Annotated in this window: 145 protein-coding genes, 4 tRNA genes and 2 pseudogenes (1 of these 151 cut by a window edge); 90 read left to right on the forward strand and 61 right to left on the reverse strand. The window is 70.7% G+C overall.

Going from position 1 to position 168,084, the window contains the following annotated elements:
• Positions 1-121, reverse strand: partial view of a pyruvate dehydrogenase (acetyl-transferring) E1 component subunit alpha gene (gene pdhA / locus EIL87_RS22185; RefSeq protein WP_125092523.1) — the beginning only. The gene continues 1,106 nt to the left of window position 1, outside the view; the window shows 121 of its 1,227 coding nt (coding positions 1-121); it begins with the start codon at positions 119-121; its stop codon lies off the left edge, out of view.
• An 809-nt stretch (positions 122-930) separates the two neighbouring features.
• Here pdhA and EIL87_RS22190 point away from each other — a divergent pair.
• The 5 genes and pseudogenes from EIL87_RS22190 to EIL87_RS27860 form a co-directional block, all read left to right on the forward strand.
• Positions 931-1,941: an extracellular catalytic domain type 1 short-chain-length polyhydroxyalkanoate depolymerase gene (locus EIL87_RS22190; protein WP_125092524.1), complete on the forward strand. Its 1,011-nt coding sequence runs from the start codon at positions 931-933 to the stop codon at positions 1,939-1,941.
• 98 nt (positions 1,942-2,039) lie between these two features.
• On the forward strand, positions 2,040-2,678 hold the full coding sequence (locus tag EIL87_RS22195) for a GOLPH3/VPS74 family protein (protein WP_125092525.1): 639 nt from the start codon (positions 2,040-2,042) through the stop codon (positions 2,676-2,678).
• 56 nt (positions 2,679-2,734) lie between these two features.
• Positions 2,735-4,159 carry a M20/M25/M40 family metallo-hydrolase gene (locus EIL87_RS22200; RefSeq protein ID WP_199740565.1) on the forward strand — a complete coding sequence of 475 codons (1,425 nt, stop codon included), beginning with the start codon at positions 2,735-2,737 and terminating at the stop codon, positions 4,157-4,159.
• Entirely contained in the window at positions 4,156-4,290 is a 135-nt protein-coding gene (locus tag EIL87_RS27765; RefSeq protein WP_267898871.1) for a hypothetical protein, read from the forward strand. The genes EIL87_RS22200 and EIL87_RS27765 overlap by 4 nt, the downstream gene beginning before the upstream one ends.
• Positions 4,291-4,518: 228 nt before the next feature.
• Positions 4,519-4,629: pseudogene (locus EIL87_RS27860) on the forward strand (ABC transporter ATP-binding protein); the annotation flags it as partial.
• A 127-nt stretch (positions 4,630-4,756) separates the two neighbouring features.
• Here EIL87_RS27860 and EIL87_RS27580 read toward each other — a convergent pair.
• The 6 genes from EIL87_RS27580 to EIL87_RS22240 all read right to left on the reverse strand — a co-directional run bounded on the left by EIL87_RS27580 (position 4,757) and on the right by EIL87_RS22240 (position 11,794).
• Complete coding sequence (locus EIL87_RS27580) at positions 4,757-5,032, reverse strand: hypothetical protein (protein ID WP_233576482.1); 276 nt, start codon at positions 5,030-5,032, stop codon at positions 4,757-4,759.
• Positions 5,033-5,774: 742 nt separating this feature from the next.
• Entirely contained in the window at positions 5,775-5,969 is a 195-nt protein-coding gene (locus EIL87_RS22215) for a PspC domain-containing protein (protein WP_125092528.1), read from the reverse strand.
• A 128-nt stretch (positions 5,970-6,097) separates the two neighbouring features.
• Positions 6,098-6,511, reverse strand: a complete 414-nt coding sequence (locus tag EIL87_RS22220) for a hypothetical protein (RefSeq protein WP_125092529.1) — start codon at positions 6,509-6,511, stop codon at positions 6,098-6,100.
• 30 nt (positions 6,512-6,541) lie between these two features.
• On the reverse strand, positions 6,542-8,182 hold the full coding sequence (locus tag EIL87_RS22225; RefSeq protein WP_407690567.1) for a glycosyltransferase family 87 protein: 1,641 nt from the start codon (positions 8,180-8,182) through the stop codon (positions 6,542-6,544).
• 78 nt (positions 8,183-8,260) lie between these two features.
• On the reverse strand, positions 8,261-11,287 hold the full coding sequence (locus EIL87_RS22230) for a transglycosylase domain-containing protein (RefSeq protein ID WP_158628687.1): 3,027 nt from the start codon (positions 11,285-11,287) through the stop codon (positions 8,261-8,263).
• Positions 11,288-11,389: 102 nt separating this feature from the next.
• Entirely contained in the window at positions 11,390-11,794 is a 405-nt protein-coding gene (locus tag EIL87_RS22240) for a DUF5318 domain-containing protein (RefSeq protein ID WP_199740556.1), read from the reverse strand.
• Positions 11,795-12,003: 209 nt separating this feature from the next.
• On the opposite strand from EIL87_RS22240, the gene EIL87_RS22245 reads away from it, so the two are divergent.
• Both EIL87_RS22245 and EIL87_RS22250 read left to right on the forward strand, forming a co-directional pair.
• Positions 12,004-12,576 carry a PadR family transcriptional regulator gene (locus EIL87_RS22245; protein WP_125092533.1) on the forward strand — a complete coding sequence of 191 codons (573 nt, stop codon included), beginning with the start codon at positions 12,004-12,006 and terminating at the stop codon, positions 12,574-12,576.
• A gap of 33 nt (positions 12,577-12,609) precedes the next feature.
• Complete coding sequence (locus EIL87_RS22250; RefSeq protein WP_407690568.1) at positions 12,610-13,731, forward strand: inositol-3-phosphate synthase; 1,122 nt, start codon at positions 12,610-12,612, stop codon at positions 13,729-13,731.
• 113 nt (positions 13,732-13,844) lie between these two features.
• Here the strand turns inward: EIL87_RS22250 and EIL87_RS22255 are convergent, their stop codons facing one another.
• On the reverse strand, positions 13,845-14,702 hold the full coding sequence (locus EIL87_RS22255) for a GGDEF domain-containing protein (RefSeq protein ID WP_125092534.1): 858 nt from the start codon (positions 14,700-14,702) through the stop codon (positions 13,845-13,847).
• Between the two features lie 345 nt (positions 14,703-15,047).
• On the opposite strand from EIL87_RS22255, the gene EIL87_RS22260 reads away from it, so the two are divergent.
• Entirely contained in the window at positions 15,048-16,340 is a 1,293-nt protein-coding gene (locus EIL87_RS22260; RefSeq protein ID WP_125092535.1) for a glycosyltransferase 87 family protein, read from the forward strand.
• 91 nt (positions 16,341-16,431) lie between these two features.
• On the opposite strand, the gene EIL87_RS22265 is transcribed toward EIL87_RS22260, so the two are convergent.
• A complete protein-coding gene (locus EIL87_RS22265; protein ID WP_125092536.1) occupies positions 16,432-17,541 on the reverse strand; it encodes a hypothetical protein in 1,110 nt (369 codons plus the stop codon).
• A gap of 159 nt (positions 17,542-17,700) precedes the next feature.
• Complete coding sequence (locus EIL87_RS22270) at positions 17,701-18,459, reverse strand: hypothetical protein (RefSeq protein ID WP_125092537.1); 759 nt, start codon at positions 18,457-18,459, stop codon at positions 17,701-17,703.
• Positions 18,460-19,595: 1,136 nt separating this feature from the next.
• On the opposite strand from EIL87_RS22270, the gene EIL87_RS22275 reads away from it, so the two are divergent.
• Positions 19,596-20,777 carry an AI-2E family transporter gene (locus EIL87_RS22275; RefSeq protein ID WP_125092538.1) on the forward strand — a complete coding sequence of 394 codons (1,182 nt, stop codon included), beginning with the start codon at positions 19,596-19,598 and terminating at the stop codon, positions 20,775-20,777.
• 388 nt (positions 20,778-21,165) lie between these two features.
• Here the strand turns inward: EIL87_RS22275 and EIL87_RS22280 are convergent, their stop codons facing one another.
• Complete coding sequence (locus EIL87_RS22280) at positions 21,166-22,362, reverse strand: GGDEF domain-containing protein (protein WP_125092539.1); 1,197 nt, start codon at positions 22,360-22,362, stop codon at positions 21,166-21,168.
• 205 nt (positions 22,363-22,567) lie between these two features.
• Here EIL87_RS22280 and macS point away from each other — a divergent pair, with 205 nt between their 5' ends.
• Both macS and EIL87_RS22290 read left to right on the forward strand, forming a co-directional pair.
• Complete coding sequence (gene macS, locus EIL87_RS22285; protein WP_233576483.1) at positions 22,568-23,743, forward strand: MacS family sensor histidine kinase; 1,176 nt, start codon at positions 22,568-22,570, stop codon at positions 23,741-23,743.
• Positions 23,740-24,417, forward strand: coding sequence for a response regulator (locus tag EIL87_RS22290; RefSeq protein ID WP_125092541.1), 678 nt, complete (start codon positions 23,740-23,742; stop codon positions 24,415-24,417). The genes macS and EIL87_RS22290 overlap by 4 nt, the downstream gene beginning before the upstream one ends.
• A gap of 20 nt (positions 24,418-24,437) precedes the next feature.
• On the opposite strand, the gene ptsP is transcribed toward EIL87_RS22290, so the two are convergent.
• Entirely contained in the window at positions 24,438-26,069 is a 1,632-nt protein-coding gene (ptsP, locus tag EIL87_RS22295) for a phosphoenolpyruvate--protein phosphotransferase (RefSeq protein WP_125092542.1), read from the reverse strand.
• 254 nt (positions 26,070-26,323) lie between these two features.
• Between ptsP and EIL87_RS22300 the strand changes: the two genes are divergently transcribed.
• A complete protein-coding gene (locus EIL87_RS22300) occupies positions 26,324-26,596 on the forward strand; it encodes a hypothetical protein (protein WP_125092543.1) in 273 nt (90 codons plus the stop codon).
• Positions 26,597-26,835: 239 nt separating this feature from the next.
• Here EIL87_RS22300 and EIL87_RS22305 read toward each other — a convergent pair whose 3' ends face one another.
• A complete protein-coding gene (locus EIL87_RS22305) occupies positions 26,836-27,102 on the reverse strand; it encodes a glutaredoxin domain-containing protein (protein WP_125092544.1) in 267 nt (88 codons plus the stop codon).
• A gap of 189 nt (positions 27,103-27,291) precedes the next feature.
• Here EIL87_RS22305 and EIL87_RS22310 point away from each other — a divergent pair, with 189 nt between their 5' ends.
• Positions 27,292-27,990, forward strand: coding sequence for a TetR/AcrR family transcriptional regulator (locus EIL87_RS22310; protein WP_125092545.1), 699 nt, complete (start codon positions 27,292-27,294; stop codon positions 27,988-27,990).
• Between the two features lie 6 nt (positions 27,991-27,996).
• Here EIL87_RS22310 and EIL87_RS22315 read toward each other — a convergent pair whose 3' ends face one another.
• Entirely contained in the window at positions 27,997-28,377 is a 381-nt protein-coding gene (locus tag EIL87_RS22315; protein WP_125092546.1) for a hypothetical protein, read from the reverse strand.
• Between the two features lie 609 nt (positions 28,378-28,986).
• Here EIL87_RS22315 and EIL87_RS22320 point away from each other — a divergent pair.
• Genes EIL87_RS22320 through EIL87_RS22335 form a run of 4 tightly spaced genes read left to right on the forward strand, consistent with a single transcriptional unit; the run spans position 28,987 to position 32,218 of the window.
• Complete coding sequence (locus EIL87_RS22320; RefSeq protein ID WP_125092547.1) at positions 28,987-30,171, forward strand: ATP-binding protein; 1,185 nt, start codon at positions 28,987-28,989, stop codon at positions 30,169-30,171.
• Positions 30,168-30,575, forward strand: coding sequence for a roadblock/LC7 domain-containing protein (locus EIL87_RS22325; protein ID WP_125092548.1), 408 nt, complete (start codon positions 30,168-30,170; stop codon positions 30,573-30,575). The genes EIL87_RS22320 and EIL87_RS22325 overlap by 4 nt, the downstream gene beginning before the upstream one ends.
• Positions 30,572-30,922: a DUF742 domain-containing protein gene (locus EIL87_RS22330; RefSeq protein ID WP_125092549.1), complete on the forward strand. Its 351-nt coding sequence runs from the start codon at positions 30,572-30,574 to the stop codon at positions 30,920-30,922. Before EIL87_RS22325 ends, EIL87_RS22330 begins: the two co-directional genes overlap by 4 nt.
• Before the next feature lie 15 nt (positions 30,923-30,937).
• Entirely contained in the window at positions 30,938-32,218 is a 1,281-nt protein-coding gene (locus EIL87_RS22335) for a cytochrome P450 family protein (protein ID WP_125092550.1), read from the forward strand.
• Here the strand turns inward: EIL87_RS22335 and EIL87_RS22340 are convergent, their stop codons facing one another.
• From EIL87_RS22340 to leuS, 3 genes are all read right to left on the reverse strand, one after another.
• The gene (locus EIL87_RS22340; RefSeq protein ID WP_125092551.1) at positions 32,219-33,166 is read right to left on the reverse strand and encodes a hypothetical protein; all 948 of its coding nucleotides are present in this window, start codon (positions 33,164-33,166) and stop codon (positions 32,219-32,221) included. It lies immediately after the preceding gene.
• A gap of 105 nt (positions 33,167-33,271) precedes the next feature.
• Positions 33,272-35,215, reverse strand: a complete 1,944-nt coding sequence (locus EIL87_RS22345; protein WP_125092552.1) for an acyl-CoA dehydrogenase family protein — start codon at positions 35,213-35,215, stop codon at positions 33,272-33,274.
• Positions 35,216-35,628: 413 nt separating this feature from the next.
• The gene (leuS, locus tag EIL87_RS22350) at positions 35,629-38,535 is read right to left on the reverse strand and encodes a leucine--tRNA ligase (protein ID WP_125092553.1); all 2,907 of its coding nucleotides are present in this window, start codon (positions 38,533-38,535) and stop codon (positions 35,629-35,631) included.
• A 278-nt stretch (positions 38,536-38,813) separates the two neighbouring features.
• Here leuS and EIL87_RS22355 point away from each other — a divergent pair, with 278 nt between their 5' ends.
• Positions 38,814-39,215, forward strand: a complete 402-nt coding sequence (locus EIL87_RS22355; protein WP_125092554.1) for an SdpI family protein — start codon at positions 38,814-38,816, stop codon at positions 39,213-39,215.
• Between the two features lie 458 nt (positions 39,216-39,673).
• Here the strand turns inward: EIL87_RS22355 and EIL87_RS22360 are convergent, their stop codons facing one another.
• Together EIL87_RS22360 and EIL87_RS22365 are read right to left on the reverse strand one after the other, a co-directional pair.
• Positions 39,674-40,246 (reverse strand): YqgE/AlgH family protein, encoded by a 573-nt coding sequence (locus tag EIL87_RS22360; RefSeq protein ID WP_125092555.1) that lies wholly within the window; start codon positions 40,244-40,246, stop codon positions 39,674-39,676.
• A gap of 151 nt (positions 40,247-40,397) precedes the next feature.
• On the reverse strand, positions 40,398-41,882 hold the full coding sequence (locus EIL87_RS22365; protein WP_125092556.1) for a CCA tRNA nucleotidyltransferase: 1,485 nt from the start codon (positions 41,880-41,882) through the stop codon (positions 40,398-40,400).
• A 122-nt stretch (positions 41,883-42,004) separates the two neighbouring features.
• Between EIL87_RS22365 and EIL87_RS22370 the strand changes: the two genes are divergently transcribed.
• The 9 genes from EIL87_RS22370 (at position 42,005) to EIL87_RS22410 (ending at position 53,018) form a co-directional block, all read left to right on the forward strand.
• Positions 42,005-42,577 (forward strand): NUDIX hydrolase, encoded by a 573-nt coding sequence (locus EIL87_RS22370; protein WP_125092557.1) that lies wholly within the window; start codon positions 42,005-42,007, stop codon positions 42,575-42,577.
• Positions 42,574-44,799, forward strand: coding sequence for a DUF6049 family protein (locus EIL87_RS22375; protein WP_125092558.1), 2,226 nt, complete (start codon positions 42,574-42,576; stop codon positions 44,797-44,799). Before EIL87_RS22370 ends, EIL87_RS22375 begins: the two co-directional genes overlap by 4 nt.
• Positions 44,800-44,861: 62 nt before the next feature.
• Complete coding sequence (gene murJ / locus EIL87_RS22380; RefSeq protein WP_233576484.1) at positions 44,862-46,670, forward strand: murein biosynthesis integral membrane protein MurJ; 1,809 nt, start codon at positions 44,862-44,864, stop codon at positions 46,668-46,670.
• 84 nt (positions 46,671-46,754) lie between these two features.
• Positions 46,755-48,317, forward strand: a complete 1,563-nt coding sequence (locus tag EIL87_RS22385) for a protein kinase family protein (RefSeq protein ID WP_125092559.1) — start codon at positions 46,755-46,757, stop codon at positions 48,315-48,317.
• Between the two features lie 129 nt (positions 48,318-48,446).
• Positions 48,447-49,052, forward strand: a complete 606-nt coding sequence (gene sigM / locus EIL87_RS22390; protein WP_125092560.1) for an RNA polymerase sigma factor SigM — start codon at positions 48,447-48,449, stop codon at positions 49,050-49,052.
• On the forward strand, positions 49,049-49,873 hold the full coding sequence (locus tag EIL87_RS22395) for an anti-sigma factor (protein ID WP_199740557.1): 825 nt from the start codon (positions 49,049-49,051) through the stop codon (positions 49,871-49,873). The genes sigM and EIL87_RS22395 overlap by 4 nt, the downstream gene beginning before the upstream one ends.
• A gap of 286 nt (positions 49,874-50,159) precedes the next feature.
• Positions 50,160-51,140: a thioredoxin-disulfide reductase gene (gene trxB / locus EIL87_RS22400; protein ID WP_125092561.1), complete on the forward strand. Its 981-nt coding sequence runs from the start codon at positions 50,160-50,162 to the stop codon at positions 51,138-51,140.
• 58 nt (positions 51,141-51,198) lie between these two features.
• Complete coding sequence (gene trxA, locus EIL87_RS22405; protein ID WP_267898872.1) at positions 51,199-51,531, forward strand: thioredoxin; 333 nt, start codon at positions 51,199-51,201, stop codon at positions 51,529-51,531.
• Positions 51,532-51,869: 338 nt separating this feature from the next.
• On the forward strand, positions 51,870-53,018 hold the full coding sequence (locus tag EIL87_RS22410) for an N-acetylmuramoyl-L-alanine amidase (protein ID WP_125092563.1): 1,149 nt from the start codon (positions 51,870-51,872) through the stop codon (positions 53,016-53,018).
• 7 nt (positions 53,019-53,025) lie between these two features.
• Here the strand turns inward: EIL87_RS22410 and EIL87_RS22415 are convergent, their stop codons facing one another.
• On the reverse strand, positions 53,026-53,652 hold the full coding sequence (locus EIL87_RS22415) for a GNAT family N-acetyltransferase (RefSeq protein ID WP_125092564.1): 627 nt from the start codon (positions 53,650-53,652) through the stop codon (positions 53,026-53,028).
• A 339-nt stretch (positions 53,653-53,991) separates the two neighbouring features.
• Between EIL87_RS22415 and EIL87_RS22420 the strand changes: the two genes are divergently transcribed.
• Positions 53,992-55,329, forward strand: a complete 1,338-nt coding sequence (locus EIL87_RS22420) for an aminotransferase-like domain-containing protein (protein WP_125092565.1) — start codon at positions 53,992-53,994, stop codon at positions 55,327-55,329.
• A 77-nt stretch (positions 55,330-55,406) separates the two neighbouring features.
• Complete coding sequence (locus EIL87_RS22425; RefSeq protein WP_125092566.1) at positions 55,407-56,357, forward strand: D-alanine--D-alanine ligase family protein; 951 nt, start codon at positions 55,407-55,409, stop codon at positions 56,355-56,357.
• A 146-nt stretch (positions 56,358-56,503) separates the two neighbouring features.
• Here the strand turns inward: EIL87_RS22425 and EIL87_RS22430 are convergent, their stop codons facing one another.
• The 8 genes from EIL87_RS22430 to rpmH form a co-directional block, all read right to left on the reverse strand.
• A complete protein-coding gene (locus EIL87_RS22430) occupies positions 56,504-57,514 on the reverse strand; it encodes a ParB/RepB/Spo0J family partition protein (RefSeq protein ID WP_125092567.1) in 1,011 nt (336 codons plus the stop codon).
• A complete protein-coding gene (locus tag EIL87_RS22435) occupies positions 57,511-58,440 on the reverse strand; it encodes a ParA family protein (protein ID WP_407690570.1) in 930 nt (309 codons plus the stop codon). The genes EIL87_RS22430 and EIL87_RS22435 overlap by 4 nt, the downstream gene beginning before the upstream one ends.
• A 62-nt stretch (positions 58,441-58,502) precedes the next feature.
• On the reverse strand, positions 58,503-59,198 hold the full coding sequence (rsmG, locus tag EIL87_RS22440; protein WP_125092568.1) for a 16S rRNA (guanine(527)-N(7))-methyltransferase RsmG: 696 nt from the start codon (positions 59,196-59,198) through the stop codon (positions 58,503-58,505).
• Between the two features lie 335 nt (positions 59,199-59,533).
• Positions 59,534-60,085 carry a Jag family protein gene (locus EIL87_RS22445; protein ID WP_125092569.1) on the reverse strand — a complete coding sequence of 184 codons (552 nt, stop codon included), beginning with the start codon at positions 60,083-60,085 and terminating at the stop codon, positions 59,534-59,536.
• Between the two features lie 33 nt (positions 60,086-60,118).
• Positions 60,119-61,054 carry a membrane protein insertase YidC gene (yidC, locus tag EIL87_RS22450; RefSeq protein ID WP_125092570.1) on the reverse strand — a complete coding sequence of 312 codons (936 nt, stop codon included), beginning with the start codon at positions 61,052-61,054 and terminating at the stop codon, positions 60,119-60,121.
• A 5-nt stretch (positions 61,055-61,059) separates the two neighbouring features.
• A complete protein-coding gene (gene yidD, locus EIL87_RS22455) occupies positions 61,060-61,389 on the reverse strand; it encodes a membrane protein insertion efficiency factor YidD (protein ID WP_125092571.1) in 330 nt (109 codons plus the stop codon).
• Between the two features lie 17 nt (positions 61,390-61,406).
• On the reverse strand, positions 61,407-61,841 hold the full coding sequence (rnpA, locus tag EIL87_RS22460) for a ribonuclease P protein component (RefSeq protein WP_125092572.1): 435 nt from the start codon (positions 61,839-61,841) through the stop codon (positions 61,407-61,409).
• Positions 61,842-61,853: 12 nt separating this feature from the next.
• Positions 61,854-61,997 carry a 50S ribosomal protein L34 gene (rpmH, locus tag EIL87_RS22465; RefSeq protein ID WP_125092573.1) on the reverse strand — a complete coding sequence of 48 codons (144 nt, stop codon included), beginning with the start codon at positions 61,995-61,997 and terminating at the stop codon, positions 61,854-61,856.
• 663 nt (positions 61,998-62,660) lie between these two features.
• On the opposite strand from rpmH, the gene dnaA reads away from it, so the two are divergent.
• The 11 genes and pseudogenes from dnaA to EIL87_RS22515 all read left to right on the forward strand — a co-directional run bounded on the left by dnaA (position 62,661) and on the right by EIL87_RS22515 (position 76,442).
• Positions 62,661-64,538: a chromosomal replication initiator protein DnaA gene (gene dnaA, locus EIL87_RS22470; protein ID WP_125092574.1), complete on the forward strand. Its 1,878-nt coding sequence runs from the start codon at positions 62,661-62,663 to the stop codon at positions 64,536-64,538.
• Positions 64,539-65,803: 1,265 nt separating this feature from the next.
• The gene (dnaN, locus tag EIL87_RS22475) at positions 65,804-66,928 is read left to right on the forward strand and encodes a DNA polymerase III subunit beta (protein ID WP_125092575.1); all 1,125 of its coding nucleotides are present in this window, start codon (positions 65,804-65,806) and stop codon (positions 66,926-66,928) included.
• Positions 66,929-67,101: 173 nt separating this feature from the next.
• A complete protein-coding gene (gene gnd, locus EIL87_RS22480) occupies positions 67,102-67,992 on the forward strand; it encodes a phosphogluconate dehydrogenase (NAD(+)-dependent, decarboxylating) (protein ID WP_125092576.1) in 891 nt (296 codons plus the stop codon).
• A gap of 232 nt (positions 67,993-68,224) precedes the next feature.
• Positions 68,225-69,412 carry a DNA replication/repair protein RecF gene (gene recF, locus EIL87_RS22485; RefSeq protein ID WP_125092577.1) on the forward strand — a complete coding sequence of 396 codons (1,188 nt, stop codon included), beginning with the start codon at positions 68,225-68,227 and terminating at the stop codon, positions 69,410-69,412.
• A 91-nt stretch (positions 69,413-69,503) separates the two neighbouring features.
• Complete coding sequence (locus EIL87_RS22490; RefSeq protein ID WP_125092667.1) at positions 69,504-70,094, forward strand: DUF721 domain-containing protein; 591 nt, start codon at positions 69,504-69,506, stop codon at positions 70,092-70,094.
• A 391-nt stretch (positions 70,095-70,485) separates the two neighbouring features.
• Positions 70,486-72,459 carry a DNA topoisomerase (ATP-hydrolyzing) subunit B gene (gene gyrB, locus EIL87_RS22495; RefSeq protein ID WP_125092578.1) on the forward strand — a complete coding sequence of 658 codons (1,974 nt, stop codon included), beginning with the start codon at positions 70,486-70,488 and terminating at the stop codon, positions 72,457-72,459.
• A gap of 50 nt (positions 72,460-72,509) precedes the next feature.
• On the forward strand, positions 72,510-75,005 hold the full coding sequence (gene gyrA, locus EIL87_RS22500) for a DNA gyrase subunit A (protein ID WP_125092579.1): 2,496 nt from the start codon (positions 72,510-72,512) through the stop codon (positions 75,003-75,005).
• A 74-nt stretch (positions 75,006-75,079) separates the two neighbouring features.
• Positions 75,080-75,943 carry a DUF3566 domain-containing protein gene (locus EIL87_RS22505; protein WP_125092580.1) on the forward strand — a complete coding sequence of 288 codons (864 nt, stop codon included), beginning with the start codon at positions 75,080-75,082 and terminating at the stop codon, positions 75,941-75,943.
• A 127-nt stretch (positions 75,944-76,070) separates the two neighbouring features.
• A tRNA-Ile gene (locus EIL87_RS22510) sits at positions 76,071-76,144 on the forward strand.
• Between the two features lie 72 nt (positions 76,145-76,216).
• Positions 76,217-76,324 (forward strand): annotated as a pseudogene (locus EIL87_RS27585) (DLW-39 family protein); the annotation flags it as partial.
• A 45-nt stretch (positions 76,325-76,369) separates the two neighbouring features.
• Positions 76,370-76,442 (forward strand) — tRNA-Ala (locus EIL87_RS22515).
• Between the two features lie 248 nt (positions 76,443-76,690).
• Here EIL87_RS22515 and EIL87_RS22520 read toward each other — a convergent pair.
• Positions 76,691-77,254 carry a hypothetical protein gene (locus EIL87_RS22520; protein ID WP_199740558.1) on the reverse strand — a complete coding sequence of 188 codons (564 nt, stop codon included), beginning with the start codon at positions 77,252-77,254 and terminating at the stop codon, positions 76,691-76,693.
• 196 nt (positions 77,255-77,450) lie between these two features.
• Between EIL87_RS22520 and EIL87_RS22525 the strand changes: the two genes are divergently transcribed.
• Complete coding sequence (locus EIL87_RS22525; protein ID WP_125092581.1) at positions 77,451-77,963, forward strand: peptidylprolyl isomerase; 513 nt, start codon at positions 77,451-77,453, stop codon at positions 77,961-77,963.
• A gap of 174 nt (positions 77,964-78,137) precedes the next feature.
• Positions 78,138-78,908, forward strand: a complete 771-nt coding sequence (locus EIL87_RS22530) for a rhomboid family intramembrane serine protease (protein ID WP_233576485.1) — start codon at positions 78,138-78,140, stop codon at positions 78,906-78,908.
• A gap of 1 nt (position 78,909) precedes the next feature.
• On the opposite strand, the gene EIL87_RS22535 is transcribed toward EIL87_RS22530, so the two are convergent.
• Together EIL87_RS22535 and crgA are read right to left on the reverse strand one after the other, a co-directional pair.
• On the reverse strand, positions 78,910-79,308 hold the full coding sequence (locus tag EIL87_RS22535) for a PH domain-containing protein (RefSeq protein WP_125092583.1): 399 nt from the start codon (positions 79,306-79,308) through the stop codon (positions 78,910-78,912).
• A 242-nt stretch (positions 79,309-79,550) separates the two neighbouring features.
• Complete coding sequence (gene crgA / locus EIL87_RS22540; RefSeq protein ID WP_125092584.1) at positions 79,551-79,817, reverse strand: cell division protein CrgA; 267 nt, start codon at positions 79,815-79,817, stop codon at positions 79,551-79,553.
• Positions 79,818-79,975: 158 nt separating this feature from the next.
• Between crgA and EIL87_RS22545 the strand changes: the two genes are divergently transcribed.
• Genes EIL87_RS22545 through EIL87_RS22550 form a run of 3 tightly spaced genes read left to right on the forward strand, consistent with a single transcriptional unit; the run spans position 79,976 to position 81,646 of the window.
• Positions 79,976-80,800, forward strand: a complete 825-nt coding sequence (locus EIL87_RS22545; protein WP_125092585.1) for a class E sortase — start codon at positions 79,976-79,978, stop codon at positions 80,798-80,800.
• A complete protein-coding gene (locus tag EIL87_RS27150; protein ID WP_199740560.1) occupies positions 80,800-80,958 on the forward strand; it encodes a hypothetical protein in 159 nt (52 codons plus the stop codon). The genes EIL87_RS22545 and EIL87_RS27150 overlap by 1 nt, the downstream gene beginning before the upstream one ends.
• 49 nt (positions 80,959-81,007) lie before the next feature.
• Complete coding sequence (locus EIL87_RS22550; protein WP_125092586.1) at positions 81,008-81,646, forward strand: aminodeoxychorismate/anthranilate synthase component II; 639 nt, start codon at positions 81,008-81,010, stop codon at positions 81,644-81,646.
• Positions 81,647-81,738: 92 nt separating this feature from the next.
• On the opposite strand, the gene pknB is transcribed toward EIL87_RS22550, so the two are convergent.
• From pknB to EIL87_RS22585, 7 genes are read right to left on the reverse strand one after another with little or no spacing between them, the layout of a single operon-like run.
• Positions 81,739-83,700 carry a Stk1 family PASTA domain-containing Ser/Thr kinase gene (pknB, locus tag EIL87_RS22555; RefSeq protein WP_125092587.1) on the reverse strand — a complete coding sequence of 654 codons (1,962 nt, stop codon included), beginning with the start codon at positions 83,698-83,700 and terminating at the stop codon, positions 81,739-81,741.
• Positions 83,697-85,106 (reverse strand): serine/threonine-protein kinase, encoded by a 1,410-nt coding sequence (locus EIL87_RS22560; protein WP_125092588.1) that lies wholly within the window; start codon positions 85,104-85,106, stop codon positions 83,697-83,699. Before EIL87_RS22560 ends, pknB begins: the two co-directional genes overlap by 4 nt.
• Positions 85,107-85,109: 3 nt before the next feature.
• Positions 85,110-86,564: a peptidoglycan D,D-transpeptidase FtsI family protein gene (locus EIL87_RS22565; protein WP_125092589.1), complete on the reverse strand. Its 1,455-nt coding sequence runs from the start codon at positions 86,562-86,564 to the stop codon at positions 85,110-85,112.
• On the reverse strand, positions 86,561-87,985 hold the full coding sequence (locus EIL87_RS22570; RefSeq protein WP_125092590.1) for an FtsW/RodA/SpoVE family cell cycle protein: 1,425 nt from the start codon (positions 87,983-87,985) through the stop codon (positions 86,561-86,563). The genes EIL87_RS22565 and EIL87_RS22570 overlap by 4 nt, the downstream gene beginning before the upstream one ends.
• A complete protein-coding gene (locus tag EIL87_RS22575; protein WP_125092591.1) occupies positions 87,986-89,458 on the reverse strand; it encodes a PP2C family serine/threonine-protein phosphatase in 1,473 nt (490 codons plus the stop codon).
• Positions 89,455-89,916, reverse strand: coding sequence for an FHA domain-containing protein FhaB/FipA (locus EIL87_RS22580; protein WP_125092592.1), 462 nt, complete (start codon positions 89,914-89,916; stop codon positions 89,455-89,457). The genes EIL87_RS22575 and EIL87_RS22580 overlap by 4 nt, the downstream gene beginning before the upstream one ends.
• A 45-nt stretch (positions 89,917-89,961) precedes the next feature.
• Positions 89,962-91,281, reverse strand: coding sequence for an FhaA domain-containing protein (locus tag EIL87_RS22585; RefSeq protein ID WP_125092593.1), 1,320 nt, complete (start codon positions 91,279-91,281; stop codon positions 89,962-89,964).
• 217 nt (positions 91,282-91,498) lie between these two features.
• On the opposite strand from EIL87_RS22585, the gene EIL87_RS22590 reads away from it, so the two are divergent.
• The 4 genes from EIL87_RS22590 to EIL87_RS22605 all read left to right on the forward strand — a co-directional run bounded on the left by EIL87_RS22590 (position 91,499) and on the right by EIL87_RS22605 (position 94,614).
• Positions 91,499-91,581, forward strand: a tRNA-Leu gene (locus EIL87_RS22590).
• A gap of 322 nt (positions 91,582-91,903) precedes the next feature.
• The gene (locus EIL87_RS22595) at positions 91,904-92,692 is read left to right on the forward strand and encodes an IclR family transcriptional regulator (RefSeq protein WP_125092594.1); all 789 of its coding nucleotides are present in this window, start codon (positions 91,904-91,906) and stop codon (positions 92,690-92,692) included.
• A 351-nt stretch (positions 92,693-93,043) separates the two neighbouring features.
• Complete coding sequence (locus EIL87_RS22600; protein WP_199740569.1) at positions 93,044-93,676, forward strand: hypothetical protein; 633 nt, start codon at positions 93,044-93,046, stop codon at positions 93,674-93,676.
• A 281-nt stretch (positions 93,677-93,957) separates the two neighbouring features.
• Positions 93,958-94,614: an SDR family oxidoreductase gene (locus tag EIL87_RS22605; protein WP_125092596.1), complete on the forward strand. Its 657-nt coding sequence runs from the start codon at positions 93,958-93,960 to the stop codon at positions 94,612-94,614.
• Here the strand turns inward: EIL87_RS22605 and EIL87_RS22610 are convergent, their stop codons facing one another.
• Positions 94,615-95,949 carry a D-arabinono-1,4-lactone oxidase gene (locus tag EIL87_RS22610; protein ID WP_125092597.1) on the reverse strand — a complete coding sequence of 445 codons (1,335 nt, stop codon included), beginning with the start codon at positions 95,947-95,949 and terminating at the stop codon, positions 94,615-94,617.
• A gap of 94 nt (positions 95,950-96,043) precedes the next feature.
• Here EIL87_RS22610 and EIL87_RS22615 point away from each other — a divergent pair, with 94 nt between their 5' ends.
• Positions 96,044-97,243, forward strand: a complete 1,200-nt coding sequence (locus tag EIL87_RS22615) for an amino acid deaminase/aldolase (RefSeq protein ID WP_233576486.1) — start codon at positions 96,044-96,046, stop codon at positions 97,241-97,243.
• Here the strand turns inward: EIL87_RS22615 and EIL87_RS22620 are convergent.
• Complete coding sequence (locus tag EIL87_RS22620; RefSeq protein WP_233576501.1) at positions 97,213-97,836, reverse strand: TetR/AcrR family transcriptional regulator; 624 nt, start codon at positions 97,834-97,836, stop codon at positions 97,213-97,215. The two genes, EIL87_RS22615 and EIL87_RS22620, sit on opposite strands and share 31 nt — an antisense overlap.
• Positions 97,837-98,282: 446 nt before the next feature.
• On the opposite strand from EIL87_RS22620, the gene EIL87_RS22625 reads away from it, so the two are divergent.
• Positions 98,283-101,666, forward strand: a complete 3,384-nt coding sequence (locus EIL87_RS22625; protein ID WP_125092600.1) for an L-tyrosine/L-tryptophan isonitrile synthase family protein — start codon at positions 98,283-98,285, stop codon at positions 101,664-101,666.
• 592 nt (positions 101,667-102,258) lie between these two features.
• On the opposite strand, the gene EIL87_RS22630 is transcribed toward EIL87_RS22625, so the two are convergent.
• Together EIL87_RS22630 and EIL87_RS22635 are read right to left on the reverse strand one after the other, a co-directional pair.
• Positions 102,259-102,597 (reverse strand): hypothetical protein, encoded by a 339-nt coding sequence (locus EIL87_RS22630; protein ID WP_125092668.1) that lies wholly within the window; start codon positions 102,595-102,597, stop codon positions 102,259-102,261.
• An 11-nt stretch (positions 102,598-102,608) separates the two neighbouring features.
• On the reverse strand, positions 102,609-102,863 hold the full coding sequence (locus EIL87_RS22635) for a hypothetical protein (RefSeq protein WP_125092601.1): 255 nt from the start codon (positions 102,861-102,863) through the stop codon (positions 102,609-102,611).
• 222 nt (positions 102,864-103,085) lie between these two features.
• Between EIL87_RS22635 and EIL87_RS22640 the strand changes: the two genes are divergently transcribed.
• From EIL87_RS22640 to EIL87_RS22655, 4 genes are all read left to right on the forward strand, one after another.
• Entirely contained in the window at positions 103,086-104,456 is a 1,371-nt protein-coding gene (locus EIL87_RS22640; RefSeq protein WP_125092602.1) for a helix-turn-helix domain-containing protein, read from the forward strand.
• Positions 104,457-104,513: 57 nt separating this feature from the next.
• Positions 104,514-105,422, forward strand: a complete 909-nt coding sequence (locus EIL87_RS22645) for a phosphotransferase enzyme family protein (RefSeq protein WP_125092603.1) — start codon at positions 104,514-104,516, stop codon at positions 105,420-105,422.
• Between the two features lie 212 nt (positions 105,423-105,634).
• Positions 105,635-105,943 carry a hypothetical protein gene (locus tag EIL87_RS22650; protein ID WP_125092604.1) on the forward strand — a complete coding sequence of 103 codons (309 nt, stop codon included), beginning with the start codon at positions 105,635-105,637 and terminating at the stop codon, positions 105,941-105,943.
• A 200-nt stretch (positions 105,944-106,143) separates the two neighbouring features.
• Positions 106,144-108,561, forward strand: coding sequence for an L-tyrosine/L-tryptophan isonitrile synthase family protein (locus EIL87_RS22655; protein ID WP_125092605.1), 2,418 nt, complete (start codon positions 106,144-106,146; stop codon positions 108,559-108,561).
• Between the two features lie 47 nt (positions 108,562-108,608).
• On the opposite strand, the gene EIL87_RS22660 is transcribed toward EIL87_RS22655, so the two are convergent.
• Genes EIL87_RS22660 through EIL87_RS22670 form a run of 3 tightly spaced genes read right to left on the reverse strand, consistent with a single transcriptional unit; the run spans position 108,609 to position 110,416 of the window.
• Positions 108,609-109,151, reverse strand: coding sequence for a copper resistance CopC family protein (locus EIL87_RS22660; RefSeq protein WP_125092606.1), 543 nt, complete (start codon positions 109,149-109,151; stop codon positions 108,609-108,611).
• Complete coding sequence (locus tag EIL87_RS22665) at positions 109,148-109,888, reverse strand: YcnI family copper-binding membrane protein (RefSeq protein ID WP_125092607.1); 741 nt, start codon at positions 109,886-109,888, stop codon at positions 109,148-109,150. Before EIL87_RS22665 ends, EIL87_RS22660 begins: the two co-directional genes overlap by 4 nt.
• A 33-nt stretch (positions 109,889-109,921) precedes the next feature.
• Positions 109,922-110,416, reverse strand: a complete 495-nt coding sequence (locus EIL87_RS22670; protein WP_125092608.1) for a hypothetical protein — start codon at positions 110,414-110,416, stop codon at positions 109,922-109,924.
• Between the two features lie 459 nt (positions 110,417-110,875).
• Between EIL87_RS22670 and EIL87_RS22675 the strand changes: the two genes are divergently transcribed.
• Genes EIL87_RS22675 through EIL87_RS22695 form a run of 5 tightly spaced genes read left to right on the forward strand, consistent with a single transcriptional unit; the run spans position 110,876 to position 116,085 of the window.
• Positions 110,876-112,480, forward strand: a complete 1,605-nt coding sequence (locus tag EIL87_RS22675) for a BCCT family transporter (RefSeq protein ID WP_199740561.1) — start codon at positions 110,876-110,878, stop codon at positions 112,478-112,480.
• A gap of 3 nt (positions 112,481-112,483) precedes the next feature.
• A complete protein-coding gene (locus EIL87_RS22680) occupies positions 112,484-113,131 on the forward strand; it encodes an ABC transporter permease (protein ID WP_125092610.1) in 648 nt (215 codons plus the stop codon).
• Positions 113,124-114,326 carry an ABC transporter ATP-binding protein gene (locus EIL87_RS22685; RefSeq protein ID WP_125092611.1) on the forward strand — a complete coding sequence of 401 codons (1,203 nt, stop codon included), beginning with the start codon at positions 113,124-113,126 and terminating at the stop codon, positions 114,324-114,326. The genes EIL87_RS22680 and EIL87_RS22685 overlap by 8 nt, the downstream gene beginning before the upstream one ends.
• Positions 114,323-115,090 (forward strand): ABC transporter permease, encoded by a 768-nt coding sequence (locus EIL87_RS22690; protein WP_125092612.1) that lies wholly within the window; start codon positions 114,323-114,325, stop codon positions 115,088-115,090. Before EIL87_RS22685 ends, EIL87_RS22690 begins: the two co-directional genes overlap by 4 nt.
• Entirely contained in the window at positions 115,087-116,085 is a 999-nt protein-coding gene (locus EIL87_RS22695) for a glycine betaine ABC transporter substrate-binding protein (protein ID WP_233576487.1), read from the forward strand. The genes EIL87_RS22690 and EIL87_RS22695 overlap by 4 nt, the downstream gene beginning before the upstream one ends.
• 72 nt (positions 116,086-116,157) lie before the next feature.
• On the opposite strand, the gene EIL87_RS27590 is transcribed toward EIL87_RS22695, so the two are convergent.
• Positions 116,158-116,862 (reverse strand): DUF6474 family protein, encoded by a 705-nt coding sequence (locus EIL87_RS27590; protein WP_233576488.1) that lies wholly within the window; start codon positions 116,860-116,862, stop codon positions 116,158-116,160.
• Between the two features lie 174 nt (positions 116,863-117,036).
• Between EIL87_RS27590 and EIL87_RS22705 the strand changes: the two genes are divergently transcribed.
• A complete protein-coding gene (locus tag EIL87_RS22705) occupies positions 117,037-118,671 on the forward strand; it encodes a TM0106 family RecB-like putative nuclease (protein ID WP_125092613.1) in 1,635 nt (544 codons plus the stop codon).
• Between the two features lie 150 nt (positions 118,672-118,821).
• Here the strand turns inward: EIL87_RS22705 and EIL87_RS22710 are convergent, their stop codons facing one another.
• Positions 118,822-119,580 carry an SDR family NAD(P)-dependent oxidoreductase gene (locus EIL87_RS22710; protein ID WP_125092614.1) on the reverse strand — a complete coding sequence of 253 codons (759 nt, stop codon included), beginning with the start codon at positions 119,578-119,580 and terminating at the stop codon, positions 118,822-118,824.
• A 44-nt stretch (positions 119,581-119,624) separates the two neighbouring features.
• On the reverse strand, positions 119,625-120,581 hold the full coding sequence (locus EIL87_RS22715) for an aldo/keto reductase (RefSeq protein ID WP_125092615.1): 957 nt from the start codon (positions 120,579-120,581) through the stop codon (positions 119,625-119,627).
• A gap of 162 nt (positions 120,582-120,743) precedes the next feature.
• Between EIL87_RS22715 and EIL87_RS22720 the strand changes: the two genes are divergently transcribed.
• Entirely contained in the window at positions 120,744-122,051 is a 1,308-nt protein-coding gene (locus EIL87_RS22720; RefSeq protein ID WP_125092616.1) for a UDP-glucose dehydrogenase family protein, read from the forward strand.
• A 122-nt stretch (positions 122,052-122,173) separates the two neighbouring features.
• A complete protein-coding gene (locus EIL87_RS22725; protein ID WP_125092617.1) occupies positions 122,174-123,976 on the forward strand; it encodes a gamma-glutamyltransferase family protein in 1,803 nt (600 codons plus the stop codon).
• Here EIL87_RS22725 and EIL87_RS22730 read toward each other — a convergent pair.
• The 5 genes from EIL87_RS22730 to EIL87_RS22750 form a co-directional block, all read right to left on the reverse strand.
• Positions 123,958-125,115 carry a glycerate kinase gene (locus EIL87_RS22730; RefSeq protein ID WP_125092618.1) on the reverse strand — a complete coding sequence of 386 codons (1,158 nt, stop codon included), beginning with the start codon at positions 125,113-125,115 and terminating at the stop codon, positions 123,958-123,960. The two genes, EIL87_RS22725 and EIL87_RS22730, sit on opposite strands and share 19 nt — an antisense overlap.
• Positions 125,116-125,134: 19 nt before the next feature.
• Positions 125,135-126,556 (reverse strand): SLC13 family permease, encoded by a 1,422-nt coding sequence (locus tag EIL87_RS22735; protein ID WP_125092619.1) that lies wholly within the window; start codon positions 126,554-126,556, stop codon positions 125,135-125,137.
• Positions 126,557-127,192: 636 nt separating this feature from the next.
• Entirely contained in the window at positions 127,193-127,855 is a 663-nt protein-coding gene (locus EIL87_RS22740; RefSeq protein WP_125092620.1) for a response regulator transcription factor, read from the reverse strand.
• Entirely contained in the window at positions 127,855-129,306 is a 1,452-nt protein-coding gene (locus EIL87_RS22745; protein ID WP_125092621.1) for a sensor histidine kinase, read from the reverse strand. The genes EIL87_RS22740 and EIL87_RS22745 overlap by 1 nt, the downstream gene beginning before the upstream one ends.
• The gene (locus EIL87_RS22750) at positions 129,296-129,562 is read right to left on the reverse strand and encodes a hypothetical protein (RefSeq protein ID WP_125092622.1); all 267 of its coding nucleotides are present in this window, start codon (positions 129,560-129,562) and stop codon (positions 129,296-129,298) included. The genes EIL87_RS22745 and EIL87_RS22750 overlap by 11 nt, the downstream gene beginning before the upstream one ends.
• A gap of 138 nt (positions 129,563-129,700) precedes the next feature.
• Between EIL87_RS22750 and EIL87_RS22755 the strand changes: the two genes are divergently transcribed.
• Positions 129,701-132,916: a glycosyltransferase gene (locus tag EIL87_RS22755; RefSeq protein WP_125092623.1), complete on the forward strand. Its 3,216-nt coding sequence runs from the start codon at positions 129,701-129,703 to the stop codon at positions 132,914-132,916.
• A gap of 710 nt (positions 132,917-133,626) precedes the next feature.
• Here EIL87_RS22755 and EIL87_RS22760 read toward each other — a convergent pair.
• Positions 133,627-134,859, reverse strand: coding sequence for a hypothetical protein (locus tag EIL87_RS22760; RefSeq protein WP_125092624.1), 1,233 nt, complete (start codon positions 134,857-134,859; stop codon positions 133,627-133,629).
• A 221-nt stretch (positions 134,860-135,080) separates the two neighbouring features.
• On the opposite strand from EIL87_RS22760, the gene EIL87_RS22765 reads away from it, so the two are divergent.
• Both EIL87_RS22765 and msrA read left to right on the forward strand, forming a co-directional pair.
• The gene (locus tag EIL87_RS22765) at positions 135,081-136,514 is read left to right on the forward strand and encodes an acyltransferase family protein (RefSeq protein ID WP_233576490.1); all 1,434 of its coding nucleotides are present in this window, start codon (positions 135,081-135,083) and stop codon (positions 136,512-136,514) included.
• A gap of 21 nt (positions 136,515-136,535) precedes the next feature.
• Positions 136,536-137,192: a peptide-methionine (S)-S-oxide reductase MsrA gene (msrA, locus tag EIL87_RS22770; protein ID WP_125092625.1), complete on the forward strand. Its 657-nt coding sequence runs from the start codon at positions 136,536-136,538 to the stop codon at positions 137,190-137,192.
• Positions 137,193-137,529: 337 nt separating this feature from the next.
• Here the strand turns inward: msrA and EIL87_RS22775 are convergent.
• Together EIL87_RS22775 and EIL87_RS22780 are read right to left on the reverse strand one after the other, a co-directional pair.
• Positions 137,530-137,602, reverse strand: a tRNA-Gly gene (locus EIL87_RS22775).
• 103 nt (positions 137,603-137,705) lie between these two features.
• Complete coding sequence (locus EIL87_RS22780; RefSeq protein ID WP_125092626.1) at positions 137,706-138,104, reverse strand: PPOX class F420-dependent oxidoreductase; 399 nt, start codon at positions 138,102-138,104, stop codon at positions 137,706-137,708.
• A gap of 229 nt (positions 138,105-138,333) precedes the next feature.
• Between EIL87_RS22780 and EIL87_RS22785 the strand changes: the two genes are divergently transcribed.
• The 15 genes from EIL87_RS22785 (at position 138,334) to EIL87_RS22855 (ending at position 152,094) form a co-directional block, all read left to right on the forward strand.
• Positions 138,334-138,771, forward strand: a complete 438-nt coding sequence (locus EIL87_RS22785; protein ID WP_125092627.1) for a DUF983 domain-containing protein — start codon at positions 138,334-138,336, stop codon at positions 138,769-138,771.
• Between the two features lie 26 nt (positions 138,772-138,797).
• Positions 138,798-139,649 (forward strand): Fpg/Nei family DNA glycosylase, encoded by an 852-nt coding sequence (locus tag EIL87_RS22790; RefSeq protein ID WP_125092628.1) that lies wholly within the window; start codon positions 138,798-138,800, stop codon positions 139,647-139,649.
• A gap of 169 nt (positions 139,650-139,818) precedes the next feature.
• On the forward strand, positions 139,819-141,072 hold the full coding sequence (locus EIL87_RS22795; protein ID WP_125092629.1) for a histidine kinase: 1,254 nt from the start codon (positions 139,819-139,821) through the stop codon (positions 141,070-141,072).
• A 9-nt stretch (positions 141,073-141,081) separates the two neighbouring features.
• Positions 141,082-141,993, forward strand: coding sequence for a S49 family peptidase (locus tag EIL87_RS22800; protein ID WP_125092630.1), 912 nt, complete (start codon positions 141,082-141,084; stop codon positions 141,991-141,993).
• Positions 141,994-142,289: 296 nt separating this feature from the next.
• On the forward strand, positions 142,290-143,123 hold the full coding sequence (locus tag EIL87_RS22805) for a LytR/AlgR family response regulator transcription factor (protein WP_125092631.1): 834 nt from the start codon (positions 142,290-142,292) through the stop codon (positions 143,121-143,123).
• Positions 143,124-143,133: 10 nt separating this feature from the next.
• The gene (locus EIL87_RS22810; RefSeq protein WP_125092632.1) at positions 143,134-143,538 is read left to right on the forward strand and encodes a hypothetical protein; all 405 of its coding nucleotides are present in this window, start codon (positions 143,134-143,136) and stop codon (positions 143,536-143,538) included.
• A gap of 73 nt (positions 143,539-143,611) precedes the next feature.
• The gene (locus tag EIL87_RS22815) at positions 143,612-145,354 is read left to right on the forward strand and encodes a sodium/solute symporter (RefSeq protein WP_125092633.1); all 1,743 of its coding nucleotides are present in this window, start codon (positions 143,612-143,614) and stop codon (positions 145,352-145,354) included.
• A 304-nt stretch (positions 145,355-145,658) separates the two neighbouring features.
• Positions 145,659-146,009, forward strand: coding sequence for a DUF485 domain-containing protein (locus tag EIL87_RS22820; protein WP_125092634.1), 351 nt, complete (start codon positions 145,659-145,661; stop codon positions 146,007-146,009).
• Between the two features lie 62 nt (positions 146,010-146,071).
• A complete protein-coding gene (locus EIL87_RS22825) occupies positions 146,072-147,637 on the forward strand; it encodes a solute symporter family protein (protein WP_125092671.1) in 1,566 nt (521 codons plus the stop codon).
• Between the two features lie 147 nt (positions 147,638-147,784).
• Entirely contained in the window at positions 147,785-148,117 is a 333-nt protein-coding gene (locus EIL87_RS22830) for a rhodanese-like domain-containing protein (RefSeq protein WP_125092635.1), read from the forward strand.
• Positions 148,118-148,140: 23 nt separating this feature from the next.
• Entirely contained in the window at positions 148,141-149,028 is an 888-nt protein-coding gene (locus EIL87_RS22835) for a DUF4328 domain-containing protein (RefSeq protein WP_199740572.1), read from the forward strand.
• A 60-nt stretch (positions 149,029-149,088) separates the two neighbouring features.
• Positions 149,089-149,886, forward strand: coding sequence for a glycerophosphodiester phosphodiesterase (locus EIL87_RS22840; protein WP_125092672.1), 798 nt, complete (start codon positions 149,089-149,091; stop codon positions 149,884-149,886).
• A 3-nt stretch (positions 149,887-149,889) separates the two neighbouring features.
• Entirely contained in the window at positions 149,890-150,843 is a 954-nt protein-coding gene (locus tag EIL87_RS22845) for a DUF5926 family protein (RefSeq protein WP_125092637.1), read from the forward strand.
• 151 nt (positions 150,844-150,994) lie between these two features.
• Positions 150,995-151,573 (forward strand): SigE family RNA polymerase sigma factor, encoded by a 579-nt coding sequence (locus tag EIL87_RS22850; protein ID WP_407690569.1) that lies wholly within the window; start codon positions 150,995-150,997, stop codon positions 151,571-151,573.
• Positions 151,573-152,094, forward strand: a complete 522-nt coding sequence (locus tag EIL87_RS22855; protein WP_125092639.1) for a hypothetical protein — start codon at positions 151,573-151,575, stop codon at positions 152,092-152,094. The genes EIL87_RS22850 and EIL87_RS22855 overlap by 1 nt, the downstream gene beginning before the upstream one ends.
• A 115-nt stretch (positions 152,095-152,209) precedes the next feature.
• Here the strand turns inward: EIL87_RS22855 and EIL87_RS22860 are convergent, their stop codons facing one another.
• The 3 genes from EIL87_RS22860 to EIL87_RS22870 all read right to left on the reverse strand — a co-directional run bounded on the left by EIL87_RS22860 (position 152,210) and on the right by EIL87_RS22870 (position 155,182).
• Positions 152,210-152,770 carry a ferritin gene (locus EIL87_RS22860; RefSeq protein ID WP_125092640.1) on the reverse strand — a complete coding sequence of 187 codons (561 nt, stop codon included), beginning with the start codon at positions 152,768-152,770 and terminating at the stop codon, positions 152,210-152,212.
• Positions 152,771-153,042: 272 nt separating this feature from the next.
• Positions 153,043-154,260 carry an arginine deiminase gene (locus EIL87_RS22865; protein WP_125092641.1) on the reverse strand — a complete coding sequence of 406 codons (1,218 nt, stop codon included), beginning with the start codon at positions 154,258-154,260 and terminating at the stop codon, positions 153,043-153,045.
• Between the two features lie 112 nt (positions 154,261-154,372).
• Positions 154,373-155,182 carry a CPBP family intramembrane glutamic endopeptidase gene (locus tag EIL87_RS22870; protein WP_325049504.1) on the reverse strand — a complete coding sequence of 270 codons (810 nt, stop codon included), beginning with the start codon at positions 155,180-155,182 and terminating at the stop codon, positions 154,373-154,375.
• Between the two features lie 133 nt (positions 155,183-155,315).
• On the opposite strand from EIL87_RS22870, the gene EIL87_RS22875 reads away from it, so the two are divergent.
• Positions 155,316-155,687 (forward strand): hypothetical protein, encoded by a 372-nt coding sequence (locus EIL87_RS22875; protein ID WP_125092642.1) that lies wholly within the window; start codon positions 155,316-155,318, stop codon positions 155,685-155,687.
• Between the two features lie 5 nt (positions 155,688-155,692).
• Here EIL87_RS22875 and EIL87_RS22880 read toward each other — a convergent pair whose 3' ends face one another.
• Positions 155,693-156,475, reverse strand: a complete 783-nt coding sequence (locus EIL87_RS22880) for a DUF2470 domain-containing protein (RefSeq protein WP_125092643.1) — start codon at positions 156,473-156,475, stop codon at positions 155,693-155,695.
• A 337-nt stretch (positions 156,476-156,812) separates the two neighbouring features.
• Between EIL87_RS22880 and EIL87_RS22885 the strand changes: the two genes are divergently transcribed.
• The 7 genes from EIL87_RS22885 (at position 156,813) to EIL87_RS22915 (ending at position 166,713) form a co-directional block, all read left to right on the forward strand.
• The gene (locus tag EIL87_RS22885; protein WP_267898873.1) at positions 156,813-157,694 is read left to right on the forward strand and encodes a hypothetical protein; all 882 of its coding nucleotides are present in this window, start codon (positions 156,813-156,815) and stop codon (positions 157,692-157,694) included.
• Positions 157,691-158,896 carry a fumarylacetoacetate hydrolase family protein gene (locus EIL87_RS22890; RefSeq protein ID WP_125092644.1) on the forward strand — a complete coding sequence of 402 codons (1,206 nt, stop codon included), beginning with the start codon at positions 157,691-157,693 and terminating at the stop codon, positions 158,894-158,896. The genes EIL87_RS22885 and EIL87_RS22890 overlap by 4 nt, the downstream gene beginning before the upstream one ends.
• Before the next feature lie 4 nt (positions 158,897-158,900).
• Positions 158,901-159,587, forward strand: a complete 687-nt coding sequence (locus tag EIL87_RS22895; protein WP_125092645.1) for an IclR family transcriptional regulator — start codon at positions 158,901-158,903, stop codon at positions 159,585-159,587.
• A gap of 156 nt (positions 159,588-159,743) precedes the next feature.
• Entirely contained in the window at positions 159,744-161,261 is a 1,518-nt protein-coding gene (locus EIL87_RS22900; RefSeq protein WP_125092646.1) for a cytochrome ubiquinol oxidase subunit I, read from the forward strand.
• Between the two features lie 12 nt (positions 161,262-161,273).
• On the forward strand, positions 161,274-162,281 hold the full coding sequence (gene cydB, locus EIL87_RS22905; protein WP_125092647.1) for a cytochrome d ubiquinol oxidase subunit II: 1,008 nt from the start codon (positions 161,274-161,276) through the stop codon (positions 162,279-162,281).
• Positions 162,278-165,508 (forward strand): thiol reductant ABC exporter subunit CydD, encoded by a 3,231-nt coding sequence (cydD, locus tag EIL87_RS22910; RefSeq protein WP_233576491.1) that lies wholly within the window; start codon positions 162,278-162,280, stop codon positions 165,506-165,508. The genes cydB and cydD overlap by 4 nt, the downstream gene beginning before the upstream one ends.
• Positions 165,509-165,564: 56 nt before the next feature.
• Positions 165,565-166,713 carry a GAF domain-containing sensor histidine kinase gene (locus EIL87_RS22915; protein WP_125092648.1) on the forward strand — a complete coding sequence of 383 codons (1,149 nt, stop codon included), beginning with the start codon at positions 165,565-165,567 and terminating at the stop codon, positions 166,711-166,713.
• Positions 166,714-166,753: 40 nt separating this feature from the next.
• On the opposite strand, the gene EIL87_RS22920 is transcribed toward EIL87_RS22915, so the two are convergent.
• Complete coding sequence (locus EIL87_RS22920; protein ID WP_233576494.1) at positions 166,754-167,149, reverse strand: Rv3235 family protein; 396 nt, start codon at positions 167,147-167,149, stop codon at positions 166,754-166,756.
• 111 nt (positions 167,150-167,260) lie between these two features.
• On the opposite strand from EIL87_RS22920, the gene EIL87_RS22925 reads away from it, so the two are divergent.
• Positions 167,261-167,644, forward strand: a complete 384-nt coding sequence (locus EIL87_RS22925) for an HAD-IA family hydrolase (RefSeq protein ID WP_125092649.1) — start codon at positions 167,261-167,263, stop codon at positions 167,642-167,644.
• The last annotated feature ends 440 nt before the right edge of the window (positions 167,645-168,084 follow it).

Here is a 168,084-nt window from a genome sequence, read left to right on the forward strand (position 1 = left end):
TCGTCGCGCGCAAACCGGCGATCACCTGCTCCCGTGTGGGCTTGGCTGCGGTTGCGGCAGGGAGGTCGGTGCGCTTCTCGGGCGGATTACCGGATGCGGACGTCCATTGCTCGGGGGACATGTGTGATCTCCTCGTGTCGCGCCGATGGCCACCGCTTGTGGCGGTGGTTCCCGGCTGCCCCGCCGGCTCTCCGATGACCTGGTGGGTCACCCGGTCGGCCGAGCGGAGCGTTGGATCGCTCCTCGTCATCCTGGCACGAAAACCACGTGGTCCGTGAGCCCTGCCACAGGGAGTGGATCGGTACAGCCCTGAGCGATCAACTCCCGTGAGGCCACGTTAGTTCTCACCCGACCAGGGCGAATTCGCAGGTCATCGAATTAATGGAGGACCGACTAACGGTCCGCGGACCATCGCGGTGCCGATCGTGGGCGCGCGGCCGTCGAGGTTGCGAGAACACGACAACCACCCACCCCGGTGGCATGCCCCGAACAGACCAGCCCTCGTCGAGAGATCGCTCCGCCCAGCCTCCGAGCGACAGGAACCCGATCGGCAACTGCGGCTTCAACCTCACACCGCGCACCACCACCCACGCCAGGGGAGGGCCACGCCTCCGCGAGCCCCACCTCCGGCCCATCCCGGCGCACGGCGTCCCGACTCCCCGTTGAGGGGGTGGGCGACATGTCGCCCACCCCCTCAACGGGTGACGAAGCGGCGGCTCGGGTCCGACACCTGGAACTGCTGCTTCGCGAGGTGGACATGTGTGGTCGAGCCACATGGCGGGAAGTCGGAAGATCGTTCCCGGAGCCATGTTCCGAGTGCGCCGCCGTGCTTACCGTGATCCACACCTCGGTCGCGTGGTGCACCGGTCCGCGGCCGCGGAGCACGGGACCGCCTCGGATCCCGTGGGACCACGGACTCCTGGAGGACTGATGACGTCCCACCCCCGACCACCCGTCCGCACGGCCCTGCGCGCAGCAGGGCGCCGAGCCTCGGCTGGAGCCCTCGCGGTCGCGGCCGTGCTGCTCACCGCGCCTCCGGCCCAGGCCGCCGCCACGTTGGAGCCGGTGACCGGCTTCGACAACCCCGGAGCGCTTTCGATGTACGCCTACCGCCCCGCCGACCTCCCCGCGGAGGCGCCGGTCGTGGTCGCCCTGCACGGGTGCACCCAGAACGCGCAGGACTACGCCGACCACTCCGGCCTGACCGAGTTCGCCGACCAGCACGGGTTCCTGCTGGTCTTCGCCGAGCAGTCCACGGCCAACAACGCCAACCGGTGCTTCAACTGGTTCCAGCCCGGCGACATCACCCGCGACCAGGGCGAAGCCGCTTCCCTCCGGAACATGGTCGGCAAGGCGGTGGACGAGCTCGGTGGGGACGGCGAGCGGGTCTACGTGACCGGGCTGTCCGCGGGTGGCGCGATGACCTCGGTCATGCTGGCGGCCTACCCCGACGTCTTCGAGGCCGGCGCGGTCGTGGCCGGGCTGCCCTACCAGTGCGCGACCACCGTCGCCCAGGCCTTCACCTGCATGAACCCCGGTGTCGACAAGTCCCCTGAGGAGTGGGCGGAGCTGGCCCGGTCCGGCCACCCGTCCTGGGACGGTCCGTGGCCGCGCGTCGCGATCTGGCACGGCACCGCGGACACCACCGTCGTCCCGCGCAACGCGGACGAGCTCCGCGACCAGTGGACCGCCGTGCACGGCGTGCCCCACACCCCCACCCGGACCAGCACGCTGCCGCCGAACGACACCGAGCGCGAGGAGTACACGACCGCGGACGGCACCGTCGTCGTGGAGGTCGACCGGGTGCCGGACATGGAGCACGGCACCCCCGTCCACCCCGGTGACGGACCCGAGGACTGCGGTCAGGTCGGGCAGTACTACCCGGACACCATCTGCTCCAGCTACCACGTAACCCGGTTCTTCGGCCTCGACGCGGGGTGAGGGCGGCTCCGGGCCCGGTGCACGAGTGGTGCTGACGGATGTCATGAACCGCGCCGTGCGCGCCCCGCCGGGCCCGGATCGCTGCCAGACTCCTCCCCATGACGACGCTGAGCCTGCCCGAGGAGTTCGTGCTGCTGCTGCACAAGTCCCACGGCTCGTACCACGCGACCTCCGACCACACCGGGGCCGCCGAACTCGGCGAACTGGTGCTCACCGACCGCGTCGGCCTGGACGGCAAGAAGGTGACCGTGCTCGACGCCGAGCCGAGCGGTGTCGGCTGGATCGACGAGGCCGTCGCCCTGCTGACCCGCAAGGCCGGGGCGAAGAACAAGCCGGTGCACGCGACGACCTTCATCCAGCACCGCAGCTCCGCCCGCAAGCAGCACGCCGAGGCGCTCGTCGAGCGCGGCCTCATGCACCGGGAGCGCAAGAAGTTCCTGTTCTTCAAGTACGACCTGCTGACCCCGGACAGCGGCGCGCGTGACGCGCTCATCGCCCGGATCCGGGCGGCCGCGCGCGACGAGGTCGTGCTCGACGAACGCCTCGCGCTGCTGGCCGCGCTGGTGCACGCCACCGGGCTGCACACGCCCCTCGGCTTCGACCGGGCCGAGCGCAGGCGGCTCAAGGAGATCAGCAAGGGCGAGCAGCTGGGCGGGGCGGTCCGCGACGTGATCGCCCAGACCACCGCGATCATCGCCACCACGACCGTCATCGCGGTCGGTGCCGCGAACAGCTGACGGCATCCCGCCACCGGCACGGCAGGCCCGGACAACCGCCACCTGCCGGGCATAGGATCGCGCTCGTGGATCGAGCTGCTGTTGCCAAGACCGTTGACCAGGCGTGGGACGAGGCTGTCCTGCCGAGCCTGTCCGACTTCGTGAGGATCCCGGCGGTCTCGCCGGCCTTCGACGCCGACTGGGAGAGCACCGGGCACCTCGACGCCGCCGTCGAGCACGTGCGGGCGTGGATCGACGGCCGCGGGATCGACGGCGCGCAGGTCGAGGTCGTCCGGTTGCCCGGACGGACCCCGTTGCTGCTGGTGGACGTGCCCGGCTCGGAGGACGCACCGGAGGAGTCGGTGCTCCTCTACGGCCACCTCGACAAGCAGCCGCCGGTCGGCGGCTGGACGGAGGGCCTGGGGCCGTGGACCCCGGTGGTGCGCGACGGCAAGCTCTTCGGCCGCGGCGCCGCCGACGACGGCTACGCCGGGTACGCGGCGGTCACCGCGATCGAGGCGGTCCGCGCGCACGGCGGGTCGCACGCGCGCTGCGTCGTGCTGCTGGAGACCGGTGAGGAGTCCGGCAGCCCCGACCTCCCCGCCTACCTGGAGCACCTGCGCGACCGGCTCGGCGCGGTGTCGCTCGTGGTGTGCCTGGACTCCGGTGCGGGCGACTACCAGCGGATGTGGCTGACGAACTCGCTGCGCGGCATGGTGCAGCTCGAGGTCACCGTCCAGGTCCTGGACTCCGGCCTGCACTCCGGCATCGCCAGCGGCATCGTGCCCAGCTCGTTCCGCGTTCTGCGGCAGCTGCTGGACCGCGTCGAGGACTCCGCGAACGGCGAGGTCCTGCTGCCCGAGCTCAACGTGGAGATCCCGCAGAACCGGATCGCCGAGACCCGCGCGGCCGTCGAGGCCGTGCCCGGCATGGTCCGCGACTCGGTGCCGTGGCCCGAGGGCGTGCGGCCGGTCTCCGACGACGAGGTCGAGCTCGCGCTGAACAACACCTGGCGGCCGACCCTGTCGGTGATCGGCGCCGACGGGTTGCCCAAGCCCGCCGACGCGGGCAACGTCCTGCGCCCGTCGACGACGCTGCAGCTCAGCTTCCGGTTGCCGCCGACCGCCGACCCGCACGCCGCGCTCGAAGCCGTGCAGCGGAGGGTGACCGAGGACGTCCCGCACGGCGCCCGCGTCACCTTCGGGCACTCCGAGGCGGGCCTGGGCTGGAACGCCCCGGACCCGGCCCCGTGGCTGTCGGGCGTGCTGGACACGGCGAGCGAGGAGATCTTCGGAGCGAGCTGGCGGACGATGGGGCTGGGCGGCTCGATCCCGTTCATGGGCCTGCTGCACGAGGCGTACCCGGACGCGCAGTTCGTCGTGACCGGTGCCCTCGGTCCGGACAGCAACGCCCACGTCCCGGACGAGAGCCTCGACCTCGCCTTCGCCGGCAAGATCACCAGCGCGATCGCCTACGTCCTCGACGCCCACGCGAACCGGTGACCGCCACCGCGGCGCACCCCGTCGCGGCCGTGTCCGGCCTGACCCAGCGGCACGGTCGCCGGACGGTGCTGCGCGGCGTCGACCTGGAGGTCCAGGCGACCTCACCTCGCGCAGCGCTCGGGTCGACGTAGAGGCAGTCGCTTCCCCGACCCGTTGCTGCCCAGGACGCCCGACCACCTCGCCCGGGTGGAGCTCCCTCCGCTGCCGCGCGGGGAACCTGTCCGGCACGTAGCCCACGCGCGACGCGGTCCGGACAGCTCCGCCGGACGGCCGGGGACCCCGGCCAGCACTCGCAGCAGGGTGGAGGTAGTCGGGCGAGCGCCCGCTCCTACCTGCGGCACCTCGGCCGGATCAGCGGGCTGACCTGGGCGCGTGCCGACGAGCGGGCGATGCGGTGGCGGGAGCGGATCGCGCTGGCCGGTGGTCCGGAGACACCGCTGCGCGAGCTGTCCCAGGGCAACGCGCAGAAGGTCGGGCTCGCCCAGGCGTGGCTGGCCGAGCCCGACGTGCTGGTGCTCGACGAACCTTGGTCCGGGCTCGACACCGAGACCCGCCCGGTGCTCACCGAGGTCATCGCGGAGGTGGCGGCCGTGGTCGTCACCGACCACCGCCCGGACGGACCTCGTCCGCCACGCGGCCACCCGGGCGCAACGGCCGGCGGACGGACGGCTCGTCGACCTCGGCACGGCGGTCCCGACCTGCTCGATCGTGCTCCACGGCGGACGCGAGGGCGCCTGGTCCGGTCACGACGGCGTTCGTGTGGCCGCTGTAGATCTCGTCGACCTCCGCGCGCCTTAGCGCGGCCAGCAGCGTCTTGCCCAGCGCCAGGGCAGCAAGCCCGAGCGCGTCGAGTCCGGCGGGCCGGTCTACCACGGCTCGGCGTCTGGCACGGCCGGAACGTCGAGCTGGAGGTCGAGCTGCCGCAGCGGGAAGCCGTGCTGGCCGAGGCGATCCGCCTCGGCTGTTCGGTGGTCGCCGTGGAACCGGCTGGGAGGCAACGGTGATCGCGCTGGTCGGCCACCAGCTCGCCGAGCTCGGGCACTCGCAGCGGTACGCGCCGCCGACGCTCGTCCACATCGGACTGCTCGCCGTCTTCCGCACCACCAACCACGGTCCGGTGCTGCCCGCTTACGCGGTGACGGTCGCGTCGACGCTGCTGGTGTCGGCGTGGTTGGTCACCGTGCTGGCCGGGGTTCCCGGTGAGGAGCAGCGGGCGATCACCGCCGCGCACGCGGGCTCGTCCACCCGCGTGCTGATCGGTGCGGTGCTGGCCGTGCTGGTGTGCTCCTCGGCCCTGGGCGCGCTGGGGCGCCGTCGCGCACGGCGCCGACGTCCCGCCGGGCACGCTGGCCCTGGGCCTGCTGGTGCACCTGCTCTGCGCCACCTTCGGCGTCGCCGTGGGCTGCCGTGCTCGGCCCTGGTGGTCCTGCGCCTCGGCGCCACCCTGGCCGCGGCGGTCGTCCTGCTGACGCTGAGGCTGCTGGCGAAGTGGGTCCCCCTCGCGTACCCGCTGCTGCTCGCCCTCAGCACCGGCACCGCCCCCTTCCGCGGTGCTCGTGCAGGCCGCCGGCACGGCGGTGCTGCTGGTCCTGACCACGGCGTTCACCGCGTGGCGTCAGGACTTCGGGATGAGCACCCACAGCACGAGGTAGGCGACGAACTGGGGTCCGGGCAGCAAGCAGGAGAGCAGGAAGAGGATGCGGACGGTGGTGGGCGCCAGGCCGAAGCGCCGCGCCAGGCCGGCGCACACGCCGGCGATCACGGCCTGGTCCTTCGGACGGGACAGGGAGGAATCGTGGTAGGTCGTCATGCCTCCACGATGCGCCTCCCGGGCAGACTCGACCTCGGGGAACGCCCCTGAACCACCCCGGACACGGCCCCGACGCAGCACGGGGCCCGGACCCCCGCTGGGATCCGGGCCCCGAGTCGTGCCGCTCGTCAGCAGGCCGGCTGGTAGGTGCGGCTGGCCAGGACCCGGTCGCCGGAGGTCACCTCGACCGTCGACCGGGTGCCGTTCGGCAGGGCGGTGCTGCCGATGACGAGGCCCTTGCCGCCCACCGAGCCCGAGCCCCTGGTCTCACCGTTGACCTTGACCGCGTAGGCGGTCCGCGGCGCCTCCGGAAGCGCGGTGATGCGGTACTCGACGGACGCGGTGTGCGCCGGGTCGGGGAAGGCCGTCGCGAGCATCGGCACCGCCTCCACCGCCCCGGACATGTCCTGGCACCGGGCCTCACCGAGCTGGACTTGAACCGGAGCCGGAGCGGGTGCCGCTCCGGCCGTCGCGGCTGTCGCCGCGGCGGGGACGGCCACCGCGACTGCGGCGAGGACGAAGGTCAGCGTGCGACCTGGCATGTGCGAAGCACCTCCACGAGAAAGAGCGGATCAGCGCCTCGAAGCTAGAGCGCCCCGGGTGAACGCGAGAGCTCGACGCCCCCAACGGGCGACGCCGGGTACCACGAAACGGTCTCGAGATCCGTCCAGGACCCCGCCGCACGGGTCGTCGACGCCGTCGGCGTGGTCCCCGGGAACCGCCAACGCGGTGCGCACCGCATCGCGCTCGGGGCGCAGCACCTCGCGGACCACCAGCACGCACAGCAGCACGACCAACGCGTCCCGGACCACCACCGCGCCCAGGAACCAACCTTCCGGCAGCCCCTTGTTCGCGCTGCCCAGGTAGTAGTACATGCGCGGGGCCCACACCGCCGCGTCGACGGCCATCCAGGTCAGCAGCAGCCGCCAGCGCGGCAGCGCCAGCACCGCCAGCGGCACCAGCCACAACGAGTACTGCGGGCTCCAGACCTTGTTGGTCAGCAGGAACGCCGCGACCACCAGGAAGCACAGCTGCGCCACCCGCGGCCGGGTCGGTGCGGCCAGCGCGAGCCAACCGATCGCCGCGCAGGCCAGCACGAACAGCCCGAGGCTCACCGCGTTGAGCACCACCGGTGTCGCACCGGGCGGGAGCCCGGCGTCGAAACCGGACCAGCCGGTGAAGTGCACCAGCACGTTGTAGAGCGAGTCCGGGTCGGCGGGCCGTTGGCTGTTGAGGCGGAAGAACTCCCCCCACCCCTGCGGGTAGGCGAGCAGGACCGGCACGTTCACCACCAGCCAGGCCAGCGCCGCGGACATCACCGCCCGCGCGGCGTCGGGCAGCTTCCCCGCGCGCCAGGCCAGCACCAGCAGCGGCCCCAGGAAGAACAGCGGGTACAGCTTGGTCGCCCCGCCGATGCCGATCAGCGCACCGGCGAGCACGGGTCGTCGCCGCGCCCACGCGAGCAGCCCGGCGGTGCCGAGAGCCGTTGCCAGGGCGTCGAAGTTGGTGAAGGCGTGCGCGAAGACCAACGGGGACACCGCGGCCAGGGCGACGTCCCACACGCGCCTGCGGGTGAGCGCGACCAGCGCCCAGATCGTCACCAGCCAGGCGGCGGCCAGCCAGAAGGCGGTGATGTTGAAGTACAGGACGCTGGTGAGCCCGCTGGGGAGCCAGCCGAAAGCGGCCAGCGTCGCCCACCCGTCGGCGGCGCGGGCGTTGATCCACTGGAAGAGCCCGGTCAGCACCGGGTACTCCATGTACCGGACCTGCTCCCCGGGCGTGCCCGCGTTCTCCACCCAGCTCGTCTTGTAGGGGAAGGCGTCGTCCGGCGCGAGGTCTCCCACGCCGTAGCGCGGGATGATGTCCGTGTAGCACATGGCGGTGTACTGCTTGCTGTTCCGCCAGTCGAGCTGCGGCCCGCTACCGGTCTCGTAGGTGACCTGGCAGGGCGCCTTGAACAGCCAGGCCGCGACCAGCGTCACCACCGCCAGCAGCAGGACCACCCGCAGCGGCGTGAAGAACCACTGCCTGCCGACCTGCGCGTGCCTGCCCAACGGCCCGCCGATGACCCGGCTCGCCTTCCGCGCGAGCGGCTCGGTCCAGGTCGGGGCGACCCGGTCGGCCGGGGAGAGGGACGTCCTGTCCACCACCGCCGCGAAAGCGTTCCCCGAAGACGCCGCTGTTTCCCGATCGGCAGGTTCGTTGGTGGACACGCCCGGATGCTACTGGCCCGGAAATGCAGGAGGGGCACCCGCCGGGTCGGCGGGTGCCCCTCCTGAGGCCGGTTCCGGTCAGTTGCCGAAGTCGCGCGTCGGCGCGACGTCACCGGGCTCGCTCGTGGTCGACTCGCACGGCGGCTCGAAGAAGCCACCGCAGTCCCGTCCACCACCGCCGGGCCGCGTGCGACTGGTCGTCGGCTGCTCGGACTGGCTGGGTTCCGAGGTGGGCGGCATGGACGACGTCGGCGGCTCCGAGGACGTCGGAGGCGGCGGCAGCGGGATGTCCTCGAACTGGCCGATGGGGCCGGTCTTCTTGAACTGCTCGACCTTGAGGCCCTTGTGGTAGGAGTTCATGAACTTCTGCCACACCATCGCCGGGTACTTGCCGCCGTAGAAGCTCGTGCCCGAGTTGTCCTCCAGCGGGACGTTGCGGCCGTTCTCGTTGGCCAGCATCGACACCGAGGTGGACAGCTGCGGCGTGGCGCCGATCATCCACGCGGTGGCGTTGTCCTTGGTGTCCAAGTACTGGTGCGTACCCGTCTTGGACATCACCGGCCGGCCGTTCTCCAAGCCCCGCTTGGCGTGGTCGGCCACGTCGAACATCGACGCGATGGTGTTGTAGGCCAGCTTCGCGGCCTCCGACTCCGACTCGTCGTAGAGCGTCTTGACCGGCTCGTTGTGGATCTTGATCGGCGAACCTTCGCGCGGAACGATCTCCTCGACCATGTGCGGCGTGTGCGACTTGCCCTGGTTCGCCAGGGTCGCGTACGCGTTGGCCATGTCGATCGGCTTGACCGGGTACATGCCCAGCGCGATGCCGGACTGGGTCTGACCGTCCGCGTTCTGCAGGGTCTTCGTCCCGCCCTTGCCCGACTTGTACTCCTTCGGGATGCCCGCAGCGTGGGCCGCCTCGGCGACCGCCGGCGGACCGACCCGGGCGGCGATGTTGACGAACACGGTGTTGACCGACTTCGTCATGGCCTCGCGCACGCCACACCTGTTCGGGATGTCGCACTGCACGCCGGGGGCGTTGGCGAAGTCGGTGCCCGCGATCTTCTGCGGGCTGGACCCGTCGTAGAACTCGCCGATGCCCAGGCCCTTGTGCAGACCGGCCAGCACCGCGAACGGCTTGAACGACGAGCCGGGCTCGGTGGGCGCGACCGCCCAGTCGTAGCCACCGACGTCACCGCCACCGCCGTAGTAGGCCTTGACCGCACCCGTCTTGGGCTCGACCGCCACCAGCGAGGTCTTGATGTTGTCCGGCAGCGTGTTCTCGGCCTGGGTGGTGGCGGCGTCGACCGCGGCCTGCTGGGCCTTCGGGTCGATCGTCGTCTTGATCTTGAAGCCCTCGCGGGCCAGCGTGTCCTCGTCGTAGCCGGCTTCTTCCAGCTCGCGGAGGACCTGGTCCTTGATCTTGAACTGGTCCGGCGTCAGCCGGCGGTCGATCCGCCAGTCGCTCTGACCGCGGGTCTCCGGCGGCGCCTGCCAGTTCGCCCGCTCGAACTCGGGCAGGTACCCGTTCTTCACCATCTGGTCCAGCACGTAGTTGAACCGGGTGGTGGCCTGCTCCATGTCCTCGCGGGGGTCGTTGCCCTTCGGGCGCTGCACCATGCCCGCCAGCACCGCGGCCTCCGGCGGCGTGATCTCGCTCGGCTTCTTGCCGAAGTAGGCGTTGGCCGCCGCGGTGATGCCGTTGGCGCCCCGGCCGTAGTAGGCCGTGTTGAGGTACGACAGCAGGATGTCGTCCTTCTCGCGCTCGTTCGTGATCTTGAACGAGAGGACGATCTCCTTGATCTTCCGGATGTAGTCGGGGTCCGACTTGTTCAGCTCCAGGTCCAGCTTGATGAACTGCTGGGTGATCGTCGAACCACCACCGACGCCGGAACCGGTGAACATGAAGAACACCGACCGCGCGATGCCCTGGAAGTCGAAGCCCGGGTTGGTGTAGAAGGACGCGTCCTCCGCGGAGATCGTCGCGTCGCGCAGCGGCTTGGACACCTGGTTGAGTTCGCGCACGACCTCGCGGGAGCCGTCGTCGCTCACCGTCGCCAGCGGCGAGTCGTCCGCGTAGGTGATGGTGATCGGCTGCTTCATGTTGAGCAGCTTCTGCTCGTCCGGCGCTTCCCAGGCGAAGTAGCCGTAGATGAACACCAGCGTCGGGATGATCACGCCCGCAGCCGCGGCCACGTAGCAGGCCCTGCGGATGCGACGCCACATCGCGGCGCGCTTGGCTCGAGCGGCACTCATTTCGTCGTCCGGATCCTCGCTGTCGACCGGGAAACCGGTGGCGCCGACGTCCGCAGCACCACCGCTCGGGTGGTCGCCGAACGAGTCGCTGTCGCCGTAGGGGTCGTCATCGAGATCGTCGGCGTAGTAGTTGTACGTCGCCTGGTCCGAGTGCGTCAGCAGGTTCGGCTCACGGCCGGAACCGGCACCCGCTGCGGCCGCCCCCGCGGCGGCGGCACCACCAGCGGCTGCACCGCCCGCAGCGGCACCACCCGAGGCGGCACCGGCCGGGCGAGCACCGCCGCGGTCCTCGCCCGGTGTTTGCGGGAGGTTCTGCGTGGGCGCCTCACCCGGCGGCGGCGCGGGCCGGCCAGGCGGCTGCTGACCGGCAGGAGGCTGTTGCCCCGCCGGCGGTTGCTGACCACCCGGCGGTTGCTGACCGGCGGGCGGCGGACCCGAGCGACCCGGAGGCGGCGGGGGCGGCTGCGGCGAGTGGCTCGTCGCGTCGTCCTCCCCGTTCAGCCTGCTGCTCAGGGGTGAAGGACTCGAACCGGGCGCGGAGTCGTCGTCGAAGGAGGGTGTCCACGCACCCGTGGTCTCCTCCGGTGATTCGCCACCGGGCCAGTGCGGTTGCTGCCCAGCTCCGTGGCCACCGGGGGCTTGGCCGCCGGGACGTCCCGGCGGGGTCGAGGGCTGCTGGCCACCGGCTCCAGGACGGCCGCCGGACTGATCTCCCGGCCACGCGGGACCACCGCTCGGGGGCGGCGGAGGCCCGCCTGGGGGGCGCTGCGGCGGGGGCGGCGCGGAGCGACCATCGGGGTTCGGATGCCGGGAGTGGCGGCCCTTGGCGTGGTCGTCACGCTCGTCGTTCACGAGTTGGCCTCCAGGACAGGCGTCGGGGCGACGCCAGTGATGCGTTCACGTCGGGGGTGCGCCGCATCGGCGCGTGCGGTCGTGCCGGGTGCACGACCGGTCTCACTCCGATGCAGTCTTGCGTCCGGGTCGGCCGTCGTTCAAGCCGTTGGTCCCGAGAACATAAGACAGCACCAGGTGGTTCCAGTTACATGTGCGGCACACCTCGACGACGTAGACGTTGAACTCCTCGAAAAGGTTGGCCATCCGGTCCAGCTCCTCGGGCTTGCGCGCCGATCCCGACGCGTGCTTGAGGGCGTCACCGAACACCCAGGAGACCTGGGTCAGCTCTTCCTTCCTGCACACCGGGCAGGTGGTGTCGCTGGGCACACCGTGGAACTTCGCCGCCTGCAGCAGGTACGGGTCGGCGTCGCAGACCTCCATCACCCCGACGCGGCCAGCGTGCAACTGCGCGAGCAGCGCCCGGCGCTGCAACGCGTAGTCGACCACTTGCCGTTGGGTCCGCACGTCCACAGGGTACGTGCCGTCCGCGACCGCTCCATGCGCCGTTCAGGGCAGCAGGGACGTCCCCGCTCACGTGCGAGGACGCCGGGACCGTCGAGGGCCTCGACGGAGCGTCCCGATATATCGGCGCGATACACTGCGCCCGGCGATCCGGTCGGCGATGACAGCCGTCATTATTCGCGGCGCATGATGAACGCTGGTAGGAGGTGCAGGTGCTCGAACTCGCGGTGCTCGGGCTGCTGCACGACTCCTCGATGCACGGTTACGAGCTGAGGAAGCAGCTGAACGACACGCTCGGCGTGTTCCGCGCGCTCTCCTGCGGCTCGCTGTACCCGACGCTGCGCAGGCTGTGCCGGGCCGGGTTGATCGAGGAGGAGTCCGACGCGGCGGACCCCAAGGCCTGGGGGCGCCGGGCCCGCCGCGTGTACCGCATCACGCCCGCCGGCGAGCACCGCTTCGCGGAGCTGGTCGCCGACTGCAGCCCCCGCGCCTGCGAGGACAACGCCTTCGGCGTGCACGTGGTGTTCTTCTCCCGCACGCCCGCCGATGCGCGGATGCGCATCCTGCTGGCCCGGCGCCGCCGGGTGGAGGAACGCCAGGAGGGGCTGCGCAGCGCGCTGGCCCGCCCCGAGGAGTGCCTGGACCGCTACACGCGGGAGCTGCACCGGCTGCGGCTGGACCACAGCGAGCGCGAGGTCCGCTGGCTGGACGAGATCATCGAGACCGAACGAGCCGAGCAGGCCGCTGCCTCGGCGCCCGGGCGGCCCGATGCCGGTGGACGCTGAGCCACCGGCTCAACTCAAGCGAGGACACGACAGATGACCAAGAAGGAGGGCCCTGCCATGGGCGGAGATCGTCCCGGTCGCTCGGTGCGAGTGGCGATCGTCGGCGTTGGGAACTGCGCTGCATCCCTGGTGCAGGGCGTGCACCACTACTCCGACGCCGATCCGGACACCAAGGTGCCTGGTCTGATGCACGTCGCCTTCGGCGACTACCACGTCGGTGACGTCGAGTTCGTCGCCGCGTTCGACGTGGACGCCAAGAAGGTGGGCCGGGACCTCTCCGAGGCCATCGTCGCCAGCGAGAACAACACCATCAAGATCGCCGACGTGCCGCCGCTGGGCGTCACCGTGCAGCGCGGGCACACGCACGACGGTCTGGGCCGGTTCTACCGGGAGACCATCGAGGAGTCCGACGAGCAGCCGGTCGACGTGGTGCGGGCGCTGCGCGACGCCGAGGTGGACGTCCTCGTGTCCTACCTGCCGGTGGGCTCGGAGGAGGCCGACAAGTTCTACGCGCAGTGCGCGATCGACGCGGGCGTGGCGTTCGTCAACGCGCTCCCGGTGTTCATCGCCTCGGACCCGGAGTGGGCCGCCAAGTTCACCGAGGCCGGCGTGCCGATCGTCGGCGACGACATCAAGTCGCAGGTCGGCGCCACCATCACGCACCGCGTGCTGGCCAAGCTCTTCGAGGACCGCGGCGTGCACCTGGACCGCACGATGCAGCTCAACGTCGGCGGCAACATGGACTTCCTCAACATGAAGGAGCTCGAGCGCCTGGAGTCGAAGAAGACCTCCAAGACGCAGTCGGTGACCTCGCAGGTCGACCGCGACCTGGGCAAGCGGAACGTGCACATCGGGCCCTCGGACTACGTGCCGTGGCTGGACGACCGCAAGTGGGCCTACATCCGGCTTGAGGGGCGCGCCTTCGGTGACGTGCCGCTGAACCTGGAGTACAAGCTCGAGGTGTGGGACTCGCCGAACTCGGCGGGCATCATCATCGACGCGATCCGCGCGGCGAAGATCGCCAAGGACCGCGGCATCGGCGGGCCGGTCCTGTCGGCCTCGTCCTACTTCATGAAGTCGCCGCCGGAGCAGTACTCCGACTCCGACGCCTACCAGGCCGTCGAGGACTTCATCGCGGGCGACGCGGACCGCTGAACCACCCGGACGCAGAAGAGCGGGGCACTCACCTCACCGTGGGTGCCCCGCCTTGTTCAGCAGGGGTTGTTGGACCCACGCAGCACCTCCCTCCGTGATCCGGCGACCAGGTTCTAGGACCGCACCGTGGCGGTGAGCTGCTGCTCGGCGCGGGCGAGGACCGAGTGCACCGAGGCGAAGCCGTCGGTGGTCACCCAGGAGACCCGCAGGCCGGGGCGGACCCGCTTGCGCCCGACGCGCATCGGCCAGCCGGCGACCTCGCGTGCCTGCGCGGCGATCCGCTCGCCGGTGCCGCTCGGGTGCTCGGCGACCACCGCGAACTCGTCCCCGCCGTAGCGAGCGACGGTGTGCTCGTCGCTCAGCCCTTCGCGCAGCCTCCTGGCCAGCATCGACAGCAGCTCGTCACCGCGCTCGAACCCGTGCGCGGCGTTGAACTCGGCGAGCTGCTGCACGTCGATGAGCACCAGGGTCGACAGCGTTCCCCGCGAGCGGGAGCGGACCAACGACTGCTCCAAGCGGTCCAGCAACAGCACGCGGCCGGGCAGACCGGTCAGCGGGTCGAGCAGGCCGGAGGAGTGCGACACGTCGGTGTGCACCGACTGCAGCAGCACCAGCACGCGCCTGCGCCCCTGCACGGTGACCGCGTGGTAGTCGGCCCAGATGCGGCTCTGCGTGTGACCGCTGATGATGACGAGCGGGATGGACAGAGGACAGCCCGCGCGGAGCACTTGCCCGGCCAGGTCGGCCCAGTCGGGCATGGGAGACCCGGTGTCGTCGCGGAGCTGCCAGTCGTGGGGGCGGGTGCCGGTCAGCAGATCAGCCCGGTCGAGCTGCATCAGGTCTGCGGCCACGTCGTTGGTGGCCAGCACCTGGCCGCGGTCGTCGGTCAGCATCACCCCGACGTTCAGCCCACTGACGAGTTCGTCCCACACCGGCGCCAGTTGGGCTGCAGCCACGTCCAGGACACTCATTCGGCCCCCTCCCTCCCACCAAACGGAGCAGTCCGTTCGAGCCTCCTCTGGAGACGGGGCGATTTTCAAGAGCGAAGCGACCACCCGTAACGGTGGAATCACGCTTCGCGCATAACTCTCCGTCAAGGCATGTGTCACTCCTGCCCCACGCGTCTCCTCGATCACGGCACATTGATCAACCGCGCAGGTGAAACACGATCGGGGAAGCGTCCCGAAACGGAGCGGCGCCTCGGCCGATAAGGAGAGCGTCACGGATGGGAGCGTTGTGCCGGACGACGCCGAGCGCCCGGTGCGACCGCGCCCGTCTCTACCCTTGAGCAGCAGTGGTAGCCGAGAGGATGGTGCATGCCGATGCCCGGAACCGCGGACCTGGGTCCGCTGGCCGAGCGATTGCGTGGTCACAAGTCGTTGCTGGCGGTCATCGCGATCGCCGAGCTGATCGCCGTGGTGGTGGTCTCGACCGTCAACACCCACGACCACATCGACGGCGAGGTGTACCGGCAGGGCGCCCAAGCGCTGCTGGCCGGCCGCGATCTGTACCACAACCTGCCACCGACCGAATCCGGACTGCTGCTGCCGTTCATCTACCCGCCGTTCGCCGCGATCGTGTTCGCGCCGCTGGCGCTGGTGCCCAAGCTGGTCTCGACGGCGGTGATCATGCTGGTCAGCCACATCGCGCTGCTGACCACGCTGTACGTGGTGCTGCGGGAGTCGACGTTCCTGCAGGCGCACCGCGACAAGGTGCTGCTGGTGACGGCCGCCGTGCTGCCGATCGCCACGATCAGCGAGCCGGTGATGGAGACGATCACCTACGCGCAGATCAACATCGTGCTGATGGCCCTGGTGGTCGTGGACTGCCTGTGGCGGGTCGAGGGCACCAAGAAGCTGCCCTACCCGCGCGGCCTGCTCATCGGCATCGCCGCGGGCATCAAGCTCACGCCGCTGGTCTTCCTGCTGCTGCCGCTGCTGCGCCGGGACTTCCGGATGATCGTCGTCTCGCTGCTGACCTTCGTCGGCACCGCGCTGATCGGTCTGCTGGCCACCTTCGACAACGCCCGCCGGTTCTGGCTGGAGGAGGTCTTCGCCAACAGCCACGTCAACTTCGGGCCGAAGTTCACCGGTGACGCCTCGACCTACGCCGGCAACCAGTCGCTGAAGTCGCTGCTGTCGAAGCTGACCACGCCGCACCTCACCGCCGTGCTGGCGGTGCTCGCGCTGCTCGTGCTGGCCCTGGCGGTGCTCGGGATGATCAACGCGATCCGGCAGCGGGACCTGCCGACCGCGGTGGTGATCAACGGCGTCCTGGGGCTGATGCTCTCGCCGATCTCCTGGTCGCACCACTGGGTGTGGGCGATCCCCGGCCTGGTGCTGCTCGCCGGTGCAGCGGTGGTCCGGCGCGACTGGGGGATGCTGCTGCTGACGACGCTGATCGGCGGGTTGTTCATGACGGGCCCGCACTGGAAGATGCCCCAGGGCAAGGGCCTCGAGCTGACCTGGAACTTCTTCGAGCAGTTCGTCGGCAACTCCTACGTCTACTTCGGCGCCGCCTACCTCGTCTACAACGGCTACCTGTGGTGGCGCGAACGCGACCGGACCCCGGTGAACATCCCCCGCGCCGAGGAGCCCGCCGTGAGATGAGGCCCGTTCGAGGGCTCATGGGCAACCCCTCAGCGCTCCGCAAGACGAAGAAGGCCCCCTCCTCGGAGGGGGCCTTCTTCGCGTCCGCGGATCAGATGCGGTTCATGACCACGGTCTGGGCGTCGTCGAAGCGGTGCACCAGGTCGGGGCTGATGGCCGGCATCGGCAGCGTGACGTCCGGGGCGTCGGCCACGGCGGGCAGCTGGGTGCGGGGGCCGACCTTGGTCGGCGCCGGGAGCACGGTGTCCTCCAGCGCGGCGGTGATCCGGCTCGGCGTGGGAGCCGACGCCTGGCCGTTCTGCAGGGCGTTGAGCTCGCCGAATCCCGGCAGCGGCGCGGAGAGGCCGGGGCCGCTGCGCCCGGTGGCGCCGGGAACCTGGGACAGCTCCACCCGCGAGAGACCGTCGAGCAGCGGCACCTCGGTGACCGGGGCCTGTCGCTCACCCGGCACGTCCAGCGGCACGAAGTCGACCGGCGCTGCCGCGGGAGCGGGCGGCTCCGCCAAAGCGGCGGTCAGCACCAGCGGCGGCACGGTGTGCAGGTCGCTGCGCAGACCGCCCACGTCCCCGTCGGTGAGGTCGACAGAGTCGGTGGCCAGCAGACCGCCGGACTCCACCGGCGCCTGCTGGCGGGAGGCCAGCGCGCCCTCGTAGAGCTCCATGATCCCGTTGGCCTGGCCGAAGCCGTCGAAGTAGACGAGGTCGTCGTGCGGGATCACCAGCTCGGCGGTCTGCGGTCCGCCGTCGGTCGCCGTGTCGCGGACGACGTCACCGATCGGAGCGGACCAGCTCAACGAGCGGTGGAAGCCCTCGGACGGGGTGATCGGGGCGGGGCCGTGCGCCGAGCGGCGCAGGTCCAGCGGCGTGGCCTCGGACGGGTCGGCCGCCCAGCCCGCCAGCTTCAGCGGCGACTCCTGGAAGCGCAGCGCCGGGATCTCGCGGGTCAGCTCGTTCGCGGACTCGTCGAGGGCACTGCGCGCCCCCACCACGGGGCTGCCGTGCTGCTCGGTGAACAGGTCGCCGGCCAGGCAACGGCCCAGCGGTGCGGTGTCGTCGAGCGCGGGCGGGTACACCGACTCTCCCAACGGCATCGGACGCTGCTGCTGACAGGCGTCCCCGGCGGAAGCGACCCCCGTGCCGACGGCCAGCATGCCACCAGTGACCAGCGCGGTCTGAACTCCGCGCTTCGCCCAAGTCTGCATGGATCTTCTCCTTAACCAGGCTCCCCGCGTCTCGGGGGAAAATCAACTTCGAGCGCCGCACCGAGACCAGAACTTGATCATGGTCAGGCGGCGGTGGACTCAGATCGCGAAGTACCGGCCCGCGAAGCGCCACGCTGCGCGTCGCGGCCGGTCAGCAGGTCAGTCAGGGGTCGCACCGGGTTGCGGGGCCGGGACGCCGCGCAGCAGTTCGTCGCGGTCGTCCGCGCGCCTGTCCGGCAGCGCACCGTCGGCGCTCGGCGCCGCCGGGTACCAGCCGGGCAGGCCGGTGCCCTGCTGCCCGTCGGCCGTGCTCCCTGCGCACCCGGTCGACGCGGGCGGCGTGGAGTTCCGCTGCGGGAACTCCGGTCCGGAGGTGTCCTCCGGCTCGACCGGCACGGACTGTCCGCTCTTCCGGACGGGGACGTCCGCCTGCGGTGCGGACGGCTCGGAGGCCGGGGAGCGGACGTCCGCGACGGCCACCGCGGCCGGTTGCTGGTCCGGCACGGCGGCGAGTGCTTCGGCCGGTGCCGCCTCCGGGTCTGACCCGTCCGGCGCTGGGGCAGCGGCCTCCTCGTCGAGGTCGCTGGTGACCAGGCGCTCGACGGGTTCGCCGGGCACCAGGGTGAGCGGGTCGATGCCCTCGAGCGGGAACGAAGCGGGGTCGGCCGGGGAGACCCGGTCCCACGCGGCGGCCGGCAGGTCCGCGGCGCCCTCGGTGAGCGCGGCGGCCTCGGACAGCAGCGGAGATCCGGCGAGCACCTCACCGGGTTGAGCGGGTTCCGCCGCCGGCTCGGCCTCCGCGGGCTGGCCGATCAGCAGTGCCGCGGAGGTTCCGGCCACCGCCGTGCCCGCCAGGACCAGGGCACGACCGAGCAACCGCCGTGCGGCGGTCTGCGGCGTGCGGTCGTTGACGGACATGGCGGCGCCAGAACCTCCTCGGCCTGCTGCGACTCCCCCACGGAGCTTCGTCCTCCCTCGCGACCGGAACTCTGTCAAAGCAAGGTCGACTTCCGTAAGCGCAGAGGAATCAGTTCGCCACATCGTGTTACACACTTCGACTTGCCGATCCTCCCGAACCGGACAACCACGACGGCCTGGGCAGCGGCGAAGCAGTCCGACGAGAACCGATGCCTCGGAATCCCGTCCACGCGCATCCCGACCGCGCTGCGACCGCGACCGCCGGACCTCGGAGGACCGGTGATCAGCACCGTCGCCCGGGTGCCTGCGCGGTCGCCCGCCACACCCGGCTCCGCACCCCGTCCACGGGAGTTCCGCACCACCGGCTCCGGGCCCAGAGCACCGCGATGATCGGAGGGCCGAAAACCACGGTGATCCGGTCGACGGCCTGACCACGACCGCCAACCGACGCCCCACACCACGACCTCGGCGGCCCCGCACCCGAAGACTCGGTGATCAGGAAGACGGAACCTGGTGATCCGGTCCGCGCCCCACCGCCGCGAACCGGCGCCCCAGACCAAGCCCGCAGCCGCTCCACACCCGGAGGAACCCGGTGATCAGACGCTCGACCACGGGATGATCGGGGTCCACGTCCGGGTCGACACCGCGAACCGGAAATCCCCGTACGCCACGGCCAGAGAGATCCGGCACCGGAAGAGCCGCGGTCATCAGGAGCCTCGAAACCGCGGTCGTCGGGTGCTCGAACACCGGGTGGTCCGGTCCACGGCTCGGGCGCCTCCGCCATCGACCTCGGCAGCGGTGACTGCAGCCACCGCGGTCGCCGGGCTGCGGCCGGATCACCGCCGGGTGGGGTTTGCGGGCGGTCGGAGGGCGTCGGCCACGCGTCGGGCGGCGCTGCGTTCGGGTTCACGTCAGGGGGCGCTGCGCGCTGCTCCACTCCGAGCCAGCTGCGTGATCAGGCCCCTGGGGCGGTGTCGTGATCAGCTGCACAACCCGAGCATCGTCGGCGGTCGCGGGTCCTGGTGATCGTTGTGATCAGGGCACGGATCACGGTGGTCGTCGGGTTACCGCCAGGCGGGTGCGGGTAGCTGCGCGTTGTGCAGATGCGAGTTGATGATCGGCGATACGGTGACGGGGTGAGCGAGCTGAAGATCAGCGAACCGGAGGACGCTTCGACGTCGATCCCCCGGGCATTGCGGGTTTCCGCGGCGGTGAGCTGGCGAATGCTGGTGATCGCCGCCGCCCTGTACGTGACGGGCATGATCATCATTCGGATCTACGTGGTCGTGATCCCGGTGGCGATCGCCCTGCTGCTGGCAGCGCTGCTCGCGCCGGTGGTGTCCTGGCTGGCGCGGCGCAACGTTCCCCGAGCGCTGGCGACGGCAGCGGTGCTGATCGGCGGCCTCGCGGTGGTCGGCGGGGTGCTGACCTTCGTCGTCAACGCCTTCATCAACGGCTTCCCCGACCTGCAGCGCCAGGTCGTGGCCAGCCTCGAGGCGATGCGCCAGTGGCTGGCGGTCTCGCCGCTGCACCTCAACGACGACCAGATCGCCCGCTACATCGAGCAGGCGCGCGAGTGGCTGCAGGCCAACCAGGCGGTGCTGACCAGCGGTGCGCTGTCCACCGCGAGCACCTTCGGCAACGTGCTGACCGGCATCGTGCTCGCCCTGTTCACCCTCATCTACTTCCTCTACGACGGCCGCCGCGTGTGGCTGTTCGTGATCCGGATGGCGCCGCAGCAGGTGCGCGACAAGGTCGACCGCGCGGGCGTCGCCGGCTTCACCTCGCTGGTCGGTTTCGTGCGCGCGACCGCGCTGGTCGCCGTGGTCGACGCGCTCGGCATCGGGCTCGGCCTGAGCATCCTGGGCGTTCCGCTGGCGATCCCACTGGCCGCGCTGGTGTTCCTCGGTGGTTTCGTGCCGATCGTCGGTGCGGTCGCCTCGGGCGCGGTCGCCGTCCTGGTCGCCCTGGTGACCAAGGGCTGGGTCGTGGCGCTCATCGTGGTCGGGATCGTGCTCGCGGTGCAGCAGCTGGAGGGCAACGTGCTGCAGCCGCTGATCCTGGGGCGCGCGGTGAAGATCCACGCGCTGGGAGTGGTGCTGGCGATCAGCATCGGCGTCGTCGTCAACGGCATCGTCGGCGGACTCCTGGCGATCCCGATCGTCGCGGTGCTCAACTCCGCGATCCGCGCGCTGGTCGCGGTCGAGGAGGAGTCCCCCGACGGCACCGCCGTCCCCGATGAGGTAGCCGAAGCCGACGAACCCGAGCCGGAGGAGACCGAGCCGGACGAGCCCGGCGAGGAGCAGAAGAAGGACTGAGCACGAGCGGACAGGCCGCGGCGGGAGTCACCCGCCGCGGCCTTCTGCTGCGCCAGCCGCCCGCCGGAACATCCCCGCAGGAGCTTGTCCAGGGAAACGAGCGGAACCGCCGCCACTCGGGCCCGCACAGCGCAGCTCCCGTCGAACTTCGCGCGAAGTTCGAGGGCTGAAGATCCCGGTCGAACCTCGCGCGAAGTTCGACGGGGGTACTCGGCTCGCCCGGCACCGCTGCAGGTGTTGAGCGGCTGCGCGGCGAGTGCGCCCGGAGCCGGGTCGACATGGCTCGACGAGCGGGGCGCGGAGTCCGCGGAGCCGCTCCGGTCCTGCCATCGGCGCTCCACCAGGGTGGCCACCACCCGGTGGCCGCCCGCAACGCGACTCAGGGGTTTCAGGCGACCGTGACGGCGTTGCGGCCTGCTGCCTTGGCGGCGAGCATCGCCGCGTCGGCGGCGACCAGGAGGTCGGTCAGCTCGTAGTCGAACCTGCCGGTGGTCGCCACGCCGATGCTCACGGTGAGCCCGGTGAGCTCGCGCTGCTCGCCGCGGATGTCGCGGGTGGCCACCGACAGGCCCGCCGTGGCCATCCGGATCCGGTCGGCGACGCGGTAGGCGGTGTCGCACTGGGTCCCCGGCAGTAGCACCACGAACTCCTCACCGCCGAAGCGGCCCGGCATGTCCTCGCGACGCACGTTGTCCTGCAGCATCCGCGCGAAGGCGGACAGCACCACATCACCGGCAAGGTGGCCGAGCTCGTCGTTGACCCGCTTGAAGTTGTCGAGGTCGAGCAGCAGCACCGCGACCGGCTGCTGCCGCTGCCGCGCACGCATCAGCTCCCACCGCGCTCGACGTTCCCAGTGCGTGGAGTTGGCCAGGCCGGTCTTGCCGTCGTGCTGGGCGGTCCGCCGCCACTGCGGCAGCTGGCTGGCGAGGTCCAGCAGCACCATCGGCGGCCCGGCGAGCAGCGCGGCGAACGGCACCGCCGTCATCGCCACCGCCAGCAGACCTCCGAGGCTCGCGCCGACGATGCCCAGCAGCACGTCGATCGGCTCGCCCAGGACCGCGACGCGCGGCGCTTCCGGGGTCCGCAACCGGATCCCGCCCGCGACCACCGCGGCGCGCACCACCAGCAGCACGACGCCGACGGTGAAGAAGCCGACCGAGGTCCACACCGGCTCCCCCCACCCGATGACCAGTCGCGCGGCGAACGTGGCGACGGTCGTGGCCGCGGTGGTGAACAGCCAGCGGTGGGTCTCCGGACGATCGTGCAGGACCGCGTGCAGCGCGGGCCCGAGCAGCAGCAGGACCAGCAAGTTCGTTGGCAGCAGCAGGATCCCGGCCGCGAGGTAGACGATGTGCATCGTCCACGGGTTGCGCCGGACCTGCCTCCGGAGGTTGATCGACACGGAGGTGACCACGATGGTCGCGCCGGCGGTCACGGCGATCGCGGCGAAGTTGAGCAGGTCGTCCGGACCAGGTCGTCGGCCGGTCACGAAGACCAGCACCACGAGCGCCAGCGCCAACGCTTGCACCAGCAGGACGTAACCGATCGCAGCAGGACGCATCCGCCACAACGACCAACACCCCATCGCTCACCTCCCGCGGGGAGCCTGGCACAGCGAATCCGCCCCACGAAGCACAACGTGAAAACGAGAACGGCGTTTCGCCCGGAAAGCCCCTATCCGGGCGTGGAGCCTCGGCGGAAGGGAGCAGCGGCGGAGATCGCTTCCCGCGCTGCGCGATTCCGGAACGGCCTGCTCGTGCGGCAGGATGGTCGGTCGGGAGGAATGCGCAGTGACCGGTTCGCAAGCACCGTCGCCACCGCCCCAGGTGGCTGACGGCCGCACTCCGCTGTGGCGGGGGCACAACGTCTTTCGCGTCGTGACGTTCCTCTACGCCGCGTTCTGGTTCTTCATGTCCTACCCGTCCTACGAGCGGCCGTGGCTGGCGGCGATCTGCTTCTGCGGCATGGCCGTGTGGACGGTGTTCACCGTCTGGCGCTACTGGACCCGCGCCGGGCGCACGAACCGGCTGGTGGCCGCGGACGTCGTCGTGGTGAACGGGCTGTTCCTGCTCAACGAGTTCATCCTGACCGAGGCGCAGATGGGCTCGCCGGACCCGTCGGTGGTGACGGTCTGGCACTCCACCGGCGTCACCGCGGCGGCCGTGCAGTGGGGCGTGAAGGGCGGGCTCACCGCCGGCGTCGTCGCCGCCGCGGCCAACCTGCTGGTGCGCGGGCGCACCGGGTCCGACATGGCGCTGGACACGCTGCTGCTGGTCGGCGTGGGTCTGGTGATCGGGCTGAACTCCGACACCGCGCGCCGCTCCACCGAACGGCTCGCGCAGGCGCTGCGCGCGGAAGCCGCCACGGCCGAGCGGGAACGGCTCGCGCGCTCGATCCACGACAGCGTGCTGCAGGTGCTGGCCCGCGTCCGCCGGCGGGGCTCGGAGCTCGGCGGTGAGGCGGCCGAGCTCGCGGAGCTGGCGGGGGAGCAGGAGATCAAGCTGCGCTCGCTGATCGCCACCAAACCGGAGACCACGGAGGACGGGGAGACCGACCTGGCGGCACGGCTGCAGGTGCTGCGCTCGGGCCGGGTGCACGTGTCGGTGCCGGGCAACCCGGTGCGGCTGTCCGAGCAGCTCAGCTCGGCGCTCGCGGCCGTGGTCCGGGAGGCGCTGGCCAACGTGGACAAGCACGCGGGTGAGAAGGCCCAGGCGTGGGTGCTGCTCGAGGAGCTGCCGGACGAGGTCGTGCTCAGCGTCCGCGACGACGGGCCGGGCATCCCCGCGGGGCGGCTGGACGAGGCCGCCGCCGAAGGCCGGATGGGGATCGCGAAGTCCATTCGGGGACGCGTCGCCGAGCTGGGTGGGAAGATCGAACTCGACACCGCACCGGGTGAGGGCACCGAGTGGGAGGTGCGGGTTCCGCGCGTGCGAGAGCCGAAGCGCCGCAGAGGAGGAGAGCGATGAGCGAACCGCCGGTCACCGTGATGGTCGTCGACGACCACCCGATGTGGCGGGATGGCGTCGCGCGCGACCTGGGCGAGCGTGGCTTCGAGGTCCGCGCCACTGCGGGCGATGCCGGGTCGGCCCTGCGCATCGCGCAGGCCGTGAAGCCGGACGTGGTGCTGATGGACCTCAACCTCGGCGACTCCTCGGGCGTGCAGGCGACGCTGCAGATCACCCAGGAGATCCCGGGGACGCGGGTGCTGGTGCTGTCGGCCAGCGGTGAGCACGCCGACGTGTTGGAGGCGGTCAAGGCGGGCGCCTCGGGTTACCTGGTCAAGTCGGCGTCGGCGGAGGAGCTGGTGGACGCCGTCCAGCGCACCGCCGCGGGGGACGCGGTGTTCACCGCGGGCCTGGCCGGTCTGGTGCTCGGCGAGTACCGCCGGATGGCGGTGACGCCGGACTCCGAGCACCAGGCCCCGCAGCTGACCGAGCGCGAGACCGAGGTGCTGCGGCTGGTCGCCAAGGGCATGACCGCGCGCCAGATCGCGAACAAGCTGGTGATCTCCCACCGCACGGTGGAGAACCACGTCCAGTCCACGCTGCGCAAGCTCCAGCTGCACAACCGCGTCGAGCTCGCCCGCTACGCCATCGAGCACGGCCTCGACCAGGACGGGGAGGCCGAGGAGCAGGCCTGACCTGGCCCTTGCCCCCGTCCTCAGGACAGCGTCGTCTTGGTGGTCTGCCGAGCCGCGGCTGCGCTCGGGGCGTCGAGGGCGGCTTCGGCGGCCTTGCGGAAGGTCGCGTGCGGGTGCTGCGCGAGCGCGGCACCGACGGCGCGGACGGCCGAGGCGTTCATCGACAGGCTCGTCACGCCCAGCCCGGCCAGCACACCGGCCAGGTGCGGGTCGGAGGCCGCTTCGCCGCAGACACCTACCGGTTTGTCGACTTGTCGTCCCGCCTGACCGACCATCGCGATGAGCCGCAGCAGCGCCGGCTGCCACGGGTCGTTGAGGCCCGCGAGCGCGCCCGCCATCCGGTCCGCGGCGAAGACGTACTGGGCCAGGTCGTTCGTGCCGAGGCTGACGAAGTCCACGGCCTGCAGGATCTCGGCGGCCGACAGCGCGGCGGCCGGGACCTCGATCATCACGCCGACCCGGTCGATGCCGCCCGCGCGAGCGCGTTCGGCGAACCACGCGGCTTCCTCGGCGGTGGCGACCATCGGCGCCATCACCGACACCTCCGCCCCGGAGTCCTGGGCCGCGCCTGCGATCGCCTCGAGCTGCCTGTCCAGCAGGTCGGGCTGGTCGAAGACGACCCGCAGGCCGCGCACGCCCAGCGCCGGGTTCGGTTCGACCCCCATGTCGAGGAACGCCAGCGGCTTGTCGGCCCCGGCGTCGAGGGTCCGCACGACCACCGGCTTGCCCGCGAAGGGCCGGAGCACCTCCGCGTAGGCGGAGCGCTGGGTGGCGACGTCCGGCTCGGTGTCGGCGCCGAGGTAGCAGAACTCGGTGCGGAACAGGCCGACGCCTTGCGCACCTGCTTCGACGGCGGTGGCCGAGTCGGTCGCGGAGCCGACGTTGGCGAGGACCTTGACCGGCACGCCGTCGGCGGTCTGCCCGACGCCGTCCCAGTCGAGGTGCTCGGGGTGCTCGGCGACGCGCACGGTCACGTCGTCGGAGAGCTCGACGTCACCTCCGTCGCCGTCGACGGTGGCGCCGGCGCCGGCCGCGTCGAGCACACCGCGGACCGCGACGACGGCCGGGATGCCCAGCGCGCGGGCGAGGATCGCGGTGTGGCTGGTGGGCCCGCCCTCCTCGGTGACCAGCGCCAGCACCAGCTGCGGATCGAGGTCGGCGGTGTCGGCGGGCGCGAGGTCGCGCGCCACGAGCACGCTCGGCGTGGCCAGCTCGGGAACGCCGGGCGGGGTGACGCCCTCGATCTCGGCGATGATCCGGTCCCGGACGTCGTGCACGTCGCGCGCGCGTTCGGCCATGTAGCCCCCGGCGGCGCGCAGCGAGTCGGCGAAGCCGTTGGCAGCCTCGTGGACCGCGCGGGCGGCGGGCAGCGAGCGGGTGGCGACGAACTGCTCGGCCTGCGAGATCAAGGCCGGGTCCATGGCCATGGCGGCGGTGGTCTCGAGCACGGCCTTGGCGTCACCGCCGACCTTGGCGGCGCGCTGGAAGAGCCCTTCGGCGACGGTGTCGGCGGCAGGGCGGATGCGCGCGGCCTCGGCGACCAGGTCGTCCGGGGCGGGCGTGGCGGCGGGCTCGGGCAGCGGGTCGGCGACCCGGACGATGGGCCCGGAGGCCCGGCCGGAGCTGACTCCGACACCGGTCAAACGCGACATGGTCTAGACCATACCTTCCCGAATTGCTCAGCAGAACCGCGCGGCGCGGGTACGACACGCACCACACGCCCCGCTTCGAGGACCAGCGTAGGGACGCGGTCCCCATTTGGCTTGATCGTGTGAGATGACGAGCACGCAGGCCCACCCCGGGTTCTTGCGCAACCCGGATGCAGCAGCGGGTGGCGCCGCTCACAGGTAGTGGGTGAGTAGCTGTACGGATCCGGTCGGCACCCCTGAAATCGCAGGCTAGAGCCATGGCAATCACAGCGACGCTCACCGAACCGACGCTCGAGATCGACTGGTTCGCCGAACAGCTGACCGCGGTCGCGACCTTCTTCGCGGCCCGGCCCCCGGCGGACGACCACGACACCGAACACGGCTCCGAGATCTCCGGCCGGACGGACCCGCCAGGCGAGCCGGTCGACACCAGCCACCACGAAGAGCCCCAGTCCCCGATCGCCTCGACCGGGGACTCCGGCGGGAGCAGTCCGCGGCGAGGAGGAAGATCACGCAGGAGCGGCGAGTAGTGCCCCTCACCTGCGAAGACGAGTCACGTTCACCGCACCGCACACCCCGCGAGTGGGGCGATTATTCCACTGTTGATCCACCGTTCGAGCGAATTCCGCTGTCAAGGTGGATCTTTTGCCGGGACGTTGCCGTCAAACTGAACGGGTTGCTGCTCGTCGGTATTCGCGCCATCGACGATCGCAACCTGCTGTGGGCCGGCCGCAACGCCCCCCGTGCGGTCGGCCCTCAGCGCGAAACCTCAGGCGGGCAGCAGGTGCGGAGCGTGCTCCGCCACCGCGGAGAGCACGTCGCGGGTGGAGGGGTTGACCGCGCTCCAGTCCCCGATCACCACCGTCGGCACCGTCTCGTTGCCGTCGGCGATCGAGCGCACGACGCCCGCCGCCTCCGGGTCCTGCCAGATGTCGACCTCGGTGAAGGCCAAGCCCGAACTCTGCAGGCCCGCGCGCAGCGACATGCAGAACGGGCAGCCCGGCCTGCTGTACACGGTGACTTCTTCGGCGGACATCCGACCTCCAAGTTCGCCCACGACTCTTCTCACCGAGCTTGAACAATCGCGGCGGCGAATTCATCCACGGGGAGACGCAGGTCATGTCGTCCACACAGGACGCCTTGGAGACCCGACGTGACGCCCGTTACGGTCTGACCGACCGTCCCACGAAGTGGGCCGCTTCCTCCGGACCGAGAGGCGAGGGACATGACGGAGCTGTCTCCGCGCGAGCGCGCGCGGGCTGCCACCGAGCAGGACATCCGGCGGCACGCGCGGATGCTGCTCGGGGAGCACGGCAGCGACGCGGTGACGCTGCGCGCGATCGCTCGCGAGCTGGGCATCACCGCGCCCGCCCTCTACCGCTACTACTCCTCCCGCGAGGACCTGCTGCGCCAGCTCTGCGACGACATCTGCGCCGACCTCTCGGTCGAGCTCTCGGCGGCGTTCGACCCGGCCACCGAACGCTTCCTGGACCGCACCTTCGCGGTGTGCCGCCGGTTCCGCTCCTGGGCGCTGGCGCACCCGAAGGAGTTCGCGCTCGTCTTCGCCACCCCGAAGGACCGCTCCCGGCAGCCCGACCGCTTCGCGGGCGTCTTCCTGAGCATCGTCGCCCCGATGATCTCGGAGAACCCCAACGCGGGCGAGGAGGTGAAGGCGCCGGTCGACCTGCCGGACCTGTCGGTGCAGCAGAAGTCGCTGGCCGAAGCCTTCTCCGACGAGGGCATCGACATGCCGCCGGGAGCCCTCGACGCCGAGGCGGTCTACTTCCTGATGCGCTGGTGGGTCCGCCTCTACGGGCACATCGCTCTGGAGGTGTTCGGCCGCTTCCCCTTCGAGCTGTTCCACGCGGACCAGCTCTTCGACGCCGCACTGCAGGAGCTCGCGGCGGAGAGCGGCCTCACCTGAGCTGACTCAGTGTGGTCGCAGGGCGCCGGGGGCCAGGAAGACCGGCACGCGCGGGTGAACGACGTCGATCACGTGCTCCACGGCCTTGCGGTGCACCCCGACGTAGGGTGGCGGCTCCAGCTTCGCGCGCTCCCGAGCCGTGCCGGGGCGCCGCTCCGCCCGCATCGCTTCGAGGAGGAATGCTGCGATCTCAGAGGGTTGTGCAGGAGGCTTGGCGAGCGACTCGCGCAGCGCCCACACGGTCAGCGTCCCCGGACCGGAGCCGGCGTGCTGACCGTGGCCACCGCGCAGCGGGAAGGTCAGCAAGAACACCACCGTCACCAGGAGTGATCCCGCCGCGATGAGCAACCCGGGTGAGACCTCCGGAAGCGTGAATGCGTGAAACATGTTGCCGTGCCTTTCTTTTCGGCTGTCCGATGTGGAGACACTAGCGGCACGGCGGAGCGGTTCGACAGCGGCTTCCCCTCGGGCGTGGCAGATCCGCGTGGGCGAGGCGGCCAGCGGGGCCCGCGGTCACCAGCTCGGTGGCGCCGCCTGCGACATCGGGAGCCGCAGCACCACGGCACGGCGTTCACCCGGGGGCAGCTGCACCGCAGGGACGGGTGATCAAAATTTCGCGATTGTATCCGGTGTTCGGGATGATTGCGCGAAGTTCATCAGGTTCGGGGATTCGGGCTCAGGTTCGAGATCGCGGCGGGGAATTCGGTTGCGCTGATTCGCGGATTTCCGTCGTTCGGCGCAGTCCCGGGCAGCACCGGCCGGGTTGTCACCGAGCGCATCTGAATGCTGATCAGAATGCGCTCGCAGATCACGCGGGTGTCGCAATGGCTGACTACCTAGCTGACGTATTCGCTGGTCATGCCGCCTTGATCCGTCACGATCAGTGGTGGTTCACCCCGTGAATCACCTTCGATCGTCGCACCGGTGACGTGGTAGCTTCAGCGATCCCAGCGCTTTCGAATTCCTTCACGCACGCTAACGACGGAGCACTCCCAAGTGGACGTGGCATTGTGGGTCGCCCTCGCGGCAATCGTAGTGATTCTGCTGGCCTTCCTGGTATCCCTGCAGCGCCTCAAGTTCCAGATCCGGCTGCGCGATGAGGAAGCGCACCACTTGGTCACCCGGCGACTTCCGGCGCTGATGGACGCCGAGCGCGGCCTGCCCATCGACGTGCCCGGGCCGCTGCGGCCCAACCTCGCCGACACCGCCTTCCAGCACGAGCTGCAGACCGCCATCGGGCAGTTCGCGGGCTTCGCCGACGAGACACGGCAGCGGGCGGACCGCGCCGCCAAGGCCACGCTGATCTCCACGATGCGCGGCGTGCAGAGCCTCGCCAACGAGCAGCAGCTCGCGATCAGCGAGATGCAGCACGAGCACGACGACCCCGCCGTGCTCGCCGGCTTGATGAAGATCGACCACGCCAACTCGCAGCTCGTCAGGCGCGCGCAGGCCACCGCCGTGCTGTGCGGGACCTGGCCCGGCCAGCAGCGCTCGGCCGCTCCGGTGCTCGACGTGGTGCGCGGGGCGACCTCCCGCATCCGCGACTACCTGCGCATCGAGACGCACTCCGAGAGCGAGCTGGCCGTGACCAGCCGGGCCGTCGAACCCGTCGTGCTCGCGCTGGCGGAACTGCTCGACAACGCGGCTCGCTACTCGCAGCCCGCCACGCAGGTGCAGGTGCACTTCCAGCCCGCGCACAACGGGTTGTCCATCGTCGTCGACGACGCCGGGGTCGGCATGGCCCCGGAAGCGCGGGAACGCGCGAAAGCCCTGCTCACCGGCCGGGAAGTCGTCGACATCAACAAGTTGGGGGACCCGCCGCAGATCGGGTTCGCGCTCGCCGGGGTGCTCGCCGCCCGGTACGGGTTCAAGGTCTTCGTGGAAGCCGCCTCGCCCTACGGGGGCATGCGTGCGGTGCTGTTCCTGCCCAACGAACTGCTCACCAAGACCGGAACACCCGCACCCGCACCGGCGATGAACGAACCGGTCGCGGAGCAGCAGACCAGCGGCGGGCTGCCGAAGCGGCAGCGCCGCAGCACCACCGTGCCCGCGCAGGCAGCCGAGCACGGCAACTGGGGAAGGGGCAAGCCATCGGTGATGGGGGCGTGGCAGCGCGGCAGCCTCACCGGTCGCGGGTCCGAGGAGAAACCGGACGACGAAGAGGGAAACACCGCGCCATGAACAGCGACCAACGGCACGACCTGGGGTGGATGCTCGACGAGGCCCTGCGGGTCCCGGAGGCCAAGCACGCGATCCTGCTGTCCTCCGACGGCCTGCTGATCGCCCACTCGGCGGACATCACCCGCGACGAGGCCGAGCGGCACGCCGCGGCCATGTCCGGCCTGCAGTCACTGGCCCGCGCCAACGCGGCGTTCTGCGGATCGACCGAGAAGGCGTGGCAGCAGACCATCACCGAGTACGACCACGGCTACATCTTCCTCGTCGCCGCGGGTCCGCGCGCCTACGTCGCCGCCTCGGCGGGCGCCGGGGTCGACGTGGAGACGATGACCCACCGCCTGGTGGTACTCGTCCAGCGGCTCGGCACCGAGCTCAGCGCCGACCTGCGCGTCGGTGAGCTCGCGTGAAGCGCGCGCAGCGCTCGCTGGTCCGCCCGCACGTCGTCACGCGCGGCCGGGCTCGCCCGTCGCGCAACACCTTCGAGATGGACACCCAGATCTACACGATCCGCGTCGCCTCGCCCGGCGCGGTCGGACCCGAGATGCGCCGGGTGCTGGAGATGTGCCGGGACGGGGCCAAGTCCGTCGCCGAGATCGCCGGGCACCTCGCACTGCCGATCAGCGTGACGAAGGTGCTGCTCGGCGATCTCCTGGACAGCGGGCACATCGTCACCCGCACCGCCCAGCGCGACCTCGAACCACCGCGGCTGGAACTGCTGCAGGGCGTCCTGGACGGGCTCCGCGCCAGCTTGTAGAGAGCAGGAGACCTCGTGACCGACGATCGAACTCGGCTGCACGGCCCCGACTTCGCCGCCGACCCGCAGACCGCCTACCGGCGGATGCGCGCGGCGGGTCCCACGGCTCCGGTGGAGATCGCGCCGGACGTGCCCGCGACCCTGGTGCTCGGCTACGCCGAAGCGCTGCAGGTGCTGCGCGATCCGGCCAACTTCCCGAAGGACCCGAGGACGTGGGAGCGCACCGTCCCGCAGGACTGCACGGTGCTGCCGCTCATGGGCCACCAGCCGAACTGCAACGGCACCGACGGGGCCGCGCACACCCGGCTGCGCGGTGCGATGACCGACGCCCTCGCGCGGGTGGACACCCGGGAACTGCGCACCAACCTCGAGGAGACCGCCGACGCGCTGATCGACCGGTTCGCCGCGGACGGCAAGGCCGACCTCGTCGAGCAGTACGCCCAGGTCCTGCCTCTGCTGATGGTCACCCGCATCTGCGGGTCGCCGCCGGTGACCACCGAGAAGATCGTCTCCGGTGCGCTGGCGCTGTTCACCGGGACCGACGACGGGCGCAGCCTCCGCACCACCGTCGTCGAACTCGTCGCTGCCAAGCGCGCCAAACCCGGTCCCGACGTGGTGTCCTGGTTGCTCGCGCACCAAGCCGGGCTCACCGACGACGAAGCCGTGCACCAGGTGGCGCTCCTGTGCGCGGCGGGCAGCGAACCGCTGCAGAACCTCATCGCGAACACGCTGCGGTTGCTGCTGGTCGACGAGCGCTTCGCCGGTGACCTCTCCGGCGGCAGCCTCCCGGTGGCCGACGCGCTCGACGAAGTGCTGTGGACGGACCCGCCGATCGCCAACCACGGCACCGTCTTCCCGCCGCGCGAGGCGCAGGTCGGCGGCACCCCGGTGCCGGCCGACCAACCGCTGCTGATCAGCTTCGCCGGTGCGAACACCGACCCGGCGGTGGCCGCGGAAGGCCGCGTGGGCAACCGAGCGCACATCGCCTTCGGCGCAGGCCGGCACGCGTGCCCGACACCCGCGCAGCGCATCGCGCGGATGACGGGCACCGCGGCGGTCGAACGAGTCCTGGACCGGTTGCCGGACCTGGAACCCGCGGTGCCCGCCGACGCGCTGGAGTGGAAGTCCAGCCCGTTCCACCGCGCCTTGGCGTCGTTGCCCGTGACGTTCCCGCCACCTCCCCAGCAGATCCGCCCCTGGCTCGGACCACCCCCGCCGGTCATCCGGCGTGACCCCGGTCCCCACAAGCCGACCGGTGCGTGGAGTTCGTTCGTCAGGTGGCTGCGCGGCGGTTGATCACAGCCCGCTGAGCGGGGCCTTGTGCATGTCCTGGATGACGTTGCGCGCGTCCGGGTACTGGTAGGAGCCGGATTCGTAGAGCACGTAGGCGGTTCCGCCGACGTCGTCGATCCCCTCGGACATGCTCGGCGAGCGGAAGCAGCGCGTCGACGGGATGTCGATGTCGGTCGCGCCCTTGTCGATCACGTAGAGGTTGCTGCGCACGTCGCGGGAGAGCGAGGTGCTGTAGACGAACTTGTCGCCGGTGACCATCAAGCCCTGCGTGCCCTTGGGGATCTCGTAGGACTTCCCGGTGGTGAGGTCACCGTTGGCGGCGACGCTGTAGGCGTACATCTTCTCGCGGCCGTCCCGGCTGTACTTGCCCGCGTAGAGCGTGTTCCCGTCGCCGGCCAGGAACGACGCGCCGTAGACCTCGCGGGCCGTGCCGGTCTGCTTGAGGTACGGGCTGCCCTCGGCCTTGAGGGCGTCGGCGAGCTTCGAGAGCTCGTACTTGCGGATCGAGTAGTTGCCGTCGGCGGTGTTGCGGCCGGTCACGAACGCCCACCCGCGGGAGATCCCGATGCCGCTGGCGTGGGTCTCGGCGATCTCGACGTCACCGACGGTCTTGCCGGACTTCGGGTCGACGCCGTAGATCTTGGCGTTGTTGCCGTCCTTGCCGTACGCGGTGACCAGGAGCAGGTCGTTGCCCGAACCGTCCCAGTCGTTCCACCCGGCGAGACCCTGCGGTGTGTGCTCAGGCAGTCCCGGGATCCCCGGCCCGGCGCTGAACTTCTCGTCGTAGGTGTAACCCGCCGACAACCCGTCGTAGAAGGACGCTTCCTGACCGCTGGAGTCGTCGTCGCAGCTGAGCGCCGCCCTCTCCGCGGCACCGCCGACCGCGGGCACCCCCACCAACAGCGCACCGCACGCAGCGGCCACCACGCTCTTCCGAACCAGCGCTCGCATCGCTCTCTCCCTCAGTGGTGTCAACACGTACTCCACTGAGACGCACGAGCGCCGGATCGGTTCCACACCTCCAGCTCGAACCCCGCTGCCAGGGCGTTGCCCGCGCTACGGAAGGGGATTGGACTTGTCGTGGGCGATCTGGGCTTCCTGACGGGCTTCCTCGGCTCCGGTGGCGATGGGGGCCGTGAGCCACTGGCGCGGGATGCCGAAGGCTTCGACCAGATCGACCGCGTGCGGCCGGATCTCGCCGCAGAGCGTGTTGACCGCCCGCGTGATGGCCTTGGCCCGGCGGGGGCTGATCCGCTCGTGCTCCAGGAACCAGGCCTTGTCCTCCTCGATGGTGGACAGCGCGTAGAGGTCGCAGAGCTTGTCCAGCAGCTCGGCGTTGCGTGGGTCCTGGCACCGGTCGACGGCGGCGACGAAGGCCTCGAGCACGATCCGGTCGATGTGCACGCGCGCCGCGCGCAGCACGTGGTCCTGGGCGCTGTTGAACACCTCGAAGGCGTTGTCCTTGCCGGCCTTGCGCAACCGGCGCCCGAGACCGTCGAGGACGTGCTCCTCGCGGTCTTCGAAGGCCTTCAGCTGCCAGCCGCGGTCGAGGATGTCGTCCTTGTTGGACGCGTCGATGATGCGCTGCACGATCGAGTGCGCCGCCGAGCGCTCGATGACCGCGCCCACGAACTGGTCCGCGACGAACTTCGCCAGGCCGAGCGTGCCGAGGTCGTCGAACTGGTCCTTGTAGTTGGTCAGCAGCCCCTTGGCCACCAGCTGCAGCAGGACCGTGTTGTCGCCTTCGAACGTGGTGAACACGTCGGTGTCGGCCTTGAGCCCGGCCAGCTGGTTCTCGCTGATGTAGCCGGCACCGCCGCAGGCCTCGCGGCAGGCCTGGATGGTGTGCGTGGCGTGCCAGGTGGTGACCGCCTTCAGCCCGGCGGCGTGGGACTCCAGCTCGCGCTGGGTCCGTTCGTCACCGCTGCGCTGCACCTCGTCGAGGGCCTGCACCAGCTCCTCCTGCGCGAAGTGCAGGGCGAACGACTTCGCCAGCGGCGGCAGCAGCTTCCGCTGGTGCGCCAAGTAGTCGAGGACCACGACCTCCTCGTCAGCGCCCGGCTTGTCGAACTGCCTGCGCGCGTCGGCGTAGCGCAGCGCGATCTCCAGCGCCAGCTTGGTGGCCGCACCAGCGGTGCCCGCCACCGAGATCCGGCCGCGGATCAGCGTGCCGAGCATGGTGAAGAAGCGCTTGCCCTCGCTGTCGATCGGACTGCTGTAGGTGCCGTCCTCGGCGACGTCGCCGTAGCGGTTGAGCAGGTTCTCGCGCGGGACGCGGACCTGGTCGAAGTGGAGGCGGCCGTTGTCGACGCCGTTGAGACCCGCCTTGCGACCGCAGTCCTCGATCCGCACGCCGGCGCAGGCGTTCCCGGCCTCGTCCCGGATCGGGACCAGCAGCGCGTGCACGCCGTGGCTCTGACCGCCGACGATCAGCTGCGCGAACACCGCGGCCATCCGGCCGTCGCGGGCGGCGTTGCCGATGTACTCCTTGCGCGCCGCCTCGTGCGGGGTGTGCACGACGAACTCCCGCGTCGCGGGGTCGTAGGTGGCGGTCGTGCGCAACCGCTGCACGTCGGAGCCGTGACCGGTCTCGGTCATCGCGAAGCACCCGGGCAGCTCGGCGCTCATGATGTCGCGCAGGTAGCGCTCGTGGTGCCGTTCGGTGCCCAGCGCGACGACCGCCCCGCCGAACAGGCCCCACTGCACACCCGCCTTGACCATCAGCGAGAGGTTCCCGCACAGCAGCTCCAGGGAGACGACGGAACCGCCCTGGTCCCCACCTCCGCCTTGGGCGACGGGGAAGCCGAGCTCGGGGACGCCGGACTTGGCCAGCAGGCGCAGCTGCTCGAAGGTCCGGGCGCGGTGGCTCTCGGTGTCGAGGTCGTCGGCGTTGGCGAGGTCGTTGTCGCGGAGCGACGCGCGGACCCTCTCGCGCACCGAGGCCCAGCGCCCGTCGAGCAAGGTGCGGAGCTCAGCTGCGTCGAATGCGGGATGGGTCATCGCGGCCTCCACTGTTCGCGGTCCGATGGCGCCCACGGTAGTTACCGACGAGTAACCCTGCCATGCGACCTGGCTCACCGCACGACGTGGTGCGGCAACCGCCCCGGAACGCCGGGACACGACCGGCGCCCCACCGGGAGGTCGCACCGCAGCGGGCTCGTCAGCCACCGCTCGGCTCGACACCCGGACTACCCCGGTGATCGGGTCGTTGAACACCGCGGTGATCAACGCGCCGGAACACCGCGGCGGTCCGACACTCCCGCGCGTGTCCGGGCTGGGCTTCCGCGGTGGTCAGAGGTGGTCAGAACGGGGTGAGTCCGGGTTGCTGGGAGGGTGGCGTTCTGCACCTGGAAGAGCGGAAGCCGCGGTTCTCCCGGGAGAACCGCGGCTTCCGAGCGATCGGTGCGGGTGCGTCAGACGACGACGTTGATGAGGCGGTGGGGGACGACGATGACCTTGCGGGGTTCCTTGCCGTCCATGGCCGCGATGATCTTCTCGTCCTCCAGCGCCGCGGCCTTGACCGCCTCCTGGTCGGCCGAGGTCGGCACCTGGACGCGGGAGCGGACCTTGCCGTTGACCTGGATCGGGTACTCGATCGAGTCCTCGACCAGGTACTGCTCGTCGGCCACCGGGAACGGACCGTGCGCCAGGCTGCCTTCGTGGCCCAGGCGGGACCACAGCTCCTCGGCCAGGTGCGGCGTCAGCGGCGCGACCATCAGCACCAGCGGCTCCACCACCGAACGCGGGGTGCCCGCGTCCGACGAGTAGGTCTTGGTGATCCGGTTGTTCAGCTCGATCAGCTTCGCCACCGCCGTGTTGAACCGCAGCTCGGTGAAGTCCTCCCGGACCCCGGCGATCGTCTTGTGCAGCGCGCGGAGCATCTCGGTGTCGGGTTCCTGGTCGGTCACCCGCAGCTCACCGGTGGTCTCGTCGACGACGTTGCGCCACAACCGCTGCAGGAAGCGGTGCGAGCCGACGACGTCCTTGGTCACCCACGGCCGCGAGGCCTCCAGCGGGCCCATCGACATCTCGTACAGCCGCAGCGTGTCCACGCCGTAGGTGTCGGCCATCTCGTCCGGCGAGACCGAGTTCTTCAGGCTCTTGCCCATCTTCCCGTACTCGCGGAAGACCTCTTCGCCCTGGTGGAAGAACGTGCCGTCCTTCTCCTCGACCTCTTCGGCCGGGACGTAGACGCCACGCGAGTCGGTGAACGCGTAGGCCTGGATGTAGCCCTGGTTGTACAGCCGCCGGTACGGCTCCTCCGAGGAGAGGTAGCCCAGGTCGTGCAGCACCTTGTGCCAGAAGCGGGAGTACAGCAGGTGCAGCACCGCGTGCTCCACACCGCCGACGTACAGGTCCACGCCGCCCGGGTCGTTGGCGCCGTGGTGCTCCGGGTCCTTGCCCATCCAGTAGCGCTCGTTCTCCGGGTCGACGAAGCGCTCGGAGTTGTCCGGGTCGATGTAGCGCAGCTGGTACCAGCACGAACCCGCCCACTGCGGCATGACGTTGGTGTCGCGCTCGTAGTGCTTCAGCCCGTCGCCCAGGTCCAGCTCGACGTGGCGCCACGACTCCGCCTTGGCCAGCGGCGGTTCCGGGCGCGAGTCGGCGTCCTCCGGGTCGAAGGTGCGCGGCGAGTAGTCCTCGACCTCCGGCAGCTCGACCGGCAGCTGGTCCTCCGGCACACCGCGCGGCACGCCGTCGGAGCCGTAGACGATCGGGAACGGCTCGCCCCAGTAGCGCTGGCGGGCGAACAGCCAGTCGCGCAGCTTGTACTGGACCGTGCCGCGGCCGTGGCCGTGCTCCTCCAGCCAGGCGATCACGGTCTTCTTCGCGTCCGCGATGTCCAGGCCGTTCAGGCTCAGGCCGGTGGTCTCGGACGCGGAGTTGATGGCCGGTCCGTCACCGGTGTAGGCCTCGCCCTCGAACCCGTCGGCCGGCTGCACGGTGCGGATGATCGGCAGGCCCAGCACCGTGGCGAAGTCCCAGTCGCGCTGGTCCTGGCCCGGCACCGCCATGATCGCGCCGGTGCCGTAGCCCATCAGCACGTAGTCGGCGATGAAGATCGGGATGCGGGCGCCGTTGACCGGGTTGGTGGCGTAGGCACCGGTGAAGACGCCGGTCTTCTCCCGGTTCTCCTGCCGGTCGAGGTCCGACTTCATCGACGCGGCACGCCGGTAGGCGGCCACCGCGTCCGCCGGCTTGGCCGCGCCGCCGGTCCAGCGGTCATCGGTGCCGTCCGGCCACGAGTCGGTGGTCAGCTCGTCGACCAGCGGGTGTTCCGGCGCCAGCACCATGTAGGTCGCGCCGAACAGGGTGTCCGGACGGGTGGTGAAGACCTCGACGGAACGTCCGGACTCGCCGACCGGGAACACCACGTTGGCGCCCTGCGAGCGGCCGATCCAGTTCCGCTGCATCGTCTTGACCTTGTCCGGCCAGTCCAGCCGGTCCAGGTCGTCGACCAGGCGGTCCGCGTAGGCGGTGATCCGCATCATCCACTGCTTCAGGTTGCGGCGGAACACCGGGAAGTTGCCGCGTTCGGTCAGCCCTTCCGCGGTCACCTCCTCGTTGGCCACCACGGTGCCCAGGCCCGGCGCCCAGTTGACCGGCGCCTCGGACAGGTAGGCCAGTCGGTGGGAGTCGATGATCTCGCGGCGCTCGACCTCGGACAGCTCGGACCACGGACGGCCGTCCGGGGTGACGCGCTCACCGGAGGCGAACTCGTCCTCGAGCTCGCTGATCCGCCGCGCCCGGCCCTTGCCGCCGTCGGCGTCCGGGTCGTACCAGGCGTTGAAGATCTGCAGGAAGATCCACTGGGTCCACCGGTAGAACTCGATGTCGGTGGTGGCGATGCGGCGGCGCTCGTCGTGGCCGAGGCCCAGCCGGCGGATCTGGCCCAGGAACCGCTGGATGTTGGCCTCGGTCGTGGTGCGCGGGTGCGTGCCCGTCTGCACCGCGTACTGCTCGGCGGGCAGGCCGAAGGAGTCGAAGCCCATCGTGTGCAGCACGTTGCGGCCCAGCATCCGGTAGTAGCGGGCGTAGACGTCGCTGCCGATGTAGCCCAGCGGGTGTCCGACGTGCAGACCGGAACCGGACGGGTACGGGAACATGTCCTGGACGAACAGCTTGTCCCGGGGCACCTCGCCGCCCTCGGCGAGCGAGCCGGTCGGGTTCGGCGCGTGGAACGTGCCGCGCTCGGTCCACTCCCGCTGCCAGCGCTGCTCGATCTCGGTCGCGGTCCCCGCCGTGTACCGGTACGCCGGGACCTCTTCGGGAGAAGAGGCTGGCCCCGCTGTGTTGACCTCGTGTGGCCGGCCAGTCATGTCGTTGCGTCCTTCCCTGCTCCGCCGGAACGCGCGCGTTCGTGCGCTCTAGTGTGCCGCCCCCGAAAAACGGAAAACCCCCCAGCCCTGCTCGGGCATGAGGGGTCGCCGCGCCGAACCGGTCTCATCGGCTCAACGCGGCCTCGCAAGAAGCAGCTGCGCGCTCATGCCTCCAGAGTAGCGGACCAGGCAAAACGGCTTCCGAGTGGCGTGTGGGGCAGCACACCCGAAGCGCACGTGGGGCCGATCCCGCGCGGCCGGAGGTCTAGGCTGCCGGTGTGCTCGCTGTTCAGGTGATCCTTTGCGCGGTTCTGATCCTCGGCGGAGCGGCCCTGCTGCTGCTCGGGTTCCGGGGCCTCCGCGGTTCGCTGCCCCTCAACACCTACGTCGGCGTGCGGACGCCCGCCGCGATGCGCAGCGAGGAGGCCTTCGAACTGGCCAACCGGGCCGCCGGCCCGGCGATGCTCGCCGCCGGCGGGGTCGCCGTCCTGGCCGGCGCGTCGCTGCCGGCGCTGGCGAGCGGGTTCAGCGTCGCCCTGGTCGGGGTGCTCGGCCTGGTCGGCGCGTTCGGGTTGATGACCGTCGGTGGGGTTGTGGGCAACCGCGCCGCGGAGACCGTCCCCGCCCCCGCTCCGGCCGGTGGCTGCGGAGGCTGCGCAGGCGGCTGCTGCGGCGGCTGACCAGTGGAGACGCACCTCTCCCCAGGTTCTCCACAGTTGTCCACAGGACGTTGTCCACAGGTTGTGGACAACCAGTCGCGCTGGTGCGCGCGGTTGCCCCTGGACCTGCCGTTCAGCCCCGGGCCCCGCAGGAGCCGTCGAATGTCGCGCGAAGTTCGAGCGCGCTGCGGGCAGCTGCGCTGATCAGCGACGCGGCGTCCGAACATGGGATCCCCGACGCGAACGTCATCCCGAGCGCGGTGGACGGCCGAAGTTCCCCCTTCGAAGTGCGCGCGACGTTGGACGGCTGAAGTTCCCCGTCGAACTTCTCGCGAAGCGTGAACGGGGGCTCCGGCGGCGGCCACAGCTCCTGAGGGCTTCACGCACGTTGCGGGGGACGCGTCGCCATGTCGGGGAGCGGTCGCGGAGTCCGTCGACCCGGTCGGGGTCGGCCACCGCACCGCCGAGCTGAAAGGACTTCAGTTCAGCTTCACGTCGCCGGGGTGGGTCGCGAGGAAGGCCAGCGGGGGCCCCTGCCTGCGCAGCACCCGGGACCAGAGCTCGGTGTCCGGGTCGGCGATGACGTCGTCCGGCAGCGCCGGGACGACCAGCCAGTCGCCGCGCTCGATCTCCCCGGCGAGCTGGCCCGCGTCCCACCCCGCGTAGCCCGCGAAGAAGCGCAGCCCGCGCGTTCTGGGCGCCAGCGCGTCCGGGTCGCCGTCGAGGTCGACCATGCCCACCGGACCGCGCACCCCGACCATCCCGTCGATCGCCGACACGTCCTCACCGGCGCGCAACGTCGCCAGGCAGATCGCCGTGCGCTGTTCGACCGGACCGCCCACGAACAGCGACTGGGGGAGCGTCGCGTGGTCTCCCCACTTCGGCAGCACCTCGTGCACCGCGACCTCGCTCGGCCGGTTCAGCACGACACCCAGCGTCCCCTCCGCGCGGTGGTGGATGACGTAGACGACGGTCCGCCGGAAGTTCTTGTCCATCAGCTGCGGAGCAGCGACCAGCAGCGTCCCCGGCTCCACCTCAGCGTCCGATCCCACTCCCGCATGATCTCACCGGATCGCCCGGAGTGACCCCTTCCTCCGGCAACAAGACGGGCGGAAACCCGCACGGAAGAACGACTGGGTGTTCACCAACCAGGAGTAATGCTCACTGTTCACCACTCAGCATTAATACTGAAAGCCCGGCAGGTCACTGACCTGGTACTTCGATGCCCTGCTCGCGGGCCCAGCGGTGCAGCTCCTCGACGGCCTCCTCGCGGGACATGGGTCCGCGGTCGAGCCGGAGCTCCTTGAGGTGCTTCCACGCCTTGCCCACGACCGGCCCCGGCTCCACGCCGAGCAGGTTCATGATCTCGTTGCCGTCGAGGTCCGGACGGACCTTCGCCAGGTCCTCCTCCGCGGCGATCCGGTCGATCCGCTCCTCGAGGTCGTCGTAGGCGCGCTGCAGGGCGTTGGCCTTGCGCTTGTTGCGCGTCGTGCAGTCCGCGCGCACCAGCTTGTGCAGCCGGGGCAGCAGCGGACCGGCGTCGTTGACGTAGCGGCGCACCGCCGAGTCGGTCCACTGCCCGTCGCTGTAGCCGTGGAACCGCAGGTGCAGGAAGACCAGGTCGGACACCTGGTTGATGACGTCCTTCGGGTAGCGCAGCGCCCGAAGCCGCTTGCGGGTCATCTTCGCCCCGACCACCTCGTGGTGGTGGAAGCTCACGCCGCCACCGGACTCGAACCGCCTGGTCGCGGGCTTGCCGATGTCGTGCAGCAGCGCCGCCAGCCGCAGCACCAGGTCCGGCTCGGCGTCCGGGTCGGCCGCCCTCTCCAGGTCGATGGCCTGGTCGAGCACGGTCAGCGAGTGGCGGTAGACGTCCTTGTGCTGGTGGTGCTCGTCGATCTCCAGCTTCATCGCCGGGACCTCGGGCAGCACGTGGTCGGCCAGACCGGACTCGACCAGCAGCTCGACACCGCGCCGCGGGAACCGCCCGCACAGCAGCTTCGACAGCTCCACCTGCACGCGTTCGGGCGTGATCCGGGTGATCTCGGCGGACATCTCGGTCATCGCCTTGACCACCCGCTCGCTGGGCGCGAAGCCGAGCTGGGAGACGAAGCGCGCGGCCCGCAGCATCCGCAGCGGGTCGTCGGCGAAGGACTCCTCGGGCGTCGCCGGGGTGTCCAGCCGCTCGGCGAGGAGGTCGGCCATGCCGCCGTGCAGGTCCACGAACGAGCGCTCGGGCAGCTGGATGGCCATCGCGTTGACGGTGAAGTCCCGGCGCACCAGGTCGCCCTCGATGGTGTCGCCGAAGGCGACCTCGGGGTTGCGGCCGACGCGGTCGTACCTGTCGGCGCGGAAGGTGGTGATCTCCACCGTGGTGCCGTGCCGGTAGGCGCCCAGCGTGCCGAACTGGATGCCGGTGTCCCAGGTGGTCTCGGCCCACCCGGCCAGCAGGTCGCGCACCTGCTCGGGTCGCGCGTCGGTGGTGAAGTCGAGGTCGGTGCCCAGCCGTCCCAGCAGCGCGTCCCGCACGCTGCCGCCCACCAGGTAGAGGCGGTGGCCGGCGTCGGCGAAGCGCTCGCCGAGTTCCTCGGCGATCGGAGCGACCTTGATCAGCTCGACGACCGCGTTGCGCTGAGCTTCTCGCTCCGAGGACTGCTGACCGGAACCGGCGTGCTGCTTGGTGGACACGATTCACCAGGGTATCGGCCACGAGCCCACCCACGACGCACACCTGCGACGGAGGTCGAGTTCCACCGGCCGCGCCGCCCAGCAAGACGACCACGAGATGTCGAAACCTCTACCATCAGGGCATGCCCCCGTCGCCCGGCCGCTCCTCCGGCGGTTCCCAGCCGGGGCGTCGAAACCGGCGCCGGCGGCGTCGACTGCGGACCGTCGACGAGACCTCGGCCGGAGGGTTGGTCATCGACGCCGTCCACGGGCTGGCTGCGATCATCGGGAGGCTGGATCGCCGGGGGCGGCTGTTGTGGTCGTTGCCCAAGGGACACATCGAGCCTGGTGAGACGCCGGAGCAGACCGCGGTGCGGGAAGTGGCGGAGGAGACCGGCATCATCGGCCGCGTGGTGACCGCGATCGGCACCATCGATTACTGGTTCGTCGCGGGAAACCGGCGAATCCACAAGACCGTTCACCACTTCCTGCTGGACGCGGTGGGCGGGGAGCTGTCCGACGAGGACGTGGAGGTCACCGAGGTGGCGTGGATGCCGCTCGGTGAGCTGGACGAGGTGTTGGCCTACGCCGACGAACGCCGGCTGGTGCGCCGGGCCCTGAGCCTGCGCGACGGTGGCGGTGGCGGCGCCGGCCTCGCGGGAGGCGAGCGCCTCGGGGCACGACCGACGAGAGGGAGCGGGACGGAGCAGACGTGAGGTTCCTGCTGGCCGCGCTGTGCGCGGTGCTGTTGTTCGCGATGCTGCCGGTCACTCAGGCGACCGCGCAGAGCGGCGGCTCAGCCGACTTCGAGGTGACCAAGGTCACCCCCTCGGTGGTCGACGGGGGAGGCCCCGGCGACGTCGTCATCAGCGGTGAACTGACCAACCGCAGCAGCCGCCCGCTCACCGGAGTTCAGGCCCGCGTCGAGCGCGGCAGCGCGCCGACCAGCGAACCGGCCGTGCAGCGAACCATGCGCGAGGGCTCCGAGGGCATCACCGAGCCCGCCTCGGCCCCCATCGCCGACCGCGTCGAGCCCGGCCAGACGCTGCCCGTCCAGGTCCGCATCCCGCTGACCGGCCCCCACTCGCTCCAGCTCAGCGAGCCAGGGGTCTTCCCGCTGGTCGTCAACGTGCAGGCCGGGCGCTCGCAGGTCGCCGAAGCCCAGTTCCTGCTGCCGGTCACCGGGCTGCCAGGCGCACCGCCGCTGCGGCCCCCGGAAGCGACCCCGGCGAGCCTGGTCGTGCCGATCGTCGACACCCCACGCCTGGAGCGCGAGGCGCTGCCGGGCGGGCGCGCGGTGCTCGTCGACGACCAGCTGTCCACCTCGCTCGCGCCCGGCGGTCGCCTCTACGACCTCGTGCAGGCCATCAGCGACAGCGCCCCGGCGGGTTCCTCGCTGGGCAACGCGCTGTGCTTCGCCATCGACCCCGACCTGCTGATCACCGCCAAGGCGATGCAGGGCGGCTACCAGGTCCGCCAGCCCAACGGCACCCTCGTCGAAGGCATCGGCCGCTCGGCCGCCGACCTGTGGCTGACCAAGCTCCGCCAGGCCACCGCAGGCCGCTGCGTCATCGCCCTGCCCTACGCCGACGCCGACGTGGTCGCGCTCGGCCGCGCCGGGTTGTCCGACCTCGTCGACGGGGCGATGGACGGCGCTCAGCTGATCAGCGCGCCGGACGGGCTCGGCGTGGAACCGCGCAACATCATGTGGCCGATCGAGGGCGCGCTGGCCGACCCGAAGATCGGGAAGCTGCCGTCGACGATGCTGCTCGACACCCGGGCGGTGGACATCCCGGCCGGCTCGCTCACCCCGGTCAAGCTCCGGGGGCACGACACGACCGCCATCCCGATCGACCCGCTGCTGGCGTCCGCGCTGGACCCCAACCGCGACACCCAACAGGAGGTCACCGAGCCGTCGCCGCCCGGCGGAGGTGCGCTGACCGCGCAGAACGCGCTCGGTGCCCTGGCCTTCCGGGCCACCGGCGGCTTCGTGCCGAACGCGACCTCGGTGCTGGTCCCGCCGCGCCGTTGGAACATGCGCGCCGACGAGCTGCGCGGACTGCTCACCGGCCTGTCGAAGCTCGACGCCGCCGGGCTGGTCCGGCTGAACGCGCTGCCCTCGCCGAACCCCGCGACGCTCGCCGAAGCCAACCTCACCTACCCGGTGCAGGCGGGCGGCGCGGAGGTCCCGCGCGAGACGATCGACGCGCTGGCCGCCCAGAACTTCAGGGTCGGCGACCTGGCGCGGTCGTCGAAGTCCGACCTCGCCCAGACCGTCTCGCCAGGACGGGTCACCACCCCGCTGCGCAACGGCCTGCTGCACGGCGTCTCCAGCGCCTGGCGCGGCAACTCCGGCGCCGCCGACGACTGGGTCAAGCGGGCGACCGTCCCGATCGACGACATGCTCGGCAAGGTCCGGATCGAGGAGTACCCGGGCACGACCAACCGGCTGTCCTCGGACAGCCCGATCCCGGTCACCGTGGTCAACGACCTGCCGTTCACCGTCGGCATCCGGTTCGAGATCCCGGCCGTGCCCGGCGTCGAGGTGCAGCACGACTTCGGCGGCGGCCTGGCCACCGTGCCCGCCAACGGGCGCCGGCAGTTCATGCTCGAGGCCTCGGCGCAGCGCGCCGGCCGGTTCATGGTCGACATCAGCGTCACGGCCGGGGGCGGCACGCAGCTGGGCACCACGAAGCGGCTGCCGATGGAGTCCACCGAGTACGGCGCGCTGATCCCCTGGCTGACCGGCATCGCCGGGGCCGTGCTGGTGCTCATGTCGCTGCGGCGGATCCTGAACAAGATCAGGTCCCGCCGCGAACGCAGAACCGCAGGTCAGCAGCCCTCGGACACGGCGGAGACCGAACCGCTGGCGCACGCCGGCTCCGCGTTCCCCATCACTGACCAGCCCACCACCGGAGGGGACCGCGACCGGGGCTGAGATCCTGGGTCGGACGTCCCGGGCCCGCCCGGGCAGCGCAGGCGTGGGTGAGGATTGAGGCAGTGAACGGACACGACCCCAGGCGGTCCGGCGGTCAGCCGGAAAGCCCGACCATGCCGATCGACCGCGGCTCCGCACCGGAGCGCAGCGCTCGGCAGGGTTGGCACGTCGCCGAGACGCAGCCGATCTCCGCGGTCCCCGCCGAGCCCGGTCCGGACCAGGCCTTCGAGCAGTCCGCCGAGCAGACGCAGGTCATCCGGCCTGTCTCACCGGGCAAGCCGTCGCTGCTCAAGGCCAGCGGCTCGATGGCCATCGCGACCCTGATCAGCCGGATCACCGGCTTCCTGTGGAAGCTGCTGCTGGCCTTCGCGGTCGGCTTCGGGGTCATCAACGACTCGTTCAACGTCTCCAACACGCTGCCCAACAGCATCTTCGAGCTGCTCATCGGCGGCGTGCTGACCAGCGTCGTGGTGCCGGTGCTGGTGCGCTCGCAGAAGGCCGACGCCGACGGCGGTCAGCGGTTCGTGCAGCAGATGATGACGCTGGCCGTGGTGGTGCTGGGCATCGGCACGGCCATCGCCGTGCTCTGCGCACCGCTCCTGACCTGGATCTTCGTCACCGAGTCGGACACCTCGAACCTCGACCTCGTCAACGTCCTGGCCTATCTGCTGCTGCCGCAGATCTTCTTCTACGGCCTCTCCGCGCTGGCCGGTGCGGTCCTGCAGTCCAAGCAGATCTTCAGCCCACCGGCCTGGGCGCCGGTGGTCAACAACCTGGTCGTGATCTTCACGATCGGCGCGTACATGCTGCTGCCGGGGGAGATGTCGCTGAACCCGGTGTCGATGACCGACGCGCACGTCCTGGTGCTGGGCGTCGGCGTCACGCTCGGCGTGGTCAGCCAGGCCGCCATCCAGGTCCCGGCGCTGCGCTCCACCGGTTTCAGGTTCCGCTGGCGCTGGGGCTGGGACTCGCGGCTGTCGGAGTTCGGCGGGCTCGCGCTGTGGATGCTGGCCTACGTCGCGGTCAGCCAGATCGGCCTGATCGCGCTGAGCCGGGTCGCCTTCACCGGCGACGAGGGCGGCTGGTCGACCTACAACTACGTGTGGATGCTGCTGCAGCTGCCCTACGGCGTCATCGGCTTCTCCATCATGACCGCGATCCTGCCGCGGATGTCGGCGGCCGCCGCCGACGAGGACTACGCGAAGGTGATCGACGACCTGTCGTTGGGGAGCCGGCTGTCGACGGTGACGCTGATGCCGGTCAGCGCCGTGATGACCGCGCTCGGCGTGCCGCTGGCGCTGTCGCTGTTCGCGCTGCGCGGCGAGACCGGCTCGGCCACGACGCTCGGCTTGGCGCTGGCGGTCTCGGCCTTCGGCGTGCTGCCGTACGCGCTGACGATGATGCAGATGCGGACGTTCAACGCGCTCAGCGACGCCCGCACCCCGACGCTGATCATGGTCGTGATGACGGTGGCGAAGGTGCTGCTGGCGATCGTGGTCGCCGCGGTGCTGCCGCCCGACCAGATCGTCTTCGGCCTGACCTTCGTCAACTCCTTCACGTTCGTCGTCGGCTGGCTGGTCGGCGAAGCCTGGCTGCGGCACCGGCTCGGACCGCTGGGCAGCCGGCGTTTCCTGGTGACCCTGGGGAAGTCCACGCTCGCCTCGGTGGTCGGCGGGTTCGCCGCGTGGGGCGTGGCGCTCGGCGTCGACGCGCTCGTCCCGGGTTCGGCCGGGGCCGGAACCGGTTGGTTGCAGTTGCTGTTCGGCAGCGCGGTGGGCTTCGCGGTGATCTTCGGATCGATGTCCATGCTTCGAGTGGCCGAACTTCAACCCGCGATTGGGCGCCTCACCGGTTTGCTGCGTCGTCGGTGACTTTCGCGTCACGTACCCTCGTCTGTGAAGTCTCCTTCCGTGAGGGCAACCCGCAGGCGGACCGGGAGGAGCGGGAGAGGGAAGGTGTCCAGCAAACCCAGCGAGCAGATCGCGGCGGACAGCGATGAACCGGGGGCCGATGCCCCGGCTGAGCAGCTCACACCGGGCCGGGTGTTGGACCACGGCCGGTACCGACTGCTCTCCCGGGTCGGGACCGACGACCGCTGCGACGCCGAACTGTGGCGTGCCAAGGACGGAGTCCTGGGCCGCGACGTCGCGCTGACCATCCTGGTCGGTGACCGCGCGGACGCCGCAGCGGCCAACAACGCGCGTCGCACCCTGGAACGTGCGATGCACGCCAGCACCTTCAACCACGTCGGCGTCGCGCGCGTGCTCGACGTCGTCACCCAGTCCGCCGGTGATCCTCCCGGCGTCCTCGGCCTGGTCATCGCCGAGTGGACGCACGGCACCGACCTCCTCGACCTGGTCGCCGAAGGCCCGCTGCCGCCGGGGACCGCGGCACGGCTGATGCAACCGCTGGCCGCCGCGGTCGAGGCGGCGCACCACGCCGGACTGGTGCTGGGCGCCGACCACCCGCAGCGGATCCGGGTCACCCCGGAAGGCGAAGTGCGGATGGCGTTCCCCGGACCGCTCTCGCACGCCACCTCCAGCGACGACGTGCGCGGCCTCGGTGCCGCGCTGTACCTGCTGCTCACCGGGCGCTGGGCGCTCGGCGACGCGCCGGAGGAACTGCCGCCGGCCCCGACCGGACCGGACGGGAACCTGGTGGCACCGCGCACCCTCCGCCCGGCCGTGCCGATGGAGCTGTCCACCGTCGCGGTCCGCGCGCTCGGCAACCCCGACTCCACCGGCACCACCGGGGGAGTCCGCACCGGTGCCGCCGTGCTGCGAGTGCTCGAGCAGTACGCGACCTACGAGCCGACCAACACGCTGTCCAACGGCGCGCCGCCGGCCGAGTCCAACGAGGTCTGGCGCCGCGAGGACCCGAAACCGGACGCGGCCAAGCGGAAGAAGCTCACCATCAGCGTCGGCGTGCTCGCCGTCGCGACGATCCTGGTGCTCGGCTGGATCGCGGTCGGCGTGATCGGCATGTTCACCGAGTCGAACCAGTCCAGCGGCACCGGAACGGTGATCAGCGGCAACAACCCGGGCACCGCCCAGCAGCCGCCGCCCCAGCCTCAGGCCTCGCCGGTGCGTATCTCGGAGGGAACCTCGTTCAGCGCCAACGGCGAACCGGACGCTCCGGGCCGGATCAACAACCTCTTCGACGGTGACCCGAACACCTACTGGTCGACCTTCGGTTACTTCCAGCAGCTCGGACCCGGCGGCATCAACACCGCGACCGGTGCGGTGCTGACCCTGGAACGCCCGGCGGTGGTGCAGGAGGTCGTCGTCAACTCGCCGAGCGCCGGGGCGAAGGTGGAGGTCCGGCAGGTCGACGGCTCGCCGAGCATGGAGTCGAAGCTGCTCGGCAGCGCGGTGCTCGGCTCCGGTGACACCCCGGTCAAGCTCGAAGGCGTCGCGCCCAGCGACAAGATCATGGTCGTGCTCACCCAGCTGCCGGAGGACGGCGGCGAGTACTCCGCCCGGATCAACGAGATCACGGTCTCCGGCAGCGCTGCCTGACGCACACCGACATCGGCGCTGTGACCAGGATCACGGTCACAGCGCCAATGTCGTTGCTGACCAGGCGAATTCGCGAAGATCCGCGCAGGGGCACTTCCGCTCGTCTCACGGTCAGTATTGTCTTGAGCCGTGTCTGTCCCCACCCCTTCCGACGCCGAGCTCATCGCGGCGCACGCGCACGGGGATCCGCACGCGTTCTCCGAGCTCTTCCGCCGACATCGGGATCGGCTGTGGGCCGTGGCCCTGCGGACCACGCGCGACCCTGACGAAGCGGCGGACGCGCTGCAGGACGCGATGATCTCGGCCTTCCGCAACGCCGCCTCGTTCCGCGCCGAGTCGCAGGTGACCACGTGGCTGCACCGGATCGTCGTGAACGCCTGCCTGGACCGCATCCGGCGCCGCCAGGCGCGGCCCACGGTCCCGCTGCCGGAGACCGGTCCGGAACCGGCGGTCCCACGCGACGCGATCGCCGACCAGGACACCAGGATGGTCGTGCAGGAAGCGCTGGCCCAGCTCCCCGACGACCAGCGCTCGGCGATCGTCCTGGTCGATGTGGAGGGGTACTCGGTGGCCGAAACCGCCGTGATGCTCGGCGTCGCCGACGGCACGGTCAAGAGCCGGTGCGCGCGCGGGCGAGCGAGGCTCGCGAAAGTTCTGGGACACCTGCGGAACCCAAGTGCAGATGCGAACGTCCCAGATGACGCGATGGCCATGCGTCGACGGGAGGGACGATGAGTGGGGAGAGCCGGCGCGCGGGAGCGCCGCAGGGACCACCTTGGTCCCTGGACCTGCTAGCCGATCTGCACGCAGGCGTGCTGGACGGCCCGACCGCCGACGAACTGCGCCGCCAGGTCGACGCCGACCCCGAAGCCCGGGAGGTCATGGCGGCGCTGGACGCCACCACCTCCGACCTCGCCGACCTGCCCCCGCTGAGCATCCCGGACGACGTCTCCACGCGGATCGAGGCGGCGCTGCAGGACGAGGTCCACTCCTGGACCCGCGACGCGGCACCGACCCAGCCGGTGCAGCAGGCGCCCACGCCGTCCTCACCCGCGACCGGGGAGGCGCAGGTGGTCGACCTCGCGGCCGCCCAGGCGCGCCGCCGCCGCAGGACGACGCTCGGGACCGGACTGGTGGGTGTCGCCGCCGCGGCCGCCGCGGTGGTCTTCGCGGTGCTGCCCGGCACCGGCGGGGACGACAACACCGCTCAGCCGCCCGTGCCGACCCGCACCGCGCCGGGCGGGAGCCAGGGCGCTCCGCTCGCCCTGACCGGCGACCAGGTCACCCTCGACGGGCAGCAGTTCTCGCAGGTCATTAACTCGGACGAGTACGTGTCCACGCTCGCCGACCCGCAACAGCTGCTCGGGTGCCTGCAGGCCAACGGCGTGCGCAGTGGCAAACCCATGGGCGCCCGCGAGATCACCCTCAACGGCGAACCCGCCCAGCTGTTCGTCCTGCCGGGCGGCGGCCTGGGCAAGTTCCGGCTCCTCGCCGTCGGTCCCGACTGCAGCAGGGGCCACCCCGCCACCCTCTCGGACAGCACCTTCGGCGGCTAGCGCACGCGGTGACGCGAGCCGCGGGACGGGCGACCTCCTCGCAGCTCGCACCGCCGCGGGTCTTCGGACGTCGTCCGGCGAGGACATCGCGGCACCAGGGTCCAGACGGCGTCCGGGGGTGCGACACCCGCTCCGCCGACCAGGGGGAGTCAGCCCTTCTTCCTCGACGCGTTGTGCGCTGCGGCACCGGGTCCCGGAGATCGGGAACATCGCCGAATAGGATCGCGTTGATGCCAGTACGGTCGCGCTCCTGCGCGGCGGAGACGCTACGAAGGGAAGGGGCGCGGTGACCAGCGACGTCCGCAACGTCATCATCGTTGGTTCCGGCCCGGCCGGCTACACCGCTGCGGTGTACGCGGCCAGGGCGGAGCTGGAGCCGGTGATCTTCGAGGGAACCCAGTTCGGTGGCGCACTGATGACCACCACCGATGTGGAGAACTACCCGGGGTTCAAGGACGGGATCATGGGTCCCGACCTCATGGAGCAGATGCGGTCCCAGGCCGAGCGCTTCGGCGCTGAGCTGCGCACCGAGGACGTCGAGCGCATCGACCTCTCCGGTGACGTGAAGACCGTCGTCGCCAACGGGGTCGAGCACAAGGCCCGCGCCGTCATCCTCGCGATGGGCGCCGCCGCGCGCTACCTCGACGTCCCGGGTGAGGAGGCCCTGCTCGGCCGCGGTGTGTCCGCCTGCGCCACCTGCGACGGGTTCTTCTTCCGCGACCAGGACATCGCCGTCGTCGGCGGTGGTGACTCGGCGATGGAGGAAGCCACCTTCCTGACCCGCTTCGCGAAGTCGGTGACCATCATCCACCGCCGCGAGGAGTTCCGCGCCTCCAAGATCATGCTGGAGCGCGCGCGGGCCAACGACAAGATCAAGTGGCTGACCAACAAGACGGTCGCGGAGGTCCAGGGCGAGGGCAAGGTCAGCGGCCTGAAGCTGCGCGACACCGTCACCGGTGAGACCTCCGACCTGGCGGTGACCGGGATGTTCGTGGCCATCGGCCACGACCCGCGCAGCCAGCTGGTCCGCGACCAGGTCACGCTCGACGACGAGGGCTACGTGCAGGTGCAGCACCCCACCACGCACACCGGTGTCCCCGGCGTGTTCGCCTGCGGCGACCTGGTGGACCACATCTACCGGCAGGCGGTCACCGCCGCCGGCTCTGGCTGCTCCGCCGCCATCGACGCCGAGCGCTGGCTCGCAGAGCACGAGACCCCGCAGGCCGAGGTCGCCTCCGAGCTGGTCGGCGGCGGCTACGGGGGCTGACGCCCCGGTTCCGCCACCGCACCGCTGAGCAGCACCCCCACTTCACGAACGACAGGAGATGAACATGGCCGGCAACACCGTGACCGTGGACGCCGATTCCTTCAAGAGCACCGTCCTGGACAGCGACAAGCCCGTGCTGGTCGACTTCTGGGCGACCTGGTGCGGCCCGTGCAAGATGGTCGCCCCGGTGCTGGAGGAGATCGCCGACGAGCACTCCGACAAGCTCACCGTCGCCAAGCTCGACATCGACCAGAACCCGAGCATCTCTCGCGACTACCAGGTGATGTCGGTCCCGACCCTGCTGGTCTTCCAGAACGGCCAGCCGGTCAAGCAGATCGTCGGCGCCAAGCCGAAGGCCGCGCTGCTGTCGGACCTCTCCGACTACCTGTGATCGGGCTGTGAAGTCAGCCTCGTTCTGAGGCAACCGAATAACGCGCACCCGCCGTCTTGTCGATAGGGCAGTGACGGCGGGTTCGTGCTTTCACGATCTCCGCTCCCCACAGCGGGCCCGAACGCCCGCTGCTGCGGGGGATCGCGCGTGCACGATCCGTCGTCGCACGTCCCGCCCGGTGCTCGTGGGCCGCAGCGCCGGGGTACGGCGCACAAGGCACAATGACCCGACGGGTCCGCCACTCGCGGGCCCGCTCCGCACAACACGCAGAACTCGGGACAACCCCGACCATCCTCCGCGTCGGTGTCGCGCCGACGCCTGAATCGAGCGAGGAGTGCATGCAGCTGCTCCACCGCGGTGACGTCGGTCCGGCCGTTGCCGAGATCAAGAACACCCTTGCCTCGCTGGGACTGCTGCCGGCCAACGGTCGGCCGGGACCCGCGATCTTCGACGAAGCGGTGGAACAAGCGGTACGCGGCTTCCAGCAGCAGCGCGGGCTGATCACCGACGGTGTCGTCGGCCCGGCCACCTACCGCGCGCTCACCGACGCCCGCTGGCGCCTCGGTGACCGCTCGCTGGCCTTCCTGGTGTCCAAGCCGGTGAGCGGCGACGACGTGTTCGCCCTGCAGGAGCGCCTGCTGGAGCTCGGGTACGACGCAGGCCGCCCGGACGGCATCTTCAGCGCCGAGACGGAGCAGGCGCTGCGCAGCTTCCAGCGCGACTACGGCCTCACCCCCGACGGCATCTGCGGACCCGGGACCCTGCGAGCCCTCAAGCAGCTCGCCCCGAAGGTCCGCGGTGGCCGCCCGGTGTTCCTGCGCGAGCAGGAGAAGGTCCGGCGGGCAGGTCCGCGGTTGCGCGGCAAGCGCATCGTGATCGATCCCGGCCACGGCGGTTCCGACCGCGGTGTGACCGTCGGCGACGTCTCCGAGGCGGACCTGACCTGGGACCTGGCTCGCCGGCTGGAAGGCCGGATGGTGGCCACCGGGATGGAAGCGCTGATCACGCGCGGCCCGAACGCCTGCCCGCCCGACGCCGACCGCGCCGCGTTCGCCAACGAGGCGGGCGCCGACATGTTCCTGTCGCTGCACCTGGACGCCAACCCGTCCCCCGGAGCGGAGGGCGTGGCCAGCTTCCACTTCGGCACCGGCAACGGGACCACCTCGACGGTGGGCGAAGCGCTGGCCGGGTTCCTGCAGCGCGAGATCGTGGCGCGCACCGGCATGGTCGACTGCCGCACCCACCCGAAGACCTGGGACGTGCTTAGGCTGACCCGGATGCCCGCCGTCCGGATGGAGCTCGGTTACCTGACCAACGAGGGCGACCGCAAGCGCCTGCTCGACCCGTCGTTCCGCGACGTGGTGGCCGAGGGACTGCTGGTCGCGGTGAAGCGCCTCTACCTGCTCGGCAAGGACGACCAGCCGACCGGAACCTTCACCTTCGACGACCTGCTCCGGCACGAGCTGGCGCGCGCCGAGGGCGCCTGAGCGGCTCTCAGGCGCCTCCGACGGCGGGCTCCGCCGTCTTGATGGTCACCGACGTCAGCAGGCGCTCCAGCGCGGCCTCGACGTCTTCCTTCCAGCTGATGGCCGTCCGCAGCTCCAACCGCATCCGCGGCCACTTGGGGTGCTGGCGCACGGTCTTGAAGCCGACCTGCTGGAGGAACCCGGCCGGGATCACGCAGCTCTCGGCCTCACCGGTCAGGTCGCCGAACGCCTCGACCGCCTTCACACCGCGCCGGGTCAGGTCCTTGGCGACGTTCTGCACCAGGACGCGACCCAGGCCGCCGTCCTCGAACTCCGGGGTCACCTTCAACGCCGTGAGCAGCACAGCGTCCGCGCTGACCGGCGCGGTGGGGAAGGACGCGGCGCGCGGCACGGCCGCAGGAGGGGCGTAGATCGCGTACCCGGCTGGAACGCCGTCGACGTAGATGATGCGGCCGCAGGAGCCCCACTCCAGCAGCACGCTGGAGACCCAGGCCTCCTTCTCCAGTTCGGTCTCGCCGAACTCCTCCGCCTGCTCCCGGACGTGCGGCGCCAGTTCCCAGAAGACGCACCTGCGGCACTTCGGGGGCAGGTGGTCGAGGTTGTCCAGCGTGACGCCGACCACGCGTCGCGACACCTGACCTCCTGCAAGCGTGAGGAACCCGCGCACGATCGACGGCGGGATGCAGCCAGAATAAGCCGCTCACCTGCCGGACGGAAAGCTGCACTACTCACCCGGGCGGCCTCGATGGGGTGAGATCGCTAACCACGCCCGCCCAACATCCACGAGCGGACGGGACCGACTGGCCCCAACCTGTTGTTCCACGTGAAACACCGCCGGGCAGAACGGATCGGCACCACCGCGCCCGGCCTGACCGGCGACGACGAGAGGCCTGTTACACGAGCGATACTCCGCAGCGATAGGGCTTGTAGAATCGCCCGAATCGCTGGCGCCTAACCGAAATGGGAGCGCGACATGTCGGATCAAGGAAGCCAACCGGACCAGACCGACCACTCGGTCGACAAGGCCGCCCGCAACCTCGACGCGTACCGGGCGCGCTACGCCGAGCGGACCGCCGGGATGACCGCCTCCGAGATCCGAGCTCTCTTCGCCGTCGCCAGCCGCCCTGAGGTGGTGTCCCTGGCGGGCGGCATGCCCAACCTCGCAGCCCTCCCGCTCGACTCGCTGGCCACCGAGGTGGCCCGTCTCGTCTCCGAGGACGGGCAGGTGGCGCTTCAGTACGGCTCCGCGCACGGCGTGCCGGAACTGCGCGAGCAGATCTGCGAGGTGATGGCGCTCGAGGGGATCAGCGCCCACCCGGACGACGTGGTGGTGACCGCGGGCTCCCAGATGGGCCTCGACATGGTCACCCGCATCTTCTGCGACCCGGGTGACGTGATCCTCGCGGAGGGCCCCTCCTACGTGGGCGCGCTGGGATCGTTCGGCGCGTACCAGGCCGAAGTCGTCCACGTGGCGATGGACGAGGACGGCCTGCAACCCGAGGCGCTCCGGCAGGCGATCGCCGACCTGGAGAAGCAGGGCAAGCGGATCAAGTTCCTCTACACGATCCCCAACTTCCACAACCCGGGCGGCATCACGCTCGCGAAGGAACGGCGGGCCGAGGTCCTGGAGATCTGCCGCCAGGCCGACATCCTGGTGGTGGAGGACAACCCCTACGGGCTGCTCGGGTTCGACGGTCAGCCGTACCCGGCGCTGCGCAGCATGGACCCGGACAACGTCGTGTACCTGGGGTCGTTCTCGAAGACCTTCGCCTCGGGCCTCCGGGTCGGCTGGGTGCTGGCGCCGCTGGCGATCCGGGAGAAGCTGGTCCTGACGGCGGAGTCGGCCACGCTGTGCCCGCCCACGCTGAACCAGATGATCGTGTCCCGCTACCTGTCGACGCACGACTGGCAGGGGCAGATCAAGATCTTCCAAGAGCAGTACCGCGAGCGTCGGGACGCGATGATGTCCGCGCTGGAGCAGCACATGCCGGCGGGGTGCACGTGGACCAAGCCCGAGGGCGGGTTCTTCGTCTGGTTGACCGTGCCGGAGGGCGTGGACACCAAGGCGATGCTGCCGCGCGCGGTGACCCAGCGGGTCGCCTACGTGTCGGGCACCGGCTTCTACCGGGACGGCTTCGGCAGCCGGCAGATGCGCCTGTCCTACTGCTACCCGACGCCGGAGCGCATCCGGGAGGGTGTGCGCCGGCTCGCCAACACGCTGTCCGAGGAGATGGAGCTGGTCCGGACCTTCGGTACCGTGCCGCCCAGGAGCGTGCCGGGCCCGCAGGCGCCGTCGCCCGACACCGCGTGAGTTCCCCCATCCACACGACCGGTCCACTGCGCCTCATCGGGTGCAGTGGACCGCTACTTTTCCGAGGTGCTTGAAGAGTGTCTGATCGCTGGGTTGCCGTGCTCGCTGGTGGGCTGTCGCACGAGCGCGATGTGTCGCTGCGGTCCGGCCGCCGGCTGTCCGCCGCGCTGCGCTCGGTCGGGATGACCGTGGCCGAATGGGACGCCGACGCCCGCCTGCTGTCCCGACTCACCGAGGAGCGACCGGACGCGGTCGTCATCGCCCTGCACGGCGGGGAAGGGGAGAACGGGTCGGTGCAGGCGGTGCTGGACATGCTCGACATCCCCTACGTCGGCACCGGTCCGCACGCCTCCCGTCGCACCTGGGACAAGCCCACCGCGAAGGCTGAGGTGGCCCGTGCGGGCCTCACGACGCCGGACTGGGTGGCGCTGCCGCACGCGACCTTCCGCGAGCTGGGCGCGCAGGCGGTGCTCGACGCGCTCATCGGCAAGCTCGGCCTGCCGCTCATGCTCAAGCCCGACCAGGGCGGCTCCGGGCTCGGCGCCCAGGTCGTGCGCGACACCGCCGGGTTGCCCTCGGCGATGGTGGGCGCGCTGTCCTACGGAGATGCCGTGCTCGTCGAGCGCTTCATCGAGGGGACCGAAGTCGCGATCACCGTCGTCGACGGACCGGAGGGCCCGGAGGCGCTTCCCGCCGTGGAGATCGAGCCGGCCGACGGCGTGTACGACTACACCGCTCGCTACACCGCCGGGCTGACGAACTACCGCGCTCCGGCGGACATCTCCGCGGACGCCGCAGCCGCTGCGGGGGAGCTGGCGATCGCCACGCACAAGTTGCTCGGCCTCCGCGACATCTCGCGCACCGACGCGATCATCGACACCCACGGCGTACCGCACTTCCTCGACGCGAAGGTGTCGCCCGGACTGACCGAGACCTCGCTTCTGCCGATGGCGGTCGAGGCGGCGGGGCGATCGCTCGGGGAGACCTACGCGGCCCTCGTCGAGCGGGCGATCAAGCGAGCCGAGTGACTCGCGCGCGTTTCACGTGAAACCAGAAGCGGCGGACTCCGAGGAGTCCGCCGCTTTCGTCTTCGGTCACCGACACCGCCGGCGGGCGCGTGGTGTGGTGTGGTGATCACTCCGGGTCATCGTCACCGTGACGGAAAGCCCCGGTGTCATTCCTCGCCGATTTCGCGGGCTTCCCGACCCAAGATCATCTCTGCGATCCGCTCGAGATCGTCGACCGACCCGTACTCGATCACGATCTTGCCTTTCCGGCTGCCACGGGACACCTTCACCTTGGTGTCGAAGTGGTTGGCGAGCCGGTCGGCAAGCCGGTCGAAGCCGGGGGCCTGGATCGGCTTCTTCGCCGCGGCCTTCTCCTTGGCCGGCCCCTCGGACTTCCTCAGCGTCACCTGCTCCTCGGTCGCGCGGACCGACAAACCCTCCGCCACGATCCGCTTCGCGAGCTCCTCCTGGTGCCCCACGTCCTCGAGGCTCAGCAGCGCGCGGGCGTGGCCGGCGGAGAGCACGCCGACCGCGACCCGGCGCTGCACCTCGAGGGGGAGGCGCAGCAGGCGGATCGTGTTGGTGATGACCGGGCGGCTCCGACCGATCCGGTCGGCGAGTTCATCGTGGGTGACACCGAACTCGTCGAGCAGCTGCTGGTAGGCCGCCGCCTCTTCCAACGGGTTGAGCTGAACGCGGTGGATGTTCTCCAGCAGCGCGTCCCGGAGCAGCTCGTCGTCCTTGGTCTCGCGGACGATGGCGGGGATGGTCTCCAGGTCGGCTAGCTGGGAGGCGCGCCACCGGCGCTCGCCCATGATCAGCTCGTACTGATCGCCCTCGATCTCGCGCACCACGATCGGCTGCATGAGCCCGAACTCGCGGATCGAGTGCTGCAACTCGTTGAGCGCTTCCTCGTCGAAGACCTGACGAGGCTGCTTCGGGTTGGGAGTGATCGACGCGATGGGGATCTCTTTGTACACGGCACCCGCGACGGACCCCTGCACGGCGTCCTCGGTTTCACGTGAAACGGAGGACTCCGACTGCTGAGTTCCGTACGAGGGCCCGCCGCGGACCCCGGAAGTCGTTCCGCCCAGCGTGGCGCCATCGGCGCCTGCCGGGGGAGCGCTCGGGATCAGCGCGGCGATGCCGCGTCCCAGACCACCTCGTCGCTCGGTCATGCTGTCTTCCTTTCGGCACCCCGCTCCGCGATCTCTCGCGCCGCGTCCAGGTAGCTCATCGAGCCTCGTGAACCCGGATCGTAGGTCAGAACCGTCTGACCGAAGCCCGGAGCCTCGGAGATCTTCACGCTACGCGGGATCACGGTCCGCAGGGTCAGATCACCGAAATGATCCCGGACCTCGGCGGTGACCTGATCCGCGAGCTTGGTGCGACCGTCGTACATCGTCAGCAGGATCGTCGAGACCCACAGCGCCGGGTTCAGGTGGGACTGCACCAGCTCGATGTTGCGGAGCAGCTGTCCCAGACCTTCGAGCGCGTAGTACTCGCACTGGATCGGGATCAGCACCTCGTGGGCCGCGACCAAGGCGTTCACCGTGAGCAGGCCGAGCGAGGGCGGGCAGTCCACGAAGACGTAGTCGAAGTCCAGCGCCTCGACCGCCTCGGAGTTGAGCGCCTCCTTGAGCCGGCCCTCGCGGGCGACCATGGTGACGAGCTCGATCTCGGAGCCCGCCAGGTCGATCGTCGCCGGGACGCAGTAGAGGTTGTCGGACTGGGTGCTCTTGGCCGCCGCGTCCGCGACACTGATCTCGCCGAGCAGCACCTCGTACACCGACGGCACACCACCGCGGTGCTCGACCCCCAACGCGGTGCTCGCGTTCCCCTGCGGGTCGAGGTCGATCACCAACACCTTGAGACCGTGCAGGGCCAAGCCGGCCGCGAGGTTCACCGTGCTCGTCGTCTTGCCGACGCCACCCTTCTGGTTGGCCACGGTGATGATCCTCCGGTTCTTGGGCCGGGGGAGGTCCAGATCGTCGGGGTGAAGCACGCGCGTCGCGCGCTGTGCCTCCTCCATGATCGGAGTCCAGCCGATGTCGTCCCGGCCGAAGCTCATGGGGTTGCTCTCCGGGCCGGAGGGGAATCGCATGGCGCCCATCGCGCGCCCCCTTGTTTCACGTGAAACCCGACCCGCTCCGTTTTCCTCCGGATTCACCGTCCACGTTCCTTTCTCGCTCGGCGCGTGTCACGACGCCGACCAGACGAGGTTCGGGTCGCCGCGACCCTCTCCACCACGACAACGGTCGTCGGCACTTCGAGCACACCGACGCCGCATGACTTGACTTCGCCGCGACCGCCACCGGCCGCGGCGATTGCCGCCGCATCCCGTTCGAGTTCTTCGGCCGCGCTCTCGCCCTTCATGGCGAGCAGCAGGCCGTCCTGCCGCAGCAGCGGGAGGGACCACTTCGCGAGCCGTTCCATCGGTGCCACGGCGCGCGCGGTCACGACGTCCTGTCCGGCAAGCCGTTCGCGCACCGGTCCCTCCTCGGCACGACCACGCACCACCTCGACGGTGAGTCCCAACTCGGTGATGACTTCCTGCAACCACGTCACCCGCCGAGCCATCGGCTCCAGCAAGGTGAGGGTGAGATCCGGGCGAGCGATCGCCAGCGGGATGCCCGGTAACCCCGCCCCAGAGCCTACGTCCACAACCCGGCTTTGAGGGGGGAGCAACTCCGCAATCACAGCAGAGTTCAGCAGATGTCTTTCCCAGAGCCGGTCCAACTCGCGGGGACCGATCAGTCCGCGGCGGATTCCGTGCTCCTGGAGCAACTCGGCGAACCTCTCCGCCAACTCCACTCGCTCACCGAAAACGACCCGCGCCGCTTCGGACACACCTCCGGTCAAGACATTCACCCCGCTGTTTCACGTGAAACTGAAGACTGCACGTCTAGACTGCCGGATCGGGATCTGGAGCCGTGCACCAACCCGCGGTTTCACGTGAAACCACGCCGAACGAGTACCGGCGGAGGTACGACCCATTCAGCCAGACCAGAGTTGCAGAACGGTTGCACCCGAACTACAGCAACCACCCAACCCACCGCCTGCCCGGCATCCGCGCATTCCGTTCCCCCTGACACGCGCATTGGGTTCGGCGACGCCGCCGCACCACAGTGCCCGCGAACAGCAGAAGGCCCCCGCCGGACCGGACGTCCAGAGGGGGCCTGCTGGGGGAGCAGCGATCAGCTCTTGAAGATGACGACCTTGCGGTTGGGCTCTTCGCCTTCCGACTCGCTGTGCACGCCGTCGACCGCGGCGACCGCGTCGTGGATGATCTTGCGCTCGAACGGGGTCATCGGCCGCAGCCGCGTCGCCTGCCCGCTCTTGAGCACCTCCTCGGCCGACGAGCGGCCGAGCTCCGACAGCTCCTCGCGCCGACCGGCCCGCCAGCCGGCGACGTCGAGCATGAGCCGGCTGCGCACGCCGGTGTCCTGCTGCACGGCGAGGCGGGTCAGCTCCTGGAGGGCCTCGAGCACCTGACCGCGGTTGCCGACCAGCTTCTCCAAGTCGGTACCACCGTCGATGCTCACCACGGCCCGGCCGGCCTCCACGTCGAGGTCGATGTCCCCGTCGTAGTCGAGCAGGTCCAGCAACCGCTCCAGGTAGTCACCGGCGACGTCGCCTTCCTGCACCAGCAAGGCCTCGGTGTTGGACACCTCGGGGGAGGACTCGTCGTTGGCGGGGGAGTCGGTGGCCTCGGCGACGGCCGGGCTCTCCTGCACAGTTTCAGACACTGGGTGTCTCCTCTCCAGGGGTTCGCGGCGGGGTCAGCGGGACTCGCCCGGCTTGTCCGCGTCGCGAGCGCGGTCTTCGATCACCCCGGGGGTCTCACCGGGTTGGTCAGGGGACGCCTTCTCAGCGGTGGTGTCGACGACTGCGGAAGTCGTTCCTACCGAGTCGACGACCGCGGGCGCGTCCGCAGACGCAGCCTCCTCGCGATCGATCCGGCGGTACACCACTCGTTGTTGTCCCAGCGTCCAGAAGTTGTTGGCGAGCCAGTAGATCAGGATGGCCAGCGGGAGGAACGGACCACCGACGATAGCGAACATCGGGAAGATCCACAGCATCAGCTTGTTGGTCACCGCCGCCTGCGGGTTGGCGGCGGCCTCGGGGCTCTGCCGCTGCAGGGAGTGGCGGGCGGTGAAGTGGGTGGCGATCGCTGCGGCGATCATGAGCGGCACGCCCACGGTCATCATCGCCAGGCGGTCGGTGCCGAAGGTCGCCAGCACCTCCGGGGCCTGGCTGAGGGTGTTGGAGAGCTTCGCGCCGAAGAGGTCAGCCTCGACGAAGGAGTTGACGTCGGCCGCGTTGAAGACGAAGTTGCCGGGCGCACCGGGCTTGAACCCGTTGAGCACCTGGAAGAGCCCGATGAACACCGGGACCTGCACGAGCATGGGCAGGCAGCCGGAGAGCGGGTTGAAGCCCTGCTCGGTCTGCATCTTCTGCATCTCCTGCGCGAGCTTCTGCCGGTCGTCGCCGTGCTTCTCCTGCAGCTCGCGGATCAGGGGTGCGAACTCCTGCATCTTCTTCATCGACCGGACCTGGTGCACGAACGGCTTGAACAGGATCGCGCGCAGGGTGAAGACGAGGAAGACGACCGACAGCGCCCAGGCGAACCCGCTCGAGGGGTCGAGCACGTGTCCGAAGACCTTGTGCCAGAACCAGAGGATGGCCGACACGGGGTAGTAGATGAAGTCCAGCACGCGGGCTACTCCTCGGCGGGTTTGTCGGGAAGGCGGATGCCGGCTCGCCGTTCACGGGGTGGGGGGACCAGGTCGACCCCTCCGGGATGCCAGGGTCCGCAGCGCAGCAACCTGCGGGTGGTGAGCCATCCGCCGCGGAACAGCCCGTGCACGGTCAGCGCTTCGACGGCGTAGGCGCTGCAGCTGGGGTAGAACCGGCACATCGGCGGCAGCAGCGGGGAGATGGCCTTGCGGTACGCGTGGACGGGGCCGAGCAGGATCCAGGCGGGCAGGCCGGCGCGCTGACCCGCACGACTTCCGTCATGCGTATCGTCATGCCGCCGATCCGGTGCCATGTCCTACAACCCCGCCATCAACTGCCGTCCGGGCCATCGGGGAGACGAACGCGAAGCTTCTTCAAAGCCGCGTCGATGTCCGCGCCGAGTTCCCGGCTGGACGCGTCCGCTGCCGGAGGCAGCGCCCGGACCACCACCAGTGTGCCAGCGGGCAGGTCTGGGAGGCGGTCTCTCATCAGGTGGCGCAGACGGCGGGCGACCCGGTGGCGCACCACCGCGATGCCCACGGCCTTGCTCACGACAAAACCCACCCGGGTCGAAGGAGTCGAGTCCCGGGTGGGTGCCGTATTAGCTTGAGCCTCCGGCGTGGCCTCACCACTCGCTCGACGAGCCCGGTACTGGTCCGGGCGCAGGACGTGGACCACCAGTCGGGGGCGTCCGGCCCGACGACCACGACGGACCACCAGGCGGAAGTCCTGGTTCTTGGTCAGCCGGGCTGCCGTGGGAAGCACGGCCGGACGCGATCAGGCAGACAGCTGCGCGCGGCCCCGGCGACGGCGCGCGGCCACGATGGCCCGGCCGGCGCGAGTGCGCATGCGCAGCCGGAACCCGTGCTTCCTGGCACGGCGGCGGTTGTTCGGCTGGAAAGTGCGCTTGCCCTTGCTCACGGTCGGATCTCCCGGTTACTACAGGCACCGATGGTCGTCTCGGACCACGGTTCGGTCATGGTGTCCCCGGTACTCAACCCGCAGGTCCGCAGGGCGCGGACCGGAAGCCGCAAGGCCGGGCGCGATGTCGGCGCGCCGACATGCCCGCTGCACAAGCGGGGGACTGTAGAAGGGTACGCCAGGGCCGCCGGCGGGTGCGCAGCCGGGGTGGACAACCGGCGGTATCGACGCCATAACGAAGGACGCAGGCGTCCGCGTGACAGGTTCGCCGACGCTTCGCCACGTCCGCGCTGGTGATCGACCGACCGCTCGTCGACGCTGAACAGCCTGCCACATCACGATCTCCGCGAGGGGCGGGGGAGCTGCTTGTGGCGGAGGCCGCAGCCTTGTTAGCGTGCCTCCCTGCGATGGCGCGGGCCGTTGGTGGGAGCATCGGTCGGCAGTCAGGGGGACTGACCTCGATCGCAGGGGTACGACGGCCCCAGGGGGAAACACCGCAGCGGCCTGCCGTACCTTCATACACACGTTGTGGACAACTCTGTGGACACGTGTGCCCGCCGAGTCGCCCACCCGTATCCGTGGTACCCGCTACCCGTGCAACCTTGGGGGCTGGGGACCGGGGCCGCAACCGGGGAGCATCAAGCGAGGGGAGGGGAGCAGGCGGTGTCCGACCACCAAGCCGATCTCGGTCGAGTTTGGGAAGAGGTGGTGCAGGAGCTGTCCTCCGGCACTCTCTCGCCGCAGCAACGCGCGTGGATGCGGGTCACCCGCCCCATCGGGCTGCTCGACGGGACCGCGCTGCTGGCCGCTCCGAGCGACTTCGCGAAGGAAGCGATCGAGCGCGCGCTGCGCGACCCCATCACCGACGCCCTCTCTCGCCGGTTGGGCCGCGACGTCTCGCTCGCGGTGAAGGTCGACACCGCGGTGCCCGCGCCCACCCGTCCGGTGGCCGCGCCCGCGCCGGAGACCTGGAGCCCGCGGGGCGGAGACGACCAGTCCTCTTCCTCCGCCACCTACATCTCGGTGCCCGGGTTCAGCGGCGACAGCTCCTACGGGCACACGGCGCACACCGGGTCGATCGCGCACACGGGTTCCATCCCGGTCGTGCCACCCGGGAGCGCCACCGGCCCCGATTCCCGCAGTGCGGAAAGCGGCGGCAAGCACGCCGCCCCCGAGTCCGGACCGAACCCGGCCGCGGACGTCGAGTTCCCGACGGCCGAGTTCAAGTGGCCCCACGGCGAGATCCCCAAGCCCGGGCAGTCCGCGCTGGCCGAACCCGAGGCCGAGCCGGCCGGAGCGCCCGCGCCGACCGAGGAACCGGCAGCCGAACCGGAACCGGTCGACCCCGCCCCCGGAGAGCAGGCCGCTGACGAGGGAGTCTGGCCGACCTTCGGCCGCGGCCAGGGGGCGCAGCCCGGCCCGGCCACGCCGACCGGTCAAACCGTTCCGTCGGCGGAGCCGCAGCAGGGCCAGCCGTTCACGGCGCCCAAGCACGCGCCGCCGACCTCGCAGACCCGGCTCAACGCCAAGTACACCTTCGACACCTTCGTGATCGGTTCCTCGAACCGGTTCGCGCACGCAGCCGCGGTCGCCGCGGCCGAGGCCCCCGCCCGGGCGTACAACCCGTTGTTCATCTGGGGCGAGTCGGGTCTCGGCAAGACGCACCTGCTGCACGCGGTCGGGCACTACACGCAGCGGCTCTTCCCCGGGATGCGGGTCCGCTACGTCTCGACCGAGGAGTTCACCAACGACTTCATCAACTCGCTGCGCGACGACCGGCAGGTGGCGTTCCAGCGCCGCTACCGCGACGTCGACGTGCTGCTGGTCGACGACATCCAGTTCTTGGAGGGCAAGGAAGGGACCCAGGAGGAGTTCTTCCACACCTTCAACACGCTGCACAACTCGAACAAGCAGATCGTGGTGTCCTCCGACCGGCCGCCGAAGGGCCTGCGCACGCTGGAGGACCGGCTGCGGACGCGGTTCGAGTGGGGCCTGATCACCGACATCCAGCCGCCCGAGCTGGAGACGCGGATCGCGATCCTCCGGAAGAAGGCGGCGCAGGACCGGATGAACGCGCCGGCCGACGTGCTGGAGTTCATCGCCTCGCGCATCGAACGCAACATCCGCGAGCTGGAGGGCGCGCTGATCCGGGTCACGGCGTTCGCGTCCTTGAACCGGCAGCCGGTTGACCTGCAGCTGGCCGAGATCGTGCTGCGCGACCTGATCCCCGACTCGCAGACGCCGGAGATCACCGCGCCGACGATCATGGCTGTGACCGCCGACTACTTCGGCGTGACCATCGACGACCTGTGCGGGCCGGGCAAGACCAAGGCGCTGGCCCAGGCGCGGCAGATCGCGATGTACCTGTGCCGCGAGCTGACCGACTCGTCGCTGCCGAAGATCGGTCAGTACTTCGGCAGCCGTGACCACACCACGGTCATGTACGCCGACAAGAAGATCCGCAAGGAGATGGCCGAGCGCCGGCGCGTCTACGAGCACGTCCAAGAGCTGACCGCCCGGATCAAGCAGCAGTCCCGCTGATCGACGCCGAACCAGGCTGGGGACAACCGCCGTTCGAGTTGTCCTCGGCCGTCTTAGCGCGCGACCGGCGGGACTCGACCGTTCAAGTTCAGCTCTCTGACCTGCGATTTTTCAGCATGGCCGGCTCATTTGGCCGCTGACGGGATTTCTCGAGTCCCCTGGTGTGATTCCCTAGGCCGCGCGCGCCCGCGCTTTCTGGTAGTGCGGCCTGCTCCGAGCCACCCCCTCCGGCAGTGGGAGTTCTGCCGTCCCGACGCGAACCCACTCCCGCCCGAACACCGCTCGCGCAGTCCGAGGAGCCCTCGCGCCGCAGCTGATCGCCGAGCGCTGCAGCCCTCCACCACCCCTCCGGGAGCAGCGCGGAGGTTTCTGCTCGTCCGCACCGCCCGGATCCGGGTGCTGCAGCAGAAAAGTTCCGGCGCCCGCGGGGGATCTCGGACGCCTCCGCGCAAGGGTGGAGGGCCAAAATCACTACTTCCGGTGTTCGTACGACCGCGGTGCGCAGTACCGGGAACGTTCACGGACAGAACTTTTCTGCTGGACCTCGTGGGCTTCACCTCACCGCAGCGGTGAAAACCGGCCAGCGGGCCGAGCTGTCCACAGAAATGCGATCCCCAGGGATGACCTGGTCCTTTCCCCAGTCCATCCACAAGCTGTGCACACCCTGCCCACATGCTTCGGTCGGGTTGCCAACAGAGTTCTCACAACTCTGCCCACAACCCGACCGGTGGAGAACCCGCAATCCACCCCGGGATGGGTACAACCGGGGGGCCAACTGTGGACGGGAGTGTGGACAACTGGGGATGGGTGTGGAAGAACCCGGGCCGGGTCGAAGTTGTCCACCACCCGGCTGTCGCAGTCCCCGGTTGCTCCCAGTGGCCATCCACACCGGAGCGAGCCACCCGACCAGCCCAAACAGCGGTTGTCCCCACAACTCACAGGCCTTACTACTACTGCGGACATTTCTTCTCTTTGAAGAAAAAAGAAGAAGAGAACTAGGGTCGGTGGATAAGTGGACAACTCCCGCCTCGAAGCCCGAACCCGCCTGGCGCCGGAGTCCAGACCCGGATGCGGAGATCGGTGAGCACGCTCTACGGTGGAACTCCCGCAGCGGGAAGCGTCGGTTCGAACTCGTCGCGCAGTTCCGGTCGTCATCGGTGCGGGATCGCTTCGCCTTCGACGCGGAGCACACCGAACCTTCCAGCCGTGCACGGCTCGACGCAGTTCTCGGCAGCCGAGCCACGGCTGAAACCGAAAGGACACCCATGAAGATCCGCGTGGAACGTGACGGTCTTGCTGATGCCGTCGCCTGGGTCGCGCGCAGCCTGCCGTCGCGACCGCCGGTTCCGGTGCTGGGCGGGGTGCTGCTCGATGCGAGTTCCGGGGAAGCGCTGACCATCTCCGGCTTCGACTACGAGGTTTCGGCGCAGGTCACGATCGAGGCCTCGATCGACGCCAGCGGCAAGACCCTGGTCTCCGGGCGTCTCCTGGCCGACATCACCAAGGCGTTGCCGGCTCGCCCGGTGGAGCTGACCGTTGACGGCTCCCGGGTGACGATCACCTGCGGCAGCTCGCGGTTCAGCCTGCCGACCATGCCGGTCGAGGACTACCCGGCACTGCCGGAGATGCCCGAGCACGTCGGCTCGGTTCCCACCGACCTGTTCAGCGAGGCGGTCGGCCAGGTCGCGATCGCGGCGGGCAAGGACGACACCCTCCCGATGCTCACCGGCATCCGGATGGAGATCAACGCCGACAAGCTGACCATGGTCGCCACCGACCGGTTCCGGCTGGCGATGCGCGAGATCACCTGGGAGCCGGGCTCGTCGATCGCGGACACCCAGGTGCTGGTCCCGGCCAAGACCCTGGCCGACTCGGCCAAGACGCTGGGCGCCGGTGCGAGCAAGGTCGAGATCTCGCTGGCCTCCGGTGACGGGCTGCTCGGCCTGTCCGGCACGACCCGCCGGAACACCAGCCGGTTGCTGGACGCCGAGTTCCCCAAGTACCGCCAGCTCCTCCCGTCCGAGACCGCGGTGACCGCGAACATCGACGTCGGTCCGCTGGCCGAGGCGATCAAGCGCGTGTCGCTGGTGGCCGAGCGCGGCACGCAGGTCCGGCTCGAGTTCTCCGACCGCGTGCTGCGGCTGTCCGCCGGCGGCGACGACGAGGGCAGCGCCGAAGAGGAGCTCCCGGTGGAGCTCGACGGCGAGGACCTGACCATCGCATTCAACCCCGCCTACCTGCTCGACGGCCTCAGCGCGTTGAAGTCCGAGCGCGCTCAGCTGCAGTTCACCACCGCCAACCGCCCGGCGTTGATCAAGCCCGTCGGTGACGACGGTGAGGTCCAGGAGGGCTACCTCTACCTGTTGATGCCGGTCCGCCTGCCCGGCTGATGTTCGGTGCGGCCGCGGTGGTGCGCGGCTCACATCCGGCGCACCACCCGGCCCGTCCGCTCGGTCCGTGGTCGTAGGCTCCGGCCAGATCGATTCAGCGGGTCCACCCGCAGCGCGGCCGGCCACGCGCCGACCTCCACACGTCGACCACACAGTTCGAATTAGGAGTTCCAGTGCAACTCGGGCTTGTCGGCCTCGGCCGAATGGGTTTCAACATGCGCGAGCGGCTGCGGGCCGCCGGCCACGAGGTCGTGGGGTACGACCGCAACCCGGACGTCCGCGACGCGGCGTCCGTGGCGGAGATGGTGGAGAAGCTGTCCGGCCCGCGGATCGTGTGGATCATGGTTCCGCACGGTGACCCGACCCGGCAGACCGTCGAGGAGCTGTCCGGACTGCTGTCCGCGGGTGACCTCGTGATCGAGGGCGGCAACTCGAAGTTCACCGATGACCAGGCCAACGCCGCGCTGCTCGCCGAGAAGGGCATCAAGTACGTCGACGTGGGCGTGTCCGGTGGTGTCTGGGGTGCGACCAACGGCTACGGGCTGATGGCCGGCGGCGACGCCGAGGACGTCGAGCGCGCGTTGCCGATCTTCGACGCGCTGCGTCCGGAAGGTCCCCGCGAGGAGGGCTTCGCCCACGCCGGTCCGGTCGGCGCCGGTCACTACGCGAAGATGGTGCACAACGGCATCGAGTACGGCCTGATGCAGGCCTACGCCGAGGGTTTCGAGCTGCTCGCCGCGTCCGAGGTCGTCACCGACGTCCCGGCCACGATCAAGGCCTGGAGCAAGGGCACCGTCGTGCGTTCCTGGCTGCTGGACCTGCTGGTCCGCGCCCTCGACGAGGACCCGGAGCTGTCCGAGCTGCGCGGCTACGTGCAGGACTCCGGCGAGGGCCGGTGGACCATCGAGGAAGCGATCAACAACGCGGTCCCGGCGCCGGTCATGACCGCCGCCCTGTACGCGCGCTTCGCCTCCCGCCAGGAGGACTCGCCCGCGATGAAGGCGGTCGCGGCGCTGCGCAACCAGTTCGGCGGCCACGCGGTCCACAAGCAGTCCGACGGCTGACCTCCCGCTCGTGAGGCGGGGGAGCTCCGGCTCGAGCTCCCCCGCTGGACCGGGGACGTCGACGAGGAGACGTGTCGACAAGTTCCCTTGTCGTCCGCGACGACCGCGCTGGTCGCGGCACGCGGACAGGTGGTCCGGCACGGTCCGGACACCCCGCTGCGGACGGTGCGGACACCGCGACCGCGACCTCCGCGCAGAAGCCGTCCGGCAAGAACGACTAAGTTGGATCGTCGTGTACGTGCGCCACTTGCAGGTGAACGACTTCCGGTCGTGGCCCCTGGCAGACCTCGAACTCGAACCCGGGGTCACGGTGCTGGTCGGGCCGAACGGTCAGGGCAAGACGAACTTGGTGGAGGCGATCGGCTACGTCGCCACGCTCGGCTCGCACCGGGTGTCCAACGACGCCCCGCTGGTCCGCTACGGGACGAGTCGCGCGGTGGTGCGGGCCGCGGTGGTCAACCACGGCCGGGAACTGCTGGTCGAACTGGAGATCACGCCCGGCAAGGCGAACCGGGCGCGGATCAACCGAGGTGCGGCCGGCAAGCCCCGCGACGTGCTGGGGATCCTGCGGACGGTTCTGTTCGCGCCGGAGGACCTGGCGATCGTGCGCGGTGACCCGGGTGAGCGCCGCCGGTTCATGGACGACCTGCTGGTCGCGCGGGCGCCGCGCTACGCGGGCATCCGCTCCGACTACGAGCGGGTGCTCAAGCAGCGCAGCGCGCTGCTGAAGTCGGCGGGTGCCGCTCGGCGCGGTGGTGGCAAGGCGGACCTGAGCACGCTGGCGGTGTGGGACGGCCACCTCGCGCGGTACGGCGCCGAGCTGCTGGCCGGTCGGCTGTCCCTGGTGTCGGCGCTCGCCCCGCACGTGACCAGCGCGTACGCCAACGTCGCCGCGACCGAGGACGCGAGCACGCCGTCGGGACGCGTCGCCGACCTGCGGTACCGCAGCAGCCTCGGCGAGTCGTTGCCGGAGCGCTACGGGGTGCCCGGAGCACCGGAGGTGCCGTGGGACGAGGCCGTGCCGGAACTGGAGGCCGCGCTGCTCGCGGAGCTGGAGCGGGTGCGCCCGCAGGAGATCGAGCGGGGTGTGTCGTTGGTCGGACCGCACCGAGACGACCTCGAGCTGCTGCTCGGCGAGCTGCCGGCGAAGGGGTACGCGAGCCACGGCGAATCGTGGTCGTTCGTGCTGGCGTTGCGGCTGGCTTCTTATCACCTGCTCACCCAGGATGGCGCGGAGCCGGTGTTGATCCTGGACGACGTGTTCGCCGAGCTGGACCGCCGCCGGCGGGCCCGGCTCGCGGAACTGGTCGCGGGTGCCGAGCAGGTGCTCGTGACGGCCGCCGTGGGCGAGGACGTCCCGCCGGAGCTCACCGGAGTCCGGTACGACGTCCGGGAAGGTGAGGTGCACCGTGCCGCCTGACGGGAGCGGACGCAGAACTTCACGCAGGGTGACCGCCGCCACGGACCAGTCCGTGGAACTACCCACATCTGGGGATAACCCTGTGGATGGTGTGGATAACCCGGCCCCTGCTCGCGGCTCCGACGGGGCCGCTCTGCCCGAGGGCGGAACCGCAGGTCAGGGCTTCGACAGCAGCGGTCTCTCCGGACCCGACCTGGCGCGCGCGGCGTTGCAGGCGGCTCGTGAGCAGTCCGCGGCCAAGCGCGGGTCGAGGGGGAAGGCCGGCCCGAAGGGCGGGCTGCGCACCCGTCGTCGTCGCAGCGGGTGGACCTCGGCCGGGCCCGATGAGCGGGACCCGCAGCCGTTGGGCAGGCTCGCCGCGCGGATCGCCAAGGACCACGGCTGGACCGAGCACCTCTCGGGTGGGCAGGTCTTCGCCAGGTGGGGGTCGCTCGTCGGCGAGGAGATCGCCGAGCACACCACGCCGCTGCAGCTCAAGGACGGCGAGCTGACGGTGCAGGCGCAGTCCACGGCGTGGGCCACGCAGCTCCGGCTGCTGCAGCGGCAGATCCTCAAGCGCATCGCCGACGGGGTGGGGCGCGACGTGGTCAAGCGGATCAAGGTGCAGGGACCTGCGGCGCCGAGCTGGCGACACGGCCCGCGGCACATCTCCGGACGTGGTCCGCGGGACACCTACGGCTAGTAATCTGCGCGATGCGCACGGTCGAGGCGTGCCGAGCGCGGGCGCCACGTCGCAGGTGGGGCTCCCCGGGCTCCCGATCGCGGCGGAGAATTCCGAGCGGGCGCTCGTGGCTCTCCGATGGTGGATTGATCCGAGATCTCGACTCTGTGAGCAAACCAGGGGCGTCCTTGCCCCACTTCTGCGGTGGCGGACCAGTAGAATCAACACGGGTGTGACCCGACGCGATCCCCGGTCGTCATCGGCGAGGGGCCGGACCGGGCCGCGCCGGGGCGCGGCGCCGGCAGCCGAGTCCGCCCCCGAAGTGGTCGTGGAGGTGCGCTGGAGCCGGTACCAGGCCGGCACCGACCGATCACCGTGACAGCACAGTCGGCTTGAGGAGAAATCGAGGCCCGTGGCACCGAAGAAGAGCGAATACAACGCTTCATCCATCACCGTTCTTGAGGGCCTTGAGGCCGTCCGCAAGCGTCCTGGCATGTACATCGGGTCGACCGGTGAGCGCGGCCTGCACCACCTCGTGTGGGAAGTCGTGGACAACTCGGTCGACGAGGCGATGGCCGGGTACGCGTCGAAGGTCGAGGTCACGCTGCTCGCCGACGGAGGCGTGCGGGTCTCGGACGACGGCCGCGGCATCCCGGTCGACATGCACCCGGTCGAGAAGAAGCCGACCTTGGAGGTCGTGCTGACCGTCCTGCACGCCGGCGGCAAGTTCGGTGGCGACTCCTACGCCGTCTCCGGTGGTCTGCACGGCGTCGGCGTGTCGGTCGTCAACGCGCTGTCCTCCTCCCTCGAAGCCGAGATCCACGTCAACGGCCACGTGTGGCGGCAGCGCTACAAGGACTCCAAGCCCGTCGCCGACATCGAGCGGGGCGAGAAGACGAACAAGACGGGCACCACGATCACCTTCTGGGCCGACCCGTCGATCTTCGAGACCACCCACTACAACGCCGAGACGGTCTCCCGCCGGTTGCAGGAGATGGCCTTCCTCAACAAGGGCCTGACCATCACCCTCCGGGACGAGCGCGGCACCGAGGTCGAAGAGGGCGGTGAGGACGCCCAGGGCGACACCGCCAAGGTCTCCGAGCGCACCTTCCACTACCCGGGCGGGCTCGAGGACTTCGTCAAGCACATCAACGCGACGAAGGAGCCGATCCACAAGAAGGTCGTCTCCTTCAGCGCCTCCGGCAGCGGGCACGAGCTCGAGGTCGCGCTGCAGTGGAACTCCGGCTTCAACCAGTCGGTGTACACCTTCGCCAACACGATCAACACGCACGAGGGCGGTACCCACGAGGAGGGCTTCCGGTCGGCGCTGACCCGCGTGGTCAACAACTACGCCAAGGACAAGAAGCTGCTCAAGGACAAGGACGGCAGCCTCACCGGTGACGACGTCCGCGAAGGCCTGGCCGCGATCGTGTCGGTGAAGGTCTCGGAACCGCAGTTCGAGGGCCAGACCAAGACCAAGCTCGGCAACACCGAGGTCAAGTCCTTCGTGCAGACCACGGCGTTCGAGTGGCTGACCGACTGGTTCGAGCGCAACCCCGCCGACGCGAAGGTGATCGTCAACAAGGCGGTCTCCTCGGCGCAGGCCCGCGTCGCCGCGCGCAAGGCCAAGGAGCTGGTCCGCCGCAAGAGCGCGATGGACATCGGCGGTCTGCCGGGCAAGCTCAAGGACTGCCAGTCCAACCAGCCCGACGAGTGCGAGCTCTACATCGTGGAGGGCGACTCCGCGGGTGGCTCCGCGAAGGAAGGCCGCGAGTCGCGCTTCCAGGCGATCCTGCCGCTGCGCGGCAAGATCATCAACGTCGAGAAGTCGCGGATCGACAAGGTCCTCAAGAACAACGAGGTCCAGGCGATCATCACCGCGCTCGGCACCGGCATCCACGACGAGTTCGACCTGTCGAAGCTCCGGTACCACAAGATCGTGCTGATGGCCGACGCCGACGTCGACGGCCAGCACATCCGGACCCTGCTGCTGACGCTGCTGTTCCGGTTCATGCGCCCGCTGATCGAGAACGGCCACGTCTTCCTCGCGCAGCCGCCGTTGTACAAGATCAAGTGGCCGCGCGCGGAACCCGAGTACGCCTACAGCGACAAGGAACGCGACGCGCTGCTCGCCCGGGGCGCGGCCGACGGTCGCAAGCTGCCCAAGGACGACGGCATCCAGCGCTACAAGGGTCTCGGCGAGATGAACGCCGACGAGCTGTGGGAAACCACGATGAACCCCGAGTCGCGACTGCTGCTGCAGGTCTCGCTGGACGACGCGGCCACCGCGGACGAGCTGTTCAGCGTGCTGATGGGTGAGGACGTCGAAGCCCGGCGCTCGTTCATCACGCGCAACGCGAAGGACGCGGGCTTCCTGGACGTGTGATCTGACGCGCAGGTCGACCACCGAACTCTCCGAACGAGCAAGGGAAGAGCATGACGGACATCCTGCCGCCGGAACACGGCCGGGTCGAACCGGTCGAACTCCAGCAGGAGATGCAGAACTCCTACATCAACTACGCGATGAGTGTCATCGTCGCGCGCGCCCTGCCGGACGTGCGCGACGGGCTCAAGCCGGTGCACCGGCGCGTGCTGTACGCGATGTACGACTCCGGCTTCCGGCCGGACCGCGGTTACGTGAAGTGCTCCCGCGTCGTCGGCGACGTGATGGGCAACTACCACCCGCACGGCGACTCGGCCATCTACGACACCCTGGTCCGCCTGGCCCAGCCGTGGTCGATGCGCCACCCGCTGATCGACGGGCAGGGCAACTTCGGTTCGCCCGGCAACGACCCGGCCGCGGCCATGCGGTACACCGAGTCGCGGTTGGCCCCGTTGGCGATGCACATGCTCGCCGACATCGAAGAGGACACCGTCGACTTCTCCGACAACTACGACGGGCGCACCCAAGAGCCCGACGTGTTGCCGGCGCGGTTCCCGAACCTGCTGGTCAACGGCGGTGGCGGGATCGCGGTCGGGATGGCGACCAACATCCCGCCGCACAACCTGCGCGAGGTCGCCGACGGTGTCGTCTGGGCGCTGGAGCACCCGGACGCCGACGACGACATGCTGCTCGAAGCGCTGATGCAGCGGATCAAGGGACCGGACTTCCCGACGCGCGGCCTGATCCTCGGCAACAACGGGATCGCCGACGCCTACCGCACCGGTCGCGGCTCCATCAAGATGCGCGCCGTCGTCGCGGTGGAGGAGGACACCAAGGGCCGCACCACCCTGGTGATCACCGAGCTGCCGTACCAGGTCAACCCGGACAACCTCATCGAGAACATCGCCTCGATGCACCGGGAAGGCAAGATCAGCGGCATCTCGGACATCGCGGACGAGTCCAACAGCCGGCGCGGCATGCGGATCGTGATCACCCTCAAGCGTGACGCGATCCCGAAGGTCGTGCTGAACAACCTGTACAAGCACACCCAGCTGCAGACGACCTTCGGCGTCAACATGCTGGCGCTGGTCGACGGCGTGCCGCGCACGCTGCGGCTCGACCAGGTGATCCGGTACTACGTCAAGCACCAGGTCGAGGTCATCGTCCGCCGGACCAGGTACCGGCTGCGCAAGGCCGAGGAGCGCGCCCACATCCTGCGCGGTCTGGTCAAGGCGCTGGACATGCTCGACGAGGTCATCGCGCTGATCCGGCGCTCGCCGACGGTCGACGACGCGCGGACCGGCCTGATCGAGCTGCTCGAGGTCGACGAGGTCCAGGCGAACGCGATCCTCGAGATGCAGCTGCGCCGCCTGGCTGCCCTGGAGCGGCAGAAGATCGTCGACCAGCTCGCCGAGATCGAGCGGGAGATCGAGGACTTGAAGGACATCCTCGAGAAGCCCGAGCGGCAGCGGCAGATCATCCGCGACGAGCTGATGGAGATCGTCGACAAGCACGGCGACGACCGCCGCACCCGGATCGTCCCGTTCGAGGGCGAGGTCTCCATGGAGGACCTCATCGCCGACGAGGACGTGGTCGTCACGATCACCAGGACCGGTTACGCGAAGCGGACCCGGACCGACCTGTACCGGGCGCAGAAGCGCGGCGGCAAGGGCGTGCAGGGCGCGGCGCTGAAGCAGGACGACATCGTGTCGCACTTCTTCGTGTGCTCCACGCACGACTGGATCCTGTTCTTCACCAACAAGGGCCGGGTCTACCGCGCGAAGGCCTACGAGCTGCCCGAGGCCAACCGGACCGCTCGCGGTCAGCACGTGGCCAACCTGCTGGCGTTCCAGCCGGACGAGCAGATCGCCCAGGTCATGCAGATCAAGGACTACACGGCGGCGCCGTACCTGGTGCTCGCGACCAAGAACGGTTTGGTCAAGAAGTCCCGTCTGACGGACTTCGACTCCAACCGATCGGGTGGTCTTATCGGCATCAACCTGAAGGATGAGGACGAGCTCGTCGGCGCCGTGCTGTGCTCGGCCGACGACGACCTGCTCCTGGTCTCGGCCGAGGGCCAGTCCATCCGGTTCCACGCGTCCGACGACGCGCTGCGGCCGATGGGCCGGGCCACCTCGGGTGTGCTGGGCATGCGCTTCAACGAGGGCGACGAGCTGCTGGCGATGGGCGTGTGCCGGCAGGACCGGTACGTCCTGGTGGCCACCGCGGGCGGTTACGCCAAGCGGACGCCCATCGAGGACTACCCGGTGCAAGGCCGTGGCGGAAAGGGCGTGCTGACTCTCCAGTACGACCGCAAACGTGGCAGGCTTGTGGGGGCGCAGATCGTCGAGCTGGAGGACGAGCTCTACGCCATCACGTCCTCCGGCGGGGTCATCCGCACCACCGCCAAGGAGGTGCGCAAGGCCGGTCGGCAGACCAAGGGCGTCCGCCTGATGAACCTCGACGAGGGGACGACCCTGCTGGCCGTGGCGCGCAACGCCGACGAGGCAGCGGATCCGGACGCCGCACCGGAGCCCAAGCAGGCGTGAGCGCGCACGAGAACTGAAGATGCCGTGGTACGCCACGGGGCACACCGACGCCGACGATCACCGAAGGATCGCTCGTGACAAGTTCCGAGAAGCCGGAGTCCTCGGACCCGCAGAAGGATGCGGGCCGGGGCTCGGCCAGCACCCAGACAGTCGACGACAAGGTCGAGACGGCCGGATCTGAGGCTGCTGCCTCTGCGGACGGCACCGAGGAGTCCGGCTCGACGGCCGAGCCCGACAGCGGTGGGCAGGCCTTCGAAGGCACCGAGACGCCGCCGCCGTGGCAGCGAGCCTCGGCGACCACCGCGGAGGACGGCGAAGCGGAGTCGAGCAGCTTCACGGGTTCGGCGGCGTCGGGTGCCCTGGGCGGTACCGCGGCCGGCGCCGCTGCGTCTTCCTCGGCGCGGAGCGACGCCGAGGACACCCAGACGATCCCGAAGGCGGTCGGCGACCAGGACACGGTCCGCACGCAGGTCCCGCAGTCGTCGCGGACCCAGGTGTCCTACACCGGTCCGGGCAGCGGTTCCGCCACCGGGCCGCGCAGTGCCGCGGGCACCTCCGCGCGGCGTCCCAGCCGGGGCCCGCGCCGGGCGAGCCTGCAGGTCAAGCGGCTCGATCCGTGGTCGGTGCTGAAGCTGGCGCTGGTGCTCAGCGTCGCGCTGTTCTTCGTCTGGATGATCGCCGTGGCGGTGCTCTACGGCGTGCTCGACGGCATGGGCGTCTGGGAGCAGCTCAACGGCACCTTCACCGAGCTCACCCAGCCCGACGACGCGGTGAGCGAGCCGCTGATCAGCGCCGGCCGGGTATTCGGCGTCGCCTCGATCATCGGTGCGATCAACATCGTGCTGATCACGGCGCTGGCGACGGTGGCCGCGTTCATCTACAACGTGGCGGCCGACTTCGCCGGCGGCGTCGAGATCACGCTGTCCGAGCGCGAGTGATCCGTTGACCGCGCCGCAGCGGCGTTCTCCGAGGTCGGAGAGCGTCGCCGCGGCGCGGTCGGGACAAGGCGACCCCCCGTTACGAAGCCGGGGAACAGTCCTGTAATGTTCACACCACAACGAACGAGGGCCTATAGCTCAGGCGGTTAGAGCGCTTCGCTGATAACGAAGAGGTCGAAGGTTCAAGTCCTTCTAGGCCCACTCGGGACTCGTTCCCCGTTTCTCCCAGACTCGAACACCACTGGCACGGGTGCCAGGTAGGAGGCGACCGGAATGAAGAAGCTGCTCGCACTCGCCGCAGTTGCCGGGGTCGTGCTGTTCGTGGTTCGTCGCAACAAGGCCGCCAAGGCCGAGGCTGACCTCTGGCGCGAGGCCACGGCGGAGGCCTGATCCTCAGGCAGGGGGCCCTGACCCTCGCCGCCGTTGGGGGACGTAGCTCAATTGGCAGAGCACCGCCTTTGCAAGGCGGGGGTTAGGGGTTCGATTCCCCTCGTCTCCACTCCGCACCGCAACGCCCTGCTCCGGAGCAGGGTGTTTTCGTGTGAGCAGCCCTGCTGGGGAGCCACCGACCGCGCTCGTCGGGTTCTGCGGTTCCTGGCCCTGCGTTCAGCTCGCTGACCAGCGCTTCCGGTGATATCACCCCGGAATGGTCGTTGCAATGGCTGGTGCGCACTGACTGGTTGAACTCACTATTACTACTCAACATGGAAAAGCCGGGCCCGCTGGGCCCGGCTTTCCGCTGTGCGGTCAGGGGGTGGGTGGGTTCGACCGGGGAGTCTCCACCTTGTTCGGCTCCCGGTGGCCGTCGTTCTCGGCCGCAGCGCGGTGGCGGGCCTGGTTGCTGCCCGGCGTCTGCGAGTCCCACGGTTCGTCGTCGGCCGCGGCGAGGGGGAGCTCCTCCGGCCGGCGGGTCAGGGCGACCGCAGCGGCGGTCGCTCCCAGCACCACCAGCGCGAGCAGGACCCACGGCCAGCGGCGCTTCTTCCTCGCCAGATCCGGATCGATCTTGGCGGCGAGCCGCTTGCGGGATTCGTTGGTCCGCTTCGACCACTCCTTGCGAGCCTGCTTCGCCTGCTTCGCGAGCTGCTTGCGCGACTTGCCCGTGGTGCGCTGCGCGATCAGCTCCTGGATCTCGTCGGTCGAGTAGCCGCGGTCAGCCAGCTCCTGCTCGGCCCTCGCCATCGCGTGCTTGGACCACACCGCACCTGTCTCACCTGCGCGTTTCGCGCCGTGGCGGGCCTGCTTGATACCGGTGCCGACCGCCTTGCCCACGGTCTCCCCGGCCCTGGCCATCGCCTTCACTTCATCCATCGCCTGTTGACCTCCTTGGCCTGGCTGCCTTCACCAGCCCGGTTTCCCCGGATGCGCTCACGTCAACCGCGGCTCGCCGCTGAAGCCGGGGCGAGGGCGCGGACCCGCCCATATTGCACCCAGACACCGCATTCGGCCCGCTCGATGGCAGGATGGTCGGGTGGCTGAAGACAACGGATCGCTCGTTGGGACGAAGTTGACCGCAACCCTGCACACCTCGCAGGGCGACATCCGGATCAACCTCTTCCCCGACCAGGCGCCCAAGACCGTGAAGAACTTCGTGGGCCTCGCCGAAGGGACCCAGGAATACACGGAGCCGAACGCCAAGGGCGAACGCTCCGGGCCCTTCTACGACGGTGTGATCTTCCACCGGGTCATCGAAGGCTTCATGATCCAGACCGGTGACCCGACCGGCACCGGCCGTGGTGGCCCCGGCTACCAGTTCGCGGACGAGTTCCACCCGGAGCTGCAGTTCAACCGGCCCTACCTGCTCGCGATGGCGAACGCCGGGCCGAACACCAACGGGTCGCAGTTCTTCATCACCGTGGCGGCGACGTCGTGGCTGAACTACAAGCACACGATCTTCGGTGAGGTCGCCGACAAGGAGTCGCGCGAGGTGGTGGACAACATCGCCAGCACCGCGACCGGTCGCAACGACCGCCCGGTGAACGACATCGTCATCGAGAAGGTTTCGATCGAGCGCGGCTGACACCGCCCGGGAAAGCAGGTCTCACCCGTGACTGTGCCACCCGGAACGACGCCCGGCCCGGACGGGACGCCGCAGCAGTTACCGACGTGCGTGCGGCATCCCGACCGGTCGACCGGGCTGCGCTGCTCCAGGTGCGATCGCCCCGCCTGCCCGGACTGCCTCCGGGACGCCTCGGTGGGCCAGCAGTGCGTCGACTGCGTCCGGGAAGGCGGCGCGACCGTGCGCCGGCCCGTGACCGTCGCTGGTGCGCGGCTGCGCGACAAGCCGATCCTGGTGCCGCTGCTGATCGTGGCGAACGTCGCGGCGTACCTGCTCACCGCCGTTCAGGCGGGGAACTTCGGCGCGAACTTCCACTCCGCCCTGTTCTTCGACTACTCGCTGGTGCCGCTCACGGTCGCCGGCGGGCAGTGGTGGCGGCTGGTCACCTCGGGGTTCCTGCACATCGGTGTGGTGCACCTGGTGATGAACATGCTCGCCCTGTGGGTGATCGGGCGTGACCTGGAGCTGCTGCTCGGTCGCGCGCGCTTCGCCGCGGTCTACGGGTTGTCGCTGCTCGGCGGCAGCACCGCGGTGTTCCTGCTCGGCGAGGCGGTGGCGCCCGTGGCGGGCGCGTCGGGCGCGGTGTACGGCCTGATGGGCGGCATCGCGGTCGCGGCGCTGAGGCTGAAGGTGAGCCTGCGCCCGGTGATCACCGTGATCGCGCTGAACATCGTCGCCAGCGTGGTGATCCCCGGGATCTCGCTGCTCGGGCACATCGGCGGGCTGCTGCTGGGCGCCGCCTCCACCGCGGCCCTGGTCTACGCGCCTCGCGAGCGCCGCACCCTGTTCCAGGCCGGTGCGCTGGTCGGCTTGCTGGTGGTGCTGCTGGTCGTGCTGTTCCTGCGGGACACCGGCTACGGCGACCTCAGCTGCGTCGGCTCCGGTCTCGACACCATGTGCGGCTGACTCACCTGCGCAGCGCGTGCAGCGCGTCGGCCGTGGTGTAAGGGTCCTCGCCGAGGTCGAGGCGAGTGAGGACGGTGAGCTCGGGGTTCGCGTCGAGCTCCAGGCTGGTGGCGGTCAGGCCGAGCCGGCGCGTCTCGCGGACGCGGATGGTGAGCTCGTCCCACCCGTAGTGGCGGGGTCCGGTCAGCGCGCGCACGGTCACGCCGGAGGTGTCGGCCTGCAACCGCGGTCGGCAGAGGGTGCCGAATGCGGAGGCCGCGAGCAGCGCCAGCGCGAGGACGCCCACGAAGACCCGGTCCGTCGGTCTCTCGGCGAGCAACGCCCAGGTCGCGGCGGCTGCGGTGAGCGCCCACCCGCAGCCGACCAGCGCCACCGGGGGTGCCCAGCGCTTCGCGTCCACCGTTGTCCACCCACCATCGACGAGTTGTCCACAGGACTTATCCCCACTGGGGACTAGTTACACACGTGTGCTTCGCTGACCGTCTGTCAAGCCAACGATGGGATGAGTGAGCTCCGAAGGAGTTGACCCCTTCGGAGCTCGTGCACGCAGCGTCGTTGTGCTAGGCGCTCGAGTTGCGGGACCCGCCGACCAGCCTTACGGGCTGTCGAAGCCGGAAGGTCGCCGCAGGTGAGCGACGTGCGTCAGCGCCACCGCATGGTCATCAGCAGCCCGACGATCATGAACGCGAAGCCGACGGCGAAGTTCCACCCGCCGAGTTCCGCCATGAAGTCGATCTTGTCGCCGGCGATGTAGTTGGTGACCAGCCAGAGAAGCCCGATCAGCATCAGGCCGAGCATCACGGCGACGTAGAGCGGGTGCGACGGCCCGACCGCCTTCGCCTTGACCGGCGTGCGGCGATCGACAACCGGGTTGGAGTCGTCCTTCTTGCGGACCTTGGACTTCGGCATAGGTGTCCTCGCCAGGTGGTGCGGCACCGCCGTTCCGCGCCCTGCCGGACAACCCGCTCACGGGGGCAGCGGAACGGCTCCCTTTCCACCTACCACGTTAACGTAATCACAGCGCAGATCGAGCACCCCTGGCGAAGCCGTGACCGGAGAGGAACGCCGTGGTCCCGTCCGTGGAGAGCCCGCCCCGACCGCCGCGGCCCGAGGGTAGGGCGCGCACGGCGATCCACGTCCTCGGCGAGCTGCTGATCACCGCGGGGCTGGTGCTGCTGCTGTTCGTGTTCTACGTCGTCTACGTCACCGACCTGTTCACCGCGCAGCAGCAGGCCGACGCCCGGGGCCGGATGCACGAGCAGTGGCAGGTCCAGCAGCGGCACCCGATCGCCGAACCTCCGCCGCCGGCGCCCGGGGAGGGGTTCGCGCAGCTCCACCTGCCGACGTTCGGCCTCGACTTCACCGTCCTCGAGGGCACCGACCTGCCGACCCTCGCCGCCGGGCCGGGGCACTACCCGGGCACGGCCTGGCCCGGTGAGCAGGGGAACTTCTCCGTGGCCGGGCACCGGAACGGCCGGGGCGCGCCGTTCCACGACCTCGACCGGCTGCCGTCCTGCGCGCCGCTCGTGGTGGAGACGGCGACCCACTGGTACATCTACCGGGTGCTGCCGATGGCCGAGGAGGTCGCGACGTGGGACGGCGGCGGAGGTGATCCGCGCTGCCAGGGGGTCGCGCCGGTCCCCGCGCCCTACGAGCAGGTCGTGGGCCGCCGCGTGGTGCGGCCCGAGCAGGGCGAGGTGGTCTTCCCGGTGCCCGGTGCACCACCGGAGGTCCTCCCGCCCGACCAGCGGACCCGGCTCATCACGCTGACCACCTGCCACCCGGAGTTCTCCGCGCGCGAGCGGTTGATCGTCCACGGCGTGCTCACCACGCAGTACCCCAAGATCGCCGAGCGCCCCGATTTGCGACCCCCGGAACTGGAGGAGCGCTGATGTACGCGTGGATCTGGCGGCAGCTGCCCGGCCCCGTCCCGGTCAAGGCGCTCCTGGCGCTGCTGCTGGTCGCCGCGGTCGTGGCCCTGCTGCTGTTCGTGGTGTTCCCCTGGGTGGAGCCGCGGCTGCCCTTCAGCGACGTGACCACCGCCCGGTGACAGCCTTCACCCGGGAAAACGCGTTGTGGCCGCCGCGTAGTCTGGGCACGTGCGTGTTCTGGTGGTCGACAACTACGACAGCTTCGTCTACAACCTCGTGCAGTACCTCGCGCAGCTCGGCGCCGAGTGCGTGGTGCGCCGCAACGACGTGGTCACCGACGACGACGTGGCCGCGGCAGACGGCGTGCTGCTCAGCCCCGGCCCGGGCACCCCGGACCGCGCGGGCCGGACGATGGAGCTCATCCAGCGCTGCGCCGCCGAGCGCAAACCGGCGTTCGGGGTGTGCCTCGGGCACCAGGCCATCGGCGCGGTGTGGGGTGGCACCGTGGAGCGCGCGCCCGAGCTGCTGCACGGCAAGATCAGCGAGATCGAGCACTCCGGCACGGGCGTGTTCGCCGGGTTGCCGCAGCCGTTCATCGCGACGCGGTACCACTCCTTGATCGTCCGCGCGGACACCGTCCCGGACGACTTCGAGGTCACCGCGCGCACGGAGTCCGGCATCGTGATGGGCATGCGCCACCGCGAGCTGCCGGTCGAGGGCGTCCAGTTCCACCCCGAGTCGGTGCTCACCGACGGGGGCCACCGGATGCTCGCCAACTGGATGGCCTCCGCGGGCCACCCGGTCGCCGACCAGCTCGTCGACCAGCTGGAATCCGAGATGCGCGAGGTCGCGGCCGCGGCTCGCTGACCGCAGGTCTCCGGACGCGCTGACCGCAGGTCCTCACGACGCAGAGCGGGGCGGTGGCCACTCGGCCGCCGCCCCGCTCCGCGTCGGTCAGATCACGGGAACGGGAAGATCCCGCCGCCGTTGCCCGGGGGCGTGCTCGTGCTCGAGCTGTCGTAGTCCCCGATGTAGAGGGTGATCGTCTGGTTCTTGCTGATCTTCTGACCCGCCTGCGGCGAGCTGCCGACGACCTTGTCGTCCTTGGCCGCGTCGCCGGTGGGCTGCTTGGTCTCGGTGACCGTGCCGTTCCAGCCCGCAGCCTTCAACGCGGCCTCGGCCTCGTCCGCCGTCATGTTCTGCAGCTGCGGCATGGCGATCTGGTTGCCCTTGGAGACCACCAGGGTCACCGTGGACCCGTTCCGCGCCTTGGCGCCGCCGGACGGCGACTGGTCGAGGACCGTGTTCGCCGGCTTGTCGGAGTCGCGGTTCTCCACGGTGACCTTGAAGCCGGCCCCGACCAGGAAGGCCCGCGCGGTCTCGAGCTGCTGACCGCGCAGGTCCGGGACCTCGGTCTGCGGGATCGCCTGGCCGACGACGACCTTGATGGTGGAGCCTCGGGGCACCTGGGTGCCCTTGCCCTCCCAGTCCAGGATCTTGTCGACCAGGGCCGGGTTGGAGGTCTCCTCCTTCTCGGGGTTGAGCCCGATCTTCAGGCCTGCGGCCTCGAGCGCCTTCTGCGCCTGGCTCATCGACATCCCGGTCAGGTCCGGGATCTCGACCTTCTCCTCGCCCTGGCCGGTGCACAGGTCGAGCTTGGTCTCCTCCTTGACGACCATCGTGCCCGCGGGCGGCGTCTGCTTGACGATCTTGCCGCGCTCCTCCTCCTTGGAGAAGCAGGAGGACGGGCTGAACCGCCACCCCTCGGCCTTGGCCTTCTCCTGAGCGGCGAAGGTGGTCTGGCCGACCAGGCTCGGGACCGCCACGCGGTCGGGCTGACCGACACCGACCAGCATCGTCACCAGCCACGCGGCGAGCGCGAACACCGCCACGCAGGCCAGCGTGACCAGCGCGACGACGGCGTTCTTGCTGCGCCGCCGCTCGGGTTCGGCGGGTGGGTAGTCCTCGACGTCCTCCGAGCGGTGCCTGCCCGAGCCGATCATCTCGGTGGCCGCGCCGCCGCCCTGACCGAGCATCGCGGTGTGCTCTTCCTCCGACATGATCATCGGAGCCTTCGGCCGCTGGCCGGACAGCACCCGCACCAGGTCGGCCCGCATCTCCGCGGCCGACTGGTAGCGGTTGGCCGGGTTCTTGCTCAGCGCCTTGAGCACGACGGCGTCCAACGACGCCGGGGTCGCCGGGACCACGTCGGACGGCTTGCGGGGCTCTTCCCGGACGTGCTGGTAGGCCACCGCGACCGGCGAGTCACCGGTGAACGGCGGTTCTCCGGTGAGCAGCTCGAAGAGCACGCAGCCGGAGGCGTAGACGTCGCTTCGCGCGTCCACGGCCTCGCCGCGCGCCTGCTCCGGCGAGAGGTACTGGGCGGTGCCGATGACTGCCGCGGTCTGGGTGACCGCCGCCTGGCCGTCGGCCAGCGCGCGGGCGATGCCGAAGTCCATCACCTTCACCGCGCCGGACCGGGTGATCATGATGTTGGCCGGCTTGACGTCGCGGTGCACGATCCCGTGCCGGTGGCTGAAGTCCAGCGCCGCCGACGCGTCCGCCATGACCTCCATCGCCCGCCGGGGCGAGAGCGGACCCTCTGTCTTGACGATGTCGCGCAGAGTCCGGCCGTCGACGTACTCCATGACGATGTAGGGCAACGGCCCGTTCTCGGAGTCCGTCTCGCCGGTGTCGTAGACCGCCACGATCGCCGGGTGGTTCAGCGCGGCGGCGTTCTGCGCCTCGCGCCGGAAGCGCAGCTGGAAGGTGGGGTCCCGGGCGAGGTCGGCACGCAGGATCTTGACCGCGACGTCTCGGCTCAGACGCGTGTCGCGGCCCTTGTGCACCTCCGACATACCGCCGTAGCCGAGAGTCTCGCCGAGCTCGTAGCGGTCGGATAGAAGTCGAGGTGAACTCATCGAATCGTCGTTCCGATCCTTGTCAACGATCGTCCCATCTCGCCCGCGGGCTTTCCGATCATGGGTTCCTGCCGATGCGAAGTTTGTCCCAAACCGTTCGTTGAATCCAGGCTCAGATCAGCCACCGGGCCGGGTCCGGCCATGCCCAGCTCGAAGCGGCCTACTGCCCAGTAGGTCAGCAGACCGATGGCGACCAGCAAGACTACCGCCAGGAACACGACCACGATCCACATGACGATCCTGGAGTTGCCGGTCCGCCGGTGAGCATTCCCACCCATGGCACCAGCCACGCCGGTGCCGGTCGGCATGGGCATCGGAGCCTGCTGCGGTGAGACCTGGTGCTGCTGTCCCGTCTGCGGCTGCCCCGCCTGGTGCTGCCCCGCTTGTTGTTGCACCGCCTGCTGCGCGGGCTGCGGAGTCCCGGGTTGCTGCGGCGGGATGACCCCGGGCGGGTAGGTGCCGCCCATCGGCGGCGAGCCCGGCACCACCGGGTGCACGCCGGTGCCCGGACCGGGCGCGTTCACCGGCCGCTGCTGCTGCGCGACCACCGCTGACGGCGTCGGCAACGGTCGGCCCGCCCGCACCGCGGCGACCGCTGCGGCGAACTCCCCGCCGTCGGCGTAGCGCCGGCGCGGGTCCTTCACCAGGGTCGCCTCCACCAGCGCCCGCACTCCCGGCGGCACGTCCGGCGGGAGCGGCGGGGCGATCTCGCGGATGTGCATCATGGCGACCGTCACCGCGTTCTCGGAGAGGAACGGGCGGTGGCCCATCAAGCACTCGTAGCCGACCACCGCCAGCGAGTACACGTCGCTGGCCGGCGTGGCGTCGGAGCCGAGCGCCTGCTCCGGCGCGATGTAGTGCGCCGTCCCCATCACCATCCCGTTGCGGGTGACCGGTGCCGCGTCGGCCGCCTTCGCGATGCCGAAGTCGGTCAGCTTCACCTTGCCGTCGGGGGTGATCAGGATGTTGCCGGGCTTGACGTCGCGGTGCACCAGACTGCGTTCGTGCGCAGCCTGCAGCGCCTGCCCCGCCTGCTCCAACATGTCCATCACGTGGTCGGTGTTGATCCGTCGTTCCCGGGCGAGGATCGCCGCGAGGGGCTCCCCCTCGACCAGTTCCATCACCAGGTAGGCGGTGTCCTCCGGACCGTCCGGGACGGCAGCGGTCTCACCGTAGTCGTGGACCGCCGCGATGCCCGGGTGGTTCAGCGAGGCGGTGGTGCGGGCCTCGGTGCGGAAGCGGTGCAGGAACTCGGCGTCCCCGCACAGCTCGGCCTTGAGGACCTTCACCGCCACGGTCCGGTCCAGCCGGACGTCCACCGCCTCCCACACCTCGCCCATGCCGCCGACCGCGATGCGGCGGCCCAGGCGATAGCGCTCGGCGAGTAACTGGCCGGTGGTGAGCACGGATCAGCCACCTCCCCGCAGACCGGCCCGGATGACCTCCCGGCCGATCGGGGCGGCGAGCGAACCGCCGGTGGCCTCCGCGCCCTCGTCGCCACCGTTCTCCACGATCACCGCGACGGCGATCGTCGGGTTCTCGGCAGGGGCGAAGGCGACGTACCAGCCGTGCGGCTTGTCGCCCGGGTCACCGTGCTGCGCGGTGCCGGTCTTCGAGGCGATGTCGATGCCGGTGATCTTGCCGGAGCCCTTGGTGTTCTTCTCCGACTGGATCATCATGTCGCGGATCTTGCTCGCGACGTCCGACGAGACGGCCTGGCTGATCTCCTCCGGCTTGAAGCTGTCCAGCTCCTCCATGTCCGGAGCCCGGGTGGCCTTGACCACCTGCGGGCGCATCACCTTGCCGCCGTTGGCGATCGTCGCGGCCATCATCGCGTTCTGCATCGGCGTGACGCGGACGTCGCGCTGCCCGATGCCGCTCTGGTACAGCGACGCGGCGTCCGACATCGGACCCATGTCCGACTTGGCCACCCTCATCGGCATCCGCACGTCCTGGCCGTAGCCGAAGGACGCGGCGGTCTCCCGCAGCTTGTCCGGGCCGAGCTTGCCCGCGATCTCGGCGAACGCCGTGTTGCAGGAGTGCGCCAGGGCGGCGGTCAGCGTGCTGCCCGAGCACTTCTTGCCGCCGTAGTTCGGCAGCTGCGTGGACGTCTGCGGCAGCGTGATCGACGCGGCGTCCTGCACCTGGCTGTTCGGGTTGTACCCGTTCTCCAGCGCGGCCGCCGTCGTGATCAGCTTGAACGTCGAGCCGGGCGGGTAGATCTCGGAGACCGCCCGGTTGGACATCGGGTCGCCCTCGGCGTTGTTGAGGGCGTTCCACCTCTTGGCGACCTCGTTGTTGTCCGGGCCGGTGAGCTGGTTCGGGTCGTAGGACGGCGCGTTGACCATCGCCAGGACCTCGCCCGTCGACGGGTTCAGCGCCACCACGGAACCCTGGTAGCCCTTCTTCGTCAGCTGGTCGTAGGCGACCTGCTGCATCTGCGGGTTGATGGTCAGCTCGACGCTGCCGCCGCGCGGCGTGTTGCCGGTGATCATGTCCGACAACCGGCCGAACGCCATGCTGTCGTCGGTGCCGTTGAGGATCTTGTCGTTGGCGCGCTCGACGCCGTTCGACCCGTAGAAGAACGAGTAGAAGCCGGTGACCGGCGCGTACAGCGGACCGTTGGGGTAGGTCCGCTGGAACTTGTAGCGGTCGTTGTCGATCGGCTTGGAGCTGGCCAGCGACTGGCCGGCCGCGATGATCTGCCCGCGCTCCCGGGAGAACTCCTCCAGCTTGGTGCGCGTGTTGCGCGAGTCGTCGCTGTACTCGTCGGCCTTGATGACCTGGACGTAGGTCATGTTGCCCATCAGCAGCAGGACCATCGCCATCATGGCCAGCGCCACGCGGCGCAGCGGCTTGTTCATCGAGGACGCTCCACCAGTTCCGTATGCGCTTCCGCGATCGGCGCCTGCTTCGGTTTGGGCTTCGACGGGGCCTGCGGGCGGCGGGCCGCGTCGGACACCCGCAGCAGCAGCGCGATCAGCACGTAGTTGGCGAGCATCGACGAGCCACCGGCCGCCAGGAACGGCGCCGTCAGACCGGTCATCGGGATCAGGCCGGTCGAACCGCCCGCCACGACGAACAGCTGCAGCGCGATGGTGAACGACAGACCGCCGGCGAACAGCTTGCCGAAGGAGTCGCGCACCGCCAGCGCGCTGCGCAGGCCGCGCATCATCAGCAGCACGTAGACCAGCAGCAACGCCATCAGCCCGATGAGGCCGAGCTCCTCGCCCAGCGCCGGGATGATGAAGTCGCTGAACGACAGCGGGGTGATGTTGGGCCTCCCGCTGCCCAGGCCTGACCCCGGGATGCCGCCGTGCGCCATCCCGAACAGGCCGGTGCGCAGCTGGTACCCGGGATCCTCGTCGCCGTCGGGCACCACCACCATCGGGTCCAGCCAGGTGTTGACCCGGGCCTGGACGTGCGAGAACAGGTTGAAGGCGATCACGGCACCGGCCGCGAACATGCTCAGGCCCAGGCCGACCCACACCGCGCGCTCGGTGGCGATGTAGATCATCACCAGCACGATGCCGAAGAACAGCAGCGAGGTGCCCAGGTCCTTCTCCAGCACCACGATGAGGATCGACAGGACCCAGGCGACCAGCACCGGGGCCAGGTCACGCGGTCGCGGCCAGTCCACGCCCAGGAACCGCTTGCCCGCCGTGGTGAACAGCTCGCGCTTGCCCACCAGGAACGAGGCGAAGAAGATCAGCAGCAAGATCTTGGCGAACTCGCTCGGCTGGATCGAGACGAAGCCCAGGTTGACCCACAGCTTGGCGCCGTTGGCCTCCGAGATGCTCGACGGCAGCAGACCGGGCAGCGCCAGCAGCGCCAGGCCGACGAAGCCGCAGGTGTACCCGTACTGCGCGAGCGTCCGGTGGTCCTTCACCAGCCACAGCACGAGGATGAACAGCGCCACGCCCGCCGTGGTGAACATGATCTGCTTCGGCGTGTACGGCGCCCCGGGCACCGGGGCGAGGTCCAGCCTGTGCAGCATCACCAGGCCCACCCCGTTGATCAACGCCACCAGCGGCAGGATCAGCGGGTCTGCGTAGGGCGCGAAGTAGCGCACGCCGGCGTGCGCGGCACCGTAGAGGACCAGGAACGCGACCCCGTAGAACAGCAGCTCACGGGTGACGGTCTGCTCCTGCGACACCTCGACCACGACCAGCGCCGCAGTCAGGATGATCGCCGAGAAAACGAGCATGAACAGTTCGGTGCCCCGCCGAGTGTTCACTCGGGGGGCCCCGTCACCTGCTCCGCTCGTCGTGGCCGGTTCGGACATCTAGCTCACCGTCCGGCAGTTCACGCCAGGTTTCGGCTCCTCCGGCATCAGCGGTGTGGCGTCGGCCGCGGAGGACTCCGGCGGCAGGGCCTGACCGGGTGTCGGCGCGCCCGGCGTGGGCTGCGCCGGCGGCTGACCCGGCGGAGGTGGTGTCGGCGCACCCGGGGAGGGGGCGCCCGGAGTGGGCTGGCCCGGCGCGGTCGGCGACGGCGGCACCGTCGGCACCGAGGGCTCGGGGGTCGCGCACTCCGGCAGCAGCGCGGTCATCCGCAGCCGCCGCATCGCTTCCCGCGCCTCGGTGAGGCCGTTGACCTCGGTGATGCCGTTGCGCACGTCAGGGCGCTGCGCCTCTTGCAGGTCGCTCAGCTTGATCGGCTGGCAGTCCTTGGCCGAATCCGCCGGGCAGGAGGTCTCCACCTGCCAGTTCAGCGACACGCCCAGGGTCGAGCCCTGGACGCCCTGGTAGATCACGACCTCATCGGCGCGGTTCACGCCGATGTAGTACTGGTTGAGCACCCACCAACGCCCCACCAGCGCGACAGCCGCTAGCACGATGAGCACGCCGCAGGCCACCACCAGGGAGGTCAGCCAGCGCTTCTTGCGCGGCTTCTCGGCTGGAGGTGAGGTGGGCTCGAAACGCTTGGGCTGCGGCCGCGGCATGGTCACCGCGGAAGCGCGCGCCGCCGACGAATCGGGTTGCGGATGCTCATCGCCATTTCCCGCCGCACCCCCCACTATGGGGGCGTCGTCGCCGAACTCGACGTCGACGACGTCGGCGATGATCACGGTCACGTTGTCCGGACCGCCACCTTTGAGCGCCAGCTCGATCATCCGGTCCGCGCACTGCTGCGGGTCCGGGATGCGCAGGGCCTCCGCCATCGTCTCCGTGCTCACGGGGCCGGTCAGGCCGTCCGAGCAGAGCAGGTAGCGGTCGCCCGCGCGAGCTTCGCGGATCGCCAGGCTCGGTTCCACCTCGTGGCCGGTCAACGCGTGCAGCAGCAGCGAGCGCTGCGGGTGGTTGGCGGCCTCCTCCTCGGTGATCCGGCCTTCGTCGATCAGCGACTGCACGAAGGTGTCGTCGTGGGTTATCTGGGTCAGCTCGCCGTCGCGGACCAGGTAGGCGCGGGAGTCACCGATGTGCACCAGACCCAGCTTGCTGCCTGCGAACAGCACAGCCGTGAGCGTGGTGCCCATCCCGTCCAGTTCCGGGTCGTTGGCCACCAGCTCGGCGATCGCGCTGTTGCCGTCCAGCACCGCACCGCGGAGCTGTCCGAGCAGGTCGTCACCCGGTTCGTCGTCGTCCAGCGGCGCCAACGCCGCGATGACGACCTTGCTGGCGACCTCACCGGCGGCATGTCCACCCATGCCGTCCGCGAGGGCGAGTAGTCGTGGGCCGGCATAGACCGAGTCCTGGTTGTTGGAGCGCACCAGGCCGCGGTCGCTGCGGGCTGCGTAGTGAAGGACGAGGGTCATGAGCGCAGCTCGATCACCGTCTTGCCGATTCTGATCGGAACGCCGAGCGGGACCTTGGTCGGTCCCGTGACCTTCGCCCGATCGAGGTATGTGCCGTTAGTGGAGCCTAGATCCTCCACGTACCAGTCGGAGCCGCGGAGCGACAGCCGAGCGTGCCGGGTCGACGCGTAGTCGTCGTCCAGCACCAACGTGGAGTCGTCGGCTCGGCCGATCAGGATCGGCCGGCCGTCCAGGGAAATGCGCGTGCCGGCGAGAGCGCCGTGCGTCACCACCATCTGGCGGGGCACCTTGCTCTTGCCCCGGGCTTTGCCCGGGGCCCGACTCGCACCTGGCATCGGGACGCGCATCCCCGACGCGGAGTAGAGGTCTGAACGAACCACGCGAAGCGCAGCCAGCACGAACAACCAGAGCAGGGCGAGGAACCCTGCTCTGGTCAGCTGAATCATCAGCTCCGGCACTTGTTGTGAACGCTCCTACTCGTTTCGGGGACCGGTGCTCCGCACTCAGCCCTGCTGGGCGCGGAAGACCAGGGACGAATGCCCAACCCTGATCACGTCACCGTCTGCCAACTGCCAAGTCTGCACCGGAGTGCCGTTCACCGTGGTGCCGTTTGTCGAACCGAGATCAGCCAGCATCGCGCTCTGACCATCCCAGGTGATCTCGATGTGCTTGCGCGAGACCCCCGTGTCGGGAAGCCGGAACTGGCCTTCCTGGCCGCGGCCGATGATGTTCGAGCCGTGCTGCAGCGTGTACGAGCGGTTCGAGCCGTCGTCCAGGTGCAGCGTGGCGGTCATCTGACCACGCGGACCGCCGGCCGGGTAACCGCCAGGAGCGCTCTGCGGGTAGCCACCGCCAGGCTGGCCGTAGCCCTGGTCCGGGAAACCGCCCGGTGCGCTCTGCGGGTAGGCGCCACCCGGCTGCGCGTAGCCCTGGTCGAAGCCGGGCTGCGAGGGCTGGCCGTAGCCGGGGTCGAAGCCCTGCGGCGGCTGCCCGTAGCCCTGGTCGTAACCGGGCTGCGGCGGCTGACCGTAGCCCTGGTCGTACCCGGGCTGCGGGGGCTGCGCGTAGCCCTGGTCGTAACCGGGCTGCGGGGGCTGGCCGTAGCCGGGGTCGAAGCCCTGCGGCGGCTGCCCGTAGCCCTGGTCGTAACCGGGCTGCGGCGGCTGACCGTAGCCCTGGTCGTACCCGGGCTGCTGGCCGTAACCCTGGTCGTAACCGGGCTGCGGCGGCTGGCCGTAGCCACCCTGCTGGTCGTAGCCCGGCTGGCCGTAAGCCTGCTGGTCGTATCCGGGCTGGCCGTAGCCGTAGTTGGGGTCCTGGCCTTGGCCGTATCCCTGGTCGTAGCCGTACTGCCCCTGCTGGTTGTACGGATCTCCCTGGGGGTAGTGGCCTGGTGGCTGGCTCATGGGTCGGTCTCCTGCGGTACGCGGTTGTGCCGGCCGTCGTGTCACGTCGGGGTCGACGGTCGAGCTGATTCGAAACTGTCCCGTGTGCAGCGTCTCAGAGCGCTCCAGGGAGACTACGACGTCACCATATGTGTCCCACCCCTGCTCGGTGAGGTGCTCCTGAACGCAATCGGCGAGGAGGTCGGTCACCCGGGCCTCATCACCGGTGAGCCGATCGTGGTCCGACGGGCTCAGTTGCACAACGTAGTGGTTACAAGCGAGCAACCGACCACCGGCAAGCTCCCGGACCATCAGCTCGGCATCTCGCTGCAAGGCCTGGGCGACTTCCTGCGGAACTACGTTCCCGCCGAACACGCGCGCAAAGCCATTACCGACGATGCCTTCGATCCGGCGCTCAAAGCGCTGCACGAGGCCCACGGCAATATCCCTCCACGCGTACGACTTCTGCTGACCATCGTATCTGGGCCAACGGCCCGCGACACCGCCCAGTTCCCAAGTTCCCGGCCCCCCTGCGCAGACCCCTACCGGAGCCGTGCTAATGTTCTTCTCGCCAACAGGGCAGCAGGGGAAAGCGAAAGCCGACCCCCGGTGTCCAGCGGTGAAAAGCGGCAAGCTAAGCTTCTCATCGTGCCACGGGCGAGTGGCGGAATGGCAGACGCGCACGGTTCAGGTCCGTGTGTCCGGAAGGACGTGAGGGTTCAACTCCCTCCTCGCCCACTTCGAAGGCCCCACCGGCATCGCGCCGGTGGGGCCTTCTTCGTCGTCGGGGCCCGACTGGAATCCGCTGCCCGTTCTTGCTGGTCATCCCGTGCATTCTGCGATGTGCCGCTCCTTCCGGAAGCCTCGCCGGGCCGTTCGCACTCGGATGGACCGCCTCCTCTTCCGCCCGCTCCCTTGTCCTCGGTGCCATGTGCGGTTTGTCATGGATCGGGGAGTTCAGCGTTGAGCGAAATCATCTCGTGATCTTCCTTGGTGTTCCGCAGGTCTTGTGCTGGGGTGGGGGTGTCCGGCTGGGGGGTGTGGGCTCGGAGGTGGCCTGGTGGCGGGTAACAGTCGGGATCCCGGGCGGTCGGTGACCGCGCGTGCGTTGAGCGTGCTGACCGCTTTCGACGCGGAGCACTCCCGCTTGACCTTGACCGCGATCGCCCAGCGGGCGGACATCCCGCTGGCGACCGCGCACCGGCTGGTGCGGGAGCTGGAGCTGTGGGGTGCGCTGCAGCGCGACTCCGACGGGCGGTACGTCGTCGGACTGCGCCTGTGGGAGATCGGCCTGCTGGCGCCGGTGAACGGGCGGCTGCGCGAGGCCGCGCTGCCCTACATGCAGGAGCTGTGCGAGACGACCCACGACAACGTGCACCTGGCCGTGCGGGACGGGCTCGACGCGCTGTACGTGGAGAAGCTCACCACGCCGCGGGCCGTGCCGATCGTCTCCCGCACCGGCGGGCGGTTACCGCTGCACGCGACCGGGGTCGGCAAGGTGCTGCTCGCGCACGCGCCCGCCACCGTGCTGCACTCCTGCTGCGAGCGCGGGCTGAGTCGGCACACCGCCTACACCACCACCGAGCCCGGTCGGCTCGGGCGCGAGCTCCAGGGCGTGCGCAGCCGCGGGTACGCCTCGGCCAACGAGGAGATGACGCTCGGGAACTGCTCGGTGGCGGTGCCCGTCCACGACCCCTCCGGGGCGGTCGTCGCGGCGCTCGGCGTCGTGGCCCACAGCGTCCGCGCGGACGTCACCCGGCTCGTCCGCGCGCTGCTGCCGGCGTCCGACGGCATCCGGCAGCGGCTCGCCGGCGGCGAACGGGCCAACATCGACGCGCTTCACCGGTGAATAATCTTCGTCTCCCTGGCTGAATAATCGTGCGGATGTACATCTGTGCAGGTCGCAGACCGGCACAGATATCACGCGCCGATCACCCCGGCCGCGATTGACGGGTGGATGACGTTGTCGTGCGGGTGTCGGGCAGCGATCACCTGTTTGGCCGCATCGCTGGGCTGAAGCCCTCATGTCATTCGTCGACCGGTCACCGACAGCTGCCCGCCGCCGATCGCAGCGACCCCCGATGAGCAGCGCAGGAACGCCTTGGAGCTGTTTTAGTCAACAGGGCCGCCGCACCGGTGGCGAGCAAGTTGACGACGTGGCGCGCACGAAAGCCGAGGGAGGCGGAAAGCTGTGACCGGAATGCCGGGACATGCCTGGTCCGAAGACGAGCTCCGAGCCTGCTCGACCACGCAGGTCCGGTCGCCGTTGGGACCGGCCGCCTCCATGGAACGGCTCGCCCAGCGGTCGGTCGACGCCCTGGGTTGGGCCGGGAGCACGCTGCCGCCGGTCAAGCTGCTCGGACGGCAGGTCATCGCCACCGCCGAGCTGGTGCCCGACGCCCACGCCGAGCGGCTGGTGTTCGGCAGTGGCCCCGTGCTCGACCGCGCGGAGATCGCGACCTGGGTCTGGCCGGAGATGGACGGCCGCGTGCCGCCGCCCGCGGCGCACATCACCGGAGTCCTCGCACCCGCTCGGCACTGGCGCACCGCGCTGACCGCGGCCGTGCCGTTCGCCCGCTTCACCAACGCGGCCATCGTCGTGCCGCGCACCGTGGCGGTCGCCCCGGACTTCGCCGAGACCTGCCTGATCCGCGCCCGGCAGTTCGGCGTCGCGGTGCTCAGCGCCGACGAGCACGGCGTCCAGGAAGAGCTCGCGGGCCACAGCTTCGAGGACGCGCCACCGGTGGAGCACACCGCGGTCTCGCGTTGGGTGAACGAGGTCGTCTACCAGCAGCTGCTGGCGGCCGAAGCCCCGGCGCCCTCGCGCAGCTGAGGACCTGGGGACCGCAGTTCCAGTTGGACCGGGGGGCTTCAGCTGGAACTGCGCCAACGAACCGGCGGGCGGGGGGCCCGAGCCTGCTGGAGGGGGAGAGGAAGCGGACGGGGACCCGCCGCACTCACGCGCCGCGCAGCGTGGGCGGGACTCCGTCCGCTGGGGGCTGTTCCGGAGTTGTCCACAAACCTGTCCACAGGTGGTTGTCCCCAGGCCGCCCCGAGTTGTCCACAGGCTGTGCTTGAACGGTTGAGCAGCGTGGCCGGGACTACCGTGGAGCCATGCGAACTGTCATCGCCGGAGCCCACGGGAAGATCGCGCGGCCGCTCGGCAGGCTGCTCACCGAACGGGGCGACCAGGTCCTCGGGATCATCCGCAACCCCGACCACGCGCCCGACCTCGAAGCCGACGGCGTCGAGCCCCTGGTGTTCGACATGGAGGCCTCCTCGGCGACCGACCTGGCACCCCGGCTGTCCGGAGTGGACGCCGCCGTCTTCCTCGCAGGAGCGGGCCCGGGCAGCGGTGCCGCGCGCAAGGACACAGTGGACCGAGGAGCGTCCGTGCTGCTCGCGGATTCCTGTCAACAGGCCGGAGTTCGCCGCTTCGTGCAGGTGAGCTCGATGGGCACCCGCACGCCCAACCCGCCTGACGTGGAGCCTGTGTTCGGGGCCTACTTGGACGCGAAGCGGGCGGCCGAGGAGGACCTGCGGCGGCGCGATCTCGACTGGACGATCCTGCGTCCGGGACGCCTCACCGACGACGAGCCGACCGGCCGGGTGACGCTGGCCGAGGAGGTCGGCCGGGACGCGGTCACCCGCCGCGACGTGGCCGCCGTGCTGGCGGCGCTGCTGCACGAACCGGGGACCGCCGGACGGGCGCTGGAACTCGTCGGCGGTGACGTTCCGGTCGAGGACGCGGTCCGGGCGGTGGTGGGGTAATCAGGTCGGGTTATCCACAGGCCCGAGGACGCGCTCCAAGTACGAGTTGTGGAAGACCCCGCCGGGGTCCACCGACGCCCGCACCTGCCGGAAGTCGTCGAACCTGGGGTAGAGGCCGGACAGCGCGGCCGCGTCGAGCCGGTGCACCTTGCCCCAGTGCGGTCGCCCGCCCGCGTCCCGGGCGATCGCCTCGAAGGCGTCGAAGTACTGCCGGTGCGGCATCCCCAGGTACTGGTGCACGGCGACGTAGCCGGTGTCGCGGCCGTGCGCGGTCGACAGCCACACGTCGTCGGCCCGCGCGACCCGCACCTCCACCGGGAACATCACCGGGTCGGCCAGTCGGGACACCACGTCGCGCAGCTCCCGCACGACGTCGGGGACCACCTCGCGGGGGAAGGCGTACTCGCTCTCCACGAAGCGGATCCGGCGCGGCGTGGTGAACACCCGGTAGGAGCGGTCCCGGTAGCTCCGCGACGACCAGGTGGCCGCGCAGAACCGGTTCAACGGACGGACCAGCGCGGGAAGGCTCCGTCCGAGCCCGCACACCGCGCCGAACAGCCGGTTCTCCACGACCTCGTACTCGAGGAAGTGCCGCACCGGGTGCAGCGGCTGCGGAGGTCCGGCGTGGCGGTTGTTCCGCTTGACCATCGCGCCGCGGCTGTGCGGGAACCAGTGGAACTCGAAGTGGTCGTGGGCCTCGGCCAGCCCGTGGAAGTCGTCGAGCACGTCCTCCAGCGGTGCCGGGTGCTCCTCGGCCGCCAGCGCGAAAGCCGGGACGCAGCGCAGGGTCACGGTGGTGATCACGCCGAGCGCGCCCAGACCGAGGCGGGCCGCGGCGAACAGCTCGGGGTTCTCGCTCGGCGAGCAGCGCACCTCGGTGCCGTCGGCGAGCAGCAGTTCCAGCGCTTCCACCTGCGTGGCGAGGCCGCCGAGACCGGCTCCGGTGCCGTGGGTCCCGGTGGAGATGGCGCCGGCGATGGTCTGCTGGTCGATGTCACCGAGGTTGGCCATCGCCAGGCCCAGCGAGTCGAGTTCGGCGTTGAGCACGTGCAGCGGGGTGCCGCCGTGCACCGCGACCAACCCGGTGCGCGGGTCGGCGTGGATGATCCCCGACCAGTGCCGCAGGTCCAGCGCCACACCGCTTTCCGGTGAGGCGACGGCGGAGAACGAGTGCCCGGACCCGATCGGCCGCACCCGCAGGCCGTCCCGGGCCGCGGCGCGGATCGCCTCCGCCGCCTCAGCGGTGTCTCGCGGGCTCACGACCCGCGCGGGGTGCGCGGTGGCCGTGCGGCCCCAGTTCGTCCACGGCCGTTCGGTGGCCGGATCACGCTGCATGCCGGGCCTCCAATGGGTGAGGTGGTCGGCGCGATGGGCTGAAGTTATGTGAAACCAATTCACGAAACAAGATCTGCGGCATACGGTTGTCGGCGTGCGCCGGATCGATGAGATCACCAGCGGAATCCAGCCACCGTTCGTCGCGGTGGACTTGGCAGCCTTCGACGACAACGCCCAGGACATGGTGCGCCGCGCGGCCGGCGTGCCGATCCGGATCGCCACGAAGTCCGTGCGCTGCCGGGAACTCATCGCCCGCGCACTGCGGGTGGACGGGTACTTGGGTCTGATGTGCTACTCGCTGGCCGAGGCCCTGTGGCTGCACGGTGAAGGGCTCAGCGACGACATCCTGGTCGCCTACCCGACCGCCGACCGCGCCGCGCTGCGGGAACTCGCCGCGAACCCCAGTGCCGCCGCGGCCATCAGCATCATGGTGGACTCGACCGACCACCTCGACTTCGTCGACGACGCCGTCGGCCCCGACCGGCCGGACATCCGGCTGTGCGTCGAGGTCGACGCCTCGTGGAAACCCCTGCCCGGCGTGCACATCGGCACCCGCCGGTCACCTCTGCACACCCCTGCGCAGGTCCGGAGGTTCGCGGAGGCAGCCCAGCGCAGGCGCGGTTTCGCGGTGGTCGGGCTGATGGCCTACGAGGGGCAGATCGCCGGGCTCGGTGACGCCCCACCCGGCAAGCCGTTGCGCGGAGCCCTGCTGCGCGCCGTCCAGCGCCGTTCAGCGGCCGAGCTCGCGCAGCGGCGCGCGGCGTTGGTGCGGCAGGTGCGCGAGGTCGCGGACCTGGAGTTCGTCAACGGCGGCGGCACCGGGAGCTTGGAGCGGACCGCGGTGGAGGAGGGCGTCATCACCGAGGTGGCGGCGGGTTCCGGGCTGATCGGCCCGACGCTGTTCGACGCCTACCGCAGCTTCCAGCCGCGGCCGGCCGTCCTCTACGCCTTGCCGGTGGTGCACCGTCCGGCGAAGAAGATCGTGACGCTGTTCGGGGGCGGTTACATCGCTTCGGGGCCGCCCGGGGAGGACCGGGTGCCTGCTCCGCACTGGCCGGAGGGCCTGGGGTTGTTGGGGACTGAGGGCGCCGGTGAGGTGCAGACCCCGGTGATCGGCGCTGCAGCGCGTGGGCTGCGCATCGGCGATCGGGTCTGGTTCCGGCACGCGAAGGCTGGGGAACTCGCGGAGCGGTTCGACCGGTACCACCTGATCGACGGCCGCCTGGTGAGCGTGGGGTGCTCGGCCGTCGTCGAGGCGCCGACCTACCGCGGTGAGGGCAGATCGTTCGGATAGCCCGCCATGATCGTCGGTCCGATCACGGTGGAGGGGGTTCGTCGTTCTTCTTTGATCCTGTTGGAGAGGTAGCCGCGGACGAGGTCCTTGGCCTCCGCCAGGATCGCTTGGTCGCCGTGGGAGTCGCGCCGGAACGCCAGGTGCAGCACGGCGTCCGCGGCTTCGACGGCGACGGTCAGCGGGAGGGAGAGGTCTGCCGGGTCGAGGTGGAACTCCTCGGCGATCAGCCCGGTCAGCTTCTCCGCGATGACCGCGTTGTTGTCCTTGCCCGGATCGAGCAGTCGCAGGTCGACCACGTCCCCGAAGTGCAACCTGCTGAACGCCGGCACCTCGCGGTGCATCGTCAGGTAGGTGTCGAAGACGGCGTCCACGGCATCCCACCAGTGCGCCAGCTCCATCTGCTCGAAGCGGCTGGAGACGGTCCGCACGAACCGGTCCAGGTTGCGCAGCGTCAACTCCTGCACGACCGCCCGCTTGTCCGGGAAGAACTGGTAGAGCGATCCGACCGCGACTCCCGCTCGTTCCGCGATGAGGGTGGTCGTTAACCCGTCGTACCCCACCTCGTCGATGAGGGCGGCGGTGGCCGCGAGCATCCTCTCCACTCGTTGAGCGCTCCGCTGCTGCACTGGCTTGCGCCGCAGCGGTGCGATTTCTGCAGGCAATGCGCCTCCTAGGGTCGGAGTTGTGCAACCAGTTTGCTGCGGAACGAGGACTCGTGCGTTTCGGACATGCCGCGACATCGTAAGTCGAAGGGGTGAATTCGCTAGGCGTACCTTGATTTTCGTCCAGTGTTACATCCCGGCCGGGTGAAACCCCCGATCGGCCTGGTGATCCCGGAGCGTTACAGGAAATCGATATGCATTGAGTCATGTTGTCAACGCGGAGGGTCGCTATCTAGTGTGACGGGAGTCGTCATTCTCCGTGACAGAAGGGTCATTGTGGGTCACTGCACGGCTGCCCTCCGTCTGTTCGTCGTACCCGGGTTCGCTCTCCGGTGTGCCGAAGCCACCACCTCGGCCCCGTGACGGCTCGGGACACGATGACGGCGCGACAGGTGGAGGCGGACCTGCCGTTGCTGGCGGAGGACCACGCGTCGGACGGCTGGTCGGTGGCGGAGCTGCCGGCCCCGGGGCCCTGGCGCGCGCTCACCGTCGCGGAGGCGAACGACCTGCTCACCGCCGGCGGCTACGGCCTCTGGGTGGAACGCGACGCGGACGGCGGACTGCTGCTGGCCGGAATCGGCACCGGCATCCCGCTCGGCGCCAACGCGACCTGGGTCGACCTGTACCGCGCGCTGGTCCGGCTTCGCCGCACCCGGCGGGTCTTCGACGCGGCGTGGCTGCACCGCCTCACCGGTTCCCTCGGCCCGGGCACCGGCGGCTCGCCGCAGGTCACCGAAGTCCCGGCGGAACGCGTCGACCTGCTCGCCGGTGAGCACCGCGAACTCGCGCACCGGGTGCTGGCCTCGTTGCACGGTCCCGGAACCGGCCCGAAGGTGCCGTTCCCCGAAGCGCGGGTCACCGTCGGGCGACGCGAACGCGCCGTGCGCGTGCAAGCCGTCGACTCCCCGGACCGCGCGTGGCGAGCGCTGCAGGGGTGGGAGCGCTTCGCCGGCGTCGTGGCGGCCGACCCCGAACTGCGGATGCACTGCGCGACCCAGCCCGTCCCCGCGGCCGTGGTCGACACCGGCACCGGGAGCACCGCGCTGCTGCGCGTCGTCGACCCGGCCCCGGCGCACCCGAGCCACCCGGGCGGCACGATCGCCGCCGACCTCGCAGCCCTGCTGCACCCCGACGCCGACGGAACACCGAAGCTCCTGCGTGTCGTGCTGGACAACCGCTTCGCGCGCCGCGAGGACGAGCTCGACCACTTCCTGGAGCACTTCGTCCGGCCGCTGCTGCGGGTGTTCCGGCTGGCACTGGACACCCACGGCCTCGGCCTGTTCGCCTTGGACGAGAGCGGTTTCGCCATCGAGCTCTCCCCGGAGCTGCAGGCCACCGGGCGGATCGTGGTCACCGACCACGAGCGGATCACCGCCGAACCCAGCCGGGCCGAGGTCACCACCGGGGTGCGAGCGCTGGTCAGCACGCTGGAACGGCTCGGCGACGGGTTCGCGGCGCTGCGCGCCGACCGCCGCGACCACGAGGTCCGCGACGCCGTGCGGCGCGTCGTCGGTGAGGAGCTGCGCTACCTCGCCCCGCACACCGCCGAGCTCCTCTCCGGCGAGCAGCCGCTGCAGAGCTACGCGCACACCGTCCCGGAGTCCCAGGACGCGGTGCTGAAGTCGGTGCTCGAGCGGGTCCAGCAGGCCACCCGCGAACGTCGCTGGAACCCGGGCGCGCCCCAGCCGGCCGTGGTCATCGACCTCGACCTGTGCGGACTGGTCCCGCTCCAGCGGATCACCGACGCCGCCCGGGCCATCTCGGGCCCGCGGCCCGGCGCACCCGGCGGCATCCTCGAACTCGCCGGTCCCGCAACGCTGCCCGTGCTGCCCACGCACGTCCCCGGCAGCTGGGAGCACTTCGTGCGGGCCAGCGGCCTCGGCGAGCGCTACCCGGCGGTGGACTGGGAGCGGCTGCGCGGCGACTTCCTGCGTGCCTTCCAGTCCCGACCCCGCGAGCGGCTGCGCACCGACCACGTCAACGCGGGCTTGGCCCGGTTCGTCTGGGACGTGCAGGACGCCGGCGGCCAGGTCGTGTTCTGCACCGCCCGCAAGGAGCGGTTCCGGGAGGTCACCGCCGAGGTGCTGGCCGAAGCCGGAGTGCCGGACGCGACGCTGCTCGTCGTGCCCGACCACACCACCCGGCCGATCGCGGAGGTCAAGGCGGAGCGGGTCCGCGCGCTCGACGGGCTGGACGTGGTCGCCGTCTTCGACGACGAGCAGTCCAACCGCGCCGCGGTGCGCGCCGACTTCGGTGACGCGCTGCCGGTCGCCGTGGAAGTCCCGGGACTCGCCGGGCAACGGGGTCCGGACGACCCGGTCCCCGACGGTGCCGCCGTGATCGCCACCTTCGAGACCCGCCCGAGCGCGCCCGGCGGCCCGAAGTTGTCCAACACGCACTCGCTGGAAGAGCTCCAGATCGGCGCGATGCGTCGCAACCCGCTCGCCCGCCGCTGGGCGGTGCACCTCACCGAAGGCGAAACGCGCTCCCTCGTCGACTCGATCGTCGCCGACACCGACCGCGCCGCGGTGCGCACCGGCCGCAGCGCGGTCGCGAAGTTCGGCCTCGAGGAGCACCCGGACGACGTCGAGCGGGTGCTGCCGGCGCTGCACCACGTGCTGACCCGCAAGCAGTTCATCAAGGGTTCTCGCGCGAACTACCGGCTCGAGGACCTCGAGCGGGACGCGGAAGAACCGGTGCGCGCCGGCGAACCGATCGACGTGGTGCTGCTGGGTTTCCCGGTCAAGCAGTGCCTGAACAGGCTCAAGGCCTCCGGGCCGCTGCCGGACCTGGCCGAACTCGGTGCGATGGCCCGGTTGCGCGAGATGCAGCGCGCCGTCGCGGCGGTGCACCCACCGGGCTTGCGCTTCAACATCCTCACCGACGGCCGGCACTTCCGGAGCCGGCCCGCCGCGATCGTCGACGCCTACCAGCGCAAGCTGCGCGAGTACGTCGACCTCGTCGGCATCGGCGACCGCACGGTCGTCGCCGACATCGACGAGGTCGCCGAGCAACGCCTCGGACCGGGCCTGCACGCCGAACGCGCCCGCCGGATCGCGAACTACCGGAAGCTGCTCAGCGACCGGCTGCGCGACTTCGACATCACCGACAACCCGTTGCGCACCTTGGAAGCGGTGCACGACTGGTCGACGGGTGAGACCGACTTCGCGCCGCACGTCATCGGGCTGTTCCGGGAAATCCTCATGTCGCTGGTGTACTCCGTCCCGGTCACGGTGCCGCGCGGCACCGACCGGCTCGAGTGGTCGGTGGCCCTCTACGCCGACATCTACAACGTCACCGATCCCAGCGCGTCCGCCGAGATCCGGCAGGGTCGCCGCGCGGTGCTGCGCCGCGCGTGGCACACGGTCATCCGCTACATGGCGACGATGCAGGTGGACGACGAGTTCGGCTACGAGCGGATGTTCCCGCACCGGGTCCGGCTGACGCTGAGCGCGGTGCGCAAGGGCTGCCTCGGCTTCACCTACCTCGGCGGCTCGGGCCTGCTGCCCTGGCAGGGGACCGGGGTGCTGGACCCACGCGGCCGCGTCGCGATCGACTTCGCGGTTTCCCTGCAGGACCAGGGTTTCGTGCCGGTCTACTCACCGCTGCTCGGGCCGCGCCAGCCGTGGGCCATGGTCCCGGCGGACCGCACGCACCTCGTCGAGCCCTCGAACGTCCCCGCACCCCGCGGTGTTCCGGCCCGAGCAGGGCTGACCCTGGACGAGGAGTTCGCCCGGAAGGCCAGGCTCCGCAGGAAGTAGAGGTGGGGCGCCACCGGCAACGGTCGTGGACGGAAGTTCCGGTGGCGCCGGGTCCCTGCTGCTGACAGGACTCCGTGGTCATGTTGCTTCGCGGTGCCGGAAGCGGAACCAGAGCGGTTCCCGGGACCCGAGACGTGTGCATGTCCACTGCACGGCGCTACGGCCGTCCTCCCCCGAGAGCCGCTCAGAACCCCCCGGTGGTGCCGGTTGCGTGGGTGGGTGAAGAAGAACCGGCTCCAGCCGGTTGCCTGACGTGGGTCGGGTTCGCTCGAAGCCTCGGAGTGGATGAGGAAAGGCCCTGGGCGCGAGTCGGGGAATCCGCGTCCAGGGCCTTTTCCAACTCCGGGCCGTCCGGGGAAACGGTGATCCGGAGTGGTTGGAGTCCGCGGGCCGATACCGGTCGGGGGGAGGGGAGTGCGTCAGCACCGGCCCGCGGAAGACTTTTCAGTTCTCTGGTGGAGCTCGGTGGCGGCCGATTCACGTTGGCCGGGGTCGGGGATTCGCGACTAAGCGCTCATCGGCCGCCACCTGGCGGTTCTCGGCGTCCCGGGTCGGGGAGGAGGTGCTGCTGTCCGGGGCCGAGTCCGCCGGCTTACGGCACCGGAGCGGCCGGGCGCAGCGCGTGCGCCGGTCGCAGGTGCCGTGCGGGACGGGGTGCCAGGGCACCTGCGACCAGGTGCTCGTACGCCGACTCCCACACCGAGCACGGTGCTTTCGCGGGACGTCGACGTCCGGAGCACTCGGGGCAGTTGCCCTTCTCGTCGGCTTCGTGAGCGGTGAGCAGCGCTCGCCACCCCGCGGTCAGCCGCGGGAGTTCGGAACGTGCCACGGAGAGCAGGGAGGAGGCGTCCGCGCGGTCGGCGAGCTCGGAAAGCACATCGAGCCGCTCACGTACCGCGCTGCGCAGCACCTGCCCCAGGATCTCGTCCACGAGGTCCACCGTCACTTCCTCGCCTGCGCTGCGGCATCCCGCAACGCCATCGACAACTGACCGGCGCCACGGCTGTTGAGCTCCGCGGCGTGGCCGGGTGGTCCGACGAGCACGACCTTGTCCCGGTTCACGAGCACCGCCAGGCCCCGCCGCGTGTTCGCGACGTCGCGGCAGTCGACGTGCCACCAGCGACGGCGGTCGGCGGGTGCCGGGACGTGCGGGGTCCGGCCACCCCCTCGCCGCGAGTTCGTCGCTCGGAAGTCCATCGTCCGCCCCAAGGTCCTGTCTGTGCTCGCTGCTTGCTGATGACTACATTGGTGCCTGGCGGTCGCCGCGCCTAGAGGACAGGCGACGACCGGACCGGAGGCCGCGACGAGCGGTAAGCGGACTTCACCGCAACCGATCACCTCCACCGATACGGGCTTCACCGGGTTGCCGCAGTGCGCTTACTCTGCGAGCAACGCCCGTTCAGAGCGTCAGGGGGTCAAATGAACATCATCGGATCTGGCGGCTCGCCCGTTACTCCCGACGTCTGGAACGAGCGGGACATGCGGGATGCGCTGGCCCGGCGGGACGTCAGCGAGGTCTACCGGCAACTGCGCCGGCACGGGGTCTCGCAGCGGCAGATCGCCGCTTCCACCGGTCAGTCCCAGTCCGAGGTGTCCGAGATCCTCAAGGGTCGACAGGTCATGGCGTACGACGTGTTGGCCCGAATAGCCGACGGGCTCGGCATCCCGCGGGGCTACATGGGCCTCGCTTACGACGGGGCGACCGCGATGCGGGTCGCGAAAGCGACGAACGCCCTGGAAGCGGAGGAGGACGAATCGGTGAAGCGTAGGAAGTTCCTGTCCCACGCGGCCGCGGTGACCATGGGCGCCGCGGTGTTCGGCACCGAGGACAGCGCCTGGGCGCCCGCCAGCGCCTCGACTCCGGCTCCGGCACGCATCGGCATGACCGATGTCCAGCAGATCCAGGCCGCCACGAAGGCACTGCGGGACCTCGACTACCGCTACGGCGGTGGCACCTGCCGCGACGCCGTGGTCGCCCAGCTCTCGTGGGCCCAGCAGCTGTTGGACTCGACCTCCAGCGACCCCGTGCGCAAGCAGCTGTTCGTGGCGCTCGCCGACATGCACAGCCTGGCCGGCTGGACCTCGTTCGACGTGGGCCTGCTGGACCCGGCGCGCAGTCACTTCGGCCGCGCCCTCGAGTTCGCCAAGCGCGCTGACGACGACAGCCTCGTCGCCAGCGTGCTGTACCGGATGGGCCGGGTCTACCTGCACTACCAGGAGCCCAACGAAGCGTTGAAGCTGTTCCAGCTCGGCCAGATCGCCGCGCAGGAATCGGGCTCGGCGCTGACCGTCGCGGTGCTGTGCGCGAACGAGGCCTGGGCCTACGGGATGCTCAACAAGCCCGACCAGGTGCAGAAGATGGTGGGCCGCACCAAGGACGAGTTCGCCCGCGCCAAGGTGGACGAGGCTCCGGACTGGGTCCGCTTCTTCACCGAGAACGACCTGCACGGCATGATCGGCTCCGCGCACGACGCGCTGGCGGTGTTCGATCCCAAGAAGCACGCCTCGATCGCGGTGGCCGAGACCATCAAGTGCAACGAGGCCTACGGCGCGGACATGCAGCGCACCCATGTTTTCGGGCTGAGTCTGCAGGCAACCAACCACTTCCGGGCCGGCGACGTTCAGGAAGGCCTGAAGGTCGGACGTCGCGCGCTGCAGTTCGGTGAGCGCGTGAAGTCCGCCCGTGTCGCCGACCGGCTCAAACCACTGGAGCTGGAAGCGGGCAAGCACCGGGCGAACTCGGATTCCCGCGACCTCTTCGAGGAAGTCCGGCGGTTCCGCCAGGCGTGAGGCGACCCGTTCCCGGGTGGCCCGCTGGCGGCGTACGTCGGTGCGAGAACAATGAGCATGAAGACATACCAGGTTCACCAGGGTCAGTGCGTCCCGCCGGAACTGGAACTGGCGCTGACCGAGATCTGCGAGACCGTCGGCCTGAACCCGCGTGGTGCTCGGCTGATCAGGTTCATCAACAACGGCGTTTTCCTGCTTCGGGACGAACCCGTGATCGTCCGGCTGGTGCTGTCCCCGTCCTTCGCGCACCGGGCACGCACCGCGGTCGAGGCCGCCCACTGGCTGGCGATGCACGGGGTGCCCGCGGTCCGGCTGCTCCCGGGTGTGGAGCAACCGGTCCGGTCCGGCTCGCACTGCGCGACGCTGTGGCAGTTCGTGCCGGAGGAAGGCCGCGTTCCGGGCAGCGCTGACCTGGGCAATCTGCTGCGGCAGATGCACTCCCAGCCCTTGGCCGAGGAGACCTTCAAGCCCTGGAAGCCGATGGCCGACATCCGGCGTCGGCTCAGCGATGCGGTGGACATCGACCCGGAGGACCACCGGTTCCTCCAGGAGCGGTGCGACTACCTCGAGGAACAGCTGGCCGAGCTGGAGTTCCCGCTGCCGCGCGCGGTCATCCACGCCGACGCCCACCTGGGCAACGTGATCGGTGGCCCGGACGGCCCGCTGCTGTGCGACCTGGACTCGCTGTGCATCGGGCAGCCCGAGTGGGACCTCACGCCGATCGCGGTGGGCAGCCTGCGGATGGGTCATCCCGCGGAGTGGCACCGGGAGCTGGCCGAGGCCTACGGGTTCGACATCACCTCGTGGGAGGGCTTCCCCGTGCTCCGCGAGCTGCGCGAACTCAAGATCACCACCGGCGTGCTGCCGATCCTGCGCACCAACCCGAGCGTGCGCGAGCAGCTCAGCTGGCGGCTCCGCACGATCCGCGAAGGTGACCTCGACACCCAGTGGGCCCCGTACAGCTGAGCGGACCCGGCGAGCCTCCCGTACTCCGGTGAGGTCGCTGGGAGTGGTCGTCCGCTGGCACGTCCGCATGAGACCTGATGCGTCCGATCGGGCGATGTTGGGCTTTCTGCGGTGTCTTCCTGCTCGGTTTCGGTCACACGGTTCGACCTGAAGGGGTAAACCATACGAGCGAACTGGTGCATCGAGTCGGTGCTAACGCGGATGGGCTGTCGATGAGGATCGCTGAGTTCCGGCCGGGAGAGCACTCCCGGCGCTCGCGCCGAGCCCGCGCGCTCGCCAGCGCGCAGGTGCTGGACGAGATCGTGGACGGCCACCTCGAATCGATGCGGCAGTTGCCGCCCGAGTTCCGCGAGCCGTACGCCGAGCACCTCGCCGAACTGGTGGGGGTGGCCCAGGCGTACCGGCACTACGCGGCGGGGTGGATCTCGCGCCGGGAGCTCCACCGGCGTGCCCGCGCCGCGCTGCGGCGGATGGACGAGCCGAACGGGCCCGCTCCGGTGCAACTCGTCGACGGTGAATGACCGCTCGCAGACTCGCGCGTTCTCGTCTCCCCGGGCCGAGCTCCGTCCCGTCCCCGAACCGAATTCACGGGCGCTGACCTGCTGGTTCGCCGATCGGTCCGGTTCGGTTTCGGTCGGGCCGAATTCTCGCGCCTCCTCGCGCAGCCGCCATCCGCTCACGTGGAAGGCCTGATGAGCGCTGCGAACGACAAGGAGACGCGGTGTACGCAACCGGCACGCTGCCGGCAAGCGCGCGGGAGACCCTCGCGCGCGATCCCCTTCTCGCGAAGTACTGCCTGGTCGGAACCGCTGCCCGCGACACGGTCCCGCTGTCGGCCCCGCCGGACTCCTCCGAGCGCGACCTGGTCGAGCGGCTCGTGCGGCCGGTGGTCATCACCGCCCGCGGACTCCTGGCGGCGGGTCAGGTCCCGGTCGGAGAGCTCCGCCTGCACCGCCCGAGCGGTCGGGTCGTGGTGCCGGTGCTCGCCGTCGCCGAACCGGACCGGGTGGCCACGACGATCACCCGGTTGCACGATCGGCTCACCGCGATCACCCCGGCCGCGGCGGACGTCGTGGCCCAGGAGCTGCGGTTCTGCTCGGCGGGGTTGGTGTCGGTGCTGGCCGGCGACCACCCCTGGAGCCGGTGGGCGCACCACGTCCCGTCCACTCAGGACGAGCTGCTGCAGCGGGTGCTGCGGCTGGTCAAGGACCGGGCCGCCGCGCACCGCCGGGACCCCGCGACCCCGCGACCGCTGGTCGCTCTCGACCTGGACTTCTGCGCCTTCCACCCGCGCACGCGCGTGCGGGAGGCGCTGGTGGCGATCGGCGTCACCGGTGACCTGCCGGTGCTGCCGGGGTTGCACGAGCGGGGCTGGCGCCCGTTCCTCGAGCGCGCCGGTCTCCCGGACGACCTGCGGCACGCGGACTTCCGGCGGGCGATCTCGTGGGGCCGGGAGGCCTTGCTGACCGACGAGCTCGCGCCCGGCGTGCGCCGGTTCGCCGGTGACGTCGAGCAGGCCGGCGGGCGCGTGGTGCTGCTGACCGGCCGTCGTCACCGGATGCGCGCCGCCACCGAGGAAGCCCTGACCCGCTGCGGTCTCGGACACCTCCCGCTGCGCACGGCCGCCGAGGGTGCGGACGTCGGGGAGCACAAGGTCGCCGCGCTGCGCGGCATGACCGGGTGGGAACCGGTGGCCGCCTTCGACGACGCGGAGGCCAACCGGACCGCCTTGGCCGACGCGTTCCCCCAGGCCGTGGTGGTCCCGGTCGTCGCGCCCGGGTTCACCGGGGTGGATGAGGACGACGCCATCGGCACCTTCGAGACGGTGCCGCGGCCGGTGCCGCTCGGGCGCGGGCACCTCGCTCGACCGAGCCTGTCGCACGCGACCTCGATCGCCCAGCTGCAGCTCGGCGAGATGAGCGCCCGTCCGGCGTGGTGGGACCGGGGTGTCGTGCTCACCGAGGAGGAGCAGGCCGAGATCGTGGTCGCGCTGTGCCGGAGCGCGGTGGAGACCGGGATCCGGCTCGGCGACCGGGTGGCCGCCATCGAGGTGGGCACTGCCAGGGCGGTCTGGCAGGTCATGCAGGCGAAGCTGTTCGGAGCCTCCCGGAGCGCCTACCCGCTCGAGCAGGCCGAGGCGGACCTCTCCCGCGCGCTCGCCGCCGGTGAGCCGGCCGAGTTCGTGCTGCTCGGCCCGCCGACGAAGCAGGACGGTTCGCAGCTCAAGGCGCTCGGTGGTCTGCCGGACCTGGCCGAGGTCGCGATGTTGGCGCGCGTGCTGCAGCTCGACGCCGCGGTGCGACGAGTGCACCCGCCGGGGATCCGGGTGACCGCGCTGGCGGACCCGACCCACTTCCGCTTCCGCGACGCCCGGCGCTACCGCGGTTACCAGCGGGAGTTCCGGCGGATGCTGGAGCGGACCGGCGCGGACCGGGTGGTGGAGTTGCGCGGCGTCGACGAGGTCGCGGCCGAGTTCGGCTGCGGTGACGCCCAGCAGCGCGCCGCCCTGCTGGTCCGCCACCGCGAGCGCTACGAGTCGGCGCTGGCCGAGCTGGACGTCCGGTCCGATCCGCGCGGAGCGCTGGCCGCGGCCGACGAGCTCGACCCGGGGTGTTCCGGTCAGCCGCGCTTCGCGGAGATGTTCCGCTCGATCGTCCACGCGGTCGACCTCCCGCACTCCGGCGCCGATCCGCTGGAGTTCGCCCGCCGCGTCTACACCGAGCCGTTCGGCCTGGCCGATCCCGAGCTGGGGGACACCCGGCGGGAGCTGCTGGCGCTGGCCTGGGACGAGACGATCACCTACCTGGCGAACAAGCACGTCGACGCCGAACTCGACTACGCCGCCCTGTGGCGCCACGACCGGGTGCGGACAAGCCTGTCGCTGCGCCCGGAGCCGGGACGGTTCCGCTTCCTGCCGCTGGGCGGGTCCGCGGTCATGCCCTGGCAGGGGACCGCGGCGCTGGGCAGCGGCAACGAGGTGTCGACGGACTTCGCGATCTCGCTCGTCGACCAGTGCTACCTGCCGGTGTGGACGCCGGACCGGCAGTCGCAGCCGTGGTTGGCGGTCCCGCCGGACCTGGTGCGGGACGGTGCCCTCGACCCGTCGGTGCGGACCGGGATCCACCTCCGCACGAAGTGAGCGGGTGGGTGTCCGGACACGGGGTCCGGACACCCACCCGCGGTGGATCAGCTCTTCGGCTTGCCGAGGCGCAGGGCCAGGACGAGCCCGAGGACCACGACCAGCACGGCACCGGCGATCCACGGCCAGATCGGCATCCCGCCGGAACCGGACTCCGCCTGGTCAGCGGGCTGACCGGAGTCCTGTCCGCCCTGCGGTCCGGGTGCCGGGGTGCCCGCGCCGGGGGCGGTCAGGGTGAAGGTGACCTTGCCCGGGACGGGGTGGCCGTCGCTGGACAGGACCCGGTAGCCCACGGTGTAGGTGCCGGCCGGCCCGAGCTCGCGGACCGGGGCGACGACCGAGTTGCCCTCGACCCGCGCCGGGCCGTCCGCCCAGTACGAGCCGTCCGGACCGACCACGTTGACGGTGTTGTAGGACTCGCCCGCGCGGACCGGCTGGTCGAAGGTCAACCGCACCTCGCGAGGTCCCGCCGAGAGCTGCGCGCCCTCCGCCGGGTCGCTGCCGACCAGCACGTTGTGCGCGAGCGCCGGAGCGGCACCGCCCACCAGCGCGGCCAGGGCGAGGGCTCCGACGGTCAGCAGCCGCCTCATGACGCGTCCCCGCCGGAACGACGGCCGCGGACCAGGGCACCGGCACCGACGCCGACGCCCAGCGCGCCGACGAGCAGTCCGGCTCCACCGAGGTAGCGGGCCGTGTCGTCCGACGACCCGTGCTGACCGGCGGCCTGGTGCTCGCCCTGCTCGGGCGCGGGCGCGCCACCGCCGTGGCTGTGCCCACCGCCCTCGGCGGCGACCAGCTGAACCACCGGAGCCGGGTGCTCCGGTTCCTCACCGCCGGGCGCCGGCGGCTGGTTCCACTCCACGACCTTGCCGTTGTCGTAGGTCTGGGTGGTGGGCAGGACCAGCTGGTCGGTGTTCTCCGGCAGGGTGCCGAGCGTCGCCTCGAACTCGTGGAACTCGTTCGGGCCGATCCGGGTGCCGGGCTGGGCGGTCCAGGTGATGCTGCGGACCGCCTCGGTGACCTGCGCACCCTCGACCTCGACCGGCGCGATCGGCCCCTTCTCGACCTGCGCGGTCCAGCCGGGGATCGGCTTGGTGCGCACCGAGCTCAGCGGGTACTGCTCCGGCAGCGTCACCTTGACCTGCACGGTCCCGGCGGCGGGGTCTTCGTTGGGCACGCGGAACGCGATCTTCGCGTGCCCGCCCTTCTCGGCCTGCTCGGGCTGTGCGCTCACGTGCGCCATGGCGGGCGCGGCACCCAGGGCGAGGGCGAGACCGCTCACCGCGATCACGTTCGCCGATCGCGCGAGGAATCGATTTGTCGACATGTTCGCTTGAAATCTCCTAAGCCGGTGGACTGTTCACGCGCGCATAAGCGCGCTCCATCGGAATTGCAATGATCGACCGGTGATGGAAACCGGATCGTTGCTTTCTGGCGGAGATTTCGGGGGTCCGCGGCGGGCGTGAATCCGCTGGTAGATCAGTTGTGCAAGGGTCCGCGGAACCGGCGCAGGAATGCAGACGGTCGGCGGCGGGGTCACAACCGGTGACGGCACCGTCTTCCGGGGGACGATCGCCTGCAACAAGCGGGTGACCACGAACAGTACTTGCTCGGCATGGCTCATGGCCAGCGCCGTCAGCACCGTGACGATCACGTGTCCGAGCGTCATCAGTGCAGGTGAGAGCGGGATCGCGGGCGCGTGCGCGTGCCCGGGACCGTGCGCGGAGATCGCGGTGAGCTCGAGGAAGAAGTGAAGTGCCAGCTGGCTGACCGCAAGTGCCCCTAGAATGCCCCACGACCCGCGCTTGCGGTCAGCGAGCGCCACGCCGGCACCGGTCAGCAGGACGGTGATCACGACGGTGGGCCCCAGACCCGGGGTCGACCCGCCGGTGGCCGTGTGAGCGGCTACGGACAGTGACGCCGCTGTGCAGGCCACACCAGCACCGCGCAGGACGCGCAGAGCACCCTGTGTGGGGGATGGGCCAGCCTTCACGGTGGGCCAGTCTAGGTGTCGGTTCGGCCACGCTGACTGCAGGTGAGCTTGCCTTGTTAACCCGTTTGGGTCACGGTTTGTAGGTTGCCGACGATTCGAACCCGCGAATCGCCTGAACAAGCGGTTCGATTGGTTCCGCAAACGTCGTAACCGACGACGGAGAGGAGGGGGCGTCGCCGAAAGTCGGCGCCGATACCTGTGTCGACCGAAACTGAACAAAGAGGTGGAGCCGCCGGCGGCGGCCACACCACCGGAGGAGACGCCGAGTTCCTCGGCAAACCCAGAACCGATTGGGTCGTTTTCGGTGTCACTGCGATCATCATGTTCTTGGTGGTCGCGTGGGGCGCGTTGGCGACCGATTCCCTCAGCAACGCCTCTGCGGCGGCGCTGGACTGGTTGATCAAGAACACCGGCTGGGGCTTCGTGCTCGCGGCCACCGGGTTCGTCATCTTCGCCTTGTTCCTGGCCTTCAGCAAGTACGGCCGGATCCCGCTGGGCGGCGACGACGAGGGACCCGAGTTCCGCACGGTGTCCTGGATCGCCATGATGTTCAGCGCCGGTATGGGCATCGGCCTGATGTTCTACGGCGTGAGCGAGCCGCTGAGCCACTTCGTGTCCCCGCCTCCGGGCTCGGTGCCGGGCGAGAGCGAAGAGGCCGTCAAGACGGCCATGGCGACCTCGCTCTTCCACTGGACCCTCCACCCGTGGGCGATCTACGCGGTGGCGGGCATGGCGATCGCCTACAGCAGCTTCCGGCGTGGCCGCAAGCAGACCATCTCGGGTGTCTTCACGCCGCTGATCGGCAAGAAGGCCGCCGAGGGCCCGCTCGGCAAGGTCATCGACATCCTCGCGCTGTTCGCGACGCTGTTCGGCTCGGCCGCTTCGCTGGGTCTCGGCGCGCTGCAGATCAAGTCCGGCATGCAGGCCGCCAACTGGCCGATGGGTGACGCCGGCACCAACGTGCTGGTCGGCATCATCGCCGTGCTGACGCTCTGCTTCATCCTCTCCGCGGTCTCGGGCGTGGAGAAGGGCATCCAGTGGCTGTCCAACATCAACATGGTGCTGGCGGCCATCCTGGCCCTGTTCGTGTTCATCCTCGGGCCGACGGTGTTCATCCTCGACCTGCTGCCCACCTCGGTCGGCTCGTACATGAGCGAGTTCGGCGAGATGGCGTCGCGGGCCGGTGCCACCGGCGGTGCGGAGATGCAGGACTGGCTGTCCAGCTGGACCGTCTTCTACTGGGCCTGGTGGATCTCCTGGACGCCCTTCGTGGGCATGTTCATCGCCCGGATCAGCCGGGGCCGCACGATCCGCCAGTTCATCGGTGGCGTGCTGCTGGTGCCCAGCGTCGTGAGCCTCGTGTGGTTCGCGATCTTCGGTGGTGCCGCGATCAACACGCAGCGGGAGGGCGTGAACGTCTACGGCGACGGCAGTGCGGAGGCGCAGACCTTCTCGCTGCTGGAGAACCTGCCGTTGGCGCTCGTCACCGCAGTGCTGGTGATGCTGCTGGTCGCGATCTTCTTCGTCTCCGGTGCCGACGCCGCGTCCATCGTGATGGGCACGTTGTCGCAGCGGGGCGCGATCGAGCCCAGCAAGTGGGTCGTCATCTTCTGGGGTGCGGCCACCGGTGCCGTCGCCGCGGTGATGCTGGTGATCGGCCAGGACAAGGCTCTGGAAGGCATCCAGAACCTCACCTTCATCGGTGCTCTGCCCTTCGCGATCGTGATGATCTTCATGTGCGTGGCCATGACCAAGGACCTGCGCTCGGACGCCATCACGGTTCGCGATCAGAAGGGCGCCGAGGTCCTCGAGCAGGCGGTCATCGCCGGCACCGAGGAGCACGCAGGTGAGTTCCAGCTGGTCACGACCCCTGCGGAGTCCTCGGACGAGGACTCCGGCTCGGCGGATGCCGGGAAGAAAGAGTAAGAAGTGAATCTCCTGGATTTCATCACATCCAGGTGGCAGTCGTTGCTGGTGAACGCATACCAGCACGTCAGCATGGTGGTGCAGTGCATCCTGCTGGCGACGATCATCGGCGTCCTGGTCGGGGTTGCGGTCTACCGCAGCCCCGCCGGGGCGGCGATCGCCACCGCTCTCTCCAGCGCGATCCTGACGATCCCGTCCTTCGCGCTCTTCGGCCTGCTGATCCCGGTGTTCGGCCTGGGCGTGGCCCCGTCGGTGGTGACGCTGGTCCTCTACGCGTTGCTGCCGATCGTGCGGAACACGATTGTCGGCCTGTCCAACGTCGATCAGCCGATCTTGGACGCGGCCCGGGGCATCGGGATGAACCGCCTCAGCGTTCTCACCCGCGTCGAACTCCGGCTCGCCTGGCCGGCCATCCTCGCCGGCATGCGGGTGAGCGCCCAGATGCTGATGGGCATCGCCGCCATCGCCGCGTACGCCAAGGGACCGGGCCTCGGGAACCTGCTGTTCCAGGGACTCGGCCAGCTGGGCGGCGCGAACGCTCTGAACATGGCCATCTCCGGCACCGTCGGCGTGGTCATCCTGGCACTCGTGCTCGACGCCTTGTTCGTGCTGTTCGGGCGGTTGACGACTTCGAGAGGTATCCGTGGCTGACGACGACAAGAAGACCACCGGGCACGGTGTGGAGATCAAGCTCGAGGAGGTCTCCAAGCGCTACCCGGGGCAGAAGCAGGCCGCCGTCGACTCGGTGACCATGACGATCCCCGCGGGGGAGACGGTGGTGCTCGTCGGGCCGTCCGGATCCGGCAAGACGACCACCATGCGCATGATCAACCGCCTGATCGAGCCGACCTCCGGCACGATCACCATCGGCGGGCAGGACGTGCTCGGGCTGGACGCGGACAAGCTGCGCCGCGAGATCGGCTACTCGATCCAGCAGGCCGGGTTGTTCCCGCACATGACCGTCGGCGACAACGTCGGCATGGTTCCGCACCTCGTGGGCTGGGACAAGAAGCGCATCTCCGAGCGGGTCGACGAGATGCTCGACCTGGTCAACCTCGACCCGGCCGAGTACCGCGACCGCTACCCGCGGCAGCTCTCCGGTGGCCAGCAGCAGCGCGTCGGCGTCGCCCGCGCGCTCGCGGCGAACCCGCCTGTCCTGCTGATGGACGAGCCGTTCGGCGCGGTCGACCCGATCACCCGCGGCGTGCTGCAGGACGAGCTCATGCGCCTGCAGGAGGACCTGGGCAAGACGATCGTGTTCGTCACGCACGACTTCGACGAGGCCGTCAAGCTCGGCGACCGGATCGCGGTGCTGGGCGAGCGCTCGAAGATCCTGCAGTACGACACCCCGGAAGCGATCCTGACCAACCCGGCCGACGACACCGTCGCCGGATTCGTCGGGGCCGGCGCGGCGCTCAAGCAGCTCACGCTGCGCCGCGTGCGCGAGATCGAGGTCGGCGACGTGCCGACCGCGACGGTCGACGACGCACCGTCGGTGCTGCGCGAACGTCTGGGCACCCGCCGTGGCGCGATCGGCTTGGTGCTCGACAAGCGCAACCGCCCGCTGCGCTGGGCGACCGCTCGCGAGGCCGGAGCGGTGTCGGACCTGGCCCGTGCCGGTCGTCCGGTGGAGGACTCCGTGTCGCGCGCTTCGACGCTGCACGACGCCCTGGAGGCGATCCTGACCGACGACGACGGGGTGGCCGTGGTCGTGGGTTCGCGCGGGGAGTACGTCGGCGTGGTCGACATCGACACCGTGATGGGCACGATCAAGGCGCTCCGCGAGGAGAACGTCGGTGACGAGGCGGAGGAGCCGGCTGCCGGGACTGGGGCTGACGCCTCATGAGCAGCACCTTCGCTTCCGACTCCGGTTCCTCCACGGCCGAGCGGCTGAGGCTGCTGGCGCAGCCGGTGTCCGTGGTCGTGCTGGTCTCGGTCGTGCTGGGCTGGGCGTTCACCCGGAACAACGACGAGGTGACGCAGCGCAGCCTCAACATGACCACGATCCTGGACCTGACCTGGACGCACTTCCTGATCAGCGTCGCCGTGGCGGCGATCGTGGTCCTGGTGGCCGTACCGCTGGGCGTGCTGCTCAGCCGCAGCTGGGCGCGCCGCATCGCCCCGGTGGTGATCGGCATCGCCAACGTCGGGCAGGCAGCGCCCTCGATGGGTCTGCTCGTGCTGTTCTTCCTGTTCACCGACGGGACCACCGGGTTCTGGATCGCGACCCTGCCGATCGCCTTCTACGCGCTGCTGCCGGTCCTGCGCAACACCATCGTGGGACTGCAGTCGGTGGACACGTCGCTGGTCGACGCCGGTCGCGGCATCGGCATGTCCGGAGCGGCCGTGCTGGCCCGCATCGAGATGCCGCTGGCGGTGCCGTTCATCCTCGCCGGTCTGCGGACCGCGCTGGTGCTGGCGGTGGGAACCGCGACGCTGGCGGTGTTCGTCGGCGCCGGTGGCCTCGGCGAACTGATCGACACCGGCTACAAGCTCAACGACTACACCGTCATGATCGTCGGCTCGGTGCTGGCGATGGCGCTGGCGCTGCTGGTCGACTGGCTCGGCGCGCTGGCCGAGACCTACCTGTCGCCGAGGGGGTTGCGATGAAGCTCCGCACGCGCCGTGGTGCGCTCAAGGCGGCCTCGCTGGCGATGGCCGGGCTGCTGCTGTCGGGGTGCGGGCTCAACTCCGGTTCGTCGCTCCCGCTGGCGGTGGAACCGGGCATCATCCAGCCCGTGCCCGAGCTGGAGGGCCAGACGATCACGGTGGGGTCGAAGAACTTCACCGAGCAGCTCGTCCTGGCCTACCTCGGGGAGTTCGCGCTCGCCGCTGCCGGTGCCAACGTGCGGGACCTGAGCTCCATCCAGGGCTCGTCGACCGCGCGCAACGCGCTGACCAGCGACCAGATCGACGTCCTCTGGGACTACACCGGCACCTCCTGGATCAGCTACAACGGCAACAACGACCCGATCCCGGACGCCCGGGCGCAGTTCGAGGCCGTGCAGAAGCAGGACCTGGAGCGCAACGGCGTGGCCTGGACCGCGGTCGACTACCAGGTGGACAACACCTACGCGTTCGCGGTCAACAAGGACGCGGCCAAGCGCCTGGGCGTGCGGACGAACTCCGACATCGCCCGGGTCGTGGCCGAGCGCCCGGAGGAGGCCACGTTCTGCGTGGAAACCGAGTTCGCCAGCCGCAACGACGGCCTGCCGGGGGTTGAGCAGACCTACGGGTTCAAGGCCGACCCGAGCAAGGTCAAGGTCCTCACCGAGGGTCCGATCTACCAGGCCACGGCTCAGGGGACCTGCACCTTCGGCGAGGTGTTCACCACCGACGGCCGGATCCAGTCGCTGGACCTCCAGGTGCTGGCCGACGACAAGCAGTTCTTCCCGCGGTACAACGTCGGAGTCACGCTCCGGGACGAGATGCTCAAGCGCTACCCGCAGCTGACGCAGGTGTTCCAGCCGATCTCCGAGCGGTTGACCAACGAGGAGCTGATGAAGCTCAACGCGCAGGTCGACGTCGAGGGCAGGGACCCGGCCGACGTCGCGCGGGACTGGATGGCCGAGCAGGGCCTGGTCAAGATCCCGGGTCAGAGCTGATCGAGGCGAGCAGCAGCGGGGCGCCTCCGGACTTCCGGAGGCGCCCCGCCGCGTTCGGTGCGCTGGACGGCCTCACCCGGTCGGGACGCCGAAGCGGGTGAGCAGTTCGCCCTCGATGCGGGACAGCTCCTGGTCCACGGCCCGGTGAGCCGCCTTGCGGCGCTGCGAGGGCATCCGCTCGGCGGCGCGGACCGCGCTGGTCAGCTGGGCCAGCCGCGCCTCGGCCTGCACGGCGTAGGTCTCGGCGCTACTGCGCTGGTCACCGGAGGCCTGCTCGCGGAGGTCGCGCAGGGCGTTGGCGTCGCCCGCGATGCGCGCGTGCAACGCGGCCCCGCGCCCGGTGAAGCGGCCCAGCTCCTCGACCGGGACGCCGAGCTTGCGGGCGCGGGCGCGGTCGTAGCGCGCCCGCAGGGAACTCCCGGCGCGCAGCGCGAACGGCGTGAGCACCGGGGCGAGGACCTTGGCGATGAGGACGACCCGCTTCGTGTTGCCCGGGGTGACCGTTCCGTGCTCGCCCTTCGCGATCGCCTTCGCGGTCTGCTTGTCGGCCTTGCGCAGCGCCTTGGCGGCCTTCTTGCCCACGGGCACCGGCGTCACCACCTGGTCGGCGGCGGCCTGCACCGGCGGGTTCGCGCGGACCGGCCCCTCGACGTGGTGCTGCGCCCCCTGGTCGGTCCTGGTCCGCTTGCGGGCCTTGGCCTTCTTGGCGGCGCACTTCAGGCACCCCCGGCGGGCACCGCGCGTGATCTTCCCGCGTCGCCTGGCGAGTCTCCTCACCGCACACCTCCCCGGATCCGCGATTTCCCCAGCTCCGCGATCACCATAAGTCCGGATGGAGCAACGCACGAAAGCACAACGCGATCGGGTGGGGACGCCGTGTGATCACCGCTGGCACGCGATGTCACCGGGGTGATGGGCGCGGCTGTCAGAGCGACCGCATACCCTTCACGTGTGAAGGACGAGGTGCTGCTCGACGCGGGCGTGGTGACGCGGTGCCGTCGACGCGTGCACCTGGAGAACGACCCTTCGATGCGCGACGTGCCGACCGCGCCGCTGGACCTGGGCGTCGAGCAGCGCATCGCCGACGCCGCCGAGCACCGCCGTTCGGTCGCCGCCCAGCTGGGTGAGCTGCTGGGAGCGAGCTGGACCGAGATCCCGCGCGGTGCCCACCACTCCGATCGCGCGCGGCTCACCCTCGACGCGATGCGCGACGGCGTCCCGCACATCTCCGGCGCGCAGCTCCCCGACGACGCCGACGGCGGTCGCCGCGGGGCGATCGACCTGCTCGTGCGCAGCGGGAACGGCTACGTCCCGGTGCTCGTGGTGCGGCACAAGATCACCGACCCGGGCAGCGGTGCCACGGTGTCGCCGATCGACAACCCGGTGCCGGAGGCCGCTGCGGTCGACCAGACCCGCAAGGTGCGCCCGCAACCCCGCGACCAGCTGCGGCTGGTGCACGCGGTGCGGCTGCTGGAAGCCTGCGGGTTCGACGCGGGTGACCGCACCGGCGGGGCGATCGGCGTGGACGCCGACGTGGTCGTCTGGCACGACCTGCGCAGCCCCAACTGGCCCGGCGGGCGCACCGCGCTGGGTGAGTACGACGTGCGCTTCGGGGACCGGCTCGACGTGGCCCGCGCCGCCGCGCGCGGGGACGAACCGCTGGCGCAGCCCTCCCGCGTCACCGAGTGCCGCGGCTGCCCGTGGTGGCCGACCTGCGCGGCCGAGCTGCGCCGCAGGCGCGACGTGAGCCTGGTCGTGCGCGGTGAGGACGCCACCGTGCTGCGCACGCAGGGCATCACCACCGTCGACGAGCTGGCCGGGACTCCGCTGGCGAAGGCCGAGGGCCTCCAGCTCACCGGCATGAGCAACACCGACGCCGTTCTGCTGGCCAAGGCGTGGCTGCAGGAGAAGCCGCTCGTGCGCCGGGTGCGCGAGCTCGACGTGCCGCGCGGTGACGTCGAGGTCGACGTGGACATGGAGAGCTACGCCGACGCCGGCGCCTACATGTGGGGTTGCTGGCTGTCGGGCGCCGACATCGGCGAGCAGCCGGGGTACCGGGCGTTCGTCACCTGGGAACCGTTGCCGGACGACGACGAGGCGCGGTCCTTCGCCGAGTTCTGGAGCTGGTTCACCGGCGTCCGCCGCAAGGCCTTCGAACGCGGCCTGAGCTTCCGCGCCTACTGCTACAACGAGCTCGCGGAGAACCGTTGGATGCTCGCCTCCGCCGAGCGGTTCGCGGGCAAGCCGGGCGTGCCGCCGGTCGCCGAGGTCAAGGAGTTCATCGGCTCCGCCGAGTGGGTCGACCTGTTCGCGGTGGTCCGCGACCAGTTCCTGTGCCCGAACGGCAAGGGCCTCAAGGTCATCGCCCCCAGCGCGGGCTTCGGCTGGCGCGACTCCGAGGCCAGCGGCGAGAACTCGATGCGCTGGTACCGCGACGCGGTCGCGCTCGACGGCGGCGATCGGGACCTCACCCAGCGCGAACGCCTGCTGACCTACAACGAGGACGACGTCCGCGCCACCTACACCATCCGCACCTGGATGACTTCGGCCGCCGCCACCGAGGTCCCCTTCGCCGAGGACCTCTGAGCGGTCGCCTCGCGACGGTCGAGCGAGCACGGCTGGTTGCCACGGCTCACCGGTGCCGAACCGCTCGGGACTGGTCGAGGCGTGGCGAGATGCGCCCTGCGCCGGGAGTGGCGGTCCCACCTGGAACCGCCATCCCGGCCCGCGTGGTGGTCAGCGGGGTGCCATGCGGAGGGCGCCGTCCATGCGGATCACCTCGCCGTTGAGGTAGTCGTGCTCGACGATGTCGAGGGCGAGCTGCGCGTAGTCGCCCGGCGTGCCGAGGCGCTTCGGGAACGGGACGCCCTCGGCGAGGCCCTGGCGGAACTCCTCGCTCACGGTCGCCAGCATCGGGGTGTCCACGATGCCGGGCGCGATGGTCATCACCCGGATCCCGAGGGACGCCAGGTCGCGGGCGGCCGGCAGCGTCAGGCTCGCGACCCCGCCCTTGGACGCGGCGTAGGCGGCCTGCCCGATCTGCCCGTCGTAGGCGGCCACCGACGCGGTGTTGACCACCACGCCGCGCTGCCCCTGCTGATCGGCCTCGGTCTCACCGATCGCGGCCGCGGCCAGCCGCATCACGTTGAAGGTGCCGAGCAGGTTGACCTCCAGGACCTGGCGGAACAGGTCGAGGTCGTGCACGCCCTTGCGGCCGGCGATGCGGGCGGACGGACCGATGCCCGCGCAGTTCACCACGATCCGCAGCGGGTTCCCGGAACCGGCTGCCTGGTCGACGGCGGTGCTGACCTGGTCGGCGTCGGTGACGTCGGCCGCGGTGTAGGTGATGCCGTCGACGAGCGGTGCCTTCTCGACCGCTCCCGGCAGGTCCACCGCGAACACCTTCGCGCCCCGCCCCGCCAGGCCCCGGGCCGTCGCGGCCCCGAGCCCGGAAGCTCCACCGGTGACGATCGCGGCGGTGTCGGTGATCTGCATGGGTTCTCGTCCTCCGTGGGTTTCTCGGTGTTGGTGTGCTCTGGTCACGCCGCTGGGCAGGTGCTGTTCAGCGTCGCGAGGTCGTCGTCGTTCGGGACCCAGGACGCGGCCTGCGCGTTGGCCCGGACCTGTTCCGGCGTGGTGGCCCCGGCGATGACCGAGGAGACCGTGGGCTGGGCGGCGAGCCAGCCGAGCGCGACGGTGCTCATCGTGATGCCGCGCTGGTCGGCGAACACCCGCAGCTTCTCGATCCGGTTCCAGGGCGCTTCGGCCAGCAGTTGCGTGCGGTCGGCGAGCCTGCTGCCCGCGGGCGGGATCTGGTCGGGCCGGTACTTGCCGGTCAGCAGTCCGTTGGCCAGCGGGAAGTACGGCAGCATCCCGAGCCCGAAGCGCTCGACCGCGGGCACCACCTCGCGTTCCACCTCGCGCGAGAGCAGCGAGTAGTGGTGCTGGCTGGACACCGGTGCGGTCAGGCCCGCCGAGGTCGCGGTCCACGACGTGTCGGCGATCTGCCAGCCGGCCAGGTTGCAGTGCCCGACGTAGCGGATCTTGCCCTCGCGGACGAGGTCGTCGAGCACCGAGAGGGTTTCCTCCACCGGCGTCAGCGGATCCGGCCGGTGCAGCTGGTACAGGTCGATCCACTCGGTGGCCAACCGCCGCAGCGAGGACTCCACCGCGCGGCGCACGTAGCGGCGAGAACCGCGTGCGCCGAAGTCGGGCCCGTTGGAGCCCAGCATGTCCATGCCGAACTTGGTCGCGATGACCGCCAGGTCACGCCGCCCGGACAGGGACTGCCCGAGCAGCTCCTCGCTGCGCCCGCGGGGTGAGCCGTAGGCGTCGGCCACGTCGAAGAAGGTGATGCCGGCGTCCAGCGCTGCGTCGACGACGGCACGCGTTCCGGTCAGAGTTTCCGTGGCGGTCCCGGGTCTGCCGAGGTTGTTGCAGCCGAGACCGACCGCGCTCACCGCGAGACCCGATTCCCCCAGACGTCGCTGATCCACGCGCGCAGCCTAAACGGGAGGTTCCCCGCTCGTCACCTGCGACGTCCAGCGGATGAACTCTTCTTGAAGCGGGTTTTCCCAGCTCGAAGTTGTGCCACGATCGATCACCGAGGGGGCTGAGGCGGCCGGCCGGTCGTTCGCGAGCTGAAGGGGTTGGGGCCTGTGTTCGCCCGTCGCATCGTCGTCATCGGCACCGGGTACGTGGGACTGACCACAGGTGCCTGCCTGGCCTCGTTGGGGCACCGCGTGGTGTGCAGCGACGTCAACGCCGAGAAGGTCGCCGAGCTGTCCCGCGGTGAGGTCCGGATCCACGAGCCGGGTTTGGCCGAGCTGGTGCGGGAGGGCATCGCCGCAGGTCGGCTGGAGTTCGTCGTCGGTTCCGCAGGTGCGGTCGCCGATGCCGAGGTCGTGTTCCTGTGCGTGCCGACGCCGATGGGGTCCGGCGGTGCGGCTGACCTCGCCGTCGTCGAGTCCGTCGCCGGTGAGGTCCGCGACGTGCTGCCCACCAGGTGCGTGGTGGTCACCAAGTCGACCGTCCCGGTGGGCACGTCGAAGCGGCTCGCCGAGCACCTCGACCGCGAGGACGTCGCGGTCGTCAGCAACCCCGAGTTCCTGCGCGAGGGGTCGGCGGTGCACGACTTCCTCAACCCGGACCGCATCGTCGTCGGCTCCGACACGCAGGACGCCGCCGAACGCGTCGCCGCCCTCTACGCGCGGCTGGGTGCGCCGACGGTGCTCACCGACGCGGCGAGCGCGGAGATGGTGAAGTACGCGGCGAACTGCTTCCTGGCCACCAAGCTCTCCTACGTCAACGCGATCGCGGAGCTGTGCGAGCAGCTGGGCGCGGACATCACCGACGTCACCGAGGGCATGGGCTACGACCGGCGGATCGGCCAGTCGTTCCTGCAACCCGGCCCGGGCTGGGGCGGTTCGTGCCTGCCCAAGGACACCGCCGCGCTGCTGCAGGTCGCCGAGGCCGTCGACTTCGAGTTCCCGCTGCTGCAGGCCACGATCTCGTCGAACGCGCACCAGCGGCAGCGGATGGTGGGCAAGGTCCGCGAGGCCTGCGGCGGCTCGCTGGCAGGGGAGCGGATCGGCCTGCTGGGGCTGACGTTCAAGGCGGGCACCGACGACCTGCGCGACTCCCCGGCGCTGGAGGTCGCCCGGTTGCTGGCCGACAACGGCGCCGAGCTGATCGCCCACGACCCCGGCCTGCGCGGCGACGAACCGGAGCTGCCCGCCGGCCTGACCCTGGTCGACGACCCGTACCAGGCGGCGAAGGGCGCCGCGGCGCTGGTGCTGCTCACCGAGTGGCAGGCGTTCCGGACCCTCGACTGGACCCTCGTCGCCGAAGCCCTCACCGGCCGCATCGTCGTCGACACGCGCAACCACCTCGACCCCGACGTCCTCCGCCGAGCCGGCCTCTCCTGGCGTGGAGTCGGCCGCACCCCGGTCACAGCCCTCACCTGAGCGGGACGCCGCCTCGTCGGCGGACGTCCGGTTCCAGCCGCGGGGTCCTTGCGCCGAAAGGCGGTGGGGAGGTGGGTTGATCGACCCTCGCCACCGGGGTGTCGGGAACCTAGGGTGGGCGCGTGTTCACGACTCGGCCGGAGCTCGCCGGCACTCACGGGATGGTCGCTTCGACGCACTGGCTCGCCTCGGCTGCGGGGATGGCCGTGCTGGAGGACGACGGGAACGCCTTCGACGCGGCCGTCGCGGCCGGGTTCGTGCTGCAGGTCGTCGAACCGCACCTGAACGGGCCGGGTGGTGAGGTCCCGGCCTTGTTCGCCACGGCCGCCGACCCGCGCCCGCGGGCGTTGTGCGGTCAGGGCCCGGCGCCGGCCGGTGCGACGATCGAGCACTACCGCGACGAGCTCGGCCTCGACCTGGTCCCCGGCACCGGGTTCCTGGCCACGACGGTGCCGGGCGCGTGGGACGGCTGGTTGACGCTGCTGCGCGACCACGGCACGAAGACGCTGCGCGAGGTGTTGACCTACGCGGTCGGGTACGCGCGCGGCGGGTACCCGATCGTGCCGCGCATCAGCGAGACCATCGGCACGGTCGCGGGCATGTTCCGGCAGCACTGGCAGACCTCCGCGAAGTGGTGGCTCAACCCCGACGGTTCGGTGCCGGAGCCGGGTTCGGTCCTGCGCAACCCCGTCCTCGCCGACACCTGGGAGCGGTTGCTGGCCGAGGCCGAGTCGGTCACCGGCCGGGAGGCGCAGATCGACGCCGCGCGCCGCGCATGGGCGCAGGGCTTCGTGGCCGAGGCGGTGGAGAAGTTCGTGCATGTCCCGCACCGGGACAACTCGGGCGGCGACCACGCGGGCGTGCTCACCGCGCAGGACATGGCCGACTTCGAGACCACCTACGAGGACCCGTTGACGGTCGACTTACCGGGCGGGTGGACGCTGGCGAAGTTCGGCATCTGGTCGCAGGGGCCGGCCCTCGCCCAGCAGTTGCAGCTGTTGGAAGACCTCCCGGTGTCCTACGTGGACGGAGTCGCCTCGGCGGACACCGTGCACGCGGCGGTGGAGGCCACCAAGCTCGCCTTCGCCGACCGCGAGGCCTGGTACGGCGACTCGGCCGACCCCGGTGTGCTGGCCGACCTGGTCTCCGAGGACTACGCCGCTCGGCGCCGGGAGTTGATCGGCTCGACGGCCTCGCCGCACCTGCGGCCCGGCTCGCCCGGCGGCCGCGCACCCGTCCTGCCCGCGTTCGTCGCCGAAGGGCGCGGTGTCGGTGGTCAGTCCGACCCGAGCGGCGTCGGCATCGGCGAGCCCACCGTGCTGCCCAACGGGGAGAGCCGCGGCGACACCGTGCACATCGACGTCGTCGACCGCTGGGGGAACATGATCTCCGCGACCCCCTCCGGTGGGTGGTTGCAGTCCTCGCCGACGATCCCGGAACTCGGCTTCTGCCTGGGCAGCCGTGCCCAGATGTTCTGGCTGGAAGAGGGGCTGCCGAACTCGCTGAAGCCGGGCAAGCGCCCGCGCATCACGTTGAGCCCGTCGCTGGCCCTGCGGGGCGGGGTCCCCACGCTGGCGTTCGGCACGCCGGGCGGTGACCAGCAGGACCAGTGGCAGCTGTGCTTCTGGCTGGCACACGTGCGCGCCGGGCTGAACCTGCAGGCCGCCATCGACGCGCCCGCCTGGCACAGCGCCGCGTTCCCGCGCTCCTTCTACCCGCGTGAGTGGGAACCGGGTGCGGTGGCGGTGGAATCGCGCATCGGCGCCGGCACCATCGCCGCGCTGGAAGCCCGTGGTCACAAGGTCGAGGACAACGGGCCGTGGTCGTTGGGACGCCTCTCGGCGGTCTCCCGCGACCCGGAGTCGGGCATGCTCAAGGCCGCCGCCAACCCGCGCGGCGCCCAGGGCTACGCGGCCGGCCGCTGACCTGACGCGGCCGGGAGCGTCGTCCCGAGCAGCAGCACCCGGAGGGTGCGCGCGGTCGCGTCGGTGATCAACCGCGGCGCCGTGGTGATGGCGTCCGGCAGCGCGACCGGACCGGTGAGGATGCCGGTGATCGCGTCGATCCCGTGCTCGTAGCTGGTGTCGGCGCCGGGGCCGATGGTGCCGCACAGCGCGATCACCGGTTTGCCGTGCTGCTTGGCCCGCCGGGCGACCTCGGTCGGGATCTTGCCGAGCGCGGTGGACGCGTCGATGGCACCTTCGGCGGTGATCACCAGGTCGGCGGTCCGCAGCCGCTGGTCGAGGTCGGTGCTGGTCAGGAACACGTCGAAGCGGGACCGCAGGCGTGCGCCGAGGACACCGGCGAGCCCGGCGGCCAACCCACCGGACGCCCCGGCACCTGGCAGCTCGGCCAGCTCGGGGTCCAGCAGCTGAGCCCAGTGCGCCATCGCCGAGGACAGCAGCTCCACGCTCGCCGCCGACGCGCCCTTCTGCGGGCCGAAGCGGCGGGCGACGCCGTCGGGGCCGCAGAGCACGTTGCGCGGGTTCACCGCGACCGTCATCTCCACTTCGGACAGTCGCGGGTCGAGTCCCGTGACGTCGACGCTCCGGGCGCGCAGCAGCTCTGCTCCACCCGGCCCGATCTCGCGCTCCTGCTCGTCACCGATCCGCACGCCCAGCGCCTGCAACGTCCCGGCACCCCCGTCGCAGACGCCCGAATCTCCGCAGCCGACCACGAGCCGCTCGGCACCGGCGTCCAGCGCGGCGCGGATCAGCTCACCGACGCCGCGGCTCGTGGTGCGACCGGGATCGCGGCCGTCGGCCGGAACCAGGGACAACCCGGCCGCGGCGGCCATCTCCACGAAGGCCGTGTTCCCGTCCAGCAGCGCGAAGTGGGTGTCGACCCGGTCACCGAGCGGACCCGTCACGGTCGCGGGCACGAGCGTGCCGCCGGTGGCGCGGGCCAGCAGCCGGGCCGATCCCTCACCACCGTCGATCAGCGGAACGGCGTCGACGACGCTGCCCGGGATGACCCGCCTGACGCCGGCCTGGATGGCGTCGGCGACCTGCTCGGCGTCCAGGCATTCCTTGAAACCGCTCGGCGCGACGACGATGCGCAACATTGCTTCCCTCCACGGTGGACTAGAGCGACAGGCTCAGCAGGGGCCAGATGAGCAGGGCGAACAGCACGACCAGCCCGGCCGTGACCGGCCCCAGCACCAGCGCGAGCCGCCTCAGCTCGCGCGGTGCGCAGTGCTCGGCGAACATCGCCAGCGGCTTCGCCGAAGACGGCAGCGTGTGGCAGAAACCGGCGGCGGCGGTCGAGGCGAAGGCCACCGCGACCGGGTTCGCGCCGACGGCCAGCGCGGCCGGCACCAGCAGCGGGATGAGCACCGCCGACCGCGCCGACCGGGACGTGACCAGCAGGTGCAGCGCGGTGCTCAGCACCACGACCGCGATCAGCAGCGGCACCAGGCCCTCGCCGATCAGCGCGTGCTCGGCGATCCACCGCGCGGCACCGGAGTCGGTGAGCGCGGTGCCCAGCGCGCCGGTCGCGGCCATGAACAGCAGCAACGACCAGGGGATTTCACCGACCGCGGCTTTCATCGGCACGGTGCCGAAGCGCGGCGAGGTGACCAGCAGGGCGGCACCGAGCGCGACGAGTGCAGGGGGCAGACCGTGCCAGGGCTCGGTGCTCCACAGCAGCACCACGACGGCCAGCAGCGCGCCGGCCCGGACCTCTGCGGGTCGCAGCCGTTCCGGCACGTCCAGCCGGGCGCGCAGGGCGGCCACGTCGACGCGCAGTGGCGCGCGCCGGTCCGCCCCTCCCGTCCACAGCACCAGTTCGGCGGCCAGGTGGGAGCTGACCAGCGCGAACGGTAGACCCCACACGAGCCACCAGCCGAACGAGATGCCTTCACCGGTCGTGGCAGCGAGGACCTGGCTGGTGATCAGGTGGGCTCCGGCACCGGTCAGGGTGGCGATGGCGGACAGCAGGACCACCACCGGCACGAGCAGGCCGACCGTCCGGACCAGGCGGTCCGGCAGTGCGGACGCCAGCGCGCGGTGCAGCGGGAGGGCCATCGCGGCCCGGCCGCTGGTGCTCGGGATCAGCAGGGCCGTGCCGACCAAGCCGAGCGTGAGCAGGTGGCACAGCGACCGCGGGGTCCGCGCCCGGCCGGCCAGGGCGAGCGCCATCCGCGCGGGCAGTCCGGTGCGGTTGACGCCCGCTGCCAGCATGAACGCGGCCACCAGCAGCCAGACCTGGTCCTCGCCGAGCGCGGCGAACAGCCGCTCCGATTCCAGCACGCCCAGCACCGCCAGCACCGCAGCTGCCAGCAGGGCGACGAAGGTGTCGTCGGTTCGCGACCGCGTCCACCCGATGATCGCCGCGCCGAACACGACCAGCGTCAGCAGCGCGTCGCGGCTCAGCGACCCGTCCAGGGCCGGGTCCGGCACGGTGAGGACCGCCAGCACTCCGAAGACGCCGACGCCGGCGAGGGTGAACCCGACCGCCCAGCCCCGCCCGTCGACCGGGTCCGCTCCCACGTCCTCGACCTGCACGAGGAAGACTCTCGGGGACCGGGCTGAGGCTCCGGTGAAGGCCGGGTGAGAGCACCTTCATCCACCTTGTCCACAGGCCTGTGGATGGAGTTGTCCACAGGTGCCTGACCTGGGAAGACGTCACCCCTCAGGCGGAGTTGTGCACAGCTGTGGACGGATTTATCCACAGCTGTGCACAGGTCTCCACAACACCGCCTCACCAGCACGAGCACACTCCGGCCGACCGGCCCGGCTCCTCCCTCCCCCACCCGCGCCCCCGCCTTCGAACTTCTCGCGAGGTTTCGAACGAGGCGGAAGGGCAGCTCAGCGCGACGTCGTGGTGGACCCCGGTCCTGCCACACCCGAGCGCTTCGCAGACCTCGGCGTGTCCGTGCTGGTGAGAGCGCTCCCCTCGAACTTCTCGGGAAGTTCGAGGGGAGACGTGGCCGCGAACTTCTCGGGAAGTTCGACGGGAGCTTCAGGCGTCGACGTTGTCGCGAAGTCCGCAGGGGCTTGGCCCGGCCTTGCTGCAGGTCCTGGGTCGTCGTGGTGAGGGACGCCGCGGCTGCGCGTGCCGACGTCTTCAGGACTGGCGTGCGATCGGTGGAACCGCTGTGCTCGGGGAGTGGCGCACCGGCAGCGCGCAGGCGGCGCGACCTAGGCGCCCAGTCGGTATCCCATGCCGCGGACGGTGCCGATGCGCTCGTTGCCGATCTTGCGGCGCAACGCACGGACGTAGACGTCCACGACGTTCGATCCCGGGTCGAAGTCGTAACTCCACACGTGGGAGAGGATCTGCTCGCGGCTCAGCACCTGACCCGGGTGCCGGAGGAACAGCTCCAGCAGCGCGAACTCGCGGGCCGTCAGGTCCACGACGCCGGTCGGCACCTGGGCGCGGCGGGTGCGCAGGTCCAGCGACAGCTCGCCGTCGCGCAACACCGTCACCTCCTCGACGCGCTCCGCCGAGCGCAGGCGCAGCCGGATGCGGGCCAGCAGTTCCTCGAAGCGGAAAGGCTTGGTCATGTAGTCGTCGGCGCCGCCTTCCAGCCCGGCGACGGTGTCGTGCACGGTGTCCCGCGCGGTCAGGATGATCACCGGCGCTGCCACCCGCTTGGCGCGGACGTCGCGCAGCACTGAGAAGCCGTCCCGGCCGGGCAACCCCAGGTCCAGCACGGCCAGGTCGTACTCGCCGTCGACCAGGTGCTGCAACGCCGCATCGCCGTCGGTGACGACGGTGGTGGTGAACCCGCTGGCCCGCAGTCCCTTCTCGATGAACGCCGCGATGCGCTCCTCGTCCTCGACGATCAGGATCTTGCTCATCACTCGTCCCCCGTGGTCCTCGCGGGCAGTTCCAGCCGGAAGGTCGCGCCCGTGCCGGGCGTGGAGCGCACCACGACCCGGCCGTGGTGGGCGTCGGCGATGGCCCGGACGATGGCCAGGCCCAGGCCGGCCCCGCCCGTGCGGCCGGTGCCGTGGGTGAACCGCTCGAAGATCTTCTGGACCTCCGCCGGGTCGACACCCGGTCCGTCGTCGCTGACCCACAGCTCGACCGTCCCGTCGCCGACGGCCGAGCCGATCCGGATCGTCGACCCCTCCTCGGTGTGCTGCACCGCGTTCTGCGCCAGCTGCACCACCGCCTGGGTGATCCGCTGCCCGTCCAGCGCGAACTCGCCCTCGCCGACCTCGGCCAGCACCCAGCGCCGGTCCCCGAGCGAGCGCACCTTCGCGTCGATGTCACTGGTCAGTTCGGCCAGCGACACCGCGGTCGGGGAGACGAAGTCGGGCCGGTCGGCCTTGGCCAGCACGAGCAGGTCGTTGACGATGCGAGTCATCCGGTCGAGCTCGTCGGTGCACAGCCGGACCACCTCGTCGCGCTCGGCGGGATCGACCCCGATCAGCTCGAGGTTGCCGCGCACGATCGTGATCGGGGTGCGCAGCTCGTGGCCGGCGTCGTCGACGAACTGCCGCTGGATGCGGAAGGCGTCCTCCAGCCGGTCCAGCATCGCGTTGAACTGGTCTGCCAGCGCGGCGATGTCGTCGCGCCCTTCCACCGGGATGCGCCTGGTCAGGTCGTGCTCGGTGATCTCGGCGGCGGCCTGCCGCACGGCGCGCACCGGCGCCAGGATCAGACCCGCCACCACCCAGGAGATCAACGCCGCCAGCACCACGCCGAGGGCGCTGACCAGCAACAGCACTCGGACGCTGCGCTCCACTTCGGCGGTCTCGGCCGCCGTGTGGCGCTCGATCACGAACCACGCGCTGCCGCCGCCCGCTGTCTCGGCGCGCACCTTCACCCAGTGCACCGGCCCGGCCGCGGTGTCCAGCACGCCGTGGGCTTCCGGGGCGTCGACGATCCGCTGCAGCACCGCCCGGTCGTGCGCGACGGTCTTGATCGACTCGGTCTGCTCCTGCGACACCACACCCAGACCGCCTGCGGTGGGCCACGCTCCGATCAGCGCCTCGTCGCCGTCCGGGTACTGGTGGCCGAGGTAGTTGCGCAGCAGCGTCCCCGGGTCGGCGAGCACCGTGCCGGTGACCGGGTCCCGGCCGCGCTCGGCGAAGGCCACGAACTCCCGGGCCTCCTGCTCCACCGACTCGGTCACCCGGTGGTCGACCTCGTCGTGCAGGTACTCGCGGACGATCACGATGACCGTCAGCAGCACCAGGACCAGCACGAGCAGCAACCAGCCCATGATCTGGGCGCGGGCGGGCACGCGGGTGCCGCGGCGTCCGGCGATCTTCAGCGGACGGGTCGGCAGGTCAGTCGTCATGGCCGTCCGTCACGTCGTCGTCGTGGGGTGCCGGCGGCGGGAGCTCGGCGGGTGGTGGCGGCACGTCGGACGGACCGGGCACGGCCGGGACGGGCGCGTTCGGGCTCGGGCCCGGTCCGGGTGAGCTGCCGACCCGCACCGTGTCCGGGACCTGGGGTGCGCGCGCCCCACCGGTCAACGCGAAGCTGATCAGCACGGCGGCGATGGGCAACGCCAAGGACGCGAGCAACAGGAACCCCCGGGGAGCGGAACGCATGGGACCACTCTGACCTCTCCAGGACAACCGCAGGTGAAGCCGCGATGAGAACCTCCTCATCTTCCCGCCGGAACCGGCCACGGCGGCCTGCGGTGGGGCGCTAACCTGCGACCGGATTCACAACTCGGTGAGGGGCGCATGGACGAGCGGCTGATCGACTGGACCGGGGAGCGGTGCGTTCCCTGGACCGAGGACGTGCAGGTGGTCTACGAGCACTACCACCGGTACGCGCTGGCGGCCCCCTTCGCGCGCGGCAAGCGGGTCCTCGACCTCGCCTGCGGTGAGGGCTACGGTGCCGCGCTGCTGGCCGCCGCGGGTGGCGAGGTCGTCGGCGTGGACGTCGACGAGCAGACCATCGCCCACGCCCGGCACCACTACGCCGGCCGCGACGTCAGCTTCGAGGTCGGCTCGATCACCGACCCCGACCTGCTCGCCGACGCCAAGCCCTTCGACGTCGTGGTGTGCTTCGAGGCCATCGAGCACGTCTCCGACCACTCAGCGGTGCTGCAGCTGGTCAAGTCGCGGATGAAGCAGGGCGGGCTGTTCCTGTCCAGCACACCCGACACGGCCGTCTACAGCCACGAGCACGGGAACGACAACCCGTTCCACGTCAAGGAGCTCACCGCCCGCGAGTACGAGTCGATGCTGGAGGAGACCTTCCGGCACGTGGCGGTGCTCAAGCAGAACGTCACCGTCGGCTCGATGGTGGTGCCCGCCGATCCCGGCGACCGCGACACCGCGATCGAGGGCGTCCGGCTGCAGACCATCGAGCGCACCGACACCGGCTGGGTGGTCGACCAGGGCGTCCCGCACACCTACTTGCTGGGCGTGGCCTCCGACAAGCACCTGCCGAAGCTGCCCGCGGCCGCCGTGCTCACCGATGCGCAGCTGACGCTGGCGCGCGGCGGGAACACCGCCGAGCTGGTCGAGCAGCGCGACGAGGCCGTCGCCGACGTCGCCAAGCTCAACGAGCTCTACCAGCGCAGCCGCGGCGAAGCCGAGGAGCTCAAGGGCGCCATCGCCCGGCTGGAGGAGCTGCGCAAGACCTCGGAGCAGCAGGGGGAGGCGGGCAAGGCCGAACTCGCCGAGCTCCGCGAGCGGTTGCGGGAGCGCGAGCTGCAGGCGCGACGCGACGCCGCCCGCGTCGAGTGGTTGCGCGACACCGCTGCCCGGCTCGAGGGTCAGCTCGCGGAGGCGCAGCGCCGGGTGGACGAGCTCGCCGCCGAGAACGCCGAGCTGGCCGCGCAGAACTCGGCGCTGGTGCAGCGCGCCGTCACCAAGTACCGCAAGGTCGTCGAGCGCGTCGCGCCGCGCGGCACCGCCCGCCGCGACGCCTACGAGATCGCGCTCGGCCGCAAGCCCGGCATCCCGGAAGTCGCCGCCGAACCCGGAACAGGGCCGGTGGCAGTGCCCTCCAGCGACCGGCCGCTGGTCAGCGTGATCGTGCCGGTGCACGGCAAGTGGCCCTACACCCGCCAGTGCCTGCGCTTCCTCGGCGGTCACCTGGTGTCGGTGCCGTTCGAGGTGATCGTCGTCGACGACGCCTCACCCGACGACAGCGCCGAGAAGCTCGCCGCCTGCGAAGGCGTCCGGCTGGTGCGCGCCGAGCGCAACCTCGGCTTCATCGGCGCCTGCAACCTCGGGGCCGAGCACGCGCGCGGTGAGCACCTCTTCTTCCTCAACAACGACGCCGAGGTCACCGAGTCCTGGCTGGACGTCCTCGTCGACACCATCACCACGGACCCGGCGATCGGGCTGGTCGGCGCCAAGCTGGTCTACCCCGACGGGCGGCTGCAGGAGTGCGGCGGCATCGTCTGGGCCGACGGCACCGGGTGGAACTACGGGCGCGGGACCGACGGCAGCGGCGCCGAGTTCCACGTCCTGCGCGACGTCGACTACTGCTCGGGTGCCGCGGTACTGGTGCGCGCGGAGCTGTTCCGCCAGGTTGGCGGGTTCGACACCCGCTTCGCCCCCGCCTACTACGAGGACACCGACCTGGCGTTCGCGGTCCGCGCCGCCGGCTACCGCACCGTCGTGCAGCCGAAGGCCGTGGTGGTGCACCACGAGGGCGTCTCCCACGGCACCGACATCGGTTCCGGCGTGAAGAAGCACCAGGAGCTCAACCGGCAGGTCTTCGTCGAGAAGTGGGCGGAGGTGCTGCGCGACGAGCACCTCCCGGAGGCGTCACCGCGGAACCTGTGGCTGGCCCGGCAGCGCGGCACGCGTGGCCATCACGGCCCGATCGTGCTGGTCAAGGACCACCAGGTGCCGCGGCCGGACTTCGACTCCGGTTCGGTGCGGATCTTCCGGGTGCTGCAGCAGCTGGTCGAGCTCGGCTACCGGGTGGTGTTCTTCCCCGGCAACCACGCGCCGCTGCAGCCCTACACCGAGGACCTGCAGCAGATCGGCGTGACCGTGCTGCCGCAACCCGAGCTCCAGCAGGCGTTCCTGCACGAGGCGGGGTCGGAGATCTCGCTCGCCCTGCTGTCCCGGCCGCAGGTCGCGTGGAGCCTGGTGGAGGAGCTGCGCACCCGCGCTCCGCACGCCGTCATCGCCTACGACACCGTCGACGTGCACTTCCTGCGCCTGGAGCGCGAGGCCGAGCTCGCCGAGCGGCAGGGCCAGGCACGACGGGCGGAGGCGTTGCGCCGCAAGGCATTCGCCTCGCAGCAGATGGAGCTCGGGCTGACCCGAGCTTGTGACGTGACGCTGGTGGTCTCCGAAGCCGAACGCGCGCTGCTGCGCGAGCTGGTCCCCGAGGCCGACGTGCGGGTGCTGTCGAACGTGCACGAGGTCGACCCCTCGCCGGCCGGTCTCGAGGGACGCCGCGACGTGCTGTTCGTCGGCAGCTTCGACCACCCGCCGAACGTCGACGCGGCCCGCTGGGCGGCTCGCGAGATCATGCCGCTGGTGCGCGAGCGGTGCCCGGACGCGGTCCTGCACGTCATCGGCAGCAACCCGACCGCTGAGGTCGAGGCGTTGGCGGGCCCGGGCGTCGAGGTCCACGGCTGGGTCGAGTCCCTCGAACCGCACTACGCGCAGGCCAGGGTCACCATCGCCCCGCTGCGCTTCGGTGCCGGCGTCAAGGGCAAGGTCGGCGAGAGCCTGTCCGTCGGTGTCCCGGTGGTCGGCACGACGGTCGCCGTCGAGGGCATGCACCTGAAGCCGGGCCAGGACGTCCTGGTCGCCGACGACGAGAACGCCTGCGCTGCAGCGGTGGTCCGCTTGCTCACCGAGGACGAGACCTGGAAAGCCCTGGCCACCTCAGGTCGCACGGCCGTGGAAGCCCAGTTCGGCCCGGAAGCCTCCCGAGCAGCCCTCACGGCCCTCCTCACCAAGATCCCCACCGCCTGACCGAGGACCACGCGAGGAACCTCACCCTCCGCACGCACCCGAACCGCGACACCCCAACCCCCACCCCGACCACCGACAACACGCCCAACAGCCCTGCAAGCCCGGGTGTGTTGGCGGCGCGGGCTGATGTCGCGCGAACCGCCCGGCCTGAACTCAAGCCGACGACTCTGCGTGCTCCGGTGCGTGGGGGCCGAGGGTCGGGTGATGTCGCGCGAACTTCTCCGCACCACCCCGCTCGAACTGGAACGACACCCTGAAGGCTCTGCGTGCTCCGGGGTGTTGGGGCCTGGGGTCGGTGATGTCGCGCGAAAGTGCGCACCACCCCACCTGACCTGCGACGACACGCCGAATGGGGTGAATGGTCCGGTGTGTTGGCCGGGCGGGACTCCCACTTCGCGCGATATTGCGGCCGTGCTCGTGGAGGTCTCGCGAGATGTGACCGGGGTGGTGGGAGGACGGGCGGTTGAGCACCCGGCCCGGCCCCTTGGGCACGTGGGCCGGGCTCGTCGTCCCGGTGGTGGGTCCGGCCCTGCGAGGATGCGGCGGAGCCGCTGTCCGGGTGGGGACACAGCTTGCCGCGGCGCGGGTTCTGAGCGGCGTCGAGGCGAGTACGCCGCGACGCCGTGCACCGGTCACGCACCAGGAGCGGCGCACGGAGCCGGTCAGGTCGGCTACCCGCACCGCTGGGCGGAGCGATCGCTGCGCAGGACCTAGTCGCGAACCGTGGGTGGGGTGTGGGCGAGCTGCTGGTCCAGGGTGCCCGCGAAGGTCTGCTGGGCCGCGTCCCGCTGCTCCGCCGGGCCGCTGACGTCGATGATCACCGCGTAGTGGTGCGCCACGTAGGCCGTCCGGAACGTCGCGCCGGTGGAGACGACCGAAACGCCCTGGTAGGACAGGTCCTCCACCTCGGACAGCCCCTGCTGCGCGGCGAGGTACTTCTCGACGACGGTCTGAGCGGCGTTGGTGTCGGGCAGCTTGAGCGCCAGCAGCGTCGTCTTCGGCTGCACGGCGTCGGTGCCGTTGAACCATCCTTCCACCAGGCCGTTCTGGAACGCCGTGTCGAGCACGGTCTTCGGCTGCAGCAGTCCGCCCTTGGCGCCTTGCAGGTTCGGCACGTCGAGCAGCCCGGTCCACGGGTGCGCCGGTCCGTTCGCGGCGACCAGCACCTCCTGCGTGGTGGCCGGCGGAGCCTTCGCTGCCGGTGGTTCCGGCAGCGGGGTGGTGGTCGGCGCCGGCGGTGGGGGCGGGGGAGCGGCGGTGCCCCCGCGCGGTTCCGTCGCTCCGCCGGCGAAGTAGAAGACGACCGCGACGATCACCACGACCAGCAGCACGGCGCCGATGGACAGGCCCGCGATCAGCTTGCCCTTGCCGGGCTTGCCCGCCGATTCGAAGACCTCCGGTCCTTGGCGCATCCAAGACGCTTCCCCGGAGTCGGACGAACCGGGCAGGTCATCGCCCCACGGCGTGCCGGTGGTTTCCACCGGACCCCAGCCCTGCGGGCCTTGCTGCTGACCGGCCCACGGCGGCTGCGACTGGCCCCACTGCGGCGGCGGTGGGGTCTGCGGGACGTTCACGACCTGCGTGCTGCCCGAGTCCGCGGGCGGCTGCTGTTGCTGGGCGTACGGGTTCGGCACGACCTGCGTCGTCTCCTCGCCGGTGCCTTGCTGCGGCTGCTGCTTGGCGACGTCGCCCCAGCTGAAGGCGGGCGGGAACGGGTTCTGCTGCTGGGCGGGCTGCTGCTGCGGGAAGCCCCCGGACGAGGGATCAGCCGGTGGCGTGGGGTCCTGCGCCGGGAAACCGTCCGGGTTCGACGGCGTCTGACCTGCGTGCCCGCCCTGCGCCCTGCCGAGCACGGCGTCCCTGCGCTGTCGGTACTCCTCGGCGGAGATGCGTCCCGCCGCGAGTTCGGCGTCGAGGTTCTGCAACTCGTCTTGCCAGGTCACCGATAGCGCCCTTCCCGGGATTCCATGAACGCCGCTGCTGCGATCGAAGCCATTCTGGCACTCAGCGCAGGTTTCGGGGTGCACAGCCCGAATAACGATACGGACTGCGCTCTGGTCCGGACGGGTGTCCGGGTTGTGAAGGGCCACGGGCCGTTCCGGCGCCCGGCTAGGCTACGCAGCGTTGACGGCTGCTGCGGGCACGGATCATTGGGGTGACCAGGTTGAGCGCTGCGCGTGTGGTGCACGCTCGCCCCGAGTTGTTCGCCGCCCCGAACCACGGTTTCGCCTGGATCCGGATGATCGGTGCGCTGCTGGTCATCTACGGTCACAGCTCCCCGCTGGTCGGCAGCGGTGAGCTGTTCCCGCCGGAGTGGCCGGTGCAGCCCGACGAGGGCGTGCTCATGGGCTTCTTCGCGCTGAGCGGTTTCCAGATCACCGAGAGCTGGTTGCGCGACCCGCACGCGCTGCGCTTCGCCGCCAAGCGGGTGCTGCGGCTGTGGCCGCCGATGCTCACGGTGTCGGTGGGCATGGCCCTGGTCGTCGGCCCGATGATCACGACCTTGCCGCTCGGCGAGTACTTCCGCGCGCGCGAGACCTGGGGCTACATCGTCCACAACGCGGGACTGCTGACCCTGCGGCACGACCTGCCGGGGGTCTTCGAGAGCAACCCGTGGCCGGGCGCGGTGAACGGCTCGCTGTGGACGCTGCCGATGGAGCTGCTGGCCTACGCGGGCCTGTTCGTGCTGTTGCTGCTGGGCACCGCCAGGAAGAACCTGCGTTGGCTGTCGCTGCTCGCACTGGTCGGCTTGATCGCCTGGGACCGCCACCTGGAGCAGACCCCGGGTGCCGAGTCGGCCGGTTCGCTGCTGAGCGTGCCGGTCGAGTCGCTGGTGGCGTTCCTCGTCGCCTTCGCGCTCGGCGTGCTGCTGAACCTGTACCGGGTCCCGCTGTCGCCGTTGGCCGCGGGCGTGGGGCTGGTCGTGCTGGTGGTGATGGGCAACAACACCACCGCGTCGGCGTGGATGGCGTTCGCGGTCAGCTACGCGGTGGTCGTGGCCGGGCACTTCTGGCCGGCGCGACTGGACGTGCCGGGCGTCTGGGTCAACGGCAGCTACGGCGTTTACGTCTGGGGGTTCCCGGTCCAGCAGCTGCTGGCGCTGGCCGGGATTCGCGGCCAGTGGCTCATGCTGCTCTGCGCGGCCCCGATCGCCTACGTGCTGGGCACCCTGTCGTGGAAGTACGTGGAAGACCCCACGATGCGCTTGCGCCACCTGCTCACCCCGCGTGCCGAGCGCGACCCGGGTGGTGCGGGGCCTCCGGCCGGGGACGACCCGCCCACGGACGTCTTCGCCCGGACCGCGGGCGACGGCGACGAGCGGGAAGTGCCTGCTGCCAGCGGAGCACGGCCTTCGGGTGCCGGTGTTCCGGAGCGGCAGGTGCCGGCGCGTCCGCCGGGGAACGGGGTGCGGCGGCGGCCGGTGAGTCCTCCACCGGAACGGAACCTCTCACGTCGACCGGCACCACGTCCGCTGCCGTCCGAGGACCCACCGCTGGCACGGCGGTGGGTCGAGGAGGTCGAGCCGCCGGGCGGCACGCACGCGCGCGGCCCCGAACCGGGCCGTCACGCGACTTCCGAACGCCCCGATCGCCGCTGACCGCCGCGTACCCTGGGGAGCATGTTCGGTGGGAAGCTGAAGATGATCGAGCCGTCGTCGGCGTTGCCCGGGCGGGACACCGCCATGGCGGTGAACGGGCAGCACGCCGTGTTCCCCGAGCGCCGCGTCGTCCCGCCGTTCCCGGAAGGCCTGGCCACCGCGGTGGTCGGCATGGGCTGCTTCTGGGGCGCGGAGCGCGTGTTCTGGCAGACCGAGGGCGTGTGGACCACCGCCGTCGGCTACGCGGGCGGCTACACGCCGAACCCGACCTACGAGGAGGTCTGCTCGGGCCTGACCGGGCACACCGAAGCAGTCCTGGTGGTCTTCGACCCGGAGAAGATCAGCTACCAGCAGGTGCTGAAGGTGTTCTGGGAGAACCACGACCCCACCCAGGGGATGCGCCAGGGCAACGACCTCGGCACCCAGTACCGCTCGGCCATCTACTACACCGACGAGCAGCAGAAAGCCGTGGCGGAAGCCAGCCGGGACGCCTTCCAGGAGGCCTTGACCGCAGCGGGCAAGGGCCAGATCACGACCGAGATCGCCGCGTTGCAGGAGTTCTACTACGCCGAGGACTACCACCAGCAGTACCTCTCGGACGCCAAGAACCCGAACGGGTACTGCGGCCTGGGAGGGACCGGAGTCGCCTGCCCAGCCGGCCTCGGTGTGGAGAGCTGATCTTCTCGAAGTTCGCTGTGCGAGCCGGTGCGGGTGGCAGAACCTGAGTGGCTCCGTGCGCCGCTCCTCGAGCACGTTCACGCGGCGTCACGGCGTCACGGCGTACTCGCCACGAAGCCGCTCAGAACCGGCGGCGGTGCGGGCTGAGTCCCACACCTGAAGGCGGAAGCTGCCGGACCTGCGCGAGTGGGTGGCCAAGGCGAGGGGTCTGCCGGTGGTGCAGCCGAGTGGCGGCAGAGGTTGTGGTGGGCGAGAACTTCTACGCCGCACTTCGTGAACTACGACCAACCACACAAAGGAGTGGGGCCGAGGTGATCACCTCGGCCCCACTCCTGCGAGCGGATGACGGGACTCGAACCCGCGACCCTCACCTTGGCAAGGTGATGCGCTACCAGCTGCGCTACATCCGCATCTTCACCGCCTCCCGGTGACTTCCGCCCCGGTTGGCTGTTGATGAACACTTTAGCCCATGGCTGCAAGCCCGTTCACCGGGGGGTCCCCCACCGGGGCCGGCTAGCCGATCGCCCGGGTCGGGGTGAGGCGCAGCAGCACCCTGTTCTCCGAGCGCATGGCTTCGCGGTAGGAGTCCCAGTCCTCGTGCTCACCGGAGACGCGGCGGTAGTAGTCCTCCAGCAGCGGCAGGGCGTCGGGGAGCTCGACGACCTCGGCCTCGGCGTCGACCTGGAACCAGCGTCCGAAGAAGGCGTCCGGCAGCACGCACAGCCACGCGCGCGGGTCGCGCCGGAGGTTGCGGACCTTGCCCGAGGCCGACCGCGTGCTGATCACGACCCGGCCGTTCGCGTCCACGGTCGCCAAGACCGGGGTCATCAGCGGGGTGCCGTCGCCGCGCAGGGTCCCCAGCACGGCGCGGTGCTGCTCGCGGAGCAGTTCGCGTGCGACGTCGACGTCCACCCGGCACCTCCGACCGCGGCCTCTCTCGTGCCCGGAGCGTAGTGGTTCTGCCGGGTTGATTCCCGTCGCGAGGGTTGGCCCGGGCCCTCGGGATGATCGACAATGGCGCGGGCGGACGCGCACCGGGCCGGTGCCGGGAGCGGTACCGTGGCGCCACGCTCGGTGACGGGTGCGGTTCCAGTGGCAGTGGGTGTTCGAGTGACCAGCCCGGGTGGGCGGGGAGGCGTTGATGAACCGGGTGGTGCGGGGCTCCGACGGCCGGGATTGGACGATCCGGGCGAACCTGGAGTGGTCCAACCCGATCGTGGTGGACGAGTTCGAGCACGACGTCAACGGCGGTTCGACGCCGGCGGTCGTCGTGGGTGCCGCGCTCGCGGCGCTGGTGGTGGTGTTCATCGCCTGGACGCCCGCCGAGGTGGTCGTCCCGCCCTGGCTGATCGCGCTGCTCGTGCTGGCGGTCCTGTTCTTCCCGGTCCGCTGGGTGCTGCACCGGCCGTGGACGCTGACCGCGTCGACGCCGGGTGACGCCGACGAGAACCCGCCGGAGACCTGGGTGGGTGTCGTGCGCGGCTTCATCGAGGTGCGTCAGGAGGTCTCCCAGGTGGCCCGGCACATCGAGCTCTACGCGGAACCCGACATGAACGGCCGGCTCCAACCCACCGAGTAGCGGCGTTCCTCGGGCACACTGGGTGCGTGCCGGAACTTCCCGAGGTCGAGGCGCTCGCCCAGCACCTCCGCGACCACGCCGTGGGGCGCGTGGTCGCGCGCGTGGACGTCGCCTCGATGAGCGTGCTCAAGACCGCTGCTCCGCCCCACACCGCGCTGCACGACCGCGAGGTGACCGGTGCCGCCAGGCACGGCAAGTTCCTCGACCTGGACTGCGGCGGCCTGCACCTGGTGTGCCACCTGGCGCGCGCGGGGTGGATGCGCTGGTCGGACAAGCTCGCCGCGACCCCGCCGAAGCCCGGCCGGGGCCCGATCGCCCTGCGGGTGCACCTCGGCGGCGTCGGCTTCGACCTGACCGAGGCGGGCACCCAGAAGAGCCTGGCCGCGTGGATCGTCGAGGACGTGGCCGAGGTGCCCGGGATCGCGAAGCTGGGGCCGGACGCCCTGGAGGTCGACGCCGAGCGGCTCGCGGCGCTGCTCGACGGGCGCACCGAGCGGATCAAGACGGTGCTGACCGAGCAGTCCACGATCGCGGGAATCGGCAACGCCTACTCGGACGAGATCCTGCACGCCGCCAAGCTCTCGCCCTTCGCCACGGCCGGCAAGCTCGACGAAGCGGCGGTGGCCCGGTTGCACGGCTGCGTCCAGGACATCCTCCGCGACGCCGTGGACCGCTCGCTGCAGCAGGACGCCGCGCGGCTCAAGGCCGAGAAGCGGTCGGGCATGCGCGTGCACGCCCGCACCGGTTTGCCGTGCCCGGTGTGCGGTGACACGGTTCGGGAGGTCTCCTTCGCGGACCGGTCGATGCAGTACTGCCCGACGTGCCAGACCGGTGGGAAGCAGCTGGCGGATCGCAGGATGTCCCGGCTGCTCAAGTGAGCTGTCCACAGGCTGTGGACAGCTCCTGGGGTTGTGCACAGCCGTTGCTCGGCTGAACGGGGGAGCGGATTCCGCTGGACGGAAGGCGTGCCTGCCGTTCACCGATGGAAAACCCGCACTGACCGTAGCCGCCTTGATTCGCGGTGTGCGGCTCGGGCAGATTGATGTTGTGGCGGAGTTGTTGACAGAGCGGACGGTCCTGACCACGCTCGCGGCACTCGCCGTGCTGGGCATGTTCGTGCTGCTGTGCCGGGCGCGTCGGGTGAGCACCTCGGTGGAGGACGCCACGTTGGCGGCTCTGCACCGGGTGACCAGCGCGGCGCCCTACCTGCGCGCGGGCCTGAACCAGGAATCGGCCGACAAGACGGGCCCACACCTGCGAGAACTGCTGGCCTGCGTGGCCGTCGGCATCGTCGACGCCGACGGCACCCTCCTGACCTGGGACGGCGAGGCCAACCACCACTACGCCGACCTGCGCACCAAGATCGAGCAGGTGCTGCGGACGGGCAAGCGCGACTTCCTCGACCACGGGGACGTGGTCTGCGAGCAGCGGCCCTGCCCGATGCGGCACGCTGCCGTGGTGCCGCTGGAGGTCGAGGGCCAGGTCCGGGGCGTGCTGACGGTGATCGCCGGCGGCGACCGCAAGAGGCTGCTCAGGGCGGCAGCGGAGGTCGCCCACCACGTGTCCACCCAGCTCGAGCTCGCCGAGCTGCAGGAGTCCAAGGAGCGCTTGGCCCAGGCGGAGGTGCGTGCGCTGCGCGCCCAGATCTCCCCGCACTTCATCTACAACGCGCTCAACACGATCTCCTCGCTCATCCGCACCGACCCGGAGCACGCGCGGGACCTGCTCCAGGAGTTCGCCGACTTCACCCGCTACTCGTTCCGCAACAGCGGCCTCTACACGACGCTGGCGGACGAGATCCGCAACATCGACCGCTACCTGACGCTGGAGAGCGCGCGCTTCGGCCCGGACCGGCTCAACGTGCAGCTCAAGATCGCCCCGGAGGTGCTACCGGTGGTGGTGCCGTTCCTCGCGCTGCAGCCGCTCGTGGAGAACGCCGTCCGGCACGGGCTCGCCAACAAGCCCGGCGGCGGCACCGTGTCGGTCACCGCCGAGGACAACGGGTCCGAGGCGCTGATCAGCGTCGACGACGACGGCATCGGGATGGACCCGGAGCTGCTCGACGCCGAGCTGGCCAACGCCCACCTCACCGGCGCCCACGTCGGGCTCGGCAACATCAACAACCGGATGCGCGCCACCTTCGGCAACGACTACGGGCTGATCGTGGAGACCGAGAAGGGCGCGGGCATGAAGGTGATCATGCGGGTGCCGAAGTTCGCCCCGGGCGTGCGGCCCGAGCCGCTGCCGCCGGTGGACGAGCCGGGCGTTGGCTTGGCCGCTGGACCGGCCCTGAAGCGGTAGCGTCGGGGCATGGATGAGAAGTCACCACGAAAGTTCGTCGACGTGGTCACCACCAAGCTGCCCAAGGAGTTGACCGGCAGGTTCACCGGGAAGCTCCCGGGCGTGGGCGATCGAAAGCCGGTCGTCGCGGTGCTCAAGCTGCAAGGCGTCATCACGCCGCAGTCGTCTCCGGCGGGGCGGCCCACGATCTCGATCCACAACGTCGAATCGGCGATCAAGCGCGCGTTCGCGTTCGACCGGCTCAGCGCCGTGGTGCTGTCGATCAACTCGCCGGGCGGATCGCCCACCCAGTCCGCGCTGGTCGCGGACCGGATCCGCGGCCTGGCGGAGGAGAAGGGCGTGCCGGTCGTGGCGTACTGCGAGGACGTCGCGGCCTCCGGCGGTTATTGGCTGGCGTGCGCTGCCGACGAGATCTACGCGCACCAGACCTCGATGGTCGGCTCGGTCGGCGTGGTCAGCGCCAGCTTCGGCATGACGGGCCTGCTCGACAAGCTCGGCGTCGAGCGGCGGGTCTACACCGCGGGGGAGAACAAGGTGCGGCTGGACCCGTTCCGCCCTGTGAAGGCGGAAGACGTGGAGTGGCTGTGCGGGATGCAGGATGAGCTGCACGGCCAGTTCCGGGAGTGGGTCCGCGAGCGCCGCGGCAGCAAGCTCTCCGGTACCGAGGAGGAGCTGTTCTCCGGGGAGGTCTGGACCGGGGCGAAGGCCGCCAAGCTCGGCCTGGTCGACGGTGTCGGTACGCTGCGGGAGATCGTCGAACACAAGTTCCCCGACGCCCAGATGCAGACCGTGGAATGCCGCAAGACGCTGCTCTCGCGGCTCGGGGTCGCCGCGCGCACGTCGCGCAACCCGCTGGCGAACGTGATCTCCGGGCTCGACGAGCTGGAACACCGCGCCATGTGGAACCGCTTCGGGCTGTAGAGCCGGCGCTTCAGGTCCTCACTGGGAGTCCGGCGGGGGCCCGTGACGCAGGCCTTGCGGACGAAGCTGATCCACTTCGCCGAGGCGGTCTCGACCCGTCAGGTCAACCGACTGGGCCGTTCGGGCGAAATTCGCCTTCGCGGAGCTGAATCTTCCCCCGACCTCTCGTGGAGGACCCTCGTGCTGCGCTAACAACTAGGGTTCGCGGCCGCTCGTACGAGCCGGTGCGGGAGGCACCGGCGGGGACACCACGACATGGACAGTGCGCCGAAGGCGCGGCACGATATGGCGTTGCATTGAGTACACGAGAGAACTCCGACGGGCTCGTCGTCCTCGCCGTCGACGACGAGCGGGCCGGGTTGGACGAGATGAAGTACCTGCTCGGCAGCAACCCCCGCGTCGGCCGGGTGCTGACCGCGTTCGACGCCGCCGAGGCGCTGCGCCTGTTGCGCAGCGACGATCCGGAGCTGATCGGTCGGCGTGACGACGACGAGTCCATCGTGGACGCCGTCTTCGCCGACGTCTCGATGCCGGGGTTGTCGGGCATGGAGCTGGCTCGGGTGCTCACCGCGTTCCGCAACCCGCCCGCGTTGGTGTTCATCACCGGGCACGAGGAGAACGCGCTGGAAGCGTTCGAGGTCGGGGCGCTGGACTACATCATGAAGCCCGCCAACGCCGACCGCGTCGACCGCGCGCTGCGCGGCATCGAGAAGAACAAGCAGCAGTCCGGCAGAGGTGCGCCGAAACCGCTCGAAGCCCCGGCGCAGGACGACGACGAGGTCATCCCGGTCGAACTCGCCGGCACCACGCGGATGATCCCGCGCAAGGAGGTCCGCTGGGTCGAGGCGCAGGGCGACTACGCGCGGCTGCACACCACCGAGGGCTCGCACCTGGTGCGGATCCCGTTGGCGCAGCTGGAAGAGCGCTGGGGCGAAGCCGGTTTCCTGCGCATCCACCGGTCTTTCCTGGTGTCGCTGTCCCTGGTCACCGAGCTGCGGATGTCTTCGTCCGGCTACTCGGTGGTGCTCGGCGGCGGACCGCCGAAGGAACTCCCCGTCTCCCGCCGGCACACCCGGGAGCTCAAGGACCGCCTGGTGAAGGCGCCGCGGGACAACTGGGGACAGCAGTGAGCGGGACGGGATGAGCCCGGAGAGCTTCGACGTCCGAGCCCGGTTGGGGGAGTTCTCGCCCCGGCCGCGGCGCAAGCGCGTCGTGCTCGCCGACCGGCGCGGGCCGCACGTCCCGCGCGTCCGCGTCGAAGTGCACGAGCAGACCGGGGCGCTCGAAGGACTCGTCCGGGACCTGGTCGAGAAGCAGCTCCGGGCAGCCCTGCTGCTGACCGGGGTCCTCGCTCTCGTGCTGGGCGGCCTGCCCCTGGCCTTCTGGCTGGTGCCCGCGATCGGCGAGTGGCAGGTGTTCGGGCTCCGCGTGCCGTGGCTGGTCCTCGGCGTGCTGGTCTACCCGTTCCTGGTGGTCGTGGGTCTGCTGTTCACCCGGCGCGCGGAGCGCAACGAGGAGGACTTCCTCGGCATGCTCGAAGAATGACCGGTGCTTCGGGCCCACCGGCTGCTCTGCGTAAGGTGGGTGCGACTCGTGGGCACCAGGGTGGCTGGGTGAGATGTTCTCGAACGTGTGGTCCTTGAGCGGCGTCGTCCTGATCGTCGTCGCGACGCTGGGCATCGGCCTGTGGGGGTCGCGCTCGGCTCGGACCACGGACTTCTCCGCTGCCCGCAAGCCGGTTCGGGAAGAGCGCAACGCGGCGGCGATCTCGGGGGAGTACCTGTCCGCGGCCTCGTTCCTGGGTGTGGCCGGCCTGGTGCTCAAGGACGGTGTCGACGCCCTCTGGTACCCGATCGGCTTCGCGGCGGGCTACCTGGCGCTGATGCTGTTCGTCGTCGCGCCCATGCGCCGGTCCGGCGCCTACACGATGCCCGACTTCGTCGAGGCGCGGCTGAACTCGCTGAGCCTCCGCTCGCTGTCCACGGTGGTCGTGGTCGTCATCGGCTGGCTGTACCTGGTCCCGCAGCTGCAGGCGGCCGGGATGACGCTGGCGGCCATCGTCGGGACCGAGTACCGCGCAGGCGTTCTCGTCATCGCGCTGATCGTGCACATCAGCGTGGTCAGCGGGGTGCTGCGCGCGGTGACCCTGGTGCAGGCCTTCCAGTACTGGGTGAAGCTGTTCGCGATCACCCTGCCCGCCTTCGCGCTGCTGGTCGTGTTCGTGGTCAGCGGGCAGCGGCAGGCCCTGGAAGAGCCCCGGACGCCGTTCTTCCCGCAGGACACCACGGTCGACGTGCAGACCGACGTGACCGTCCAGGTCACCGAGCCGGTGTGGCTGACCGCCGCGGAGGGCTCCGGCCTGGCCGGCGCGGTCTACCTGCAGCCGGGGGAACACCCGGTGCCGGCGGGCAGCGAGCTGCGGTTCCCGGCGGGTGCCGCGGTGCCGGTGGTGACCGGTGCGGTGCCGGACAACGCGAGCTGGCTGCGCCCGCACCCGGAAGGGTTGCCCGGTGTGCTGGAGACGTACTCGGTGCTGATCGCGACGTTCCTGGGAACGATGGGGTTGCCGCACGTGCTGGGCCGCTTCTACGCCAACCCCTCGGGCGCGGGCGCGCGCCGCACCGCGCTGTACGTGCTGGGCCTGCTGGGCGCGTTCTACCTGTTCCCCACCCTCTTCGGGCTCCTGTCCCGGCTGTACGTGCCGCAGCTGCTGGTGACCGGGCAGACGGACGCGGCGGTGCTGCTGCTGCCGCACGCGATGCTCGGCGGCTGGGTCGGCGGGGTGCTGGCGGCGATCACCGCGGCGGGAGCGTTCGCCGCGTTCCTGTCCACGTCGTCGGGTCTGGTCATGGGGCTGGCCGGGGTGCTGTCCTCGCGAGACGTGCTGTGGGGCCGGACGATGCGGTTCTCGTCGGCGGCGCTGCTGTCGTGCTCAGTGCCGGTGGTGCTGGCCTTGGCTGTCGACGGTCACGACATCGCGCGCAGCGTCGGACTGGCCTTCGCGATGGCGGCTTCCACGTTCGCCCCGGTGCTGGTGCTGGGCATCTGGTGGCGCGGGTTGACCGCGGCCGGCGCGGCGTGGGGGATGCTCACCGGCGGGTCGTTGGTGCTGATCGCGGTGCTGGTCGCGCACGTCGCCGGCGATCACGGCTGGTGGGGTCGGCTGGTGGCGCAACCGGCGCTGGTGACGGTCCCGGTGGCGTTCGCGGTGACCTACCTGGTCAGCCGGGCCACCAGAACCCGCGTGCCGGAGGGTGTCTCGCGGTTGATGCTGCGGTTGCACGCCCCCGACCGGCTGGGTTTCGTCGACAGCAGGCCGCTCGCCGAGCAGGCGCCGAAGCCGGGTCGGCACGAGCGGTGAGGCGCTCCTCACCGAACAACGCAGCCGCCGAACGGGCGATGCTGTTTCCGGGAGTTGATCACTGAGCGTCGCGAATTGCGCTGCGGGGCCGCGCGGGGATGCTCCATCCGAATGAAAATCCGGCCATTCGCCGCAATTCGATGCATCCTGTTGAGCTGTCAACCTTCACTCGATCGTTAGCACGCGTACTCCCAACGGACCTACCCATCGACGCTTCCAGTTCCGTAGCGTTCCGGCGTTGTGTGGTTCAGGCTCACGCTTGGCGGTATCGCGAGGGTGAGCCTTTCTTCGTGGAAGGAGAGCCGTGAGCGCCACGGACCAAAACGGGTCCGGGTCCGGTATTGACGCCGAAACCTGGGCCGCTGCGCAAAGCAGTCCCGAATTCGCCCAACTGCGCGGACGACTGCGCAACTTCGTGTTCCCCGTATCGGCGTTGTTCCTGGTCTGGTACCTGGTGTACGTGCTGCTCGCCGACTACGCGCACGGATTCATGAGCATCAAGCTGGTCGGTAACATCAACGTCGGACTGGTGCTCGGCCTGCTTCAGTTCGTGTCCACGTTCGTGATCACGACCTGGTACGTCCGCTACGCCAACAAGAATCTGGACCCGGTCGCCGAACAGATCCGCGAGAACGTCGAGGGAGGCGGCAAGTGAGCTCGGTGCAGGCATTTTCCGCTACTCAACCCCTCGCGCAAGAAGCCGTCGGCGGCAACTCGATGCTGAACATCGGCATCTTCGCCATCTTCGTCGCGGTCACGATGGTGATCGTGTTCCGGGCCAGCAAGAACACCAAGACGGCCTCGGACTACTACGCCGCGGGGCACGCGTTCAGCGGGCCGCAGAACGGCATCGCCATCTCCGGTGACTACCTGTCGGCCGCGTCGTTCCTCGGCATCGCCGGTGCCATCGCGGTCAACGGCTACGACGGCTTCCTCTACTCCATCGGCTTCCTGGTGGCCTGGCTGGTCGCCCTCCTGCTGGTGGCCGAGCTGCTCCGCAACACCGGTCGCTACACGATGGGTGACGTGCTCAGCTTCCGGATGCGGGAGCGTCCGGTGCGCACCGCGGCGTCGCTGTCCACGCTGGTGGTGAGCTTCTTCTACCTGCTGGCGCAGATGGCCGGTGCCGGTGGTCTGATCGCGCTGCTGCTGGGCATCACCGACAAGGGCGGCCAGGCGATCGTGATCGCCGTGGTCGGTGCGCTGATGATCCTCTACGTCCTGGTCGGCGGCATGCGCGGCACGACCTGGGTGCAGATCATCAAGGCGGCGCTGCTCATCGCCGGTGCCTTCGTCATGACCATCTGGGTCTTGGGGCTGTACGGGTTCAACCTGTCGGCGCTGCTCGGCCACGCCGCCGACGTCGCCGGTGACAAGGTGCTCAACCCGGGTGCCAAGTACGGCAAGTCGGAGACCAGCAAGCTGGACTTCATCTCGCTGGGCATCGCCCTGGTGCTGGGGACCGCCGGTCTGCCGCACGTGCTGATGCGCTTCTACACCGTGCCGACGGCGAAGGAAGCGCGTCGTTCGGTGGTCTGGGCGATCTGGCTGATCGGCCTGTTCTACCTGTTCACGCTGGTCCTCGGTTACGGGGCGGGCGCGATGGTCGGACCGGACACGATCAAGGACGCTCCGGGTGGGGTGAACTCGGCGGCTCCGCTGCTGGCCTCCTACCTGGGCGGCCCGCTGCTGCTGGGCTTCATCTCCGCGGTCGCCTTCGCCACGATCCTGGCGGTCGTCGCCGGTCTGACGATCACGGCCTCGGCCTCGTTCGCGCACGACATCTACGCGAACGTGATCAAGAAGGGCCAGGTCGACTCCAAGCAGCAGGAGGTCCGCGTCGCGCGGATCACCGCGGTGGTCATCGGTGTCGTGTCCATCCTCGGCGGCATCGCGGCCAACGGGCAGAACGTCGCCTTCCTGGTCGCGCTGGCCTTCGCCGTCGCGGCCTCGGCGAACCTGCCGACGCTGCTGTACTCGCTGTTCTGGAAGCGGTTCAACACCACCGGCGCGTTGTTCAGCATCTACGGTGGTCTGGCGATCACCATCGTGCTGATCATCTTCTCGCCGGCGGTCTCGGGCAGCGAGGAAGCGATGTTCCCGACGCTGGACATCGCGGTGTTCCCGCTGCAGAACCCGGGCCTGGTGTCGATCCCGCTGTCGTTCCTGCTCGGGTACATCGGTACCAAGATCAGCAAGGACGAGAACGGCGGCACCAAGTACGCCGAGATGGAGGTCCGCTCCCTCACCGGTGCGGGCGCGGAGAAGGCTGTTCAGCACTGATCCGTCCCTCCCGCGCGAGCGCCCCGGGTCACCAGCAGGTGACCCGGGGCGTTTCCCATTCCCAGGGGTGGAAGCGGCACACCCTCACACCGGCACCACGCGCGGCGTGGCAGCATCGGGGTTGTGACTACGCCACCTCCTGGACACGTGCCCGGTGTTCACCCGGAAGAACTGCCCGAACAGCTGCCCGCGGGCAGCGCGCTGCTGGACGTCCGCGAGGACGACGAATGGCAGGCGGGGCACGCTCCCGAGGCCGTGCACATCCCGATGAGCCAGCTCGTGGAGCGCCTCGACGACATCCCGGAGGCCGATCAGGTCTACGTGGTGTGCCGTTCCGGCGGCCGCTCGGCGAAGGTCACCGCGTACCTCAACGCCAACGGCTGGGACGCGGTCAACCTCGAGCGCGGCATGAACGGCTGGTCGGCCAACGGCCGGCCGATGGTGTCCGGAACCGCCGACGGCGAGCCGTACGTGCTGTGAGCTCCCGGCCCCAGCCCGACCGGATGGAGTGGGTGGCCACTCCGCCCGGCGGTCCGCGCCGCGCCCGGCAGCAGCGCCGGTCGCGGCCCTACACCGGTCCGCCGTCCTATCCGGCACCCCCGCGCTGGGGCTTCCCGCTGCTGGCCTGGCGCTGGCCGCTGGCCCTGCCCACCGGCGGCAACCGCGTCGACCCGTTCGAGCGCGCCGGGGCGACGGCCGGCACCGCCATCGCCGCGCTGTGGGTGACCGCGGGCGTCGCCGCGCTGGCGACCTTCGCCGAGGCGTGGCGCTACGTGCTGCTGCTCCTCAGCAGGAGCCAAGCGCTGCCGCGCACGGTGCTGGCGATCTCGGACGCCCTGGTCGGGACCACCGGCCTGATCCTGGTGCTGATGGGCGTGCTGACCGGCGTGTTCGTGGTGCTGTGGGGCCTGCGAGCGCGGGTCGCGGCGGCCGAGCGCATCGGTGTCCGCAACGCCCGTCCGGACTGGCAGCTGGTGGTCGGCGTGCTGGTGCCGGGGCTGAACCTGCTGGTCCCGGGTGCGGCCGTGGCCGAGCTGGAGCACTCGCTGCTGGTCGCGGAGGGCGCTCGGGAGAAGGGCGCGCGTCCGTGGCCGAGCCTGCGGGTCCGGTTCTGGTGGGCGCTGTGGGCGGCGACCGTGGTGGTCGCGCTGATCACCTTCGTCTGGACCTTCCGCGACGGCGTCCAGGCCCTGGCCGACGGCGTCGTGCTGCACGCGGTCAACGACGCGCTGGTCACCGCGCTGGCGGTGGTGACCGCGCGGCTCATCGACCACTTCATGCGGCTGCTGCTGCCACCCGACCCGGCGGAGCTGAGCCGCCTCCAGGTCCACGCGGTGCGCGCGGCGCCTCCGCCGCAGCGGGCCCCCCGTCCGGGCACGGCTCCTCGCTGACGTGGGTCACACGTGACGGCGCTGCCGAAGCCGGGTCGGAACACTGGAGGCGTGGAAGAGATGCCTGAGGTCGTCGCGCACCGAGGCGCCTCGGCGCACCGCGCCGAGCACACCCGGTCCGCCTACGAGCTGGCGCTGGAGCAAGGCGCGGACGCCTTGGAGTGCGACGTCCGCGTGACCCGCGACGGCCACCTGGTCTGCGTGCACGACCGCCGCATCGACCGGACCTCGAGCGGACGCGGCGTGGTCAGCGCGTTGACCGTGGCCGCGATGGCCGAGATCGACTTCGGTCGTTCCGCCACCGAGCTCGGCGTCCTCACCCTCGACGAACTCCTCGGGATGGTCCGCGCGAGCCCGCGTCAGACGAAGCTGTTCGTGGAGACCAAGCACCCGGTCCGCTACGGCGGCCTCGTCGAGCACAAGCTCGTCGCGCTGCTGGCCAGGCATGGGCTGGCCACGCCGGAGACCCAGGCCGACTCGCCGGTGCTGATGATGTCCTTCGCCTCCGCCGCCGTCCGCCGGTTCAAGGCGGCCGCGCCGGCGGTGCCGACGGTGCAGCTGTTCAGCCGCTTCACCGGAGCTCGCCGCGGTGGCGTCCTGCCGCCGTGGGCGGACCTGGCAGGTCCGGACGTGCGGCTGCTGCGCGAGGACCCCGGCTTCGTGAAGCGCGCCGCGGCGCTCGGCCGGGACACCTACTGCTGGACCGTCGACGCGGCCGCGGACATCGACCTGTGCCGCGACGCAGGCGTGCGCTACGTGGCGACCAACGCGCCGCGCGCGACACGGCTCCACCTGGCTGATCCCGACGCGGCGCGGTTCGGTAGCGTCACTCAGCAGTCACCGCCAGCGATTGGATGAGCCGTGTCGAAGCGAGCCACGACCAAGCCAGCACAGCCCGAAGGCGCCGTCGGCCCCCGCCAGCCCTGCCCGTGCGGGTCGGGCAAGCGCTACAAGGCCTGCCACGGCAAGGCCGGGGGTGCCGCGGACGTGATCGTGACCCGTCCGTTCGAGGGCTTGGCCGCCGAGTGCGAGCTGGTCGCGCTGCGCGAGTTCGTGCCGTCGGCGACCGCGAAGCTGCCGATGCGCGACGGTTCGGAGGTCGTGCTGGCCACCGTGCTGCCGATGGCGGCCGCCGCGCTGCACCGCAACGACGGCGTGCGGTTCGTGGGCCTGCAGGTGCAGACGCACTCCGGCGACATCAGCCGCGACCTGGCCCGTGCGATCGAGTGGGTGCAGGAGTCCGAGCAGGGGCAGTCGCTGTCGGTCGTCGGCCCGGAGACCGCCGAGGCGGGAGCCGTGCCGGCCCGGCTGCAGGACCTGATCGATCCGGACGTCGAGCTGGACGTCGAACTGCACGCGGACTTCGCGTGGTGGCTGCCCGGCGACGTGGAGCCGACCGGCGAGGTCGCCCTGTCGCTGGAGCGCGCCAACGCCGCGATCATGCCCACCGACCGCCTCCGCGGCGAGGACGTGACCTCGGCCTACTGGGTCGACGCGGGCGAGAAGGCGCACCTGCGCTGGGTTCGGCCCGAGCCGGAGGAGAAGCTGCTGGCCGCGCTGGCCCGGCTGTCGGCACGCGGCGAGCTCGCGCTGGGCGAGGAGAGCCGCTACGCGGGTTCGTTCCGCGCGCACGGCCTGCTGGTCCCGGTCTGGGACCTGGACCGCGAGCTGCACGCCCGCGAGTGGGACGAGCCGGCCGCCGCCCTCGGCCGCCGCCTGGAGGCGGCGCTCGCGTCGCTCGACGACGAGCCGCTCAGCAGCGCCGAGCGCCGCGCTCGCGACGGCCTCCGGGGTCGTCAGGTCACCATCCGCTGACCGGGGTCCGGCGGGCTGACCGCCGGACCGAGGACTCCGCACTCGCTCCGTACCTGCTCCGATCGGGTGATCTCGGTTGCGGTGGGCAACGAAGTGGCACCGCGGTGCGTACCCCTCCACAGTGGTACCCGGCGTCCAGGGGGGTGGAGGAGTGACCGCGCACTCGCCTGCCGTGCCGGCCGCTGCCGAGACGTCCGGAGTACCTGCTGGGCGGGCGCGCCGGGGGGACATGGCTGCGACAGAAGACGACTTCGCCGAATTCGTCCGGGTGGCGCTGCCCGGGCTGATGCGCTATGGCCACGCCCTCGCCGGCAACCCCCACGACGCCGCCGACCTGGTGCAGACCGTGCTGGAGAAGGTGGGAGCGCGCTGGAACAAGATCAGCCCCACCACCGAGGACCCCACGGCCTACGTGCGCAAGGCGATGGCGAACGCGCACATCAGCCGCTGGCGCCGCACCCGCCGCGAGACGCTGCTCGCCGAGTTCCCCGACGTGCCGGCCATGCCGCAGCAGGACCGCCTGGACAACGAGCCCGTGTGGCAGGCGTTGCGAGATCTGCCGCCGAGGCAACGCGCGGTGGTCGTGCTGCGTTACTACGAGGGTCTTTCCGAACTGGAGATCGCCGAGACCCTCGGCGTCAGCTGCGGAACGGTGAAGAGCCAGGCGAGCAAGGCGCTGTCGTCCTTGCGCAAGCGGCTCGGCGAGACCGTCGAGGGAGGTGACGTGTGATGGACCTGGACGACGAGCTGCAGCGCGTGCTGCGCGACGACCGGTTGGACGTCCCGGTCCGCACCGGCGCGGAGTGGTCGCTGGTGGCCGCCGCACGTCGCCGCAAGCAGCGCAACTCGATGCTGGCCGCCACGGCCGCCGCGCTCAGCTCGGCGCTGCTCGTGGGCGGGGGAGTCGCGCTGGTCAGCCACGACGAACCGCTGCAACCGGCCCGGCCGCCCGTGGTCCAGCAGCCCGGCCCGCAGGTCCCGCCGCCGGGTTCGTCGAGCCGGACGCAGGTGCCGAGCACCGGGCCGTCCGCGCCGCCGTCCTCGCCACCGGGGAGCCAGTGGCCGCGCACCGGGTCGAACCTCCCGGAGCCGTCGATCAGCGAGTCCCTCGACCCGTCGATCCTGCGCACCGCTCCGTCGCAGACCGCGGACCCGGAGACCACCCCGCAGGAACCGGACCCGGAGACCTCGCAGCAGCCGGGTCCGTCCGAGCAGAACCCCAGCGAAGTGCAGACCACCCCGGGTGGCTGAGCCAACCCGGGGGTGGTGGTCGCTCAGGCGCGCCGCGAGACCGGTCAGCGCCGCAGCGCACCGCGAGCGGTGCCGTCGGTGCGGAACGGCTCGCGGTGCTGCCAGGCGGAGGTCGTCAGAGCGCGCCGCCGGCCGCCTTGGGGGCGGTGGGGTCGTTGCCCTCGTCGCCGACCTGCTCGCGGGCGAGGTAGTCCTCGACGTGGAAGAGGTTGCCCTTGGCGCGGTCCACCACGTTGAGCAGCGTGGTCATCGAGGCGACCTCTTCGACCTGCTCCTTGAGGAACCACTGCATGAACTGCTCGCCGAGGTAGTCGCCTTCCTCGCGGGCGGTCCTGGCCAGCGTCTCGATCTCGCGGGTCACCTCGCGCTCCTGCTCCAGGGCGAGCGCGACCAGCTCCCGGGTCTCGGTGAAGTCGTTGCGGACCTGCTCGATGGCCGGAATCTGCGGCGTGATGTTGTTGTCCATGAGGTACTGGACGATCATCATCGCGTGGTTGCGCTCTTCCAGGGCCTGGCGGTAGAAGTGCGAAGCCAGCTGCGGCAGGTCGTTGTCGTCGAACCAGACCGCGACCGCGATGTACTGCTGCGAGGCGGTGAACTCGTTCTTGACCTGTTCCTGCAGCAGGTGTTCGAACTGCGATTCCTTGTGCTGAATCTTCTTCGCGGTGACAGCCATGGCATCAATATAGCCTTGAACAGTTCCAATTACATTCCAGGTAACCCTCACTTGAATGTGGTTAGCCTTAGTTTTCCGGGCCGCGGAGATAGGTTCACCTTCGGGAACCGAGCTAAGCCAAACCTTCCCGATTGGGGCCTGCGCAAGGCTGTCACCTGGGGAAACGTGAGAACCGCTCATGTGTTCTCCCGGCGGACCCATGTCCGACCGCGAATCAGTTCTACCTGAATTCGTCGAGTTGTTCTTGGTCACATCGGAAGAGGTTCCCCCGATCAGGTGGCGAACAGCGTGTCGCCGAGTGTCGCTCTGCTGATCGGACAGGACATGCACCGCGGACCGCCTCGTCCGGAACCCAATTCCGACCCGCTGATGCGCACCACCTCGATGCCCGCGTCCTCGAGCCGGGCGTTGGTCTCGGCGTTGCGCTCGTAGGCGACGACGACCCCGGGCGCGAGCGCGAGGGTGTTGTTGCCGTCCTCCCACTGCTCGCGCTCGGCCGTCACCGGGTCGAGCCCGGTGTCGATCACCCGCAGCCGGTCGATGCCCATCGCCTCGGCCGCGGCCTCCAGGAACGGCGCCGGTCCGGACACGTCCAGCTCGCCGTCCTTGGGCCGCAGCGCGTAGGCGTGCAGCGAGTGCTGGATCGCCGGGTACATCACCACCGCGTCGCGGTCGACCATGGTGCACACGGTGTCCAGGTGCATCGACGCGCGGGTCTGCTCGATCGGCACCGCCAGCACGGTGTGCGCGAGGTCGTCGGCGAACATCGAGCGCGCCAACGACTCCGCGCCGGCCGGGGTGGTGCGTTCGCCGACGCCGATGGCCACCACGCCGGGGGCCAGAAGCAGCACGTCACCGCCCTCGACAGGTGCCGAGTGCGCGCCGTAGGCGCGCGCCGCGTGCGAGAAGCGCGGGTGGTAGGCGTAGACGAGGTCGGTGAGCGCGGATTCGCGGCGCCGGGCCGGCATCGCCAGCGACGCGATCGCCACGCGGTCGCCGATCCACACCGACGAGTCGCGGGTGAACAGCAGGTTCGGCAGCGGCTCGATCGCGAAGTCATGTGGCTGGTGCATCCGGCGCACCAGCGACCGGCCTTCGCAGTCCGGCAGCTCCTCGAAGGTCATGCCGGCGATGAGCACCTCGGCCAGCGCCTCGTCGGTGACCCCGGACAGGTGCGAGCGCAGCGTGTCGGCGACGTCCGCTCCGAGGCGCAGCTCGTCGACGCCGGTGTGCACCGCTGCCGCCCGCGCGCGGGCGTCGGTGAGCGCCTCGGTGAGCAGGTCGCGCAGCAGCAGCACCTCGACGCCGCGTCCGAGCAGCACGTCCGCGAAGGCGTCGTGCTCCTCCTCGGCCCGGTCGACCCACGGGATCGCGTCGAACAGCAGCTGGTCGCTGTTGCGCGGCGTGAGGCGCTTGAGCTCGGAACCGGGACGGTGCAGCAGCACTGAGCCCAGCGGGCCGACTTCGCTTTGGACGTGCGGTCGAGTCACACCTCGGAGCCTAGACCGGAGAGGCACAATCGTGTCTGATCACGCACGATTTCGATCGATCGTTAACCCGAACTCGCGTTCTGCGGCGGAACGTTGCGCCTCGAGTGGGCGATCAGGGCAGCCAGCCGACGTGACCGCGCAGCGCCGCGTAGCCGACGAAAGCGACCACGTCGATCAGCGTGTGGCCGACGACGAGCGGGACCAGACGGTTGGTGCGCTGCCAGACGCGGCCGTAGACCAGCCCCATCACGACGTTGCCCACGAACCCGCCGAACCCCTGGTACAGGTGGTAGCTGCCGCGCAGCACCGCCGCCAGCCAGAGCGACCGGTTCTCGCTCCAGCCGAGCTGCCGCAACCGGGTCAGCGCGTAGGCGACGACCAAGACCTCCTCGGCGAAGGCGTTGCCGAACGCCGCCAGCACCAGCGCGGGTGCGCGCCACCAGGCGTCCGTCAGCGTGGACGGCTGCACGGTCAGGCTCAACCCCAGCGCGTGGGCCAGCAGGTACAGGCCGAGGCCGGGAATCCCGATCAGGGCCGCCAACCCCGCGCCGCGCGCCAGGTCGCCGCCCATCCGGGTGCGGTCCAGGCCGACCGCGCGCAGCGCCACCCCGCCGCGCCACAGCAGGAACGCGCCGAGCGCGCCCCACGAGATCAGCCGCAGCACGTTGACCAGCTGCGCCAGCGCGTCCAACAGCCCGAGGTCGGCCTGCGGCTGGTTGATGGCGACCTGCTGCTCGCCCAGCGGCGTCGGTTGCAGCAGCGCGTCCAGCAGCGAGATCAAGCTCTGCAGCCCGGACATCCCCAGCGTCACGGCGAACACGACGAGCAGTTCGATCCCGATCGCCTTGCGCTCGGCGGGATCGGTGCACTCCTGCGGCTCTCCGGGTCGGGCAGGGCTCAGCCAGGTGCTCAGGGTGCTCACCGGAGGAACCGTACCGGCAGTCGCCCTCTCGTCCGGTGGCCATCGTGGCGAGTTCCGGAAGTGGTCGTTCCGGGTGGAACCTCCGACGTGCTCCGCTCCGTCGCAGGGGTGTCGCCGACGCGAGAGGGTGCGCGTGGACGTGTACGTGTGGGGCACGCGAGAAGCCGAGCCCATGGCCGAGAACCTGCCCGCGCTGGCCTTGCGCGTGCTGCGGGAGGTGCGGGAGTTCGACTCGATCAACTGCGCGCTGGGCGCGACCGACTTCTTCGGGATCCGCGACGGGGTGCTCGTCGAGCTGCAGTACGCGGAACCGGGTGGCCTGCAGGTGCGCTTCTCCGACGGGCTGCGCGAGGGGCGGGCCTGGTCGGTGGCGCACGCCTTCCTGTGGCTGATCACCCGCCAGCCGCGGGTCGCGGAGGCCGTCCTGTGCGGTGACGACGGCTCGTTGCGCTACCGCCACGGGCGCATCACCCGCGCGACCTGGTTCTCCGACGAGCTGTCCTGAGCGGTTCAGGAGCCGTTGCGCTGCTGGGCCAGGAACGGGCAGCCGACCAGCCGGCGGAGTTCGAAGCCGAGCCGCTCGGTGGTGTCGGCCGGGCGGGAGAAGCCGAGCCGCACGTCGTGGTCGCCGTCGGAGGACTCCACCCGCAGCCGCAGCCCGTAGCGGTCCAGGCCGAGCGGGCGGATGTGCCCGCCGCGCAACTGCTCCGGCAGGTGCCGGGCCAGCAGGCCGACGACGTCGCGGTGCGAGAGCTCCAGGTGCCGAAGCCAGTCGTCCTCGAGGGTGCAGAAGGGGTCCGGCGTCGCGGCCTGGAACTCGGTGGGATCGACCGAATCCGTGCCCTCGGCGTCGGCGAGCACGATCGACGCCGACTCCAGCCGCAGCACGCGGGCGCCGTGCCCGGCGTCCAGCAGGCGCGGGTCCGGGCGGTCGTCGACGATCGACAGCACCTCGTGGTGCGCCTCCTCGGGGTCGAGCAGTCGCAGCCAGCCGGTCAGCCACAGCAGCCCGCGGACCGGTTCGCGCAGTCGTACCGGGGTCGGGTCGGTGACCTCCAGGACGCTCGCGAGCTCACCGCGCGGCGCGTGCCAGCTGGCCGCGATCAGCGGGTGCTCGTCGGCGAGCAGCACCGTCGCGGTCCCGTCCGGGTGCACGTGGTGCAGCAAGGGGGCGACGCGGGCCGACACCTCGCCGGACGGCAGCAGTGCCGCCTTCCCGCCACGCTTGGCAATGCTCCTGGCCCGTTCCGCGACACTCGGTCGGCTCGGTCTGCGGATCGTCTTCTCGCCCACCTGCTCACCTCCAACTTAGGCAAGCCTAACTTAAGGGAACAACGCGGCGAAAGCCCCCGAACCGGTGATCGGGAGGAGGGGTCCGCGGCTCTCCCGCGCACGACGTACCGCCCTTACTACCAGGTGCGACGTGCCCGTGGGGAGCTGACCGGAGCAGTCGTCGCGGGGCCGTGCGGGTGCGGTGCGACCCCGATCCACCCGGGTGGTGGGTGCGGCGATCACGCAGGGGTGCATGATGTCGGCCAAACTCGTCCGAGGGAGGTCGGTATGCCCCGGTCAGACGTCCGTTTATCGGGCATCTTTGTTCACTGGGCGCAACGGCACTAGCGTGTCCACCGTGTCAAGCGCTGTTGAGCTTCGCGCGCCCGGTCCGCGCGGCATCCCGCCCCTGTTCGCCCGACTGGTCGATGACGCCGCGCTCTTCCCGCCTGGAAACCGCCACGAGGTGGCCACTCCCGTGCCGCAGGCGGTCGCCGACCACCTGGACGCGCGGGCCGGTGAGTTCGCCGGGCTGCTCGGGCCGATGCTGTGCCAGGCCTCGCGGCTGGCCGAGCTGATCACCGAACTGGCCAAGGCCAAGCCGTCCTCCCCGGTCCCGCTGTCGTTGGTGTGCGACACCGGTCTGGGCGGGGTGCCCAAGGCGCTGTCGATCATCGAGGGGCGGCAGGAGCTGCTCGCGCTGCGGATGGTCGAGATGCCCGCGCCGTCCGACGTGGACGACATCTGGCTGGAGCGCGTCTCGGAGTTCGTGCCCGAGGACATCACCCGCGTCGTCGAGCCGCGCCGCGGTGGCGAGGGCTGGCTGGACGGCGTCCGCCGCGTCGCCGAGCACGGCTGCTGGCCCAAGCTGCGCACCGGCGGCCAGACCGCCGAGGCCGTGCCGACCGTCGACGAGGTCGCCGAGTTCCTCGCCGTCGCCGGATCGCTGGACGTCCCGTTCAAGGCCACCACCGGTCTGCACGCCGCCGTCCGGGGTGAAGCTCCCGAAACCGGATTCACCCATCACGGTTTCCTCAACCTGCTCGTCGCGACCGCGCGCTCCCTTTCCGGGAAGGATGTGCGGGCGGCGCTGGAAAGCACCGACAGCGCCGCGCTGGCCGAGGAGGCCCGCTCGCTGTCCGACGACGCGGCCAACGCGGTGCGCGACGTCTTCGCCTCGTACGGCTCGTGCTCGCTGAAGGACCCCGTCGCCGAACTGGAAGGATTGGGGTTGCTTTGAGCTGGATCGAGGACGCGGAGTTCGCGCCGGACAAGCCGTTCGGCCCGCAGACCCTCCCGTACGGGGTGCTGGTCACGGGCAACGGTCCGGTCGTGGCGGTGCGCGTCGGGCGGCACGCCCTGCCGCTGCGCGGCATCGCCGGTGAACTCGGTCCTCGCCTGGCCGACCTGGTCGTCGGCGACTCCCTCGACCCGCTGCTCGCCGCGGGCCGCGACGCCTGGCGCGAGCTGCGGGAGCGGCTCACCGGCATCGTCACCGCCGACCGCGCGCCCGCCGGTGCCGAGCTGGTGCGCACCGACTGGCACACGCTGTCGATGCCGTTCACCGTCGGCGACTACGTCGACTTCTTCGCCTCCCGGCACCACGCCGAGAACGTCGGCCGCATCATGCGCCGGGGAGCCGCTCCGCTGCCGGAGAACTGGAACCACTTGCCGGTGGGTTACCACGGCCGCTCCGGCACGGTCCACGTCTCGGGCACCGACGTCCACCGGCCCAGCGGGCAGCGCAAGGCCGCCGGTGACGCGCACCCCGCGTTCGGCCCGACCCGGCGGCTGGACTTCGAGATCGAGGTCGGCTTCGTCTGCGGCGGGGAGGCCGCCGCGCACATCCCCACCTCGGAGTTCGCCGACCACGTCTTCGGCGTCGCGCTGGTCAACGACTGGTCGGCGCGCGACATCCAGAACTGGGAGTCCCGGCCGCTCGGCCCGTTCCTGTCCAAGTCCTTCGCGACCTCCATCGCCGGCTGGATCACGCCGCTGGAAGCCCTGGAGCACGCGCGGGTCCCGACCCCGCCCCCGGAGCAGCCGCTGCAGCAGTACCTGCTGGAGGACGAGCAGTGGGGCCTGGACCTGCGGCTGGAGGTGCGCTGCAACGAGACGGTGCTCGCGCGCCCCCGCTTCGCCGACATGCACTGGTCCCCGGCTCAGCAGCTGGCGCACATGACGGTCGGCGGAGCTCCGGCCAGGCCGGGCGACCTGTTCGCCTCCGGCACGGTCTCCGGCCCCGAGCGGGACCAGCGCGGCTGTCTGCTCGAGCTCACCTGGGGCGGGTCCGACCCGATCACGCTCTCGGACGGTGAGCAGCGGACCTTCCTCCAGGACGGCGACCGGGTGACACTGGGTGGCAGCGCCCCGGGCCCCCGCGGCTCGGTCGTCGGGCTCGGCGAGGTGACCGGCACGGTCCTGGCGGCGGTTCGGAGGTGACGCGATGGCTCAACCCGATCCGGCGCACGCCGCCCCGAGCCTCCCGCGCGAGGTGCCCGCGGGCGCCAAGGAGAGCTCGCTGACGCTGGAGCGTGGGCTGAGCCTCCTGCAGGCGGTGGCCGACGCCGAGAGCGAAGCGCCGACGATCAGCGACCTCGCCGCCCGCATCGGCGTGAGCCGCGCGGCCGTCTACCGGCTGCTCGGGCCGCTGCAGAGCCGCGGCCTGGTGCGTCGCGAGGGGTCCCGCGTCCGGTTGGGCCTGGGCGTGTTGTGGCTGGCAGGCCGGGTCTTGCCGCAGATGCGGGTCGCTTCCACTCCCGCGTTGCGCGGCCTGGCGGAGAAGGTGGGCGCCACCGCGCACCTGACCGTCGCCGACGGCAGCGAGGCGCAGGCGGTCGCGGTCGTCGAGCCCTCCTGGACCAGCTACCACGTCTCCTACCGGGTGGGCACGCGTCACCCGGTCCAGCGCGGTGCCGCCGGGCGGGCGGTCGACCTGCAGGCCGGCGTGCACCGGTGGATCTCCAGCAGCGGTGACCTGCAGCAGGGCGCGTTCGGCGTGGCCGCGCCGGTGCGCGGGGTCCCGGGCCTCCGCGCGAGCGTCGGCGTGGTGTCGCTGCAGCCGATGGCCTCGGAGGAGGTCGGGCCGCTGGTCGTGGAGGCTGCCGAGGCCGTGGCCGAAGCACTCCGGTGACAGGGCTGGACCCCGGCACCTGATCGGTGGTGGGATGTCCCGCGTCCGCACCGCGTCGACGAGGGACTTTGGTCCCGGCGGAGTCAGGACGCTCGACCGTGCAACCCGGGGCCCTCGACCCCTGCCGCGCGCCCGTGCGCGCGGCAGGCTGGAGTCGTGGACCTGCTCGACATCGCCCGCTGGCAGTTCGGGATCACGACCGTCTACCACTTCCTGATGGTTCCGCTGACCATCGGGCTGGCGATCCTGGTCGCCGGGATGCAGACGGCCTGGTACCGGACCGGGAACCGGCGGTACCTGAAGATGACCAAGTTCTGGGGCAAGTTGATGCTCATCAACTTCGCCATGGGCGTGGTCACCGGGATCGTCCAGGAATTCCAGTTCGGCATGGCCTGGAGCGCCTACTCCCGCTTCGTCGGGGACGTCTTCGGCGCCCCGCTGGCGATGGAGGGGTTGCTCGCCTTCTTCGTCGAGTCGACCTTCCTCGGCCTGTGGATCTTCGGGTGGGACAGGCTGTCCCAGGGGGTCCACCTCGCGTGCGCGTGGGCGTTCTCGCTGGCCACCGTGCTCTCGGCGTACTTCATCCTCGCCGCCAACTCCTGGATGCAGCACCCCGTCGGGATTCGGATGGTCGAGGGCAAGCCGGAGCTGATCTCGATCTGGGCGGTTCTGACCAACTCCACCGTGCTGGCGGCCTTCCCGCACACGATCTTCGGGTGCTTCGCCGTCGCCGGCGGCTTCCTCATCGGCATCGCCGCCTGGCAGATCGTCCGGCAGCGCAAGCAGGCCGACAAGACCGGTGAACCGGTCGACGAGGAGGACCGCCGCGCCTGGCACGGCTCGATGCGGCTCGGCGCCTGGGTCGCCGTCGCCGCCTTCGCCGGCCTGGCGATCAGCGGCGACGTCCAGGGCAAGCTGATGTTCGACCAGCAGCCGATGAAGATGGCCTCCGCCGAGGCGCTGTGCCACAGCGAGGCCCCGGCCAGCTTCTCGGTCTTCGCGGTCGGCGACGTGCGCAACCCGAACTGCGAGGACGTCAAGAGCCTGACCGTGCCGTACATCCTCTCCTACCTCGCCGAAGGCGACCTCACCAGCGAGGTCGACGGCGTCAACGAGCTCATCCCGCGGTACCAGGAGGCCTACGGCACGCACTACCCCGACGACCCGCGGCTGGGGCAGTTCGCGGGCCAGCCGATCGACTACCAGCCGCTGCTGCCGGTCACCTACTGGGGATTCCGGTTCATGATCGGGTTCGGCGGCCTGGCCGCGCTCGGTGGTGTGGCCGTGCTGTGGCTGACCCGCAAGCAGCGCTTCCCGCGGGGGAAGCTGTGGGCGCCGCTGGCGGTGCTGGGGATCGGGGCGCCGTTCGCCGGCAACCTCGCGGGCTGGGTGTTCACCGAGATGGGCCGCCAGCCGTTCGTCGTCGCGCCCAACCCCAACCCCTCCGGTGTGGACGGCGTCTACATGTTCACCGCGTCGGCCGTGTCCTCCGGCGTGACGCCCGGCGAGATGCTGACCTCGGTGATCAGCTTGACCGCGCTGTACGGAGTGCTGCTGGTCGTGGAGGTCTTCCTGATGGTCCGCTTCTCGCGCGGCGGGTTCGCCGCCGTGATGCCACCGGAGAAGCCCGCGGGCGAGTCGGAGTCCGGCGACGCCCTGTCCTTCGCGTACTGAGAGGCGAGCGAGATGGATCTCCCCACCTTCTGGTTCCTCGTGATCGCCCTGCTGTGGTTGGGCTACCTGTTCCTCGAGGGGTTCGACTTCGGCGTCGGCATGCTGCTGCCGGTGCTCGGCCGCACCGACGTCCAGCGCCGCGTGCTGATCAACACCATCGGCCCGGTCTGGGACGGCAACGAGGTGTGGCTGATCGTCGCCGGCGGCGCCACCTTCGCCGCCTTCCCCGGCTGGTACGCCTCGCTGTTCTCCACCGCCTACCTGCCGCTGCTCGTGCTGCTGCTCGCGCTGATCGGGCGCGGGGTCGCCTTCGAGTACCGCGGCAAGGTCGACACCGACCGCTGGCGCCGCGTCTGGGACACCGTGATCGTGCTGGCCTCCTGGACCGCGCCGGCGATGGTGGGTCTGGTGCTGTCGGCCAGCGTCTTCGGCTTGCCGCTGGACGCCAACGGTGACCGGGTCGGCGGCTGGTGGACGATCTTCAGCCTGCCCACCGTGGTCGGCGCGCTCGCCGTGGTCACCTTCTCGTTGCTGCACGGCGCGGTGTTCCTGGCGCTCAAGACCGAGGGCGAGGTGCGGTCGCGCGCCCGGGCGTTCGCGTTGCGCGGCGGCCTGCCGTTGCTGCTGCCGGTGGTGGCGCTGGTGCTGCTGGCCCAGTTCCGCGAAGGCTCGACCTGGACCTGGGTCCCGCTGGGCATCGCCCTGGCCGCCGGACTGCTCGGCCTGGCGCGGGTGGCCGCCGACCGGGAGGGACAGGCGTTCTTCCTGCAGGCCGTGGCGCTGACCGGCGTGGTGGTGACGCTGTTCGGCGCGCTGTGGCCGAACGTCATACCGTCCACGGTGGACCCGGCCTTCTCGCTGTCCATCGAGGACACCGCCGCCAGCGACTACCCGCTGATGATCATGACGTGGGTCGCCGCGTTCGGGACTCCGGCCGTGCTGGTCTACCAGGGGTGGACCTACTGGGTGTTCCGCAAGCGCATCGGCACCCAGCACATCCCGCCGGTGCACGCGCCGTGACCGGCCCGCTCGGAGCCCTGCCCCGCTTGTCCGGAGCCACCCGGCGCGCGCTGGTCGTCGGCGGCCTGCTGGCCGCGGGCAACGCGATCGCCCTCATCGCGCAGGCCTGGGCCATCGGCAGCGCGCTCGCCGACGTCGTCGTGCGCGGGGTGCCCGCGGCCGAGATCGGCGACCGGCTGGTGGTGCTGGCCATCGCGGTCCTCGCCCGAGCCGTCCTGGGCTGGGCGACCGAAGCGGTGTCCGCCCGCGCGGCCGCCGGGGCGAAGGAGGAACTGCGGGCGCTGCTGCTCGACTCCGCGTTGCGACGCGGACCCGAGTGGATCGGCCGGCGCGGACCCGCGGAGCTCACAGCGCTGGCCACGCGCGGCCTCGACGCGCTCGACGCGTACTTCACCAAGTACCTGCCCGCGCTGGTCACCGCCGCGGTCGTGCCGGCGCTGGTCGGTGCCTGGATCCTCTGGTCGGACTGGGTGTCCGCGCTGGTCGTGGTGCTGACCGTGCCGCTCATCCCGCTGTTCGCCTGGCTCGTCGGCCGCTTCACCGAGCAGCGCACCGCCCGCGCCACCGACTCCCAGCACCGGCTCTCTGCCCGGATGCTGGAGCTGATCCGCGCGCTCCCGGTGCTCACCGCGTTCGGCCGTGCCCGTGCGCAGAGCCGGGTCGTCCGCGAGGTCAGCGAGCAGCACCGCCGCAGCACGGTCGCCACCTTGCGGATCGCGTTCCTGTCCGCCCTGGTGCTGGAGCTGTTCTCCTCGCTGTCGGTGGCGGTGGTGGCCGTCGGCATCGGACTCCGGCTCGTCTCCGGCGAACTCGACCTCGCCACCGGCTTGCTGGTGCTGGTCCTGGCCCCGGAGTGCTACCTGCCGCTGCGCGCCGTCGGTGCCGCGCACCACGCCAGCGAGGACGGTGTCGAAGCCGTCCGCCGGGTCGACGAGGTCGTGTCCGCGCCCGAGCCGACCGGCTCCGCGATCACCGGGGACCCGGACGACGAACCCGGCGTGCTGCGGGTGTCGGACCTGCGGGTGCGCCGCCGCGACGCCTTCGTGCCGGACGGGGTGAGCTTCACCGCGCGACCCGGCTCCGTGCTGCGGCTCGCCTTCGGCGACCTCGGGCCCAGCGGCAGTGGGAAGTCCACCGTCCTGTCGGTGCTGCTGGGGTTCGCGCACCCCGACTCCGGCAGCGTCACCTGCGGCGGCCCCACCCCGTCCGTCGAGGAGTGGCGGCGGCAGGTCGCCTGGGTGCCGCAGCACCCGACCTTCACCGGCGGCACGGTCCGCGACGAGCTCCTGGTCGCCACCGCCGATCAGGCCGACCTCTCGGCGCACGTCGACGAGGCGTTGGCCGAGGTCGCCGCCGGACACCTGCGCGACCGCCGGATCGACGAGCTCTCAGCGGGCGAGCGCCAGCGCGTCGCCGTCGCCCGCGCGCTGCTGCGGCTCCGCGGCGAGGCCAGGTTCTTGCTGCTCGACGAGCCCACCGCCCACCTGGACGCGGCCAGCGCGCGGCACGTCGACGCCGCCATCGAGCGCGCAGCCACCGCCGGGGCGACCGTCGTGCTCGCCAGCCACCGCCCGACGGCCGAGGGCGTCGAGGTCGAGACGCCCGCCGAGGTCGTCGAAGCCCCGCTCGCCGCGGAGGGCACCGCGCGCGGCAGGCTTCGTGACCTCGTCCGGCCGCGGACGCTGGCCGGCGCCGGGCTCGGTGCGCTGTCGCTGCTGTCCGGGCTCGCGCTCACCGCCACCTCCGCCTGGCTGATCGCCCGCGCCTCCCAGCAACCGCCGATCCTCACGTTGTCCGTCGCGGTCGTCGGCGTCCGCACCTTCGCCCTCTCGCGTGCCGCGCTGCGCTACCTGGAGCGGCTGGTCACCCACGACGCCGCCTTCCGGACGGCCGGCGACCTGCGGGAACGGTTGTGGTCCGCGCTGGTCCGGCTCGGGCCGGTCCGGACCGCCGGGCTGCGGCGCGGCGAAGGCGTGGCCCGGCTCGTCGACGACGTCGACGAAGTCCGCGACCAGGTGCCGCGCGTCCTCCTCCCGCCGCTCATCGCGTTCGTCGTGCTCGTCGCCGCCGTCGTGGTGCAAGCGCTGGTGCTGCCCGAAGCCGGCTTGGTGCTCGGCTTGGCCTTGGCGGTGGCGAGCGTGGCGACCCCCGCCGTGGCGGTGATCGCCGAACGCCGCGCCAGCCGCGCCGTCGCCGAAGGCCGCCGCGTCGTGGCCGCCCGCGTGCTCGCCCTGCTCGACGGCGCCGCCGAGCTGCTCGCCTTCGGCGCGCACGCGGGTCGCCGCGCCGAACTCGCCGCCGACGACACCGGGCTCGCCGCACGCGCTCGCCGCGCCGCCTTCGGCACCGGGGCGGCCACCGCCGTGCACACGCTGCTGATCGGCGCGGCCGTGCTCGGCAGCGCCCACCTCGCCGCGACCGCCGTCGCCGAAGGGCGGTTGGCGCCCGAGCTCGCGCCTCTGCTCGCGCTCGTCCCGCTCGCCGCCGCCGAAGCGGTGGCGCTGCTGCCGCCGGCCGCGCAGCAGTGGCGGACGTTGCGCGCCGCGCACGACCGGATCGCCCCGCTGCTCACCGAGCAGCACGCCGAGGAACGCCCTACCGGAACGGCTGGCGAGGTCGAACTGGCCGACGCCGACCTCGCCTGGCCCGGAAGCCGACCGGTGCTCACCGGGATCGACCTGCACGTGCCCACCGGATCGCAGGTCGCGGTCGTCGGTCCCTCCGGCGCGGGCAAGTCGACGCTGCTCGCGCTGCTGCTCGGCTTCCTGCCCGCCGCCCGCGGTGTCGCCCGGGTGCCCGACCGCGTGGCCTGGTGCCCGCAGGACCCGCAGCTGGTGACCACCACGATCCGCGAGAACCTGCGGCTCGCGGCACCCCGCGCGACCGATGCGGAACTCCGCGAGGCGCTCGAGGTCGCCGGCCTGCCCGGCTGGGACCTGGACACACCGGTCGGCAGCGGCAGCGCCGAGCTCTCCGGCGGCGAAGCCCAACGGCTGGCGCTGGCCCGCGCGCTGCTCGCCGACGCCGACCTGGTGCTGCTCGACGAACCCACCGCCCACCTCGACACCGCCACCGCCGACGCGGTGCTGCACCGGCTGCGCGACCGCCTCCGCGGCCGGACCGTCGTCCACGTGACGCACCGGCCCAGCGAGGCGGCGGGAGCCGATCTCGTGCTCCGCGTCGACGACGGCACCGTCTCGACCGTGACCACGGCGGATGTGTCATGAACCGCACGGTCAACTCCGCTCGCTCCGCGCACAGGAGCTATAGCCTCGAGAGCGTCATGGATTCCACCCTCGCCAGGCGGATGCTCACGGCGTCCACCGAGATCACCAGGGTGGCGCTGTCCGCGGAAGACCCCGAGGCGGTGCTGCCGCTGGTGGTGCGGCGCGCCGCGGAACTCGCCGAAGCTGACCTCGGCGTGGTCACCGTGCGCTCCGACGACGGCCGTCTCACCGTCGAAGCCGCCTACGGCGCGCCGAGCGCGACCGGTCCGCTCGCCGACCCCGTCGGCACCGTGCTCTCCTCCCGTTCCGCGGCCGCCCGCGTCGCGCGCAGCGGCGTTCCCGTGGTCGTCGACGACCTCATCGACGATCCGCTGACCGCGCCGTACGTGCCCGCGTCCTTGCGGGTCTACGGCCCGTTCGCCGTCGCCCCGTTCGGCACCCGCGAGCGGCGCCTGGGTGCGCTCGCCGTGTACCGCAGGCGGGGCGCGCCGACGTTCAACCGCGTCGCGGTCGACGTGCTCACCTCCTTCGCCGCGCAAGCCGGTCTCGCGCTCGTGCTGGCCGAGGGCTCCACCGCACGGCAGCGCATCGCCGTCTACCAGGAGCGCGAACGCATCGCCCGCGACCTGCACGACGTGATCGTGCAGCGGCTCTACGCCGCCGGGGTGCAGCTGGACGTCCTGCAGCGCCACGTCGAGGGCCGCCTCGACAGCGCCGACTCCGACCGGTTGGCCGAGACCGTCGAGCAGATCGACCAGGCGATCGCCGAGGTCCGCGCGACCGCCCGCACGCTGCGCTCGGCCGACCCCGAGACGCCGACGCAGGCGCCTGCGCTCGACGACTCGATCCGCTCCGAGGTGCAGATCGCCGGTGAACTGCTGGGCCGCCCGCCGAAGCTGGAGATCGACGGCGACCTCACCGACGTCCCGATCCCGGTGGCCGACCACGCCCGCGCGGCCCTGCGCGAATCCCTGTCCAACGTCGTCCGCCACTCCGGCGCCCGCACCGTCCTGGTCCGTGTCCGCCGGTCCGACACCGGGCTCCGCCTGCAGGTGGTCGACGACGGCTGCGGCATCCCGCGCGACGTCAGCAAGCGCGGTCTCCGCAACCTCGAAGAACGCGCCGCCGCGGCCGGCGGGCGGTGCACCCTCACCTCCTCGCCGGACAGCGGCACGACCGTCACCTGGGAAGTCCCGCTCTCCTAGGTGCTTCGACGGACCGCTGCGCCGCTTCCCTGAACGGCTCCTAGGTCGGCCGGCGCTCGACCGGGACCAGCCGTGTGCACACCCAGCGCTCGGCGTGGCGCTCGATCCGCAGCGCGAGCGCGCGGATCCGGTGCGCGCCGACGACCACGCAGGCCTCCACGGCCGAGTCACCGATCGGGCAGGCGTGCACCGACCGAAGCCGGTAGTCCGGGTGGCGAGCACCGTGCAGCCGGAGTCCCATGAGGTTCCCGAGCACCGTCGCCGTCAGGCTCTCGCGCACGCTCTCCGCCCGCGCCCGGCCGGAGAGCACGGCGAAGACCTGCTCGCCGATCGCCGACGCGACCGCCACCGCGCTGCGCTGCGCGGCCCCGGAGGTCGTGGTCTGTGGTGTCGCTGCGCGTGGCAGGGCAGCGGCGCCGGTCTGGGCTGCGTTCATCGGGCCTCCCCACGTCGTCCCTTCATCCCCGGTGTGGAAGAGGCGCGAGAACCCCTGTTCCGGTCACTTACCGGGCGGTACCACTCGATCGTGTGGCCTACGGTGCTGCACGTGGATCTGCGCGGATTGCTTCTCGACTACGCCGGGGTGCTCGACGAACCAGGGGTGGACGCGGTGGCTCGCACCCTCCGCCTCGCCGGGGTGCGCACCGCCGTCGTCTCCAACGCCGACCGACTCCCAGAACCGGGGTTGGCGGACACCGTCGACGCGGTGGTGCTCTCCGGGGTCGTCGGTTTCGCCAAACCCGAGGCCGAGATCTACCGCATCGCCGCACGCCGCATCGGGGTGCGACCGGAGGAGTGCGTGTTCGTCGACGACCTCCGCCGGAACGTGGAAGGCGCCGTCGCGGCGGGAATGGTCGGCATCAACCACGCGGACCTGGAAGCCACCGCAGTGGAGCTGGAGGCCCTCTTCGGGGTCGATCTGGGTGCCTGACCTGCGGTTTCACCCTTAAGGGGGGGTGGTGTTCACCCGTCATTTCGGGGTGCGTAAAGTATTCCATGTCAGCGCGGCACGGACCGGGAAAAACCGGGCCGGGCCTGACGGGGCCCCGAGAACCTCGCTCAACCCTCCGGGTGTTAGCGTGTTCCGGCCCGCGAAAAATCGGGTAAGACCTTTTTGACAATGTGAATACCGATCGAGTGGTTGTTTTCGCTTGGTGTCGCCGGGAACGGGACTGGTTAGAAGGTCTCGGAATGGTGACGGGCAGGACTGAGGCCCCCGGTTTGACCGAGGAAATCAGGATGGTCTAAAGTGGGGAACACCGCGAGAGCGGGAATCACCGAGGAAATGACTCCCCGGATCCGGCATCCCTGAAGTGGGGTGTGGTGATGGTGTGGGTGTGTTCTTTGAGAACTCAACAGCGGACTGTTTTG

This window comes from Saccharopolyspora rhizosphaerae, assembly GCF_003931915.1.
Taxonomy (GTDB): Bacteria; Actinomycetota; Actinomycetes; order Mycobacteriales; family Pseudonocardiaceae; genus Saccharopolyspora; species Saccharopolyspora rhizosphaerae.

Bases quoted from the DNA above. Each gene is read 5' to 3' on its own strand.
- EIL87_RS22915 (WP_125092648.1), top strand. From the start codon at position 165,565: ATGGATTCCACCCTCGCCAGGCGGATGCTCACGGCGTCCACCGAGATC.
- EIL87_RS22635 (WP_125092601.1), bottom strand. From the start codon at position 102,863: ATGGACTTCCGAGCGACGAACTCGCGGCGAGGGGGTGGCCGGACCCCG.
- EIL87_RS22835 (WP_199740572.1), top strand. From the start codon at position 148,141: ATGGAGTGGGTGGCCACTCCGCCCGGCGGTCCGCGCCGCGCCCGGCAG.
- EIL87_RS22710 (WP_125092614.1), bottom strand. From the start codon at position 119,580: ATGCAGATCACCGACACCGCCGCGATCGTCACCGGTGGAGCTTCCGGG.
- EIL87_RS22610 (WP_125092597.1), bottom strand. From the start codon at position 95,949: ATGCAGCGTGATCCGGCCACCGAACGGCCGTGGACGAACTGGGGCCGC.
- EIL87_RS22575 (WP_125092591.1), bottom strand. From the start codon at position 89,458: ATGACCCTCGTCCTTCACTACGCAGCCCGCAGCGACCGCGGCCTGGTG.
- trxA (WP_267898872.1), top strand. From the start codon at position 51,199: ATGAACATGGCCGGCAACACCGTGACCGTGGACGCCGATTCCTTCAAG.
- EIL87_RS22605 (WP_125092596.1), top strand. From the start codon at position 93,958: ATGCGAACTGTCATCGCCGGAGCCCACGGGAAGATCGCGCGGCCGCTC.
- cydB (WP_125092647.1), top strand. From the start codon at position 161,274: ATGGATCTCCCCACCTTCTGGTTCCTCGTGATCGCCCTGCTGTGGTTG.
- EIL87_RS22255 (WP_125092534.1), bottom strand. From the start codon at position 14,702: ATGAGTGTCCTGGACGTGGCTGCAGCCCAACTGGCGCCGGTGTGGGAC.
- EIL87_RS22600 (WP_199740569.1), top strand. From the start codon at position 93,044: ATGCCGGGACATGCCTGGTCCGAAGACGAGCTCCGAGCCTGCTCGACC.
- EIL87_RS22345 (WP_125092552.1), bottom strand. From the start codon at position 35,215: ATGACCCATCCCGCATTCGACGCAGCTGAGCTCCGCACCTTGCTCGAC.
- EIL87_RS22435 (WP_407690570.1), bottom strand. From the start codon at position 58,440: ATGCGATTCCCCTCCGGCCCGGAGAGCAACCCCATGAGCTTCGGCCGG.
- EIL87_RS22215 (WP_125092528.1), bottom strand. From the start codon at position 5,969: ATGACGACCTACCACGATTCCTCCCTGTCCCGTCCGAAGGACCAGGCC.
- EIL87_RS22420 (WP_125092565.1), top strand. From the start codon at position 53,992: ATGTCGGATCAAGGAAGCCAACCGGACCAGACCGACCACTCGGTCGAC.
- EIL87_RS22310 (WP_125092545.1), top strand. From the start codon at position 27,292: ATGACGGAGCTGTCTCCGCGCGAGCGCGCGCGGGCTGCCACCGAGCAG.
- EIL87_RS22315 (WP_125092546.1), bottom strand. From the start codon at position 28,377: ATGTTTCACGCATTCACGCTTCCGGAGGTCTCACCCGGGTTGCTCATC.
- EIL87_RS22190 (WP_125092524.1), top strand. From the start codon at position 931: ATGACGTCCCACCCCCGACCACCCGTCCGCACGGCCCTGCGCGCAGCA.
- gyrA (WP_125092579.1), top strand. From the start codon at position 72,510: ATGACGGACATCCTGCCGCCGGAACACGGCCGGGTCGAACCGGTCGAA.
- EIL87_RS22250 (WP_407690568.1), top strand. From the start codon at position 12,610: ATGACCAAGAAGGAGGGCCCTGCCATGGGCGGAGATCGTCCCGGTCGC.
- EIL87_RS22815 (WP_125092633.1), top strand. From the start codon at position 143,612: ATGTTCTCGAACGTGTGGTCCTTGAGCGGCGTCGTCCTGATCGTCGTC.
- EIL87_RS22340 (WP_125092551.1), bottom strand. From the start codon at position 33,166: ATGCGAGCGCTGGTTCGGAAGAGCGTGGTGGCCGCTGCGTGCGGTGCG.
- EIL87_RS22745 (WP_125092621.1), bottom strand. From the start codon at position 129,306: ATGACGACTGACCTGCCGACCCGTCCGCTGAAGATCGCCGGACGCCGC.
- EIL87_RS22665 (WP_125092607.1), bottom strand. From the start codon at position 109,888: ATGTCGACAAATCGATTCCTCGCGCGATCGGCGAACGTGATCGCGGTG.
- EIL87_RS22650 (WP_125092604.1), top strand. From the start codon at position 105,635: ATGAGGATCGCTGAGTTCCGGCCGGGAGAGCACTCCCGGCGCTCGCGC.
- EIL87_RS27150 (WP_199740560.1), top strand. From the start codon at position 80,800: ATGTACGCGTGGATCTGGCGGCAGCTGCCCGGCCCCGTCCCGGTCAAG.
- EIL87_RS22690 (WP_125092612.1), top strand. From the start codon at position 114,323: ATGAGCAGCACCTTCGCTTCCGACTCCGGTTCCTCCACGGCCGAGCGG.
- EIL87_RS22370 (WP_125092557.1), top strand. From the start codon at position 42,005: ATGCCCCCGTCGCCCGGCCGCTCCTCCGGCGGTTCCCAGCCGGGGCGT.
- EIL87_RS22640 (WP_125092602.1), top strand. From the start codon at position 103,086: ATGAACATCATCGGATCTGGCGGCTCGCCCGTTACTCCCGACGTCTGG.
- EIL87_RS22675 (WP_199740561.1), top strand. From the start codon at position 110,876: ATGTTCTTGGTGGTCGCGTGGGGCGCGTTGGCGACCGATTCCCTCAGC.
- EIL87_RS22920 (WP_233576494.1), bottom strand. From the start codon at position 167,149: ATGAACGCAGCCCAGACCGGCGCCGCTGCCCTGCCACGCGCAGCGACA.
- yidD (WP_125092571.1), bottom strand. From the start codon at position 61,389: ATGGCACCGGATCGGCGGCATGACGATACGCATGACGGAAGTCGTGCG.
- EIL87_RS22300 (WP_125092543.1), top strand. From the start codon at position 26,324: ATGGCAATCACAGCGACGCTCACCGAACCGACGCTCGAGATCGACTGG.
- EIL87_RS22660 (WP_125092606.1), bottom strand. From the start codon at position 109,151: ATGAGGCGGCTGCTGACCGTCGGAGCCCTCGCCCTGGCCGCGCTGGTG.
- EIL87_RS22305 (WP_125092544.1), bottom strand. From the start codon at position 27,102: ATGTCCGCCGAAGAAGTCACCGTGTACAGCAGGCCGGGCTGCCCGTTC.
- EIL87_RS22860 (WP_125092640.1), bottom strand. From the start codon at position 152,770: ATGGCTGTCACCGCGAAGAAGATTCAGCACAAGGAATCGCAGTTCGAA.
- EIL87_RS22855 (WP_125092639.1), top strand. From the start codon at position 151,573: ATGGACCTGGACGACGAGCTGCAGCGCGTGCTGCGCGACGACCGGTTG.
- EIL87_RS22260 (WP_125092535.1), top strand. From the start codon at position 15,048: ATGCCGATGCCCGGAACCGCGGACCTGGGTCCGCTGGCCGAGCGATTG.
- EIL87_RS22410 (WP_125092563.1), top strand. From the start codon at position 51,870: ATGCAGCTGCTCCACCGCGGTGACGTCGGTCCGGCCGTTGCCGAGATC.
- EIL87_RS22325 (WP_125092548.1), top strand. From the start codon at position 30,168: ATGAACAGCGACCAACGGCACGACCTGGGGTGGATGCTCGACGAGGCC.
- EIL87_RS22220 (WP_125092529.1), bottom strand. From the start codon at position 6,511: ATGCCAGGTCGCACGCTGACCTTCGTCCTCGCCGCAGTCGCGGTGGCC.
- EIL87_RS22520 (WP_199740558.1), bottom strand. From the start codon at position 77,254: ATGGATGAAGTGAAGGCGATGGCCAGGGCCGGGGAGACCGTGGGCAAG.
- EIL87_RS22265 (WP_125092536.1), bottom strand. From the start codon at position 17,541: ATGCAGACTTGGGCGAAGCGCGGAGTTCAGACCGCGCTGGTCACTGGT.
- EIL87_RS22840 (WP_125092672.1), top strand. From the start codon at position 149,089: ATGCCTGAGGTCGTCGCGCACCGAGGCGCCTCGGCGCACCGCGCCGAG.
- EIL87_RS22195 (WP_125092525.1), top strand. From the start codon at position 2,040: ATGACGACGCTGAGCCTGCCCGAGGAGTTCGTGCTGCTGCTGCACAAG.
- EIL87_RS22785 (WP_125092627.1), top strand. From the start codon at position 138,334: ATGAACCGGGTGGTGCGGGGCTCCGACGGCCGGGATTGGACGATCCGG.
- EIL87_RS22565 (WP_125092589.1), bottom strand. From the start codon at position 86,564: ATGAACAAGCCGCTGCGCCGCGTGGCGCTGGCCATGATGGCGATGGTC.
- EIL87_RS22395 (WP_199740557.1), top strand. From the start codon at position 49,049: ATGAGTGGGGAGAGCCGGCGCGCGGGAGCGCCGCAGGGACCACCTTGG.
- crgA (WP_125092584.1), bottom strand. From the start codon at position 79,817: ATGCCGAAGTCCAAGGTCCGCAAGAAGGACGACTCCAACCCGGTTGTC.
- EIL87_RS22750 (WP_125092622.1), bottom strand. From the start codon at position 129,562: ATGCGTTCCGCTCCCCGGGGGTTCCTGTTGCTCGCGTCCTTGGCGTTG.
- EIL87_RS22810 (WP_125092632.1), top strand. From the start codon at position 143,134: ATGAGCCCGGAGAGCTTCGACGTCCGAGCCCGGTTGGGGGAGTTCTCG.
- EIL87_RS22620 (WP_233576501.1), bottom strand. From the start codon at position 97,836: ATGCTCGCGGCCACCGCCGCCCTCATCGACGAGGTGGGGTACGACGGG.
- msrA (WP_125092625.1), top strand. From the start codon at position 136,536: ATGTTCGGTGGGAAGCTGAAGATGATCGAGCCGTCGTCGGCGTTGCCC.
- EIL87_RS22270 (WP_125092537.1), bottom strand. From the start codon at position 18,459: ATGTCCGTCAACGACCGCACGCCGCAGACCGCCGCACGGCGGTTGCTC.
- EIL87_RS22570 (WP_125092590.1), bottom strand. From the start codon at position 87,985: ATGTCCGAACCGGCCACGACGAGCGGAGCAGGTGACGGGGCCCCCCGA.
- EIL87_RS22280 (WP_125092539.1), bottom strand. From the start codon at position 22,362: ATGGGGTGTTGGTCGTTGTGGCGGATGCGTCCTGCTGCGATCGGTTAC.
- EIL87_RS22730 (WP_125092618.1), bottom strand. From the start codon at position 125,115: ATGTTGCGCATCGTCGTCGCGCCGAGCGGTTTCAAGGAATGCCTGGAC.
- EIL87_RS22625 (WP_125092600.1), top strand. From the start codon at position 98,283: ATGACGGCGCGACAGGTGGAGGCGGACCTGCCGTTGCTGGCGGAGGAC.
- EIL87_RS22430 (WP_125092567.1), bottom strand. From the start codon at position 57,514: ATGACCGAGCGACGAGGTGGTCTGGGACGCGGCATCGCCGCGCTGATC.
- EIL87_RS22825 (WP_125092671.1), top strand. From the start codon at position 146,072: ATGCTGAACATCGGCATCTTCGCCATCTTCGTCGCGGTCACGATGGTG.
- EIL87_RS22290 (WP_125092541.1), top strand. From the start codon at position 23,740: ATGAGCGAACCGCCGGTCACCGTGATGGTCGTCGACGACCACCCGATG.
- EIL87_RS22645 (WP_125092603.1), top strand. From the start codon at position 104,514: ATGAAGACATACCAGGTTCACCAGGGTCAGTGCGTCCCGCCGGAACTG.
- EIL87_RS22695 (WP_233576487.1), top strand. From the start codon at position 115,087: ATGAAGCTCCGCACGCGCCGTGGTGCGCTCAAGGCGGCCTCGCTGGCG.
- EIL87_RS22740 (WP_125092620.1), bottom strand. From the start codon at position 127,855: ATGAGCAAGATCCTGATCGTCGAGGACGAGGAGCGCATCGCGGCGTTC.
- EIL87_RS22895 (WP_125092645.1), top strand. From the start codon at position 158,901: ATGGCTCAACCCGATCCGGCGCACGCCGCCCCGAGCCTCCCGCGCGAG.
- dnaN (WP_125092575.1), top strand. From the start codon at position 65,804: ATGAAGATCCGCGTGGAACGTGACGGTCTTGCTGATGCCGTCGCCTGG.
- ptsP (WP_125092542.1), bottom strand. From the start codon at position 26,069: ATGTCGCGTTTGACCGGTGTCGGAGTCAGCTCCGGCCGGGCCTCCGGG.
- EIL87_RS22755 (WP_125092623.1), top strand. From the start codon at position 129,701: ATGGACGAGCGGCTGATCGACTGGACCGGGGAGCGGTGCGTTCCCTGG.
- pknB (WP_125092587.1), bottom strand. From the start codon at position 83,700: ATGAGTTCACCTCGACTTCTATCCGACCGCTACGAGCTCGGCGAGACT.
- EIL87_RS22800 (WP_125092630.1), top strand. From the start codon at position 141,082: ATGGATGAGAAGTCACCACGAAAGTTCGTCGACGTGGTCACCACCAAG.
- leuS (WP_125092553.1), bottom strand. From the start codon at position 38,535: ATGACTGGCCGGCCACACGAGGTCAACACAGCGGGGCCAGCCTCTTCT.